Below are 169,520 nucleotides of genomic sequence, written 5' to 3'. Positions count from 1 at the left end.
CGCCAGTGACGAGGTCCAGGTCCAGGTCGAAGCGCCCCTGCCGATCAACCAGCCCCCGGTGGTGAATGCCGGTCCGGACCAGACGATCCGGCTGCCTGCCCCTGCCCTGCTGACGGGCCAGGCCAGCGACGACGGGTTGCCGGCCGATCCGGGGCAGCTGACCGTCTGGTGGGAGCTGGTCAGTGGTCCCGCACCGGTCAGCTGGAGCACCACCAACAGCCTCACGGTGGAGGTCAACTTTACACAACCCGGACTGTACCTGTTCCGCCTGGTGGCCAGTGATGGTGCCCTGAGCGCCAGTGACGAGGTCCAGGTCCAGGTCGAAGCGCCCCTGCCGATCAACCAGCCCCCGATGGTGAATGCCGGTCCGGACCAGACGATCCGGCTGCCTGCCCCTGCTCTGCTGGCGGGCCAAGCCAGCGACGACGGGTTGCCGGCCGATCCGGGGCAACTGACCGTCTGGTGGGAGCTGGTCAGTGGCCCGGGCCAGGTAGCGTGGAGCAACACCAATGCGCTGTCCGTGTTGGTGGCATTCACTCAGCCGGGCGTGTACGTGTTCCGCCTGTCGGCGAGTGACGGTGAGTGGGTTGCAGCCGATGAAATGCAAGTGGAGGTTCAGCCTGAAGGGCCGGTGAACCAGCCTCCGCGGGTTGGTGCCGGTCCGGACCAGACGGCTGACTGGGGTGACGTGGTGACGTTGCGCGGCGGGGTGCGCGACGATGGTCTGCCCGAGGTGCCCGGCGCGGTGACCGTGCGATGGGAAGTGGTGAGCGGCCCGGGCTCCGTCAGTTTCAGCCATCCATACGATCGGTCCACCGAAGCGACGTTCAGTGAGCCGGGTGACTACGTTCTGCGGCTGGTGGCGTTTGACGGTGAACTAAGTGCCTGGGCTGAGGTCACGGTGCACATTGTACCGCCGCCGCCGGCCGACCAATTTCTCGTGGTCCGGGAGGCTGAAGACGGTCAGGTGCAGGGGTCGGTGCAGGCTGGGTTCACCGGCGAGCCGGATTCGCCCACCAACGCAGCCGGCTATGTGCAGGGCGGCGGTTCGGACTCGGCGGTGACCTGGGCTGTTCCGGTTTCGGAGGAGGGGCTCTACGTCGTCTGGGTGCGTGCACGCACCACGGACGGCTCCAGTGCCCGACTGGCTGTGGCGGTGGATGGTGCCTCCGAGCAACAGGCGCAGGTGATCCCGACCACGGGTGGGTCGTGGGAATGGATGCCCTTGTCGGTGGTGGCCAACGGTGCATTTGCGCCGCCGGGCGGCGGGGTGCCCAGGTTGGTCCTTTCCCTGACGCCGGGTACGCGCAATGTCACCCTCCGGCTGAGCGACGGGCGTTTGATGGTGGACAAGGTGCTCCTGAGCCCGGCCGAGAGCAGCTTCCGACCGATTGAGCCGGGCTCGGCCCCTGAACGAGCGCCACGGTTCCTTGCGGCCCGGCGCAAGCCGGATCGGATGCAGGTGGTGTGGGAAACGGTGCCGGGCGCGGTGTATCGGGTGTTATTCAAAGATCACTGGGACGATCCCCGGTGGCAGGTCGGCTCGCCGGACCTGATGGCATCGGGCGATCGCATCGTATGGAGGGATCCTTCGGCCGTTTCGGCCCCCTCGCGGTTCTACCGATTGGAACGGTTGTATTGAAGGCGGGGTGGCCGTGTCCTTGTCCGACCATGGACGGTCGGCCCCGCCGGCTACCGGGCCGCAAGGTGGCGATCTGCGTCAGGCCGGTTCAAGTTCGCAAACGTCCAGTTTCACGGCCGCCGCCTGACCGATGAAATCCAGACGCAGCAGGACGATGTTCGGTCCGTAGCGTTCCTCCACCCAGCCCTCCAAGCCCCGGAGCGGTCCGCTCTTGATCACCACGCGGCTTCCCTTGCCGATACTGGGTGCCAGCCGGACCTCGCAGCCGGATTCGAGGGCAAAGAGGATCTCGTTGAGCTGGCGTTCGAAGAGCTCCTGGTCAAAGACGTCCAGCAGATTGGCCACGTAATCGCTGGACATGACGGTGCGCCGCTGATCGCGTGTGGGCCGAAGGAACACGTAACCCGGGAAAAGCGGCTTTTGGAAAACCACCACCTTGCCGCGGTAGCGGTGGGCGGAGGGCACCAGCGGCAGCGTGGCGTCCACGCCTTCGCGGTCGCAGAACTGCTTCAGTTTTTTTTCGCAGCGGGGTCGGGTGTGTGCCACCACCCACGGTTTGGGTTCCACCCGTCCAACATGGACGGGAGACACTCCCAGGGTCAAGGGCCGGCCGGCGGGGCGGGCATGAGGACGCATTCATGCAGTGGGGTGTGGATGGCGCCCTGCGGATGCAGCTCGCTGCGGAACAGGACCACGCGGTCGGCCGTCCATGGGAGTGCCGGTGGGACGGGCAACCGCGGCAGAACGCGTGCAAGCCCCTGCCGGGCGGCCGGGCTGGCTTCGCGGATCCGCGCCAGGGTCAGATGCGCCCGGAACGGCCGGTCCTCCCTCTGTCCCCAAGGGGCAGTAAGTTGTTGGACGCGGGACTGGAAGGTTTCCAGGGCGGCCAGTTCACCTGCCAGGCCCAACCACAACACGCGGGGCCGGTCCGGCGATGGAAAACAGCCGCATCCCGCGAAGGAAAGCCTGAGAATCCGCTGGCCGGCGCAGGCGGTCTGCAGAGCTTCCGTCAGCAGGGGAACCTCCTCCGGGTCCACATCCCCGAGGAATCGGAGGGTCAGGTGCCACTGTTCGGGCGGTGTCCACCGCAATCCCTCGGGGAGGAGCCTCTGAGCGGCCCGTTGCCATGGGAGGATGGCCTGGCGCAGCGGTTCAGGCAGGGGCAGTGCGATGAACAACCGCCATGGACCGGTCGAAGGATCGGCGGCGTGCGACATGGTTGGCAGGGCTAGGGTTGGTCCGTCAGGGGCCGCGTTAACCGTTCGGGCTCCACCTCCACGCCGAGGCCCGGGCCTTGAGGGACGAGGGCCTCGCCGTTTTCGACGCGGATGGGTTCGCGGAGGATGGTGCCGCGGAGGAACTGGGGTCCATTCAACGCGGCCGGTTTTTCCAGGCCGTGTGCGGCGTACAGTTGGAGGCAGGCGGCCAGTGAAAGGTCGGGGTCCGTCAGTCCGCTGCCCAACCACATGAGGCCTGCGTTTTCGAGCATCTGAATCTGTTTGCGCGCCTCCGTCAGGCCGCCGCACCGGGCGACCTTCATCGCCACTCCGTCGAGCAGTTCCAGGCGGATGAACTCCTCGAGTTCGACATGCGAGACCACGCCCTCGTCCATGAGGATGGGCAGGGCACCCTGTTGCCGGAGCCGACGGTATCCGGTGAGTCGCGCAGCCGGTAGTGGTTGTTCCAGCACCGCCACGCCTGCGTCGGCCAGTTTCGGAGCCACCTCCAGGGCGGTGGCTTCGTCGTAACCGCCGTTGGCGTCGGCCCATAAAAACCCGTCCGGCACCAACCGTTTGACCAGCCGACACAATTCCAGGTCGAATTGCGGATCCGGCGCGACCTTGACGTTGAAGTGGCGGTAGCCAAGGGCGCGTCCCTCTGCGACAACCTGCTCGGCCTCCTCCAGCGTTCGAACGTTGACCGTCCAGCTCAGGGTGAGCCGATCCCGGGCCGGCCGGTTCCATAGCTGCGCCGCGGTGCGGCCTGTCAACCGGCCCATCAGGTCAAACAACGCCAGGTCCACCCCGGCCTTGCAGATCGGTTGTCCGGTGGAAAACGACGGGGCGATGACGCGGTTCATCGCGGCATGGACCGCCTCCGGATCGAACACGTCCAGCCCCACCAGTTCCGGCGCGAGGTAATGCTGCAGCGTGGTGAGGACCGTCTCCAGCGTCTCATAACTCCAGCGATGCAGGGGAATGCTCTGGCCCCAGCCCACCACTCCGTTGTCCGCGGTGATTTTTACCACCACTGAGGCGCGGGCCGGACGGCGGCCCCGGGGCCCTTCCAGGAACTTGAACCACCCGCGTGTGGGATACACCACGGGGTGGGCCTCCACGGCGGCAATGCGCGTGCTCATGATTGCGTGATTCCCATGGGCGCGGCCCGGCGGGAGGGTCGGCAGGTCGTCCGACCGCCCGGCGCGACCGCCGAACCGCATGTTCCTTGCGTGTTGTATCGGACCGGGCGGGCACGGTCAAACCGGCGTGTCGAAAGGACGCTGCATTCCGCAGCTGACGAGACGGACCGGTTGCGGTATTTCTGGAGGATGTCGGGTGCACCGGCAAACAGGGGAGAAGCTCCGTGAGACACTTGTTGAGCATTGAAGGTTTGAGCGCCGCAGAGATGGAACACCTGCTGGCGGAGGCAACGGTGATGAAACGGGAACGCGGCCGACACACCGCCCAACCGCTTCGGGGCCAGATCTGGGCCCTCATCTTCTCCAAATCCTCCACCCGGACCCGCGTATCCTTCGAGGTGGGCATTCGCGAATTGGGCGGGCAATCGCTTTTCTTGAACGCCTCGGACATCCAGCTCGGCCGGGGCGAACCCATCTGCGACACGGCCCGCGTGCTCGGGCGCATGGTCCATGGCACCGTCTTTCGCACCTACGCGCAGGCCGACGTGGAAGAGTTTGCCCGTTTTGCCGGGATCCCCACCATCAACGCCCTCACCGATGAAGAACATCCCTGCCAGATCCTGGCCGACCTTTTCACCATTCAAGAAAAACGTCCCGGCCCGTGGTCGGAAAAGGTGGTGACCTTCGTGGGCGATGGTGCCTGCAACGTGGCGACGTCCTGGGTGTTTGCGGCGGGTCGACTCGGTTTCGAGTTGCGTGTGGCGTCGCCCCGGGCCTTCCAGCCCCCGGCGGACATTCTGCGCAGGGCCGGTGGACGCGTGGTTTGCACCGAGGATGTGCGGGCCGCCGCGCGCGGTGCGGATGTCCTGTACACCGACGTGTGGGTGTCCATGGGCAAGGAGGCCGAGGCAGCCGAACGCCTCCGCGTGTTTCAAGGATATCAGATCAATCAGGCGCTGGTTGCCCTGGCCAAACCCGGTGCGCTGGTCATGCATTGCCTGCCCGCCTACCGCGGCAAGGAAATCGACGCGGAAACCTTCGAGGCGCACGCACAAACGATCTTTGATCAGGCGGAAAACCGGTTGCACGTGCAGAAGGCCATCCTGGCCTGGGTGATCCGCTGAGGCCGGCTCCCCCGGATTCCGCCGCAGCGGCGCTTCCCGGTCCCACGAAATCCCGCAGCCCGACGCGGAACGGGTTCCGTGGCCATGTTCGTGCCCGGGAGGCCTTGTCAAGCCCGGCAGGCTCACGGAAATTGTGGCCGTCATGAGTGTCCTCGACCATGCGCCTTGCCGACCGGAAGGTTGGGTCACGGCTCCGGACCCGTTGTGCACATCGGACTCCCCGCGCAGCCCCGCGGGTTCGGCACCGTCGGTGGTACGGCGGAACCCGGTCCATCGTCGTTCTGCCCGACCAAAGTTCCGATTTCTCCTCGCCCTTCTGGCGACGTGGGCCTGCCTGAGCCGGCCCGAGGTTTCCCGGGCCGGAAATGTCGTGGTCACACTCGTTCCACCGGCCAGCACGTGGCGATGGCTCAAGGGCACCCGCGAAGCTTCAGAGCCCGATCCCACTGCCTGGCGATGGCCGGCCTTTGACGATTCCGGCTGGTTGGAATCCCCCATGCCGTTCTGGTACGGGGATGTCCAACCCGAGCCGGGCACGCAGCTGACCGACATGCGCGGCAATTACACCTGCATTTTCCTGCGACGCACCTTCACCGTGGATCGCCCGGCGTCGATCACGGCCCTTCGCTTGGATTTACTGAGCGACGACGGTTGCATCGTTTGGATCAACGGGGTTGAGGTGGCGCGCTTCAACATGCCGGAAGGTTTTGTGCCCTACAATGGCACGTCGCTGCCGGCTCTGCCGGAACCGATCCCGTGGGTCACCTACCAGCCCGGGCCGCCCGCCACTCTGCTCCAACCCGGCACCAACGTGCTGGCCGTCCAGGCTTTCAACTCGAGTCTGGGCAATTCCTCGGACTTTGTGATTCACGTGCAATTGGAGGCCGCCCTGGACAACACGCCGCCGACGCTCACCCTGGTCTGGCCTCCGCCGGGCAGCCGGGTAACCTCGCTGGCACGGGTCGAGGTGGCGTTTTCCGAACCCGTGTCGGGGGTGGACCCTGCGGACCTGCTTCTGAACGGGCAACCGGCCACCAACGTGGTGATGGTGGCTCCGGATCAGTACGTGTTCGAATTCCACCCGGCACCCACCGGCACGGTGTCCGTCACCTGGGCCGCCAACCACGGTATTGTGGATCAGGTCGGCCTGCCGTTTGAACCGCCGACCTGGACCTACACCGTGGATCCCCGGGCCGCATTGCAAAGCGTGTGGATCAACGAGTTCCTCGCCTCCAACAGTGGTCGGGCACCTGATGCGGTTCGCGACGAACTGGGCAACAGCCCGGATTGGATCGAACTTTACAACGCATCCGAGGACTGGGTGGACCTTGGCGGCTGGGGTCTTACGGACAATGCCGCGCAACCGTTCAAGTGGCGCTTTCCGCAGGGAACCGTTCTCGGACCGCGAGCGTATCTGTTGGTGCTTGCCTCGGGCCGCAACACCAACGTCAACGGCCGCCTCCATACCAATTTCCGTCTCTCCTCCAGCCCGGGTTACCTCGGCCTGTATGCACCGGATGGACAGGCCGTGTCCGCCTTCAGCCCCAATTACCCCCAGCAATACACCGATATTTCCTACGGTCGCGACCGCGTCGAGCCGGATCGGCTCGGCTATTTCACCCAGCCCACACCGGGTGCGCCCAATGCCACGCGCGGCGAAGGGTTCGGCCCGGAGGTACGCGCCTCGCGGGTACCGGGCACATTCCTCACACCATTTGCGCTCGAGTTGAGCGTCCCCGATCCCGGGAACTGGGAAATCCGCTACCTCATCGTGACGACCAACGTGCCCGCCACATCCCCGGCTCCGACCAACGTCCCCACCGCCCAATCGCCGCTGTACACCGGACCCATCCTCGTGACCAACAGCATGATCGTCCGGGCGCGGGCGTTTCCCAAACAGCCGGGGTTCTTCCCCGGCCCGCCCGTGAGTTATCCCTATGTCCGGATCAGTGCCGCCGCCGCGGCGTTCACCTCGCCCCTGCCCATCCTGCTCATCCACAACCTCGGCGGCGGGGCTTTCCCCAGCACCCAACCGCGGCTCGACCGGGAAAGCATCCTGATGGTCTTTCATCCCATCGGGGGTGTGGCTTCGCTGACCAATCCCCCCGCCCTTGTGACCCGCGCCGGTGTGAATGTGCGGGGCAGCAGCACCGCATGGCTGCCCCAGAAAAGTTTCGCCGTGGAGACCTGGGACGAATTCAATGACGACAAGGACGTGGAACTGCTCGGTCTTCCGGCCGAGTCCGACTGGGTCTTGTACGCCCAAAACCAGTACGATCCATCCTTCCTTCACAACCCCCTGGCCCACGCATGGAGCCGTCTCATCGGCCGATACTCCCCGCGCACGCGTTTTGCCGAGGTCTTCGTGAACACCACGGGCGGCACCGTGCAGTTCAGTTCCCCCGCCGGGGGCGATTATCACGGGCTCTACACCGTGCTCGAAAAAATCAAACGCAACAAGCAACGCGTGGCCGTGACACGGCTCGATCCGGGCGTCACCGATCCCCCGGCCGTCACCGGCGGTTACATCCTCAAAGTGGACCGCGCCGATCCCGACGAACGCACCTTTTACGACCCGTACCTGGAGACCAGCGTTGTGTATGTGGATCCGCCCGGCCTGGAGATGGCCACCCCCGCCCGACTCGCCCAGGCACAGTACATCCAGAACTATCTCCTGGGCTTCGGCGCGGCCCTTACGAGCCCCCAGTGGACCAACCCCGTGTCGGGCTATCGGCCATGGATCGACGTTGCTTCGTGGATTGACCACCACCTGCTCAACGTGCTCGCTCTGAACGTGGACGCACTCCGGTTGAGCGCCTATTTCTTCAAGCAACGCGGGGCCCCGCTGGAGATGGGACCGCTCTGGGACTTCGACCGTTCCATGGGCACCTCCGCTGATGGCGACCTGCGCGCCTTCAATCCACGGTCCTGGATGGGTTCGGTCGGCCTCGGCGGAGGCTCCGACTTCGGGACGGACTTCTTCAACGCGGCGGATGTCTTCCCCAACGGTTGGTACCGGCGCCTGTTTCGCGATCCTGATTTTTGGCAGGCGTGGATTGATCGCTGGCAGGAGCTGCGCCGCGGCCCCTTCCAAACCACCAACCTGTTTGCCCTGGTGGACGAGTTCGCCAATGCGGTCAGTCCGGTGCACTATCGCCAGGTCCAGCGTTGGTCGGGTTCGGCCCCGCGCGCAGGCTGGGTCACCGCCGCCGGCTATGCCCACAATTTCCCGGGCACTTACGCAGGCGAGGTCGCCTTCCTCAAACGCTGGTTGACCGACCGACTGCAGTTCATTGACACCAACTTCCTGGCGGCACCGGAGCTGGATCGACCGGCCGGTTCCGTCCCCGCCGGCACCGTGGTCCGTCTCCGCACCGCCACCCCCAGGGCCGGCACCACCACCTACTACACCCTCGACGGTTCCGACCCGCGCCTGCCCGGCGGCGGGATTTCACCCCGTGCCCTCGCCGGATCCGGTGACATCCTGTTGACGGTCTCCACCAATCTCTGTGTCGTGGCCCGCAATTACAACCCGCAACACCAGAACCTGACCGGCGCACGCAACCCGCCCATCTCCAGCCCGTGGTCAGGACCCGTCCGGGCCACTTACGTCGTGCAAACGCCGCCGCTCCAACTGACCGAGATCATGTATCACCCGGCCGCGGACGGGACCGTGGATGACCCCGAACAGCTCGAGTTCCTGGAACTCAAGAATACCGGCACCGCCCCGTTGTACCTGCCCGGGTTCCGTTTCACCGCCGGGATTCAATTCGTCTTCGATCCCACCAACGCCCCGGTGTCTCTCGCGCCGGGCGAGTATCTGGTGCTGGTACGGAACCGTGCAGCGTTTCAACAGCGTTATCCCGGGGTCACCCGAGTGGCCGGCCCGTACGCGGGCGCTCTCGCGAATGAAGGGGAACGGCTCGTCCTGGAGGGCCCCCTGGGTGAGCCGGTCTGGGAAGTCACCTACAAGGACCATTGGTACCGGGCCACCGACGGCGCGGGTTTCTCTCTGGTACCCGTGACCGAAGGTATCCTCGGCAGTCAGGCCGGGGCATGGCGCCCCAGCGCCAACCCCGGTGGTTCCCCGGGCCAACCCGACCCACAGCCCGCCCCAATCCCACCCGTTGTCATCAACGAAGCGCTGACTCATACGGACCCGCCGCTGGTTGACCTGGTGGAACTGCACAACCCCACTGCTGAACCCGCTGACATCAGTGGCTGGTTCCTTACGGACGATCGAAGTCAGCCGCGGAAATATGTTTTTCCGCCGGGCTCGGTCATTCCGCCGTTCGGTTATCGGGTGGTGGATGCCACGGCCTTCGGGACCGGACCGTTCGCCTTCAATCTCAGTTCGCTGGGCGAGGAGGTTTGGTTGTTCTCCGGAGACGGCACCAACCTCACCGGCTATGCGCATGGATTTTCGTTCGGCGCAGCGGCCAATGGAGTGAGTTTCGGCCGGCATGTGGACAGCCTGGGGCGCGAACATTTCGTGGCGCAAACGGTCAACACGCCGGGCGCACCCAACGCCGGTCCGCGCGTGGGTCCCATTGTCATCAACGAAATCATGTTCGAACCCCCGGCCACACCGCCCTACGCGGACACCGTGCATGAGTACGTGGAACTTTACAATCTCACCGACCAACCGGTCCCTCTTTATGACCCCGCCCATCCCACGAACACCTGGCGTGTGGAGGGACTCGGATACGTCTTTCCGCCCGGCGTGATCCTGGGACCCCGCAGTTATTTGTTGCTGGTGACCTTTGATCCAGAGGCCGACCCCATCAGCACCGCGATGTTCCGTCGCCGTTATGGTTTGTCCAACGACGTTCGACTCCTGGGACCGGTCCCGGGCCGGCTCGCCAACGAAGGTGAGCGCCTGGCCCTGCTGCGACCCGACCCACCTCAAACCCTGCCCAATCCGTTCATCGGTTACGTGCCCTACGTGCTCGTGGATGAAGTGGAATACGAGCCGGGTGCCCCCTGGCCGGAAAGCGCTGCCGGGACGGGCGCTTCGCTGCAAAAACGGCGTGTCTGGCTCTTTGGCAATGACCCGGCCTCGTGGGAGGTGGGGCCACCCACACCCGGCGCACCGAATCTGTCGGAAGCCCGGGACGACACGGACGGGGACGGCCTGCCAGATGCCTGGGAGTTGGCCCACGGCTTGGATCCCAATTCCGCCGAGGGTGATAACGGGCCCACCGGCGACCCCGATGGCGACGGTATGAACAACTTCCAGGAGTACATCGCTGGCACCCATCCGCGCGATCCCGCCAGTCTTCTAACCCTGACCGCCGCCCCCGCCGGCCCGGAAATGATCGAGCTGACGTTCCAGGGGCAGCCCGGTCGGGTTTACTATCTACAACGCGCCACCCATCTGGACGGTCCATGGGCCTTGCTCCGCACCCTGCCGGGCCCCGAGACCCCCGGCCCCGTCCGGGTCTGGGAGGAGGTCGGCATCGAGCCAGGGGCGTTTTACCGGCTCGTGGTGGTCCTGGCGCCGTGAGCACTGCGGACAAACCATCCCTCCGGAGGCCGGGCCCGTGCGTGAGTCCGCACAGGACGGGTGTCAACGCCTGAATCCGGATACTCTTGCCCGCACGAGGATGGCGTGCGGGCATGTGGTGGCCGCAGGGACCGCCGCTCACCGGGGCAACCCGCTGCCCACGCGGAAAAAGTCGAAATCGGCATGGCCGCCCGGCTCGCGGGTGGCGTAGGCGAAGAGGGCAAACCGGTAGCCCATGAAATGCGGGAGCGTGTAGGTCAACCGGATTCGAGGTCCGATGGGTTTCCAATCGCGGCCGTCCTGGCTGTAATGGAATTGCGCCACATCCGCCAGATTCCGGAAGTCGCAAACCACGCCCAGCCACACGGTGTCACTCTCGTACGGGATTCGTTCGGCAACCACGGGCGTGTCTTTTTCCGCATGCCGGAGGATCAACCAGCGCTGCCCGTCCTCCCTCACCACTGCGAGTTGACCGAACCGGCGCTGCAGCAGGGCCAACCCGGCATGATCACCCTCTTTCAGCCCTGACACATCCACCCGCGTCCAACCGGCGCATTCGGGGCCGAATGTCCGCTGGGTCAGTGTGTTGCGTGCTTCGAGAAGGTCCCTGTCCACCCGACCGGTCCGGAGACGCAACCAACCGGGCCGCTCGGTCACCGACCAGAAGCGGGGGTCGGGGTTGTGATTCCATTGCCATGCCAGTGGCAGGGGCGGGTCACCGGGCCGGCGGTCGAACTCGTCCGAAATCACGACGTTGGAGAGCGGGTCCCGGGGTGCGGGCAGATCGAGCGTGTCCGGGACCTTGCCGTCCACGCCGTAGACGGGCCAGTCCTGCTCCCACCGCACGGGCACCAGGAACGGCGTTCGCCCCACGGCCCCGTGATCTTGAAACAACAGGGCGAACCAGCGCCCGTCCGGCGTGTCGATCAATCCACCCTGGGCCACCCCCCGGTCCTGCAGGGCCACCCGACCTTCATAAGGGCCCGTGAGCCGGTCGGACCGAAAGATCAACTGGGTCCGCATGCCGCCGCGAGGCCAGGTGATCAGGTTCAGATAATATTTCCCACGGATCTTGCGCAGTTGCGAACCTTCGGCCGGCAGGCCGATGTTGGGCCCCGCCACCCGGCTGGCATTCGAAATGATCACCTGATGGATACCGCCCGGCTTGATCCCGCTCAGGTCGGGTTCCAATTCCGTCAGCCAGATGTCACCGGCGCCGTGGACCATGAACACCCGACCATCATCCTCGAAGTGGAGGGAGTGATCGTGCAGGGCCGGCCGAAAGGAAGAGCGCCTCCAGGACCCTTTTTCGATGTTGTCGGTTTGGAAGACGTAGGTCCGGCCCGTGGTGTGGGAAAACGTGGTGACGTAGTAGGTGCCGTTGTGGTATCGCAGACTGCTGGCCCAGGAACCGCCGCCGTAGGCGTTCTGCCCGTTCCGCAAACTCAACGCGTCACTGTCTTCCAGAACTTCATGGGCATAGTTGACCAGCTCCCACTGAACGAGGTCCCGGGATCGCATCAAGGGCAGGCCGGGACTCATATGCATGGTGGTGCTGCTCATGTAGTAGGTGTCGCCGACGCGGATCACGGCCACGTCGGGGACGTCCATCCAGAGAATGGGGTTGCGTGCCCGGGCCTCCGGCGCGGATCCCGCCACGGCGATCACCGTTGCCAGCAGCCCCAGGGCCGTCCATGCGAACACCCACAGGGTCCATCGGTGTTTCCACCCCTGCTGCCAGGTCAACCTGTCCATGACCGGGCCAGTCAAATGCCGCTTGGCTCGGGCTGTCAAGCCATGGGGTCAGGGCCCGTGCTGGAGGATGCGCGGGCCGTCGCCGGCTCCGGGCCCTGCTGAGAAGCAAAGATTCATCGCCGTGGGCCGAGTTCGGGCAGGTGTGGCATCCGACGGGGACCCGGACGGTTCTTGCTCACGCCGGGTGACGTTTCGGCGGCCTGTGGGACTGGCGCGGCGATTTATGTGGTTGGCATGCGGGCCCGCAGGGGAATGCGAGCCGGTCGCGTACCGTTTCGGCGCGGGTTGGCGCGGGGCCCGGCAGCCCATCCCTTGCATTGCACCCCCGCGAGGCTCGGCCTCGCTGGCTGCGGGCCCCGCTTCCAGGGGCCTGGGTCGGGTGCACCTTCCCGCCGCTTCAGGTAAAGATGATCTGGGCGCCTGCGGAACGTTCGTAAAACTCGCCCACGGTCAGCACCTTCTCCACCTCGGGACAGAAATCGTCGGGTGTCAGGTGGAACATCTCGACGGTGGCTTTGCAGGCGAAGATATGTCCGCCGGCCTCGTGAATCATCTGGATGAACTCGGACACGGGCGGAATGTCGAGTTTTTCCATTTCTTTCTTCATCATGGCGGTGGCGAAGGCGGACATGCCGGGCAACGCGCCCAACAACGTGGGCAGCGGAAATCCCTTGGCGTGGGGGACGCGCAGGGCCGGGTTGCCCACCGTGGCGATGCGGAGCTTGTCCTGGAACCCTTTGAGCACCGCGTAGAGACCGAAGAAGGTGAAGAACAGGTCGGCCTCGATGCCTTCCATCCGGGCGCCGTTCGCCAGGATGAGTCCCGGGTAGACCCCGTCGAGTGTGCCCCGGGAAACGATGATGGAGACCTTGCGGGGACGTTCAGCCGTCGTGTTCATGGCGCGTTCTCCCTGGGCAGCCGGTTAGACACAACTGGTCGGTTTCGGGCAACCCGCGATGCGGGCGGCCTTTTTGATGGGACCATCCGGAAAGAGGGTGTACAGGTCCTTGGTGGCGATGCCGGCCACCTTGTTGATCCGGCGCATGCCGGGCACGGTGCCGCGTTCCTGGAAGTCCTTGCGGATGAAGTCGATGACCTTCCAGTGTGCGTCGGTCAGTTGAATGCCCAGCTCCCGTGCGATCTCCTCCGCGATCGCGCGGTTCCATTGAGCCGGGTTGGTGAGGTATCCCTCGTCGTCCACGGTGACGGTTTGTCCAGCGATGACTTTCTCGGGCATGGTAGTGATCTCCTGGTGTAAATGGGTTTGGGATTTGTGCGATCGACCGCCGGGTTTAGCCGGCCGCCTCCGTGGTCAGGGCGCCGGCCGGGATCTGCTTGCCGGCCAGCGACATTTCCGGTCCCACGAACGGGATCGGTCGCCCCGGCAACAGCCAGTGCCAGTAAATCCATTCAAAGGCCAGCTTACCCCAGTGATTGATGCGGGACTCACCCAGCAGGCGGAGCGGTCCCACCCAGGGCAGCGGGAACCGGCCGGGGACCGGTTCCAGGCGATAATTGAAATCGAGCAGCACGGCCTTGCCGAAACCGGTCTCCACGAAGCAGTTGGCGTGTCCGTCGAAGCGTGCCGGCAACGGCTCGCCGCGAATGTGGGCCAGAAGATTCTCGGTGAGGATTTCCGACTCAAAGTGGGCCACGGAACCGGCCTTGGAGGTGGGCAGATCGGTCGCGTCGCCCAACACGAAGATGTGCTCCTGCCCGCGCGCCTGGAGCGTGTGCCGGTCGGTGGGGACAAAATTCATCTCGTCGCCCAGGCCGGACCGTTCGATCACCTCGGCACCGAAGTTGGGCGGCACGGTGACCAGGAGGTCGTAGGGCACCTCCTGATCATCCCAACTGACAAGCTTGTGCGCCGCGGCGTCCACCCGGGCCACCGCGAAATCCGTCACCACGCGAATGCCCTTGCGGTCCAGGAGGTCGCCCAACACTCGGGACGCCACGGGCTTGGTGAACGCGCCGGACAGGGGCGTCACATACACCAGTTCGGTGCGGTCGCGCAGGCCCCGCTTGCGCAGCCACCAATCGGCCAGGAAGGCGAACTCCAGCGGTGCCACCGGGCATTTGATGGGCATTTCACTGACGTGCACCACGAGTCGTCCCCCGCGCCAGTCGCGCAACGCCTGGCCGAGCCGGACCGCGCCCTCGAAGGTGTAAAACTCGAATACGCGACGACCCCAATCCTCACCCAACATCCCCTCCACCTGATCCGGCACCGGCCGCGTCCCCGTGGCGATCACCAACAGGTCGTATGCCAGTTCCGTGCCGTTGGCCAGCCGGACCCGGCGCCGATCCGGCTCGATCACTTCGGCCCGCGCTTCGACCACCTCCACACCGGCGCTCAATTGTCGTCGTTTCGGGCGCACCACCTGCTGGGGCGTGTAAATCCCGAAGGGTACGAACAGAAAACCCGGCTGGTAAAAATGTCGCGGTTCTTCGTCCACCACGCGAATGCGCCAATCCGCGGGATCGAGCTCCCGTCGCATCCGGTTGGCCACGATCGTTCCCGCGGTTCCCGCACCCAGTATGAGCAACTCTTTCATAGGCCCAACGGGTTGGAGCCGCGGACGAGGGAAAGGTTACACGACCCATGGCTACTGCAGGACCCTCACACGGGTGGAAGGGCGCGTTCGATGGGAGAAGCCTTGCGCCGCTGCACGGGCCGCTTTGCATCCGTCCAACCTCGTCCCGCGGATGTCCACCCCGAAGGTCCTTTCCCCGTTTTGGAGCCACGTTCCGCCAAAGCCCCGGCTTTGCATCTGCCGGGTGATGGGAACCCGGTTGCTGAACCGTTTTGCCCGCGACCGGCGCTCACGGTAAGGTCAGCCCCGTGGAAACACTGGTTTTGGCAACCCGGAACCGCCACAAGGTCGAGGAAATCCGCGCCATCCTTGGCGACCGCCTGAGGTACCGTGTGCTGACCGATTGGCCGGACGCACCCGAGCTGCTCGAAACCGGGCGCACCTTTGCGGAAAACGCCACCCTGAAAGCCACCCAGGTGCTGGCGTGGTTGGCCCGGCGCGCCGTGAACTCCGGAGAGCCGGATCCGGGCACCCCGTGGTGGGTCCTGGCCGACGACTCCGGGCTCGAGGTGGACGCCCTCGGCGGTGCGCCCGGGGTGGATTCCGCCCGGTTTGCCGCCCTGGACACGGGCGCGCCCGGCAACAGTCCCGACGCCGAGAACAACGCAAAGCTCCTTCGCCTGCTGGCGGGTGTGCCGGCCGAGCGCCGCACCGCCCGTTTCCGTTGTGTCCTCGCCCTGGCCCGCTGGCCGGATCCACTGCCTGTCGAGCCGGTCCGATTGTTCGAAGGCGTCTGCGAAGGGCGCATCCGCCAGACGCCCTCCGGCACGCATGGGTTCGGATACGACCCGTTGTTTGTTCCGGAAGGCTACGACCGGACCTTTGCCGAGCTCGGATCGGACATCAAAAACCGCATCAGTCACAGGGCTCGCGCCCTGGACGCCCTGGCCCGGTGGTGGACGCAGCACCGCCATACCGCCGGAGCGACCGTTTGAACCATGGACGCCACCCGCTGGATGCGCGAAGCGCTGCGCCTGGCCCGCAAAGGCTACGGCCGCACCTCGCCCAATCCGATGGTTGGGGCGCTGGTGATCCGGGGCGACCGCGTGCTGGGCCGGGGCTGGCATCGGGGCCCAGGTCTGCCTCATGCCGAGGTTGAAGCGTTGGCCGATGCCCGCCGGCGCGGTCATCGCGTGCGCGGCGCCACGCTGATCGTGACCCTCGAACCCTGCAGCACCTGGGGGCGAACGCCGCCCTGCACCGACGCCATCCTCGCCGCGGGAATTCGCAGGGTGATCGTGGGCGCGGTGGATCCCAACCCGCGCCACGCCGGCCGCGGCCTGACGCTGCTTCGCGACGCAGGTGTGGAGGTCCACACCGGCGTGCTGGCCGACGAATGCGCCGCCTTGAACGAAGCCTTCAATCACTGGATCGTGCACCGCCGGCCCTGGGTCATCGTCAAGGCGGCCATGACCCTGGACGGCAAGATCGCCACCGCCACCGGCGAGTCCCAATGGATCACGGGCCCACGCGCCCGCGCCCACGGCTGGTACCTTCGGCGCGGTAGCGATGCCGTTCTGGTGGGCGTTGAAACGGTGTTGGCCGACGATCCCTCGCTCCTGCCGCGCGGTCGCCAACCGTGGCGGGGGTGGCGTGTGATCCTGGACGCCCGGGCCCGGACTCCAAGGGACGCCCGGGTGACGTCCGACAACCAAGCCGACCGCACCATTGTGGTCGTGGGCCCAAACGCTCCGCCGCGCCGTGTCGACGCCCTGGCCAAACGCGTCACCGTCTGGGAGGCGCCGCTGGACCGGCAAACCAGCCGCGCCGGCCGGGAACGACTCGATTTGGCGTGGCTTCTGGACCGGTTGGGTCAAATGGAGGTGACCCGACTCCTGGTGGAAGGGGGCGGTGAAGTGCAGGCCTCGTTTCTCCTGGGCGGGCTGGCTCATCGCGTGGCGTTCTATTATGCGCCCCTGGTCCTGGGCGGTGCGGATGCCCGCAGGGCTGTCGCCGGCGAAGGAGCCCGGAGCTGGGACGAGATTCTGCGATTGCGGGATTTGCGGTGGCGGCGGCTCGGGCCGGACCTGTTGCTGGAAGCGCGCGTCGAACCGCCCGGCATCGCTGCGCCACAGGAAATCCATCCGGGCATGCCCGAATCGGTTTCCGGGCCGGCAACGAATGCCGCCTGATCCGCGACCGGGTACGGCATCGCATACGGTTTTTGCAGACCACCGCGTGCCTTCGAGAAGGGAAGGTCGGACCACGCAGCGATGCCTCGTTGCCACTGACCCTCATGAAGCCCCGGTCTGCGCGCCCGGCAACAGGCGCGCCGCTACCGTTGCGGCATCCAGGCCTGCAATCAGCAGGGTCTTTTGCCGCGAGTGATGGCCACGCTCAACCTGGATCCGGCTCGCCGCGCACCCGAGTCGGTCGGCCAACAACCTGCGGAGGGCCTGGTTGGCGGCTTCATCCACGGGTGGCGCGGTCACCCGGATGACCAGGTACTCCCCGCGCAGCTCGCCCACCTCATCCCGGGCGGCCCTGGGAATCAGTTTGACCTGCAGGCGGCAACCTTCCGGCACCGCCTTGAAACAGGGCGGCGCAACTTTCGACCCTGCAGCCGCTGCTCCGGAACGAGACGACTCTGGCTTACGCGATTTCATGGTCCATTCGGCCGGCGTCGACCCGGTCTGCGCCGGCGGGTTCCAATTCCGGCTGACCGGATGGCGCCCTGCGCCCGGCCCGATTCAGCCGAGCCGGTCGCCGCCTGGCAAGCGTCCACTCGACGAGCGCACACGACTCAAACCCCCGCCGACCCCTGTCCTGCCCAAATCCAACCCGTCTCCACCATCCCTTGGTGGTTCACATTTCCAGCCGTCACGGTCAACCCCATCTTCACTCCCCAAAGCCACTTGGAAGCCGCGGCACGTCACGTTCCACCGGAGCCTCGCATGCAGCGCCGTGCCTGTGAATCTGGCCATTGGGGAATTGTGTGCCTGCACCGGCGCCTTCAAACTACTCTCGAGTCGCCCGGGGCAAGACCAGGGCAGGTACCATGCGACCGTTGCCCAACGGAGCTTGTCGGGCGGTTCAGAAGTGCAGCTGCCCGGGCCATGGACATGGGTACAAAAAAGCCGCCTTTCAGCCGCGCCGCGCGCGGCACCCTCGAGGAACACAGGAAGTACCGGACATGAAGACCTCCATGAGCAACCCCGCAACCTTGCGTGAAGGCCAGATCCTGACCGGCCCTTTGTTCAGCGAGCCCATGAGGGTTGAGACTGTTCGCGCCCAGGGGCCGGGCACCTGGGTTGTGGGACTCGTCGGCACGCAGTCGGACCGGTACCGCAAGGTGACACTCACGCAAAGCGATCTTCAACGGCTCACCATTCGCGACCCCGGGCACACCTATGATGGCGACGGACGTTTGCTGCGGCTCGGCCTCCAGGCCTACTCGCTGGGCATTGCCTACGAATTCGACCCGTACTTCGGCCTTTCGATTTCCCGGGTGGACCCGCTCCCGCATCAGCTCGAGGCGGTATACGACTACCTGCTGAAGCTTCCGCGGGTGCGGTTTCTGCTGGCGGACGACGCCGGCGCGGGCAAAACGATCATGGCAGGCCTGTTGATCCGCGAACTGGAACTGCGCGGCCTGGCGGAACGGATTCTCATTGTGTGCCCGGCCAACCTCACCTTCCAGTGGCAACGAGAACTGAAGGAAAAGTTCGATGCCAAATTCCTCGTCCTGAAGGGCAGCGACATCCGCGACCAGTTCGGCGTCAACCAATGGCTGGAACAGAGGCGCGTGATCACCTCCTTGGACCTGGCCAAGCGGACGGAGATCCTGCCGGGCCTGCGGCAGGTGCGTTGGGATCTGGTGATTGTGGATGAGGCGCACCGCATGTCCGCCGCCGACGAGTCCCACAAGAGCCTGCGCTACAAACTGGGCGAACTGCTGCGCGACACCTCCGACCACATGCTGTTGCTCACCGCAACCCCCCACAAGGGGGATCCGGAGAACTTTACGCTGTTTCTCCAACTCCTCGACCGCGACGCTTACGCTGACGTGCGATCCATCCGCCAGGCCATGGAGCAACGCAGGGCGCCCTTTTACCTGCGCCGAACCAAGGAGGCCATGGTCTGCTTCCCGGAGCGGCAACCGGATGGTACCTGGGTCGCACGCAAGATCTTCACCCGCCGCATTCCCCACACGGTCGAATTCCAAATGGACGGCCCCGAATTTGACCTGTACCGGGATGTGACTCGTTTCGTGAAGGAACAGAGCGCCCGAGCCGCCGCCAGGGGTGATGATCCCCGGGCCCGTGCCGTGGGTTTCCTGATGTCGCTCTACCAGAGAAGGCTCGCCTCCAGCACTTATGCCATGCGACGCTCCCTCGAAAGCCGGGCCCGGCGGCTCGCCGAGGAGTTGAAACGCGCCCGGGAACTCGCAACCCGGACCCCGCCGGAGATACCCGACCCCGAGGAGCTGGAGGAAATGGAGGAAAATGAACGTCACCAGCTCGAAAGGCTGTTGGAGGCGGTCACCCTGGCCGGCAGTGCGGACCTGGTTCAACAGGAGGTGAGCGAACTGCAGGCCCTGGCCCGGCGGGCACGCCAGGTTGAGGAATCCGGTGCCGAAGCCAAGCTCGCCAAACTCAAACAGCTCCTCCACGACCAGGGTTTCTTCAACGACCCGGACAAACGCCTCCTCATCTTTACCGAATTCAAGGACACCCTCGACTACCTGGTGGAGCGGCTCACCTCATGGGGTTTCCGCGTCGGTTTCATCCACGGAGAAATGAAGCCCGGATCACGCGATGAACCGGGGACCCGACTTTACGCCGAACAACAGTTCCGCGAAGGCGCCATCCAAATCCTGGTGGCCACGGAAGCCGCGGGCGAAGGAATCAACCTCCAGTGCTGCAACATCCTGTTTAACTACGACATACCGTGGAACCCGAACCGCCTCGAACAGCGCATGGGCCGAATCCACCGGTACGGCCAGCGCAAGGATTGCCTCATCTTCAACTTCGTCGCGACCAACACCATCGAGGGCCGGGTCCTGCAGCGTCTCCTGCAAAAGCTCCAGGAAATCCGGGACGCCCTCGACGACGACGCCGTCTTCAACGTCGTGGGCGAGGTGCTCCCGGCGGCCCATGTGGAACGCGTGCTGCGGGATTATTACGCAGGTCGCCTGGGCGACGCCGACCTGGAGGATCGCCTGCTCAGGAACGTGGATGAACGCGAGTTCCGTCGGATCTGCCAAAACGCCCTTGAGGGCCTGGCCTCCAAAAAACTCAACCTGGAGATGCTCATTGAACGCCGTGCGCAGGCACAGGAGCGGCGGGTGGTGCCGGAAACCATCGCCCGTTTCCTCCGGGAAGCGGCCGATTACGTCCCCGGCTTCGCCCTCAAACCGGTGCCCCACCTGCCCCACACCTTCGAGCCCGGCCGGACACCCTCGGTACTTCGCCAATACGAACGCGATCCCGATTGGCGCCTGCCCGCACTGGCAGCCCGCTACCCACGCTGCTCCACCGACCGTGAAACCGCCGAAACGCAAAATCTGGAATGGGTCACGCCGGGCCATCCACTGTTCGAAGCCGTGCGTCGGCACACCTGCAACCTGGCCGGCGAGACCCTCAGCAGGGGCGCCACCTTCTATTCCCTTCACCATCCGGCCCCGGCGCGCATCGATTTCTACCGCGCACGCGTCGTGGACGGTCTCGGCCGGGTGATCCATGAACGGCTCTTTGCCGTGGAAGTGACCGGCGACGGTCCCCCGCGCCTGCGCGAGCCGGGCATCCTGGGCGATTTGATCCCAGCGGAAGACCCGGTTGAATTGCCGCCCGTTGCCAACCTCCCCGAGGTCACCCCCTGGCTCAACGAACATGTCCTGACGCCGTTCCTCGAACAAACCCGGGCCGAGCGGCTGAGCGAGCTGGAACGGATCGCCGCCCACGTGGAACTGTCGCTGACCGAACTCATCCGACGCGCCGATGAGGAAATCGGCCGTGCCCAGGAAGCCGTCGAGCGGGGCGAGCAGGGCGCCGAAGGCCGGCTGGCCCAGGCCGACGCCCGGCAAACCGAATTGCTCCAGCGCCGCGATCAACGTCGCAAGGACCTCGAACAGCAAAAATCCCTCACCCTCCAGGCCGTGGACCGGATCACCAGTGTCCTGGTCCTGCCGCACCCGGACCGGGAAACACCCGAGGTCCGCAGGCTGCAGCCCAACCCTGAAACCGAAGCCACGGCCATGCAGGTCGTCATGAACTATGAACGGGCGCAGGGCCGCCAGGTCTACGACGTCCACGAGAAAAACCTCGGCTACGACCTCACCAGCCTGGACCTCAACACCGGCCAACTGCGCCTCATCGAAGTCAAGGGCCTTGCCGGGCCCACCGGGACGATCCTGCTCACCCCCAACGAGCGCCGCGTCGCCGAGGACCGGCGCGACTGCTACTGGCTCTACATCGTCACCAACTGCGCCACCGAGCCGCAGCTGCAGGAGCCGGTCCGCGACCCCGCCCGCTTCCCGTGGCACGAGGTCACCAAAGTGGCGCACTATTACCTCTCCGTGGATGCGCTCACCCAGCCCATGCAGATCCGCGAGACAACATGAGATCCGACCGATCCGACCGATCCGACCGATCCGCCCAACCCACCCGCAAAAAGCGGCTCCGCCCGAGCGGTGGCTACCGCAATACCGCCGGTTTCCAAACCGCCACCCTCATCTACGACGCCACCTGGTTCTTCTGCGAGAAATTCCTCGATCCCCGCTCGCGCCTGGTCGATCAAATGGTCCAGGCCGCCCGCAGTGGCCGACAAAACATCGCTGAAGCCAGCCGCGCTTCGGCCACATCCTCGCAAACCGAACTGCGCCTTCTGAACGTCGCCCGGGCCAGCCTCGAGGAACTCCTGCTCGACTTCGAGGACTTCCTACGCCACCGCCGGCTTCAGCAATGGGCGCCGGACTCTCCCGAAGCCCGCGCCGTGCGCGAGGTACCGCGCCGCTTCAGAAGGGATCAGTCAGATCCGTCCGATCCGTCCAATCCGCCTGATCTGACCAAGCTCACAGACCAACAGCGCTGGGCCCTTTACGCCCCATGGTTGGAGCACGACGACCCGGCCGTGCGCGCCAACGCCATCATCTGCCTGATCCACCAGGCCAATTACCTGCTCGACCAGCAGATTACCGCGCTGGAAAGGCAGTTCATCGAAGAAGGCGGCTACAGCGAACGCCTCGCCGCCGCAAGATTGGCCTACCGCTCCCGCAAAAACCGGCCAGATCCGTCCGATCCGTCAGATCCGTCCGCTCACATCCCCCACTGCCCCCGCTGCGGCAAACCCATGGTGTTGCGTACCGTCAAGAGCGGCTTGTACGCTGGCCGCCAATTCTGGGGCTGTTCCGGCTATCCCGAATGCAAAGGAATTGTGGAACTATGATCCCAAAAGCCTGCAAACGCCTGGCAGAGGTGGACTTCCCCATTGCCGAGGTCTCGCGCCATGCGGCACGCGAGAAATCCATCCGGCACGGGCACCCCTCCACCCTGCACCTCTGGTGGGCTCGGCGGCCGTTGGCCTCCTGCCGGGCCATGTTGCTGGGCCTGCTCCTGCCCGACCCGGCCGATCCCCACTGCCCCGCGGAATTCAAGGCCCGGGCACGCGAGGCCCTGACACGGCTCTATGCCGGGGCACAAAAGCCAGGGGACGAAGATCTGCGGCGCTGGTTGCTGAAGTTCATCGCCGACTTTGCCAACTGGGACCTCGCCGCCGACCCCAACTACCTCGAGGTGGCCCGGGCGCTCGTCCGCGCGGCCCACCCGGAAGAGCCGCCCCTGGTGGTGGACCCGTTCGCCGGCGGCGGTTCGATTCCCCTGGAAGCCCTGCGGGTGGGCTGCGAGGCCTTCGCCAGCGACCTCAACCCCGTGGCCTGCCTCATCCTCAAGGTGATGCTGGAGGACATTCCACGCCACGGCCCCCGGCTGGCCGAAGAGCTGCGGCAGGTGGGCGCCGAAATCAAAAAGCAGGCGGAGCAGGAGCTGGCCGACCTTTACCCGAAGGACCCGGACGGCGCCACGCCGATCGCCTATCTCTGGGCGCGCACGGTGCGGTGCGAAGCGCCCAATTGCGGGGCGGAGATCCCGCTCGTGCGGTCGTTCTGGCTGTGCAAGAAGGCCAACCGCAAGCGGGCGCTGCGGTGGACAAGGGGATCTGACCGATCGGTCGGATCCGACGGATCCGACGGATCGTGGGAGATCTTCGAGCCGAGGAACGAGCGGGAGGTGCCGGCGGGCACGGTGAGCCGGGCGCGGGCCACCTGTCTCGCGTGCGGCGCGGTGCTGCCGCCGGAGCGGGTGCGCGCGCAGCTTGCTGCGCAGCGGGGCGGCGCGGACGTGGTGTTCGATGAGCACGGCCGGCGCGTCGGCGGCGCGCGGCTGCTGGCAGTGGTGACGCTCCGGCCCGGCGAGCCGGGCCGGCACTACCGGTTGCCCTCGGACCGCGATTACGAGGCGGTCCGCAGAGCCCAGCAGCGGCTTGCGCAGCTGCTCGCGGAATGGGAGCACGGCGGCAAACAGGGCCTCTGCCCGGTGCCGGATGAGCCAATCCACGCTGTGGATACGCGCAATTTCTGGGTTTGCAAATACGGCCCACAAACGTTCGGCGACCTTTTCACGGCGCGGCAGAACGTGGCGCTGGTGACGCTGGCCGGGCGGGTGTCACTCCTGAAGGGCGGGAATGAAGAAGCCTTAGCCCTCTCAATTGGTCGAATGGCGGACTTCCTAGTGTCTATCGCGAGGTGGAAGGCGGACGCTGAGTGTCCGGTTCAGGCTCTGGCCAGGCAGGCGTTGCCAATGGTATGGGATTTTGCCGAGGCCAACCCCTGGACCGATGCAACAGGCTCCCTAGTCAGCCAAACAGAGAGGATGGCGGGGGCAATCGAATCTGTCTGCATTACGCTCGCGTCAGTTGCCCAGGTCCAGCTCGCCGACGCCACCAAGCATCCGCTCCCGGACGAGACGGCGCATGTCTGGTTCACCGACCCGCCCTACTACGACGCGGTGCCCTACGCCGACCTTTCCGACTTCTTCCTCGTGTGGCTCAAGCGCGCGCTGCCTGATCACCCGCTCCTGCGCGACCCGTTCGATCCAGAGAATCCGCTCACGCCCAAGGCGCGCGAGGCAGTTCAGAACGAGCGCTCGCAAACCGACGACGGTCGGCCCAAGGACCGGGCGTTCTACGAAGAAGCCATGGCCCGCGCCTTCGCCGAGGGCCGGCGCATCCTACGCGAGGACGGCGTCGGCTCCGTGGTCTTCGCCCACAAGACGACTGAAGGTTGGGAGGCGCTCCTTTCCGGCATGATCCGCGGCGGCTGGACGATCACCGGCTCCTGGCCCATTGCCACGGAGATGGCCTCGCGCCTGCGGGCGCGCGAATCCGCCGCCCTGGCCACCAGCGTCCACCTCGTCTGCCGCCCGCGGCCCGAGGACGCGCCGGTGGGCGATTGGGCCGATGTTCTCCGTGAGCTCCCCAAGCGCGTGGGCGAGTGGATGGAGCGGCTCCAGGCCGAGGGCATCCGCGGCGCGGACCTGGTTTTTGCCTGCATCGGCCCGGCGCTGGAGATTTTCAGCCGCTACTCGCGGGTCGAGACCGCCGAAGGGCGCGAGGTCACGCTTGCGGAGTATCTGGAGAAGGTCTGGGAGGTGGTCGGCCGCACGGCGCTGGAGAATGTGCTGGGCACGGCGGAGGCCAAAGCGCGCAACGGCGTGGCCGGCGCATTGGAGGAGGACGCGCGCCTGACAGCGCTTTTCCTCTGGACGCTGCAAAGCACCAACGACGCCGCCGGCACCCAACCGGCAGAGGCGGTTGATCCGTCCGATCCGTCGGATCCGTCCGATCCATCCGATTCCTCCTCCCCCACCGACGACGAAGCCGAAGACGCCCCCGCCCCGCGAAGGACTGGCGGCTACACCCTCGTTTTCGACGTGGTCCGGCGCTTCGCCCAGCCGCTGGGGATTGATCTGCCCAAGTGGGAGGGCCGGATCATCGAGACCCAGAAGGGCGTGGTGCGGCTGCTGCCGGTGGTGGAACGGGCCCGGCAGTTGTTTGGCGACCATGGCGCGGCGGCGGCGGCCGAGTGGATGGAGCGGCATCCCGGGCGGACCCTGCAGCTCGACCTGTTTGTGGAGTCGGGTCAGGAGGGTGCGGTGCCCCGGCGCAGTCGTGCCGGAGGGAAGCGGCGGCCCGGGGAGCCGCACGGGCTGGAACTCGACCAGGGTCGGCAGGTGACCACTCTGGACCGGGTGCATGCGGCCATGCTGCTGCAGAAGGCGGGTCAAACCCATGCGCTGCGGGCGTTGCTGGAGGCGGAGCGGGAACGCGGTCCGGACTTTCTGCGGCTGGCCAACGCGCTCTCGGCATTGTATCCCAGGGACAGCGAAGAGAAGCGGCTCGTGGATGCAATGTTGCTGGCGGTGCCGAGGTGAAGATGCACCACAGAGACACAGAGAACACAGAGGTGGCCATGAACAAGATTTCAGAGCACATCCTCGGCGCTGCCATCGAGGTTCACCGACCCCTTGGCCCGGGTTTATTGGAGTCGGCCCATGAAGAGTGCCTCTGTCACGCATTGAGGCTTCGCGGCGTGCCTTTTGCGCGACAGCGACCCTTGCCGGTGGAATACAAAGGAACAAGGCTCGTGTGTGCATATCGCGCCGACCTTCTGGTTGCCGATGCGGTCTTCGTCGAGACCAGGGCGATTGGCGCCGTCGAACCCATTCATGAGGCCCAATTGTTAACCCACCTCAGGCCCGGCGGTTGGAAACCCGGCCTGCCCATCAACTTCAACGTACCGGCCCTCAAGGACCGCATCCGCAGGAGAGTGTTATGATTTTGCCTCTGTGTTCTCTGTGTCTCTGTGGTGAGTGCGAGGTCCGGCCATGGAACCCTGGCCGTGCACCGAACGAGTACAATTGAGAAATGCCGGGGAGCAACACCATGAAAGTCACGTACGATCCGCACACCGACACGCTGAGCGTCATTCTGAAGGAAGACACTCCGGTCGCAGAAAGCGATGAGGAGAAGCCGGGCGTGATCCTCGACTACGACGCGGAGGGAAACCTGGTCTCGATCGAAGTGCTGGACGCCTCCAGGCACGTCACGGATGCCTGCAAGATCGAGTACGAGATGATGCGGTGACGGAACTCCGGGGGAGCCTTAACGATGTTCGAGAAGAAAGCCGCGTTTTTTGACAAGGGGGCACGTGGGAGGGGTCGACGTTTTGGACATGGGCTTCGGTCCTCCCGGGCCGGCTGTCGGTGCGGATGCGGGCGGGGAGGGCCGTCGTGCGTTACGGTGAACAGGTCTGCGAGGTCGTTGGACTCACGATTGTCGGCGCAGGGTGCCGGCTGAAAGAGGAAGTTCCCAAGGGCGTATGAAGCCAGCGGTTTGGCAGATTTCCGGCGGGCCGATGTCGCGGCCGTATGCGGATGTGTTCCTGAAGCACGGCGTCGGGCTCATCGGTCCCGGCGACGCGGGTCCGTGGGAACCGGGACGAGACAGGGAGTTCGAGGGCGACTTCGTGCGCCGCTTCGCGGCCGAAGTTCAGGTCGGCGATGTCTTTCTGCTGCGCACGGGCATTTCCACCATCTGCGCGGTTGGCATCGTTGCGAGTGAATACCAGTATTTGAACCAGTTCGATGATGTGAACGGATGGGACCTTCAACACGCTCGTCGGGTGCGCTGGCAACGGCTACCGGCATCCCATGACTTCGGGAAGCCGGTCTTCGGCGCCAATCCCCCGCGACTTTCGCGCGTCCAGAACGAAGAGGTTTTGGATTATGTCCACCGTTTCCTGAACTCGCCACCCACGCAATGGCAGAAGGATCCGCTACCGGGGCTTCCGCCGGAGGAACCGTCCCTGAAGGATGTGGACCCCGCCGTCCGGGACCTGGTGGCGAGCGCCCGGGACCTCGTACCGCTGATGGAGGATCAGGAGAGGTTCGGCGAGCCTCCGAGCGAGGACGAGATGATTGTGCATTTCGTCGTACCGTTCCTGCGTGGTCTTGGCTGGCCGCAGGAGTGCATCGCCGTGAAGTGGCGGCACATTGACGTGGCGGTGTTCCGGGCTTTGCCAAGAACACCGGAAAACTGCCATCTGGTGATCGAGGTGAAGCGCCTTGGCGCAGGGGTGGAAGGAGCCCTTGAGCAGGCCATGGGCTACGTAAAAGAGCTCGGGGTGCCCTGCGACGTGGTGGTGACGGACGGTATCCGCTACCGGATGTACTCGTGCCAGAACGATTTCAAATCCATCGCCTACGCCAACCTTGTGAGGCTGAAGAGCTCGGCAACCGGGCTGTTCAAGCGCATGAAGAAACAGGAGGATCGCAATGGAACCCTGGTATAAGATTGTGACACCGCGTGAAGAGGTCCGGCAGGGCCGTTCCTTCAACCCCGACGAGTTTGCCATTGCCCTGGAGCAGGTCGTGGCCGGGACGGCGCCCGAGGACTACCGGGACCCTGCACAGTTCTTCTCCCGCACCTGCTGGACGCGGGCGTTGCGGGACCACGCCGGGATGGTTCTTCGGCGGCTTTCGGGGAGGACGGACAATACCGCACCGGTCCTGACCCTGGTGACCCAGTTCGGCGGCGGCAAAACGCACACCCTGACGGCTCTCTATCATCTGGGCACCCGTGGGGAGAAGGCCGTGGACTACCCGGGTGTTGCGGATCTGCTCCGGGAGGTCGGGCTTGCGTCGGTTCCCGCGGCGCGCGTTGCCGTGTTTGTGGGCAACGCCTGGGACCCGCAGGATGGCCGGGAGACGCCGTGGATCGACATCGCCCGCCAGCTGGCGGGCGACAAGGGCGTTGAAGCGCTGGGGCCGGCCGCGAAGACGACACCCCCGGGGACAGATGCCATCGGACGCGTGTTGCAGGCAGCCAATGCCCCCGTGCTCATCCTCTTCGACGAGGTGCTCAACTTCCTCAATCGGCATCGCGACATGGCCGAACCGTTCCATGCCTTCATCCAGAACCTGACGGTCGCCATGACGGGAACGAGCCACGGCACAGCGGTCATCAGCCTGCCGCGCAGCCAGGTGGAGATGACCGAATGGGACATGCAGTGGCAGGATAGGATCACCAAGGTGGTCCGCCGCGTGGCCAGGGACCTCATCGTCAATGATGAGACGGAAATCAGCGAGGTCGTCCGACGGCGGCTTTTCGAGCATTTGGGAAATGAGCGCGTGAGGAAGAGCGTGGCGAAAGCGTTTGCGGACTGGTGCTTTGAACGTCGGGCGCAGCTTCCCCCGGAATGGACGGCGGTGGACACGGCGGCCACGGAAGCCAAAGCCCGCGAGTATCTGCGTGCCCGGTTCGAGGCGTGTTACCCGTTCCATCCGGCCACGCTCTCGGTCTTCCAGAGGAAATGGCAGTCGCTGCAGCAATACCAGCAAACGCGTGGAACGCTCGCCATGCTGGCCCAATGGATTGCCCGGGCCTACCGCGAGGGCTACACGTCCGCCCGGGAGGAACCACTCATTACCCTGGGGTCGGCCCCGCTTCACGACCCGGGGTTCCGCAGCACCATCCTCGGCCAGCTTGGAGAACCCAGGCTCGGTGTGGCGATTGAGGTGGACATTGCCGGGGAGCATTCCCATGCCCGTGCACTGGATGCGGATACCAAAGGCCCGCTCCGTGACATTCATCGCCGCGTGGGCACGGCCATTCTCTTTGAATCCTCGGGCGGGCAGACGGACAAGGTTGCGCACCTGCCGGAGCTGCGCTTTGCCCTGGGCGAACCCAGGGTGGACACCACTTCGGTGGACAACGCCGCCCTGGCGCTGGAATCCCGGGCCTACTACATCCAGAAGGTCGGCTCCGACGGGTTCAAGGTGTATCACAAGGCCACGATCCGAAAGGCGGTCAACGACCGTCGGGCTTCGCTGGACGAGGAGGCGGACATCAAACCCGCCATGCGCAGGCTTGTTGAGCGGGAGTTTCGTCGTGGGGCCGGTGTGCCCGTGGTGGCGTTTCCCGGGGACGGCGCCGAGGTGGAGGATTCGCCCCGGTTGACGGTGGTGGTCATGGACCCCGGGATCGAATGGACCGGCGAGGGGGCACTGCGTCAGCAACTGGCCCAATGGACCAAACAGCGGGGCAATTCCCCGCGTCTCTACCCCGGATCTCTGGTCTGGTGCTTCAAAAAGCCGGGGCGCGAGCTGAGAGAAAAGGTGGAACTGTGGCTGGCATGGAGGCGGGTGGAAGAGGAGATTGCCCGGGGAACGCTGGGCGGTGATTATGACCGGGCCGACCAGCAGGAGGTTCGTGAAAAAGTCAGGGTTGCCGAGGAGACAGCCCGTGAGGAGGTATGGGCCGGCTACCGGTTTGTGGTGATTGCGGATCCCCAAAGCCCGGACGGGCTGAAGGTCATTGATCTTGGGGCCGGGCATTCGAGCAGCCAGGAAACCCTCTGCGGCCGGGTCATTGGCGCCCTGAAGTCCCAGGGGCTGCTCAACGAGTCGGTGGGCGCGGGTTACCTGGAACGCAACTGGCCGCCGGCGTTCAAGGAGAGCGGCGCATGGCCACTTTCGAGCCTCCGGCAAAGCTTTCTCAACGGGAGCCTCACGAGACTGGTCGACCCGGACGCGAGGTTACGGCAGAAAATCTGCGAATTTGTGGAGCACGGGGACTTCGGACTGGCTTCAGGTCCGAACCCGGACGGCACCTACCAGCGTTTTTGGTACAAGGAGTCCATCAGCGAGGACGAGGTCAGCTTCGAGCCCGGAGTCTTTTTGGTGCTGCGGGCGAAGGCGGAACTCCTCAAGGCAGGGCGGCCGCAAATAGGGCCGGAGCTTACGCCGCCTCAGCCCGTGACCGAAACAAGAAGTTCACCCGGAAGCGGCACTTCGACTTCGACTTTGCTCCCGCCCACGGCCGAGCCCGCGCTGAAGGCGCTGCGCATCAGGGGAAAGGTTCCCCCGGAGGTCTGGAACCGGCTGGGGACGAAACTGATTCCGAAACTGCGAAGTGCGCAGGATGTGGAGGTGTCGGTCGACTTTTCCGTCAAAGTGCAAGGTGCAGCGGCCGAGGGCCTGAAGGCCGACCTGCGCCAGATTGTTCAGGACCTGGGCCTCTCCGGTCAGCTTCAGATTCAGGAGGAGACGTGACCGGTTGTTCGGGTGGACTTGTTGCGCCCCCGGCGCGCCGGCTGAAGGGTCCTTGCATGGACCGATGATCGGCAGAGGTTTCGCAGCCGGGGGACCGCGGGAAGGGGTCCGGTCCCAAACTCCGACCTTACCAACCGGAGGGCGGGGACGCCGGCCCTCAACTGGGATCCGCGGGAACGGACTGCGAGGATGGGGTCCCGTCCGGCGGTGGGGCAAGAAATGGACCGCAAAAACGGGCTGCTTGCCGCAGGAGTGGAGCGGGGTACGGGGAGGCGAGCCTCCCGGCGGGGACGGCAGGACGGAGGGCGGGGAAAGGCCCGCGAGGGGCTGAGATATCAGGGCCACGGGCGAGGTGGTGCGTGCCGGGGGCGGAAGGTCGCGCATCGAAAAATGAAAGGGCCGGGCGTGGGAACTGCCCGGCCCCGTGGGGTGATGAGGGGTGGACTGGAAATTCAGATGAACTCGTTGATGATGTTCTCCAGCAACTCCTGGCGGCCGCTCATGTTGGGAGCGGCCTCACCCTTCTTCAACATGATCGCCTCGAGTTTGCGGAAGTTCATCTTGCCCGCCTCAATTTCGGCCCCAAGGCCACTGTCCCAGGAAGAATAACGCTGTTTGACGAATTCCGCAAGACGTCCGTCTTTGCGAAGTGCGGCGGCGATTTTGAGGCCGCGGGCGAAGGCGTCCATGCCGCCGATGTGTGCGTAGAAGAGGTCGATGGGCTCGAAACTTTCGCGGCGGACCTTGGCGTCGAAGTTGACGCCGCCGGTGGTGAACCCGCCGTACTTGAGGATGGTGTACATGATCTGGGTGGTGAGGTAGATGTTGGTGGGGAACTGGTCGGTGTCCCAACCGAGGAGCGGGTCGCCGGTGTTGGCGTCGATGGAGCCGAGGGCGCCAGCAGACCCGGCCACTTCGAGTTCATGCATCATTTCGTGGCCGGCGAGGGTGGCGTGGTTGGTTTCGATGTTGAGTTTGAAGTGGGGCAGCAGGTCGTATTGCCGGAGGAAGTTCAGGCAGGCAGCGGCGTCGGAATCGTATTGGTGTTTGGTGGGTTCCTTGGGTTTGGGTTCGATGTAGAACTGGCCCTTGAAGCCGATTTCCTTTTTGAACTCGACGGCCATGTGGAGGAACAGGGCGAGGTGATCCAGCTCGCGTTTCATGTCGGTGTTCCAGAGGGTGCTGTAGCCCTCGCGGCCGCCCCAGAAGACGTAACCGGCTCCGCCCAGTTCGTGGGTGATTTCGATGGCTTTTTTGACCTGGGCGGCGGCAAAGGCAAAGACCTCGGCGTTGGGGCTGGTGGCAGCGCCCATGGCGTAGCGCGGGTGGGTGAAGAGGGAAGCGGTGCCCCACAGGGGTTTGATACCGGTGCGTTCCTGTTCCTCCTTGATCACCTTGACCACGGCATCGAGGTTCTTGTTGGTCTCGCGGAGGGTGCGACCTTCGGGAGCGATGTCGCGGTCGTGGAACGCGTAGAAGGGCACACCGAGTTTCTCCATGAACTCGAAGGCGACACGGACGCGGCGCTGGGCGTTGGCGATGGAGTTGGATCCGTCGTCCCAGGGTCGGATGGCGGTGCCGACGCCGAAGGGATCGGCCAGGGGATTCCGGAAGGTGTGCCAGTAGACCACGGAAAACCGGAGGTGCTCGCGCATCGGTTTTCCTTCGACGATTTCGTCGGGGTTGTAATGTTTGAAGGCCAGGGGATTGCGGGAGTTGGGCCCTTCGTATTGGATTTTACCGATCTTGGGGAAGGCAGCTTTCATGGTTGTCCGTGGTTGTCCGTATTGGTTGCGTCGTTGGACCTTTGCTCGATCGAGGAAGCTAACTACCGCGGCGGGCGGTTGGGAGCAAGAGCAATCCGCAGCGGACGGACCTGCGCGTGGCGGAAGGGGTCGGGCCGGACCGGTTTTGCCGGGCTTTCCCGGGTTGGGTGGGCGGCGGCTTTACCGGGCATGGCGGGTTGCCCAAACTGCTGGTCTTTGGAACGGTGGGCAGGGCTTTGGGGGAGCGGCGGGTTTCTGCCGGCGCCCTTGGCGGGGCGCGGACCTGATCCGGCGGATCCCTCAGAATGGATTTTTGCATGGGGCTGACACTCTACGACCTGCTGGTGCGAGATCCGGACAACGTGTCCAGTGAAAGTCTGCTGGACCGGTTTCTGGAGTACGTCGCCGACCGGGGGATGACCCTGTACCCGGCGCAGGAGGAGGCGTTACTGGCGGTGTTGGAGGGGCACAACGTGATCCTGCAGACGCCGACGGGATCGGGCAAGAGCCTGGTGGCGATGGCGATGTTGTTTGTGGCGCTGGCGCGGGGTCGGCGGGCGGTTTACACGTGCCCGATCAAGGCGCTGGTGAACGAGAAATGGCGGGATTTGTGCCGAGAATTTGGTCCGGACAACGTGGGGTTGTCCACCGGGGACGCGTCGGTGAACCGGCAGGCTCCCATTCTGTGCTGCACGGCGGAGATCCTGGCGAACATCGCGTTGCGGCGGGGTGCGCAGGCGCCCGTGGACGATCTGGTGATGGACGAATTCCACTGGTACGCGGACCGGGACCGGGGCGTGGCCTGGCAGGTGCCGTTGCTGACGCTGCCGCAGACGCGGTTTTTGCTGATGTCGGCCACGCTGGGGGACACGCGGTTTTTCGAGGAGGAACTGACGCGGCTGACGGGGCGGCCGACGGTGACGGTGAACGGGTCCGAGCGGCCGGTACCGCTGGAGTATGAATGGTCGGAGCGTCCCCTGGCGCAGACGGTGGAACGGTTGCTGGCGGAGGACAGGGCCCCGATTTACGTGGTGCATTTCACGCAGGCGGAGGCGGCGGAGAGTGCGCAGGATTTCATGAGCCTGCCGCTGTGCACGCGGGCCGAGAAGGAGCAGATTGCGGCCGAGCTGGAGACGGTGCGTTTCAACTCGCCGTACGGGCCGGAGATCCGGAAGTGGTTGCGGCAGGGGATTGGTCTGCATCATGCGGGGTTGCTGCCGAAGTACCGTGTGTTGGTGGAACGGCTGGCGCAGCGCGGTCTGCTGAAGATCATTTGCGGGACGGACACGCTGGGTGTGGGGGTGAACATTCCGATCCGGACGGTGGTGTTCACGCGGCTGTGCAAATACGACGGGGAAAAGGTGAAGCTGTTGAGTGCGCGGGACTTTCATCAGATCGCGGGTCGGGCCGGGCGAAAGGGCTTTGACGAGAAGGGCTGGGTGGTGGTGCAGGCGCCGGAGGAGGTGATCGAGCGGAAAAAGCTGGAGGAAAAAGCGGCCCGGGAGGGTCGCAAGGTGACCCGGCGAAAATCGTCCGAGCCGGGTCGGATCAGTTGGGACCGCAAGACGTTCGAACGGCTGATCACGGCGGCGCCGGAGCGGTTGACCTCACGGTTCCAGGTAAGTCCCGGGATGTTGTTGCATGTGTTGAGTCGGCCGGATGAGGACGGCTGTCGCGCCCTGCAACAGATCATCCGGCGGTGTCACGATTCGCCGCGGCAGAAGAAGGAACACTTCAAGCGGGCCTGGCAGCTCTTTCGCTCGATGGTGAACCGGAACGTGATCGAGATCGTGCCGCGGGAACAGCGGGATGCCCGGGGCCTGCCGAAGCTGCGGGTGAACGTGGAGCTGCAGGAGGATTTTTCGCTGGACCAGACGCTCTCGCTTTATCTGCTGGAGACGCTGTTGATCCTGGACCCGCAATCGCCGCAGTACGCGCTGGACGTGTTGTCCCTGGTGGAGGCGATTCTGGAGGACCCGGAGCCGATCCTGTGGCGCCAGTTGGAGCGGGTGCGTGCCGAAGCCCTGGCCGCCATGAAGGCTGAAGGAGTCCCCTACGAGGAACGGATGGAACGGCTGGAGGAACTGGAGTACCCGAAGCCGAATCGCGATTTCATCTACGGGACCTTCAATGCGTTTGCGGAGCGGCATCCCTGGGTGGGGCAGGAAAACATCCGACCCAAAAGCATTGCACGCGAAATGTACGAGGGATTTCGATCGTTTGACGATTACGTGCGGGATTACCAGCTGCAACGCGTGGAGGGCCTGCTGCTCCGGCACCTGCACAGCGTCTACAAGGTGCTCAAACAAACCGTGCCCGAACCGGCCAAGACGGACGCCATCCGGGAGATGGAACTCTATTTCGGCACCATGATCCGGACCGTCGATTCCAGCCTGCTGGAGGAATGGGAGCAGATGCGCGACCCGGAGTACGAACGACGCGTGGCCGAGGAACGGGCACGCATTACCGGACAGCCGGTGAGCCTGCCCGCCGAGCAGCCCGGGGGCGGCGTCACGGCCGATCCCACCACCTTCACCGGCCTGGTGCGGAACCGGATCTTTACCTTTTTGCGCGCCTGGAGCACGCGACAATTTGAGGCGGCCCTGGCGGAGCTGCGCGCACCGGAAGACGCGGAGGGGGTGCCATGGACGGTGGCGCGGCTGGAATCCGCCCTGGAAACGTACCTCCGGGACCATGTCCGGCTGAGCATGGACCCCGAAGCGCGCAACCGGCGACACACCCACGTGCTGCCGCACGCCGGCAAAGACGCCAAATGGACGGTCCAGCAGATGTTGGTGGATCCCGAAGGGCACAACGACTGGGTGGCCGAGTGGGAGGTGGACCTGGCGGCATCGGATGCCGCGGGCGAACCGGTGATGCGGTTGCTTCGGCTGGGTCCGTTGGTGTGAACCGCCGGCCGACGTCGCGGGGGGCGATGGCGGACCGGCGTGGCGACGGGCGCTCACGGTTGCCCGGCGGCGGCACCGGCCTGCAAGAGCCGCTCCAGGTCTGCGCGCGTGGCGCGGAAGGCCGTGCCGTGCTTCAGCCCCGGGGGAAAGGTCATTTCCCGGGTGGCGTTTCTGAAGACGCGGAAATCGCGGGTTTTGAGGGCGCGGTATTCGCCGTCGCGGTAAGCCTCGTAGTAGAGGATCCACTCGTCACCGACCTTGAGGGCCGAGGGGCCCTCGGTAAAGGGCTCGGTGATGGGGGGCCAGATGTCGCGCCAGGGGCCGAGAGGCGAGCTCCCGAACGCCACGCGGAGTCGGCGTTCAGGGCGGGTGTTGTCCTTGTGCACCAGCACATAGCCCGGGTCGGTGAAGACGATCTGTGCGTCAATCACGCTGTAACCCGGGTCCCAGAAAAGCTTCGTGGGCGCGAACTGCCGAAAGTCACGGGTAATGGTGTAGTAGAGGCGATGATTGTTGGTGCGGGGTTCGAGGTAATCCGGAAACCGGCCCGGGATGGTGGACGCCCAGACGATGATGAACCGGTTGCGGGGCGCGTCGTAGAAAAGTTCCGGAGCCCAGACATTGACGGTCTCGGGTTCATGTTCCATGACGGGGATGAAGCGCTGGTCCTCCCAATGAACCAGGTCGCGGGACCGCGCGTAGCCGAAGCCGCGGTCGCCGCGCCACGCGCTGGTCCAAACGAGGTGCCAGATGCCATCCGGGCCGCGACAGATGCTGGGATCACGGAACACCTTGCCGCCAACGCGCGGCTCCATGAATCGGCCGGGCACCCGGGTCCAATGGTGACCGTCCGGGCTGTAAGCGAAGAGTAGGCCGTCCTGTTCCGGTTCACGGAAGGTGCTGAAGAGGTAAACGGTGTCCCGGGGTGCCGGCGACGCCGGTCCGGCCGCGAGAACCGCGCTTACGCTGGCGAACCACCCGGCAAGGATCCAAATCCTGAGCAGTCCCATCGTCCGTTTCACGGGCTCAGTTTGCCGCACAATGGACGCGGTGACACGTCCGAATGTGCGCTTCGGCGCCCGGGGCGATGGAGTCGGCGGGAGAGGGCACCCTCCTCCGCGGCCCTCCGAATCCACCCCAGGGACACGGAGGTCAACAAAACCACCGAGGCACAGAGGGGCACACACCTCGGACACAGAGACGGGCTGCAAGATCACGCATGGAAGCATGAACCGGAACGCCACACAGGAAGGTCCTCTGGACCATTGCCGTGAAGGGCCCGGGCGGTTTGGCCCTGCGCCGCGTTGCGCAACCCTGTGCCGGCACACTCACGAGGCTGGCGGGGAGACCGTCTCCCGGGGCCTGGGGCAATGGATCGCAAGGACGCCGTCCCCCCGAGGTCCCGCAGAAAAGGACCGTAAGGACGCAGTGTCTCCCGTGAATGGTCCGGACCGGAGGGCGCAGGGATCGGGCCTCGGAATACTACGACGGTCACACGGTTGGGAAGTTCGCCCCGCCGCAACAGTTGAGTCGCGTTCTGCGGTGTTCGAATGCAGAAAGTGGGACCGACTGTTACAAGGTGGCGTTTCCCGGCTCGATTCGGAACCGGCCCGGGGGTATGATGGGACGGGCAGGGCCGCACCGGGCGGAGGGTTTCCCCCGCTTGTGTTGAGCCACCCGACTGCTGGAGGCCCAACATGAAACTCGAGATTCGTAGTCCCGCATTTGGGTACGGTGCCGTCATCCCGCAACAATACACAGGTTTGGGTCGTGACATCTCCCCGCCGTTGGAGTGGAGTGGCGTGCCGGGTGAAGCCCGGAGCCTGGCGCTGGTGGTGGAGGACCCGGATGCACCCATGGGCACATGGACCCACTGGCTGGTGTACGCCCTTTCCCCTCAAACCCGCGGTCTCGCCGAGGATCAACCCAGGACCCAGTACCTCGCCGGGGGTGCGCGGCAGGGTATCAATGACTTCCGTCGTCTGGGGTACGGCGGGCCGCTGCCACCGCCCGGGCCGCCGCACCGCTACTTTTTCCGGCTGTACGCACTGGACTGCGAACTCGACCTGCCGCCGGGTTTGAATCGCGCACGACTGTTGGAGGCGATGAAAGGGCATATCGTGGCGCAGGCCGAGTGGATGGGGACGTTTCAGCGGAAGTGAACCGGCGGCAGGCGTATCGGGGGGCAGGTCTGCCGGCGGATCAAGGGGTTTCCCAGCTCTGGCGGACGGCTTGTTGGACCCGGAGATAGTCGGGCAGTTCGCTGGCGGGGACCGGTGTAGGTGCCAGGCGGGTGGGGACCCTTTTCGGCACCCGCCAGCGCCAATGTTCCGCGTGCCCGTCGGCGAACGAGAGGTTGCAGCCTTGCGCGTGTCGATCGGCCGGGACATCCCACCATTCGCGGCGATCTCCCCATACGCCGGTCACCGGTATGCCGAAGAGCGAGTCCAGGATGGAATCCTCGTGCACATCGAGGAAGACCATCAGTTGCGCGGGGCTGGGCGAGCGGATGTTGGTCAATTTTTTGTACGAGGGAATGATGCGGGCCAGAACGGGATCGAACTCGGGCCAGCCGTTGACGGACTGGCTCATGTTGTAGCTGCGGGTGCGCGGGTATGGGAGAGGACGGCCCTCGGGGGTTTCGACCGTGGAGCGGTCGGCCGGGCACCGGTAAATGGCTGTGGAACGGTTGTAGGGGAACAGGAGCCCCTTCTGGATGTTGGTGGGTTCGACGTCGAGCCGGGTGTTGCCCGGGCACCACGAGGCGCCCCGCGCCAGGGGATCGCCCGTGGTCAGGCTGTAGACGGAGTTGTTGGGCGGCAGCACGTCTGCATGGTCGCCGGCGTAAAGATACCAGCAGGTTTGGAGCTGACGCAGATGATTCTGGCAGGCGATGGTACGGGCGCGGTCCTTGGAGCGGGCCAGGGCCGGCAGGAGCATGGCCGCCAACAGGCCCAGGATCACCAGCACCACCAGCAGTTCGATCAGGCTGAACGCCGTGGCGGCGGCGGTGGCTGAACCAGTGCCGCAGCCCGGGGTTCCAGGGCCGGTCCACGTGGTCCGGTGCGTCATGTCGACGTGGTCCGGTGCGTTATTTAGCACGGCACACTATAATCGTGGCCCCCGTTTTGCGCCACCTCGGGCTCGGTCGGGCCAACGACATCGGCGTCCCACCACGGGAGACGTCGCCGGGCCGTCCGGCCCTGATGAGGGAAAAAGCTCGGAACTACCGAGAACTCGTCAGGACTTCGAAGTCGCCGGGGCGCTGCGCATGGAGGGCGGCATTCGAACTACGGGAGCCCGGCCAGAGTGACACCCGTTGGGGCCGTCCTCCGGCGGCTCCAGTGGGCAGTGGCGGGAGCCACCGTTTGAGGTCACACGCGGCGGGTTTCCGCCCGGGCGACAACCAACAGCGGCTGACGGATTTTGTACCTACGGCTGCCGGGGCGAGCGGGTCACGTCCATTACAGGGCGACCAGAGTTCGGGCTGATGATCCTCATCGGGACCGGGACTTGTCCGGTGCCAGCGCCTCTGGTACCTTGCTCTCATGATCGGCCTGCGGGTCCGAATACGAGCCGCAGTTGCCGCATCGTTCGAGGGCCAATGTAGCTCAGTGGTAGAGCAACGGTTTCGTAAACCGTCGGTCGCCGGTTCGAATCCGGCCATTGGCTCCATCTTTTTTTTGGCTGAGGCCCGGCTCCTGCCGTCGGCTTGCGCCCCGGTTGCCTGACCAGGTGGACGAGAGGCCTCGTTTTCCTACCGCCCTGTCCAAAAGACGGCTTTCGCATCCTTTGCCGTGAGGACCTGGATGGGCGTTGAAACCTTCGAGGAGCCGGAGCCCGTAGGCGACCTGCCGGCACACCTAAAACTTGTAACGAAGCCCGGCCACAATCCGCAGGTCGTTGGCTTTCCGACCGGGGGGTGGGGAATGGTTGTAGTTGTCTTGGAGCACCAGGCTCAGACTGACCGACCGGGTCATGGCCGCGTCCACACCGAGCTCGCCAATCAGGAGGAACTTTGTATCCCAGGCGTCCACCTGCGGGATGTATTCGAGGGTCTGCCAGAGTCGGGTGTTCGCATTGAGCTGGTACTCGAACCTTTCGCCGGCGCGGAAGGCGGTGTACTGGTCGGCCGGCCGATCGGCGAGGTTTTCGAATCCCCATGAGGGACCCAATTCCGCCCGCAACTCAACGTTGGTACGCTGGATAAGGTACCAACCCACCAGGGGGCTGACCCGCACCCGGTAATCCACTCCCGCGATGGCGTCGTATTCCGCGTCCGAACGAAGACCGAGGTAGCCACGCTCGTGAAACTTGCGATCGTACTGACCGAAGCCGCGGACGTACTCGGCGGTTTTTTCAGTGTCGCGGTCCACGGTGGATTCGCCATAGCCGGCGGCCAGGCCGGAACCGAACTCCCATCGTGGGGCCTTTCTCCGAGCGTCGAGGCTGAGATTGGCCAGAAACGTCTCGCTATTGCCCCGGGTCAACGTCAGGCCGAGGAAGGCGCTGCCCCTCCAGAGTTTCGCAGGTGCGTTGGTGGCGCCATCCGGGTCCGGCGCCACCTGAGCGTGCAGGCACGGGGCACCGGCACCCCAAAGGACGCCTGCCGTGGCGGCTGCGACGAAGACCAGGACGATGCACCTGTCCAGCCGGCGACCGGGTGTCGCTTCCTTCCATGTTCTCCGTAACCAATTCACGCACCGCAATTTGGACAGACCCGCAGTCTCCGGCAAGGTTTCCCGGGCTGAAAAAACCGCTCGTTCCTCGAAGCCCACCGGGCCGGAACAACAGGAACCGACCCTGGCAGGGTGCAGTGCAACCAGGCAAGGCCCGGCGCGAACCATCCTTGGAGCCCCGACCGTCTGAAACGCCAGATCCGTACCCGAGCGGCTGAAAGTTCAAGCCCGGTCTTCAGTTTTCGAAACGCGAGGGGCCGTGCAGCGCGCGGTGCGCTTGTTCGTGCATGGACGGAATTTCATCCGGCTTCAATTGTCCACGTCAGCCGGACCGTACTCGGGCACGATACGGTAGAACCGCATGGGCACCTGGGGCACGTCCGGATCCAGGACGGGAAGAGTTTCACCTGCGCCGGTGCCGCAGCTGCCCACCACCTCCCAATCCACGAGGTTGGTGGACCATTCGAGGCGCCAAGGTACGCCGGGCAGGCGAAGCAACAGCAATCCCACGGTGCCGTCGCCCAGGCGGGCCTCACGCGGCACGGGCGCCCCGGCGTCGAGGATCAGCACCGCCGCCCGCGAGGGTTGGCCCACCCGATACGGCACAGCATCCACGGGGGGTTCAATCAATCGAACCACAACCGTTTCGGGCCCTTCCCGGAGGTTATCTGCCGCAGCCACCACCTCTACCGGAACGGCCCGGGCACCGGCAGGGATCTCGGCCCGGCCGGGCAGCTCCTTGTAGTCCTCACCCGGTGTGGCAGTACCGCCGACCTCGTAGTAGACCGTCCATGGGGTGTCCAAGGCCCTGGAGCAGAGGATCTGGAACCGGGCGGTGTTGGTGGTGCCTTCACGCGCAATGGGGTCGGTGGCCAGAATCCGGACCACGGGCGGTGCGGTCGTTTCCAGGACGCGAATCCGGACCGGCGGACTCTCTGTGCGGGCGCCAAGGTTGTCCGTGGCCACTGCAACGAGCTGATGTTCTCCCGCCGGCACATTGGTCCAGACCCAGACAAACGGGAGGGCCGGGATGTGGGCGGGCACCACGGGGCCGGCCGGCGTCAGTTCCGCGTCCGGCTCGGGCAAGATGGCCAACTGGTTCGTTACGGTTCCGAGTCGGCGTCCGTCGGCATAAAAGTCTACCGTGACAACCCACCCGTCCGGATCTCTGCCCAGGGCCACCAACCGCACATCCACCGGCTCCTGATAAACCGCACCCGGGGGCGGACTGACCAGCTTCACCAATGGTGGTCGGTTGGTCCGGGTCATCTCGCGAATCCAAGCCACGGCCCGGGCCGGGTCCGCGACCAGATAACAACCGGGCGCGGGCCCAACCTGGGTTGCGCAATCCGGTTGAACCAACTGGATCACCACGCTTTCGGTGTCCTCCACCTCATTGTCCGGCAACGGTTGGATCGTCAGGCCGACCTCCCGGGCGCCGGAGGGGAAGGTGACGCTGCCCGGCAACTCCACATAATCCACGCCGTTGGAAGCGGTTCCACCCACACGATAGCGCACCGTCAGGGGGCTGCCTGGATCCCCACCCTCGCGCCGCAGAACGAATCGGGCCGGGTCAAACCCGGGTGTCATCGGCAACGGCTCCACTGCATAAGGATCGGGCGCCTCGATCCACACCCGTGGCAGCGAGGGCGCCTCGCGAACACGGATTTCCACCGGGGCGGACGTGGAGCTAAGCCCGGAATCGTCGGTGGCCACCGCGGTCAGCACGTGCAGGCCCACGGGAGCATTGGACCATACCCAGTCGAATCGTTGGGACTCGCCCGGCGGCGGCGGGATGAGGAAAAACACCGTGCGCGTGCCGATGCGCTGGCCATCGGCGAAAAACTCCACGCGGGGAACGTAACCGTCCGGATCGCGGGCAACCACTTCCACGCGGACATCCGCGGGGGCTCGGAACACCGTGCCCGGTTCGGGTTGCACGATGGCGACCCTGGGCGGAAACCGGCCCGGCGCGTCGTAAATCCGGACCACGGCTTCGGCCGGTCGCCCCACGGCATAGCACTGGGGCGGCGGCGGCCAAATGGCAATGCATGGCAGTTCCTCCACATGGAGCACCACCGTCTCCACACCCTCGTCCAGCTCGTCCGCGATGGGTTTGACTTCCAACGGAACCTCCTCCACGCCGGCCGGCACGGTGACCTCCAGTGGCAGGGCCGCATAGTCCACGCCGTTGCTGGCCGTGCCCGTGATCCGTAACTGCACGGAAATCGGGACGTCAAGGTTGCCGCGACGGTGCAAGACAAACAGGCCCGTGTTGTCACTGCCTTCGACTGCTTCCGGGTCGGGCGCGGTCACGGTAACAACCGTACGCTCCACCACGACCTGGGCATGTAGGGCAAGGGTGAACCCCAGAAGAACCGACGGCGTCAGCGCCCACCGAACGAAGGGGTTGGATCGTTTCATAAGGGCCTCCATCAGCCGGGGCGGGAAACAAGTTATGACCGGCGCCCGGTCGACGAGTAGACCCATCCCACATTTTCACAAGAATTCAAGGCTGGCCTGCACGCTTCCGGAGGGGTTCCGCCACAACCAACCCGATCCCACCGGGTGCGCCCGGCCGGTACCACGCAACTTCAGGTCCGTGCTCCGTCCTCCGGGCCCGACGTCCCCGGCTGTTCAAGAATCGTCCGACCGCCTGAAATACCTTGATTCATGATCCCCTCGCAGCTACCTGAGCCGGGTCATGCGATCTCGGAAACGCCCTGCCATTGAGGAATTGCTGGAGGTCATGGCCCGGCTGCGCGGGCCCGGGGGATGCCCCTGGGACCGAAAACAAACCCACCGGACCCTCCGCATGTACGCCGTGGAGGAGGTGTACGAACTGCTGGACGCCATCGAATCCGGCGACGACGAAGCGTTGTTGGAGGAGCTAGGGGACGTGCTGTTGCAGGTGGTGTTTCACGCTCAGTTGGCGCGCGAACGGGGCGCCTTTGACTTCGACGCCGTGGCGCGGCGCATCACGGAAAAACTCATCCATCGCCATCCGCATGTGTTCGGTGAAGCCGCCGTCAGGGACGCCGAGGAGGTCCTGGCCCGCTGGGACGAGCTCAAACGCGAGGAGAAGCGGCAACGGGGGCGGACTCCGGATTCGGTCTTCGACGGCATTCCGCGACACCTGCCGGCCCTGCTCCGGGCCACCGAGCTGATCAAGAAAGCGCGCAAGGCCGGCCTGCTGCCCGATGCAGAACCAGAGACGGAGCACGTCGAAGCCCCGGCATCTGCGGACCGGTGGACGCCGCGCCGACTGGCCCGGCAGTTGTGGGCCCTGGTGGAAGTGGCCCAAGCCCACGGTTGGTCTGCCGAGGCGTTGTTACGCGACGAATCGCGCCGTCGCGAGACGCTATGGCGTCGCCGGGAACATGCCACAGCCAGCAGAAACACATCGAAACCTTCCAACCCCCGCGCGGTCGGCCAGCCGCCCCCGTTGCCCGCAACGACCGGCCGCGCCTCATCCCAATCGCCCGCCGCCCGGGGCTCCCGGCGAAAGCCGGGGTCAACCACCTGACGCACCGACCTTCCTGCCAGCCTCCCGGGGCTTTGACCAGGCCGGATCGGATCCTTTCGCGGGCAGGATCGGCGGAGCCGAAAATTCCCGGGCTTGCCCGGAAGCGACCGCTGCGCACTCGGACAGGCCTACCGCCGGGCCTGTCGCGACCCCTGAGGATCTTCCTCGCTGCACCCGGCCAGGGCCGCATGCCATGCAATCGCCTCCGGTGACAGCGCATGCGGGTAGATGGCCACCTCGTCCAGGTAGCCGATCAAGGAACGAACGTCATCGGCCGGATCGGGTCGGTGCCGGAGCATGCCCAGCAGCACGTGGCAGGGCCCGACCGACTGAACCCGATCCGCATCCGCAGCGGCCGCCAGCGCACCATCAATGTACATTTCGAGCCGGCCGTTGCGGCATTGGGCCACGATGTGATGCCAGCGGTAAGGGAAGAATACGCGGGTGGAGAACAGGTTGACCCCGCCGAAGGTCGCCGGGGGGACCCGCTGCACGTACCGGAGTGTGCCCGGTTTGTGGACGAGATGCTCGGGATCGCGCGCCGTCAGTTCCACCAGTGCCAGATGCTGATCCTCCGGGGTGAGCAATCCCACCAAGGCACTGTTCTTGTACTGTTCGGACGAAAACAGGAACTCCACGGCATAGTCACCCGGCGGAACGATCCACGGAGACTCGGTCTGGAGGTGGGAACGTGCCCTGCGCGAATCGAAAAATGCGGCCCGGTTACCGGAACCGACCTCCCGGCAGCGCACTTCGCCCCGGATGATCAGCGCCGGTCCGCCTTCCATTTCATTCGGGATCCGCCCTGCAGAGGCATCTTCAAAGCGCCAGTAACTCCAGGGTTGTGCGGCTCGCACCGCCCGGGCGTATTCGGGGCTCAACTGAAGCGGACGCGCCTCCACGCGCGGCGGCTGCACAAACCTCCCGGGGGGGAGCGCCGCCGGTTCAATCGCGCCGCGTTCGGGCACGATTCGCACCGGCGCATGCGCCGGCAACACCTCGCTGCGCAAGGTGGTCCCGTTGGGTGCCAGCACCGAGGCCTCCGCCGATCCCCGAAACACCATCACTTCGGCCGACCCGTCCGGAGACACATTAAAACCAAACTCGGTGCCCAGATCCCGAATGGCCGCGCCGGGTGAGGCGATCGTAAAGTCCGTGATTTCCGACTGCGGCGGCACGTGCACCGACAGTCGCCCCTGTTCACAGTACACGTGGGACAACGATCGGAGCTGAACCGCTGCGGGTCCTTCCACGTAAAGCCGCACCCCGTTGAACAGGGCCAGCGCCAGCCGACCCGAGCGGAGTCGCAGCCAACCCGGCTCCAGCAGGTCATCCTGGTGCGGTCGGTGGGTCGAGCCACGGTCCCACACCACCTCATCCGCCTGCACCACCACCCCCAACGTCTCCCGCAAATGCAACGGCACCGGTGGCGGCGTTGGCCGATATCGCATGCCCCACCATAATCCCGCCGCCAAAACCAACCCCAGGCTCAGTGCCGGCACCCACCACAACCGCCGGACCCGGTTGACCATTGCCCCGGCGCGAAGCGCCTCCATGACGCGCCCTTCCACGGGGGAACCCTTCCCCGCCGAAACTTCCGCCGGGGCCGGTTCCGACCGCAGCTCCTCTTCGATACGCAGCCAGCGGGGCGAAGGGGCCTGAACCACCTTCAGCATCCCCAGCATGTGAATCTGCCGGGCGCACTCGCGGCGAAATGCCGGGTCGGTCCGGAGCCGCGCCAGCAAGGTCTCGCACCGCGACTCCTCCAGCGTCCCGCCGCCCCAGGCCATCAACAGATCCCGCAGGTCATCATCCATCGGCCAGTTCCTTTCGCACACAATCCCGCAACAACTGGTTGGCCCGGTAGTGCAGGTTGTAAACGGCGCCAACCGTGGTGGAGAGCGCCTGCGCCAGCAACGCCGGCTTCGTGCCGTCCAATCCGGCCCGGACCACCCGGCGCAACCGGTCGGGCAACCGGTTGATACATCGCAGCAAGGCCTCGATCGCCGCCGCCTGATGCCCGGCTGCCTCCTGCTCCAGCTCCTCGCGCAGCAGGTGACTGACCTCCTCGCGGAACCGTTCCATGGCGTTTTGCCGCCGTGCCGTGGCCCGGAAATACATCTGCAGTTTCAGACGGGCAATGCCCCGCAACCAGCGACCGAAATCCTCCCCCCGCCGGAAGCTGGACAGATTCCGAAACGCCGCGATGAACACCTCCTGGGCCAGATCGTCCACCACGTCCAGGTCGTACACCTGACTGCACAGGTAGCTGCGCAGCGATAGTTCGTAGCGACGAACGATCCACCGAAACGCGTCCACGTCGCCCCGGGCCACATCGTCCAGGATTTGATTCAGATCCGGCTGCCGGTCCATGGCGGTCCTCTTCAGGGCATTTGCCGGTCACCAGCCTCTTTTCTCACCGCGGGGCCGTACTCGCGCTTCGCAGCTGCCGCAAGGGGCCGCCGCCGGGCCGGGCGCCCCAACCGCAGGCCCGGACGCCCGGTTCGACACTGGCGCCGGTGTGAGATCCGGTCAAGCCCGGCAAATATGGTTGTGCAGAAGCCCAAACAGACCCGTTCCGATGCCCCGACCGGGGCCGCGTTCCCCGGGTGGAGAACGTTGGCGCACGGCCGGGCGGGAAACCCGTGGGCCGGGAACGGGTCCGGGCGCGGCAGCCATGCAACCAGCCACGCGCCAATCCGGCGCAAGCGGGGCGGTCAGCGGTTCGGTGAAACCCAATCACCGCTGCGCGGTGCCGGTTTCTGCCGTGCCAGCCGCGCGACACCGGGTCGTCCCCAACCTGGCCGACCCCGAGCACCTCAACCACTCGCCCAACCTCACCCCGGCCAACCACCAAACCTCCCAAGTACCCATGAAAACGATACAAACCTGGATACGACGCAGCCTCCTTCTGGGCCTCACCCTGGCCGCCACCGCGGCCCATGGCCAGGCAACCCTCTACTGGACCGGTGCAGGCGACGGTGTACGGTTGGATCTCGAGACCAACTGGGATCCGCCGGGCATACCGCAGCCCAACGACATCATGGTCTGGGACGGCCGCACCAGCAGCAACCTCTTCCTCACCTTTACCACCGGAGGGATTCAGGGCGCCTTCGGCCAGCTCGGCCGCGACTTCTACATCACCTCCAACCAGGTCCATGCGGTTACCCTCTACGGCGCCGTCGGCACCCAATTCGCCATCCGCATGAACAACATCACCATCGAGCCGGGCGCCGGGCCGTTTACGTTTGGCCTGCTGGGCACGAACCTCATTGACGTGATTTGGGGCGGCCAGGGTGGGCAAACCCACACACTGATCAACAACTCCGCCCAACCTGCCACCATCAATGCCCAGGTGCGCATCCGCTACGGCGGCGGCGGTGCCCACACGCTGCTGTTCAGCGGCAGCGGCGACTGGATCGTCAACCACCATCTCCGCGCCGACAACAATTCCCCCACCATCATCACCAAACAGGGTCCCGGGCGGTTGATCTGGACCCGGGTGGACGAGGCGCATTTCGACAGTCCCATCCAGGGTCCGCTGACCATTGACGAGGGCACGGTCGTACTGAAAAGCCCGAACCTGCTGGACGGGATGACCGGCACGCCCACCCTGGCCGTTAACGCCGGCACCCTCGAATACGATGCGCCCACCGGCGTGGCCAGTCTCCCCTACGCACTCAACGGAGCCGGCGTATTGAAGGTCAGCAGCGGCACGCTGATGCTCTCCGGCGCGGGCACCTTCAGCGGCTCCATCCGGCTGGCCGGCGGCACCCTGGTCGTCAACGGGCCAGAAAACCCGGGGGTGTCGGGCCCGCTCGGACAGGGCAGCACGATTTCGTTCGAAGGCGGCACGTTGCGCTGGAGCGCGGCCAACACATTCGATTACTCGCCCGCATTCAGCACCGCAGCCGCTCAGCAGTACAAGCTGGACAGCGGCGGGCAGGACGTCGTGCTCGCCACCGCCCTGACCAGCAGCGGCGGTTCGCTGGAAAAATTTGGAGCCGGCAGGGTGATTCTAGCGGGAACGGCCTCCTACAATGGCCCCACCGTGGTGCACGCCGGCCGCCTGGTTTTCCAAGGGGGCAAAACCGGCACCGGCGACATTACCGTGGCGGACGGCGCCGCGTTGGAGGTGCGAGTCGGTGCAGCCCCCGTAACGCCCGGCACGCTCACCCTGGGCACTCAATCCGGTTGCACACTGGCCTTTGACAACGTCACCAGCACCACCGCCGCCCCGCTGGCGGCCAACACCCTCGCCTCGGCGGGTACCGTGGTGATCGAGGTGCTCGGCGGATCTTTCGCCATCAACCAGAGCTACCCCCTGCTGACATGGAGCTCGGGCTCGACACCCAACTTCGTTCTCGGCCTCGTCCAGGGAGCCGTGGGTAACCTGAGTGTCCAGGGGAACACGCTCTATCTCAATGTGACCGACCTCGCTTACGTGTGGACCGGCGGCAACAACGGTTCGTGGGACCTGACCACGCCCAACAACTGGATCTACGCCGGCAACCCCACCCTGTTTGCCAATGGCGGCTGGGTTCTGTTCAGCGATGCCGCCACCGGCACGACTGAAATCACCGTGAACGCGCCGGTCCAACCGCTGCAGGTCCTGGTCAACAACAGCGCCAGGGCCTACACCATCACCTCCAGCGGCGCCAACAACATCGGCGGCTCGGGCGGCATCACCAAGAGCGGTTCGGGTCTGCTGACCCTCGCCGGCGGGGCCAACACGTACACGGGTCCCACCATCGTCGGGGGCGGCGTGCTGCAGGTGGGCGCCCTCGCCAATGGAGGCGCACCCAGCGACATCGGCGCTTCAAGTGCGGACGCGGCCAATCTCGTGTTGAACGGCGGCACATTGCTCTACAACGGGCCGGGCACGACCTCGGACCGGTTGTTCACCCTCGGCACGGGCGGCGGTCAAATCTTGGCCAGCGGCACCGGCGCCCTGCGCCTGCAAAACCCCGGGCCCGTCGCCCTGAGCGGGTCCGGCCAGCGCGTCCTGACCCTTGGCGGAACCAGCGAGGCCGACAATACCCTGGCCGGGTCCCTGGCCGACAGCGGGGGCGCCACCGCCGTTGCCAAGGTGGGCTCGGGCAAATGGGTGTTGACCGGAGACAACACCTACACCGGCGGCACAACCGTGCAGGGCATTCTGCAGGTGGGCGACGGCGGCCCCACCGGCAGCGTGGGATCGGGCCCGGTGGAAAACAACGGCAGCTTCGTTGTCCGACGCTCGGGCACCCTGACCATCCCCGGGGTCATCAGCGGGACCGGCTCGCTGCGGCATGAGGGGCCCGGCACGCTGATTCTTGAGGCCGACAACACCTACACCGGCGGCACCACCAACCTGGCCACGCTCCAGATCGGCAACGGCGGGTCGACGGGCAAACTCGCCGCCACCGCGCCCGTCGAGAACAACGGAACCCTCATCTTCGACAGCACCGGACAGTGGTCGTTGTCCGGCAACGGCATCCTCACCGGGACCGGCAACCTCATCGTCCGGCGCGGTTGGCTCATGGCCATCGGGGCGAACAGCTACACCGGTTGGACCCTGATCGAGCCGGGCGCCATCTTCCAGCCCTGCCGGGGCAACGCCGGCCAACTGCTCAGCTCCGTCGTCACCAATCACGGCCTGCTCCGGCTGGTGCGCCAGGACGGCATCTGGCCGGCAACCCCGGTGTTCGTGTACTCGAACAACATCGTGGGCACCGGCGTGGTCTTCAAAGACGTCAACAACTTCAACGACGGCGGCGTCCAGTTCCTCGGCACCAACACCTACACCGGCGGCACGTGGATCGGCGGGGGTGCGATCGTGTTGGGCGACGGGTTCACCCCCGGCGCCGGTTCCATCGTCGGGGACGTGATCTTCACCAACAGCTGGGAATACAACGACACCCGCCGTTTGCTGGTGTTCAACCGGCCGGACGACGTCACCTTCCCCGGCAACATCCGCAGTGTGGTTTCTCCGGACATCGCACCGGCCAATCGCGGGGCTGTGTGGCACGCGGGCGGCGGGCGCCTGATCCTCACCGGAGACAATGATTATCCCGGCGGCACCACCATTGACGCCGGCATCCTCCAGGTCGGCGACGGCGGCGCCACCGGTTCACTCGGCACCGGCAACGTCGTCAACAACGGCATGCTGGTGTTCCACCGCCAGGGCGAACTGACGATACCCGGCGTGATCTCCGGCTCCGGCTCGGTCCTGCAACTGGGGCCGGGCGTTATCATCCTCGGCGCCACCAACACCTACTACGGCTCCACCACCGTGAGCAACGGTACGCTCATCGTGAACGGTGAAAACTGGGGCGCCGCCACCTATGTGTACGGCGGGGCCCTGGGTGGCACGGGCCCCATCCAGGGCATGGTCCAGACCGAATCCGGCACACAACTGTTGCCCGGGCCGGCCCCCGGCGCCATCGGCACCCTGGTCATCGGCGGGGACCTGCTGCTGGGTGGTGACATCGTCATCGAAATCAACAAAGCCGCGGCAGGCCCGTTGCCACCGCACGACATCATCGAAGTGGGTGGAACACCCCAAAACCTGGGCCAGGGCACCATCCACGTCGTGAATCGCGGTCCCACCCTGGCCGTCGGCGATCGGTTCCCGATCTTCAACAAACCTGTGGTGAACGGTCAGAACCTCACCATCGTTGGTGGCGGCGCCACGTGGATCAACCGGCTGGCCCAGGACGGCAGCATCGAGGTCCAGGCCGTTACCGCACCGCCCACGCTCAACTTCGAGCGCACCGCCGACGGCATCCGGTTCTCCTGGACCGGGAGGTTCAAACTGCAGTGGCAGACCAACAGCCTGGCCCTCGGGCTCGGCACCAACTGGGTGGACTACCCCGGCGGTACCACCAGCCCTGTCACGGTACCCATCAGCACGGAGCCGGGCAGCGTGTTCTTCCGCCTGATCAGTGTGCCTTGACCGGTTGACCGGGCCTTTCGTCAGGGTTGGGACATCGAGCGCGGTGGGACTGCCCGCGGGTGGGCACGGCTGACGGGCCGGCCTGCTCGCGGGCGGTCTTCATTCCCATGGACCCGCCCGAACGCACGCCCCGAGCCCCTCGGGCGCGGCCGGAGCCCGCGCCGCCGCCGCTGCCCGGGCGAATTCCCGTCGGAACGCCAAACCGCCGGCAACGGCGGCCCACGAGACCTGGGTTGAACCCGGCCGTTCGCATTTGGCGATGGGTGACCTCTGGGTTACTCTTCAGCCGCGTGATCAAGGGATGAACGAATCGGGGAAGCAAACCATGGTCCGGCCGCCCGTGGCGGTGGTCGGGGGAGGGATCACCGGGCTCACGGCGGCCTTCGAGCTGCAGCGGCGCGGAGTGCCCGTGGTGGTGTATGAGGCAACCGACCGGGTCGGCGGAGCCATACGGTCGGTCCGGGTCAACGGCTTCCTGGCCGAATTCGGGCCCAACACCATTTTGGAAACCTCGCCCCGCATCACCCAACTGGTGCGCGATGCGGGCCTGAGCGCGCGCCGGTTGGATCCGGACCCGCGCGCCAGCGCCCGTTACCTCGTGCGAGATCGTCGACCGGTGGCCATGCCCGGCTCACCACTGGGTTTCTTCACCACCCGCCTCTTCAGTTGGCGCGCCAAATGGGCCGTGCTCCGGGAACCCTTCGTACCGCCCAAACGCGATGACCGGGAGGAAAGCATCGCCGATTTCGTCCGCCGGCGCCTGAACCAGGAGTTCCTCGAACGCGCCATTGATGCCCTGGTCGCGGGCATCTACGCCGGCGACCCCGAACGGCTTTCGGTCCAGCAGGCCTTCCCCAAACTCGCCGCGCTGGAACGCGAGTACGGCTCGCTCATCCGCGGACAGATCTTCGGTGCCCGGGCCCGCAAACGGCGGGGCGAAGTGGCCAAGGACCGTGCACCCAAGTTTTCTTTCGACGAGGGGCTCCAGGTCCTGCCCGATACGCTCCGCGAACGTCTGGGGTCGGCCGTCCGGTTGCAGTCCACCGTCACCCGACTACGCCGGCTGCCGCACGCCTGGCAGGTGACCGTCCGGACCCCGGAGGGCGAACAGATCTGCGAGCACGCCGCGGTCCTGCTCGCTGCCCCGGCCTTCAAGCTCGCCGAAATCGCCCTGGAAACCGGCGGCGATCATTCCCTGGCCTTCCTGGGCGGGATCCGTTATCCACCGGTGGCCAGCGTCGTGCTGGGGTTCCGTCGCGAAGACGTGGCCCACCCGTGCCGCGGATTCGGCATGCTCATCCCCCGCGTGGAGGGGTTTCGCATCCTCGGTACCATCTTCTCCTCATCGCTCTTCCCGAACCGCGCCCCGGCCGGTCACATTACCCTCACCAGTTACATCGGCGGCGAGCGACAACCCGAACTGGCCGGTCTCCCCGCGGAGGAACTCTACCGCATCACCTGCGAGGATCTGCGAGTGTTGCTGGGCGTCCGGGGGGAGCCCACGTTCCGCCATCATTACTACTGGCCCCGGGCCATCCCGCAGTACAACCTCGGCTACGGCGACCACCGCCGGCGAATGGAGGAGCTGGAACAGAGCTGCCCCGGCCTGTTCTTTGGCGGGCATTATCGCGACGGCATCTCGCTGGGCGACTCCATCCTCTCCGGCCTGCGCATGGGCGAGCGCATCGCCGTGTTTTGGCACCAATCCAGTCACTGACACCCAATGAATCCCGCCGTCCTGCTGGTCAACCTCGGTTCCCCGGACTCGCCGTCGGTGCCGGACGTCCGCCGGTACCTGAACGAGTTCCTGATGGATCCCCGCGTCATCGACGTGCCCTGGCTGTTGCGGCGCTGGATCGTCGGCATGATCCTCATCCGCCGACCCAAACAATCCGCCCATGCCTACCAGACCATCTGGACCCCGGAAGGCTCCCCCCTCATTGTCATCAGCCGCAACGTCCAAAAGAAATTGCGGGAACGGCTCGGCCTGCCCGTGGAACTGGCCATGCGCTACCAAAACCCCTCCATCCCGGACACCATCCACCGCATGGCCCGGCAGGGCATCGACCGTGTACATCTCATCCCGCTGTTCCCCCACTACGCAATGTCCAGCTATGAAACCGCGGTCGTTCGCGTGCAGGAAGTCGTGGCCCGCCAGGCCCCGCACATCCGGCTCACCGTCGAACCGCCCTATCCGGATCACCCCGATTACATCCGCGCCCTGATCGAAAGCGCCCGTCCCTGGCTGGAGAAGGGGTTCGATCACCTGCTCTTCAGCTTCCACGGCGTACCGGAACGCCAGATCCGAAAGACCGACCCCACCCGGAGCCACTGCCTGATCCACCCGGACTGTTGCCACGTCCCCAGTCCGGCCCATGCCACCTGTTACCGCCACCAATGCTTCCGCACCGCCGAGCTCTTTGCCCAACAGGTCGGCCTCCCCAAAGACCGTTGGTCCGTAGCATTCCAATCCCGCCTGGGCCGCGACCCATGGCTGCGCCCGTACACCGACGAAGAAATCGCGCGTCTGGCACGATCCGGTATCCAACGTCTCCTTGTCATTTGCCCGGCCTTCGTTTCGGACTGTCTGGAAACCCTCGAGGAAATCGGCATCCGCGGCCGGGAAACCTTCCTCGAAGCCGGCGGACGCGAGTACGCCCAAATTCCCTGCCTCAACGAACATCCCCTGTGGATTGAAGCCCTGGAACGCATGGCCCGGCGCGGCCTGGCGGACGCACTCCAAAACCCGCAATCCAGCTCGGACCCGGGTCCGGTCCCCACCGTCACCCCTGTCACCCCTTCTTGACAGCCCGGTGCAGGCTCATCGCCCCGCCCATGAGGTTGATCACCTCCACAGGGTCGCAACCCAGTTCCCTGAGCGCTCGTTCAACCCCGCGCTGGGCCGGATACGCCTCCAACGATTCGAGGATATAGGCATAGGCGGCCCGATCCCCGGCCACCCACGCACCCCACAAGGGCACCACCCAACGCAAATACCCAAAATACAGCCGCCGCCACCACGACCGCTCCGGCTTCCCAAAATCCAAAATCACCACACGACCGCCCGGCCGCGTGACCCGGACCAACTCCCGCAAACCCTCACGCCAGTCCGCCAGATTCCGCAACCCGTAAGCCACCGTCACCGCATCAAACGTCTCCGCCGCAAACGGCAAATGCATCGCGTCCGCCTGCAAAAACCGAACCCGTTCGCCCGCCATCCCCCAACGTCGGGCCCGTGCCCGCGCCACTTCCAACATCGCTTCGCTAAAGTCCACCCCCACCACCTCCGCACCCGACCTTGCCAGCCGTCTTGTCACATCCCCGGTGCCGCAACAAACATCCAGGGCACGATCACCCGGCCCCACCCCCGCCAGTCGGACCATCCGCCGTTTCCACAACCGGTGCAGCCCCGCCGATTGCAGGTCGTTGATCAAGTCGTATCGCCGGGCAATCGCATCAAACAACGCCCGCACCCGGCGTGCCCGATCCTGCCCTGCATCCGAACTCAGCGACCCCATGCGCTCCTCCGCCACAGCCTCGCCCCGCCCGTCCCGAACGCCGCACCCGCCGGGCCCGGCCCAATTGTCCGTTGCCATCCACCCCCGGCTGGTTTATAGGACGGGTGGGCGGACGGCCGACAAACGCACAAACCATGAGCACCAAAAAGATCCTGATCCTGGACGATGATCCCGTCGTGGTGAAGGCCCTGAGCATCAAACTCCAGGCCGCCGGCTATCAACCCCTCAGTGCCACGGACGCCGAAACCGCCCTGCGAATCGTCCGAACCGAAAATCCCGACCTGCTCATCGTGGACATTCATCTGCCACCCAACCCGCAAACGTGGACCCAATGGAGCGGTTTCAGCCTCGTTCAATGGTTGGAACGCCTCTACCAGGACTGGCACAAACCGGTCATCATCATCTCGGCAGACGACCCGGATCGGCACCGGGAAAAGGCCGAACAAATCGGCGCAGTAGCCTTCTTCCAAAAACCCATTGACCACGACAAACTCCTGCGCACCATCGCCGGCGCCCTCGGCACCGAGGGCAGCCCTGCCACCCGGGCGACCTGACCCGCGGCCACAACTCATTCCACCACCTGCGAACGCACCGGGCATGCCGGCAACTCCGGCAGTTCCACCCCGACCTTCCGACGCCCCTCCCATCGCAACGTCTCCCGATAGCCCGCCGCCCGCGCCAACCGTACCGCCTCCGCCCAGTCCGAGCCCACCTCCTCCGGCGCATGTGCGTCGGATCCGAAGGTCAACCCCACGCCCGCCTCGAACGCCATCCGCAACAATGCCGGTGCCGGGTACATCTCCCCGCACGGCTTGCGCAAACCCGCCGTGTTGATCTCAATCGCACAGCCCGCGCGCCGCGCCACCTCAAACAACCGCCGCCACAGCGGCGCCAGCTCCGCCGGCGGCCGATGCCCAAACTTCTTCGGCAAATCCACATGGCCCAGAATGTCGAACAACCCGCTGCCCGCCGCCGCCTCCAATCGCTCGAGGTAGGCCTGCCACACCGAGGCCGGATCCACACCTTCCCACCGCCGCACCTGCCCGGGATGATCAATCGCCCAATCCTCCGTGACATAGTGGACCGACCCGATCAAAAAGTCCCACGCATGGCGGCCCGCCAGTTCGCGAATCCACCCCTCCAACCCCGGTAGATAATCCACTTCCAACCCCAGCCGGATCTTCACCTCCGGCACCGCCCTGCGCGCCGCTTCCACCGCCGCCACGTACGCCTCCAGCTCCGAGGCGCGCATCCGCCAGTCATCAAAATCGTCCTGCGGCATCGGCGCATGATCCGCAAAGCCGATCTCCCGCAACCCCAACGCTCGAGCCCGCAGGGCGTATTCAACCGGTTCACCCCGGGCGTGCCGGCACAGCGGCGTGTGCATATGATAGTCCGCAGGCCATTCCATGGCCCCAGTCTCCCCGCAACCACCCCTGCTGGGCAAGCCGCCGCACACCTGTCCTGAAGTTCCAACTTCCCCGGATTTCCCCTGCATCCCCCGCCCGAACCGATCCGGTGCCTCAACCGCCGGTCGCCGACCGAAACTTCAACGCCGCTTCCATCCGCGAACGGACGTGCAACTTGTGATACACGTGCCGCAAATGCCAGCGCACCGTCCCGTCGGTCAGACCCAGCCGCGCCGCAATCTCCTTGTTCGGATACCCCGCCGCCAGAAGTTCCAGGATCTCCCGCTCGCGGGGCGACAGTTCCGCCACCTGCGCCGCCGCCGTCACCGGCTCCTGAAACGACGCGATCACCTTCCGCGCAATCTCACGCGACATCGGTGCCCCGCCCTGGCAAACCTCCCGGATCGCCGCCCGCAACTCCTCCGGCGTGCACCGCTTCAGCAAATACCCGCACGCCCCCGCCCGCAACGCCCGGAAAATCCGGTCGGTGTCCTCGTACACCGTCACCATAATGATCTGCACCTCCGGCAGCAACTGCTTCAGGCGCGCCGTGCATTCGATGCCCGACTGCTGCGGCAACTGAATGTCCATCAGCACAATCTCCGGCGCGTGCTTCGGAATCAGCCGCAACGCCTCCTCCGCGGTGGCGCAGGCGCAAACCACGCGGAAGTCCGGTTCCGCCTCCACAAACTCCACCAAACTCTCCCGGATCACCCGGTTGTCCTCGACAATCGCCACCCTGGTCATGACCGTTGCCCCAGCGGCAGACACAACCGCAACGTCGTACCCTGCCCCGCCGCACTCTCCACCTCCAAACGCCCGCCCAGCCTCTCGCACCGCACCCGCAAATTCGCCAGCCCGTCCATGCCCGGTTCCGACCGTTCCCGCGGCAAACCCCGTCCGTTATCGTGGACCGTCAGCACCAGCTCATCCCCCTCCGCGTCCAACCGGAACCAGACCTCGCTGGCACCCGAGTGCCGCACCACATTCGTCAACGCTTCCTTGAACGCCAGAAACAAATGATGACGCCGCGGCGAGTCCACGGGCAAATCCGCAGGCGCCCGACCCTCCTCCAGCCGCCACGAAATCCCCGCCAGGCTCAGAAACCGGTCCGCATGCAGACACAAATAACTCACCAGCGACCCCACCGAGTCATGTCGCGGATTCATCGCCCAGACAATCTCATCCAGCGCCGTCACCATCTGTCGTGCCTTCTGCGTCGCCTGCGCCAGGTAATCCCGACACCGCTCCGGCGTTGCCTGCGGTGACTGGGCCCGTGCCAGCAGCATGGCAATCTCCGTCAGATCCGACCCCAGCTCGTCGTGCAGATCCCGCGCCACCCGTGCCCGTTCCTGCTCCAGCGCCTGCTGCTGCTCCAACCGTTGCCGTGCCCGGATCTCCCGTTCCAAGGCCGCGCCCCGCCGCTCCACCTGCCGGCGCAACTGCGTAATCCACAGCGTCGCCAACAACAACACTCCCGCCAACACCCCCACCGCCACCAGCAACCGTTCCAACGTCCAAAACGGCGGCCGCGCCACCACCACCAAACCGTCCGCCGGCCCCATCCGCAGTTCAAACCCGCCCGGCCGCGCCAAACCCGGCAAGCCCGCCGGGCTCAGCGCCAGCACACCCGTCAACAATACACGACTGCCCGGCGCCACCTCCGGCGGCGCATCCTCCCGAACCCAGCGCACCAACAACGTGCGCCACCCGCGCTGCACCACCAGGGACCAGCTCCGCTCCAACGGGCGCCGCTCCACCAACACCCCCTCCACACGCACCCGGCGCCCGTCCAACCCCGTCGGATCCCATTCGCCCTCGGGCAATACCCCGGGCTCCGGCAGTGCCTCCTGCCCCGTCACACGCACACTCGCATGCCGCAACACCGGGGCGCCCGGGCCGGACACATCCGGAAACCCCACCACCTCCACCACCGCACCCGGCGCCAACACCGGCCCCTCCCCCTTCAACCACGCACGCACCGCAGCCCCGCCATCCCGCAAAAACAGCTCCTGACCATCCTGCAAACACACCTGACCCATCACCCGCACCCGCTGAAACAGACCGGCCCCGGGATCAAACAACCGCAACGCCGTCACACTCTTCAACGGCAGATCAAACGGATCCCGCGGCGGCGGCTGTTCCACCCACACCTCCGCCCCATACAACCGCACCGCGCCCGCACGCACCTGGTGCGTCTGATAATCCCACGAAGCAAACAAACAACCGCGCATCCGCACCAGCGCGTCCTCCCATTCCTTCGAAGCCTGACAGGACCCGTCCCGCAACCGCAACTCCACCTCCAACAAGCCCTCCCGCAACAGCACCGACACACTGTTGGACCGCACACCTGTCACCCAGCCGCGCAGCTCCACCCATTGCGCGTCCAGACTCCCGCTCACCAACGGTTCCCAACCCGCTGCCACAGGCTCCGGCCACACACCCGTCCCCGTCACAACCAAACGCCCCGCATACACCATCGGCGCAAACAACCCGGGATCAGTCACCCCCTCCAACTCCACCCGGTCCCCAAGCTTTGGCAAACCTTCACCCCGACCCGACCGATCCACCACGTACAACCCGCGCGTGCCATCGTGTACCACCACCGCCTGATGCTCCGGCAACACACAGGTAACCGTCCCCTGAATCCGCACCCGGTACCCGCGCGCCGCCTCTTCCCGGGTCAACCCATGCACCGCAGCCCCTGTCCGCAACACCGGCTCCCCAACCGCCAATTCGCCCGCCCCCTCATCCAACAACACAACCCCACCCCCAACGCCAGACCCCCAAACCAACAAACGACCTGCCACCAACGGACCGTCCCGGCCACGCACCGGCAAACAAACCCCTCTCAACCGCACCCAACGCTCCATCCACTCCAACCCCGCCAGATCCCCCGCCTCCAACCACTCCGCTTCCAACCGACCTGATCCCGACCGCAACCCCAACCACAGACTCCGACCCGATCGAGTAACCCAGTCCACCCGACCTTCAACCACCGCCCAAAACGGCTTCACCCCCTCCTCCAACGGCTGCCCCGCCCAAACCATCCGCGGCTCCGGCAAGGCCCCCTCCCCCAACACCTCCCACCGCAACGCGCGATCCCCCACAACCAACCGGCTCCCGTCATCCGACCGCAACGTAAACTCCCACACCCCTGCCTCGGGTACGTCCAAAAAACCCTCAAACGCCAGGCCCACCCGCTCCCGACGCGGCAACACCTCCAACGTCAAACCTCGGCTCACACCACCGGTCAGACGCTCCCGATCCTCTCCATCCCCGGGCAACCGCTCACCCGTCACAACAAACGTTTCGTAACGCAACCCGGGTCGCCAAACCTCCGCACCCCCCGGACCAACCTCCCGATACCAGAACCGATCCGCCGGTACCGGCCCGGCCGGAACCCGCGGACCACGCCATTCCAACGCCAGTTCCAACGCATCCGCCGCATTGAACCATTCCAACCGGAACGGATGCCGCCCGGCCGGCAGGTACACCCGACCCGACCTGGCCAGCGTCGCGTGAACACCGTCGTTGTCCACCACCCAACCCACCGACCCCACCCGCGTCCAATCACCGCGACGCTCCACCAGGGCCCGACCCCCACCCCGCACCCGTGTCCCCGGCGCCCATGGTTCGTCCCCCCAGTCCACCTCCCACAAACGCACGGCCTCACCGTCCCACAAGACCAACCGACGCAGCCCCGGGTCCGACCACAACACCGTGCCGGCAATCTCCACCTCTTCCGCATCCTCCCCGCCGGACGGATCCCCCGGGGCAACCGGCATGGAACTGCCCGAACCCGGACCACCTCGCACCACACCCGTCAGCGCAAACCACAACAATCCCAGCAGCCAAATCCAACCGCAGGAGAACCTCTCAAAAGGTTGGCAACTCACAGGGGCGCAGCCATCATACGGCCAACCCCGGACCTGCGCCACGCCCCGTTTCAGGCCCACCTCACCACATTGCACCGTTCCATCTCCACGCGCGGACACAGCCCAGTATGGCCCCGCAATCCTTCACCCGCCAAGGACGACTCAAACCCGTGCCCCGCGCTCATCACGCGCCCCCGGCCCAGGCCACACCCGCCCACCTCCCCGAATCCGCGCCGTGAAACACCAACCCGTCACCTCCACGGGAGCCCAATCCGCACCAACACGTCCTCACATCGCCCCGCCGTCCCGGCCCGTCAAAACGCCAGCACCCGCGACGCCTGTTCCGCCCAACCCAACACCCGGCCCGGGAACAATCCCAAATACAGCATTCCCACCAGACACAACGCCGCCGCAAACCGCAACGCCTGCGGCACCACCACCGGAGCCGCCTCCGCAGCCGCCGGTTCCCAGTAAATCACACGGATCACGCGGAAATAGTAGTAGATCGAAATCACCACGCCCACCACCGCCACCGCCGCGAGCACACCGTAGCCCGGATGCTGTGACACCTGTTCCACCACCGACCGGATCAGCAGGAACTTCCCAAAAAACCCGGCCAACGGCGGCACGCCAGCCAGCGAGACCATTGCCAGCGCCACCGTGGCGGCCAGAAACGGCGACCGTTCATGCAACCCCGCCAGACCCGTCACGTCCTCCGTGCCCGTATGCCGCAGCACCAGCACCACCACCAAAAACGCCCCCACCACCGTCAGCGCATAGGCCACCAGATAAAACAGCACCGCCGCCTGTCCCGCCCCGCTCAGCGCACACACCCCCAGCAACAAATACCCCGCATGCGCGATACTCGAATACCCCAGCAAACGTTTCAGGTTCCGCTGCCCCAGCGCACCCAGGTTCCCGTACAGGATCGTGGCGCCCGAAACCACCATCAGCAGCGTCATCACCTCCGCCCGCTCCCACAACCCCGGCAGACCCGTAAACAACAACCGCAACAACAACACCATCCCCGCCGCCTTCGAACCGGCCGCCAGCAGGGCCGTCGTCGGCGTCGGCGACCCCTCATACACGTCGGGCGCCCAGACCTGGAACGGCACCGCCGCCAGCTTGAAACCCAGTCCCGACAACACCAGCGCCGCCCCCGCAAGGAACAACGGATGCTCCGCGTACCGGGCCGACACCATCGCCAGCTCCGGGAATTGCAACCGACCGGTCACACCCCACAACAACGCAATCCCCAACACCAAAAACGCCGACGACAACGCCCCCAAAATCAGGTACTTCACCCCCGCCTCCACCGAGGCCCGCCGCGTCCGCTCATAAGCCGTCAACACGTAAAACGACACCGTCATCAGTTCCACCGAAACGAACAACAACACCAGATCCCGTGCCGACGCCGCCAGCATCATCCCCGTCAATGCAAACAACACCAGCACGTAGTACTCCGAAATGCCGCTGCGGAGCCGGTCCGTATATTCCACCGCCATCCCCACCACCAACGCCCCCGTCAGCAGGAACAGACGCTTGAAAAACAGTGCCAGTTCGTCCTGAACGAACATCCCTCCAAAGGCCGTGCCGGTGGCGTCCAACCCAAATGCACCCAGACAGCTCAACACCAGCAGCGCACTCAAACCCGCCGCAGCCGACCAACCCAGTGCACGTCGGTACCGCGCCGGCAGCCACAGGTCCGCCAGCAGCAGCAAAACCCCCAACACAACCACAGCAATCTCGTGGCTCAACAACCCAATGTTCATCGGCACCCCAAAAAGACCGGCCCAGCCTTGCAAAACCATCGACGATGGTCAATGTCGCGTCTCCCGCCCGGCTCCCAACCCCGGCCGGACCTCCGGAGACCTCCCAAGCCTCGCAGGTTCCACCTCCTTTGCGCCACGTTGTCTTCCGGCGCGCCAAACTGGCGGCCGGGGCCATGGCTGCACGCAAGTCCCGCCCGGAAGAGGCGGCGGCGCCAGGGAACGCCGCCTCAACCATGCGCCCGGCCGCCTCCCGCCAACTCGCAGAGGGCCGGGTCGGATCCCCGCCGACCCGGCCCTCCCCGCCCGCTCGTGCAACCCAATCGGAGTGAACTGCAGCCCCGGCGCCCGCGACCTCGTTCGCAGCGTCCGGACATACGCCCCTTCAGCCGCACCCACGATGGGTCCCTCCGACCGGGCTCCGGGCAAGCGCACAAACCGCCCGCTGAACAGGCGCCCCACCACCCGCCCACCGCTCAAACCCGCCGTCGGTGGTCACCAACCCCGGCAAGTACCTCAAAAGGGCACCTCGCGCACGCAACGCGGTGCCGGGCACATCGAACCGCACCGCCGGAGCTACAACCGCGAAGTGAAACGGTACCGGCCCGAACCCACCTGCAGAATCACCTCGTCTCCGCTCCGGTCCACAACGCTGATCCCGGGCGCCTGTGTCAGGGGCCGACCTCCCTCGCGCACGTCATCCGGCGATCGAGCCGGGACGTGAACCAGGGCTGTTGTGTTCGGAGGCACCACCACTTCCAGCTCCACTCGCTCACCCTGCCGGCGCCAACGGCTTTCAATCCGTCCGCGAATGGAATCGTAATGGGCCTGCACCCACTCCAGACCTTCACTCGACCGCGGGATCAACGGCCGGATCCGCATCGTCTTGAATGCCGGGCCCTCGGTGTCGATGCCCGCCGCCCGGCTGTAAAGCCACTCACCCACACAGCCCAGCCAGTAATGGTTGAAGGAATTCATGCCGGGATCCTGAAACCCGCGTTCAGGTGTCCACCCGTCCCAGCGTTCCCACATGCTGGTGGCGCCCCAAAGGACCTGCTGCAGCCAGGACGGATAGGTCTTGTTGAGCACCATGCGCCAGGCCAGCTCCGGATGCCCGGCCTTCTCCAGCGCAAACAGGACCAGGGGCGTACCCAAAAAACCGGTGGCCAAATGCCAGTTCTGTTCCTCCACGGTCTTCACAAAGGCACGGGCCACGCGTTCCTTCAGGTTGTCCGGGACCAACCCGAGCCCGAAGGCCAGGGCGTAAAACGTCTGACCCGTCTCGCCCCTGCCGTCCACGATGCGCCCGTCCTCCCGAATGAATCGCTGGACAAAGGTCCCGCCGATCTGGCCGGCCAGTTGCGCATACCGGGCCGCATCATTGGTTCGTCCCAGGGCCGACGCGATCTCGGCCATGACGCGGGTGGTGTAAAAGTAGTACGCCGTGCCGATGACCTCGGAATGCTGGGGACCGGCCAGACGCAGCCAGTCGCCGTATGCGCCGGTGCCTCGGACGTGATTCGTGCTGGTCCGCTCCAGGAACTGCATGTACCGCTGCAGGGCCGGATAATGCCGTTCCAGCACCCGCACGTCGCCGTACATCCGCCACATCTGCCAGTTGCAGATCGGCCCGGCATCGGCCCAACCGGTGTTGCCAAAACCCACCACGTTGATGTGCGGGGCCACGTCCCCGAACGCACCGTCCTCGCGCTGCGAATCCTCGCACAAATCCACCAGCCACTTGGTGAAAAAGGCCGGCGCGTCCATGTTGTAACAGGCGGTTTTCATGAAGACCTGGGCGTCGCCGGTCCAACCGGCCCGCTCATCCCGCTGGGGACAATCGGTGGGCACATCGAGGAAATTGCCCTTCTGACTCCAGAGCGTGTTCAAGACGAGCCGATTCACCAGCGGTTCGGAGCACTCAAAGGCCGAGGCCCGGGCAAGGTCCGAATGCACCACAATCCCCGTCACATCCGACGGCAACGGACGTTCCTCCAGACCGGTCACCTCAACATACCGGAACCCATGAAACGTGAAGTACGGCTCGTAGGCCCGGCGCCTGGACCCGGCCAGATAGTACGTGTCGGTGGCGCGTGCGGCGCGCAGATTCTCCGTGTACAACGTGCCGTCCGGGTTCAGCATCTCGCCATGCCGCACCACGACCTTCTGGCCCGGCCGACCCCGCGCCTGCAAACGCACCCAACCCACCATGTTCTGGCCCAGGTCGAAAATGTACACACCCGGCCTGGGTTCGGTGACCTTGAGGGCCCGGATCTCCTCCACGCGGCGAATCGGCGGTCCGGGATGGGCCGTCAACAGCACCTGGACACGCCGGTCCACCGTCACAGGTTGCCAACCTTCGTCCTTGAAACGCGGGCGGTCCCAGCCCGGCATCTCCAACCGGGCATCATAGACGCAACCCATCAGCAGGTCGGCTTCGCGAATCGGGCCGTGCGCGGCCTTCCACGAACCGTCCGTCACCACCACCTCGGTGGATCCGTCCCCGTACTCGATGTGCAACTGGGCAAGAAACCGCGGGCGGTCGCCGTAGTAATGACGCCGGCCGGTGAAGGCGAGGTAACTGGCGTACCAGCCGTCGCCCAGGATCGCTCCCAGCACGTTCTCACCCCTGCGCAGCAGCGCGGTGACGTCGTATCCCCGGTAATGCACGCGCTTGTGGTAATCGGTCCAGCCCGGCGACAGCACGTCGCGGTCGGGGGTCTGACCATTCACGTGCAGCTCGTACACGCCGAGGGCGGAGGCAAACAGGACGGCGCGCCGGATGGGTCGCCCCACCACAAACGATTTCCGCAGGTACACCGCCGGACCCATGCCGGATTCGGTCCGTTGGACCTGTCCCCAGGGAGCCTCACCGAATCGCCCCACCTCTGCGGCAGCCTGCCAGTCGGCCGGGTCGTCCGCCGCGGTGGCCCAACCCTCGGGCGCGCGCGGGCCACTGCGCCATGTGCCGTCGACCGGGATCACCTGGGTGGCTCCGCTTTCATAGACCACCACCAGTCGCCCCACCAAACCGGCCGGCGTGGGATTTGCGCCCCCGTTGCGCGCGCGGATGGCCAGGATGTTGGTGCCCGGACGAATCCGATCGGTCACATCCAACGTGGCAAGCGTGCGCCAATTGGAACCATGCCCCGCCTCCTGCCCGTTCACAAACAGGGTGAAAGCGTCATCGGCGGTCACAACCATCACCGCCCGGCGCACGCTCTGGCCCGGCAGGGTTTCGAACCGCTTCCGGAAAAAGGCGTCGCCCGGCGGTTGTTCACCCGGTTTGGCCCCCGGCAACCAGATCCATACCGCCCCCTCCAGCTTCAGGGATTCCTCCAACCGGGCCTGCCACGGTTCAAGCAACGCATCAGCATCAAACCCGATCCATTGCGCCCTCCAATCCCCCGGGTCCAACACGCCCATGGTCCAGCGGGCCGGTTCGCTCCATGGGGTGGGCCGGCCCTCCTGATCCCATGCCCGCACCTTCCAGAACACCGTCTGCGCTGTCCGGAGCGGTCGCCCGCCATACTCAATGTGCAGGGTCTCATCCCCGGCCACTTTGCCGCTGTCCCAAAGATCCCCCACGTCGCGTTTCAACAGGTCCTCGCGGGAAGCCACCAACACCTGCCAGGCCGTCTGCCGCACACCCCGCAAACGGTCCGGAGCCTCCAACCGCCAGCTCAAACGCGGCCGCGCCGTTTGCACCGCCAACGGCTCGGCCTGGTATTCGCAGCGCAACCCGGTCACACGCACGGAACCGGCAGCCCCGTGTCCATGCCACACCGGACCCAGCCAGCCCACAATCAGGCCCAGAAGAAGGGACGTGCCCAAACCACGCGAGTTTCTCATGGCGAGTGCTCTCTTTCCGTTCGGTTGCAGGACGCGTTTCCGCAGGAAGGGCCGCCCGGGCGGCTCCACAAACAGCACGCCACGGAGCAACGCCACGGCAACCCACAAAACCTGCGCCACCGCCAGCGTAGTCACCCAAACACCGCGCGAAAGCACTTTTTCACGCCGCTCGCTGCACAAAACCGATCCACCCGGCCGCCGCCGACAGGTGCACCCCTGAAAACTCAAAGGCCCGTACCGATCGGACCCGGAGGAGGACGCCGATCCATCGATTCCGTAATCAGGCTGCCGCGGCGCGGAATCCGTCCCCGCCGATAAACCCACAACAACACCCCCGCCCCAGCCAAACAGAACACACCGCTCCAGAGGAACAGCCCGCCACGCCCCCCACGGGTCGGACCCGGTGGACCCTCGGCCAACGACACCCTGGCCGCACCCGTCTGCGTCGTCGCCGCCACGGCCGACCCACCCGTCTCAGACCCGTCAGCTCCCCGCCGGGCCCCCGCCGGTTCGGACCGTTCCACCCGGAACCGTTCCACCGCCTCTGCAGCGGGGTCACCTGCCGGCACCGAACGCTGTTCGGCCCTTCCCCCAACCGCCCGTTCCTCCGCCGAAGCGGTCTTCTCAACCGACGCCGTTTCCCCGCCCGCACGCGCGGCTCCCGACCGGGCAACCGCTGTTACACGAGTGCCCTGCAGGGGCCCGGGCCCGTTTTTCTCAGCCCCCACCGACCCGGCCGGCGCTCCAGAACCACGCACGGACACGCCGTCAGAAGTCGGCACCTCGACTTGACCCGGTGCAATCCCAACCTGCCCGCTTCCCCGCCCTTCACTGCCACGCCCGGCCGCAGATGTTTCCGAACGCAACTGTCCCTCCGGTACGCCGCCCCTCCCCTCTTGAACCGGCGCCGCCGCCGACTTCACCGTCGCACCAGCTCCCTCCGCTGTTGGGGCCACCAGGGAAACCAAGGGTTCCAACGCCTTCTCCCCTCCTTCTGACGTCCGGACCTGCCCCGAGCCGGGCGACCCCGTCGCTGGCTCCGGCATGGCCACGGAGGGGGCGGGCTGGCCACGGGCTGCCGAACCTTCCACTGTCCCTGTAGCCTGTGCGTGCGCAGCCCCGGAGGTTGTTACCGCGCCAACCGCCGGCTCTACCGGGCCTCCCTCGCTTCCCTGCCGGGGCGACTGATCCCTGCCCTGGTTCTCATCGGGTGCCGTTTGCCGGCCCACCTCCCTGTCCGATAGCCCGGCCGATGAACCTGAACCGGCGACCCCGGCCGCGAGACGGTCACCCGGCGTTTCGGGCATCGTCACGGGCCAGGGCGGCTGGCCCACGGCCCAGCTCAGCCACCGACCCCCTTCAGCTCGCAAAACCACCACCACCGGTTGCCGGGCGCGCCGCTGCACCCGCCGCATTCGCTCCATTGCCTCCTTAATCCCGGCATCGAACGGCGTGCCTGCCACGGGCCGTTCCCCGGTGCATAGGATGATCAGATTGAACCGCTCGGACGTCGCGGACACGGCCTCGGCCAGAGGAACCACCACACTCGGTTCCCCACGATGCTCCCATGACCTCGACGCCAGAAACGTCCTCAGCAAGCGCAAAATGTCCGCCGCTGCCTCCGTCCGCCACGTCTGAAGCGGGAACTGACCCGTGGTCACCGTGTGGTGAAACGTCCAGACCCCGATCGTATCCCCCGGCCGCAAACGCCCGTCAAATCCGGAACGCACCAGCTGTTCCAGCGCGGCCTCCAGAGCCGCGCGGCGCGGTGCCATGTCCGCCGAGGTCTCGATGGCCAGCAACCATCGCCCCTCCCGTGACGGCGCACCGGCCCTAGCCGGGACAAGCGATACCAGGAGAAACAGCCCCATCCAACCGGTCAGACCGGCAAACCACCGGCGCCGGCCGTTCCGTCGGAAGTGTCGCGGAAGCGTGCGTTCCATCATCGGCGATTCCGAAACCGCGCCTGGTCACGCCGGTTGAGTTGTTCCAACCGAGTGCGCTGCTCCTCCAGTGTGCTCCGGAGATGGCGGATGAACTCCTGGCAGGACCACGTCCAGGCACCAAAAGCCTCCACCGTCTGGCGCTCGGCCACATCTTCCGTGACCACCAACACCTCGCCCCACGCCACCAATCGCGCCGCAGCCCGCTCAATCAGCGCGTCTGCAGTCTGCCCGGGCTCCGAATACAGCACCTCAATGGCCGCCGGGTCCCGGGGCGGAGCCGGTCCCCGACGGTTCCGGGCATCGAAGAAAACCGTCACCGGGGTGCCCGTGGCGTCCTGATACCGGGTCAACACCTGGATGAGCGCGTCGCGCGCCCGGGCCGAATGCCGCGGCGAACCGGGAGCCAGCTCCGGCCACTGATGCAGCAGACTGTAACCGTCGATCAGGATCCGTACGGGCGACACAAACCCACCATACCGCACCCGGGTCGCGCGGCCAACGCCGAAACCGGGCGCCATCCCCGTCCCGCTTGCGGTCGTGCCCGGGGCGGCCCGGGCGCAAAACGCAACGAAAAGGCCCGACCCCGGCGGGTCGGGCCTCCAAAAAACGAACCTGCTGCACGGCCAGGGCCGCGCAGACACAGGTCAGGTCAAAATGATCTTGTCGCCCTCCTTGAGGGTGACGATCGCCTTCTTCCAGTCGGGCGATTTGCCCGCTTGATGGGTTCTCTGGCGGCGCAGCTTCCCACGCACGTTCATCGTGTTCACCCGCACCACCTTGACCTTGAACAGTTCCTCGACGGCCTTCCGGATCTGGTACTTGTTGGCCCGCCGATCCACCACCACGGTGTACTGGTTGTAATTCTCGCTCTGCCGGGTGCCCTTCTCCGTCAGGCGCACTGTTTTGACGATCTCAAAGCTGTTCATGGCTCACGAACCAGGTTGCGGGCCGGACCTCATCCGACCCCGGATTCACTCTCAGGACTCCTCCTCGCGCAGACGTTCCTGCACCTTTTCGAACGCCGCCCGCGTAAACAGCAGCGTGTCCGGACGCAACACGTCGTACGTGTGCAGGTTCTCACCCGTGGTCACCTCCACAAACGGGATGTTCCTGGAGGCCAACAGGAGGTTCCGATCCGGCGGACTGGCCACCACCAACACCGTGCCCTTCACCTCCAGCGTCTTGAGCACGTTCAGGAAGTTCCGGGTCTTGTGATTCGGCAGCGAAAGCTCGTCCACCACAATCACATCGCCCGCCTTCAGCCTTTCCGTCAGCGCCTTGCGCAGTGCCAGGCGCTTGGTCTTCTCGTTGACCTTGAGCGAGAAATCCCGCGGCTTGGGACCGAACACCACGCCGCCGCCCCGCCACAAGGGCGATTGGAAGGAACCGGCGCGCGCGCGGCCGGTCCCCTTCTGGCGCCACGGTTTCTTGCCGGTGCCGGCCACCTCGCCCATCGTCTTGGTGCACGCCGTGCCCCGACGCCGATTGGCCAGGTGTGCCACCACAACGTCATGCACGGCCTGCGTCCCCCGCATCCCTTCCACCAGCGGGAAGGTCACCTCCAGTTCCCCCTGCGGTTTGCCCAGGGTGTCTTTGACAACGAGTTTCATGGGACAAAGCTAGCTATTTCTTGGCGGTTTTCTTGGCAGCCTCTTTCGGCTTGGCAGCCGCCTTCGGCTTGGCCTCGGCCGCCGCCGCGGCGGGCGCGGCCGACTTCGGCCGTGCCGTGCCCTTCGGCCGTTTCTTGGCCTCGCGAATGATCACGTAATCCCCGTTGGCGCCGGGGATGGACCCCTTGATCAACAACAAATTCTCCTGCTCGCGCACCTGCAGGATCTCCAGGTTCTGCACCGTGCGGCGCACCTGGCCCATGTGACCCGGCATCCGCATCCCGCGCCGGACCGTTCCGGGAAACAAACGCTGGCCAATCGCACCCGGCCGGCGATGCCATCCCTTCGCCCCGTGCGAGGCGTCGCCGCCGCGGAACCCGTGCCGTTTGACCACGCCTTCAAACCCGCGACCCTTGGTGATCCCAATGGCGTCCACATAATCGCCCGGAGCAAAGATCCCCGGCCCGATCAGGTCCCCCGGCTTGACCGGCAGCGAAAAATCCCGGAACTCGCGAATCCGCTGCACCGCCGTCAACAAGACCGGGCTTTTCGGTTCCCCGTCCGGCACGCTGACGCCGTACTTCTTCAAATGCCCCAACAGGGGCTTGTTGATGCGCTGCAGTTTCTGATCCCCAAAGGCCAACTGCACGGCATTGTAACCGTCCGTCTCCCTGGTCTTGCACTGCAGCACCCGGTTGGGTCCGGCCAGCACGATCGTCACCTGCTGGAGCACGCCATTGGCGTCGTAAATCCGCGTCTGGCCGAGTTTCTTGCCAATCAGACCAATCATAAGGCAATCCGTAGCGTGGAGGTTTGCAGCCGGGCCGTTCAAATCTTGATCGTGATGTCCACCCCGGCCGGAAGGTTCAGCTTCTTCAGCTCATCCACGGTCCGCGCAGTGGGCTCAATGATGTCAATGAGCCGCTTGTGGGTGCGCTGCTCGAAGGTCTCCATGGACTTCTTGTCCACGTGCGGCGAACGGTGCACCGTCCACCGTTCAATCTTGGTGGGCAGCGGGATGGGCCCCGCCACACGGGCACCCGTTCGTTTGACCGTCTCGGCAATCTCGCGCGCCGAGTGGTCTATGACCCGGTGGTCATAGGCCTTCAACCGAATCCGAATCCGTTGTACTGGCATAAAGAACAGTCCGTTGCAAATTCGCCCAAGGTTTCTCCGCTCCGTTTAAAAAGCGGACGGCCAATGTAGCACCTGCCCGACTCCGCGCAATACCTTTTTGCAACCCACCCGCGACCGCGCCACCGGGCCCTCCAAAGCCCCTTCCCCCGGGCCACCGTTCACCCCCACAACGAGGAAACAAACGGAGCATGGCGGGTTCGCAAGGCAGTATGGCGGGTTCGCAAGCCCTCGCAGGCAGGCCAGAGGGCTGGGCATGTGACCCTGCCCGGCGCAGGCTCGTCAAGAGCGGGCACACACAAACCGATCCCGCTCGCGCGTCCAGGGGCCCGGGCCCGGTCAGGAGGCAAAAGAGGTCTGCCGGCCGCAGGGTACCCCGGCCGAGTAGCCTCCCATTAGCCGGCCTTGCAGGGGCCACTCTCAACCCAAAGGGACGCCCCACCCGATGCTCCGGAAAACTTTCTTTTCCGCCGCCACCGCGCCCACCTGCGCAAGGGCCAGTCGATCCGCCCCGGATGCCTTCCGGTTTTTTGCAGCCCCGGATCGGTCGCGGATTCCCACTTCGACAACGCTGATCCCGGCAGTCGGTGCTCCGGACTCTGCACCCCATTGGTGTCAACACCATGGATGCGGTTGCGGAGAAGACAGCGGCAGCGCCCGCCGAAAATGCCACGCCCCACCCGAAACAGGGTCGGGGGCAGAGTCCGGAATGTACCCGGCCGTCGCACCGCAGGGACTCCGAGGTTGACGGCCCGGAGCGGCTTTCCGACCTTGAATGGCCGCATGGGAAAGATCGAGCGAGCGTTGATTTCGGTTTGGGACAAGACCGGGCTGGTGCCCTTTGCCCGGACGTTGGCGGAAGCCGGGGTTGAAATCCTGTCCACCGGGGGCACGGCCCGCGTGTTGCGGGAGGCGGGGATCCGGGTGGTCGAGCTCAGCGATTACACCGGGTTCCCCGAGATGTTGGATGGACGGGTGAAGACGCTGCATCCCAAGGTGCACGGCGGGCTGTTGTTTCTGCGCGACAACCCCCAACACCAGGCCACCGTCGCCGCACACGGAATCCGGCCGATCGACCTGGTGGTGGTGAATCTTTACCCGTTCGAACAGACCGTGGCCCGCGAAGGGGTGACGTACGAGGAGGCGATCGAGAACATTGACATCGGCGGCCCGGCCATGCTCCGCAGCGCGGCCAAGAACCACGCCAGCGTGACCGTGGTGGTGGATCCGGCCGATTACGACGTCGTGGCCCGGGAGATCCGGCAGACGGGTCAAACCACCCCGGAACTGCGCCGGCAACTGGCGGTCAAGGTCTTTGCCCGCACAGCGGCCTATGACGCCGCCATCCACGCCTGGTTGTCGCAAAGGAACTTGGATCCGACCGCCGCCCCGACGCCGCCCGATCTTCTGCTGCTGAGCGCGCCCCGGGTCCAGAGGTTGCGGTACGGCGAGAATCCCCATCAGACGGCCGCGTTGTACGGCCGTTTTGGCGAGTATTTCACCCAGTTGCACGGGCGTGAGCTTTCCTACAACAACATCCTGGACCTGACGGCCGCCGCATCGCTGATCGCCGAGTTTGCCGACGACCCGCCCACGGTGGCGATTCTCAAACACACCAACCCCTGCGGCGTGGGCCAGGGCAATACCTTGCGGGAGGGATGGGAAAAGGCCCTGGCCACCGACCGACAAGCCCCCTTCGGTGGCATCATCGCGGTGAACCGGCCGCTGGACGGCGATTGCGCGGCCGCAATCGCCGAGGTTTTCAGCGAAGTCATCGTGGCACCCGCATTCACCGAGGAAGCCCTCCAGATCCTGCAGCGAAACAAGAACCTCCGCCTGGTCCGTCAACTGAAACCGCAGCCGCCCCCGCCCGAATGGGAAACGCGCAGTGTCGGGTTCGAATCGTGGCTGCATCAGACGCGCGACCGTGTGCCCGCGCCGCCAGCGGAACTGCGCGTGGTGACGCGGCGGGCGCCGACGGAAGAGGAGTGGCGGGCGCTGCGGTTTGGATGGCGCGTGGTCAAGCACGTCAAATCCAACGCCATCGTTTACGCCGGGCCGGATCGGACCCTGGGCATCGGCGCGGGCCAGATGAGTCGGGTGGACGCCAGCCGCATTGCGGTGTGGAAGGCGCGGGAAGCGGGGCTCTCCCTGCAAGGCAGTGTGGTTTGCAGCGACGCGTTTTTCCCTTTCCCGGACGGGTTGATCGCCGCGGCCGATGCCGGGGCCACGGCTGCAATCCAGCCCGGGGGCTCGGTGCGGGACGAAGAGGTGATCGCAGCGGCCGACGCCCGCGGGATGGCCATGGTGTTCACCGGGTACCGGCACTTCCGGCACTGATCCCGGCCATGGCCTCCACCGGGGCGTTCTCAACCACCGGCCCGGCCCATGAGCCACAGCTCCAGTGCCATGACCCCGAAAACCACCAGCCAGGCCACCGCGCTCGAAACAAGCCGCGGACGAACGCTGGTGGGGGACAACTGAAAGCGAAGCCGCACACCACCGACAGTCAGTATGTCCCCGTTTCGGAGCCGCGCCTCGCGCACGGGCTGGTCGTTGACCCACAAACCGGCCGCGCCCAGGCTGCTGACGAGAATTCCCTGCGTTCGATCCCAGTCAAACCGCAAATGCCGGTCCCAGACGCCCGGGGCTTCGAGTGCCACATCGCTGTCCGGATTCCGACCCAGAAAAGCCGGAAGGCGCCGGATGGTATAACGGCGCCCCCGAACCGGGTCGGTCAGACCCACCAACTCGATCATCACCAAAACCGCCGCGGCACGTGGATCCGGTCGCCGGGCATGACCTTGGGATCCAGCTCGGGCCGTTCAATGGCCTTGCGACAGTCCACCACCTCGGTCTGGCCATTGGCGCGCACCAGCAGGACCCGGGTTTTGCGGGCAAAATCGGTGAAATCGCCGGCGGATTGAATGGCCTGGGTCACGGTCAGCTCGCCCAACCACGGGTAACGACCCGGCGACCGCACCTCGCCGCCCACATAATAAAATCGTTCCAGTGACTTCACCGTCACGGTCAGGCGCGTGTAATAGCGGGAGTACCGTTCCTGGAGTTCCTTCTGCAGTTCCCCCGCGGTTTTCCCCGCGGCAATCACCGAGCCGATCATCGGCAGCGTAATGGTGCCGTCCTCCTTGATCCGCTCCTCGTGCGGCGGTGGAGGCGAATCCACTCCCGAAAAGTTCACGGTTACCGTGTCGCCGATCCGGAATTTTTCCACCGCACCCATTACCTCGGTGCGGTTGGTGGAAAGTGCCGGGGGCTGGGCCACCGGCGCACCGCCCCCCCCGCCAACCACGGCAGGTTCCGGAAATGCCGCCCTTTCGGATTCCGGGGTCCCGCAACCCGAAAGGAACCAGGTCAAAACCAGCCCACAAAAGAGGACATGCCATCCCTTGGAACGCTGTGCTGCGTGGCTCATGCGAACCCTTCCCATGTGATTCAACCGACGGCCCTAGTATTTGGGTTTGATTTCGGTTCGGGCAAGTTCGCCCGCGGCCTTGTCGGTCTTCTCCCTGCCCTTGCCGGAGTCGGACTTCTCGGAATCGTCGCTCCGGTAGTAGTAATCGTGGTAGTAGCCGCTGTAGTAGTAATAGCTCTCGTCCTGGGAAAGGTTGATGTTGTTCAGGACGATGCCCACCAGGTTGCCGCCCACCTTTTCGATCATTTGCTTGGCCCGGATGTTCATGGGCTGCGGGTAGCGACGGTATTGGATGACCTGGAGCGCCATGTCCACCTCGCTGGCCAGGATCGAGGCGTCGCTCACCCCCATGATGGGCGGCGAATCGAAGAACACGAAGTCGTACCGCTGCTTCAGTTCCTGGATCAGCTCGCGCATGGCTTGTGAGCTGAGGATCCCAAGCGAACTGCTGGGCAATTTGCCGCTGGGCATGAAGTCGAGCGTGGGCAACTGGGTGGTTTGAATGACCTCCTCGAGCTTGTTCTGGCGCAGGAGGTAGTTGGTCAGGCCGATCGCGTTACTGACCTTGAGCCGCTTGTGCAGCGCCGGCCGGCGCAGGTCGGAGTCCACAATCAGGACCCGTTGATTGCTCTGGGCGAACACGGTGGCCAGGTTCAATACGGTGGTGGTCTTGCCCTCGCCGGCGCCGGCGCTCACCACCACGAGGGTGTTCAGGCGCTCGTCCTTCCGCGAGAACAGGATGTTGGTCCGCAGGACACGGTACGCTTCCGCGTGCGGGCTTTCGGCGCCCTCCTCCAGCAGCAGGCCGACGTTCTGGGGGATGACGCCCAGCACCGGCGCACCCAGGGCGCGTTCCACGTCGTCAATGGTCTTGACGCTGGTGTCGAGGTACTCGATGAAGAAGGCAAGGCCCACACCCACGACCAGACCGAAGATCACCCCCAGGGCGATGTTCAGGCCTTTCTTGGGCTGGACGGGCCGAAGACCGGGCTGGGCCTGTTCCACAATGGTGACCATCGCGGTCTTGGGCAGGTCCACGTCAATCCGCTCGGCCTTGAGCTTGTTCTCCAGAACCCTCTGGAAGGCAACGAGGTTCTCCAGTTCCCGCTTCTTTTCAAAGTAGGGCCGGCTTTTCTCGACCTTTTCGATGTCCTTGCGGCGGGCCTCCTCAAACTCCGCCACGATGGAATCGAGCCGTTCCTTGAGCGAGGCAACCCGGACCTCCAGCCCCAACAACAAACCATCCACGCGGTTGGTAATCTTGCGCTTCAAATCCTCGATTTGCTTCCGCACGGTGACCACGGTGGGGTGTTCATCGGCGTAGTCGCGGCGGAGTTGGATCAGGGCTTGCTCAGCCAGGTTGAGGCTCTGGAGCAGCTCGGTCAACTGGGGATCGTCACGCATGGCCGCGGACAGGACCTGCGGGAGCTGATCCCGCGGTACGGATTTGAGTTGCTCGAGCAACTTGGCTTCGGCCTCGTACTGGGATTTGGCTTCGATTCGCAGGGCCTCCATCCGCCGGACGGTCTCGGACTCCAGCAACAGACTCGGTCCGGTCCCGGCCGCGTCCACGTCGGAAATCTGCAGTTCGCGCCGGAGCCGGTCCAGCTCGCGCTGCGTCTCGTCGATTCGTTTCTGGTGCTCCTCCAAGCGGTCCACCAGGACGGCAATACCGCCCATGCTGAGCTTTTTGCGCTGCTCAATGCGGTACCGTTCGTAGCTGCGGGCCACGGCGTTGGCGATGTCGGCCGCCTCCTGGGGATCTTCGCTGATCACGCGGATCTCAATGATGCTGGTGTTCCGGCGCGGGCTGAGGTCCATGCGGCTGCGGAGCAGCATCAGGGCCTCGGTCATCTTCAGAGGCTCGCCGCCCGCGTATTTTTCGCCCCACCGCCGCATCAGATCGAGCTCGTTGACCACGTTGGTGAGCACGACCTCGGAGTTGATGACCTGGAATTCCGTCTCGATGAAGTAGGGATCGTAACCCGGGTTGTAGAGCGGGTCCACAAAGCCCCGGATGTCGCTAATGTCGCGCTCGACCTTGATCAGGGCGGTGCTGGCGTAGCGCTGGGGCATCATGTAGGTCACGATGACCGCCGTCAGCACCACCAGGAAGAAGACCGCGAGAATGACCGTCTTGCGGATCCGAATGATCCGCCAGTAGTCGAGGAAGTGCAGCTTGGTTTCGGGGGGAGGGGTAGCGACTTTGTTCGGTTCCATACAAAAAAGCAGGGGGCTAGAACACGCGCTGATCCAGCCCCCTGCAACTCACATTCGGTTCAGTAGGTGGCGGTGACTCCAATGTACACCCGATTGCGGTCATAGGACCGGGCCGGGATGTCCGAGTTCAGCCGGTCGAAGTTGTAGCCGGCCTCGCACGAAAGGAAGCGGTTGATCTGGTAGGTCAGGTTGATCCCCGCCGAGAAGAACCGGTCGCTCTGGTCACCGTACAGCCCGCCATCGAAGGTTGAGTCCTGATAGCGAACGTTGGCGATGGCGACCAGTTTGGGTGTGATCTGGTGACTGATCATGCCGTAGACGGTGCTGCTTTCCTGCGAACCGGTGATGCGGCCGCCAAACGGCGCAATCACGTCGGTCGCATAGAAGGAGTGCACAAAGCCGATCTGCACGTTCCCGCCACGGGCATAGCCGTAGCTGGCGCTCACGTCCACATAGGGAATCCACTTGTCCTGGTTGATCCGGTCGTTGTCGTAGTCGATGTAGGTGGCCCCCAGCTTCAACGACGCACTGGCGTTGCGCAGGAAGGCATGGTTCACGCCCGCATACACATAGTGTGATACGTTGTCGCGGTCCTTAGACATGACCGGAATGGTCTGGAATGGATCGAGCCACGCGATTTGCTGATCCCCGGTGTAATGCGTAATGCCGAAATTGTATCCCACGAGGGCGGTGGTCTCCGGCAGGGCCTGCCACCGGAGGTTGCCCACAATCAGGTGTTCCACCCGGTCCAACAAACCCGACAGACTGGCACGCTGGAAGACCCCGCCGGGAGCGACGACCTGGTCCTGATCATAGTTCCAATAGACGTTGTTGTAGCCCAGCTGCACGCCCAACAACCGGGTCAGTTGGGCACTGGCGAGGAACCGAGCCCGGTTCCGGATGTTGTCGCCTTCCGTCCGGTAGGGCACGCCGTTGTCGAGCAGCTCGGGCTCCTGGGCCACCACAAAGGTGTTGCTCAGGTCAACGCTGTAACGCTCCGAAAACGCGTGGTTCAGGCGGAGGTCAACCTGGTGGCTGTGATCCCAAGCGTCGCTGCTGCGGTCCTCGTAATACTTGCCGGAGTAAAGGTACCGCAGGCCGAGGTAGGTCTGCTCCAGCGGCAGGTTGAACTGAACCGACGGGGCAATGTTGAACCCGAAGCTGTCACGCTCCTGCTGGTTGCTGTAGCCGTAGGCGTAGTTGTCGTCGTAAAAGCCGCGCAACGTGGCGGAGACACTCCACGTCTTGGTTGCGTCCGGCCCTAGCAGCCCGGGAGAGTAAGCGGAAACGCCCGTGATCCCGACCGTCACCAAGCCGACAGATGCCACGATCCTTTTCATAAGCTTTGACCTCTTGGTTTCGTGATGCATGCCCCGGCGCCACGTTCCCTACGCCACCGAAGCCGCTCCCATTTCTACCACGGTTGCTGGATTCGTCAACAAATCTTGCGGCTTTTTTACCGCCAGGGACAGATTCCTGCAAGCGAAATATTTGCGGAGGAAAAAACTTTTTTCGGGGGGAGCCCGGCGGCCGGTCAGCCTGCTGGATCAGTGCGGGCCCGAGCTTCGCCCGAAACCAGTGGGAAGGTCGTTCGGCAGCCCGGCGTCGCATGCGATGCGCGGGAGGGTCCATGGCACACAGACGGCCGCGTGATTCCATGAAATGCAGCAGGCGTGGCGGCAGAAGAGCCCGGGGCTGAGGGCCGCCGATCTTTTTGAAGGGCCACGATCAAGGTGGAGGCACACGGATTTGCTGGCCCACGCGCATCCGGCGCGGGTCCAACCCGGGGTTGGCGTCCAGCAGGGCCTGCACGCCGACGCCGTAGCGACGGGCGATCCGGGCCGGGGTCTCCCCCGGCTGCACCACGTGGACGCGCCAGCCGGCATCGGGTCGAGGATTTGCCTGCGTAGAAGGGGTGGCCGACCCGGTTCCCTGCGGGGCCGTCGTCGGCATTTGTGCCGCGCGCGGTTCCCCGCCCCGGGTGTCCGGTGGCGGCGACGACGGGCCGGTCGCGGGAGCAACCGTTGAAGCCGTGGCATTGGACAGGGCCCGGGCCAGGTCGGCCGCGTAGGACTGCCACCGGGCCAGGTCGGCCTTCAAGCGGCGATTTTCCTCGGCCAGTTGTTCGAACTCGCGTTGCAGGCCGGGGCTGATGGGCAACGGGAGCACGCTGCGCGCCAGCTCCTGTTTGCAGGCGAGAATCCGCTGGCGCACGATGTCGGCGTTTTCAGCCCGGGGCCGCAGTTGGAGGTACCGTTCATAATGGTACACCGCCGCAGCGGGGTCCGGGACTTTCACGTCGTACAACCAGCCCAGCTCGAAATGGGCCGAAGCGGACCGTGGATTGACCTCCAATGCACGTTGGAAAGCCTCCACCGCTCCGGTGTAGTCCATGCCGTTGACGCGGGCCTTGCCCAGGCGGTAGTAGGGTTCCTTTTGTTCTTCGAGAGGACCTCCCGGGCCGGGTGTGCATCCGGCCATCCACACCGCCACCAGCCCGCATCCCAGCAGTGCCTGCCATGGCCACCTGCGGCGATGCATCGAAGCGCAAGCTAAACGATCCACCCGGAGCTGTGCAATGGTTGACGGGACCCGCGCCCTCCGAAACGCCCCAGCCGGTCACGTGCAAACCAACCGACCACCCCCGCCGGCAGGCTGTTTGGGCCGGCCTGACTCTCCCACCGAACCCGCAGATGTGCCCTCGACCCCAATCCATGGCCGTGCCTGAAATGGCCAATTCTGGCGATTGTGTGAGCGCTCCTCAGGATCCAAACTGGGCGGCGGAGCGATCCGGGAAGCTCATGGAGACAAGGAGGCCAACGGCGACAGGACGGCTGCGTGGTCGGGGCCACAGCGGCGCGTTGATGATCATGGCCCTGTTGTGGCTTGGAGCGGCATCCGCGCCCGCGCAACGTCAGATGGAATGCCTGGGCCGGGGAATGGTGGCACTGCGACGCAGCTCCAGCGAGGTGTGGGTGGGGTGGCGCTGGTTGGGCCAGGATCCGCCCGGGATTGCCTTCAACCTCTACCGCGTGACCGGTGGCGTGACCAACCGGCTCAACAGTCAGCCCCTGCAACAGACGACGGATTACGTGGACCGACCGCCCACGTTTGCCGTGCCGCATCTGTATTTCATCCGACCCGTGTTGGACGGGCAGGAGGTGGAGGATCGGTGGGCGCATCCCCTGGGACGTTCGTCCTGTACGTTACCGGCAAACCCGCCCGTGCCGACCGATGCGCAAGGGCGGCTTGCGCCGTACCTGTCCATCCCCCTGGACGTGCCACCGGGAGGCGTCACTCCCGACGGTGTGGAATACACGTATTCACCCAATGACGTCAGCCCGGGCGACCTGGACGGCGATGGCGAATACGAACTGGTGGTCAAGTGGGACCCGTCCAACAGCAAGGACAACTCCCAGTCGGGCTACACGGGGAATGTTTTTCTGGACGCGTACCGTTGGGATGGCACGCGGCTGTGGCGCATTGATTTGGGGCGGAACATCCGGGCCGGCGCGCATTACACGCAGTTCATGGTGTACGATTTGGACGGGGACGGGCGGGCGGAGGTGGCCTGCAAAACCGCCCCCGGCACGCGCGATGGCTTGGGCCAGTGGGTCCTCATGCCGGGAGACAATCCACTGGCGGACTATCGAAACAGCTCCGGCTACATCCTGAGCGGGCCGGAGTATCTTACGATTTTTGACGGCCGAACCGGAGCGGCGCTGTGGACGACGAATTATCTGCCGCCGCGCGGGTCGGTCAGCGCCTGGGGCGACAGCTACGGCAACCGCGTGGACCGGTTCCTGGCCTGTGTGGCGTATCTGGACGGTGTGCGCCCCAGCCTGGTGATGTGTCGGGGCTACTACACCCGCACCGTGTTGGTGGCCTGGGATTGGCGCGACGGACGGTTGACGCATCGCTGGACATTCGACAGCAACCTCGGCTGGAGCAGCTACGCGGGGCAGGGAAACCACAACCTTTCCGTGGCCGATGTGGACGGCGACGGCCGGGACGAAATCGTCTACGGCGCCTGCACCATCGACCACGATGGACGCGGTTTGTACACCACGGGCCTGGGCCATGGGGATGCCATGCATGTCTCGGACATGGACCCGGACCGACCGGGCTTGGAGGTCTGGCAGGTGCACGAGACGCCGTCAGCTGCCGGAGGGGGGTCGTTCCGGGACGCACGCACCGGCGCGTTGATCTGGGGCATTGAAGGTCCGGGCGACACCGGGCGCGGCCTGGCTTCCCCGATTGATGGCCGCTACCGTGGTTACCAGTTCTGGTCTTCCGTCTCCCCGGGCGTGCTGGACCTGAGCGGACAACCGATTTCCGCCAACCGTCCCTCCATCAATTTCGCAGTCTGGTGGGACGCGGACGTCCTGCGCGAACTGCACGACAGCGCCGGGAGCGACGGGACCGCCGCCAAGCTGGACAAATGGACCGGCAACGGCGTGCAGCGGTTGGTGAGTTTTTACTCGGTGGACGGCGGAGCCCTCAACATCAACGGCACCAAGGCCAATCCCTGTTTGAGTGGCGATCTTTTGGGCGATTGGCGCGAGGAAATCCTGCTCCGGAGCGCCGACAACTCGCGGTTGATGCTGTTCTTTTCGACGGTCCCGGCCACCAATCGGTTCCGCACCTTCCTCCATGACCCGCAGTACCGGCTGGCCCTGGCCTGGCAAAACGTCGCCTACAACCAGCCGCCGCACCCGGGGTTCTACGTGGGGCCCGGCATGGACGAACCGCCGTTGTACCCCACCAGCCCGGCGGACCTGGCCTGGGCCGGCGTGCCCAACGCCGTCTGGGGCCCGGGCCAGCCCGGCTGGATCCTCAACAACGTTTGGACCCAGACCGTCACCTCCACCTACGCAGAGGGTCAATCGGTCCTGTTTGATCTCCGCGGCTCCGCGCAGCCGCGGGTTCAGCTCGCAGGCGAACTGCGTCCGTCCTCGGTCACCGTGTTTGCACCGGTGGATTTCGAGTTCGCCGGGGGCACGCTCGCCGGCTCGATGTCGCTGTACAAGGCCGGCACCGGCACCCTGACCTTGAAAAACACGAACACCTTCACCGGGCCCACCGAGATCAGCGAGGGCGGATTGGTGGTGGAGGGTCTTCTGACGGCAAGCCCGGTCCGCGTCCGGCCCGGCGTTTGGCTGAACAGTCGGTTGGGCGGGACCGGAGTGATCGGCGGCGGCGCGACGTTGGAACGCAGCTGCGTCCTGGACCCCGGCCGCGGCCCCGCTCAAATCGGGCTCCTGACCATTTCCAATCAGTTGGTGCTCCGGGGGGCGCGATTGTGGTTTGATCTTTCGGCGCAACCACCGGATGCACCCGGCGCGCACGATCGTGTGCGGGTTTTTGGCACCGTGGTGTTGGAGGGGACCAATCGGGTCACGCTTCGATGGACCGAAGGGTCGCCACCGCCCGGGGTATATCCACTGATCGAGTGGCAGGGGGCATTGAGCGGATCCGTTGCTCGGGTGGTGCTGGAAGACCCTCCCCGGCCCGATCTCTGGTTGACCGTCCTCTCCAACACGCTGGCCGTGGTGGTGCCGGAAGGCCCCACAGAAGGCGGTCGCCTGTTGGTCTGGGCCGGCGTTAGCACGAATTGGGATACGGGCCTGACACCGGCCTGGGTGGCGGAAGGTCAACCCACCCTGTTCCGCACGGGTGACAGCGTGAGGTTCGACAATACCGGAGCCCGGGCGCCGAGTGTGAACCTCGTCGGGGTCTTGGAACCTTCCCTGGTCACCGTGGACGCAGATGTGAACTATGAGTTTGTGGGCTCGGGCTCTCTGGCCGGCTCGAATCGCCTGGTGAAGTCCGGCCCGGGCACGCTCACCCTGGCGACGACCAACACCTTCAGCGGGGGGATCCTCCTCAGCAATGGCGTGCTGGCCCTTCGGGGGTCGACTCCGGGCACGCTGACCGCCAACCAATGGGCTCCCGGCACGGGCCCGGTTTCCTTCCACGGGGGGATCCTTCAGCTCTACGGGTACGGACTGCGCGACGACACCCGGGGCTACGGGGCTTTCACCAATCAACTGATCGTCCCGGCCGGACAACAAGGGACCTTGCGCACCGGGCCGCGTCAGACCTTGGCCAGCCGGGTCTTGGGCGGCGGCACATTGCACCTGTTTGTGGACTACGTCCGCGGTGAGGTCACGGGCGATTGGACGAACTTCAGCGGCACGCTCCAGGTTCATGCCACGACCAACACGTCCACCTCTTCCACGTACGACGATTTCCGTGTGGGTACCGTGGCGGGCTTCCCCCGTGCCCGCGTGCACCTGGGTCCCGGAGTGGCGATGTACAGTCGGGCCCCCGCGGACAGTGTGATCCCCGTGGGCATGCTCTCCGCCGATGAGGGGGCGTTGATGCTGGCCGGGGGCGGCTCCGGGCTGGGCGCGCAAAATGCCGTCACATGGTGCGTGGGCGGCACCGATGCATCGGGCACCAATCGAGCCACCATCCGCGGCAATACCTCGCTGATCAAGGAGGGCACCGGCATCTGGGTACTGACCGGCTCGAACGACTATTCAGGAACCACCGTGGTGAGTGCGGGCCGGCTGGTGATCTCGGGCGACCAACGGGGTGCGACCGGCGCCGTCACCGTTGCGGTTGGGGCGTCGTTGGGCGGCGCCGGCGTGGTCGGTGGAACCACACGGGTCAGCGGCACTTTGCACCCGGGCGGAGCCGAACCGGTGACCCTTACCTTTGCCCGCGACCTGATCCTAGAAAACACGGCCGTCACGGTCCTGAAGCTCGCCGCGCCGGACCATGACCAAATTGTGGTGGAGGGCACATGCACATTGAACGGCCGGCTTCAAGTGCTGTCCATCCGGCCCGAACCGCTAACGGCCGGGCAATCCTTCACGCTCATCCGCGCGGGAAACCTGCAGGGGGCCTTCCAGGAGTTCGAGTTGCCGGAACTGGAGGAGGGGTTGGCGTGGCGGACCGAACGATTGGCCCTGGACGGTACCCTCCGGATCGTTCGCACCACACCGCCGCGGCTGGAGCCGCCCGAGCGCACCACCGGCGGCTGGATCCTCCGGGCCGGCGACGGAACGCCCGGCTGGCCGGTCCGGCTCCGCCGCACCCCGGACCTCACCCGGCCGCTTTCCGAGTGGGAGGTCATCGCTGAAACCCGGTTCGATGCCAACGGGCAGGCGGTGTTTGCCCTGGAGGTCTCAACCAACGTTCCTGCTGTCTTTTATCGGCTTGAAGTACCATGAACCAGCCTCACAAGAAACCCGGGATCGGACGGATCCGGCGGATCCGAGGGGTCGAACGAATCACTCGCCTTTCCAGCGCGCTCCTCACCTTCTGGGCCGTGACCGTGGTGGCGGAGCCGCCTGCATTTTGGAGCTGGGCCGAACGCCCACCCATGGGTTGGAACAGTTGGGACTGTTTCGGGACCACTGTCACCGAGGACCAAACCCGTGCCCAGGCCGATGTGATGGCAAGCCTGCTCAAGCCCCATGGCTGGGAGTACATTGTGGTGGACATCCAATGGTACGAGCCCAAAGCCCGGGGTTACGGTTATCGCGAGGGCGCGGAACTTTGCATGGATCCCTGGGGCCGTCTGTGGCCCGCCACCAACCGGTTCCCCTCCTCCGCAAACGGTGCCGGGTTCAAACCCCTGGCCGACTACATCCACGGCCTCGGCCTGAAGTTCGGCGTGCATCTCATGCGTGGCATTCCCCGACAGGCCGTGCACCGCAACACCCCCATCAAGGACTCACCCTGGCACGCCCGCGACATCGCAGACACCCAACGCATCTGCCCTTGGAATCCCGACATGTATGGCGTCAACCCTGAACACCCGGGTGCGCAAGCATGGTACGACTCGGTCTTCCGTCTCCTGGCACAGTGGGGAGTGGACTATGTCAAGGTGGACGACATCAGCCGGCCCTACCACGATCACGAAGGCGAAATCGAACTGATTCGTCGGGCCCTGGACCGCTGCGGCCGGCCCATGGTGCTGAGTCTTTCGCCCGGGGAAACCGCACTGACCGCCGGTGACCACGTCGTGCGCCACGCCAACCTCTGGCGGATCAGCGACGATTTCTGGGACAACTGGCCCGCGCTTTGGGAACAGTTCGAGCGCCTGCACCAGTGGACACCCTTCCGCGGGCCCGGACACTGGCCGGATGCCGACATGTTGCCTCTGGGAGTTCTGGAATTCGGAACCCGCACCACGCGCTTCACCCGCGACGAACAGATCACCCTCATGACGCTCTGGGCCATCGCCCGGTCCCCGCTCATGTTCGGGGGCGATCTCACGCGGTTGGATGAGTGGACGCTGTCCCTGCTCACCAACCGTGAAGTACTGGCGGTGAACCAGCACAGCACCGGCAACCGCCAATGGTTCCGCCAGGGCGACCTGATCGCCTGGACCGCCGACGTCCCCGGCACGGCCGACAGGTACCTGGCCCTGTTCCATGCACCCCCGCCCCGAAGGATCCAGCCCGATGCAGCCCTGTGGCAAAGCCCGATCGTGAACCGCCAAACGCCGGGCCAGGGCGTGGACGTGGACGTACCCCTGCACGGCGCACGGGAACTTTACCTCGTGGTGACCGACGCCGGAGACGACATCTTCGGCGACCACGCCAACTGGGTCGAACCGCGAATCCTCACCAGCACGGGCGAACTGGCCCTCATCCAACTGCCGTGGCGGTCGGCCCAAACCGGTTGGGGTCGGGTGGCCATCGGACGGGATGCCGGTGGCGGGCCCATGCGCGTGGGCGGACGCACCATCACCAACGGCATTGGCACCCATGCCCTTTCGATCCTGGCCTACGACCTGCCGCAAGGTGCACGGCGGTTTCGCGCCTTCGCGGCGCTCGACGATGAGGGCGTACGCCTGGATCGCGGCGCCACCGTCCGGTTTCTTGTTTTCACGAACGATCCCCTGGCCCTCCCACCGCCGCGCACAATCACGGTGGACCTGGCCGGGCTCGGGTTCCGCGGACCGGTGCGCGTTCGGGATCTCTGGACCCAACAGGACCTCGGACGCTTTGAGGGCCGATTCGCCCGCGAAGTGCCTCCGCACGGCGCCGCCCTGCTCCGCCTGACGCCGTTGTCCTCCGCGGCGGCCGCACCGACGGGCCCGGGCGCAAAAGAGCTCCGGGCCGGGGCGCAGCAGGCTCGGACTCGCTCGGGACAAGAACCCCCTCAGGCCGTTTTCGGACAACACCTGGACCGTGGTTTGGTAGCTTTTGTCCTCACCAACGGACACGTCTTCTCCAGCTGGCGCCTGCTTTTGAGTGATCCGCCGGGGGTCCAATTTGTGCTGGAACGCAGCCCGGACGGGCGCAGCAACTGGACCCCTGTGCATTCGGAGCCCCTAACCAATCGCTGCAACTGGACCGACACCACGGCCGAAGGTCGTCGCTGGTACTATCGCGTGCAGGCGCTGGGCCCGGACGGCGTCGCCCGACCCTCCACCCCGGTGCGGGCCGAACCGGTGGAGGGCCCCACGGCCTTCCGCCGCATCCGGCTCCAGGGCAATTACCGGTTCGACAAGGTTGGTATCGCAGACCTCGACGGGGACGGCGCCCTTGACTTCGTCATCAAACAACCTCACCAAGTGAGCGACCCTGGCGTGTGGCGACCCAGCGAGGACACGTTCAAACTTGAAGCCTATCGCAGCGACGGCACGTTCCTGTGGCGGCGGGACCTCGGCTGGAACATTGAACAGGGCGTTTGGTGGTCGCCCATGCTCGTGTATGACCTGGACGGCGACGGCCGGGCCGAGGTGGCGGTCAAAACCGCACCCACCGACGTGGATTACAGGGACTCAACCGGCCGTGTCACCAGCGGCCCCGAATGGTGCTCGATACTCGACGGCCTCACCGGCCGGGAAATTGCGCGGGTGGACTGGCCCGCGCGCGGCAACGTCACCGACTGGGGCGACGCCAACAACAACCGTGCCTCCCGACACCTCATGGGCGTGGCCTACCTTGACGGTCGCAAACCCAGCCTCCTGCTCATGCGTGGCACCTACACCAAAATGGTCGTCCACGCCTACAACCTCGTACAGGGCCGACTCGTACCCGTCTGGCAATGGTGCGGCGACGACGAACGCCCGCCGGTCCGGGGCCAGGGCATGCACGGCGTGCACACCGTGGACCTCGACGGCGACGGCTGCGACGAAATCGTCCTCGGCGCGGCCGTCCTCCGCTCCACCGGCCGAATCCTCTGGAACCTCGGCATGGGTCACCCCGATGCCGTCTATGTCTCGGACATCCTGCCGCACCGCCACGGCCTGGAAATCATCTACGGCTTCGAAACCCGCCAGACCCGCAACGGCATCTGCCTCGTCGACGCCCGCACCGGCCGGCTCATCTGGGGATGTGAACATCCCACCGAGCACGTCCACAGCCAGGGCATGTTCGGCGACTTTGATCCCGACAACCCCGGCCCCGAGTTCTACGTGGGCGAGAAGTTCAAGCCCGACCGCTGGACCTATAGTGCCCGCGACGGACGGCTCCTCCGCCAGGAGGAGCTCGGCAGCCTGTCACCCTACGCCCTCTGGTGGGACGACGGCTGGACCCGATGGGTGGCCGTCCGGGGCCAAATCGGGCCCTACCATCAGCCGCCCCGGGACACCTACGAGGGACGCGTGGTCGCCGTGGGTGATGTGCTGGGCGACTGGCGCGAGGAACTGATCACCTGCGTGCCCGGTGAATTGCGAATCTACACGACCACCCGTCCTTCCACCGTTCGTCGCGTTTGCTGGCTGGAGGACCGGGCCTACCGCACCGGTCTGGCCCATGCCGCCATGGGCTATCTGTACCCGCCGCAGCCGGTCGGCTCCTGGGTGCCGGCCCCGCAACGTTGAGCGGCTGACGGGCCACTACCAGCGCGGCTTCTGATTCCGGCCAAACCACTCCTGCAGCAGCCGTTGACGCTCCGTCGGCTGCGCCGCGGGCCGCGTGTCCGCCCGATCCTCACCATGCTCCACGCTCCAACCGTGCCATTCGCGAAAGGCGTGATAACTCCAGTCCCAGCCCCAAGATTCGAAAATCCCGACCACGTCGCGCAAATAACGGTGGGCGCTCCCTTCCGGGGCCCATCGGATGGCACTGAATTCCCCCGCGTAAATGTGCATGCCGTAGGTCTGCTGGAACTGTCGGACCGGCTGCAACGCACGTTCCAGACGCGCCCGGTCCCACCGCTCGCCCTGGATCTCCCCGGGGTAGGGCACCGGCGGATCCTCGCCGTACACGCCCTGATGCGTGAACCGGTGAGGTTCGTACATGTGCACGCTGTACACCACACGGTCCAACGACAGCGGCACCCAATCCACAAACCCGGACGGTCCACCCCAATCGGCCGGCTCCACAATCAACGTGCGTCCGGGATCCACAGCGTGGATGGCCCGTCCCACCCGCTCGGCCAGACCCGGCCAGTCCGCGCAGCCCTCGGCCACATACTCCTCCACCGGCTCGTTCACCAGGTCGAACCCCCAGATCGTCGGCACCCCCCGATACCTGCGGGCGATCCGCTCCCACACTTCCACCAGCTTCGCCTGGGCGCGCGGATCTGCGAAAAGCCCATCGTTGGCCGCCACGTAACCCCCGGCAATCGCCCGGCCGCCCGGCGGAGAATGCAGATCCACCACCACGTACAACCCATAACGCGCGCACCACGGCAGGGCCGCATCCAGTTTCCGCAGCTCCGTTTCGAGCCAGGCATCGTACGTCTCCAGGGGCGGTCGGGTTCCCGGCGTCGCATGTCGGACCAGCTGCCAGCGAACCAGGTTGGCGCCCCATTCCTCTCCCAGCACCCGCAGCCCTTCCGGATCAATGTCCGGACTCACCATTACCCCCCGCAACCGCAGCAGGTCATGCCCGCGGAAGGGCCTCTCCGGGCGCCCATCCGGCGGCCTGCGCCGCGGTGCCGCCACCACCAGGCTGAGGTCGTCGAACCACGCGCGACCGGCCACCTCTTCCAAACCAAGGACCAACCGCACCGCGGTGGCGTCCGACGGAATGCGCGTGGTGAACGAGACCCGGCGCCAGTCGAAACTGCCCACTGGCACTTCGGCCTGCGGCCAAAGGCGCCCCCTTGGCGTCTCAACCGCCAACATGAACTTGATTCCGTTCCAGGGCCGCGGCCTGGCCGTCACACCCTCCGCCCGCACCCATGCCGTGGCGCGAATCAAACATCCCCGGGCCGGTTCCACCGGCAGGTCGCGGCTTACGACCGTCGTACCCGCCCCTGCGGTCTCCTCCCGTCGGACGGCCAGACAACGTCCACCCGAGCGATCAGCCGCCCAATGCAGTTCCCCCTGCCAGCCGCGCTCCAAATCCGCCCCCTCGAAGTCCGTCGCAAACCAGACCGCCCCGACCGGCACCGCCTCAACCTGCGATGCGTCTGCCGCCGCCCGCACCCCGCTAACCGCCAAAATCCACGCAAGAATTCCCGGCACCAACCGATCGCGCGCCGTCCGATCCACTCGCGTCTCACAACTCCGGTTGACCGTCGTATTCGTCATGGCAACCGGCAACGTCCCGCGCGACCGCCCCGCCCGCAAGCCCGGAATGCACCGGCCGCCGCCCACCCACGGTCCCCAGCGACCCGGAACCGCCCATTGCCTCGACCCCCGCCCGCCTTCGATTCCATTTGCAGGCGGTCCGCGGCGAATTCAGAGTATCAGCCGAAATGGTTTCACGAAAACGGCCACGCCGGTGCTGCGACCCCTGACGGCATCCGGATCGGATTGCGCGGAGTATCGTGTGCCGCGCCGGCGGACCAAGGGGGCGGGCGCGGAGGAGTGCCCCTGCGCCGGACGGTCACCGGGCCGGGGCGCCAATGGCGGCGGGTTCCTCGGAAACCATCGCAAGATTCATGAGCGAACCGTGGCAAGATTTGAAACAGGCTGCCATCGTGGCAACGCTGCGCATGACGAGGTTGTTCGGCGGGCTGCCGCCGGAGGACCTCGATGCGGTGGCGGCCATCACCACGGCTGTCCCGCTGGAGAAAGGGCAGTACCTGTTTCGCCAGGGCGAGCCCGCTCGGGGCTTTTACATCGTGCAACGCGGCGCCATTTGCGTGCATCGGATCACACCGGCGGGCAAAGAGCAGGTCATCTGCGTGTTTCGGCCCGGCGAAACCTTTGCCGAGGCCGCCCTCGTTTCCCCGGGCGGTTACCCTGCCGACGCCCGGGCGGTCGAGCCGGCGCAGGTCCTGCGCGTGGACAAGGACGGTTTCCTTCATCTGGTGGGGCGGCGCCCGGAGCTGGCCCTGCGCATGCTCGCTTCCATGAGCCTGCACCTGCGCACCCTGGTGGGCCAACTGGAGGATCTCGGGCTCAAGGACGTGGAAACCCGCCTGGCCAACTGGTTGCTCAGGCGTTGCCCCGCCAACACGAAGGAACCCGTGACCATACAGCTCGACGTGACCAAACGGGTGTTGGCGGCTGAACTGGGCACCGTCAGCGAAACCCTCTCGCGCACGCTGGCCCGCTTCCGGGAACAGGGCCTGGCAATCGCCAAGGGCCGAACCATCACCGTCCCCTCCCCTGAAAGATTACGACAGCTGTTGCGAGCCCGCCTGGGTGAACCGGTCGAACCACCGCAGGCCCCGACTCCCTCCACCTGCCCTGCGCGCACCGGCCGCTAGGCACGCACCGCGCCTCCTCACCGCACCGCCAGCCGCCAGCGCCGCAGCCGCAACGCATTGCCAATCACGATCAGGTCCGACAAACCCATCGCCAGCGCGCACAGGATCGGGCTCAGAAACCCCAGCGCCGCTAGCGGCACCGCCGCGGCATTGTAGAAAAACGCCCAGAACAGGTTCTGATGAATCGTCCGCAGGCTGGCCCGGGCCAGCCCCAGGGCTTCCGGCACCGCTTCCAGATCCGCCCGCAACAGGATCATATCCGCCGATTCGCGCGCGATGTCCGTGGCCCGCGCCACCGCAATCCCCAGGTCCGCCTGTTCCAGCGCGGGCGCATCGTTGATCCCGTCCCCCACAAAGGCCACCCGGTCGCCCCGCGCCTGCAACGCGCGGATCCGCGCCGCCTTCTCCTCCGGCCGCACCCCGGCCAGCACCTCCGCACCGTCCAACCCCAGTTGCCCTGCAATCACCCGGGCCACCTCCACCCGGTCGCCGGTGATCATCCCGACACGAAACCCCATTCGATGCAGCCGCCCGATCACCGTGTCCGCCCCGCGCTTCAGCGTGTCACGCAGGGCAAACAACGCCAACAACCGCGACCCTTCGGCCCAGCCGATCACCGTGGCACCCTGCTGCGCCCAGGTCTCCGAAAACGTCCGCGCCCGCTCCACATCCACCCCCGCGGCTTCCAACCACGGCAGCGACCCCAGTCGCAATACCGCCGGTGCCGCATCCGTGCCGGCAACCGTCATGTCCGCCCGGCGGGCCTCCACCCCGGAACCGCGTACCTCGCGCCATTCCACCAGCGAAACCGAACCCGACCCGCCCCCTCCCAACCCTCCACGGGCCCGACAAAACTCCGCCACCCCGCGGCTGACCGGATGCAGGGATCGTTCGGCCACCCGGCCCGCCCAAAACCAGGCATCCTCCGCCTTCCCCTCCAACAACTCCGCCGCCAGCACCGTCGGCCGTCCCTCGGTCAGGGTGCCGGTCTTGTCAAACAACACCGTGGTGATTCGACCCGCCTTTTCCAAAGCCACACCGTCCCGGATCAAAATGCCCCGTGCCGCCGCCGCGTTGGCCGCAGCCATGATCGCCGCCGGGGTCGCCAGCCCCATGGCACAGGGACACGCCACAATCAACACCGCCGCAGCCACAATGAACCCGGCAGCGGCACCCTCGGGCGCGGCCACCGGCCACAACCAACCCGCCACACGATCGTGCACCGCACGGGCCGATTCCGGCCAAAACCCCCACCACAAACCGGCCGCCAACGCCAAACCGATCACCACCGGCACAAACACACTGCTCACCCGATCCCCCAGACGCTGGATTTCGGCCCGGCTCTGCTGCGCCCGTTGTACCGCCCGGATGATCTCCGCCAGCACCGTCCCGTTGCCCGTGGCCGTCACCCGCACCATCAGGCGCCCATCCAGCACCAACGTCCCTGCAAAAACCCTCGCCCCCGGCGCCTTGCACACCGGCTCGGACTCGCCCGTCAGCATGGACTCGTCCACGGCGGAGCCGCCCTCGATCACCTCCCCGTCCACCGGCACCCGGTCGCCGGGTCGCAACACCACACAATCGCCCACCTGCAACCGGGTCACCGGCACCACCTCTTCCACAAGGTCCTCCGAACCCGAGCCGGCCGCGCCCGGCCCCGCCCCCGACCGCAACCGCCGCGCCACCGGCGGCCGCAACTCCATCAACGCTCGCAACGCCGCCGAGGCCCGGGCACCGACCCGCGCCTCCAGCCAATGCCCCAAACTGATCAGCGTGAGGATCGCCGCCGATTCCATGAAATACACGTGCCCGCCCCGGCCACTCACCAACACCCACACGCTGTACGCATACGCCGTGGTCGAACCGAGCGCCACCAGCGTGTCCATGTTGGCCTGCCGGACCCGCAGCTGCCGCCATGCCCCCCGATAAAACGGTGCCCCGCCAAACACCTGCACCACCGTGGCCAACCCCAACGCCAGCCACTGAAACCATCGGACCATCCCCAACCCCAAAACCCATTCACCCGCCACCAATGGAATCGTGGCCGCCACACCCACCCACAAATTCCATTGCCAGCGTTGCGCCACCGGGCCGACCGGTTCGTCACCCGCGCCCGAAACCGGCCGCGCTTTGTACCCCGCGCGTTCCAGGCGTGTCACCAGGGCCGCCGGGTCCGCCTCTGCGGCCCACTCCACCACCGCCCGCCCGCCCGCCAGTTCCACCGTCACCGCGCGCACGCCGGGGACCGATTCCAACGCCTCGGTCACCTTCCGCACGCAGCCCTGGCAGTTCATGCCCGTGACCGCCAGAACGGTCACGGACCCATCCCCACCTGCCGATGGACCGCCCACGACATTTGGTTGACTCTCGACCTGACTCATCGCAACCCCACCTTAGCCCCGCCGACCCGCATCTCCAAGGGCTGCATCGTTCCACCCGACCCCGCGCCAGCAACCTTCAATCGCAATGGCCGAAACCGCCCTCGCTCAGTGGGACCACGGCGCAATTCCATCCCTCCCGGCCTGCAGACGCGTCTGCTCCCCGGCAACTTATGGCCCCCAGTGAAGCCCTTGGCCAACCAGTAGGAGGGAAGCTGTCCGGGACAGAAGAAAGAAAACTGGTGCCCGCGACAGGATTCGAACCTGTACGGTGTTACCCACTAGAACCTGAATCTAGCGCGTCTGCCAATTCCGCCACGCGGGCACGCCGAATGACACCTCATATGTACCCTGTCCGGCCCCGGTTGGCAAGAGGCCACCTCCGGCCCACCCAGCCCTCTCCACAGGTCCGTTCCCCCCGCGGCTCCGCGCCGGGCATTGCCCTGGAACCCAACCCCTGTATAGCCTGAACGCCGTTTATGACGAAACCGACAGCCGAGTCGCAGAACACCGTGGAGGCGCCGCCCAACGATTTCATCCGTGAAATCGTCCGCCAACACCTGGCCGAGGGACGGTACGAACGGGTCCATACCCGCTTCCCGCCCGAGCCCAACGGCTACCTCCACATCGGCCACGCCAAGAGCATCTGCCTCAACTTTGGCATCGCCCGGGAGTTCGGCGGCATCTGCAATCTCCGCATGGACGATACCAACCCCACCAAGGAGGACGTGGAATACGTCCAGGCCATCCACGAGGACGTGCGCTGGCTGATCCAGGGCTGGGCCGATCATTGCCTGGGCCTCAAACCGCGGGGCCAAACCCCGCAGACCACCACCGTCAACGGTCGGACCGATTATTACCTGCCACCCGTGGTGGGCCGATCCGACGACGACACCCTCGAACCCTTCTTTGCCTCCGACTACTTCGAGCAACTCTACCAGTTCGCCCTCCAGCTCATCCGCAAGGGCAAAGCCTACGTCTGCGACCTGTCGCCCGAGGAAACCGACCGGTACCGGGGCGCCCCCGACCGACCCGGCAGGGAAAGCCCCTGGCGCAATCGTTCCATCGAGGAAAACCTCGACCTCTTCCAGCGCATGCGGGCGGGCGAGTTCCCCGACGGTTCCCGCACCCTCCGCGCCAAAATCGACATGGCCTCACCCAACGTCTGGATGCGCGATCCGGTCCTGTACCGCATCCGCCACGCCGAACACCATCACACCGGCCGCGCCTGGTGCATCTACCCCACCTACGACTTCGCCCACTGCCTCAGCGATTACATCGAGGGCATCACCCACAGCATCTGCACCCTCGAATTCGAAGTGCACCGGCCCCTCTACGACTGGATCCTGGAAAACCTCGACCTCCCCCGGCCGCGACCGCGCCAGTACGAGTTCGCCCGCCTGAACCTCTCCTACACCGTCATGAGCAAGCGCAAGCTGCTCCAGCTCGTCCGCGAAGGCCACGTCCGCGGCTGGGACGACCCCCGCCTGCCCACCCTCCGCGGCCTCCGCCGCCGCGGCGTCACGCCCGAAGCCATCCGCAACTTCGCCTATCGCATCGGCATCACCAAATACGACGGACTTACCGACATGGCCGTGCTCGAGCACGCCATCCGGGATGACCTCAACCGCCGTGCCCTGCGGCGCCTGGCGGTGTTGCACCCCCTGCGCCTGGTCATCACCAACTACCCGGAACACCAGGTCGAGGAAGTCACCGCCATCAACAACCCGGAAGATCCCGGCGCCGGAACCCGGTCCGTGCCGTTCTGCCGCGAACTTTACATCGAACAGGACGATTTCATGGAAAACCCGCCGCCCCAGTTTTATCGCCTCCGCCCCGGCGGCGAGGTGCGGCTCAAATACGCCTACATCATCCGCTGCGACGAGGTCATCAAGGATGAGCACGGCCGCATCGTCGAACTGCGTTGCACGGCCGACCTGGAAAGCAAGGCCGGCGGCCGCAACGCCCAGCGCAAGGTCAAAAGCGCCATCCACTGGGTCAGCGCCCGACACGCCGTGCCCGCCGAGTGCCGCCTCTACGACCGGCTCTTCACCGTGCCGGAACCGGATCTCCTGGAGGACTGGCGCACCGCCCTGAATCCCCACTCGCTCCAGATCCTTCAGGCATGGTGCGAACCCGCCCTGGCGTCGGCCCGCCCGGACGAACGCTACCAGTTCGAACGCATCGGCTATTTCGTCCTCGACCCCGACAGCACCCCGGGTCGCCCGGTCTTCAACCTCACCATCACCCTGAAGGACGCCTGGGCCAGGGAGCGGGTCAAAGCGGGCTCATGATCAAAGCAACCCGTCCACGGTGCCCGCCGGCCTCCGTTCGCAACCCGGTTCCGCACCGCGCACCACCCCGGCCCGCTCGGGCAGCCGCCGTGCCCGAAACCCTTCACACCGACGTACGCGGATGCACACCAAACCGGGTCAGCTCGGTCTCCACCCGCTCCAGCGGCAGCCCCACCACGTTGGTCAGCGACCCCATCACCTCCTCGATAATCCATTCCCCGCGCTCCTGGATCGCGTAGGCACCGGCCTTGTCCAAAGGGTTCACCACCCGCAGATACCGCTCGATCTGCCGATCGTCCAGGCGCCGAAACCGCACGTCCGTCGTCACCGCAAACAGGGATTCCCGATGGGCCCGGAGATGCATGACGCTCACCCCGGTCACCACCTGATGGGTCCGGCCGGACAACCGGCGCAACATCCGGGCTGCATCCGCCAGCGAGGCCGGCTTGGCCAGAATCTCCCGATCCAGAAACACCAACGTGTCCGCGCCCAACACCACCGCATCGGGATGATGCTTGGCCACGGTCCGCGCCTTGCGGTGCGCGTTCAACTGACACAATTCCACCGGCGTCAACTGGTCCCACTCCACCTCCGGCACCTCCGGCCGCACCAACTCAAACTCATACCCCGCATGCTGCAACAATTCCGCCCGCCGCGGTGACCCGGAGGCCAGTATCAACAACGGCTGGTCCATGGTACTCCTGTTCCCACCCTCGCGCGGTTGCCGGACGACCCGAACCGCGCATTCACTCGGCCAGGTCGGCCCGGTACTTCACCTGATCCTGTAACTGACGCAAAATCGGTTGCGCCCGGGCCAACGCCGCCTCCGCGGTCTGCCCCGGTCGCCGCTCCAACCAGATCCGCACCACACCCACCGGATCCCCGTTCCGATCCCGCAACGGCGCCACCACCACCGCCGCATCCTTCCGCGGCACGTAATACGGCCGCCCCTCGGCCAGCACCTTCGCCTCGGTCGACCCTCCCGGTTCCCCCAGCGCAGCCCGATCCCGCGCGCCAACCACCACCAGCTCCGACCCCTCCCGACGCGGCACATAAATCCGCAAATCCAGAACCCGCGGATATCGGCGCAGCACCTCCTCCACCAGCCTCTGCGCCGGCGGCTCCAGCGGCGTGTAAACCACGCGCGCATCCGCAAAATACGAAACGGAATCCGACTTCGTCCAAAACCCGATCCGCCCCCGCGCAAACGAGGGATCCGTCAGCGGCGGAATCAACTCGCGCCCGTTGAGCAGGCACCGGATCTGATTACCCCGGCACTCCACCGTCAGTTCATGCCACACCCCCGAGGGAACCTCCACCTCCGGACCGATCAGCGGACCCCGTTGCCCGTCCAGAACCTTGTAAAACCGAAACGTGTTCCCTAAAGAACTGGCGCGGACCACGTAAAAATTCCGCTCATCCTGCAGCCGAAACACCACCCCGGCCATCCGCTCCCGCTGCCCCCGCACCGTCTTGAACCGCGTCGTGAACGTGAAATCTCCAAACACCAACGGCTCATACACCAACAGCGGGAACCGCTCGTCCGTGCCGTCTTCGGACAACTGCGCCAACACCGTGCGCCGACTCACCACAGGCGCCTTTTCCGACAGGGGCGGCAGCTCGGACGGTACCTCGTCCCAGATCACCCGCCATTCGCCCGGCGCCCCGCCACCCGCCAGCAGACTGCGAAATCCCTCCGGTACCCGGTCCACCTGTGTGGGACCGAAATCGAAGGCCAGCTCGGCCCCCCTCACGAAACCGAGCCCGCAACACAAAACACCCAGACACACCATCCACCAGCCCAGCATCGCCGCCCAGCGTGGCAAATTCCCGCCGCCTCCACAAGCTACCGCCGCCACCCCCAACCGCGCGCCTCCAACCCTGCCACCGCACCGCACGCCCGCAAAACCCCGCCCACAAACCGGGCCGTCAAACACTGCCGAAGCCGACCGCCCCACACCCCACGCCGACGCACGCGCCGGCCCGGTCCAAACCTCCGCACCGCCATCGGTCCCAACAGCACCACGGGTGTCCCGGATTCGACTCGTTTTTGCCCTTTGCCCACGGACAACCCACCCTACAATGGCGCCATGGACGTGAGCGTGCTCGGTCAATTCCCAACACGGCGCATGCGGCGCCTCCGCTCCAGCCCCGTCCTGCGCCGCATGGTCGCGGAAACCATCCTGCTGCCCGATCATCTCATCTGGCCGTTGTTCGTCCGGCCGGGTCGAAAGGAACGCCGGCCCGTCGCCTCCATGCCCGGCGTTTGCCAGCTGTCCGTGGACGAAGCCGTCCGGGAAACGGCCCGGGCCGTTGAAGCCGGTGTTCCGGCCGTGCTCCTGTTCGGTATCCCGGAACGAAAAGACGAAAAGGCCAGCGGCGCATGGTCGCGCAACGGCATCGTCCAACAGGCCATCCGCGCCCTCAAACGCGAGTATCCCAACCTCTGGGTCATCACCGACGTCTGCCTCTGCGAGTACATGTCCCACGGACACTGCGGGGTGGTCGAACACCGGCGCAACACGACGAGAATCGCCAACGACCCCACCCTGGCCCTGCTGGCCCGCACCGCCGTCAGCCACGCCGAGGCCGGAGCCGACATGGTTGCACCCAGCGACATGATGGACGGGCGCGTCGCCGCCATCCGCGCGGCTCTGGACCGGGCCGGTTTCGAGGACCTCCCCATCCTCTCCTACGCCGCCAAGTACGCCTCGGCCTTTTATGGCCCCTTCCGCGAAGCCGCCGAATCGGCGCCCCGATTCGGCGACCGCCGCAGCTACCAAATGGACCCGGCCAACGCCCGCGAAGCCATCCGCGAAGTCGCCCTGGACATCGCCGAGGGCGCCGACCTGGTGATGGTCAAACCCGCCCTGGCCTACCTCGACATCCTCCACCAGGTCAAAACCACCTTCGGCCTGCCCACCGCCGCCTACGCCGTCAGCGCCGAATACTCCATGATCAAAGCCGCGGCTGCCCAGGGCTGGATTGACGAACGCGCCGTCACCCTCGAAGCACTCCTGGCCATGCGCCGCGCCGGTGCCGACCTCATCATCACCTACGCCGCGCCCGACGTGGCCCGCTGGCTTCATCAGCGCTGAGTCCCCACGAGCCCCACGCCCCGGCACAAAAACCCCGGAACCATCCCCCACACAGAGCCGGCCGAAACCGCGTCCCCGACGCCACACCCCCGGCCTCGAAGCCCTCCGCAGGCAACCTGCCTCGGGCTCAAAAGCACGCCCCGACCGAAGGTAACACGTTCAATCTCCTCCGTACGTTTGGAGGATCACCGTCCTGTGACGAAGTCGCGGCGGAGATCCGTTCGGCAAGATCAGACCGGGTGCCCGGTCAGATTCCAAATCCGGAACGCACCAACCCGTCGTTGCAGAGGGCTCTGACGGAGCCGCACCGCAGGACCCTCCACTTCAACGCCTCAACGGATCGTCAGCAACGCCCACGCCAGCAGCGCCACCACCGCCGCCCCCACCACCCCAACCACAAGCCACAGCAATTTGCTGCCGGAGTCGGCCTTCTTGGCGAATCCCGTCTTGCGCAGGTCGGCCGGTCGCGCCCCACCCTGCAACTCACTCAAACTCACCCCGCGCGGAATGGGCGAAGTCTGGCCCATGGGCCTCGTCCCCGGGGCAGACGGAGCGGCAGCCTGACTCGCAGTCGCAGCTGTGGGCCCGGCCGATGCGGCCGACGGGGCCGCAGCCGGTGCTGCACCCGCAGCGGGTGCCCCCGCCGGAGCATCACCCTCCAACCGCATCTCCACCGCACCCAGCCGCAACACCTGCCCCGGCTTCAACACCGCCTGCGTCACGGGTTCACCGTCAATGTACGTCCCGTTGGTGGACTGCAGGTCGCGAACCACAATCTCCTGCCCCTGCAAGAGAAGCTCGCAATGATGGCTGGAAACGGACGGCTCCGAAATCTGAATGGTGTTGTCCTCCAGACGGCCGATGGTGACCCGTTCACCCTTCAGCTCGTAGGTACGCCCGGCGAACCCCTCTGTGAGGACAACAAGCTTGGCCATAATTGCGTTTGATTACCCGTGCGGGGGCGATTATTGCCGCATCCCACTCCAAGTCAAACCCTATTCGGACACAACGACGCAACCAGAATCGCACCCCAAGCCCCCGACTCAATCACTGCGCGCCATTCCCGGACGCCGCAGGCCGGGGCGTAATCCCCCGCTCCACGCATCGCGCCCACAGCCAGAGCAAATCCGACAACCGGTTCAAATACACCAACACCGTCCCGCTCACCGCGCCGGTCGCCCCGCGCAACGCACACACACGGCGTTCCGCCCGCCGACACACCGTCCGCGAAAACTCCAGCGCCGCCGAAACCGGATCCGCACCGGGCAATGCCCATCCCCGTGCCGGCGGCAGGCAACCCTCCGCAAGCCGCACCTCCTCCTCCAACCACCCCACATGCCCGGGCCCCAGCGCACTGAACCCATCGGCCTCGAACCGCGCCCGGTGCGCGGGGTCCGTGGCCAGCTCACCCATCAGAACGATCAAATCCCGCTGCACATGCAGCAACGCATCCTGCAACCACGGCGGTGCCCCCTGCGCACGCGCCCATCCCAGGGCCGCGTTCAGCTCGTCCACTGCACCGTACGCCTCCACCCGCGGATGATCCTTGGGCACCCGCACGCCGTACATCAGCGACGTCAAACCCTCGTCCCCCTGCCGCGTCACAATGCTCATCTGGTCTCACCCCCAAGGTGTGGTCCGGTTTGCACCGTGTCAAAACCCGTTTGCCCCACAGCTCATCGCCCTCCGTAGTCCGGGCCCGATCCACCGGACTCAAGCCTCCGGACCCGAGGAATCGCCCTAACGGCTGAAAAGCCCGTTACAACCGGAGATTCCCACGCCCATGGCAACAAATGGTATCTCTCGAGCAAATCCGGAAAAGCGTTGAATACATCGAGCGGCGATAGTGTCTAGGGTTTAAAACGAGGGCCGCCACGAAACCATCGTGGTCAGCCCCTGCTGAGACCGGCGCGACGATGGTCCCCGGCCTTGCAGCAACAGAATCGAGAAAGGAGTGCAGCAATGAAACGCGTTTGGTGGTTGGTGGGTTTGCTGGTAACCGGTCTGGCAGTGAACGGTCTGGCCGCCGAGGCCAAGATCAAGGAACTTTACGAAAAAGAGTGCGCCAAATGCCACGGCAGTGATGGCAAGGGCGACACCAAGATGGGCAAGAAACTCGCCTGCAAAGACTATACCGACCCCAAGGTCCAGGCCGAGATGAAGGATGAAGAAGCCTTCAAGGCCATCAAGGAAGGCCTCAAGGACAAGAACGGCCGCACGCTCATGAAACCCCTGGAGGGCGTCAGCGACGACGACATCAAGGCGCTGGTCGCCTATATGCGGTCGTTCAAGAAATAAAGCCCTCGGCCAACACGAGCTGAGCGTCCAAATCCTGGCCAGCCCCTGGCGGTCCATTGCCGCCGGGGGTTTTTTATCTCATCCCCGGGACACAGAAACCGCGCGGGGCAGGGGCTGCAGGACCTCGCGCATCCTTTAAAACCGGCGCCTCACGCCTCTCGTTCACTGAATGCCTCCACCCGGTAGAGCTCAACCCTGGCGTCCCGGCTCCGCCACGCATCCGGCAGGCAGCCCGCTTTCATGCACAGCTGCGCCATGAACTGACGCCGGTCCGGCAACTTTTCCCACACCTGCGGCAAGAAGGTGGCCGTGCGCGCCCCCAGGTGAAGGATCACGCCGTCCCGGCCCGGCTCCAACCGGTCCAGCAGTTCCTCCGGCGACGCGGCCTCCAAAGGACGCGGCCGGGTCAGCACGCTGATTTCAATCGTCAACTCCTCCACCTCGGCCGGTGCCACGGGTTCGAACCGGTAATCATACAGGGCCGCGTTCCGGGCGTTTTCCATCACTGCCTGGTACAGGGGCATCTGGGCCGTCAGGTGGCCGATGCACCCCCGCAATTGTCCCCGCCGGGTCAGGGTCACAAAGCAGGCCCGAGGTGCCAACAAGGCCAGCGGGAGTGAACCGGAATTCACCGTGGGCACCCGCCCCGTCCGCGCCACCGTCTCCACGGTCAACCGCGCCAGTTGCAAGGCCACCGAACGCTCGTGCCCCACCAACATGCGTCCCACCGGCGGATCCAAACCCAACACGGCCCGACCCGGCGGCACTGCGCCGTGCAGGAAAGGCAGTCCCTTCCCCTGAAGTCCGGACCAGAAACAACCCTCCCAATGCAGACCCGCCCCCACCTCGGCCAGAATCCACCACTCCAACTGCGCGCCCACGCCCGCCGCCTCCATGGCCTGCCGATCCCACCCCGCCAGTGCGTCCAGTTTGTATCGAACCCGATCGTCCCCCTCGGGCCCGGTCGCAGCCCCGCCGCCATTTCGCAAACACACCACCCACAGCAGTTCAGGGAACAGCGTCATCGCCAGACGCCTGGCCAGGGAGAGGGCGTCCTCGCCGCCCACGAGCACCCAAACCCAACTGTTCACCCCGGAACGCCGCACCCAATCTTCAACGGCATTCCATCCGGGCACACCGCACGCCGGGGTGACCTCAGGGCCTGCCGGCCCCTCCAAGAACGAATCTCCCCACTGCTGCCGCAGTTCATCCCACCGAAACCGGGGAAAGCCGGTCCATCGCGCCACGCGCCGAGCCATCGATTCCATCCCACGAACGGTCCCCGCCTGAACTGCTTCCGCAGGCTCGACCACCACCGCGGCTTCGTCCATGGCCGGCACCCCGGCCATCAGAATGGCACCCTCCCAGCCAGCCCCGCCAGGTTGGTCGGCAAGGGGCAAACCACCGGCAACCGGGATGGGTTGGCCAACGATCCCGATGGCGCGCAATGCCTCCGCGCACCTGTCTGGTTCCGTTTGCATTGCCATGTGGCTGAGGGCTGGCCCCCCGGTGCCACCGGGGCTCGGTCGGGAGCACTGCCGCCCGTCCGCCTGCTGGCCTTCAGCTTTGGGCCCGTTGTTCAGTGCCTCAGATCACCGCTCCTCCGGCCCACCGCATCTGCCGGTGCTGCCGCGACGTCCATCCCGCCGACGGAGAGGTCCCGCCATCCAGTTCCCGGACCCATCCCGGCACAGCCCTGGATCCCACTTAACACCCGCGGCCGGATTGGGGCAAGCCGCCGCGTGCGACTGCCGGCCGCGTCGGGCGCCACTGCACGAGCATCCATGAATCGTACGGCAGCCGCACCCACCGAAAGTCCTGCCCGAACAACTGGCAGTCCGCCAACCCACGACCCTGTTGGTCAAGGTGGGCCCTGCCCCGAGGGCGCCGGCTCAAAGACACCGCGCAGCGTCTGCCACGGCCGCAGCGGAATGGTCAAAACCCTCGGAATGTGCAGGGGCTCGGCCCTGGGTTGCGACAATGTGCCCGTGATACGGAATTCGAAGATCTTGCTCACCGGCCAGAGGGCCAAACTCAGCACACGCCCCACCAACCAGGCATCCCGCAACAACTCCGCCTGCACCACCGCATCCACGCGCCCGTCCAGGGCAACCTGCCCCCGGTACAGAAGCCGCATGGTCGAGGCCCGGCATTCCAGATCGTCCGACACCACCATCCCGTTCGTCAGAACAAACGACGCGCGACCACTGCTCACCGGGCTCCGTCCCAACCCCGGCACCAGCGAATCCAGCGGCTCCGACAACACGCCAAACAATGGAATCGACCAAATCCACCCGTCCCGCAGGCTCGCCCGACCGCGACCGTTCCACGTCTGCCAGTCCCGCGTGTTGCCACTGTCCACCCATAGATCCGCATCCAACAGCCCTTCCAACCGGCTGGGCGCGGGGTTCAGATCCTGCATCAGCGCCGCAATGTTCACCCTGCGAACTCGAACCCCAAAACGCACCCCCGTTCCCTCCGGGGGCGAAAGATCAAACACACCCCAGCCCGACAACTCCCCGCCGTAAAACGGAGCCGTCACGTTGGTTAATCCCACCGTCTCGCCCTGCCAGCGAATCGTGCCCGTCACCCGATCCGTCCGGAACCGCCACCACCGAAACGGCCCCCCCGACACCTCCACACGCAGGTCCGCCCCGTCATGCCCGTGCCAGGGGACCGTGCCTTCCAGCCGGATCTCCGGAGGCCGCTCAAAATGGTAGGGCGCCAGAGTCCGGGCTGTTTTGGGCCCGATCGCCGCCGCAATGGTATCCGGATCATCCAGGCACACCGCATTGGTGAAATGAACCCGCTGCCCGACCAGATCCAGGGCCACCCCGTCCGCCCTCAACCAGCCCCCGGCACGCTCCACCCGCGGCTCCAGAAACAACACCCACGAGTTGCTGTACACCACCGTGGTTTCCAACCGCCGCACGGGCACGCCCCGAAACACAAAATTCGTCCACCGCATCCGGGCCTGCCCGTTCACCGTTTCCGGTCGCAGAAATTCACCGCGCGCCTCCCCCTCGACCTCAAGGGGCCCGTCCCACCGCACCAGGGGCAACCATTGCAGTTGGTTCGTATGCAGCAGCGGCACAAAGGCATCCGGCGGCAGCTCGAACCTGAAATGCCATTCATAATCCCGCTGCCACGGCCGCACCCGATAATCCGCCCGCAACCAGCCGTCCGGCCGTTCAACCTCCAGATCCGGCAAATGCCACGTTCCTGCCGCATAGCGGAATCCCGACCGCGCCCGCGTGGCCGTGAATCCCCGGAAACTGCCCCTGCCCAAACTCACCGTTCCGGTCAGCGTCAGGTTCTCGCGCAGCGCTACGGCCCAATGCTCCCGTGTGGGTGGCCAGGGCGGCAACGCCAGCTCGCCCTCTATCGCCACAAGGGGCGGCTGTTCCCATTGAAACTGGTCGAGCCAACGTCTCGTCCGCTCTGAAAGCCACGCGTCCAGGTCCCGGGGATCCGCCTCCGACCGCACCCGGAACTCCCCTCGGTGTGTCGCGGCATGAACCAGCACCTCACCCTCCACGGCGCCGGACGGCAACACAACCGCCAGATCGTGCACCCGCAGTTCCGGTGGCGACCACTCCAACACACCGTGCACCGAGCGCAGCCCAACCCCGTGGACGTGCAGGCGCCCCACCGCCACCCCATTGCTCAACTGCCAACCCGTCCATTGCCGCCATGGCTCGACCTGCACGGTGGCCCGGGGCCCGCTGGAACGCAGCAGCCGGCCCTCCCACCTCAAATCGTGCGCGGCGAAATCGCCGCCGTCCACATCCCCGGCCTCCAGCCGCCACGCGACCTCATCCACCGACCACGGGCGCGGGTTTCCCGCGGCCTCGAAGCCCACCTGTACATCACCTGCGGTTCCCCAACGGGTGGACACCCCGGCCAGCCGCACCGTGCCCGTGGCCGTCCACCGGTGCCCGGGTGCGTCGGGTTCGAACCGGATTGTCACCTTTGCGCCCTCGCAGTCCGCAGAGCCGGTCCAAAAGCGATCGGCCTCGGCATCCACCGTCCATCCAACCCCCGTCCCTTCCGCGCCCGGCTCCGTGCTCACCCGCAACAACAGACCGTGGGCCGTGCCCGACGGAGTTGCCACGGCCGGAATGCGCATCTGCCAGCGCAGTCGCAACTGTTCGGGAGCCCGTCCGTCACCCTCAAATGTTCCCACCATTTCGGGTGAGGCCGAGAACCTCGTGCGCCCGAGCCAGCTCCACCAGTCAAGGGCCTGCCCTGCGCCGTCGCGTGAATCCCCCTCGCCGCTGCGCCGCAAACCCTTCCAGCCGGACCACTGTCGCAACGCCGTGGCGTTGGACAATACGCCCGAAATGCGGCACCGAACCGGACCCAGCACCGCCCGCGCCTCCTCCACCCGCCACGTGTCGCCCGGCAAAAACCGGATCCGCAGGTTCAGCCCCTCCACGTCCCACGGAAAATCGCGCCGGTCGTCTCCACCTGCGACCGACGCGAATCGCCCCTGAACCACCTCCAAACCCTCCACCTCCCAACGGCCCCGCCACAGGTCCCAAAGCTGGAGATCCAGGCGGACATGGTCCGCCTCCAATTGTGGGGCATCCGGCGTGCCCAACGGCCGCACCTTCACCTGATCGGCCAAAATCCCCGCAAACCATCGCAGGCGCAACCGGGCAAACTCCAGCTCCAACCCATGCCGACGCACCCGCTCCTGCAGCGGTCTTTTGAGCATCTCCGGCAACCCCACGCGGTCGAGGTACCACAACGCCGCCACCAACACCCCCAACAACGCCCACACCAGCCATCGGCACGCCCGAAACGCCCAACGACAGCCCCGCACCCACCTGCGCCATCCATTGCCGGCCATGCGATTTCAAGATCCGGACTCCGGAGGGAGCTTCAAATACGCCTGCACCAGCTCCTGGACCACCGGTGAGGTCACAAACACCCACGGTTGACCTTCCAGGCGCACCATCCCCAACAACGGGAGCTCCTGCCGCGGCCGGGCAAAACTCACCGTCAACGTCTCGCCATCCCGACGACGCAACGTAACCGACCAGGCCCCGCGCTCAAACCCGTACTCCGCCGCCCGGGCTTCACCCACGCCCAGCCACGCCACCGCGTCCAGTTCGCACAACGTTCGGACCGCCTCGCCCACAGCCAGGCTGTTGATGATCCCCTGCGAACCCGGTGCCAACGTCCACGCGTACGCATCGTGCCGGATCATCTCCCGCCGGCGCGATCCCTCCTCCACAATCACCCGTTCCACCTCCCCCTCCGGGATCCGCCAGATCCGGCGGTCCCGCAACTGGTAGAACGCCGTGGGCAGCCCCGCCAGATCCGACGCCCGCACCGCATACACCGTCGGTTCATCCCACCGCCGCACGAACACCTTGTCGTCCTGCACCAAACCCAACTGGATCTCCCCCAGGACCGTGTTGGTATCACCGGCCCCCCGAGCCGCCCGTCGCAACACCACCTGACGGGTCGGCGGCGCCAACCCGTACCGGGCCAGATCCGGCTCAATCACCACGTCTTTCACAAACTCCACCACCTCCAGCCTCCGCAACCAATCCAACAACCCTTCCACCAGAGCCTCGTCCGCCGGCAAATCCCACGGCAAAATCCGCCAGCCCACCGGCAGCCGGTGCACCGCGAAGTTCTCGCCCCCCAGAAACTCCACCGCCGACACCTGCCCCTCCCAACGCAAAAGCCGCCGATCCCGAAAGTCCGCGTACCCCGCCAGCCACCCCCCCACAGCCTCGGCCGGCACCGTCACCACCGCCGCTCGACCCGCCTGGCGCGCATACACCCGATCCGGATGGTTGGTGGGGCTCCGACCAAACTCAAACTGCGCCACGGCGTTGGTCCCCCGCCACAGCCCCAGAGCCAGGACCGGCGGCGCAAAACCGTACACCTCCGCGTCCGCCTCCGGATCATCCGCCACAAACTCCAGCACCTCCAAACCCTGCAGACCCTGCCAGAGCATCTGCACGCGGTCCGGATCCACCCGCGCCCGCAAGGGCGCCTCCAATCGCCACCGGTCCCCCTCCGGATCCCGGCCCAGGGCGAACCACCCCAGCCGATTGCTCACCGTGAGCCGGTCAAAACTCCCCGAGTCCACCCGCACCCATCGTCGCTCCCGCCAATCGGCCGGTTGCGCCGGCAGCAACCGCAAGACCTCCGCGCTCACCACCCAGAGCTCCTCCTCACCCACCACCTGAACAAACACCTGATCCCCCGGCGCGGTCCGGTTCCCGAACTGAATCTGAACCATGCGGTTGGGAGCCTGGACCCGGAGCGTCACGCGCGGACTCTCCAGGCCGTACTCCGCCAGTGCGTCCGGCCGCTGCAACAGTTCGGACGTGGTCAAAACCGTCTGCACGGGCTCCCGCACCAGTGCCGCCAGCAACGCCTCCACCCGCCGGTCATCCGCCGGATCCCGCAACGGAGTTTCCAGCCACCAGCGACCGCCCTCGCGCACCACCCGCAACGGCAGCTCCCGCGGTCGGCGCACCTCCACCGCCACCGCCTGCGCCGGGTCCCAACCTGTCAGGAGCACGCGCGGCCCGCGCGGTGGCTCGGTCCAACGCCGCTCCACCAACAGGATGAACCCCAGCATCGCCAGCGCCAGCGTCACCCACAAACCTGTGAATCTTGCCTGCATCGCATCCTGCCGGGACCCGGATCGCCCCCCACCCTCAACGCCGGCGCCGCCACCAGATCCCCAGCCCCACCAGCAGCAAACCGGCCGGAATCCCCCCCAGCAACGTCCATTGCAGGGCCCGCATCTCCCGCGCACCCAGGGTAACCCGAAACTCCCGCACCGGTCTCGACCCCACCTGGTGCAGCAAAAACGTCCGGTCCAACAACCAGTTCACCGCATAAGCCCCGAAGTCCGCGTTGTTCACCGATTCGATCAACTGGTTGCCCAGAAAAAACGAATCCCCCACCACCACCATCCGCGTGTTCCCCCGGGCCGTCACCACGCCGGGCACCGCCCCCTTCTCCACCGCCACCGCCAACGGGAACGAACCGGTCGCCCCACCGCCCCCCATCAACCGACTCCGCTCCCCGCTGAACGCCAGCTCCGTCACCGTCACACCCTCCACGCCGCCGGCCCCGGCCGCCAACCGCCCCACGGCCCGCGGCCGCCAGACATGCAGGGCCGCCAGCCCGCCCCCCTCCACCAACGGCCGGACCACCGGATGATTCCCGAATCGCAGGACCTTGATGTCCTGTCCCGTGATCGTGTTGTCACGATCCAGCACCGGCCAGGGACTCACCTCCACGCCCCACCGCGACAGCATCCCCTCCAAACCCGAGCCCCGCGACAGCCCGTAGCTGTTCAAGAGCACCAGCATCCGACCGCCCTGCTGCAGGTACTCCTCCAACCTCCGCACCACCTCTTCCGGCACCGGCCGCAACGGCCCGGCCACAATCAGCAAATGACAGTCCTCCGGCACCGTGTTCGTCCCCTCCAACGAAAGCGTCGATGTCACGATGCAGTTTTGCCGCAACAAACCGGCAAACCGCCGGTATCCCACCGTCTCATGGTCACTGTCCGGATCGTGCTCCTCGTGCCCCGTCAGGAAATACGCCCGCAACGGCCGTGACATCGTCACCGCCAGCAACGCCGACGTAAACACCCGTTCCCCGTGGAATGCCACGGCCCGGCGCCGGAACTCCGGCTGGTCTCCTCCGGCGGCCACCGGCTCAAGGGTGTACTGCGTCAGCATCCGGCCGTCGATCCGCATCACCCGCCCCTCACAATCAAACAGCACCAGGTTCTTGTTCGTGGCCCCGGCCAGCTGATACTCCGCAAACACCTGCTGTGCCGCCCCGGCCTGCCGCAGATAATCCACCGTGCGAACGTGCACCCGCGGATTCGCCAGCTGGTACTCCCGCAACAACCCCACCACCAGGGGGTAAAACGGGTCCTCCCGATCGTAAAACACCGTCACCCGCACCTCATTGGTGAGGCTGTCCAACACCGCCCGCGTCTGCGGGGACAGTTTCGTCTCCCCCTCCGCCGTCACATACCACCGCACCGGATGGCGTTGCGCCAGGTGGTTCACCATCACCACCAGCGCAAGGACCGAAACCGTCCCCAAACCCACCCGCAGCCAGCCCGCCCAGCGACGACCCGCAGAAAACGACGGTTGTGTGCCGCGTCCCGAATCCATACCCCTCATTTCCAGTGCCGACCCTCCACCGCCCGCAGCGTCAGGTACAAAAACGCCAGGCTCGTGCTCGCATACAACACCACCGGCCGCAAATCCACCACCCCGCGCGTGAAATCCCGCATGTGATCCACCAGCGCAAACGCACCCAGCACCTGCACCCACCACGACGACTCCGACCCCCGATCCGACACCGCAAAACCCGCCAGGAACAGGCTCACCGCCAGCAGCCCACCCACCATCGCCGCCACCGTCTGCGACCGCGTCAGCGCCGACGCAAAACAACCCATGCTCAAAAACAACGCCCCCAGCAGGCCAATCCCCAGATACGTGCTCCCCAGCAACGGCCACTCCAGCGCCTGCGCCTCCCCCGTCCAGTACCGGATCAACGTCACACACCCCGGCAACGGCAACCACACCAGCAAATAAAACACCCAGGCCGCACCAAACTTGGCCGCCACCACCGTCCCGTCCCGAACCGGGCTGGTCATCAGCGTCTCATACGTACCGGAAGCCCGCTCCTGCGCAAACAACCGCATCGTGATCACCGGCCCGCTCAACAACACCACCATCCAAAAGTACGGCGTCTGGTAAAACACCTCCGTCACGTGCACCGGCAACGGCGTCTGCCGCACCGCCAGCAACAAATCCACAAAACTCAGCCCCACCAAAAACGCCACCGCGGCCATGATCACCCAGCCGCTCAGCGAAACCAGGTACGCCGCCAGTTCGCGACGAAACAACACCCAGAACGCCGTCATCTCACACCTCTTCCTCCTCCGCCTCCTCTTCCTCCCGCCGCGCGGTCACCCGCACGTAAATGTCCTCCAACGTGTAGCGCCGCCGCGTCAGTTCCCGCAACGTCCAACCCCGCTCCCGCGCCCACCCGTACACCAGCGGCCGCAAATCCTGTGCCCCCGCCGGACGCAACCAGCACCGCCACCAACCCTCCTCCGCGGGCGCCATCTCCCAGCTCGCCACCTCCGGCCTGCCCGACCAAAACGCCTCCAGCTCCGCCGCCGGGGCCGACACCTCCACCATCACCTGAGGGTCTGCACTCCACCGCTGCTCCAGCTCCGCCGGTGTCCCGGCCGCCACAACCCGCCCGTCCCACAGGATCAGCATCCGATGGCAGATCATCTCCGCCTCCGGCAAAATGTGCGTCGACAACAACACCGTGTGCCGCCCCGCCAGGCCCTTGATCAACTCCCGCACCGAGCGGATCTGGTGGGGATCCAACCCGATGGTCGGCTCGTCCAAAATGATCAGGTCCGGCTCGTGCACCAGCGCATCCGCAAGGCCCACCCGCTGGCGGTACCCCCTCGAAAGCTGCCCGATCAACCGGCGCCGCACCTCCGTCAAACCGCATTGCTCCAGCACCACCTCCACCCGCTCCCGCGCCCGGCGCCCGCTCAACCCCTTCAACCGCGCCCGAAACCGCAAATACTCCACCACCCGCATCTCCGGATACAACGGATTGTTCTCCGGCATGTAACCGATCCGCCGCCGCACCTCCAACGACTCCCGCGCCACATCATAACCCGCCACACGCACCGTCCCGTACGTCGCCGGCAAAAAACCCGACAAAATCCGCATCGTCGTGCTCTTGCCCGCCCCGTTCGGCCCCAGCAACCCCACAATCTCGCCCCGCGCCACGGTGAACGTCACCCCCTGAATCGCCACGCGGTTCCCGTAGCGTTTCGTCAAATCCCGCACCTCAATCATCCAGGGCTCGCTCATCGGTTCGGTTTCCCCCACCTTACCCGCACGGACCCGCCCGGGCGATGATAAACCCCCGTTCACCGCACCACCACCTCCACCGTTACCTGCCGATACTCCATCAGCGCCGCCCCCAGCCGGCGCGGCACCACCACCGTCAATTGCACCGTGTCCCCCGAAGCCTTCCCCATCAGCACATCCGCCACCTGAAACAAACTGCCCACCGGACGGCCATCCAACCCCAGCAGCAAACTCCGCGCCGGCACACCCGCCCGGGCCGCTGGCCCCCGCGCCTCCACCGATTCCACGTACATCCCATCGCCCACACCCACCTGAAACCCGGCCGCCAACTGCTGCGTCAGCGGCGCCAGGCGCAGCCCCAGCTTCTGCTCCACCAGCGATTCAAACGAGATCAGCCGCACCTCCACCGTCCGCCGGTTCCGCCCCTCCTGCACCTGCAGCCGAACCGGCTGGTCCGGCGACTCCGTTACCAGGCGGTTGAATTCCACAAGCCGCCGCACCGTCCGCCCGTTCACACCCTCGATCTCCATCCCCGCCCGCAAGCCCGCCCGCGCCGCCGGACTGCCCGGCTGCACGTCCGCCACCACCAGCGGCCCCCGCAAACCCTTCACCTTCGCCCCAAACCACAACGACCGGGTCACCTCCGGCGAAAAAAACTCGCTCAACGCTTCGTTCACCTGCTTGACCGGGATCGCAAACCCCACCCCCATCCCCTGGCTTTCCCGATAGACCGCCACGTTGATCCCGATCAACTCTCCCCGCAGATTGATCAACGGCCCGCCACTGTTGCCGGGGTTGATCCCCGCGTCCGTCTGCAGCCAGTCCTGCGTCCCCAGCGGTTCCCCCTCCACCGGCGGACGCCGCGCCTTCGAACTCAAAATCCCGCGACTGGCCGAGGTCCCCAACCCGTACGGATTGCCCAGAGCAATCACCGTCTCGCCCAGGATCAAATCGTCGTCCGCCGCAAACGTGATCGCCGGAAACCGTTCCCCCGGCCGTGTCTGCACCTTCAGCAGCGCCACGTCCTTGTGCGGCGTATACACCAGCGGCTCGGCCTCCAGAATCCGGCCGTCCTGCAGCTTCACATACACCCGCGAAGCCCGCCGCAACACATGAAAGTTCGTCAGAATGTAGCCCTCCTCGTCAATGATCACCCCCGAACCGATGCTGCTCGGTTCCTCCCGCCGTTCCACCGGCGCCCGCCGCCCGTAAAACTGATAAAACAGGTCCTGGTACGGATCCCGGTACTCCACGATCTGCGTCGTCGCGATGTTCACCACCGTCGGCAACACCCGTTCGATGGCCCGAACCGTGGCGTCGCGCCGGATGTCATCCACCTCCGGCCCCGCCGCCAACAACCGCAACGTCAGCACCATGCACCCGGCCAGCCGCACCAGCGCGCCGCGGGCCACTACCCGGCCGACCCGACTCGCACCCCGAGCACCGCATCCGCCCGGTGCATCCGCCTCTTCGCACCATGACCACAATCTCGGCATCCCTTTCACGCTTCTAAAAACCCTGACCGCCGCCCAAGGTTTCGCCCTCCGCCACACCCGCACAAACCCGAAGCGGGTGGACCGCGGTGATCATTGGACGGCGCCCCGCACCGACCTGTTCATACCCTCGCCGACCGACCGGCCGCCACATCGGTCCTTCGCCACGCCGGCCCGAGCCGGCCACGGTTCAGAAACCCTGACGAACCGGTTGCGACCCCCGTTCGCCGGTCTGTGGCGCCCCCCGCGCGGTCTGCCTTTCACCGGGCCGACAACGATCCACTCACGGCCGGCCTCGCTCGGCCCGCAGCCGCCTTCGAACTTTCGCCGGACCAACCTCCCGGTACAACGCCACAACCCTTCGGGATCGGGCCGGCTGAAGCACCGGGCCGTTTCCGCCGGATCCCTTCATTGTCCACCATGGATGGCGAAAACTACCTGCTCACGCAACCGCCCGGGCGCAGGCCGGGCCGCGGGCCATTGCCAGGCCGGGCAGACCCATGATCCGGACGCGTCACGAGGCGCGCGGAACGGACACCGCAATTTTCCTGCCCACCCGGGGCCCGGATCGGATATCCTCGGCACGGGCTATGCACATTCAGGAACATCGGAAGGCCATCGACCGGATTGACCAGCAGATTGTGAAACTGCTGAATGAGCGGACACGGCACGTGCTGGCCATTGGCGAACTGAAACGCAAGGCCGGGCAGGAGGTCTACGCGCCGCACCGGGAGCAGGCCGTGTTGCAGCGGGTTTGCCGGCTCAACAAGGGCCCCATCACCAACGAACAGCTCCGGGCCATCTACCGCGAAATCATGTCCAGCGCCCTGGCCCTGGAAAAGACCCTCATCGTGGCCTATTTGGGACCGGAGGCCACCTTCACCCACCAGGCAGCCATCCAGCGATTCGGCTCGAGCCTCCAATACGTGCCGCTGAAAACCATCGCCGACGTGTTCCACGAGGTGAGCAAGGGGCGGGCCGACTACGGCGTGGTGCCGGTGGAAAATTCCACCGAGGGTGTCGTCACCCATACGCTGGACATGTTTGTGGACAGCGACCTGAAAATCGTCTCCCAGATCGTGTTGCCCATTCAGCACTGCCTGCTCAGCCGATATCCGAAAGACAAGATCCGGCGCCTGTACGCCCATCCACAATCGCTGGGACAGTGCCGCGCCTGGGTGCAAGCCAACCTCCCCAGGGTGGAGATCATCGAAACCTCCTCCAACGCCCGCTCGGCCGAGCTGGCGCGCAAAACACCCTACGCCGCCGCCATCGCGGGCGAACTGGCGGCCGAAAAATACGGGCTGCCCATCCTGGAACGCGACATCCAGGACAACGCAGCCAACGCCACCCGATTTCTGGTACTGGGCCGACAAAGTACACCCCCCACGGGCAACGACCGGACCAGCCTGATGATCAGCGTCATGCACCGGGTGGGCGCGTTGCACAGTGCCCTGGCAGCCTTCCGACGCTACCGGATCAACATGACCAAAATCGAGTCGCGCCCCAGCCGGCGAAAGGCCTGGGAATACTTCTTCTTCATCGATGTGGAGGGACATGTGGAAGAGCCGCGGCTGGCGCGCGCACTCAAAATGCTGGCCGAACACTGCAACTTTGTGAAGGTCCTGGGCTCGTACCCGAACACGGAATAGGGTCCACCCCCGGCCGGCCGTACCGGGCCGCAGGTGCATGCGCCCGGAGCCGGCCCTCGGGACCTTCACGCCGGTGGTTGTCTGCAAGACAGGACCAGTGCGGACTTGTGCGACGGGACCGGCCCACCCAGACTCGCACTCATGAAACGTCGGGGCTGGATCTGCGCGGGACTGCTGGGACTCATGGGAATCGGCGGGTACGCCGCCACCGAACCCTGGGAGGATCTGTTCGACGGACGCACCCTGACCGGTTGGCGCGCTGCGGAACATCCGGCCACCTTCCGGGTCGAAAACGGCGTGCTGGTGGCCCACGGGCCGCGGGCGCATCTGTTTTACGTGGGACGCGATGGGGCCGGCGCTGATTTTCGGAATTTCGAGCTGGAGGCCGAGGTGCGGGCGGCGCCGGGAGCGAATTCCGGCATCTACTTCCACACCGCCTGGCAGGAAAACGGCTGGCCGGCCCGGGGATTCGAAGTCCAGATCAACAACTCGGCCCGACCCCACAACGGATACTGGGAGCTCAAGAAAACCGGCAGCCTCTACGGCCTGCGCAACGTGTACAAGCAGTTGGTACCGGACAACACGTGGTTCCGGCTGCGCATCGTGGTGGAGGTGCCGCGCGTCCGGGTCTTCGTCAACGAGCATTGGGTGGTGGATTATGTGGAACCGGAACCACCGGCAGCCCCGGAAAGCCGCCCGGGCCGCCGCCTGGGCCACGGCACCTTCGCCCTCCAGGGACACGATCCGGACAGCCGGGTCGAATTCCGCCGAATCCGGGTGCGGCGACTCCCCGATGACGCACCGGCCGGGGTGGTGCGGCCGACCGCCGACGCCACCTGGCGGCAAATGATCGAACTGGGCACGGCCAACTTCCCGCTCGTGGATTTTCACACCCATTTGAAGGGCGGTCTGACCCTGGAAGAGGTGCTGGCACACATGCGCCGCACGGGGATGAACCACGGGATCGCAGTCAACGGCGGACTCGGCTTTGCGGTCACCAACGACGCCACGGCGCTGGCCTGGCTGGACTCGGTTCGCAACACGCCCGTCTTCGCCGGTTTGCAGGCCGAGGGCCGGGAATGGACCCGGCTGTTCTCGGCCGAAACCGTCGCACGGTTCGACTACGTGTTCACCGATGCGATGACCCTCACGGACCGGCAGGGGCGACGCATGCGATTGTGGATCCCCGAGGAGGTGCAGGTGGGAGACCCGGAAGCGTTCATGGAACACCTGGTGGACACGATTGTGCGGATCCTGGAAACCGAACCCATCGATTTCTACGCCAACCCGACGTACCTGCCGGAGGTGTTGACGCCGCGGTATGACCAGCTCTGGACACCCGAACGACGGCGCAGGGTCATCGAAGCCGCAGCCCGCAACGGCGTGGCCATCGAAATCAACAGCCGCCTGGAACTGCCCCGGCCGGATTTCATCCGCGAGGCAAAAGCGGCCGGGGTCAAGTTCACCCTCGGCACCAACAACCCGGATCGCGAACTGCTGCCGAACACGTACGCGCTGCGGATGATCCGGGAATGCGGCCTGGGTTGGCAGGACATGTGGATGCCGCGACCGGACGGCGAGAAACCGGTGCAACGCCGGGGGTTGCCCCGGTGACAGGCAGGCCCGGGCCCGCGGCGCGGCCGGGCACCTGCGCGCCCCCGCCCAAGCGCACCCTTCCGAACCGGGCACGGGGCCGGTGCGGCCTTGGCCCGGCACACACTCCGGCCTAGGTTGATGGCATGAGCGACACGGAGCCGGTCGAAACACCCGTCCACGAGCAGCCACCGCCGGAAACCCGGTGCGGCCTGGCGGTGTTGGTGGGGCGCACCAACGTGGGTAAGTCCACCCTGTTGAACGCGCTGGTGGGACGCAAGGTCTCCATCGTGACCCCCAAACCGCAGACCACGCGGGATCCGATCCAGGGGGTGGTGAACCGGCCGGAGGGCCAGATCGTGTTTGTGGACACGCCGGGCTTCTTCAAAACCCACGCCAACCGCCTGGTGGAGCGCCTGCATGAACGTGCCCGGCGTGCCCTGCAGGGAATCGACGTGGTGGTGCACGTGGTGGACCCCTCCCGGGCCATCGGGCCGGAAGATGAAATGGTGTGGGAGGCGCTGCAAGGGGTTACCCAGCCCCGGCTGTTGTGCCTGAACAAAAGCGACCTTCCGGAGCGACCGTACGTGGACGCATGGAAACAGCGCCGGGACCAGTACGCCGGCTGGTACGAGGTCTCGGCCTACACCGGCCAGGGGTTGGAAGACCTGGTGCAGGGCATCCTGCAGCATCTGCCGGTGGGCCCCCGACTCTATCCAGAGGACCAAATCACCAATGCGCATCAGCGATTCCTGATCGGCGAGATTATCCGGGAAAAGGTTTACCTGCTGATGGACGAGGAGGTGCCGTACCGGACCGCCGTGGAGGTGCATGCCGTGGAAGAAAGCCGGGACCGCCAGGGCCGGCCCATGTACCACATCAAGGCTTCAATCCTCGCAGCCAATCCGCGATACCAACGGATGTTGATCGGCGCGGGCGGACGCCGCATCCGTGAGATCGGTCAGGCGGCGCGGGTGGACCTGGAAGCCCAGCTCGGACGCAAGGTGTTCCTGGACATGGACGTGCTGGTGGACCGCAGCCTGGACCGTTGAAGGGCCGGTGCAGCGGCCGGAAGGTGCGGATCAGTTCCGGCGGACGGGCTTCAGCCACCCCAAGGTGCCCGCTGCGGCCCCGGTTCAGGCAGCGGCCTGTTCGTCGGATTTGCGCCGCACCAGCGGCGGGCATTCACCCCGGACCACGGCCGCGGTGATCTTGACCTGGGCGACGTCCTGCTGCCGCGGCACATCATACATTACGTCCAACATCAGTTTTTCCAGGAGGCTCCGAAGTGCACGGGCGCCGGTGCCCTTGCGAAGGGCCTGGGCGGCCAGCTCCTGAAGCGCATCCGGCGTGAACTCCAGTTCCACGCCCTCTTGGGCCAGCAGCTTGGCGTACTGCCGGGTCAGCGCGTTCCGCGGCGCAACCAAAACCTCCACCAACTGGCTTTCGGTCAGCTCATGCAGGGTGGCAATGACGGGCAGCCGCCCGATGAATTCCGGGATGAACCCGAATCGCAGGAGATCTTCCGGCTCCACAAATGGCAACAGGCTTCCGGGGGTTTCACCCACGGCACGGCCGGCGGCGTGGAATCCCAGGACCTGATGCCCGAGCCGACGGCGGATGATGGTTTCAAGCCCCACAAAGGCACCCCCGCAAATGAACAGGATGTCGGTGGTGTCCACCCGGATGTACTCCTGCTGGGGATGTTTGCGGCCGCCCTGCGGGGGCACGTTGCAGATGGTCCCTTCCAGAATCTTGAGGAGCGCCTGCTGCACGCCCTCGCCGGAGACGTCCCGGGTAATGGAAACGTTCTCGGTTTTGCGGGCAATCTTGTCGATTTCGTCAATATAGATGATGCCGCGCTGGGCCCGCGCCACGTCGTAATCGGCATTCTGCAACAGGCGCAGGACAATGTTCTCGACGTCTTCACCCACGTAGCCGGCCTCGGTCACCGTGGTGGCATCGGCAATGGCGAAGGGGACGTCAAGGATCCGTGCCAGCGTCCGGGCCAGCAGGGTTTTGCCCGAACCGGTCGGCCCGATGAGGAGGATGTTGCTCTTTTCGAGTTCGACGTCGGCGTGGGGATCCGGATCGGCAGACTCCGGTGTCGTGGCGGGGGCGCGCCGGCTGAGGATGCGCTTGTAATGGTTGTGGACGGCGACGGTGAGGGTTTTCTTGGCCTGCTCCTGCCCGATGCAATAGCGGTCCAGTTCCCGCTTGATCACGTGCGGTTTGGGGACGGCAAGGGGCCGTTCCTGCCGGGCCTGCATGGCCTGCTCGGCATCCAGCACGTTCTTGCAGAGCAGGACGCACTGATCACAAATGTACACGCCCGGCCCGGCAATGAGTTTCCGGACCTCACGGGCGCCCTTGCCGCAGAAGCTGCATTGGGCGGTTGGTTGGGTGCGGGCCAAAAAGACCTCCAAGGCCGGCAGCGGGGGCGGCGCGCTAGCCGGTACGTTGCTCGACCGCGCCGGGAATCTCCTTGCGCGACTGCACCACCGCGTCGACAAGCCCGTACGCTCTGGCTTCCTCGGCGGACATGTAGAAGTCGCGATCGGTGTCCCGGGCAACGTCCTCGACCTTCTTGCCGCAGTGGAAGGCGAGGATTTCATTCAGACGATCCTTCAGGCGAAGGATTTCCTTGGCCTGGATGCTGATGTCGGTGGCAGCGCCCTGAACCCCGCCCCAGGGCTGGTGGATCATGATGCGGGCATTCGGCAGGGCAAAGCGTTTCCCCTTGGTCCCGGCGGCCAGCAGCACGGCCCCCATGCTGGCGGCCTGGCCGATGCAATAGGTGTTCACGTCGCAGGTCAGGTACTGCAGCGTGTCGTAGATGGCCAGACCCGCGGTGACGCTGCCGCCCGGGGAGTTGATGTAAAGGTGCACGTCCTTCTTGGGGTCGCTCATCTGCAGGAACAGCAGCTGCGCGATGACCAGATTGGCCACCATGTCGTCAATCGGCGTGCCCAGGAAGACGATGCGGTCAACCAGCAGCCGCGAATAAATGTCGTAGCCCCGTTCGCCCCGGCCGGTCTGTTCGACCACCATGGGCACCAGGAAATTGTTCAGATGCATAGGCGTTGCTCCCACGTTCGACAGGAAGCTACGGGCAGGGCCGGGCACCGTCAAGCCGGCCGGCCCGGCCGGCACCAAACGCCCGCACGCGCGGATCCGATGGCTGAACACCCGGCGCGCGGCCCGTCCCGACCCGCTCTCGCACCCATCCGTCCCGCGGACGAGAAAACCTATGCGCAGACCTCTTTCGGCTCGACCTCAGCGAGATGCTCGACCAGCCAGCAGGGTTCATGAGGCCGGAGCTGATCACGGCTGAAACCGCCCGTTGCCACGGCCAGAACGCGCGCGCCAATGGCCCGGGCGCAACGGATGTCGTGCGGGGTGTCCCCCACCACCAAAATTTCCGTGCCGGCGAGCGACCGGCCCAGCAGCCGTTCGCCGCGCCGGCGGGCCACCGCCGCAATGGCCGCGCGGTCTTCCGCATCGTCGGCAAAACCGCCGGTCCGAAAGCGGCTCCAGAGCCCGAAATGACGCAACTTAATCTCGGCGCCCAGCCGGATGTTGCCGGTCAACAACCCCGGCAGCGGCGGCGCCGGCAGCCGGGCCAGCCGGTCCAGGAAGGGCACCACACCGGGGATGATCTCGCCGCCCAACCGCCGCAGGCGCTCGTCCAACAGAAACACGTAACGGTCGAAGAACCGACGGAAATGCTCCGGCGTGGGGCGGATCCCGTGGGCTTCAAACACTTCACGGACCAGGCTGGTGTCGGTGCGACCGGCGAACTGGAGCTGTTCCACCCCGTCCCGAATGCCGAACTCGTCGGCAAAGGCCTGGACAAAAGCGCCCACGCCCGCCCCCGCCGTGCGGATCAACGTGCCATCAATGTCGAACAGGACCAGCCGAACCATCCCGGGCGCAACATAGAGGGCAGCAGGCCGGCTGGCCAGCCCGCCGAGCACAGTGGATTGCGCGAGCCGACCGTACGCGCGGAGGGCTGAGATTTGCCTTTCGCAAGGGGCGGGGACCGTGCTTGAGTCGGAGATGTGACGGGCACCTGGGTGAACGTGTTGGCGATTGTGGCGGGTGGCGTGGCGGGTTTGACGCTGCGGCGCGGGATCCCACCGCCGACGCAGGGCTGGCTGAAACTCGTGCTGGCGGTGTTGACGGTGTACTTCGGCCTGCGCCTGACGTGGGTGAGCCTGAGCGGGTCGGTGGGCTCGCACCTCCTTCAGGTCATTCTGGTGATGGTGGCGCTGGGGCTGGGACGTGTGACGGGCAGGCTGTTACGGCTGCAGGAGGGCTCCAACGCAGCCGGCCGGTATGCGCGGGAACGGATGGAATCAGCGCTGCGGACGGGAGGGCGGGCACCGTGGACAGACGGCTTCGTGGTGTGCACGGCGCTGTATTGCGTGGCGCCGCTGGCGTTTCTGGGGCCCGTGGCCGAGGCGTTGGGCAGGGATTCAACGCCGCTGTTCCTGAAGGCGGCGATGGACGGATTGGCAACCATGGGTTTTGTGAAGATCTGGGGGCCGGGGGTGATGCTGGCTGCGTTGCCGGTGCTGGCGTTTCAAGGAACCCTGACGCTCCTGCTGTTGTGGGCGGAACCGGGCCTGACGGCGGTGCGGGCCGCGGAGGCCGTCTCCGCCACGTGCGGCCTGCTGGTGTTTTGCGTGGCGTTACTGATCCTGGAGGTCCGGCGGATCGAGGTGACGGGGTATTTACCGTCACTGGCATGGGCGGCTTTGCTGGCCTGGTGGCTCGGTTGGGGTGGGGCGTAACGGACCGGTGGAACTGAGTTCCCGAATCACGGACGGACGCACCCGAGGGAGGATACCTGACGTCGGCGCCGCTGCGGGATGCAACCGTTTCAGAGCCGTGGCGGACTCAAGCCGCGTCCGGCTGCTGCGCCGTGCCGGGGAATTCCGCGGCGCAACCGGCAAGGATCGGGTCGAGGTCCGGCGGCGGCGGAGACCCCACGGGACTGTCGAGGCAGGCGCGCACCACCCGGGCAAGAACGGCGGGACGGTAGGGTTTGGGCAGAAACCATCCATCCTCAAGCCGCAGATGACGTCCGGCCAGGGTGCCGGTGTAGCCGCTCGTATAGATCACCCGCAGGTCGGGTTTGCGCTGGCGCAGTCGCCGGGCCAGCTCGCATCCGTTGAGCCCCTGCGGCATCACCACATCCGTCAGTAAAAGGTCCACGCGCCCCTCCAACCGTTCCCAAACGGTCAGGGCTTCAAGGCCGTGAGCGGCCGATTCGACGTGGTAATGGCAGGCCGAGAGCAGTTCGCACACCAGCTCGCGCAGGTCGGGTTCATCCTCCACCACGAGGATGGTTTCCCGTTGGTGGCTGCGGGGACGGGTTTCGAAGGCGGTGTCGTCGGGGCCCGAGGCGGGGCCGGCGGCTGCCGGCAGGTAGACACGGAAGGTGGTGCCGGCGCCGGGTTTGCTCGCGACCTCGATCCAGCCCTGATGCTGTTTGACGATGCCATACACGGTGGCAAGGCCGAGACCGGTGCCCTTGCCGGTTTCCTTGGTGGAGAAGAAAGGTTCAAAGATCCGGGCCAGGGTGGCCGGGTCCATGCCGCAGCCGGTGTCGGTGACCTCCAGGCAGACGTAGCGTCCGGGGCGGGGCGCGCCACGGCGCGTGGCCTCGGGTTCGGACACTTCCAGGGTGGTGGTGGCCAGGCGGAGGCGCCCGCCCTGCGGCATGGCATCGCGCGCATTCACAGCCAGGTTCATGACGACCTGTTCGATCATGCCCAGGTCCGCTTCCACCGTGGGAAGATCGGGGGCACAGTCGAGTTCCAGGTGGACGTCCTCGCCAAGCAGGCGGGCGAGCATCTGGGCCAGGTTGTGAAGGACCTGGTTGAGGTCGAGGCGCTTGACCTGAACGACCTGTTTGCGACTGAACAGGAGCAACTGCCGCACGAAACGGGCGGCACGTTCGGCCGCGGCACAGATCTGGCGAATGGACCGGGCCTGGGGACTCTGCTCCGGCACCGCTTCGCGCAACAGGTCGGCATGGCCCTGGATGACGGTGAGGACGTTGTTGATGTCGTGGGCCACGCCGGCGGCCAATTGCCCCACGCATTCCATTTTCTGGGACTGCCGGAGTCGTTCCTCCAGCTCGAGTCGGCCGGTGATGTCGTCCAGGGTTACCACCAACCCGTCGATTCGTCCGGAGGCATCGCGGAGCGGTGCGGCGTTGATGGAGAGGGCAACCCGCCGGGAGCCGTCGTCCCAGAGTTGGCGGAGGTCGTGCAACGGCTGGCCGCCATCGAGCACGGTTTGCCATGGGACCGGGGCGGGGGCGGCACCGTTTTCCAAGGGCTGAAGTGGCCAGAGCCAGAGCCGACGACGCGGGCTGTCGGGCCGCGAAAGCAGGGGGCCGACAATCTGTTCGGCCCGTTGGTTGGCAAAGGTGATGACGCCCTCGCGATCGGCGACCACGATGCCGACGGGGCTGGTTTCCATGATGCGGCTGATGAGGTCGCGTTCCCGGCGGAGGCGTTCCTCGGCACGGCGCCGTTCCAGGGCATACCGGAGGACGCGGTCAAGGCCCTCGGCGGTGAGTTCGGACTTGAGCAGGTATTCGGCCGCGCCGGCCTCCATCGCGGCCAGGTCCACCGCCCGGTCCCCTTGTCCGGTCAGAACAATCATCGGCGGCCGGTGCGGAAGATCCCGCGTTTCCTGCAGCAGGTCCAGGCCGGTGTGAACCCCCAGCCGGTAATCCAGCAGGCAGAGGTCGAACCGTCCGGAGGCAAGCGCAGCCCGGGCCTCCTCGTAGTGACTGATCCAGGTGAGCTGGTACCGGGCGGTCAAGCCGGGCCGGGACAACAAATCGCGGGTGAGGATGTAATCATCCTCGTCATCATCCACGAGCAACACATGGATCGGCGGCCGTTCCATGGCAGCAACCGCCCATCGTCATCCTTCTTCCGGCGGAAGTTCCACAACCTCGAACCAGTACCGACCCAGGACGCGAACCAGCTCCACCAGGGAACTGAACGTGACGGGTTTGGTGACGTAGGAGTTCACCCCCAGGTCGTAGCTCCGAAGGATGTCCTCTTCGGCCTTGGACGTCGTCAGGACAACAATGGGAATGCGACGGAGATGGGGATCGCTTTTGATTTCCCGGAGGGCCTCCCGGCCGTCCTTGCGCGGCATGTTGAGGTCCAGAAGGATCAACCCGGGCAACGGCGTACCGTTCAGATGAGCCCACCGCCCGCGCCGGTGAAGGTAGTCCAGCAGTTCCTCGCCGTCTTCCACGGTGTGAAACTCGTTGGCCAGACGACTTTCCCGGAAGGCTTCCCGCGTCAACTCGCGGTCGTCGGGATCATCATCGGCCATGAGGATGATGATGGGTCGTTCCTTGCCTTTCATGGTTGGGATTCGGATCCGGGTTGATGAACGGGCAACGTCACAATGAAGGTGGCACCCTCACCGGGCCGGCTGCGGGCGGTGATGTCGCCTCCATGACGGAGCACGATTTTCCGGGCGATGGCCAGACCAATCCCGCTGCCCTCATATTCGCCCCGGCCATGAAGGCGTTGAAACATGTTGAAAATGCGGTCGAGGTACTTTTCGTCGAACCCGATGCCGTTGTCCTGGACATGGATCCTGCAAAGGGGCTCGGCCACGGCCTGAGGGCCGCGGTCGGGACGCGGCCCCTGAAAGGACTCGGCCCAAACACGGATCCGCGGCGGTTCTTCCGGTTTGCGGAATTTCAGGGCATTGCCGAGCAGGTTTTGGAAGAGCTGCCGCATCTGCAGGGGATCGGCATCCACGGTGGGCAGGGGTTCGACGGTTACCCGGGCGCCGGTTTGTTCGATCCGCGTTTCGAGATCCCCGATCACCTCCTGCAGGATCTGCTGGAGATTCACGCGTTCAAACGGCCGGGCCCGCGTGGTCACACGGGAAAAGGTCAGCAAATCGTTGATCAGGGTCTGCATGCGTTGGGCGGCCCGGCGCATCCGCTCAAGGTAGTCCCGGGCCTCCGGGGGCAGAACCTCCGCATAGCGCTCGCACAGACGCTCGCCGAACACCACGATTTTGCGCAGCGGCTCCTGCAGATCGTGCGAGGCCACATAGGCAAAATCCTGGAGTTCCCGGTTGCTCCGCTCCAATTGGGCGGCAAAGGCACGCAGTTTTTCGTCGGCCAGCTTGCGCTCCGTGATGTCCAGACCGATGCCGGCCAGGCCCACGATGCGGCCGGAGGTGTCGCGGAGGGGTACCTTGGACGTCAGCAGCCAGCCGCTGGTGCCGTCCGGACGCGTGATCCGCTCCTCCCGATTCAGCACCGGCACGCCGGTGGTCAGCACCTGCATGTCATCGGCATAAAACGCCTCGGCCTGTTCCCGGGGAAAGAATTCAAAGTCGGTGCGGCCCAGCGCCTCTTCTTCACTGCGCACGCCGAGGTTGCGCTGGTCCACAGGGTTGACAAGGGTTTTGCGAGTGGCCGTGTCCTTGAGGTAGATGGCCACCGGCAGGTGATCCACCAACGTTCGCAACACGGCGCGTTCGTTGGCCAGACGTTCCTCCCACCGACGGCGCTCGCTCAGGTCGAGCACGGTACCCACCACCAGGGTGTGGCCGCCCTGGTCCTGAACCCTCCGCAGATGGATTTCCACGCACTGCACGTCGCCCGAGCCGGCTGCAGGACGTGCTTCGCACCGGGCCACGCCCTCCGGACAGTGCAGGACCCGCCGCAACGCCTCCTCCAGGCCGGGCCGGTCCTCCGAAGAAACCCCGTCCAACAGATCCGGGTTCCCCTCTCCGCTCGAACCGCCGGGCTTCCATAACCTGCGGAACGCCGCGTTGGTGTACCGGAGCCGGCCATCCTGCCACAGAAAGAGCCCGACCGGGGCCGCGTCCGCCAACAGGGTAAGCCGGTCGGCATCCACAAAGCCGCCCGGCAGGTGCGAAGCAGGGTCAGGCTGGGGAGAACCCGCCGCCGCCGGGTTCTCCAACACCCTCCCGGGCACGGGCCGGGACGGCCCCTGCGACCCGCTCGGGCCCTGTCCGGCCGTGGTATGGACCGCTGGCGTCTGCATGGCTTGAGCCTTTCGGATTGGCTCCTTGCTACCACCGAGCCACTGCCGATGCGCGCAGCATTCCCTATGCCAACCACCAGCCCTCCGGGAATTGAGGGGGCTGCCAGCGGCGGTACAAGCGGTTGGGGTGCGCAGGGCTCGGGGCCGCAAAATACGTCCGGGGTACTGTCCGGTTTCGTTACAGAGTACGAACGGCCAAGGTTCAGGGTTTGCGGGGTTGGTGGGGGCCGAGACCCCTTGGGTGTGGAATGCCATGGGTTCCCGTGGCATCCCCGGGCCGATGAAGCAGGTGCACCGTGGCGGGTTGCGGAATCGGCCCTGCGTCGAACGCGGCATTTCACGCAAGCCAACCGGCAAGCACACACGATCCCGGGCCCCCGCAAGGGGTTATCGTGCGCCGGCACCCGACCGGGTCGCACCGATTGCTGTCGACCCGGGCGCGCCGGATGCCGTTGCCGGCAAGGGAATCCAAGTCTGCCCGGCGTGACGCGGACCTTCCCGCGGTTCGGAAGGGGCGCAATACTGGGGCAGATCAGGGTTGATACTCGTGGACCACTTCTTCGAAAGGTCGCCGGGGAGTGCGCGCGGGCTGTTCCGCCGGCCAACCCACGGGGAACAGGGCGATGGGCCGGAGACCGGGTCGGAGTTTCAATCGCCGGGCCAGTTCCGATTCGTCGAATGCGCCCACCCAACAGGTCGCCAGGCCGAGCGCCGCCACGGCCAATTCGGCGTAGGCAGCGGCGATGGTGGCGTCCTGGAGGGCGTAAAGGGATTCGCCCTTGGCGCCGTATTTCACGGCGGATCGGGCCGGGTCGGCGCAAAACACCAGGACCACGGGCGCCTGGGCGATGAAGGTTTGGTTGTAGCAAAGCGCTGCCAGGGAGCGGATGGTCTGCGGGTCGCGGACCACCACCACTTCATAGGCCTGAAGGTTGCCCGCCGACGGGGCCCGTTGCGCAGCCCGGAGCACCCGTTCCACCAAACCCGGCTCCACCGGTCGCGCCTCAAACGCGCGAACCGATCGCCGATCCTCCACCAAGGCAAAGAAGTCTTTCATCTGCGGGGGCTCAACATAAGGACAACTCGACCTTCGCGCAATCCGGGTCCGGCAGGGCCGGCCCCGGAGGGCGAAGCCTTTGCGGACAACGGGGGTGCGGTCGAGCCGCCACTTGTGGACAAGGCAGGTTTGGCATAGCTTGGCCCCATGCGAACAACGCAGGCTCAGTCCCTGGCCGAGCTCCAACCCACCGCGCTCCGTGGCGAGTCTGTTTCCTCCGAAACGGGCGCAACCGGGTGTACCGGGGAGGCCTCAGCCGGTCAAGACAAAGCGAAGGTGACCTTGATGGATCCGGCAGAGAGCCGGAACCTGATCGAGGCGCTGCTGCGGTCGGAGGTGTACCAGGAGTACGAGCGCGCGTTTTCGGAGGCCACCGGTTTGGTGCTGTCGTTGCGCCCCGTGGAGAGCTGGCGCCTGACGCATCACGGCAAACGCCATGAAAGCCCGTTTTGCAGCCTGATGTCGGCTCAAAGCCGGTCGTGCGCCGCGTGTCTGCAGGTGCAGCAACGGCTGGTGGAAATGGCGGTGGAGGGGGCGCGGACCATCCATTGTTTTGCCGGACTCAGTGACACGGCGGTGCCCATCCGGCTCGGCAACCAGATCGTGGGCTTCTTGCAGACCGGCCAGGTGTTTCGCAAGCGGCCCACGCGCCAGCAGTTTGCCCGGGTTTGCAAGACCCTGGAGGATTGGGGCCTGCAATACGATCGCGCACAACTGGAGGAGGCCTTTTTCAAAACCCGCGTCGTCTCACCGCGCCAGCACGAGTCGGCGGTGAAACTGCTCAGCATTTTTGCCCAGCATCTGGCGCTCATCAGCAACCAGGTGTTGTTGCAGCAGAAGAATGCCGAGCCGCCGGTCATCCGGAAGGCCAAGGAGTACATCCTCGAGCACATGGCCGAGGACCTGTCGCTGACCCGAGTGGCCAGGGCGGTGAACACAAGCACGTTTTACTTCTGCAAGATGTTCAAGAAGTACACCGGCATCAATTTCACCGACTACCTTTCGCGCGTGCGGATCGAGAAGGCCAAGAACCTGCTGTTGAACCCGAACCTGCGGGTCAGTGAGATCGCGTTCGAGGTCGGGTTCCAATCCCTGACGCACTTCAACCGCGTGTTCAAGAGGATCCTCGGTCAGTCTCCCACGCAGTATCGGGCCCAACTTTCGGGCCGCTGAAAGCCGTCATCGGCGGGGATGGAGGATCCCGGAGGCTCCCGAAAGGTTCTCTGACCCGGACCGGCAGGGACGGACGTGGGTGGTCAGCGGCGGCCTCCCCCGCCTGAGAAACGAAAAAGGTTCTGGCGCCGTTGCCCATCGGCCGCGCCCCTTGCGTGCTCCGGAGGCATTGCAACCCCGATTTCTCGTACCCCGTTCGCCACAGCGACGCCCTCGTCATACGCCAACCCCCGACGCTGCGGCGGCTGCTCCGGGCCACTGCCATTGACCCCTGCGGCCGGATTCTGGCCGGCGCCAGAACCACGTTGCGGCCACAGTTTTGACATGATCCGGGTCGTTGGCTTGCCCTGGATTGGCCAAGAAACGTCATTTTTTGCCCGGACTGCGAACCGTAGCAGGAGAGCTACAGAAGCGCCGAGGTCATGTGCGAAGGCCCGTCGCCCCATCGGTTCTCCCGGCAGTGGCCGGGACGAATCCGCATCCGTGACGGGTCACCGGGGCACGCAACCACGGATCACGCCGCGGGATTACGGCGCGGAAGGCGCTCCGAGGGATGCTCCATCAACCGGGGAACCACAGACCGGCATGAGTTCGATCCGGTGCGGGGCAGAGCCTTATTGGTTGGTCTGGGTTTTGGCGGCGGCTTTGCGTTGTTCTTCTTCGAGCCGTTTGAGGTCTTCGGCCTTGATCACCTCGATCTTGGCGCCGCGGGCCAGTTCCTCTGCGGAAGGTACCTTGATGATGTCGCTGGTCACCGGCGCGCTCGGGGCGGCGGAGGTGGCCGGGCTGGTAACGGAAATGAGCTCCACTTCAAAAATCAGGGTGGACCCGGGCGGGATGTTGGGTCGGGCGGCATCGCCGTAGGCCAGGTCGGGCGGGATGAACAGCTCCCATTTGGCGCCCGGTTTCATGAGCTGCAGGGCTTCGGTCCAGCCCTTGATCACGCCGCTGACGTTGAATCGGGCGGGCTCGCCCCGTTTGTAGCTGCTGTCGAACTCCGTGCCGTCGATGAGTCTGCCCCGATAATGGACGAGCACGGTGTCGGTGGCTTTGGGGCTTTCACCGGCACCCTCCTGGATGACGCGGTACTGGAGGCCGCTGGGCAGGGTGACCACCCCGGGTTTGTTTTTGTTTTCCTCGAGGAATGCGGCACCGGCCTTGCGATTGGCCTCGGCTTCACGCCGCTGTTTTTCCTGCATCTTTTGCTGCATGAACTGACTGAACTCCCGGAGCGTGGCGCGCATTTCCTCCTCGGTCATGCGGGTGGGCGAACCGGTGAGGCTGTCGCGCAAACCCTGGAGCACGACTTCGAGGGAGACCTGGTCGGGGTCCAGGGCGTTGCGTTTCCAATTGCTGCCCAGGCTCATGCCGAGGGCGTAGCTGATCTTTTCCTTGTCGTCCTTGAAAGCGTTGGTGTTCTGGCCTTGGGCGACGACCGCGGCCAGGCAGATGCCGGTGATCCAGAAACCGATCCGCGTTTTCATGGTTTGCATCGCGGGATTGTGTGGGCCAAGACCGGTCGGGAGGCAACTGAATTGTGCAGGCATCCGGAGGCCCGCGACGCGTCGGATCAGGGGTGCCAGGCCGGTGGGGGCGGCGGCGGTGGATGGGGGGAATCCAGGATCCGGCGGATCACATCGGTGTTCTGTTCGGCCCGGTGCGCGTAATGGTCGAGGGAATGGGGCAGCCGTCCCGGGAGACAATCCGGTGGCTCGTTGAGGTAGTCCAGTCCGACGCAGCGGGCCAGGCAATGGAGTTTGGCGTTGAGCTCGGGGTCGATGCGGTGCAGGGGCGCGGGCTGCCGGGTGCAAAGGACGATGAGCGCACCTTCGCGGCCCTCGCGTTCACGGAGGGTTTGTTCCAGCCACTGGAGCAGGCCCGGGTGCAGTCCCTGCGTGTCGGTCATGGCAAGGACGAGGATATCGGTTTCGCGGAGGCGCCGGGCGGCCTCGGGGTTTTCGGGACCTTCCAACTCCTCCAGAGCCCACCATGTGGTATCGAACCCGATCCGGGACCAGAACCGCCGGACGAGGTTGTCACAGGCACGGGCTGCGCATTGGCGGGCCTCCGGGCGATCGTACAGGATGGTGATCTGCCACGTTTCCGAAGGCTGTACCGATGAGGCGTCGGGTTTCATGGTTTCGACCTGGACTGACCGGGGTTGGGGACACCGGGCTCGAACCTGGTGGCCAAGGCACCATCGCGCATTTTTCGGAATGTGCAAGTGGGAGTTGAACCGGTTAATGGTGCTCGCCCCGTGCGCGAAGTCCCCGCACGATCCGGGCGGTTGGTCGGCCGGTTCTTGAGCGGCGTTGGCGACCGTGGCCCCGTCAGCCGTAACGCCAGGGAGCGGCCAGTGGAAAGGCATTGGGCAGGTGGCGGATCTGGCGGACCTGATCGTGCTCCAGAAGGACCTCCACAATGTCGAACCGGACTTTGACCCGGGGTTGACCGATGCGGCGCAGGTACCAGAGCGCGGCCCGGGAAAGGCGTCGCTGTCGCCGCGTGTCCACCGCGGCAGCCGGTCGGCCCCATTCCTCGGAAGAACGGGTTTTGACCTCAACGAACACGAGGCAGTCGCCGTCACGGAAGACAAGGTCCAATTCGCCGCGCGGTGTCCGGTAATTGGCGGTAAGGAACCGGAGCCCGGCCTTCTCGAGGTGACGTCGGGCAGCCCGTTCGCCAAGGGCGCCCCGCTGCAGGTGCAAGGCTGTGTTGGAAGGGGCCTGCCCGGTTTTGCGCCAATGCAACCACCAGAAGAGGAAGGTTTTCATCGCCACAAGTGCAATTGGACGGCACGGACGGGGGCAAAGGAACGTCGGTGGACGGGTGTGGGCCCGAGTTGGGCCAGGGCTGCGAGGTGTTGCGGTGTGGGGTAGCCCTTGTGCATCGCAAACCCGTAGCCGGGGTACTGACGGTCCAACTCGTGCATGAAACGGTCGCGGGTCACCTTGGCCAGGATGCTGGCGGCGGCGATGCTGAGGCTGAGGGCATCACCGCGGATGACGGCGGTGGCGGGTACGGCCAAATGGGGAACGGACCGGCCGTCCACCAGGACATGGTCGGGTGGTGCCCCGAGGGCATCCAGGGCGCGGCGCATGGCCAGGTGGGTGGCCTGCAGGATGTTGAGCTGATCGATTTCGGTCGCCTCGGCCCGGGCAATGGCAAAGTGGATTTGGGGATGGGCCACGAGGCGTTCGTAAAGGGTTTCGCGTGTGGCCGCGGTGAGCCGTTTGGAATCGTCCAGATCTTCAAAACCCGGCTCAACACAGCCCCGGGCGATCCAGGATTCGGGCAGGATGACCGCAGCGGCAACCACGGGGCCGGCCAGGGGCCCGCGCCCCGCCTCGTCCACACCGGCAATGGTCCGGCAGCCTGCTGCCCGGAGTTGTTGTTCGAGTTGCAGGCGCTGGGCCGGACTGGTTCTCAGCGAGCGGGCCATGGGATCGGGCCGGCGCACGCCGGCCGAAGTTCTTGTAAACCCGGGCGGCGTGAGGCGCAAGACGTCAACGACAGCGACGTCGGGCAACCGACCCTTCAATTGCGGGCGGTGATCTCGAGCATCCGCTCGATGGGCTTGCGCGCCCGTTCAATCAGGTCCCGGGGCAGTTCAATCCGCGGATACAACCGGCGCATGCAATCGCGGAGTTTCTCCAGCGTGTTCAGTTTCATGTACTTGCATTCGCTGCACCGGCAGGCGTCCGAGGGCATGCGGTTGACGTCGAAGGCCGGGGCGCAATGGAAGACTTTGTCCGGACATTCTTTTCGGAGGCGGTGCAGGATGCCCGACTCCGTGACGATGATGAATTCGCGGTCGGGGCTGGCTTTGCACCAGTGAATCATCTGCTCCGTGGAGCAGATCACATCGGCCAGGTCTCGGACCTCGCGCAGGGATTCGGGATGGACCACCACCCGTGCCCGGGGATGACGGGCTTTGAGACGGAGCAGGCTTTCCCGGCGGAATTCGACGTGCGCATAGCAGTTCCCCCGCCAGAGCGTCATGGGGCGGCCGGTCCGTTCCATGACCCATTGCCCCAGATTTTCGTCCGGCACGAACAAAAGGTCGCGATCCGCAGGGGCGGCACGCACGATTTTTTCGGCGTTGCCGCTGGTGCAGATGACGTCGCTGAGGGCTTTGACGGCCGCGCTGCAATTGATGTAGGCGATCGTGTAGAAGTTGGGGTTGGTCCGTTGGAGGGCGGCCAGTTGGTCGGCCGGACAGCTCTCCTCCAGAGAACAACCCGCATCCATGTCCGGAAGGATCACCAGCTTGTCGGGGTTCAAAATCTTGGCGGTTTCCGCCATGAACCGCACGCCGCAAAACACGATCACGTCGGCCCGGGTCCGCGCGGCCTGCTGGGATAGACCGAGTGAGTCGCCCACAAAGTCGGCAAGGTCCTGGATTTCGGGCACCTGGTAATTGTGCGCCAGAATGACCGCGTTGAGCCGACGTTTCAGCTCAAGGATTTCGCGTGTCAATGGTTCCCGTTGCACCGGGTCGCAGGCAGGGACCGTCGGTGCCGGGCGAACCCTCTCGGTTGGTTCGACAATCGTTCCAGGCATCGAGCGAAGCTAGTCCGGTCCGTGCAGGACGTCAACGTGGGCGGGCCGGGTACCGGGCTGCAGCGGAGGACGGCGGCAAGGCCGGAGCCATGAGGTCGGGCCCGAAACAGGCCGGCAACCGGCGCCACGACCGGAATCGGTTGAAAACCGGCAAATGCAGCGGGTAGGGCTGGAGTCGGGCGGAGACGCGTGCCAAATTGGTGGCCTGTTGCAGCCACGTCCCGCGCCGGCGCATGGGATTGTCAGTGACGAAGGTCAATCTCGATGTGGAGGCCGTTTCGGATGGGGCCCGCAGTGTCGGTGTGAGCATTCTTATGAATCCCTGGGTGGCATTATGGATCGCAATTCTGTCCGAGGTCATCGGGACCCTGGCGCTGAAGGCGTCGGAGGGTTTCACCCGGTGGGCACCCTCGGTGGTGGTGGTACTGGGTTACGGCGCGGCTTTTTACTTCCTGTCGGTTTCGTTGCGCAGCATACCGGTGGGGGTGGTGTATGCGATCTGGTCGGGCGCGGGTTTGGCCCTGATCGTGGTGGCCAGTTGGTTTTTGTTTGGTCAACGGCTGGACCTGGCAGCGTTTGGAGGGCTGTTTTTGATCCTGTCCGGGATCCTGGTGTTGCAATGTTTTTCGCAAGCGGGCCGCGGACTCTGAGCGCGGTTCGGATCGAAGAGAGGCCGAGGGGCGAACAGGCCCGGCTGACGGGTCTTGTCCGGGCGCGTTCGCCCTTGTAACTTCGGGGCCAGGATGAGCCAGGGCAGGTGGATGCGACGGTGGTTGGGGACGGTGTTTTGGTTGTCTTCGGCAGGGCTCTCGTTGTTGCGGGGGATTTCGCCGATCGAGGATAACTCGTTTGGCCATCGGCTCCCGAGCCCTCCGGCCTGTGCGGTGTGGTGGTGCGAGGCCACATACAAGGTGGGGCGCCAGCGTGCCCTGCCGGCAACCACCACGAATGCGGTGTGGATCGAAGCCGCCCGCAACGAGTATGAGCCGTTTCAACTGGTGCTGTATCCCTTCGAACCGCTGACGAACGTGGTGATCCGGGTGGAGGACTGGGTCCGCAGCGACGGCCGGGCGGTATTGGCAGCCACGAATATCGAGGTGCGGTTGGTGGATTACGTGCCGGTGCAACTGCCCACGGACGCGGGCGGCTCGCCCGGATGGTACCCGGACCCGTTGCCGCCTGTGCCGACCGGACTCGAACTGGGACCCGAACAACACCAGCCGTTCTGGATCACCGTGCACGTGCCAAAGACACAGCCGGCCGGCGAGTATGAAGGCCGGGTACTGGTGGAGACACCGGCATGGACGGCCCCGTGGGTCGTTCCGGTGCGACTTCGGGTGTTCGATTTCACCCTGCCGGATTTGACCCATACCCGCACGTTGTACGACGTGGCGATCCCCATGCGGTGGCACGGGCCGCTGACAGACGCCCAGCAGGCCGAGGTCTGGGACCTGTACATGGAAAACTTTCGTCGGCACCGTGTCTCGCCCCAATGGCCCCAGCGGTATGCACCCCTGAGATGGGAATGGGGCGTGGGCGGGTTTGTTTACAACTTCGGCGCCTTTGACGAGGCCTTGTCACGCTACCTGGACGAGTTCGGCTTCAACACATTCGTTTTCATGGACGAGCCGTGGACCCTGTTTGGGTTCTCCCGATTCACGCCCCAGTACAACTCGCTGTTCACCCTGTTGTTGTCCGGGATCTCCTCCCATCTCCGGCAAAAGGGGTGGATGGAAAAGGCATGCGCGTATTGGATCGACGAACCTGCGAACGATTTGATCCCGGTGGTCCGGGACGGGATGCACGCGCACCTGTACGCGGCGCCGGATTTGCGGCGTCTGCTGACCCGGGAGCCGTTGCCCGAGCTGTACGGGCTGGTGGACGTGTGGGTTCCCATGGCTGTGGTCAGCGTGTTTAACAACACGGCGGAACGGTGGTTCGACCGCACGGCGGCGGGCGAGGAAGTGTGGTGGTACGTGGCCACGTATCCCAAGTGGCCCGGGCCGAATTATTTCATTGATCATCCGGCGATATCGCACCGGGTGCGATTCTGGCTGGCCGAACGCTACGGGCTTCAGGGTGACCTCTATTGGGACGTGAACTGGTACCTGGACCGCCAATTCCAACCGATCAACCCATGGACCCAAACCACGGTGACCAACGAACTGGGCCAACCCATGGGCAACGGCGACGGAGTGCTCCTCTATCCGCCGGTGCGGGAACCGCCCACCGAACCGGTGGTGGCAGGGCCCATTGATTCGATCCGGTGGGAGCTGGTCCGGGAAGGGTTGGAGGACCGCGAATACTTCTGGCTGTTGCGCGAGCTGGCGGGACGAGCGGCATTGCGCTGGGGACCCGACCATCCGGCGGTACGTGCAGCAGAGGCAGTGCGGGCCGAGGCTCTGGCGGTGGCGCCGTCCCTGAACAATGCGTTGGGCGACCCGCAAAACCTGTACGCGGCCCGCCGGGCGCTGGCCTCGGCCATCGAAGCCCTCGGACCTGCCGAACTGTTCTGGGTGGAGGAACCGGTTTCCCGGGCCGTGGCGCCGGGTGAAAACCTTGTATTACGGTGCGAGGCCATCGGCTGGCCCCCGCCCATTTATTTCTGGTACAGAGACGGGCAACTGGAGGCGGTCACGGAGGAGGGGCGATTGCGGATTCGCGGGGCCGGGCCGACGACCGTGGGTGATTACGTGGTGGTGGCCAGCAACTCCTGGGGCCGGATCCCAAGCCGGGTCGCCCGAATCCGAGGGCTGTGGGCCGAGGCACCGGAAATTGTCAGGCCACCGGAACCGCGCGCCGTGAGACTCGGCAATCCCCTGGTCCTGACGGTGGTGGCGGTGGGACGTGAGCCGCTGGAATACCAATGGTTCAAGGACGATCAGCCCGTGAACAGCGATGGTCCCGCAGGACCCACCTTCTTGCGCAGCAACACCGTGGCGGATGTGCGGGGACAATACCGGGTCGTGGTGAGCAACCCGGCCGGCTCGGTGACAAGCGCCCCGGTGCAGGTGGCAGTGTACGGGGACTTGAGCTCATCCACGGTTCTGCCCACCAACGGGATCTGGTACTACGACAACCGGGGCGTGGCCCTGACGACCGGATGGTGGCTGGACCCGGCCACCAATGCGGCATGGCAGTCCGGGCGGGCGCCGTTCGGGGCCGCCCTGCCCGGCGTCGCAACCCCGCTGGCCACCGGGGAAGGTTCGGTCCCGCCCACGGTCTACTTTTTCACCGACCTGGCCTTGGAGGACCCCACGGGACGTCTGCAGGCCCGGTTGCGATGCGATGACGCTGCCGTGGTCTACCTGAACGGGCAGGAGATCCTGCGATTGAACATGGGCGAGGGGGAGGTCCCCTATGGGCGGTCGGCTCGCGTTCACGTGGACGGCCCGCCGCTGGAAACCGTGTTCGATCTACCTGCCGAAACCCTGCGTCCAGGGACGAACCGGCTGGCGGTGCAACTGCATCAGTATGTGGAGCCCCTGGGTCCGGTGGGCATTTGGCCCTTCGACGAGCCGCAACCGCCGTGGGACCGGTTGGAGGGTGGGCTTGCGTGGGAGGCCGTGGGCACCGGCGTGGTCGCCGGTGTGGGGCGATGGATTGGGTGTGCCTCCAACGCGGCCTCGCCCACGAGCTGGCTGGAGATGACCGAAGTGCCCGGCTTCGCAACCGACCGGCCCTTCACGGTGGGCGGATGGTTCCAGTGGCAGCAGGGGACCGTCCCGAGCGCCACCAGCACGGCCATCGAAAAGCCGGGTGAGTTCCGGCTTTACTACACCGGCCCGACGGTGAATCGCTACCGGTTCCAACTCGGCTCGGTGGAGGTCCAAGATCAAACGCCCGGAATGCGCGCCGGTCAGTGGCGGTTGGTGATCGCGTGGTACGACGGCACCAACGCCTGCATCCAGATGGACAACGGCCCCGTGTACGCCCTGCCAGCGCAGGCGCCCCCGGCCGGCAGTCAGCCGCTGAGAGCGCTACGCCTGGAAACCGGCGCGGGGGGCTTTGCGGTGGATGACCTGTTCCTGTTCCCTCGCGCGCTTTCACCAGCCGAACGCACCGCCATTTATCAACTGGGCGTCCGACGGTTCGTCACGAATCTGCTGGCAAACACGACGGATGACGCGTGGTTTGAGATGGAAATTGTCCGACTGCACGCCATCCCACCGCAGTTTTTGGGACAGCCGCAGGACCTGGTGAGGTTTGAGGGTGAGTCCGCCGGATTCCGTTTGAGCGCCGTGGGCACGGAACCGATCGCGTACCAGTGGTTGTTCAATGGCGTGCCGATTGCCGGAGCGACGCAAAACGTTTTGTACCTCGACCGGGTGGGCCTGTCGGACGCAGGCGACTACTCGCTTGTGGCGTCGAACGTCACCGGCACTGTAACAAGTGCGCCGGCGCGACTGAACGTGTATGGTCGGCCAGCGCTGGAAGTGCTCCCTCGCGTTGGAGACAACGCATGGCAGGTCCGGTTGCCTCAACTTCCGGTCGCCGCGACCCTGCAGGTCTCCACAAACCTCGTGGATTGGGAACCGGTCGGAACGCTGGCGGCTGGCAGCCCGGCCACGAACTGGTTGCTGTCGATCCTCCCGAACCGGCCGGCGGAGTTTTATCGGCTTTTGCTGCACCGGTAGCCGAAACCGGGACCTAGAGGCGCGACGATTGCCGCCGGGGACCTGGCTGACGGGAATCGGCAACAAGGCCGGCCACGTTCGGTATGAAGGTCTACCAGGCCTTCAGAAAGTAAGCGCGATCAGTTTGAGTCCGGCAGGTTTGCCGGTTGCCGGGTCGCGGACCAGGTTTTGTTCACCCGACCCCGCCGATTCGGGGGCCCAAGGATTCAAGAGCTCCAACGGGTTTGCCGACCGCAGGGCCTGCACCAGAATCCCGCTGTAGGTCCTGCGACCCACGGTCAGCTCATTCGGGGGACGCGGACGGTCCAGATCTTCGGGCCGGAGCTCCCGGACAAGGCGGTTGACCAGCACCTCGGACAATCCGGACGCGGCGCTGCCGCCGTCGAGTTGGAACCGGCCCGGCACCACCGCAGACGCGCCTGGGCTGTTGGTGGGGACGTCGGGGACCCCGCTCCCAAGCTTGCCCGCATCCGGTTCAGCGGCAGAAACCGGAGCTGCGGCCAGCCAGAGTGTCGCCCCGAGCCAGAGAATGGATTGCCAGACCTTCATGGTGCCGGTCTCCGAGCCCAATTTCCGCGATGTCCTGCCCTTCGTCAAACAAACGGAGGCAGGCCCGGGAATGCCGCCGGGTGGTGGAGAAGAGGCGGCCGGGTTCAAAGCCGCGGTCGCCGACCTGGATTTGCCTGCCGGACTTCACGTGCCGGTCCTGGCCGGGCCCGGTTTGGATCGCTTTGGAGCCGCAACCGGGCCGCCGCGGGACAGAATGTCTCAGAATGTTGGGACGGCGGCCTTGACGCTGGCCATGGGCACGGCCTAGATTAAAACCGCGGTCAACAGCGTGCTGGATTACCAGCAGGTGGAAGTCGGAAGATTCGCATCTGCCGACTTTTTTATTCTCCGGGTGCGGCTGACCGCCGGAGAGGTGCGATATGAATGCAGATTTGCTGGCGTTGCTGGATTACTTCGAGCGTGAGAAGGGCATCAGCCGCGAGCGCATGCTCGCGGTGGTGCATGATACGCTGTTGTCTGCTGCCAAGAAGGCGGTCGGGCCGGCACGGCAATTGCGGGTGGAGATCGATCCCAAGTCCGGAGAAATCCGCGCTTACGCGCGATTGATCGTGGCACAGCGGGTGGCCTCCAAGCACGACCAGATCTCGCTGGCGGAGGCGCAGAAACTCAAACCCGGCGCCCAGGTGGGGGACGAGGTGGAAGTGGAGGTGACACCGACGGATTTCGGCCGGATTGCCGCCCAATACGCCAAGCAGTGGATCCTGCAGAACATTCGCAAGATCGAGAAGGAACAGATTTACGCCGAGTTCAAGGATCGCGTGGGAGACATCGTCAGCGGGACCGTGCGGCGGTTTGAGCGCTCGGACGTGATCCTGGATCTGGGGCGGTATGAGGCGGTACTGCCGAATCGAGAGCGCGTACCCACCGAAGAGTATCAGGTGGGCGACCATATCCGGGCGTTTGTCAAGGCGGTGGAACAGGGGCCGCAAGGGCCGGAGATCATTCTGTCCCGGGCGGATCCGCGGTTTGTGGTGAAGCTGTTCGAGCTGGAGGTTTCCGAGATCCGCGACCGCACGGTCGAGATCAAGGGGATTGCCCGCGAACCCGGTTACCGTACGAAGCTGGCGGTCCACAGCCGGGACGAAAAAGTGGATCCCGTGGGTGCGTGCGTGGGTTTGCGCGGGCAAAGGGTCAAAAACATCGTCCGGGAGTTGAACAACGAGCGGGTGGACGTCATTCGCTGGTCGCCGGATATCCGCGTGTTCGTGGCCAATGCCCTGGCCCCGGCCAAAATCAAGGCATTCGAAGTGGATGAAGCCCGGCGCCGGATCAAGGTCATCACCACCGAGGACCAGCTTTCCCTGGCCATCGGAAAGCGTGGCCAAAACGCACGCCTGACGGCCAAACTCACCGGCTGGCAGGTGGATATCGAAGCGGAGGCCACCGTGGTGAAGGGATTCGAGGAAAAGGTGGCCGAAGCGGTGGAGGCCCTGGCGGCCATCCCCGGCATCAGCCGGGAACAGGCGGACATTCTGGTCCATCACGGTCTGACCCGATTGGAGGATCTGTTGCAGGTGGAAGAAAGCGACCTGCAGGAAATTCCGGAGCTTGCCGATCAGGCGGCCGCCATCCTGGAAGCGGCGCGAGCCGAAGCCCAGCGGCGGACCATTCCCCTGGGGCAAAATGCCCAGCCCGGAGGTGCGGCGGGGACGTGATCCTGAGCCGCTTTGAGGTTGGCCGGCCTGTCGCGGTTTGCTAGGCTACTTACCTCGAGGCCGTGGAGGCCGGCACCCGGATGAATTAGGATTTTATGCCCGTTCGCATTTACGAGATCTCGCGGCGGCTCGGTCTGGACAACAAGGAAGTCCTGGCGAAAGCCAAGGAACTGGGTTTGACCGGGGTCCGCGCCGCCAGCAGCACGCTCGACAAAATTACGGCAGAGTATTTCGAGTCGGAGCTGCGGAAGATTTTTGCCGATCGCATCGCCGCACGCCAGCTGGCCGAGGCGGAGGCGGCCGCGCGAGCCGCGGCGGCAGCCGCAACAGCCGTGGAAGAACCACCGGCCGTGGAGGCCCGGCCGGAAGAACTAACGGCGCCCACAGAAAAAGAAGCAACATCCGGACCGGCCGCCACTCCCGCCGAAGAGCCCACCGTAGCCCAGCCCGCCAGTCCTCCGACAGCGGAACCAGTGACGACGGCCCCCCCAGCCGAGCCCGTACCTGCCCCTCAAGAAGTAGCCCCTTCAACGGAGCCGGTGGCCCAAGTCCCCGCCGCACCGCCGGCCACTGCTCAGATACCCGAACAACCTGCACCGGCGGCCACGCCCGCGGTGGCACAAGAAGCCTCCGTTGTCCCCTCCGGAACCGCCCCCGAATCCACCAAACCCGGGGCCGAGCCCACCAGCCCGGCATCCGGCGAGGCCGTCAGCGCAGAAGCCCGCGCCCCAGAGCAAACTGTAGCAGAGCCAGCACCCGTCCCCACCACGACCGCGCCCACCGTTCCACCATCTCCTCAGGTGGAGACGCAGCCGGGCCCGTCCGCTCCGCAACCGGAGGGAGCCGTGTCAGCCCCGGCAACGCCCGCCCCGGCCACGCCGGTTCAACAAGTCACCGCAAAACCCTCCGCGCCGCCGCAGGCTCCACCCCCGGCAGCCTCAACGGCTCCCGCTCCTTCAGCCCCTCCTCCACCCCAAACTCCACCCGCGCCGCCCAAGCCCAAGGTGGGTGACAAAATCGGCTTCATTCCCCTGCCTCCGCGGCCGCAGTCGAAGACCGGTCCCAAACCTCCCCAGGCGCCAGCCAAACCCGCCCCGACCGCGCCACCCAAGGGCCAACCCCAGCCTGTTAAGCCCCAGCCGGGCAAAGCGACTCCGGTTCGGCCCGCCGTAGCCCCTGCCGCCAGGGGCCCGGAAAAACCGGCCCCCACGGCCACGATTCGCGTGGTGGCTCCGGCCGCGCGCGACGACAAGACCACCGTTCAGGCCCAGCCCAAAACCACGCCGGCAAGCCGCCTGACGAAGGTCGAAGTCCCGCCCAATGCGCCGGTGATCTCCCTCAAACCGCCCATCACCGTCCGTGCGCTGGCGGAAAAACTGAACCAGAAAGCCTTCAAGATCATCGCCGATCTGATGGACCTGGGCGTGTTCGCCAACGTGAACCAGACGATGGACCCCGACTGCGCCCGGGCGATCTGCGCCAAGTACGGCTACCGTTTCGAACTGGAGAAGCGGGAACGGCACGCCCAAGTACCCGCAGCTCCGCCGCGCAAGAAGGCGGAGTTGGATCCCACCGACCGGCCCGAGGATCTGCGGCCCAGGCCGCCCGTGGTGACCGTAATGGGACATGTGGACCACGGCAAAACCACGCTGCTGGACGCCATCCGCAAATCCAATGTGGCCGCCAAGGAGGTGGGCGGCATCACCCAGCACATCGGCGCCTACACCATCTCCTTCCCGCATCCCGAACGAAAGGGTGAACTGGCGCAGATCACCTTCCTGGACACCCCGGGGCACGCGGCCTTCAGCGCCATGCGCGCCCGGGGCGCCAACGTCACGGATATCGTGGTCCTGGTGGTGGCGGCCGACGACGGCGTCATGCCGCAGACCATTGAGGCCCTCAACCATGCGCGGGCGGCCGGCGTCCCCATCATCGTGGCGATCAACAAGATGGATCACCCGGCGGCCAACCCCCTGAAGGTCCGACAGCAGTTGCAGGAGCAGGGGTTGATCCCGGACGACTGGGGTGGCGACACCATTTTCGTGGAGCTATCCGCCCTGACGAAGAAGGGCGTGGACAAACTCCTGGAAATGATCCTGCTGCAGGCCGATCTTCTGGAATTGAAGGCCAATCCGAACCGGCCCGCCGTGGGGAACATCATCGAATCGGGGATTTCCCCGGGCGGACCGACGGTCACGGCCCTGGTCCGCAAAGGCACATTGCGCGTGGGGGATGCCCTGCTGTGCGGGCCGTATTACGGCAAGGTGCGTGCCCTGATCAACGAAGATGGCGAGCGGCTCAAGGAGGCGGGTCCCTCGGTGGCGGTGAAGGTACTGGGTCTGAACGGCGTGCCCGAGCCCGGCTCCGAGTTTACCGTCGTGGAAGACGAGCGAAAAGCGCGCGAGATCGCAGAGCAACGGCAGGAAGCCCTCCGGACCCGGGCCGCCGAGACACGCGCCAAGGTCACCCTGGAAAACCTGTTCCAGGTCCTGGACGCCCAGCAGGCCAAGGTCCTCAAGGTGGTGGTGAAAGCCGACACCCAGGGCTCCGTCGAGGCCATCGTGGATGCTCTCAAGAAGATCGATTCCGAGAAGGTGAAACTGGAGATCATCCACAGCGCGGTGGGCACGATCACCGAATCGGATATCCTGTTGGCCTCGGCCTCCAATGCGGTGGTGATCGGGTTCCATACCCGGGTGGACACGGGTGCGCAGGAACTGGCCAAACGCGAGGGGGTGCAGATCAAGCTGTACTCGATCATCTACGAGTTGATCGACCAGGTGCGCGAAGCCATGGCGGGCTTGTTGGAGCCGATCACCCGCGAGGTCGTCCTGGGCACCGCCGAGGTGAAACAAATCTTCCCGTTGTCCAAGGGCCCGCCCGTGGCCGGTTGCATGGTGTTGCAGGGGCGGATGACCAGGGGACGCGTGCGCGTTCGCCGGCGCAAGGACATCATCTACGAGGGCAACATCCAGTCCATCCGCCGCTTCCAGGACGAGGTCACGGAAGTGCGCGCGGGCCTGGAGTGCGGCATTCGGCTCGACGGCTTTGGCGACTTCCAGGTTGGCGATGTCCTCGAGTGCTATACTGTGGAGAAGGTGGCGCAGACCCTGTAACGCCGGCGGCGGGTGGACGGTCCGCCCGGTTGCAGCCGGATCGGCGCCCCCGGGAAAGAGACGATCGCCATGTCTTCACATCGCGTTGAACGGATCCGGGAATTGCTGAAGCGCGAGATCGGCTCGGTGATCCGCCGGGAGTTTCCGGTGGAGGAACTCGGCCTGGTCTCGGTCAACGACGTGGAGGTGTCGGGCGACCTGCGACATGCCACGGTGTACGTGAGCATTCTGGGCACTGCCGAACAGCAAAAACAGAGTGTGCGCCGCCTGCAGGAACAGCGGTGGCGCATCCAGGATTTGGTGGCCCGTTCGGTGGTGCTCAAATACATGCCGGTGCTTCGTTTCGTGGTGGACGATTCCATCGCCCGCGGCACCCGGGTCATCCAGATTTTGGAGGAACTGGAGCGGGGGCAGGAAACCCCCAGGACCGAGCTCAACCCGTGAGAACGGTACCGCGTGTCGTGGCGCGCATCCTGGAGGTGCTCCGGGAGGCACAGCGCATTTGTGTGGTCGGTCACGTTCGGCCGGACGGCGACTGCATCGGCTCGCAACTGGCCCTGGCCCTGGCCCTCGAAGCTCAGGGCAGGCAGGTCACCTGCTGGAACGAGGATGCCGTGCCGGAAAAGTACCGCTTCCTGGACCCCGAGGGTCGCATCCAGAAACCGCACCCGGGCGAAACGTTCGATTGTGTGGTCGCCACCGATTCCGCCAGTCTGGAACGGCTCGGACCGGGTGTGCTGGCCGGAATCACCGAACGCCGGTGCCTGATCAACATTGATCACCACGTCAGCAACACCCGGTACGGCGACATCAACTGGGTGGTGCCCAGGCAACCCTCCACCGGCGAGTTGATCCACCGCCTGTTGCGCGCGGCGCGCTGGCCCATCACGCCACCAATTGCCGACTGCCTGTTCACCGCCATTTCCACCGACACCGGTTCGTTCCAATACCCCACCACGCTGCCCTCCACCTACCACGTGGCGGGCGAACTGGTGGCCCGCGGCGCCAACCTGGCACGCATCTGCCACGAGGTCTACCAAAGCTTCCCACTCACCCGCGTCCGGTTGCTCAAACGCGTCTACAGCCGGTTCCGGCTCACAGCCAACGACCAGATCGCCTATTGCTGGATCTCGCGGGCCGACATTGCGCGGTCGGGAGCAAACCCGGCCGACACCGAAGGATTGATTGATCATTTACGTGCGATCGAGCCCGTGGTTGTGGCCTGCCTGTTTGAGGAATACGAGCCCGGCGTGGTGCGGGTGAGTTTGCGATCGAAGTCCGATCAAGTGGACGTGGGCGCGGTGGCCGCACAGTTCGGTGGCGGGGGACACCCCGCCGCCGCCGGTGCGCGCATCCCCGGCACACCCCTGTCCGTGCGCCGCCGCGTATTGGCCGCATTGAAGAAAGCCCTCCTCAACCATCAACCCGGCCCGCAAAAGAAGTCACCCTGCCTGACCCGGGCCGCCTGAAGAAGGTCCCTCGCCATCCGGCCCGACCAACCCGGGAACGGCCGGGCCTGAAAAGCCGTCCGCGGAGAGCCCGACCTTCCCACGACTGCTGAACGCAATTCCTCAAGCCGTGGAAAACCCCGCCCCTCGCACCGGCATCGCCCACGCCAGCCGCGCGTTCCCCTGAAAGGCCGACCCCCTCCGGGAGGGCTGTTTGCGATCAGAATTCCGGCAGCTGACGTCGCGCCTGCCGCAGGTCCTTGCCCCCGGGCGGCGTGGGCCGGATCAATAACGTACTGCAATAGGTCCGAATGCGCGGTCCCAGAAACGACGCCTCGAACACTTCCTTTTGGACCATGGGCAGCGTGGGGAAAAAGTTGCTCCCGTAAACGTCCTGCTGGTACTTCCGCATGGCACGGACCTCGGCCTCCGTGTACATGCGGGCATTCAAAAGGGCCAACCCGGCCACCAGGATGCACGCAAACCGCAACATGCCGGCGCCCATGCCCAGATAGTATTCGCCCCGACCAAACAGGTCACTGCCGATCAACTTGCCGCCGAGCCATCGTTTCAAGAGCGAAAAACATGCCGTAACCCCCAGAATAACCAGCAGGTACCCGAGGACATAGCAGGTCAGAAGGCCAAAGGGGCTGTTGGCCCAAAGCCACTGGCCCACCGGTTCATACACCCGCGCAGCCACCAAAACGATAACCAGCCATTTGAGCAGGGGTAGCGCTTCCCCGGACATGCCGTTCTTCTGGCCGCGCCAGATGCCCAAAAGCAGGACAGTGACCACGGCCAGATCAAACCAATTGATCGGCATCGAACCCAACGTCATAGGCACTCTTCCATCGTTCCAGCTCCGGAGAAGCCAGAATCATGCCAAGTTTGAATCCGGATCCAGCGGCGGGGTACCCAGTTCCGCAGGATCAAAGCCGGAAAGATTTCTGGCACGGATGCAAAAACCGGTCTGGTGCCTGAGCGAAGGCGGTTTCACGCCGGGCGAGGCTCCAAATACCCACGTTTCACGAGCAAAGAACCACAGAATGCCGGGGGCTGAACGCGCCGAAGCTTGCGCCCCCCGGCCCGGGTCTTCAGTTCGCCCCCCGTGGATGGGAAAAAAGCGTCAGAATCGCACAGTGCAGGAGCACCAACTGCTGAATCGAGTAGATTTGCAGGGGGAAATCCCATCGGGCATGCAACAGGCAACCGCCCAGGGCTAATGCATACAACAGGGGCAGTCGCCAACTGGTGACGATCCCCCCGGGGAACACGTACCGCAGCAGAACCCACCCAAGAGCGCCGAGGAGCAGCCCCATCCCGACCCGACCCCAGGTCACGCGAAATTCAAGCCAATCGTTGTGCAGCTGGGCCGGCCAGTATTCGTCGGTGCTTTTTCGGTACAGCTGAAACACGGGGCCGAGAGTGCCCGGGCCGGTGCCAAACCACGGGAAATCGGCCGCCATGCGACGCGCAGTTTCATACATGGCCTCGCGCTGGGCCAGCCCCTCGTCCAGTGCCTCAAAACGTTGCCTCAGGGTGGAGCCGCCCAGCCACAGGCCCAGGGCCACGCTCACCCCCGCAAAGGCCAGCATGGCCAGCCGGACGCGGACACGGCGGCCGCGCCAACCCACCCAAAAAATCACCAGGACCATCACCATGGATCCGATGGCCACCGCCGCACCGCCCCGACTGAGAGAAAACACGCTGGTGGCTGCCATGATCCCCGCAGCCGGCAGCAGCAAATGATGCACCGGCGAACCGCGTCGCGACGCACCGGCCGCCCGCCGCACAAACCGCCGCAGATGATGCAGTCGCCACCAGAGCCCCAGCGTGACCGGCCAGATCAGGTTCAAATACTGCGCGCCATTGGAACGGTAATTGAAAGGGCCGAGCTGGGCCTCTGCCACTGCATTGAGTCGGGGGCGCACCAACCAGAGCAACTTGTCGGTCCCGCTGGCCCGCTGCAGCAGGGCTTCCACAGCAAGAAACGCCCCGTTGAGACTGAGGAGCCACAGCAGCAGCTGCAGGCGCCGGGGCAACCACAGACCGGTCCGCCCCTCCGGATCCCACCGATGCAACGCGCTACGGTCGGCCGGTGTCTTGCCCAACAACCAGTCCCGGGCCGCCCAAAAATAACAGGCCAGCGCCACCACCCGGGCAAACATTTGCCGCGAACGACTGGCATCGTACGTGTGCGGCAGCCAGGGAATGTACGCCGACCGGTATTGGAACGTGCCCAGCTCGGGATCATAATCAGCCCGCGCGTTGAGCGCGGCCGTGGCGGCATAGAGGAGAATCAGGACGGTCAGGCAAACAAGACCGCGCACCCAAACCCCAGCCCATCGGGTGGCCTCATCGGCAGGCGAACCGGCCCGATCCCAACGCACGGGTTGGTATACAAAAAAGCGTCGGAGGCTCCACTTGACCGCCAGCAGTACACCCAGGAGGTAACCGACGCCGTTGAGAGTGTGGATGGCCCATGCGGGCGTGCCCCCGAAAGCCCAGGGGGCAAACAGAAGAGCCCCACAGAGCAACACACCCGAGGTACGATCCAACCGATCATACCACAGGGCAGTGCGCAAACCCGCACGAAGCCCGGGAACCACCGTGGCAGCCGAGGCCGGCATGGGGGCGATTGAACCGATCCACCCGCTGCCTCTCAAGCGTGAAAGCGGACCGGGCCACGGACCGGCCACCCGACGTTAAGCGAATGGGTCGGATCGGCCGCCCGGGACAGTCCCTTGATGGCACGCGTGGCGGGCTCAGCGCCTGCCTGAAGTTCCCGGCACCGGGAATGGCGGATGCGGGGCCGGGGCAGCGCCGCGGCTGCTTCAAAAAGTTGTTGCACCGGCCGGTGTAGCCGATTATTTAGGCGATAGATTGAACGGCCGTGAATTCGGCACACAACAGAAGGAACCGAGTATCGAAACGAAAGACCACCAACTGAAGAGGGTGTCTTGAGTCGCCCTTTGCCTTCCAACCATTCGTCGGGTCGCGGGAACTTCGTCCGGGTAAACGGCAAGATCCGTGCCCGGGAAGTCCGCGTCATTGGTATTGACGGAAAACAGATCGGCATTCTCCCCTTGGGCGAGGCGCTCACCTTGGCGCGCCAGCACGGGGTTGACCTGGTGGAGGTGGCACCGAACGCCGATCCACCGGTCTGCCGGCTGATTGATTACGGAAAATTCCGTTACGAACAGGCCAAGCGGGAGAAAGAGGCCCGGAAGCACCAACACGCCAACAAGGTCAAGGAGATCCAACTGAGCCCGAAGATCGATCCCCATGACCTGGGCGTGAAGGCCATGCACGCCATCGACTTTCTGTGCGACGAAATGAAAGTGAAGGTGGCGTTGCGCTTCCGGGGCAGGGAAATGGCCCACACCGAGTTCGGGTTCCAAGTGGTGCAGAAGTTCCTGGAAAAGATCGCCCCTTGGGGACACCCGGACTTCGAGCCCAAGCTGAACGGTCGGAACATCGTGGTCGTGGTGAGTCCCCTGCCACGGCACAAGCGGGCCAAACACCCCCGCGAAGCCGAAGCACAGGCCACCCCAACGGCCGGTTCACCCCCGACCTCCAAGCCGGCACAAGAAACGACCACCGGCGCCGGCGGCGCAACAGCGCCTGCAACGCCCTCCGGAGGTGCCGCCGAAACCACGCCAACCGAGTCCCGTCCCGACACGGGATTCGGCAACAACCCGTTCAGCGAGCTGGACCTGAACCGCGCCTGAACGCGGCGGGCTGACCGTTCTCCGGGACGCTTCCCCCACGCGCCTCCAACGCGGCGGGAAAGGGGCATCCTTCGCAGCGCGCATTGGCATGGTCACAGAAATCGCGGAGGATTTGAATCAACCCCTGTTGCAGGGCAGCCCGGGCGGATGAACCTCGCAACGGCCGCCCGCCCAAAAGGCGCTGCCGGGCCAGCCGAAAGGCGGCATTGTCCGCTGCCGATGGCCACGAAAGGTATCGCTGCCGGACCCTTTCCCAAAGCGCATCGTGCCCGGCTGCCCGGGCTCGTGCCCCCAGCCACGGCAGCACCACGTTCACGGCCAGTTCGGTCACCCGGGCGGCACCGATCCAACCCTCCGATTCCGTCGAAGAGCCGGATCGGAGGGTCCAGTGACGGGACCAAAATGCCCTGGCTCCGGGCTGCATCCGTTGGAGCAGTGTGGGCACCAGGGCCGAGGCCGGTAAATCAAGCGTACCCCACTGCTCAATGCGCCGCACCCAATCAGGCTCCGCCAGCCAATACGCGGCCAGCGCAAGGCGCCGCTCCGGATGGTTGGCCGGGCGCACCCCATGAAGGCGCCAGGCGTTCCGCGGCAGGCAACAGTCCGCCAAAGGGCCGCGGTCACGCCACCAAATGTCCCACAGCTTCCGCAAAAACCGGGCCGAGTCGGGTGGCAACGACCGCGTCTCCTCCGGCAGCAATCCGCTCAACCCGAGCAGGCGGGCCTGCAAGGTTTCTGCAGCCATACCGGGCTCCCACCACCGATGCCGCCGCTCAGCCAGCCATTGCATGGGCCAGGTGTTGTGCTTGTAACCCAGACCGCGGAACAACCCTTCCCACAAAGCCTGTTCCCAACCCACGGCCCGCGCCCGGGCCTGAAAATGCAGGAGCTTGGCCTCGAACCGGGCCAGGCCCGCCTCTTCCAGCACGGCCTCGAGTTCGCCCGGAGGGAGCCTGGTCAACGGGGCGTGACAGGCCCCGCGAAGCGCCTCCGGCCAGACCGTTGCCTCGCCGCGATCCAGCCAGAGCAGGAGCTCTTCGAGCGGCGCGTCCAACCGGTCCTTCAAGGCCAGGGTGAATGGGGGCTGCCGACCGGGACCCGACACGGCCAACGTGTTCGCATCCGGGTCGCCCGATTCCCACACCACATGAAGCAGGACCCTGGCAAACCGAGGGCTCAGGTCGTGGCCATGGTCCCGCCAACCCCGGGCATGAATATCCACTTCGACATCGCCCTCCTGCACGGGCCCACCGTCCACCCGGAACAGGGCCTTTTCGAAATCAGGCCCGCCTTCAGGGCGCGGGAACCCCGGATGCAACACTTCAAGTCTGCGGCCGTCGCAGGTTTGCAACTGATCCCGCAGAATCCGCTGGTGCATCCAGATCGCTTGAAGAAGCCGTTCGGTAGGCAGGCCGGAATCCTCGTGCCACGCCTCGCGCCGGCCTGTCTGTTCGCGAATTCGAAAGTACCAGTCGGGGTGCTTCGGCACGGGGCAGCTTTGGCCCGGCAAAGGCCGCCGTGTCAAGGCCTGGTTCCAACCCCGGGCAGATGGGCAACGGTTCCGGCCTTCGTCAGGTCCGGGCCGAACGCCCCGGCGTGCCCCTCCCGATCCGCACCTGGCCCGGCAACACGGCAGCCGACCGGACTTGCCCGACCGGACGCATCGACTACCTTGGGACGCGAAAACGTATGAGCACCCCGGCTGAATTTATCCAACCGGGCGCGAAACCGCCGGACCCCGAGCCACCGGCCCCGCGCGTGTACGAAATCCCGGAGGACCCCTCCCAAGCCCGTCCCCAGACGGTTCTCGTGCTCGAAGACGACCCGGAGCTGTGTTCCATGCTCCAGGTCACGCTGGAGCAACAGGATTACCGCGTCACCATCGTCCACAACGGTGCCCAGGGCGTTCAACAAATCCTGGCCCGGAACTTCGACGCCATCCTCTGCGACATCATGATGCCCAACTTCCCGGGCGACATGTTCTACCTGGCCGTTCAACGAACCAAACCCGACCTCTGCAAGCGGTTCATCTTCATGACCGGCCACCAAAACGACCCCAAAATCCGGGAGTTCCTCGCACGCGTGCCCTGCCGCATTCTCTACAAGCCCTTCACCATGCGGGCCCTGTTCGATGCCCTCGAATCCGTGACCGGCCGCAGCCACTGAGCGCCCTTCCCCCGCCCGATCCATCCGGTCCCGCAACCCGGCATGCGCACCCCGACACTGGTTCGTTGGTCTACGCTGGCAACCAACCTGTTCCCCCTCTGGGTCCTGGTGGCCGGCGCTCTGGCGCTGGTTCAACCCGGCTGCTTCACCTGGTTCAGCGGCCCCTGGATTCCGGTGGGTCTGGGCGTGATCATGCTGGGCATGGGGCTGACCCTCCGATTCGACGATTTCCGTGGAGTCATTCGGATGCCGTGGGCGGTGGCGGTCGGCTTCGCCGGCCAGTATCTCATCATGCCCTTCCTGGGTTGGGCCCTGGCGCGGCTGTTCCATCTGGACACCCCGTTGGCCGTGGGCTTGATCCTGGTGAGCTGCTGCCCCGGCGGAACCGCATCCAATGTCGTTACGTACCTCGCCGGCGCCAACGTACCGTTGTCGGTGGTCATGACCCTCTGCTCCACCGTGGCGGCGGTGGTGATGACCCCCACCCTCACGGCCGCTCTGGCCGGGCAATACGTTCCCGTGGACGCCTGGGGCCTGTTCCGCAGCACGCTCATCGTGGTCCTCGTGCCGTTGCTTACCGGGCTGACCCTGCACCACACCGTGCCCCGTTTGGTTCATGCGGTCCTGCCCGTGGCGCCGCTGGTGTCGGTGATCTTCATCACGCTCATTTGCGCCAGCATCATCGGCAGCAGCGCCACCACACTCAAACAATCGGCCCTGAGCGTGGTCGGAGCCGTGGTGCTCCTGCACCTCGGGGGATTTGGACTCGGCTACGGGCTGGCGCGCCTTTGCCGGCTCGGCCGGCGCGACGCACGGACCGTTTCCATCGAGGTCGGCATGCAGAACTCCGGACTGGGCGCCACCCTGGCCCGTGAACATTTCACCGCCCTCCCCGCTGCGGCCCTCCCGTGCGCACTTTCCGCCACGGCCCATTCCGTGCTCGGGAGCCTCCTGGCCGGTTACTGGCGCTGGCGACCCGTCCCCGCACGGAACACTACCGGGGTGGATTGACTCTCGGGGCCCGTTTCACCCGGCTCACAAAATGGACGCAGCCACCATGCGGACCACTTCCTCCAATGTGGTCTGGCCCTGCAAAGCCGCCTGCAATCCGTTCTGCCAGAGCGTGCGCATGCCGTTCTGCACTGCGATCTCCTCCAGTGCACTGGTCGGCAACCGCTTCAACACCGCCTCCCGGAACGGCTCCGTCACCACCAACAGCTCGCACACGGGCATCCGACCGCTGTAGCCGGTCTGACGACAATGCTCGCAGCCGGTGCCGCGCCGAAACCGCGCGTGCGGCCGCCATTCCTCCGGCACCACCTTCAGCACACTCGGCTCCGGCTCATAAGGCCGGGCACACTGCGGACACACCCGCCGAACCAGCCTCAAACCCATCACGCCCAACACACTCGACGCCAGCATGAACGGCTCAATCTCCATATGAATCAACCGGGTGAACGCCCCGGCCGACACCCCGGCGTGGATCGTGCTGATCACCAAATGCCCCGTCAACCCGGCCTGCACCGCAATGGCCGCCGTCTCCGCATCCCGGATCTCCCCCACCATGATCACCTGCGGGTCCTGCCGCAAAATGCTCCGCAACGCCGTGGCGTAGGTGAAATCCTGGGCCGGATTGATCTGCGTCTGGCTCACCCGCGGCAGGTTGAACTCCACCGGATCCTCCACCGTACTGATGCTGACGGCGCTGCCTTCGCGCTGCACAATGTGGCACAATGCCGAATACATCGCCGTGGTCTTGCCCGACCCGGTCGGCCCCGTGAACAACAGCAGCCCGCTCGTCCGGCGCAGCAACCGTTTCAAGCCGTGCAACGTGTCCGGGTCAAATCCCAGCTCGTCCAGATCAAACCGGCGATCCTGCGGATCAAACAAACGCAGCACGATCTTCTCCCCCCGCGTGGTGGGGAAAATCGAAAGCCGCACCTGCACGTGATCCAGTTCCGGCCCGCACAGGATCTTGCCGTCCAGGGGCAGCCCGGTCTGATAGGTCGGCAGGTTCGCCAGCACCTTGAACCGCGCCGAAATCTTCTCCATCAAACCCAGCGGCAGATGCACCACCTCCGTCAACACCCCGTTCACCCGCGCCCGCACCGCAATCGTTTCCTCCCACGGCTCGATGTGCAGGTCGCTGGCACCCAGCCGGATCGCATCCTGCAACAGACAGTTCACGAGCACGCTGATCTCCGGCCCCTGCCGGGCCGCCGACGATTCCAGGTAATGCAGCGTGTAACTCATGGCGCCACGCTCCGTCCGCTCCCGTTCTCAAGCAAACCGGCGCCGGCCGGGCCCGCCCACATCCCGGCCACCCGGCAGAGACACGTCCCTCAAACTCCCGCCGGGCCGCTCCCGGGCAAACCCGCCATCCCGCCGGCCAGCCGATGCCACAACTCGTCCGTCAGCACGGCCTTCCGCAAAATTTCCGTGTCACTCGCGCGCTGCGACGCCGCATCGGCACCCACCGGCAACCGGATCACAAACGTCGTACCACCACCGGGTTCACTCCGCGCATGGATCACCCCGCCATGGTGATGCACGATGATGTAGCAGGCCATCAGATTGATCCCGAATTCGGCCGGACTGTTCGTCCGGCACACAAACGGATCAAACACCAGACGCAGCCATTCCTCCGGTAACCCCGGCCCCGTGTCCGTCACCCGAACCTCCACCTCCGACCGCCCCGGATCCGACCCCGCCACAACCCGCGCTTCAAACCGAACCCGCCCCCCGGCCGGCAACGTGCTCAACTCGTCCTTCAACAACAACTCAAAAAGCCGCCGGAAACGGGGCAGATCCACCCGTAACTCCGGCAGATCCTCGGGAATCTCCACCTCCACGCACAACCCCCGCGCGGCAAACTCCGGAGCCATGGCCCGGCAAACCTCGCGCACCAACGCTCCCAGCCGCACCCGGTCGTTCAACGGCCCCCCGGGTCGTTCCGACGCCCGCCAGAGCTCCTGCAACAGATGGTTGATCCGGTCAATCTGCAGCTGAACCTCGTGATGATACGCCTGCCAGAACGCCACGTCCCGCACCGGACCCGCCTCGGCCTTCTCCTCCGCCAGTTTCAGCGGCGCCAGATCCAGAAACGTCTTCACCGCCACCAGCGCATTCCGGATGTGATGACTCAATCCCGCCGCCAGCAACCCCAGACTCACCACCCGGTCCGCCATCACCATCTGACGCAACTCCGTCATCCGCTCCCGCAACAGTTCGTCCCGTTGCCGCTGGATCATGAAGAGTTCCAGCGCGTGCTTCAGGGTCTGTTCCAGCCTCGGCAAATCCCACGGCTTGGAAATGTACTTGTAAATCGCGCCGGTGTTGATGGCCTCGATGGCCTCCTTGTAATCACTGTAGGCCGTCACCAGCACGCGAATGATCCGCGGATCCAGTCGCCGCGCCTGCTCCAGCAACCACACCCCCTTCTCGCCCGGCATCCGCTGGTCCGTCATCAGCAACCCGATCTCCTCCCGGTGCTCCACCAACAGCCGATGCCCCTCCGCCGCATTCGACGCGGTCAAAATCCGGAACGTGTCCGCAAACGCCCGCTCGAAACTGCGGAGCGATTTTTCCTCGTCGTCCACGTAGAGGATCGCGTAGCGCCGGTAATCGTAGGCCGGGTTCATGGCACGGACCGTGTGTCATTGCCAGCCTGGGGCGCCGGCAGCGGAAACTCAAGGACGAACCGGCAAAACCGGCCCGGCTCGCTCTCCACCCGGATCGAAGCCCCGCATTCCTGCAACAACCGGTAACAAATGCTCAGGCCCAGCCCCATGCCCTGCCCCACGTCCTTGGTGGTGAAGAACGGGTCGAACACCCGTCGCTGATGTTCCGGCGCGATACCCGGTCCGTTGTCCCACACCTCCAACATCACCCGGCCGGCCTCCTGCCATCCGCGGATCCGAACCGTCGGCACCTCCTCGCGAAACTCCTTCTGCCGCAGCGCGTCCAGGGAATTCTCGACCAGGTTGACGAGCACATGCACCAGCTTGTTCCGACTCCCGCGCACCGCCAGCCCCTCCGGGATCTCCACCTCCACGCGCACCGCGTCGGGTCGTTCCCCGCTCAGATACCGCAGCGCCGCCTGCACCACCTCCGCCACATCCACCGCCTCCAGGCCCTCCGCCTCCGGATGCGTGAAGGTGCGGAGATCCGACACGATGTCCCGGACGCGGCTCAGGCCGTCCTCCACGTCCGCAATGATTTCCTCCATCACCTTGCGCTGTTCGGGTGCCACCCCGCCCAGCCGCTTCCGCAGCGCGTACAGGTTGGTGGCCGCAAAGTTCAGCGGATTGTTGATTTCATGGATGATCCCGGCACTCAACACACCCAGCGAAGCCATCTTTTCCTGCTGAATCAGCTGCGCCTCGGCCTCCTGCAACCGCGCAATTGCCTGTTCCAGCTCGCGCTTGCTTTGGGCCAGTTCGTACTGGTTCGCAAACTCCCGGCGCCGCAACCGGTTAAAAAAGTGGTTCCCCACAACCACGATGATGCCCGTCTCAACCATGAAAATGCAGTTCGCCAAAAACAAGCCGTTCAACCGGGAGGCCGGAGTGTGCAGCAGACACGTGACCAAATACATCGAAAGAACTGCTCCCACGGCGGTCGCCGATTCCACGGTGTCCCACCTCACGACCACACTGATGGCCAGCAGAATCAGGTTCAGCCCGGCATAATAGGGCGAAGCGGGTCCCTCACGATCGTAAATCATCCAGCAAATGAAGAACGCCGGCAGCCATGCGGTCACCAGACCCAGGATCCTGTGATGTCTCGCACCCCACGGATGTCGCAGCAAAAACCAAATCCCGAGCGCCAGCAGGGAGCAGGCCAGGCGCAACCAGCCGAAGAAAGCCACGCGTTCAGGATAAACCGCCCAGTCCAGGCTCCAACCGAAGGGCATGAGAATGGCCACCAGGAGTGCCGCCACCTTCCCCGTGCTGACACGGTTCGCCTGTTCATGCTCCTCGTAGGCTGCCTTGAAGGCGGCCGATTGCCAGATGCCCTTGGTACCCCTCATGGAGCCGGCTTGCGAACCTCAAGAAACACGTTGACGCCCGTCGGATCAGACAACACACGCACATCGCCCTGGTCCGCCACAAGAGCTGCCAGTTCCCGCATCTGGGGCGCGTCCCTGTAGATCAGATGCCAGTCCAAAAGGTGCTCCATGCCATTCCGGAGCGGATTGCACGGGTGAACGTTGGTGGCGATCAACAACCCACCCGGGTCCAGCCGGTGGAACATGTAGCTCACCAGCCGTTTGCAAACCGCATCGGGCAAATAGTCAAACAACCCCGCGCAATAGGCGAGATCGAAGCGCGCTTCCACGGGACAGCGTTTTGACTCCGCCGATTTGAGAAGTTGAAATACCGACTCGCGGACGAAGCGGATTTTGGGTTTGCGGTGATGTTGGGCGGTCAGAAGGGCCGTGCGTTCCTCCACGTGGCGGAGCGTTTCCCCGTCCATGTCCAGCAGGGTGATCTCGGCGTCGCTGCTGAGGGGACATTCCGCGATGAACCGCTGGACCTCATGGGCCGGACCACAAGCAAGATTCAGTACCCTCAACCCGCGGCCCCGGGCGGCGACGCGCAACGCTTCCTCGAGCAGACGCCCGGTCAGGTAGCTGATCCGGTTTCGATGAGCTTCAGCCGGAGGTTGCTCCAGAAACCACTTGTTCACCACGCGCGCGTAGAGAGACTCACCCTCCCACCCGTTGCGGACGATCATGTTTACCATTTCATAGTCTCCCGCATAACCCAGCGGCTTGAAAAAGGTCCGGTGCGCGAAAGGCGCGCAAAGGGTGAGGGGATGAAGCTGGCGGCGCATGTAACATCGATGCGCTTGAACCCTTTCCGTGGGAATGTGCGTACAGCACTCCTCAAACCGTCGAAACAGCTCGTCAATGCACGGAATCGCCTTGCGGGCAACAGCTTCCAACAACTGGACGGCCCGGCTCTCGGAGAGGGTCTTCCCATTCGTCAGACTGAGCTGCACCTGCAGCTGGTCCAGCCAGAGGCGCAAGCCCACCAGGAAGGTGTGCATGTCGGAAATCACCGATTTGTAGCCGGGCAATAGTTGGTGATCCAGCGACCAATCTCGAAGGAAATCCGCGAAAGCCTCGCCGAGCTTTTCAGGCTCATAAACATCGGGTGCCATTTCCGCTGGCACGCGCCAGCTCGATTCCTCCAGCCCAACCTCGCATACCCAGGAAGGGCCATTGGGCACCAGGGTCTGAATCACACCCCGTCCGTCGTAAACGCACCGACCCCGCAGCGTAATGGCCAGCCGGGGCACGCTCTCGGAGAGCCGCAGTGACAGCGGCTCCCCGGGAATGTCCACCACCGCCCGGAAACGCCCCACGTGCCGCGCTATTCCGTAGATCGTCTGTTCCTCGGGCGTGCACAACACCACACCGTTGTCGGTGTACGGAGGTACACCCTCCAAAATCTCGGTTCGGGAATCGCCGTTACCGCCTGGCATAAACGACCACGGTGTATGACAACGCTGGGCTCATGAGCCCTCTAAAACCTCCAACCCACCGAAACGGCCAGGGCATGGCTGAGGAACCGGTACCGGCCGTCGGCCGTCTGACCCGTGGCCGAGGGAGCGCTGCCCGTCACCGTCCGACGCGGCCCGTACCCGAATTGGTAGGCCAGGTCCCACGTCAGCCGGTCCCCGCGCCAGCCCAGACCCACGCTTCCAAAGTGCCGGTTCAAATCCGCCACCAGGGGCGAATAGGTGGCGTCCGGCACCGAATTCTCGTTCCAAATGTACCCCGCACTCACGTGCCAGCCGCCCTCGAAGTAACGGGTTACACCAAACTCATAATACCAACTGCCCTCCCAGTTCAGCCGCAGCGGCACCTCGGAAGGAATCAGACCCGGGATCCCACCCGCCTGATGCAGGGTAACCGTACGCAACCGGTTCCAACCCGTGTAATCGGCATTGAACTCGAGGTTCCAATCCAGCGTGGGCCGCCACGAAACGCCAAAGATCGCCTTCAGCGGAAAAGGCCAGTTCGCCCCGGCCGCCCACCGCTGTTCCGGAAAGGCCGGCACCATCCCCACGCCGGGAGGGAACTCCATCAGGTTGTAGGCACGGCTGTGCCCGTCCAGGCCCACCGTGGTGGTGCTGCGGAAACTCACCCCCAGCACCAGCTTTTCATGCACCTGCCAGCGCAGGCCCAGATTATATCCCACATCCCATCCGTCGCCCTTGAACGCAAACAGGTCCAGCGGCTGGGCCGGCCAGACCAGGCCCTGCCGCAAATCCAGCTCCGCATGGTTGATGGTCACCCCCGCCCCCACCGACAGGCCCGGCATCAGTTCACAGGCCACCACCGGGTTCACCGTGTAATACCGCACCTCCCCCCGCGTGGCCACCGTCCGAAACCCGGTATCCTGCGGCCACTTCGAACTCAGCCCGAACGGCGCGTACAATCCCAACCCGAAACTCCACGGGGAATCCTCCGGACTGTACGTATAGTAGAACTGCGGAATGGCGTGCAGGTCTTTCTCGTTGTCGAAGCTGAGGCCGGTTTGGGGCGAGGTGTACCGACTCCGCAGGTTCAGGGCGTAAACCCCCACCCGGACCTGATGCCCCTCCAACTGCGTAATCCCGGCCGGGTTGTAGTAAAGGGCCGACGGATTATCCGCCGTGGCAGCAAAGGCCTCGCCGCGCCCCGTGGCAAACGCGTCCTGGTCCGGCAACCGAAAGCCCGTGGCTCCACAATGACTCAGCATGGCCACCACACCGGTCCAACCGACCAGCCATCCACATGTCTCACGAGTCAGGTTTTTTGCACGCATGATTGGGTTTTGGGAGGAACCTTGTGATCTCATGTGTTCAAATCCAATGTGATCTCACAACCCACGGGCTTGTTGCGAGATGGCCTCATGACTCCGGGGCGGAACCTGGGGTCGGCGGTTTTCCAGCCACTGCCGCGGCGCGGAAAAACGCGTTCACGCCGAAAAGCCGCGTCAGGCAAGTGCTGGCAGACGGTGCCAGTTGCAAAAACGCCAGTAACGGCCGGACCGGGTACCGCGTCACCACCACCTCGGCCAGGTTCCGCTCCACCGCGCGGAACAAGGCACGAACCACCTTCGCCGGAGAGACCGCCCCCAACAAAGCCGGAGCCGGTCGCCCCGCCTGCGCTTTCAACCGCTCGTACATCCCCGCCTCCACAAACCCGGGCACAATCACCGATGCACCCACTCCGGAGCCCTCGTACGTGGCCCGCAGGGCATGGGTGAAGGCAATCAGCCCGGCCTTCGAAGCAGCGTAAGGTTCCTGAAACGCGGGGCCCACCTTCCCGGCCAGGGAGGCAATGTTCACCACATGGCCACGCCGACGTTCGAGCATTTCCGGCCACACCAGCCGCGTCAGCATCATCGCGGCCACAAGATTCACCGAAAGGACCTCTTCGATCTCCGCCTCGGACAACTCATGATAATACCCATTGTGCTCCACGCCGGCGTTGTTGATCAGGAGGTCAACGGGTCCCAAACGGCGACGGGCCTCTTCCACCACGCGGTGTCGCTCCGCCGGAACGCGCAGGTCCGCTATACAGGGCTCGGCCACCACCCCTCGTGCTCGCAGTTCCCCGGCCAACGGCTCGAGCCGGGCCCCCGGATGCGCCACCAAAAAGAGTCGCACCCCGCGATCCGCCAGTGCCCGCGCCATTACACTGCCCAGACCGCCCGAGGCCCCGGTTAACAGGACCGTCTGTCCAGGTTGAATCTGCATCGCCGCAATGCCCAGTGTACGGTTTCCGTGGGGCCGGGCAATCCCCAAACCGGCCCGGACCCCCTGACACACGGAACCCATACGTCGGCTGTGTCAGGGTTTCCTTGAGAGTTTTTTACGGGCTGGAAAACGTTTCACGGCCCCGGCCGACCCGGCCCGGCCACCGATGGCAACAATCCGAACCATGCAGGGAGGTACGGTACCTGCCGGGCAGAACCAGCCCCGCCGGGTTTGGGCAACTCATGGGGAGCAGCCACGGACCATCTTGCATCACGCCTCAAAAACCCGAACCACCAACGCCCGGCCTGACAGTCGGGTGCTCAGTCTCCTTAAACCGCGGCCCCTGTAACCGGCAATCCACGAGAAAAGGTGATCCCCGGTGTTTCCAGGTCTCCAACCGCCGGCGGCGGCGACCCCGGCATCGACCCGCAAAGACGCCCCTGTGCTGTCCCAAGCGGCAAAGGACAGAATCACGGCCAGTCGCACCCTTACCCGGTGCCGTCGAGCTCCGTCTCTTCTCCACGCAGCACGGTGTGCCCCTTCTGCAGTCTTGTAAGCCTGCCACAGCCGCCGGCGGGAACTAGGGTGTCCGGTTCTCCGCATGGAACTGCAGACGCCAGAGACTGTGTTCTTCCCATTTCACCCGGCGCCGGCCACTTCTGAAAGATCCGACCTACCGGGCGACAGCGGTCATGATGCTCTCGATGAAAGTTACCCCAAACACACCCCTCAAACGATCCCCGGGGCATCACCCCATGAGGGGTTTGAAGACTTCGGAGCCCTGCCAGACTCCGCGAGTCTGGAACAGCGCAGGCGCGCAAGCACCCGGTTGATGCCGGACTGACAAAACCGTTAACCAAACCAGGGCCGGGGGCGCGGGCCGGTCGGGATTCCCGTTCGTGAGCCGGGACCTGCCGTGCAACGCCATTGGGTTTGGGCTGGCACGCGCCGGCCGGGGCAGAAAACGGCCGAGATTGATCCGGGCTCCGGTGAACCGCAGGGCAGCTGTGAGGTCAGCCGGGAGAGCCGGGTTCCAGGCCTCCCGCCCGCGGAGGGCGGTCCGCGGTCTTCCAATCGCTCGGAACCATCGCATTACACACCGGCCGACGGCAGAGGCGAGGCCGCGTCGCTCTCCAGAAACCCGTGCAGGAGGCGGAGGCGGGTGGGATGCCGCATTTTGCGCAGGGCCTTGGCTTCGATCTGGCGGATGCGCTCGCGCGTGACATTGAATTGCTTCCCCACTTCCTCCAAGGTCCGCGCGTAACCGTCCAGCAGGCCGAACCGGAGCTCCAGCACCTTGCGTTCGCGTTCCCCCAGGCTGGCGAGCACCTTTTGCAGGCGCTCCCGCAACAGGCTGTAGCTGGTGAGGTCGGCCGGGTCCTCCGCGTTACGGTCCTCGATGAAATCGCCGAAGGTGGCGTCGTCGTCCTCCCCCACGCCGGCCTGGAGGGAAAGGGGTTGCTGGGCCATGCGGAGCAGGCTTTGGACCCGGCTGAGCGGCATTTGGAGGTCGTCGGCAAGTTCTTCCGGCAGTGGCTCCCGTCCCAGCACCTGGGAGAGGCGTTTCTGGGCCCGCAACACGCGGTTGATGACGTCGATCATGTGGACCGGGATGCGGATGGTCCGGGCCTGATCGGCAATGCAGCGGGTGATGGCCTGCCGGATCCACCAGGTGGCGTAGGTGGAGAATTTGTAGCCGCGACGGTATTCGAATTTTTCCACCGCCCGCATCAGGCCCATGTTGCCCTCTTGGATCAGGTCCAGGAACGAGAGGCCCCGGTTGGTGTACCGTTTGGCGATGGAGATCACCAACCGGAGGTTTGCCTCGACCATCTCGGTCTTGGCACGAACGGCACGTTCGGCCGCGTCCTGCAGTCTGGCATGGGCCTCCAGGAACTCGGCGGCCGGCATGCGCACCAGGTCCTCCAGGGCGCTGATGCGGTCGCGGTCGGCCTGGAGGTTTTGCGTTTCCCCTTCCGCAGCCGGTCGGGTCTCGGCCTCGCGCAGGCGCTGCTGGCAACGCTGGATTTCCTCGGCGATGTTGCGCGCCACCAGCAGCATTTCCTCATGGACCTTTTGTTTGAAGGCGAAGCGGGGGTAGAGGGCGCGCAGCCGTTCTTGCAGGGCCTGGCAGCGATGCAGCGCACGGGTCCGGGCCGCTGGTGTGGCCGCCTGGCGGGCGAGCTTCCACTGGTGATCCGCCGCCGTGTCCAGCTCGCGGGCCTGGCGCAACAATTGGCGCAACAACGATAGATGCCGGGCCCGCTGCTCCAGCTTCTGGTCCACCACCACGCGATCGAACCGTTCCTTCGGCGGCACACTGAGCAGTTTTTCGGCCAGGGCAATGTACTCTTTGGCGGTGAACCCGAAACCGTGGAGGATGTCGCGCATCTCGGCCTCGGCGGTTTCGATGCGCCGGCAGATCTCGATCTCCTGCTCCCGGGTCAGCAGCGGCACTGTGCCCATTTGGCGCAGGTACACGCGAACCGGATCGTCCAAGCTGTCGAGGTGCCCGGGTTCGGGCAGTGTGTCGGCATCTTCGCCGGGTTCCTCCGACTCGGCCTCCCCGTCGGTGGTGATGCGGATCTCAAGGTTCTGCAACTCCTGCCACAGGGCGTCAGCTTCAGTCGGGCCGAGCTGCGTCTGGGTGACAATTTCGTGGAAATCCGCCTCGGTGACCGAGCCCTGTTCGCGCGCCAGCTGCACAAGCATTTTCAGGGCTGTGGCCCGGGCAGCGCCGTTGTGGCCGGGCTCGCAAACCTTTTGCGGACGCGGTGCCTCATCGTGCCCGGAACGGGAGGAGGTACCGGCTGCATTGGCTGATAACACGCCATGACCATCTCGAGGGTTGGTAGAGGTCGGGTTCGAAGCTGGATCGGCTGCCGACGTTCTGAGTTTCGTCCTGGCCATAGGATGGGGAGCTTGCGCAACCACCATTTGGTGGCGTGGCGGAATATGCGACGCGCGGCGCAGACCGTCAAGGAGTGGTTTGAATCTGTCACAGAGAAATCACCGCCCCGGACCAAGGTTCCAGAAGAAAACCGATACGCCCGGCACGAAGCAGGCGGGGGCGTCTGTCGTCCGGCCGGAAAACGTCCACACCTGCAACACTGCAACACAAAGCGCAGCCACGTCTCCGCATCGTCCTTCAAGAGCCCGACGTTCGTCGCTGTGGCCTCTCGACGGATGCGGTGCCTGCGCCGGACCCGGCCCTGTTTGAAACGGCGCGTCCATGCAGTCCCGGGACTTCCGATCCGGTTCAACAAACCGCGCCCGGCGGGCCATCCCCGAGCCCTCGAACCCCACCCGCGAGACAACGCCGTGACGGCCATGCGGTCCAAGCCGGGCATTGGAGCGATTCAACACCGGCGAGCGGCCCTTGGCCTGCCCGGGGTGCCAGAAGGATGCATCCGGGCCGGCCCGGTGCCCTGCCGGGGTGGGACGGCCGGGCCCAATGCCGCATCCGGGAGTTTTGTGTTTACGAGCCGTTGGCTGCTGACGCAGATTATCCGCCGGGTGGCATGCAGCCCATGCAACTGAACAGCAAGACACCGCAACGGACCGGGGCGAGCCCGTGCAGGGATCGGTGGTCTGTAGTGGAACGGGCCCAGTGCCATTCACAGGGACAAAGTTGCCCATCCTGCGACAGAATCTCCCAGCCATGAAAACCTCGATGACACGACGTGCCTTTTTACGGCGAGCCGCGTGGGCGGCCGGAGGGTTGACCGCCGCGGCCACGTTTCGGGGGCCGAACCTGCTCCTGGCCCAGGGGGCCGGACGCAAGCTCAACTGCGCGGTGATTGGATGTGGGGGCCGGGGCATGAGCCACCTCAACGCCATCGCGGCAGAGAACATCGTGGCGGTGGCGGACGTGGATGAACGGCGCTTTGCCGAAGTGACCCGCTGGTTGAAGAGCAAGAATCTGGATCCGGACAAGGTCCGGTTCTTCACCGATTATCGCCGGTTGTTCGACGAAGTGGGGCGGAGCCTCGATGCGGTGTTCGTGGCCACGCCCAATCATCAACATGCCCTGCCGGCCATGATCGCCATGCAGTTGGGCAAGGCGGTGTATGTGGAGAAGCCGGTCTGCCACAACATCGGCGAGGCGAGGGCCCTGCGCGAGATGGCCCGGCGCACGCGGGTGGCCACCCAGATGGGCAACCAGGGCCACAACGAGGAGGGCTACCGACGTTTGTGCGAATACATCTGGGCCGGCGTCATCGGGCCCATCCGCGAGACCCACAGCTGGACCAATCGCTGCAACGGGGGTGAAGGCCCTCGTCCGCCGGCCAAACCGGTCCCGCCCGGGCTCCATTGGGACGAATGGATTGGGCCGGCGCCGTATCGGGACTTTCACGATGACCTGCACCCGCATTCCTGGCACGGCTGGTACGATTTTGGCAACGGTTCCATCGGCAACATGGGCTGCCACGTGCTGGACGGCGTGTTTTGGGCGCTGAAGATCGAACATCCCACCAGCATCGAGGTGGAGTATTTGCGCGGCGGCAGCGACGAGCGATACCCGCTGGGCTCCCGCATTCGCTGGGACATCCCGGCCCGCGGCGATCTCCCCCCGCTGAAGGTCTACTGGTACGAGGGATTGAATCCGACCACCAACGAGCGCCCCCAGGGCGCCCTCCGCGCCGCCGTGGGCGACGCCCGCAATCTACCGCCCCTGTTACTGGAGCTGCGACGGCAGTACCCGGAGGAGGAATTGGACCGCGGCGACAGCGGCACCTTGTACGTGGGCGAAAAGGGCATCATCTTCACCGGCACCTACGGTGAACGCATGCACGTGGTGCCCTGGGCCAGGATGCGGGAAATCCCGGAACCACCCCGAACACTCCCGCGCCCGAAAAACATCTTCGCCGATTTCCTGGAAGCCGTCCGCGAAGGGCGCACCGACACCGCCGCCAGCTTCGAATACGGCACGCGCCTGACCGAGTTTTGCGCGCTGGGCAACCTGGCCCAAATGGCCGGTCCGGGGCGCAAGGTCGAATGGGACGGTCCCAACATGCGCGTGACGAACATCCCGGAACTGAACGCACGCGTGCAACGGGAAAACCGGCCCGGCTGGAGGATCTGAAAAGCCATACCCCGGGGCGGTTCTCCGGGCCGCCAAACACCCACGGGCCCAAACCCGCAAGCCGAGCCTCCCGTCTCCCCGGAAGGATTTCCCCGAAAAGGGGTGCCGCGCGCTCAGCCCACCAGCTCGCGCGCCCGCGCCAGGGCCTCGTCCAAACGAGCGGCGTCCCGACCGCCCCCGCGCGCATGATCCGGCCGGCCCCCACCCCGACCCCCCACCAACGGCGCAATCTGTTGCACGAGCCGCCCGGCCTGAACCCGGGCGGTGTACGGGCCGGTCACGGCCGCCACGAGTGACACGGCACCGTCGGCCACCCCGCCGAGCAGAATCACCCCTTCAAACCGCGATTTCAGCGCATTGACCATTTCCTGCAGCGTCTCGGCGTCAGCGTCGTGACGGGCGATGAGCACCGGCACATCACCGCGGCGTTCGGCCCGGGCCAGCAACGCCTCGGCAGCCGCGGCTGATTGCTTCTGCTGGAGCGCCCTGAGTTGTTTCTCCAGGGCTTTCTGCTGCTCCAGCAGGGACTCGATCTTCCGCTCCAGTTCACCCACCGGCGCCTGAACCCGCGCCGCGGTGGCACGCAGCAATTGCTCCGCCGCCAGCACCTGTTCCCACGCTGCCAGCCCGGCTACGGCCTCCACGCGTCGGATGCCCGCCGCCACCCCACTTTCGCCAAGGATGTGGAACAGGCCGATTTCGCCGGTGGCGGCGGTGTGGGTGCCGCCGCAAAGTTCCATGGAGTAACCGTCCAACCCGCCCGGTGTGCCCCCAATCTGCACCACCCGCACCCATTCGCCATATTTCTCGCCGAAGAATTGGAGGATGTCGGGCCGGTGCCGGACGTGTTCGTATTTCACCTCGATGGCGGTCACGGGCGCGTTTTCCAGGATCCGTTCATTCACCAGGCGTTCGATGTCCCGCAACTGCTCGGGGCGCAACGGGGCACTGTTGAAGTCAAAGGTGAGTTTGTCGGGTCCGACGTACGACCCTTTCTGCATGGTCTCGCGGCCCACCACCTCGCGCAGGGCCCAGTGGAACAGGTGCGTCACGGTGTGGTGGCGCTGGATGGCAAGCCGGCGGGATCGGTCCACTTGGAATCGGGCCGGTTCACCGGGTTCGGGCAGGGCCGATTCGTCGGCATCCGCCGGCAGATCGAGGAAATGCAGCCACACCAGGCCGGCCTTGCGCGTATCCACGATGCGCCAGGAACGGTCGCCCTGCTGCAGTTCCCCGGTGTCGCCCACCTGCCCGCCCATTTCGGCGTAGAACGGGCTGACGTCGAGAATCACCGCCCAGCGGTCCTGGACCCGTGTCAATTGCAGGACCCGACCCTCCGAGGCCAGTTGTTCGTAACCCACGAACCGCGTGGGTGTGTCGGTCTCCAACCGGGCCACTTCGACGATCGTTTTTTTCTGGGCGGCTCGCGCGCGGGCGCGTTGTTCCTCCATGAGGGCCTCGAACCGGGCCGTGTCCAGGGTCAGTCCCCGTTCCCGCGCCATCAGCTGCGTCAGGTCGAGCGGGAACCCGTACGTATCATACAACTTGAAGGCGAAATCGCCGGAAATCCGGCGCGGCTCGACCCCGGCCCCCGCCGTCTGCAGTCGGCTCACCTCCTCCTCGAACAGTTGCAGGCCGCGGTCGAGGGTGCGATTAAACGCCTCCTCCTCCTGACGGATGACCTCCTCCACCTGTTCCCGCCGGGCACGGATTTCGGGAAACACATCCCCCATGGTATCGGCCAAAACGCCCACCAACCGATGGAAAAACGGTTGTCGAAATCCGAGGTTCCGACCGTACCGCACGGCCCGGCGCAAAATCCGCCGCAGCACGTAGCCGCGGCCCTCGTTGGAGGGCAAAATGCCGTCGGCAATCGCAAAGGACAGCGTGCGGATGTGATCGGCAATCACGCGAAACGCCACATCCGCACGTTCCTGTTCGGTCTCGCCCGCCGTGCCCGGCCGCGGCAGGGTGGATCCGTACCGGCGACCGCTCAGCCGTTCCAATGCCTCGAACAGCGGCCGGAAAATGTCGGTCTCGTAATTGGAGATCCGCACGCCGGCGAACTGGCGCAGTCCCCGCGTCCCCTGGATGATGGCCGTCACGCGCTCAAAGCCCATGCCCGTGTCCACGTGCCGGGCCGGCAGGGGCGAAAACGTCCCGTCCGGATTCGCATTGAACTGGATGAACACCAGGTTCCAGATCTCGATGCACTGCGGGTGCCCCTGGTTCACCAGTGCCCCGCGGGTGTCGCCCTCCGGCGTCAGGTCCACGTGAATCTCCGAGCAGGGCCCGCAGGGGCCCGTGTCGCCCATCATCCAGAAATTGTCCTTCTTGCCGCCGAAGCGGATGTGCACCTCCGGATCCAACCCGGCGGCACGGAACAACCGCGCCCAATGCTCCCACGCCTCCTCGTCAAACTCGGCCGGCTCACCCGGCCCGGGCCGGTACACCGTGGCGTACAACCGTTGCTTGGGAAACCCCCAAACCTCCGTAACCAGTTCCCACGCCCACTCGATGGCTTCGCGCTTGAAATAGTCGCCAAAGGACCAGTTGCCCAGCATCTCGAAGAAGGTGTGGTGGTAGGTATCCAACCCCACGTCCTCGAGGTCGTTGTGCTTGCCTCCGGCCCGGATGCATTTCTGGGTGTCGGCCGCCCGCGGCGGATGGAACGGACACGGCTGCAGCCCCAGAAAAATCGGCACGAACTGGTTCATCCCCGCGTTCGTAAACAGCAGGTTGGGCGAATCCGGCAACAAACTGGACGAGGGCACAATGGTGTGGCCCTTCGACCGGAAAAAGTCGAGGAACGACTGACGGATCTCCGCTGATGTCATCACGCGCATGCTTTGCAAGCCGGCCCGCCGGCGGCACCGGGCCCCGCAGAGGTCAATCCCCCGCTCCCGACAACGTCGGGGCCGCGCCACCCCAGGTCCGGACAGCGGCACAACTTACGATGAGTCCACCCCTTGAAGCGAGTCCAACTTTGAATCATGAGCCGGTCCATGAGCCGGTCCGGACCTTATCCCGCCCGCCCTTCCTCATCGATGCTGCGCCATCCGGCACGCCGGGGCCTGGCCTGCCGCCCATGAAGATCCACCACAGGCCGGCCCCCGGCATCAGCCGGTCGCCAGCCGGCAACGGGCGCGGCGCGTCCCACCATTCGTCCGGCGAGCCGGGTTCAAGTTTTGTGGATTGCCTTCCGCCGGGCGGCTTGTCACGCTCCCGGTCATGCAACGACGCGAGTTCCTCCAATCTCTCGGCCTGGCCGGTCTGGGCGTTTCCCTGGGATCCCTCAAGAGCGCGGCGGCCGAATCCCCCGGATCCGGCACCCGCGAAATCTACGAGCTGCGTCGCTATGAACTTCGGCGCGGCCCCATGGTCCAGCGTTTGGATGATTTTCTGCGCGAGGCGGCCATCCCCGCCTGGAATCGTGCGGGCGTGCAGCCCGTGGGCGTCTTCGACGTGGCCCTCGGTCCCGAAAGCCCCACCCGCTATGTCCTTCTGCCCTGCCGGTCTCTCCAGCACTGGCTCGAAGCCATGGAGGCGTGTCACGCCGATCCGAAGGTGCAGTCCCATCCGTTTTTCCAGGCCACCCCCACGGATCCACCCTACGTCCGCTACGAAAGTTCGCTCCTGATCGCCTTCGAGGGCATGCCGAAACTGGAGTTGCCACCCCAAACCGCCGATCGCAAACCCCCTCTGTTTGAGCTGCGGATTTACGAGAGTCACAGCGACCGCGCCCACCGAAAAAAGGTCGAAATGTTCAACGTGGGTGAGATCGCCTTGTTCAAACGGACCGGGTTGCGACCGGTCTTTTTCGGTTCCACTCTGATCGGACCGCGCCTGCCGAACCTGACCTACATGCTGGTCTTCGATGACCTGAACGCGCGGGACGCCGCCTGGCGGACGTTTGTGGCCGACCCGGAATGGAAAAAGCTGAGCAACACACCGGGTTACACCGACGCGGAAATCGTCACCAACATCACCAACCACCTGCTGCGCCCCGCAGGCGGGTCACAAATCTGAACCTGCATGGCCCGCCCACAGCCGGGTTTCGTGCCGCCGCGGGGTTTCCCACTCTGACTCTCAACCCAGGGCCCGGGCTCGCGAAAGGCCGCGGGCCTGCCCGGGCACTCGAGGTCGCCCCCCGGGCCGAGGGTGATCCGCGCCTGCAGGGGTCAGTGCGTCCGCCGATGGACCTTGTGAACCGAGGCCTGGTCGGTCGGCTTGATCACCAGCTCGTCAACGCAGACGTGCGGGGGACGGGAAGCAATCCAAACCATGGCCTCCGCCACGTCCTCGGCCGTCAACGGCTGCATACCCTCATACACCTTGCGCGCGCGCTCCGCATCGCCCTTGAACCGCACCAGGGAAAACTCCGTCTCCGCCATGCCGGGATCGAGGCTGCAGACCCGCAACCCTGTGCCGCACAACTCCAGGCGCAGCACGCGGGTGATCTGTCGTTCCCCGGCCTTGGCGGCACAGTAGGCCGCCCCGCCCTCGTAGGCTTCGTGCCCGGCCACGGAACCGACGTTCAGAATCAGCCCCCCCGGGTTGCCCAGCATCAGCGGCAGAGCCGCACGGGTCACACGCAACAGCCCGAGCACGTTCGTCTGCAGCATCGTCTCCCAATCTTCGTCCCGCCCCTGCGCCACGGGATCCAACCCCAGGGCACCTCCGGCATTGTTGACCAGCACATGCAGCGGCGCCGCCTCCGCCGTGCCGGTTCGCAAAAGCCCGCGGGCCCACACGAAAAACGACTCCACACTGGCCGTGGAGGTCACGTCCACGGCGTGCACGTGTGCCTCGGCCGCCCCGGCCGCCCGGGCCTCCGCCGCCACGCGCTCCAGCCGGTCAACCCGCCGCGCACCCAGTAACAGGCGGGCACCCTCGGCGCCAAACGCCCGCGCCGCCGCTGCGCCAAACCCGCTCGAGGCGCCCGTGATCAACACCCAACGTCCCCGTAGTCGGTTGCTCATGACGCCTTTTGTAAACCACGACGCGTCGCACCCGCAACGCCGCACCCGAAACCACAGCTGCACAATCCGCAGGTGCGAATGCCCGAATCCCGGGACCGACCGGGCTGAACCGGCCCGGTCAAAGACCCCGGCCACCGAGGCCGCCCCGCTCACTTCCACCGGCCTTTACCACAGGCTCGCTCGCCACGACGGCCGCTCCCGCAGGTTCAACCCTGGACGCCCGCAAACGCGCCGCGGTTGGGCACGTGGCCTCCGACACGCTCGTCCGCAACCGGCCGGCATGCATCCGCACAGACACGCAACCGGTCTTGCGGCAACTGCACCCTCTGACCCTCACGGCAGCCTTCCCGGATCCTCGGCGGCCCGCATCCCCACCCGGCCCGCTCTGGACAGCCACTCCGGTTTTCGATGAGACTCCCGTGCCGTGAAACAGTCGTTGGTAACCTTGGACCTGGAAGGGGTGTTGACGCCCGAGATCTGGATCGCAGTGGCCGAAAAAACCGGCATACCTGAACTGCGCAGAACCACTCGGGACGAACCCGACTACGACCGCCTGATGCGGGGCCGGCTGGCCCTGCTGGATCGCCACGGGCTCAAGTTGTCGGACATCCAACAGATCATCAGTACACTGCGGCCCCTGCCGGGGGCCCGGGAATTCCTGGACGAGCTCCGGTCCTTTGTTCAGGTCATCATCCTGTCGGACACGTTTGAGCAGTTTGCCACCCCGCTGCTGCGTCAGTTGGGCTGGCCCACCTTGCTCTGCCATCGGTTGGTCGTCGAAAACGATCGGATCGTGGACTACCGGCTGCGAATCCCCGAACAGAAACAGCGGGCGGTGGCCGCCTTCAAACTGCTCAACTACCACGTGATCGCCGCGGGTGATTCCTATAACGACACCGCCATGTTAACCGAGGCGCATGTGGGGTTCCTGTTCCGCGCGCCGGACAACGTGCGCAGGGATTTTCCCCAGTTCCCCGCCGTGGAAACCTACGAGGAACTGCTGGCCCGCATCCGCGCCGCCATGGACTGATCCCGCGCCGTCGTGCGCCCCTGCCGCCCACCCCGAACGCCCACGGTCCGGGAACCACGCCTCCGACCCCGCGGACCGGGCCCGGCCTGGCTCTACCGCCCCGGCGCGGTCCGTCCCGCGCCTCACCAGCCCACCCCCAAAATGAAAACGGGGCGCCCCGGCGCGCCCCGTGACAAAGCCCGTCATCCACGAATGGCTCAGGCTCCCATGCCTTCCTCGAACGAGGCTGCGGCCATCGGCCACGTGAGATGATCCCGCACGTATTGAATCCCGTTGGTGCTGGTCCAATCGAGGTCCTTGTGCGCGCTCTCGGCCTCCACCACCAGCGGCGCCGTGCTCCGGCCGGTGAGCTGGCAATAGCGGGCCGGGTAACCGATGTGCAACAGCAACTCCGCGTACCGTTGCATGTTGATTTCACCCGAGGGCAGGTCCACAAACTGCATCGCCCGTTTCGGCCAGTCCGGCTGCATGGCGCGCAGCGGGAAGCCCGGCCGGATCACGTGGTTCTTGATGTGCGCGGCGTATACCCGCGAGCCCACCTTGAGAAACCGGGTTTCCCAACTTTCGCCTTCCCAGCAATGGGAAGGATCCGCGTTGACCGCCAGGCACGGGTCGCCATCGCAAATCTCCACCAACATGAGGAAGTCATCCGCGCACATGGCCGCCGTGCCGGGATGGATCTCGTGACACAGGTACAGGCCGCGCTCCCTGGCCGCCTTGCGCAGTTTAGCGGTCTTCTTGACGAAGCGTTCCTGGCCCTCCTTGATCAGATCGTAATCCCGGCCCTTCCAGAACCCCCACGGATACCCGGTGGCCACTTCCCATCCAAAGGCCACGCCCCAAAACATCGGCAACGTCTTCACATTCAGTTCCGCCGCCAGATCCAACAACTTCAGCAGATAGGTCTCCGTCCATTTTTCGATCTCCTCCGGCGACTTCTTCGCCACGTCGGCCGGCAGAAACGGCCGGATGGTGGGACTCCCCGTCCAGGCGGTCGTGTGGACCCAGAAGGGGCAGTGGCAGGAGATGCCGTCCAAGGTCAGTCCCGCTTCCTCGAACGTCTGGCGGATTTCCTTGGCGCTCTTGAACAGTTTGCCCCCTTCCAGCATGTAATTCGATGGTTGGGCCCCGGACGCCCCGGAACGTTTTGCGTAAGCGAGGAACTCTGCGAGGGATTTGGCCCCGTGCTGGGCGCCTTCGATGCTAGCGTGGAAGACTTGCTGTGCCATGGTTCGTCCTCTGGTTCGATTGGTTGCGGTTGCCAGTTTCGCTGGACTCCAGCTAAGCCACAGCGCCCGTTCCAGGCAACCGCAAAGTGCGCGACAGCGGGAAAAAACCGGCCCCCTGCCCGAACACGCCCGCGCCTTGCAGCCCTCGCCCAACCGAGCCCGACCCGCCGGATGCGCAACGGACCGCTTCCGCGATTTCACCGATCCGCCCTGTCGGCGCTGCCGGAACTGAAGTCCGGAATCCCGGGGTCGTCCCTTCGGAGTGAACCCTGTGCGTCCGAACAGACCACCGCGTGGACCCCATCAGGTCCGGCCCGCTGAAGACACAATCACCGGAACCACCCAGCCCCTTCTCCGGTAAGCTGGCAATCTCCGGACCGCAAACGACACCACAGACGCGGGCAGGAACGCACCCTGGTCCGACGGCAAATGCCGTCCATGTTCCCATCATGACCCGCGGGTGCGCTTCCCAAGGAGCCCCGGTCTGACCGCCTGGACCGGCCCCTGGTTGGAGCTGCTGTCCAACCCGAGAGTTTGCCGGGGTCCGGGAGCCCGACTGTCACGGATCCACCCCCAACCAACCTCGCCTCCAAGATCCCGTCGCCACAGACAAAGCCCTCACCCCGGACATTTGGGCACGGCGGAGAATTCGCTCCCCCCGTAGGACCGAACCGCTTCCTGAGGGCCGCCCTCACCGGCAGTCGCCGCAGGAGCCGCCGACGGCGGACGCGCCCTTCCTCCGGACCCTCACGGTTCCGCCGGGGCGCCCGACGATCGCATACCAGCAGCCGCAGCCTTCCCACGCTGCCATAGGGCCGGCCCTCTCACAGATCGGGGACTCTCGATTTCGGACGCGTCATCGCGAGCGCGGCCGCGGAGGAATGCCCTCCGTGATCCGAACGACTCGCACAGCACAGTGGCCCTGGCCGGTTTTAGAAACCGCGAAGAATGTCCTTCTTCTCGATCCCCCTGAAGTACAGCTGGCGCTGGTCCGAAGTCACGGGCACTTCGAACCGGACTTCAGGTTCGGTGGCCTGCACCGGGTCACCCCAATCCCGCCAGACCGCCCCTTCACCGAGGGTCTCACTATACTGCAGTTGATACCACTCACCCGGTTCGGCAGTCATCCGCAGGATCACACGGAGTGGGCTCGGGACCAGTACGGGATTGAACACCTTGATCATTTTGCGGTTTCCGAACATCAGCGTGACGCTTTGTCCGGGCAGAACCGTGACGTTGGAGTAAGTGCCGGAAGGGGGTACGGTGGGCGTCCACGGCAACCAAACACCGATCGGCGGCGGCAGAACTTCCGAGACCTGATACAAGCCCGAAGGCACCGACACACACACCGGGTTCGTCGCGGTCACGATGCTCTGGATCACGTTCCCGGCCGAATCCTTGATCTGAATGGTCCAGCCCGGCAGGGCCGGTTCACCGGCATCCCGCACCCCGTTCTGGTTCAGGTCATGGAACTTCAGCACACAAACCTCTCCCACCGCACGGCGATTGCCAAAATTCACGTTCAAAACAGCCGGCGGAACCGTCACCGTCACCGAGGCCGGCGTGGTCGCCACCCAGCCGCTCTGCTGCTGTTCGCTCACCGTGTAGGTCCCCGGCGGCACCGCAACGCAATACTGCCCGTTCGTATCCGTAACCGCCTGAGCCACCACGTTGCCACTGCCATCCCGAACCTCAATCACCCAATTCGCCAGCCCCGGCTCTCCAGTGCCCAGCTGGCCATCGCCGTCCGCATCCCAGAATTTCATCCCACAAATCTCCACCAAGCCCGTCCGCTGGTTCCCAAAGATCAGCTGGACCGGTTGCCCCGGCACCACCGTCACCACCTGCGTGCTCAACGTCGTCGGCGTCCAGCCCGGTTGCCCCAGTTCGGCAATCGTGTACGTGCCCGGCGCCGACACCCCGAAGCAGATGCCGCCGCCACTCAGGGTCGTTACGACGTTGGTGCCCAGTCCCAAGGGGGCTGGACTCACCACAAAGGACCAGCCGGGCAGGCCCGGTTCACCGGTATCCTGCACTCCATCGCCATTCAAATCCTCGAACTTCACCACGCAAAGCTCGGTCACGCCCGAAGACGGCTCACACTTCCGACCCCCTGCGACTTCAGCGTGGTAGATGGACTGCAACTCCGACGCGGTAAGGGCCCGGTCGAACATCTCCACTTCATCCAGGGCTACGCGCACCGCGTATAACACGG

Annotated in this window: 114 protein-coding genes and 2 tRNA genes (1 of these 116 cut by a window edge); 44 read left to right on the top strand and 72 right to left on the bottom strand. The window is 65.5% G+C overall.

Features of this window, described 5'->3' with window-relative positions; translation table 11 throughout:
- Window positions 1–1,642, top strand: a 1,642-nt coding sequence (locus G4L39_RS09255; protein ID WP_205880903.1) for a PKD domain-containing protein, incomplete at its 5' end; no start/stop codon positions are given.
- A 78-nt stretch (window positions 1,643–1,720) separates the two neighbouring features.
- On the opposite strand, the gene nusG is transcribed toward G4L39_RS09255, so the two are convergent.
- From nusG to G4L39_RS09240, 3 genes are read right to left on the bottom strand one after another with little or no spacing between them, the layout of a single operon-like run.
- Window positions 1,721–2,209, bottom strand: coding sequence for a transcription termination/antitermination NusG family protein (gene nusG, locus G4L39_RS09250; RefSeq protein WP_165107676.1), 489 nt, complete (start codon window positions 2,207–2,209; stop codon window positions 1,721–1,723).
- Window positions 2,210–2,241: 32 nt separating this feature from the next.
- A complete protein-coding gene (gene thpR / locus G4L39_RS09245) occupies window positions 2,242–2,859 on the bottom strand; it encodes an RNA 2',3'-cyclic phosphodiesterase (protein WP_165107674.1) in 618 nt (205 codons plus the stop codon).
- Between the two features lie 11 nt (window positions 2,860–2,870).
- Window positions 2,871–4,001, bottom strand: coding sequence for a mandelate racemase/muconate lactonizing enzyme family protein (locus tag G4L39_RS09240; RefSeq protein ID WP_165107672.1), 1,131 nt, complete (start codon window positions 3,999–4,001; stop codon window positions 2,871–2,873).
- A 224-nt stretch (window positions 4,002–4,225) separates the two neighbouring features.
- Here G4L39_RS09240 and argF point away from each other — a divergent pair, with 224 nt between their 5' ends.
- Together argF and G4L39_RS09230 are read left to right on the top strand one after the other, a co-directional pair.
- Window positions 4,226–5,125, top strand: a complete 900-nt coding sequence (argF, locus tag G4L39_RS09235; protein WP_165107670.1) for an ornithine carbamoyltransferase — start codon at window positions 4,226–4,228, stop codon at window positions 5,123–5,125.
- A 370-nt stretch (window positions 5,126–5,495) separates the two neighbouring features.
- On the top strand, window positions 5,496–10,631 hold the full coding sequence (locus G4L39_RS09230; protein WP_165107668.1) for a lamin tail domain-containing protein: 5,136 nt from the start codon (window positions 5,496–5,498) through the stop codon (window positions 10,629–10,631).
- Between the two features lie 138 nt (window positions 10,632–10,769).
- Here the strand turns inward: G4L39_RS09230 and G4L39_RS09225 are convergent, their stop codons facing one another.
- The 4 genes from G4L39_RS09225 to sqr form a co-directional block, all read right to left on the bottom strand.
- On the bottom strand, window positions 10,770–12,386 hold the full coding sequence (locus tag G4L39_RS09225; protein WP_165107666.1) for a glycoside hydrolase family 43 protein: 1,617 nt from the start codon (window positions 12,384–12,386) through the stop codon (window positions 10,770–10,772).
- Between the two features lie 397 nt (window positions 12,387–12,783).
- Window positions 12,784–13,284: a DsrE/DsrF/DrsH-like family protein gene (locus tag G4L39_RS09220; RefSeq protein ID WP_165107664.1), complete on the bottom strand. Its 501-nt coding sequence runs from the start codon at window positions 13,282–13,284 to the stop codon at window positions 12,784–12,786.
- A gap of 24 nt (window positions 13,285–13,308) precedes the next feature.
- A complete protein-coding gene (locus tag G4L39_RS09215) occupies window positions 13,309–13,623 on the bottom strand; it encodes a TusE/DsrC/DsvC family sulfur relay protein (RefSeq protein WP_165107662.1) in 315 nt (104 codons plus the stop codon).
- Between the two features lie 55 nt (window positions 13,624–13,678).
- Entirely contained in the window at window positions 13,679–14,944 is a 1,266-nt protein-coding gene (gene sqr / locus G4L39_RS09210; RefSeq protein WP_165107660.1) for a type III sulfide quinone reductase, selenoprotein subtype, read from the bottom strand.
- A 287-nt stretch (window positions 14,945–15,231) separates the two neighbouring features.
- On the opposite strand from sqr, the gene rdgB reads away from it, so the two are divergent.
- Both rdgB and ribD read left to right on the top strand, forming a co-directional pair.
- On the top strand, window positions 15,232–15,918 hold the full coding sequence (gene rdgB, locus G4L39_RS09205; protein ID WP_165107658.1) for an RdgB/HAM1 family non-canonical purine NTP pyrophosphatase: 687 nt from the start codon (window positions 15,232–15,234) through the stop codon (window positions 15,916–15,918).
- Between the two features lie 3 nt (window positions 15,919–15,921).
- Window positions 15,922–17,115: a bifunctional diaminohydroxyphosphoribosylaminopyrimidine deaminase/5-amino-6-(5-phosphoribosylamino)uracil reductase RibD gene (gene ribD, locus G4L39_RS09200; protein WP_165107656.1), complete on the top strand. Its 1,194-nt coding sequence runs from the start codon at window positions 15,922–15,924 to the stop codon at window positions 17,113–17,115.
- A gap of 102 nt (window positions 17,116–17,217) precedes the next feature.
- Here the strand turns inward: ribD and G4L39_RS09195 are convergent, their stop codons facing one another.
- Window positions 17,218–17,589, bottom strand: a complete 372-nt coding sequence (locus G4L39_RS09195; protein WP_165107653.1) for a DUF167 domain-containing protein — start codon at window positions 17,587–17,589, stop codon at window positions 17,218–17,220.
- A gap of 527 nt (window positions 17,590–18,116) precedes the next feature.
- On the opposite strand from G4L39_RS09195, the gene G4L39_RS09190 reads away from it, so the two are divergent.
- From G4L39_RS09190 to G4L39_RS09160, 7 genes are all read left to right on the top strand, one after another.
- Window positions 18,117–21,545 (top strand): helicase-related protein, encoded by a 3,429-nt coding sequence (locus tag G4L39_RS09190; protein ID WP_205880902.1) that lies wholly within the window; start codon window positions 18,117–18,119, stop codon window positions 21,543–21,545.
- Window positions 21,542–22,369 carry a four helix bundle suffix domain-containing protein gene (locus G4L39_RS09185; RefSeq protein ID WP_165107651.1) on the top strand — a complete coding sequence of 276 codons (828 nt, stop codon included), beginning with the start codon at window positions 21,542–21,544 and terminating at the stop codon, window positions 22,367–22,369. The genes G4L39_RS09190 and G4L39_RS09185 overlap by 4 nt, the downstream gene beginning before the upstream one ends.
- Complete coding sequence (locus G4L39_RS09180) at window positions 22,345–25,410, top strand: DUF1156 domain-containing protein (RefSeq protein ID WP_343203325.1); 3,066 nt, start codon at window positions 22,345–22,347, stop codon at window positions 25,408–25,410. Before G4L39_RS09185 ends, G4L39_RS09180 begins: the two co-directional genes overlap by 25 nt.
- Window positions 25,411–25,448: 38 nt before the next feature.
- A complete protein-coding gene (locus G4L39_RS09175; protein WP_205880900.1) occupies window positions 25,449–25,814 on the top strand; it encodes a GxxExxY protein in 366 nt (121 codons plus the stop codon).
- Between the two features lie 107 nt (window positions 25,815–25,921).
- Window positions 25,922–26,122, top strand: coding sequence for a DUF2283 domain-containing protein (locus tag G4L39_RS09170; protein WP_165107647.1), 201 nt, complete (start codon window positions 25,922–25,924; stop codon window positions 26,120–26,122).
- A gap of 235 nt (window positions 26,123–26,357) precedes the next feature.
- Entirely contained in the window at window positions 26,358–27,329 is a 972-nt protein-coding gene (locus G4L39_RS09165) for a hypothetical protein (RefSeq protein WP_165107645.1), read from the top strand.
- Window positions 27,313–30,090, top strand: a complete 2,778-nt coding sequence (locus G4L39_RS09160; protein ID WP_165107642.1) for a DUF499 domain-containing protein — start codon at window positions 27,313–27,315, stop codon at window positions 30,088–30,090. The genes G4L39_RS09165 and G4L39_RS09160 overlap by 17 nt, the downstream gene beginning before the upstream one ends.
- 452 nt (window positions 30,091–30,542) lie before the next feature.
- Here the strand turns inward: G4L39_RS09160 and xylA are convergent, their stop codons facing one another.
- A complete protein-coding gene (gene xylA, locus G4L39_RS09155; RefSeq protein ID WP_165107640.1) occupies window positions 30,543–31,856 on the bottom strand; it encodes a xylose isomerase in 1,314 nt (437 codons plus the stop codon).
- A 317-nt stretch (window positions 31,857–32,173) separates the two neighbouring features.
- Between xylA and G4L39_RS09150 the strand changes: the two genes are divergently transcribed.
- Window positions 32,174–34,765, top strand: coding sequence for a DEAD/DEAH box helicase (locus G4L39_RS09150; protein WP_165107638.1), 2,592 nt, complete (start codon window positions 32,174–32,176; stop codon window positions 34,763–34,765).
- A 53-nt stretch (window positions 34,766–34,818) separates the two neighbouring features.
- Here the strand turns inward: G4L39_RS09150 and G4L39_RS09145 are convergent, their stop codons facing one another.
- Window positions 34,819–35,787 (bottom strand): glycoside hydrolase family protein, encoded by a 969-nt coding sequence (locus tag G4L39_RS09145; RefSeq protein ID WP_205880899.1) that lies wholly within the window; start codon window positions 35,785–35,787, stop codon window positions 34,819–34,821.
- Window positions 35,788–36,462: 675 nt separating this feature from the next.
- Here G4L39_RS09145 and G4L39_RS09140 point away from each other — a divergent pair.
- On the top strand, window positions 36,463–36,927 hold the full coding sequence (locus G4L39_RS09140) for a YbhB/YbcL family Raf kinase inhibitor-like protein (RefSeq protein WP_165107637.1): 465 nt from the start codon (window positions 36,463–36,465) through the stop codon (window positions 36,925–36,927).
- Window positions 36,928–36,967: 40 nt separating this feature from the next.
- On the opposite strand, the gene G4L39_RS09135 is transcribed toward G4L39_RS09140, so the two are convergent.
- Window positions 36,968–37,837, bottom strand: coding sequence for a prepilin-type N-terminal cleavage/methylation domain-containing protein (locus G4L39_RS09135; RefSeq protein ID WP_205880898.1), 870 nt, complete (start codon window positions 37,835–37,837; stop codon window positions 36,968–36,970).
- A gap of 528 nt (window positions 37,838–38,365) precedes the next feature.
- On the opposite strand from G4L39_RS09135, the gene G4L39_RS09130 reads away from it, so the two are divergent.
- Window positions 38,366–38,440 (top strand) — tRNA-Thr (locus tag G4L39_RS09130).
- A 188-nt stretch (window positions 38,441–38,628) separates the two neighbouring features.
- Here G4L39_RS09130 and G4L39_RS09125 read toward each other — a convergent pair.
- Together G4L39_RS09125 and G4L39_RS09120 are read right to left on the bottom strand one after the other, a co-directional pair.
- Window positions 38,629–39,465 carry a DUF481 domain-containing protein gene (locus G4L39_RS09125; protein ID WP_165107633.1) on the bottom strand — a complete coding sequence of 279 codons (837 nt, stop codon included), beginning with the start codon at window positions 39,463–39,465 and terminating at the stop codon, window positions 38,629–38,631.
- Between the two features lie 288 nt (window positions 39,466–39,753).
- A complete protein-coding gene (locus tag G4L39_RS09120; protein WP_165107632.1) occupies window positions 39,754–41,868 on the bottom strand; it encodes a Calx-beta domain-containing protein in 2,115 nt (704 codons plus the stop codon).
- A gap of 280 nt (window positions 41,869–42,148) precedes the next feature.
- On the opposite strand from G4L39_RS09120, the gene mazG reads away from it, so the two are divergent.
- Window positions 42,149–42,970: a nucleoside triphosphate pyrophosphohydrolase gene (gene mazG, locus G4L39_RS09115; RefSeq protein WP_165107630.1), complete on the top strand. Its 822-nt coding sequence runs from the start codon at window positions 42,149–42,151 to the stop codon at window positions 42,968–42,970.
- A gap of 128 nt (window positions 42,971–43,098) precedes the next feature.
- On the opposite strand, the gene G4L39_RS09110 is transcribed toward mazG, so the two are convergent.
- Together G4L39_RS09110 and G4L39_RS09105 are read right to left on the bottom strand one after the other, a co-directional pair.
- Entirely contained in the window at window positions 43,099–44,787 is a 1,689-nt protein-coding gene (locus G4L39_RS09110) for a LamG-like jellyroll fold domain-containing protein (protein ID WP_165107628.1), read from the bottom strand.
- Window positions 44,780–45,343, bottom strand: a complete 564-nt coding sequence (locus G4L39_RS09105; protein WP_165107627.1) for a sigma-70 family RNA polymerase sigma factor — start codon at window positions 45,341–45,343, stop codon at window positions 44,780–44,782. Before G4L39_RS09105 ends, G4L39_RS09110 begins: the two co-directional genes overlap by 8 nt.
- A 499-nt stretch (window positions 45,344–45,842) precedes the next feature.
- On the opposite strand from G4L39_RS09105, the gene G4L39_RS09100 reads away from it, so the two are divergent.
- The 3 genes from G4L39_RS09100 (at window position 45,843) to hemH (ending at window position 52,713) form a co-directional block, all read left to right on the top strand.
- On the top strand, window positions 45,843–49,907 hold the full coding sequence (locus G4L39_RS09100) for an autotransporter-associated beta strand repeat-containing protein (RefSeq protein WP_165107625.1): 4,065 nt from the start codon (window positions 45,843–45,845) through the stop codon (window positions 49,905–49,907).
- A 301-nt stretch (window positions 49,908–50,208) separates the two neighbouring features.
- Window positions 50,209–51,624, top strand: coding sequence for a protoporphyrinogen oxidase (hemG, locus tag G4L39_RS09095; RefSeq protein WP_165107623.1), 1,416 nt, complete (start codon window positions 50,209–50,211; stop codon window positions 51,622–51,624).
- A 6-nt stretch (window positions 51,625–51,630) separates the two neighbouring features.
- Window positions 51,631–52,713: a ferrochelatase gene (hemH, locus tag G4L39_RS09090; RefSeq protein ID WP_165107621.1), complete on the top strand. Its 1,083-nt coding sequence runs from the start codon at window positions 51,631–51,633 to the stop codon at window positions 52,711–52,713.
- Here hemH and ubiE read toward each other — a convergent pair.
- A complete protein-coding gene (gene ubiE / locus G4L39_RS09085) occupies window positions 52,700–53,503 on the bottom strand; it encodes a bifunctional demethylmenaquinone methyltransferase/2-methoxy-6-polyprenyl-1,4-benzoquinol methylase UbiE (RefSeq protein WP_205880896.1) in 804 nt (267 codons plus the stop codon). The two genes, hemH and ubiE, sit on opposite strands and share 14 nt — an antisense overlap.
- A 56-nt stretch (window positions 53,504–53,559) precedes the next feature.
- On the opposite strand from ubiE, the gene G4L39_RS09080 reads away from it, so the two are divergent.
- Window positions 53,560–53,979, top strand: a complete 420-nt coding sequence (locus G4L39_RS09080; RefSeq protein WP_165107619.1) for a response regulator — start codon at window positions 53,560–53,562, stop codon at window positions 53,977–53,979.
- A 14-nt stretch (window positions 53,980–53,993) separates the two neighbouring features.
- On the opposite strand, the gene G4L39_RS09075 is transcribed toward G4L39_RS09080, so the two are convergent.
- From G4L39_RS09075 to rpsJ, 10 genes are all read right to left on the bottom strand, one after another.
- Window positions 53,994–54,836, bottom strand: coding sequence for a histidinol-phosphatase HisJ family protein (locus G4L39_RS09075; protein WP_165107617.1), 843 nt, complete (start codon window positions 54,834–54,836; stop codon window positions 53,994–53,996).
- 112 nt (window positions 54,837–54,948) lie between these two features.
- Window positions 54,949–55,581 (bottom strand): response regulator, encoded by a 633-nt coding sequence (locus G4L39_RS09070; RefSeq protein ID WP_165107615.1) that lies wholly within the window; start codon window positions 55,579–55,581, stop codon window positions 54,949–54,951.
- A complete protein-coding gene (locus tag G4L39_RS15800) occupies window positions 55,578–58,808 on the bottom strand; it encodes an ATP-binding protein (RefSeq protein WP_165107614.1) in 3,231 nt (1,076 codons plus the stop codon). The genes G4L39_RS09070 and G4L39_RS15800 overlap by 4 nt, the downstream gene beginning before the upstream one ends.
- A gap of 218 nt (window positions 58,809–59,026) precedes the next feature.
- Window positions 59,027–60,484, bottom strand: a complete 1,458-nt coding sequence (locus G4L39_RS09060) for an NADH-quinone oxidoreductase subunit N (protein ID WP_165107612.1) — start codon at window positions 60,482–60,484, stop codon at window positions 59,027–59,029.
- A 573-nt stretch (window positions 60,485–61,057) separates the two neighbouring features.
- On the bottom strand, window positions 61,058–64,333 hold the full coding sequence (locus G4L39_RS09055; RefSeq protein ID WP_165107610.1) for a family 78 glycoside hydrolase catalytic domain: 3,276 nt from the start codon (window positions 64,331–64,333) through the stop codon (window positions 61,058–61,060).
- A 1,942-nt stretch (window positions 64,334–66,275) separates the two neighbouring features.
- On the bottom strand, window positions 66,276–66,743 hold the full coding sequence (locus tag G4L39_RS09050) for an NYN domain-containing protein (RefSeq protein WP_165107608.1): 468 nt from the start codon (window positions 66,741–66,743) through the stop codon (window positions 66,276–66,278).
- Window positions 66,744–66,923: 180 nt separating this feature from the next.
- Entirely contained in the window at window positions 66,924–67,205 is a 282-nt protein-coding gene (gene rplW, locus G4L39_RS09045) for a 50S ribosomal protein L23 (RefSeq protein ID WP_165107606.1), read from the bottom strand.
- 51 nt (window positions 67,206–67,256) lie between these two features.
- Window positions 67,257–67,889, bottom strand: a complete 633-nt coding sequence (gene rplD / locus G4L39_RS09040) for a 50S ribosomal protein L4 (RefSeq protein WP_165107605.1) — start codon at window positions 67,887–67,889, stop codon at window positions 67,257–67,259.
- Between the two features lie 13 nt (window positions 67,890–67,902).
- Complete coding sequence (gene rplC / locus G4L39_RS09035; protein ID WP_165107603.1) at window positions 67,903–68,679, bottom strand: 50S ribosomal protein L3; 777 nt, start codon at window positions 68,677–68,679, stop codon at window positions 67,903–67,905.
- 38 nt (window positions 68,680–68,717) lie between these two features.
- Window positions 68,718–69,026, bottom strand: a complete 309-nt coding sequence (gene rpsJ / locus G4L39_RS09030; protein ID WP_165107602.1) for a 30S ribosomal protein S10 — start codon at window positions 69,024–69,026, stop codon at window positions 68,718–68,720.
- A 780-nt stretch (window positions 69,027–69,806) separates the two neighbouring features.
- On the opposite strand from rpsJ, the gene purH reads away from it, so the two are divergent.
- Window positions 69,807–71,363, top strand: a complete 1,557-nt coding sequence (gene purH / locus G4L39_RS09025; RefSeq protein WP_165107600.1) for a bifunctional phosphoribosylaminoimidazolecarboxamide formyltransferase/IMP cyclohydrolase — start codon at window positions 69,807–69,809, stop codon at window positions 71,361–71,363.
- A gap of 29 nt (window positions 71,364–71,392) precedes the next feature.
- Here the strand turns inward: purH and G4L39_RS09020 are convergent, their stop codons facing one another.
- The 5 genes from G4L39_RS09020 to G4L39_RS09000 all read right to left on the bottom strand — a co-directional run bounded on the left by G4L39_RS09020 (window position 71,393) and on the right by G4L39_RS09000 (window position 77,217).
- Window positions 71,393–71,782: an FHA domain-containing protein gene (locus G4L39_RS09020; RefSeq protein WP_165107599.1), complete on the bottom strand. Its 390-nt coding sequence runs from the start codon at window positions 71,780–71,782 to the stop codon at window positions 71,393–71,395.
- On the bottom strand, window positions 71,782–72,456 hold the full coding sequence (locus G4L39_RS09015) for a polysaccharide biosynthesis/export family protein (protein WP_165107598.1): 675 nt from the start codon (window positions 72,454–72,456) through the stop codon (window positions 71,782–71,784). Before G4L39_RS09015 ends, G4L39_RS09020 begins: the two co-directional genes overlap by 1 nt.
- A 33-nt stretch (window positions 72,457–72,489) precedes the next feature.
- Window positions 72,490–74,676 (bottom strand): GumC family protein, encoded by a 2,187-nt coding sequence (locus G4L39_RS09010; protein ID WP_165107596.1) that lies wholly within the window; start codon window positions 74,674–74,676, stop codon window positions 72,490–72,492.
- Window positions 74,677–74,735: 59 nt separating this feature from the next.
- The gene (locus G4L39_RS09005) at window positions 74,736–76,016 is read right to left on the bottom strand and encodes an outer membrane beta-barrel protein (RefSeq protein ID WP_165107595.1); all 1,281 of its coding nucleotides are present in this window, start codon (window positions 76,014–76,016) and stop codon (window positions 74,736–74,738) included.
- A 388-nt stretch (window positions 76,017–76,404) separates the two neighbouring features.
- On the bottom strand, window positions 76,405–77,217 hold the full coding sequence (locus G4L39_RS09000; protein WP_165107593.1) for a LysM peptidoglycan-binding domain-containing protein: 813 nt from the start codon (window positions 77,215–77,217) through the stop codon (window positions 76,405–76,407).
- Between the two features lie 329 nt (window positions 77,218–77,546).
- Between G4L39_RS09000 and G4L39_RS08995 the strand changes: the two genes are divergently transcribed.
- Both G4L39_RS08995 and G4L39_RS08990 read left to right on the top strand, forming a co-directional pair.
- Window positions 77,547–81,917 carry a rhamnogalacturonan lyase family protein gene (locus G4L39_RS08995; protein ID WP_205880895.1) on the top strand — a complete coding sequence of 1,457 codons (4,371 nt, stop codon included), beginning with the start codon at window positions 77,547–77,549 and terminating at the stop codon, window positions 81,915–81,917.
- A complete protein-coding gene (locus G4L39_RS08990) occupies window positions 81,914–85,528 on the top strand; it encodes a rhamnogalacturonan lyase family protein (RefSeq protein ID WP_165107590.1) in 3,615 nt (1,204 codons plus the stop codon). Before G4L39_RS08995 ends, G4L39_RS08990 begins: the two co-directional genes overlap by 4 nt.
- Before the next feature lie 15 nt (window positions 85,529–85,543).
- Here G4L39_RS08990 and G4L39_RS08985 read toward each other — a convergent pair whose 3' ends face one another.
- On the bottom strand, window positions 85,544–87,187 hold the full coding sequence (locus G4L39_RS08985; RefSeq protein WP_165107589.1) for a glycoside hydrolase family 5 protein: 1,644 nt from the start codon (window positions 87,185–87,187) through the stop codon (window positions 85,544–85,546).
- Window positions 87,188–87,540: 353 nt separating this feature from the next.
- On the opposite strand from G4L39_RS08985, the gene G4L39_RS08980 reads away from it, so the two are divergent.
- Window positions 87,541–88,314 carry a Crp/Fnr family transcriptional regulator gene (locus G4L39_RS08980; protein WP_165107588.1) on the top strand — a complete coding sequence of 258 codons (774 nt, stop codon included), beginning with the start codon at window positions 87,541–87,543 and terminating at the stop codon, window positions 88,312–88,314.
- 17 nt (window positions 88,315–88,331) lie between these two features.
- On the opposite strand, the gene G4L39_RS08975 is transcribed toward G4L39_RS08980, so the two are convergent.
- Together G4L39_RS08975 and G4L39_RS08970 are read right to left on the bottom strand one after the other, a co-directional pair.
- A complete protein-coding gene (locus G4L39_RS08975; protein WP_205880894.1) occupies window positions 88,332–90,695 on the bottom strand; it encodes a heavy metal translocating P-type ATPase in 2,364 nt (787 codons plus the stop codon).
- 237 nt (window positions 90,696–90,932) lie between these two features.
- Window positions 90,933–91,017 (bottom strand) — tRNA-Leu (locus G4L39_RS08970).
- A gap of 154 nt (window positions 91,018–91,171) precedes the next feature.
- On the opposite strand from G4L39_RS08970, the gene G4L39_RS08965 reads away from it, so the two are divergent.
- A complete protein-coding gene (locus tag G4L39_RS08965; RefSeq protein WP_165107586.1) occupies window positions 91,172–92,986 on the top strand; it encodes a glutamine--tRNA ligase/YqeY domain fusion protein in 1,815 nt (604 codons plus the stop codon).
- A 103-nt stretch (window positions 92,987–93,089) separates the two neighbouring features.
- On the opposite strand, the gene G4L39_RS08960 is transcribed toward G4L39_RS08965, so the two are convergent.
- Together G4L39_RS08960 and G4L39_RS08955 are read right to left on the bottom strand one after the other, a co-directional pair.
- On the bottom strand, window positions 93,090–93,680 hold the full coding sequence (locus G4L39_RS08960) for a Maf family protein (RefSeq protein WP_165107585.1): 591 nt from the start codon (window positions 93,678–93,680) through the stop codon (window positions 93,090–93,092).
- Window positions 93,681–93,732: 52 nt separating this feature from the next.
- Window positions 93,733–94,794 (bottom strand): 3-keto-alpha-glucoside-1,2-lyase-like domain-containing protein, encoded by a 1,062-nt coding sequence (locus tag G4L39_RS08955; protein ID WP_165107584.1) that lies wholly within the window; start codon window positions 94,792–94,794, stop codon window positions 93,733–93,735.
- 282 nt (window positions 94,795–95,076) lie between these two features.
- Here G4L39_RS08955 and hemB point away from each other — a divergent pair, with 282 nt between their 5' ends.
- Window positions 95,077–96,084 carry a porphobilinogen synthase gene (gene hemB / locus G4L39_RS08950; RefSeq protein WP_165107583.1) on the top strand — a complete coding sequence of 336 codons (1,008 nt, stop codon included), beginning with the start codon at window positions 95,077–95,079 and terminating at the stop codon, window positions 96,082–96,084.
- Window positions 96,085–96,416: 332 nt separating this feature from the next.
- Here the strand turns inward: hemB and G4L39_RS08945 are convergent, their stop codons facing one another.
- Window positions 96,417–97,019, bottom strand: a complete 603-nt coding sequence (locus G4L39_RS08945; protein ID WP_165107582.1) for an FHA domain-containing protein — start codon at window positions 97,017–97,019, stop codon at window positions 96,417–96,419.
- Between the two features lie 112 nt (window positions 97,020–97,131).
- On the bottom strand, window positions 97,132–97,698 hold the full coding sequence (locus tag G4L39_RS08940) for a cob(I)yrinic acid a,c-diamide adenosyltransferase (RefSeq protein ID WP_165107580.1): 567 nt from the start codon (window positions 97,696–97,698) through the stop codon (window positions 97,132–97,134).
- 348 nt (window positions 97,699–98,046) lie between these two features.
- On the opposite strand from G4L39_RS08940, the gene G4L39_RS08935 reads away from it, so the two are divergent.
- Window positions 98,047–98,382, top strand: coding sequence for a c-type cytochrome (locus G4L39_RS08935; RefSeq protein ID WP_165107579.1), 336 nt, complete (start codon window positions 98,047–98,049; stop codon window positions 98,380–98,382).
- Between the two features lie 149 nt (window positions 98,383–98,531).
- On the opposite strand, the gene amrA is transcribed toward G4L39_RS08935, so the two are convergent.
- The 7 genes from amrA to G4L39_RS08900 form a co-directional block, all read right to left on the bottom strand.
- Entirely contained in the window at window positions 98,532–99,650 is a 1,119-nt protein-coding gene (gene amrA, locus G4L39_RS08930; protein ID WP_165107578.1) for an AmmeMemoRadiSam system protein A, read from the bottom strand.
- A 593-nt stretch (window positions 99,651–100,243) separates the two neighbouring features.
- On the bottom strand, window positions 100,244–103,237 hold the full coding sequence (locus tag G4L39_RS08925; protein ID WP_165107576.1) for an AsmA family protein: 2,994 nt from the start codon (window positions 103,235–103,237) through the stop codon (window positions 100,244–100,246).
- Window positions 103,238–103,243: 6 nt separating this feature from the next.
- The gene (locus tag G4L39_RS08920; RefSeq protein ID WP_165107574.1) at window positions 103,244–105,037 is read right to left on the bottom strand and encodes a DUF4340 domain-containing protein; all 1,794 of its coding nucleotides are present in this window, start codon (window positions 105,035–105,037) and stop codon (window positions 103,244–103,246) included.
- A 34-nt stretch (window positions 105,038–105,071) separates the two neighbouring features.
- Window positions 105,072–106,556, bottom strand: coding sequence for a GldG family protein (locus tag G4L39_RS08915; protein WP_165107572.1), 1,485 nt, complete (start codon window positions 106,554–106,556; stop codon window positions 105,072–105,074).
- 5 nt (window positions 106,557–106,561) lie between these two features.
- Window positions 106,562–107,314 carry an ABC transporter permease gene (locus tag G4L39_RS08910; RefSeq protein WP_165107570.1) on the bottom strand — a complete coding sequence of 251 codons (753 nt, stop codon included), beginning with the start codon at window positions 107,312–107,314 and terminating at the stop codon, window positions 106,562–106,564.
- A gap of 1 nt (window position 107,315) precedes the next feature.
- The gene (locus G4L39_RS08905; RefSeq protein ID WP_205880893.1) at window positions 107,316–108,293 is read right to left on the bottom strand and encodes an ABC transporter ATP-binding protein; all 978 of its coding nucleotides are present in this window, start codon (window positions 108,291–108,293) and stop codon (window positions 107,316–107,318) included.
- A gap of 59 nt (window positions 108,294–108,352) precedes the next feature.
- Window positions 108,353–109,789, bottom strand: a complete 1,437-nt coding sequence (locus G4L39_RS08900) for a trypsin-like peptidase domain-containing protein (protein WP_165107568.1) — start codon at window positions 109,787–109,789, stop codon at window positions 108,353–108,355.
- A gap of 587 nt (window positions 109,790–110,376) precedes the next feature.
- On the opposite strand from G4L39_RS08900, the gene pheA reads away from it, so the two are divergent.
- The 3 genes from pheA to era all read left to right on the top strand — a co-directional run bounded on the left by pheA (window position 110,377) and on the right by era (window position 114,083).
- Window positions 110,377–111,438 carry a prephenate dehydratase gene (pheA, locus tag G4L39_RS08895; RefSeq protein ID WP_165107566.1) on the top strand — a complete coding sequence of 354 codons (1,062 nt, stop codon included), beginning with the start codon at window positions 110,377–110,379 and terminating at the stop codon, window positions 111,436–111,438.
- Window positions 111,439–111,579: 141 nt separating this feature from the next.
- A complete protein-coding gene (locus tag G4L39_RS08890; protein ID WP_165107565.1) occupies window positions 111,580–113,052 on the top strand; it encodes a DUF1080 domain-containing protein in 1,473 nt (490 codons plus the stop codon).
- 125 nt (window positions 113,053–113,177) lie between these two features.
- Entirely contained in the window at window positions 113,178–114,083 is a 906-nt protein-coding gene (gene era, locus G4L39_RS08885; protein ID WP_165107563.1) for a GTPase Era, read from the top strand.
- A gap of 84 nt (window positions 114,084–114,167) precedes the next feature.
- On the opposite strand, the gene clpX is transcribed toward era, so the two are convergent.
- From clpX to G4L39_RS08870, 3 genes are all read right to left on the bottom strand, one after another.
- Window positions 114,168–115,445, bottom strand: coding sequence for an ATP-dependent Clp protease ATP-binding subunit ClpX (gene clpX / locus G4L39_RS08880; protein WP_165107561.1), 1,278 nt, complete (start codon window positions 115,443–115,445; stop codon window positions 114,168–114,170).
- 34 nt (window positions 115,446–115,479) lie between these two features.
- Entirely contained in the window at window positions 115,480–116,109 is a 630-nt protein-coding gene (gene clpP, locus G4L39_RS08875) for an ATP-dependent Clp endopeptidase proteolytic subunit ClpP (RefSeq protein WP_165107559.1), read from the bottom strand.
- Window positions 116,110–116,279: 170 nt separating this feature from the next.
- Window positions 116,280–116,957: an HAD family hydrolase gene (locus G4L39_RS08870; protein ID WP_165107557.1), complete on the bottom strand. Its 678-nt coding sequence runs from the start codon at window positions 116,955–116,957 to the stop codon at window positions 116,280–116,282.
- A gap of 135 nt (window positions 116,958–117,092) precedes the next feature.
- On the opposite strand from G4L39_RS08870, the gene G4L39_RS08865 reads away from it, so the two are divergent.
- Window positions 117,093–117,827 carry a DUF554 family protein gene (locus G4L39_RS08865; RefSeq protein ID WP_165107556.1) on the top strand — a complete coding sequence of 245 codons (735 nt, stop codon included), beginning with the start codon at window positions 117,093–117,095 and terminating at the stop codon, window positions 117,825–117,827.
- 106 nt (window positions 117,828–117,933) lie between these two features.
- Here the strand turns inward: G4L39_RS08865 and G4L39_RS08860 are convergent, their stop codons facing one another.
- The 4 genes from G4L39_RS08860 to G4L39_RS08845 form a co-directional block, all read right to left on the bottom strand.
- On the bottom strand, window positions 117,934–119,961 hold the full coding sequence (locus tag G4L39_RS08860; protein ID WP_165107555.1) for a hybrid sensor histidine kinase/response regulator: 2,028 nt from the start codon (window positions 119,959–119,961) through the stop codon (window positions 117,934–117,936).
- An 18-nt stretch (window positions 119,962–119,979) separates the two neighbouring features.
- Window positions 119,980–120,435, bottom strand: a complete 456-nt coding sequence (locus G4L39_RS08855; protein ID WP_165107554.1) for a response regulator — start codon at window positions 120,433–120,435, stop codon at window positions 119,980–119,982.
- Window positions 120,432–122,105 (bottom strand): sensor histidine kinase, encoded by a 1,674-nt coding sequence (locus tag G4L39_RS08850; protein ID WP_165107553.1) that lies wholly within the window; start codon window positions 122,103–122,105, stop codon window positions 120,432–120,434. The genes G4L39_RS08855 and G4L39_RS08850 overlap by 4 nt, the downstream gene beginning before the upstream one ends.
- Before the next feature lie 532 nt (window positions 122,106–122,637).
- The gene (locus G4L39_RS08845; protein ID WP_165107552.1) at window positions 122,638–123,162 is read right to left on the bottom strand and encodes a nitroreductase family protein; all 525 of its coding nucleotides are present in this window, start codon (window positions 123,160–123,162) and stop codon (window positions 122,638–122,640) included.
- 285 nt (window positions 123,163–123,447) lie between these two features.
- On the opposite strand from G4L39_RS08845, the gene G4L39_RS08840 reads away from it, so the two are divergent.
- Window positions 123,448–124,335, top strand: a complete 888-nt coding sequence (locus tag G4L39_RS08840; RefSeq protein ID WP_205880892.1) for a helix-turn-helix domain-containing protein — start codon at window positions 123,448–123,450, stop codon at window positions 124,333–124,335.
- Window positions 124,336–124,949: 614 nt separating this feature from the next.
- Here the strand turns inward: G4L39_RS08840 and bamJ are convergent.
- The 5 genes from bamJ to nadA form a co-directional block, all read right to left on the bottom strand.
- Entirely contained in the window at window positions 124,950–125,819 is an 870-nt protein-coding gene (gene bamJ, locus G4L39_RS08835) for a BamJ family beta-barrel-assembly machinery protein (protein ID WP_165107550.1), read from the bottom strand.
- A gap of 86 nt (window positions 125,820–125,905) precedes the next feature.
- Window positions 125,906–126,472, bottom strand: a complete 567-nt coding sequence (locus G4L39_RS08830) for a hypothetical protein (protein WP_165107549.1) — start codon at window positions 126,470–126,472, stop codon at window positions 125,906–125,908.
- 193 nt (window positions 126,473–126,665) lie between these two features.
- Window positions 126,666–127,109, bottom strand: coding sequence for a YraN family protein (locus tag G4L39_RS08825; RefSeq protein WP_165107548.1), 444 nt, complete (start codon window positions 127,107–127,109; stop codon window positions 126,666–126,668).
- Complete coding sequence (locus G4L39_RS08820) at window positions 127,106–127,777, bottom strand: ribonuclease HII (protein ID WP_165107547.1); 672 nt, start codon at window positions 127,775–127,777, stop codon at window positions 127,106–127,108. The genes G4L39_RS08825 and G4L39_RS08820 overlap by 4 nt, the downstream gene beginning before the upstream one ends.
- Window positions 127,778–127,872: 95 nt before the next feature.
- Window positions 127,873–128,829 (bottom strand): quinolinate synthase NadA, encoded by a 957-nt coding sequence (gene nadA / locus G4L39_RS08815; protein WP_343203324.1) that lies wholly within the window; start codon window positions 128,827–128,829, stop codon window positions 127,873–127,875.
- Between the two features lie 383 nt (window positions 128,830–129,212).
- Between nadA and G4L39_RS08810 the strand changes: the two genes are divergently transcribed.
- Both G4L39_RS08810 and G4L39_RS08805 read left to right on the top strand, forming a co-directional pair.
- A complete protein-coding gene (locus tag G4L39_RS08810; RefSeq protein ID WP_165107698.1) occupies window positions 129,213–129,548 on the top strand; it encodes a DMT family transporter in 336 nt (111 codons plus the stop codon).
- Between the two features lie 111 nt (window positions 129,549–129,659).
- Complete coding sequence (locus G4L39_RS08805) at window positions 129,660–133,535, top strand: immunoglobulin domain-containing protein (protein ID WP_165107544.1); 3,876 nt, start codon at window positions 129,660–129,662, stop codon at window positions 133,533–133,535.
- A gap of 102 nt (window positions 133,536–133,637) precedes the next feature.
- Here G4L39_RS08805 and G4L39_RS08800 read toward each other — a convergent pair whose 3' ends face one another.
- Window positions 133,638–134,084: a hypothetical protein gene (locus tag G4L39_RS08800; protein ID WP_165107542.1), complete on the bottom strand. Its 447-nt coding sequence runs from the start codon at window positions 134,082–134,084 to the stop codon at window positions 133,638–133,640.
- A 380-nt stretch (window positions 134,085–134,464) separates the two neighbouring features.
- Between G4L39_RS08800 and nusA the strand changes: the two genes are divergently transcribed.
- The 4 genes from nusA (at window position 134,465) to G4L39_RS08780 (ending at window position 140,345) form a co-directional block, all read left to right on the top strand.
- Window positions 134,465–135,760 (top strand): transcription termination factor NusA, encoded by a 1,296-nt coding sequence (gene nusA, locus G4L39_RS08795; protein ID WP_165107532.1) that lies wholly within the window; start codon window positions 134,465–134,467, stop codon window positions 135,758–135,760.
- Between the two features lie 1,223 nt (window positions 135,761–136,983).
- A complete protein-coding gene (gene infB, locus G4L39_RS15795) occupies window positions 136,984–138,876 on the top strand; it encodes a translation initiation factor IF-2 (protein ID WP_343203323.1) in 1,893 nt (630 codons plus the stop codon).
- 69 nt (window positions 138,877–138,945) lie between these two features.
- A complete protein-coding gene (gene rbfA / locus G4L39_RS08785; protein WP_165107530.1) occupies window positions 138,946–139,320 on the top strand; it encodes a 30S ribosome-binding factor RbfA in 375 nt (124 codons plus the stop codon).
- Window positions 139,317–140,345 (top strand): DHHA1 domain-containing protein, encoded by a 1,029-nt coding sequence (locus G4L39_RS08780; RefSeq protein ID WP_165107528.1) that lies wholly within the window; start codon window positions 139,317–139,319, stop codon window positions 140,343–140,345. The genes rbfA and G4L39_RS08780 overlap by 4 nt, the downstream gene beginning before the upstream one ends.
- 199 nt (window positions 140,346–140,544) lie before the next feature.
- Here G4L39_RS08780 and G4L39_RS08775 read toward each other — a convergent pair whose 3' ends face one another.
- A complete protein-coding gene (locus tag G4L39_RS08775) occupies window positions 140,545–141,147 on the bottom strand; it encodes a CvpA family protein (RefSeq protein ID WP_205880891.1) in 603 nt (200 codons plus the stop codon).
- A 271-nt stretch (window positions 141,148–141,418) separates the two neighbouring features.
- The gene (locus tag G4L39_RS08770; protein ID WP_165107525.1) at window positions 141,419–142,954 is read right to left on the bottom strand and encodes an O-antigen ligase family protein; all 1,536 of its coding nucleotides are present in this window, start codon (window positions 142,952–142,954) and stop codon (window positions 141,419–141,421) included.
- A gap of 330 nt (window positions 142,955–143,284) precedes the next feature.
- Here G4L39_RS08770 and infC point away from each other — a divergent pair, with 330 nt between their 5' ends.
- Window positions 143,285–144,055 carry a translation initiation factor IF-3 gene (gene infC / locus G4L39_RS08765; protein ID WP_165107524.1) on the top strand — a complete coding sequence of 257 codons (771 nt, stop codon included), beginning with the start codon at window positions 143,285–143,287 and terminating at the stop codon, window positions 144,053–144,055.
- Here the strand turns inward: infC and G4L39_RS08760 are convergent.
- Window positions 144,027–145,544 carry a DUF2851 family protein gene (locus tag G4L39_RS08760; RefSeq protein WP_205880890.1) on the bottom strand — a complete coding sequence of 506 codons (1,518 nt, stop codon included), beginning with the start codon at window positions 145,542–145,544 and terminating at the stop codon, window positions 144,027–144,029. The genes infC and G4L39_RS08760 overlap by 29 nt on opposite strands.
- Window positions 145,545–145,744: 200 nt before the next feature.
- Here G4L39_RS08760 and G4L39_RS08755 point away from each other — a divergent pair, with 200 nt between their 5' ends.
- Both G4L39_RS08755 and G4L39_RS08750 read left to right on the top strand, forming a co-directional pair.
- On the top strand, window positions 145,745–146,221 hold the full coding sequence (locus G4L39_RS08755) for a response regulator (RefSeq protein ID WP_165107521.1): 477 nt from the start codon (window positions 145,745–145,747) through the stop codon (window positions 146,219–146,221).
- Between the two features lie 42 nt (window positions 146,222–146,263).
- Entirely contained in the window at window positions 146,264–147,232 is a 969-nt protein-coding gene (locus tag G4L39_RS08750; protein WP_165107519.1) for a bile acid:sodium symporter family protein, read from the top strand.
- A 24-nt stretch (window positions 147,233–147,256) separates the two neighbouring features.
- Here the strand turns inward: G4L39_RS08750 and G4L39_RS08745 are convergent, their stop codons facing one another.
- The 7 genes from G4L39_RS08745 to rpoD all read right to left on the bottom strand — a co-directional run bounded on the left by G4L39_RS08745 (window position 147,257) and on the right by rpoD (window position 157,888).
- The gene (locus tag G4L39_RS08745) at window positions 147,257–148,474 is read right to left on the bottom strand and encodes a GspE/PulE family protein (protein WP_165107517.1); all 1,218 of its coding nucleotides are present in this window, start codon (window positions 148,472–148,474) and stop codon (window positions 147,257–147,259) included.
- Between the two features lie 89 nt (window positions 148,475–148,563).
- Window positions 148,564–149,862, bottom strand: coding sequence for a response regulator (locus G4L39_RS08740; RefSeq protein WP_165107515.1), 1,299 nt, complete (start codon window positions 149,860–149,862; stop codon window positions 148,564–148,566).
- Window positions 149,859–151,253: a sensor histidine kinase gene (locus G4L39_RS15435; RefSeq protein WP_165107513.1), complete on the bottom strand. Its 1,395-nt coding sequence runs from the start codon at window positions 151,251–151,253 to the stop codon at window positions 149,859–149,861. Before G4L39_RS15435 ends, G4L39_RS08740 begins: the two co-directional genes overlap by 4 nt.
- Complete coding sequence (locus G4L39_RS08730) at window positions 151,250–152,713, bottom strand: class I SAM-dependent methyltransferase (RefSeq protein ID WP_165107512.1); 1,464 nt, start codon at window positions 152,711–152,713, stop codon at window positions 151,250–151,252. The genes G4L39_RS15435 and G4L39_RS08730 overlap by 4 nt, the downstream gene beginning before the upstream one ends.
- 41 nt (window positions 152,714–152,754) lie before the next feature.
- On the bottom strand, window positions 152,755–154,041 hold the full coding sequence (locus G4L39_RS08725) for an OmpP1/FadL family transporter (RefSeq protein WP_165107510.1): 1,287 nt from the start codon (window positions 154,039–154,041) through the stop codon (window positions 152,755–152,757).
- An 85-nt stretch (window positions 154,042–154,126) separates the two neighbouring features.
- A complete protein-coding gene (locus G4L39_RS08720; protein WP_165107508.1) occupies window positions 154,127–154,978 on the bottom strand; it encodes an SDR family NAD(P)-dependent oxidoreductase in 852 nt (283 codons plus the stop codon).
- Window positions 154,979–156,070: 1,092 nt separating this feature from the next.
- Window positions 156,071–157,888 (bottom strand): RNA polymerase sigma factor RpoD, encoded by a 1,818-nt coding sequence (gene rpoD, locus G4L39_RS15565; protein ID WP_165107506.1) that lies wholly within the window; start codon window positions 157,886–157,888, stop codon window positions 156,071–156,073.
- A gap of 751 nt (window positions 157,889–158,639) precedes the next feature.
- On the opposite strand from rpoD, the gene G4L39_RS08710 reads away from it, so the two are divergent.
- On the top strand, window positions 158,640–160,064 hold the full coding sequence (locus tag G4L39_RS08710) for a Gfo/Idh/MocA family protein (RefSeq protein ID WP_165107504.1): 1,425 nt from the start codon (window positions 158,640–158,642) through the stop codon (window positions 160,062–160,064).
- Window positions 160,065–160,177: 113 nt separating this feature from the next.
- Here G4L39_RS08710 and alaS read toward each other — a convergent pair whose 3' ends face one another.
- Window positions 160,178–162,901, bottom strand: a complete 2,724-nt coding sequence (alaS, locus tag G4L39_RS08705) for an alanine--tRNA ligase (RefSeq protein ID WP_165107502.1) — start codon at window positions 162,899–162,901, stop codon at window positions 160,178–160,180.
- 394 nt (window positions 162,902–163,295) lie between these two features.
- On the opposite strand from alaS, the gene G4L39_RS08700 reads away from it, so the two are divergent.
- On the top strand, window positions 163,296–164,093 hold the full coding sequence (locus G4L39_RS08700) for an NIPSNAP family protein (RefSeq protein WP_165107501.1): 798 nt from the start codon (window positions 163,296–163,298) through the stop codon (window positions 164,091–164,093).
- Between the two features lie 152 nt (window positions 164,094–164,245).
- Here G4L39_RS08700 and G4L39_RS08695 read toward each other — a convergent pair whose 3' ends face one another.
- Window positions 164,246–165,046: an SDR family NAD(P)-dependent oxidoreductase gene (locus G4L39_RS08695; RefSeq protein ID WP_165107499.1), complete on the bottom strand. Its 801-nt coding sequence runs from the start codon at window positions 165,044–165,046 to the stop codon at window positions 164,246–164,248.
- A gap of 424 nt (window positions 165,047–165,470) precedes the next feature.
- Between G4L39_RS08695 and thrH the strand changes: the two genes are divergently transcribed.
- Window positions 165,471–166,076 carry a bifunctional phosphoserine phosphatase/homoserine phosphotransferase ThrH gene (gene thrH, locus G4L39_RS08690; protein ID WP_165107497.1) on the top strand — a complete coding sequence of 202 codons (606 nt, stop codon included), beginning with the start codon at window positions 165,471–165,473 and terminating at the stop codon, window positions 166,074–166,076.
- Window positions 166,077–166,273: 197 nt separating this feature from the next.
- Here thrH and G4L39_RS08685 read toward each other — a convergent pair whose 3' ends face one another.
- Entirely contained in the window at window positions 166,274–167,305 is a 1,032-nt protein-coding gene (locus G4L39_RS08685; protein WP_165107495.1) for a sugar phosphate isomerase/epimerase family protein, read from the bottom strand.
- A 932-nt stretch (window positions 167,306–168,237) separates the two neighbouring features.
- Window positions 168,238–169,520, bottom strand: the final stretch of a protein-coding gene (locus G4L39_RS08680) for a LamG-like jellyroll fold domain-containing protein (protein ID WP_205880889.1). The gene runs 1,564 nt beyond the window's last position; only the last 1,283 of its 2,847 coding nucleotides appear in the window; its start codon lies beyond the right edge, outside the window; the stop codon is at window positions 168,238–168,240.

The sequence above is a fragment of the Limisphaera ngatamarikiensis genome, from assembly GCF_011044775.1.
GTDB classification, from domain to species: Bacteria; Verrucomicrobiota; Verrucomicrobiia; order Limisphaerales; family Limisphaeraceae; genus Limisphaera; species Limisphaera ngatamarikiensis.
Note: the sequence above shows the minus strand (reverse complement) of the source record. Positions and strands in the feature narration are given on the sequence as shown.

What these genes read in the sequence shown, in the direction of transcription:
- thpR (WP_165107674.1), bottom strand. Translation starts at nt 2,859, where the DNA reads ATGTCGCACGCCGCCGATCCTTCGACCGGTCCATGGCGGTTGTTCATC.
- G4L39_RS09240 (WP_165107672.1), bottom strand. Translation starts at nt 4,001, where the DNA reads ATGAGCACGCGCATTGCCGCCGTGGAGGCCCACCCCGTGGTGTATCCC.
- G4L39_RS09225 (WP_165107666.1), bottom strand. Translation starts at nt 12,386, where the DNA reads ATGGACAGGTTGACCTGGCAGCAGGGGTGGAAACACCGATGGACCCTG.
- G4L39_RS09220 (WP_165107664.1), bottom strand. Translation starts at nt 13,284, where the DNA reads ATGAACACGACGGCTGAACGTCCCCGCAAGGTCTCCATCATCGTTTCC.
- G4L39_RS09215 (WP_165107662.1), bottom strand. Translation starts at nt 13,623, where the DNA reads ATGCCCGAGAAAGTCATCGCTGGACAAACCGTCACCGTGGACGACGAG.
- sqr (WP_165107660.1), bottom strand. Translation starts at nt 14,944, where the DNA reads ATGAAAGAGTTGCTCATACTGGGTGCGGGAACCGCGGGAACGATCGTG.
- ribD (WP_165107656.1), top strand. Translation starts at nt 15,922, where the DNA reads ATGGACGCCACCCGCTGGATGCGCGAAGCGCTGCGCCTGGCCCGCAAA.
- G4L39_RS09195 (WP_165107653.1), bottom strand. Translation starts at nt 17,589, where the DNA reads ATGAAATCGCGTAAGCCAGAGTCGTCTCGTTCCGGAGCAGCGGCTGCA.
- G4L39_RS09190 (WP_205880902.1), top strand. Translation starts at nt 18,117, where the DNA reads ATGAAGACCTCCATGAGCAACCCCGCAACCTTGCGTGAAGGCCAGATC.
- G4L39_RS09185 (WP_165107651.1), top strand. Translation starts at nt 21,542, where the DNA reads ATGAGATCCGACCGATCCGACCGATCCGACCGATCCGCCCAACCCACC.
- G4L39_RS09180 (WP_343203325.1), top strand. Translation starts at nt 22,345, where the DNA reads ATGCAAAGGAATTGTGGAACTATGATCCCAAAAGCCTGCAAACGCCTG.
- G4L39_RS09175 (WP_205880900.1), top strand. Translation starts at nt 25,449, where the DNA reads ATGAACAAGATTTCAGAGCACATCCTCGGCGCTGCCATCGAGGTTCAC.
- G4L39_RS09170 (WP_165107647.1), top strand. Translation starts at nt 25,922, where the DNA reads ATGAAAGTCACGTACGATCCGCACACCGACACGCTGAGCGTCATTCTG.
- G4L39_RS09165 (WP_165107645.1), top strand. Translation starts at nt 26,358, where the DNA reads ATGAAGCCAGCGGTTTGGCAGATTTCCGGCGGGCCGATGTCGCGGCCG.
- G4L39_RS09160 (WP_165107642.1), top strand. Translation starts at nt 27,313, where the DNA reads ATGGAACCCTGGTATAAGATTGTGACACCGCGTGAAGAGGTCCGGCAG.
- xylA (WP_165107640.1), bottom strand. Translation starts at nt 31,856, where the DNA reads ATGAAAGCTGCCTTCCCCAAGATCGGTAAAATCCAATACGAAGGGCCC.
- G4L39_RS09150 (WP_165107638.1), top strand. Translation starts at nt 32,174, where the DNA reads ATGGGGCTGACACTCTACGACCTGCTGGTGCGAGATCCGGACAACGTG.
- G4L39_RS09140 (WP_165107637.1), top strand. Translation starts at nt 36,463, where the DNA reads ATGAAACTCGAGATTCGTAGTCCCGCATTTGGGTACGGTGCCGTCATC.
- G4L39_RS09135 (WP_205880898.1), bottom strand. Translation starts at nt 37,837, where the DNA reads ATGACGCACCGGACCACGTGGACCGGCCCTGGAACCCCGGGCTGCGGC.
- G4L39_RS09120 (WP_165107632.1), bottom strand. Translation starts at nt 41,868, where the DNA reads ATGAAACGATCCAACCCCTTCGTTCGGTGGGCGCTGACGCCGTCGGTT.
- mazG (WP_165107630.1), top strand. Translation starts at nt 42,149, where the DNA reads ATGCGATCTCGGAAACGCCCTGCCATTGAGGAATTGCTGGAGGTCATG.
- G4L39_RS09110 (WP_165107628.1), bottom strand. Translation starts at nt 44,787, where the DNA reads ATGGATGATGACCTGCGGGATCTGTTGATGGCCTGGGGCGGCGGGACG.
- G4L39_RS09105 (WP_165107627.1), bottom strand. Translation starts at nt 45,343, where the DNA reads ATGGACCGGCAGCCGGATCTGAATCAAATCCTGGACGATGTGGCCCGG.
- G4L39_RS09100 (WP_165107625.1), top strand. Translation starts at nt 45,843, where the DNA reads ATGAAAACGATACAAACCTGGATACGACGCAGCCTCCTTCTGGGCCTC.
- hemG (WP_165107623.1), top strand. Translation starts at nt 50,209, where the DNA reads ATGAACGAATCGGGGAAGCAAACCATGGTCCGGCCGCCCGTGGCGGTG.
- hemH (WP_165107621.1), top strand. Translation starts at nt 51,631, where the DNA reads ATGAATCCCGCCGTCCTGCTGGTCAACCTCGGTTCCCCGGACTCGCCG.
- ubiE (WP_205880896.1), bottom strand. Translation starts at nt 53,503, where the DNA reads ATGGCAACGGACAATTGGGCCGGGCCCGGCGGGTGCGGCGTTCGGGAC.
- G4L39_RS09080 (WP_165107619.1), top strand. Translation starts at nt 53,560, where the DNA reads ATGAGCACCAAAAAGATCCTGATCCTGGACGATGATCCCGTCGTGGTG.
- G4L39_RS09075 (WP_165107617.1), bottom strand. Translation starts at nt 54,836, where the DNA reads ATGGAATGGCCTGCGGACTATCATATGCACACGCCGCTGTGCCGGCAC.
- G4L39_RS09070 (WP_165107615.1), bottom strand. Translation starts at nt 55,581, where the DNA reads ATGACCAGGGTGGCGATTGTCGAGGACAACCGGGTGATCCGGGAGAGT.
- G4L39_RS09060 (WP_165107612.1), bottom strand. Translation starts at nt 60,484, where the DNA reads ATGAACATTGGGTTGTTGAGCCACGAGATTGCTGTGGTTGTGTTGGGG.
- G4L39_RS09055 (WP_165107610.1), bottom strand. Translation starts at nt 64,333, where the DNA reads ATGAGAAACTCGCGTGGTTTGGGCACGTCCCTTCTTCTGGGCCTGATT.
- rplW (WP_165107606.1), bottom strand. Translation starts at nt 67,205, where the DNA reads ATGAACAGCTTTGAGATCGTCAAAACAGTGCGCCTGACGGAGAAGGGC.
- rplD (WP_165107605.1), bottom strand. Translation starts at nt 67,889, where the DNA reads ATGAAACTCGTTGTCAAAGACACCCTGGGCAAACCGCAGGGGGAACTG.
- rplC (WP_165107603.1), bottom strand. Translation starts at nt 68,679, where the DNA reads ATGATTGGTCTGATTGGCAAGAAACTCGGCCAGACGCGGATTTACGAC.
- rpsJ (WP_165107602.1), bottom strand. Translation starts at nt 69,026, where the DNA reads ATGCCAGTACAACGGATTCGGATTCGGTTGAAGGCCTATGACCACCGG.
- purH (WP_165107600.1), top strand. Translation starts at nt 69,807, where the DNA reads ATGGGAAAGATCGAGCGAGCGTTGATTTCGGTTTGGGACAAGACCGGG.
- G4L39_RS09020 (WP_165107599.1), bottom strand. Translation starts at nt 71,782, where the DNA reads ATGATCGAGTTGGTGGGTCTGACCGACCCGGTTCGGGGGCGCCGTTAT.
- G4L39_RS09015 (WP_165107598.1), bottom strand. Translation starts at nt 72,456, where the DNA reads ATGAGCCACGCAGCACAGCGTTCCAAGGGATGGCATGTCCTCTTTTGT.
- G4L39_RS09010 (WP_165107596.1), bottom strand. Translation starts at nt 74,676, where the DNA reads ATGGAACCGAACAAAGTCGCTACCCCTCCCCCCGAAACCAAGCTGCAC.
- G4L39_RS09005 (WP_165107595.1), bottom strand. Translation starts at nt 76,016, where the DNA reads ATGAAAAGGATCGTGGCATCTGTCGGCTTGGTGACGGTCGGGATCACG.
- G4L39_RS09000 (WP_165107593.1), bottom strand. Translation starts at nt 77,217, where the DNA reads ATGCATCGCCGCAGGTGGCCATGGCAGGCACTGCTGGGATGCGGGCTG.
- G4L39_RS08995 (WP_205880895.1), top strand. Translation starts at nt 77,547, where the DNA reads ATGGCCCTGTTGTGGCTTGGAGCGGCATCCGCGCCCGCGCAACGTCAG.
- G4L39_RS08990 (WP_165107590.1), top strand. Translation starts at nt 81,914, where the DNA reads ATGAACCAGCCTCACAAGAAACCCGGGATCGGACGGATCCGGCGGATC.
- G4L39_RS08985 (WP_165107589.1), bottom strand. Translation starts at nt 87,187, where the DNA reads ATGACGAATACGACGGTCAACCGGAGTTGTGAGACGCGAGTGGATCGG.
- G4L39_RS08980 (WP_165107588.1), top strand. Translation starts at nt 87,541, where the DNA reads ATGAGCGAACCGTGGCAAGATTTGAAACAGGCTGCCATCGTGGCAACG.
- G4L39_RS08975 (WP_205880894.1), bottom strand. Translation starts at nt 90,695, where the DNA reads ATGAGTCAGGTCGAGAGTCAACCAAATGTCGTGGGCGGTCCATCGGCA.
- G4L39_RS08965 (WP_165107586.1), top strand. Translation starts at nt 91,172, where the DNA reads ATGACGAAACCGACAGCCGAGTCGCAGAACACCGTGGAGGCGCCGCCC.
- G4L39_RS08960 (WP_165107585.1), bottom strand. Translation starts at nt 93,680, where the DNA reads ATGGACCAGCCGTTGTTGATACTGGCCTCCGGGTCACCGCGGCGGGCG.
- G4L39_RS08955 (WP_165107584.1), bottom strand. Translation starts at nt 94,794, where the DNA reads ATGCTGGGCTGGTGGATGGTGTGTCTGGGTGTTTTGTGTTGCGGGCTC.
- hemB (WP_165107583.1), top strand. Translation starts at nt 95,077, where the DNA reads ATGGACGTGAGCGTGCTCGGTCAATTCCCAACACGGCGCATGCGGCGC.
- G4L39_RS08945 (WP_165107582.1), bottom strand. Translation starts at nt 97,019, where the DNA reads ATGGCCAAGCTTGTTGTCCTCACAGAGGGGTTCGCCGGGCGTACCTAC.
- G4L39_RS08940 (WP_165107580.1), bottom strand. Translation starts at nt 97,698, where the DNA reads ATGAGCATTGTGACGCGGCAGGGGGACGAGGGTTTGACGTCGCTGATG.
- G4L39_RS08935 (WP_165107579.1), top strand. Translation starts at nt 98,047, where the DNA reads ATGAAACGCGTTTGGTGGTTGGTGGGTTTGCTGGTAACCGGTCTGGCA.
- amrA (WP_165107578.1), bottom strand. Translation starts at nt 99,650, where the DNA reads ATGGAATCGATGGCTCGGCGCGTGGCGCGATGGACCGGCTTTCCCCGG.
- G4L39_RS08925 (WP_165107576.1), bottom strand. Translation starts at nt 103,237, where the DNA reads ATGGCCGGCAATGGATGGCGCAGGTGGGTGCGGGGCTGTCGTTGGGCG.
- G4L39_RS08920 (WP_165107574.1), bottom strand. Translation starts at nt 105,037, where the DNA reads ATGCAGGCAAGATTCACAGGTTTGTGGGTGACGCTGGCGCTGGCGATG.
- G4L39_RS08915 (WP_165107572.1), bottom strand. Translation starts at nt 106,556, where the DNA reads ATGGATTCGGGACGCGGCACACAACCGTCGTTTTCTGCGGGTCGTCGC.
- G4L39_RS08910 (WP_165107570.1), bottom strand. Translation starts at nt 107,314, where the DNA reads ATGACGGCGTTCTGGGTGTTGTTTCGTCGCGAACTGGCGGCGTACCTG.
- G4L39_RS08905 (WP_205880893.1), bottom strand. Translation starts at nt 108,293, where the DNA reads ATGAGCGAGCCCTGGATGATTGAGGTGCGGGATTTGACGAAACGCTAC.
- G4L39_RS08900 (WP_165107568.1), bottom strand. Translation starts at nt 109,789, where the DNA reads ATGCCGAGATTGTGGTCATGGTGCGAAGAGGCGGATGCACCGGGCGGA.
- pheA (WP_165107566.1), top strand. Translation starts at nt 110,377, where the DNA reads ATGCACATTCAGGAACATCGGAAGGCCATCGACCGGATTGACCAGCAG.
- G4L39_RS08890 (WP_165107565.1), top strand. Translation starts at nt 111,580, where the DNA reads ATGAAACGTCGGGGCTGGATCTGCGCGGGACTGCTGGGACTCATGGGA.
- era (WP_165107563.1), top strand. Translation starts at nt 113,178, where the DNA reads ATGAGCGACACGGAGCCGGTCGAAACACCCGTCCACGAGCAGCCACCG.
- clpP (WP_165107559.1), bottom strand. Translation starts at nt 116,109, where the DNA reads ATGCATCTGAACAATTTCCTGGTGCCCATGGTGGTCGAACAGACCGGC.
- G4L39_RS08870 (WP_165107557.1), bottom strand. Translation starts at nt 116,957, where the DNA reads ATGGTTCGGCTGGTCCTGTTCGACATTGATGGCACGTTGATCCGCACG.
- G4L39_RS08860 (WP_165107555.1), bottom strand. Translation starts at nt 119,961, where the DNA reads ATGGAACGGCCGCCGATCCATGTGTTGCTCGTGGATGATGACGAGGAT.
- G4L39_RS08855 (WP_165107554.1), bottom strand. Translation starts at nt 120,435, where the DNA reads ATGAAAGGCAAGGAACGACCCATCATCATCCTCATGGCCGATGATGAT.
- G4L39_RS08850 (WP_165107553.1), bottom strand. Translation starts at nt 122,105, where the DNA reads ATGCAGACGCCAGCGGTCCATACCACGGCCGGACAGGGCCCGAGCGGG.
- G4L39_RS08845 (WP_165107552.1), bottom strand. Translation starts at nt 123,162, where the DNA reads ATGAAAGACTTCTTTGCCTTGGTGGAGGATCGGCGATCGGTTCGCGCG.
- G4L39_RS08840 (WP_205880892.1), top strand. Translation starts at nt 123,448, where the DNA reads ATGGATCCGGCAGAGAGCCGGAACCTGATCGAGGCGCTGCTGCGGTCG.
- bamJ (WP_165107550.1), bottom strand. Translation starts at nt 125,819, where the DNA reads ATGAAAACGCGGATCGGTTTCTGGATCACCGGCATCTGCCTGGCCGCG.
- G4L39_RS08830 (WP_165107549.1), bottom strand. Translation starts at nt 126,472, where the DNA reads ATGAAACCCGACGCCTCATCGGTACAGCCTTCGGAAACGTGGCAGATC.
- G4L39_RS08825 (WP_165107548.1), bottom strand. Translation starts at nt 127,109, where the DNA reads ATGAAAACCTTCCTCTTCTGGTGGTTGCATTGGCGCAAAACCGGGCAG.
- G4L39_RS08820 (WP_165107547.1), bottom strand. Translation starts at nt 127,777, where the DNA reads ATGGCCCGCTCGCTGAGAACCAGTCCGGCCCAGCGCCTGCAACTCGAA.
- G4L39_RS08810 (WP_165107698.1), top strand. Translation starts at nt 129,213, where the DNA reads ATGAATCCCTGGGTGGCATTATGGATCGCAATTCTGTCCGAGGTCATC.
- G4L39_RS08805 (WP_165107544.1), top strand. Translation starts at nt 129,660, where the DNA reads ATGCGACGGTGGTTGGGGACGGTGTTTTGGTTGTCTTCGGCAGGGCTC.
- G4L39_RS08800 (WP_165107542.1), bottom strand. Translation starts at nt 134,084, where the DNA reads ATGAAGGTCTGGCAATCCATTCTCTGGCTCGGGGCGACACTCTGGCTG.
- nusA (WP_165107532.1), top strand. Translation starts at nt 134,465, where the DNA reads ATGAATGCAGATTTGCTGGCGTTGCTGGATTACTTCGAGCGTGAGAAG.
- rbfA (WP_165107530.1), top strand. Translation starts at nt 138,946, where the DNA reads ATGTCTTCACATCGCGTTGAACGGATCCGGGAATTGCTGAAGCGCGAG.
- G4L39_RS08775 (WP_205880891.1), bottom strand. Translation starts at nt 141,147, where the DNA reads ATGCCGATCAATTGGTTTGATCTGGCCGTGGTCACTGTCCTGCTTTTG.
- G4L39_RS08770 (WP_165107525.1), bottom strand. Translation starts at nt 142,954, where the DNA reads ATGCCGGCCTCGGCTGCCACGGTGGTTCCCGGGCTTCGTGCGGGTTTG.
- G4L39_RS08755 (WP_165107521.1), top strand. Translation starts at nt 145,745, where the DNA reads ATGAGCACCCCGGCTGAATTTATCCAACCGGGCGCGAAACCGCCGGAC.
- G4L39_RS08750 (WP_165107519.1), top strand. Translation starts at nt 146,264, where the DNA reads ATGCGCACCCCGACACTGGTTCGTTGGTCTACGCTGGCAACCAACCTG.
- G4L39_RS08745 (WP_165107517.1), bottom strand. Translation starts at nt 148,474, where the DNA reads ATGAGTTACACGCTGCATTACCTGGAATCGTCGGCGGCCCGGCAGGGG.
- G4L39_RS08740 (WP_165107515.1), bottom strand. Translation starts at nt 149,862, where the DNA reads ATGAACCCGGCCTACGATTACCGGCGCTACGCGATCCTCTACGTGGAC.
- G4L39_RS15435 (WP_165107513.1), bottom strand. Translation starts at nt 151,253, where the DNA reads ATGAGGGGTACCAAGGGCATCTGGCAATCGGCCGCCTTCAAGGCAGCC.
- G4L39_RS08730 (WP_165107512.1), bottom strand. Translation starts at nt 152,713, where the DNA reads ATGCCAGGCGGTAACGGCGATTCCCGAACCGAGATTTTGGAGGGTGTA.
- G4L39_RS08725 (WP_165107510.1), bottom strand. Translation starts at nt 154,041, where the DNA reads ATGCGTGCAAAAAACCTGACTCGTGAGACATGTGGATGGCTGGTCGGT.
- G4L39_RS08720 (WP_165107508.1), bottom strand. Translation starts at nt 154,978, where the DNA reads ATGCAGATTCAACCTGGACAGACGGTCCTGTTAACCGGGGCCTCGGGC.
- rpoD (WP_165107506.1), bottom strand. Translation starts at nt 157,888, where the DNA reads ATGGCCAGGACGAAACTCAGAACGTCGGCAGCCGATCCAGCTTCGAAC.
- G4L39_RS08710 (WP_165107504.1), top strand. Translation starts at nt 158,640, where the DNA reads ATGAAAACCTCGATGACACGACGTGCCTTTTTACGGCGAGCCGCGTGG.
- alaS (WP_165107502.1), bottom strand. Translation starts at nt 162,901, where the DNA reads ATGACATCAGCGGAGATCCGTCAGTCGTTCCTCGACTTTTTCCGGTCG.
- G4L39_RS08700 (WP_165107501.1), top strand. Translation starts at nt 163,296, where the DNA reads ATGCAACGACGCGAGTTCCTCCAATCTCTCGGCCTGGCCGGTCTGGGC.
- G4L39_RS08695 (WP_165107499.1), bottom strand. Translation starts at nt 165,046, where the DNA reads ATGAGCAACCGACTACGGGGACGTTGGGTGTTGATCACGGGCGCCTCG.
- G4L39_RS08685 (WP_165107495.1), bottom strand. Translation starts at nt 167,305, where the DNA reads ATGGCACAGCAAGTCTTCCACGCTAGCATCGAAGGCGCCCAGCACGGG.